This is a genomic window from Rhodoferax sp. (genome assembly GCF_034520025.1).
In the GTDB taxonomy this organism is placed as follows: domain Bacteria; phylum Pseudomonadota; class Gammaproteobacteria; order Burkholderiales; family Burkholderiaceae_C; genus Allorhodoferax.
In genome coordinates, this window is record NZ_JAXHNZ010000002.1 from 1368010 (window position 1) to 1595859 (window position 227850).

General features: G+C 61.1%; 207 protein-coding genes, 5 tRNA genes and 2 pseudogenes (2 of these 214 cut by a window edge). 103 read left to right on the top strand and 111 right to left on the bottom strand.

Annotation, left to right across the window (positions count from 1 at the left end):
- Positions 1–1157, bottom strand: the 5' portion of a protein-coding gene (locus tag U5L73_RS14805) for a lipoprotein-releasing ABC transporter permease subunit (protein ID WP_322563054.1). Its footprint begins 100 nt before the window's first position; only the first 1157 of its 1257 coding nucleotides appear in the window; its start codon is at positions 1155–1157; its stop codon lies beyond the left edge, outside the window.
- A gap of 60 nt (positions 1158–1217) precedes the next feature.
- Here U5L73_RS14805 and U5L73_RS14810 point away from each other — a divergent pair, with 60 nt between their 5' ends.
- From U5L73_RS14810 to U5L73_RS14850, 9 genes are all read left to right on the top strand, one after another.
- Positions 1218–2162, top strand: a complete 945-nt coding sequence (locus U5L73_RS14810; protein WP_322563055.1) for a phosphoglycerate mutase — start codon at positions 1218–1220, stop codon at positions 2160–2162.
- A 4-nt stretch (positions 2163–2166) separates the two neighbouring features.
- Positions 2167–3876 carry a single-stranded-DNA-specific exonuclease RecJ gene (gene recJ, locus U5L73_RS14815; RefSeq protein ID WP_322563056.1) on the top strand — a complete coding sequence of 570 codons (1710 nt, stop codon included), beginning with the start codon at positions 2167–2169 and terminating at the stop codon, positions 3874–3876.
- Positions 3877–4021: 145 nt separating this feature from the next.
- Complete coding sequence (locus tag U5L73_RS14820) at positions 4022–4222, top strand: hypothetical protein (protein ID WP_322563057.1); 201 nt, start codon at positions 4022–4024, stop codon at positions 4220–4222.
- Positions 4223–4380: 158 nt separating this feature from the next.
- Entirely contained in the window at positions 4381–5394 is a 1014-nt protein-coding gene (locus tag U5L73_RS14825; RefSeq protein ID WP_322563058.1) for a transporter, read from the top strand.
- A gap of 191 nt (positions 5395–5585) precedes the next feature.
- Positions 5586–6734, top strand: a complete 1149-nt coding sequence (locus tag U5L73_RS14830; protein ID WP_322563059.1) for a Gfo/Idh/MocA family oxidoreductase — start codon at positions 5586–5588, stop codon at positions 6732–6734.
- A 95-nt stretch (positions 6735–6829) separates the two neighbouring features.
- Positions 6830–7906, top strand: coding sequence for a sn-glycerol-3-phosphate ABC transporter ATP-binding protein UgpC (locus U5L73_RS14835; protein WP_322563060.1), 1077 nt, complete (start codon positions 6830–6832; stop codon positions 7904–7906).
- 57 nt (positions 7907–7963) lie between these two features.
- Positions 7964–9229, top strand: a complete 1266-nt coding sequence (locus tag U5L73_RS14840; protein ID WP_322563061.1) for an ABC transporter substrate-binding protein — start codon at positions 7964–7966, stop codon at positions 9227–9229.
- Between the two features lie 123 nt (positions 9230–9352).
- Positions 9353–10231, top strand: coding sequence for a sugar ABC transporter permease (locus tag U5L73_RS14845; RefSeq protein WP_322563062.1), 879 nt, complete (start codon positions 9353–9355; stop codon positions 10229–10231).
- A 44-nt stretch (positions 10232–10275) separates the two neighbouring features.
- Positions 10276–11070: a carbohydrate ABC transporter permease gene (locus U5L73_RS14850; RefSeq protein WP_322563527.1), complete on the top strand. Its 795-nt coding sequence runs from the start codon at positions 10276–10278 to the stop codon at positions 11068–11070.
- Between the two features lie 47 nt (positions 11071–11117).
- Here U5L73_RS14850 and U5L73_RS14855 read toward each other — a convergent pair whose 3' ends face one another.
- Genes U5L73_RS14855 through U5L73_RS14870 form a run of 4 tightly spaced genes read right to left on the bottom strand, consistent with a single transcriptional unit; the run spans position 11118 to position 14538 of the window.
- Complete coding sequence (locus U5L73_RS14855) at positions 11118–11897, bottom strand: sulfite exporter TauE/SafE family protein (RefSeq protein ID WP_322563063.1); 780 nt, start codon at positions 11895–11897, stop codon at positions 11118–11120.
- Entirely contained in the window at positions 11894–12424 is a 531-nt protein-coding gene (locus U5L73_RS14860) for a flavin reductase family protein (RefSeq protein ID WP_322563064.1), read from the bottom strand. Before U5L73_RS14860 ends, U5L73_RS14855 begins: the two co-directional genes overlap by 4 nt.
- 24 nt (positions 12425–12448) lie before the next feature.
- On the bottom strand, positions 12449–13360 hold the full coding sequence (locus U5L73_RS14865) for an aldo/keto reductase (RefSeq protein WP_322563065.1): 912 nt from the start codon (positions 13358–13360) through the stop codon (positions 12449–12451).
- Between the two features lie 23 nt (positions 13361–13383).
- The gene (locus U5L73_RS14870) at positions 13384–14538 is read right to left on the bottom strand and encodes an LLM class flavin-dependent oxidoreductase (protein ID WP_322563066.1); all 1155 of its coding nucleotides are present in this window, start codon (positions 14536–14538) and stop codon (positions 13384–13386) included.
- A gap of 100 nt (positions 14539–14638) precedes the next feature.
- Here U5L73_RS14870 and U5L73_RS14875 point away from each other — a divergent pair, with 100 nt between their 5' ends.
- Positions 14639–15358, top strand: coding sequence for a GntR family transcriptional regulator (locus U5L73_RS14875; protein WP_322563067.1), 720 nt, complete (start codon positions 14639–14641; stop codon positions 15356–15358).
- Positions 15359–15368: 10 nt separating this feature from the next.
- Positions 15369–16133 carry an SDR family NAD(P)-dependent oxidoreductase gene (locus tag U5L73_RS14880; RefSeq protein ID WP_322563068.1) on the top strand — a complete coding sequence of 255 codons (765 nt, stop codon included), beginning with the start codon at positions 15369–15371 and terminating at the stop codon, positions 16131–16133.
- Here the strand turns inward: U5L73_RS14880 and ppk2 are convergent.
- Complete coding sequence (ppk2, locus tag U5L73_RS14885) at positions 16130–17026, bottom strand: polyphosphate kinase 2 (RefSeq protein WP_322563528.1); 897 nt, start codon at positions 17024–17026, stop codon at positions 16130–16132. The genes U5L73_RS14880 and ppk2 overlap by 4 nt on opposite strands.
- A gap of 180 nt (positions 17027–17206) precedes the next feature.
- On the opposite strand from ppk2, the gene bktB reads away from it, so the two are divergent.
- A complete protein-coding gene (gene bktB, locus U5L73_RS14890) occupies positions 17207–18394 on the top strand; it encodes a beta-ketothiolase BktB (protein WP_322563069.1) in 1188 nt (395 codons plus the stop codon).
- A 24-nt stretch (positions 18395–18418) separates the two neighbouring features.
- On the opposite strand, the gene U5L73_RS14895 is transcribed toward bktB, so the two are convergent.
- Positions 18419–19459 (bottom strand): GGDEF domain-containing protein, encoded by a 1041-nt coding sequence (locus U5L73_RS14895; protein ID WP_322563070.1) that lies wholly within the window; start codon positions 19457–19459, stop codon positions 18419–18421.
- A gap of 136 nt (positions 19460–19595) precedes the next feature.
- On the opposite strand from U5L73_RS14895, the gene U5L73_RS14900 reads away from it, so the two are divergent.
- Positions 19596–20822 (top strand): NAD(P)H-dependent flavin oxidoreductase, encoded by a 1227-nt coding sequence (locus tag U5L73_RS14900; protein ID WP_416221319.1) that lies wholly within the window; start codon positions 19596–19598, stop codon positions 20820–20822.
- Positions 20823–20903: 81 nt separating this feature from the next.
- Here U5L73_RS14900 and U5L73_RS14905 read toward each other — a convergent pair whose 3' ends face one another.
- Positions 20904–21644, bottom strand: a complete 741-nt coding sequence (locus U5L73_RS14905) for a 2OG-Fe dioxygenase family protein (protein ID WP_322563071.1) — start codon at positions 21642–21644, stop codon at positions 20904–20906.
- A 101-nt stretch (positions 21645–21745) separates the two neighbouring features.
- On the opposite strand from U5L73_RS14905, the pseudogene U5L73_RS14910 reads away from it, so the two are divergent.
- From U5L73_RS14910 to U5L73_RS14920, 3 genes and pseudogenes are all read left to right on the top strand, one after another.
- A pseudogene (locus U5L73_RS14910) lies at positions 21746–22165 on the top strand (hemerythrin domain-containing protein); the annotation flags it as partial.
- 19 nt (positions 22166–22184) lie between these two features.
- Positions 22185–22805, top strand: a complete 621-nt coding sequence (locus U5L73_RS14915; RefSeq protein WP_322563072.1) for a YitT family protein — start codon at positions 22185–22187, stop codon at positions 22803–22805.
- A 135-nt stretch (positions 22806–22940) separates the two neighbouring features.
- Positions 22941–23987 carry an NADP-dependent oxidoreductase gene (locus U5L73_RS14920; protein WP_322563073.1) on the top strand — a complete coding sequence of 349 codons (1047 nt, stop codon included), beginning with the start codon at positions 22941–22943 and terminating at the stop codon, positions 23985–23987.
- Positions 23988–24078: 91 nt separating this feature from the next.
- On the opposite strand, the gene U5L73_RS14925 is transcribed toward U5L73_RS14920, so the two are convergent.
- From U5L73_RS14925 to U5L73_RS14975, 11 genes are all read right to left on the bottom strand, one after another.
- Positions 24079–27549, bottom strand: a complete 3471-nt coding sequence (locus U5L73_RS14925; RefSeq protein WP_322563074.1) for a DEAD/DEAH box helicase family protein — start codon at positions 27547–27549, stop codon at positions 24079–24081.
- Positions 27550–27618: 69 nt separating this feature from the next.
- Entirely contained in the window at positions 27619–27984 is a 366-nt protein-coding gene (locus U5L73_RS14930) for a DUF86 domain-containing protein (RefSeq protein WP_322563075.1), read from the bottom strand.
- Positions 27981–28271, bottom strand: coding sequence for a nucleotidyltransferase family protein (locus U5L73_RS14935; RefSeq protein ID WP_322563076.1), 291 nt, complete (start codon positions 28269–28271; stop codon positions 27981–27983). The genes U5L73_RS14930 and U5L73_RS14935 overlap by 4 nt, the downstream gene beginning before the upstream one ends.
- Before the next feature lie 98 nt (positions 28272–28369).
- On the bottom strand, positions 28370–28999 hold the full coding sequence (locus U5L73_RS14940; protein ID WP_322563077.1) for a hypothetical protein: 630 nt from the start codon (positions 28997–28999) through the stop codon (positions 28370–28372).
- Positions 29000–29026: 27 nt separating this feature from the next.
- Positions 29027–29941 (bottom strand): hypothetical protein, encoded by a 915-nt coding sequence (locus U5L73_RS14945; RefSeq protein WP_322563078.1) that lies wholly within the window; start codon positions 29939–29941, stop codon positions 29027–29029.
- 275 nt (positions 29942–30216) lie between these two features.
- The gene (locus U5L73_RS14950) at positions 30217–31011 is read right to left on the bottom strand and encodes a TIGR02391 family protein (RefSeq protein ID WP_322563079.1); all 795 of its coding nucleotides are present in this window, start codon (positions 31009–31011) and stop codon (positions 30217–30219) included.
- Positions 31011–32177 carry a restriction endonuclease subunit S gene (locus tag U5L73_RS14955; protein ID WP_322563080.1) on the bottom strand — a complete coding sequence of 389 codons (1167 nt, stop codon included), beginning with the start codon at positions 32175–32177 and terminating at the stop codon, positions 31011–31013. Before U5L73_RS14955 ends, U5L73_RS14950 begins: the two co-directional genes overlap by 1 nt.
- Positions 32174–33724, bottom strand: coding sequence for a class I SAM-dependent DNA methyltransferase (locus tag U5L73_RS14960; RefSeq protein ID WP_322563081.1), 1551 nt, complete (start codon positions 33722–33724; stop codon positions 32174–32176). The genes U5L73_RS14955 and U5L73_RS14960 overlap by 4 nt, the downstream gene beginning before the upstream one ends.
- Positions 33725–33862: 138 nt before the next feature.
- Positions 33863–35038, bottom strand: coding sequence for a serine hydrolase domain-containing protein (locus U5L73_RS14965; RefSeq protein ID WP_322563082.1), 1176 nt, complete (start codon positions 35036–35038; stop codon positions 33863–33865).
- 2 nt (positions 35039–35040) lie between these two features.
- A complete protein-coding gene (locus tag U5L73_RS14970; protein ID WP_322563083.1) occupies positions 35041–36063 on the bottom strand; it encodes a methionine synthase in 1023 nt (340 codons plus the stop codon).
- Positions 36064–36086: 23 nt separating this feature from the next.
- Positions 36087–36959, bottom strand: a complete 873-nt coding sequence (locus U5L73_RS14975; protein ID WP_322563084.1) for an ion transporter — start codon at positions 36957–36959, stop codon at positions 36087–36089.
- Between the two features lie 255 nt (positions 36960–37214).
- Here U5L73_RS14975 and U5L73_RS14980 point away from each other — a divergent pair, with 255 nt between their 5' ends.
- The 5 genes from U5L73_RS14980 (at position 37215) to U5L73_RS15000 (ending at position 41711) form a co-directional block, all read left to right on the top strand.
- The gene (locus U5L73_RS14980; protein WP_322563085.1) at positions 37215–38249 is read left to right on the top strand and encodes an amino acid ABC transporter substrate-binding protein; all 1035 of its coding nucleotides are present in this window, start codon (positions 37215–37217) and stop codon (positions 38247–38249) included.
- 116 nt (positions 38250–38365) lie between these two features.
- A complete protein-coding gene (locus tag U5L73_RS14985; protein ID WP_322563086.1) occupies positions 38366–39541 on the top strand; it encodes an ABC transporter permease subunit in 1176 nt (391 codons plus the stop codon).
- 9 nt (positions 39542–39550) lie between these two features.
- Entirely contained in the window at positions 39551–40654 is a 1104-nt protein-coding gene (locus U5L73_RS14990; protein ID WP_322563087.1) for an amino acid ABC transporter permease, read from the top strand.
- Between the two features lie 9 nt (positions 40655–40663).
- Positions 40664–41407, top strand: coding sequence for an amino acid ABC transporter ATP-binding protein (locus tag U5L73_RS14995; protein WP_322563088.1), 744 nt, complete (start codon positions 40664–40666; stop codon positions 41405–41407).
- Between the two features lie 4 nt (positions 41408–41411).
- Positions 41412–41711, top strand: coding sequence for a hypothetical protein (locus tag U5L73_RS15000; protein ID WP_322563089.1), 300 nt, complete (start codon positions 41412–41414; stop codon positions 41709–41711).
- A 9-nt stretch (positions 41712–41720) separates the two neighbouring features.
- On the opposite strand, the gene U5L73_RS15005 is transcribed toward U5L73_RS15000, so the two are convergent.
- Entirely contained in the window at positions 41721–42560 is an 840-nt protein-coding gene (locus U5L73_RS15005; RefSeq protein WP_322563090.1) for a M14 family murein peptide amidase A, read from the bottom strand.
- An 85-nt stretch (positions 42561–42645) separates the two neighbouring features.
- Between U5L73_RS15005 and U5L73_RS15010 the strand changes: the two genes are divergently transcribed.
- Positions 42646–43164 (top strand): flavin reductase family protein, encoded by a 519-nt coding sequence (locus U5L73_RS15010; RefSeq protein ID WP_322563091.1) that lies wholly within the window; start codon positions 42646–42648, stop codon positions 43162–43164.
- 5 nt (positions 43165–43169) lie between these two features.
- On the top strand, positions 43170–44507 hold the full coding sequence (locus tag U5L73_RS15015) for a TAXI family TRAP transporter solute-binding subunit (protein ID WP_322563092.1): 1338 nt from the start codon (positions 43170–43172) through the stop codon (positions 44505–44507).
- Here the strand turns inward: U5L73_RS15015 and U5L73_RS15020 are convergent.
- The 3 genes from U5L73_RS15020 to U5L73_RS15030 are packed head-to-tail and all read right to left on the bottom strand — an operon-like array spanning position 44497 to position 50873.
- Complete coding sequence (locus U5L73_RS15020; protein WP_322563093.1) at positions 44497–46884, bottom strand: DUF1631 family protein; 2388 nt, start codon at positions 46882–46884, stop codon at positions 44497–44499. The two genes, U5L73_RS15015 and U5L73_RS15020, sit on opposite strands and share 11 nt — an antisense overlap.
- 34 nt (positions 46885–46918) lie before the next feature.
- Positions 46919–48580, bottom strand: a complete 1662-nt coding sequence (gene ettA / locus U5L73_RS15025) for an energy-dependent translational throttle protein EttA (protein WP_322563094.1) — start codon at positions 48578–48580, stop codon at positions 46919–46921.
- A 58-nt stretch (positions 48581–48638) separates the two neighbouring features.
- Complete coding sequence (locus tag U5L73_RS15030) at positions 48639–50873, bottom strand: DUF1631 family protein (protein ID WP_322563095.1); 2235 nt, start codon at positions 50871–50873, stop codon at positions 48639–48641.
- A gap of 289 nt (positions 50874–51162) precedes the next feature.
- On the opposite strand from U5L73_RS15030, the gene U5L73_RS15035 reads away from it, so the two are divergent.
- Complete coding sequence (locus tag U5L73_RS15035; RefSeq protein ID WP_322563096.1) at positions 51163–52947, top strand: DEAD/DEAH box helicase; 1785 nt, start codon at positions 51163–51165, stop codon at positions 52945–52947.
- Between the two features lie 43 nt (positions 52948–52990).
- Positions 52991–53539: an epimerase gene (locus U5L73_RS15040; protein WP_322563097.1), complete on the top strand. Its 549-nt coding sequence runs from the start codon at positions 52991–52993 to the stop codon at positions 53537–53539.
- Here U5L73_RS15040 and U5L73_RS15045 read toward each other — a convergent pair.
- Positions 53536–53916 carry a hypothetical protein gene (locus tag U5L73_RS15045; RefSeq protein ID WP_322563098.1) on the bottom strand — a complete coding sequence of 127 codons (381 nt, stop codon included), beginning with the start codon at positions 53914–53916 and terminating at the stop codon, positions 53536–53538. The two genes, U5L73_RS15040 and U5L73_RS15045, sit on opposite strands and share 4 nt — an antisense overlap.
- Before the next feature lie 75 nt (positions 53917–53991).
- Between U5L73_RS15045 and gloA the strand changes: the two genes are divergently transcribed.
- Positions 53992–54405: a lactoylglutathione lyase gene (gene gloA, locus U5L73_RS15050; protein WP_322563099.1), complete on the top strand. Its 414-nt coding sequence runs from the start codon at positions 53992–53994 to the stop codon at positions 54403–54405.
- Between the two features lie 131 nt (positions 54406–54536).
- Here the strand turns inward: gloA and eda are convergent, their stop codons facing one another.
- On the bottom strand, positions 54537–55178 hold the full coding sequence (eda, locus tag U5L73_RS15055; protein WP_322563100.1) for a bifunctional 4-hydroxy-2-oxoglutarate aldolase/2-dehydro-3-deoxy-phosphogluconate aldolase: 642 nt from the start codon (positions 55176–55178) through the stop codon (positions 54537–54539).
- Between the two features lie 32 nt (positions 55179–55210).
- Positions 55211–57079: a phosphogluconate dehydratase gene (gene edd / locus U5L73_RS15060; RefSeq protein WP_322563101.1), complete on the bottom strand. Its 1869-nt coding sequence runs from the start codon at positions 57077–57079 to the stop codon at positions 55211–55213.
- A 143-nt stretch (positions 57080–57222) separates the two neighbouring features.
- Here edd and pdxH point away from each other — a divergent pair, with 143 nt between their 5' ends.
- Positions 57223–57861 (top strand): pyridoxamine 5'-phosphate oxidase, encoded by a 639-nt coding sequence (pdxH, locus tag U5L73_RS15065; RefSeq protein WP_322563102.1) that lies wholly within the window; start codon positions 57223–57225, stop codon positions 57859–57861.
- A gap of 27 nt (positions 57862–57888) precedes the next feature.
- On the opposite strand, the gene U5L73_RS15070 is transcribed toward pdxH, so the two are convergent.
- The 8 genes from U5L73_RS15070 to U5L73_RS15105 form a co-directional block, all read right to left on the bottom strand.
- Positions 57889–58587, bottom strand: coding sequence for a DUF502 domain-containing protein (locus U5L73_RS15070; protein ID WP_322563103.1), 699 nt, complete (start codon positions 58585–58587; stop codon positions 57889–57891).
- A complete protein-coding gene (locus U5L73_RS15075; protein ID WP_322563104.1) occupies positions 58584–58964 on the bottom strand; it encodes a VanZ family protein in 381 nt (126 codons plus the stop codon). Before U5L73_RS15075 ends, U5L73_RS15070 begins: the two co-directional genes overlap by 4 nt.
- A 19-nt stretch (positions 58965–58983) precedes the next feature.
- On the bottom strand, positions 58984–59940 hold the full coding sequence (locus U5L73_RS15080; protein ID WP_322563105.1) for an AEC family transporter: 957 nt from the start codon (positions 59938–59940) through the stop codon (positions 58984–58986).
- A 10-nt stretch (positions 59941–59950) separates the two neighbouring features.
- Positions 59951–60490, bottom strand: a complete 540-nt coding sequence (locus U5L73_RS15085; protein ID WP_322563106.1) for a DUF3299 domain-containing protein — start codon at positions 60488–60490, stop codon at positions 59951–59953.
- A gap of 80 nt (positions 60491–60570) precedes the next feature.
- Complete coding sequence (locus U5L73_RS15090) at positions 60571–60813, bottom strand: hypothetical protein (RefSeq protein ID WP_416221320.1); 243 nt, start codon at positions 60811–60813, stop codon at positions 60571–60573.
- Between the two features lie 40 nt (positions 60814–60853).
- Positions 60854–62056, bottom strand: a complete 1203-nt coding sequence (locus U5L73_RS15095; RefSeq protein ID WP_322563107.1) for an ABC transporter permease — start codon at positions 62054–62056, stop codon at positions 60854–60856.
- 4 nt (positions 62057–62060) lie between these two features.
- Positions 62061–62738: an ABC transporter ATP-binding protein gene (locus U5L73_RS15100; RefSeq protein WP_322563108.1), complete on the bottom strand. Its 678-nt coding sequence runs from the start codon at positions 62736–62738 to the stop codon at positions 62061–62063.
- Positions 62735–63265 (bottom strand): Fur family transcriptional regulator, encoded by a 531-nt coding sequence (locus U5L73_RS15105; protein WP_322563109.1) that lies wholly within the window; start codon positions 63263–63265, stop codon positions 62735–62737. Before U5L73_RS15105 ends, U5L73_RS15100 begins: the two co-directional genes overlap by 4 nt.
- A 99-nt stretch (positions 63266–63364) precedes the next feature.
- On the opposite strand from U5L73_RS15105, the gene U5L73_RS15110 reads away from it, so the two are divergent.
- The 9 genes and pseudogenes from U5L73_RS15110 (at position 63365) to U5L73_RS15150 (ending at position 71416) form a co-directional block, all read left to right on the top strand.
- The gene (locus U5L73_RS15110; protein WP_322563110.1) at positions 63365–63505 is read left to right on the top strand and encodes a hypothetical protein; all 141 of its coding nucleotides are present in this window, start codon (positions 63365–63367) and stop codon (positions 63503–63505) included.
- Positions 63502–64311 (top strand): zinc ABC transporter ATP-binding protein AztA, encoded by an 810-nt coding sequence (gene aztA, locus U5L73_RS15115; RefSeq protein ID WP_322563111.1) that lies wholly within the window; start codon positions 63502–63504, stop codon positions 64309–64311. The genes U5L73_RS15110 and aztA overlap by 4 nt, the downstream gene beginning before the upstream one ends.
- 8 nt (positions 64312–64319) lie before the next feature.
- On the top strand, positions 64320–65210 hold the full coding sequence (locus tag U5L73_RS15120; RefSeq protein WP_322563112.1) for a metal ABC transporter permease: 891 nt from the start codon (positions 64320–64322) through the stop codon (positions 65208–65210).
- Positions 65211–65258: 48 nt separating this feature from the next.
- Positions 65259–66200, top strand: a complete 942-nt coding sequence (locus U5L73_RS15125; RefSeq protein WP_322563113.1) for a metal ABC transporter substrate-binding protein — start codon at positions 65259–65261, stop codon at positions 66198–66200.
- Between the two features lie 82 nt (positions 66201–66282).
- A complete protein-coding gene (locus tag U5L73_RS15130; RefSeq protein WP_322563114.1) occupies positions 66283–67836 on the top strand; it encodes an ABC transporter substrate-binding protein in 1554 nt (517 codons plus the stop codon).
- 2 nt (positions 67837–67838) lie between these two features.
- Positions 67839–68807, top strand: a complete 969-nt coding sequence (locus U5L73_RS15135) for an ABC transporter permease (RefSeq protein WP_322563115.1) — start codon at positions 67839–67841, stop codon at positions 68805–68807.
- The gene (locus U5L73_RS15140; protein ID WP_322563116.1) at positions 68804–69631 is read left to right on the top strand and encodes an ABC transporter permease; all 828 of its coding nucleotides are present in this window, start codon (positions 68804–68806) and stop codon (positions 69629–69631) included. Before U5L73_RS15135 ends, U5L73_RS15140 begins: the two co-directional genes overlap by 4 nt.
- Positions 69628–71091: pseudogene (locus U5L73_RS15145) on the top strand (ABC transporter ATP-binding protein). The gene U5L73_RS15140 and the pseudogene U5L73_RS15145 overlap by 4 nt, the downstream one beginning before the upstream one ends.
- Positions 71092–71218: 127 nt before the next feature.
- Entirely contained in the window at positions 71219–71416 is a 198-nt protein-coding gene (locus tag U5L73_RS15150) for a hypothetical protein (protein ID WP_322563117.1), read from the top strand.
- Between the two features lie 36 nt (positions 71417–71452).
- Here the strand turns inward: U5L73_RS15150 and msrA are convergent, their stop codons facing one another.
- Complete coding sequence (msrA, locus tag U5L73_RS15155) at positions 71453–71995, bottom strand: peptide-methionine (S)-S-oxide reductase MsrA (protein WP_322563118.1); 543 nt, start codon at positions 71993–71995, stop codon at positions 71453–71455.
- A gap of 219 nt (positions 71996–72214) precedes the next feature.
- On the opposite strand from msrA, the gene U5L73_RS15160 reads away from it, so the two are divergent.
- The 6 genes from U5L73_RS15160 to U5L73_RS15185 are packed head-to-tail and all read left to right on the top strand — an operon-like array spanning position 72215 to position 79671.
- Positions 72215–72892 (top strand): TetR/AcrR family transcriptional regulator, encoded by a 678-nt coding sequence (locus U5L73_RS15160; RefSeq protein WP_322563119.1) that lies wholly within the window; start codon positions 72215–72217, stop codon positions 72890–72892.
- Positions 72893–72907: 15 nt separating this feature from the next.
- On the top strand, positions 72908–74041 hold the full coding sequence (locus U5L73_RS15165) for an efflux RND transporter periplasmic adaptor subunit (protein ID WP_322563120.1): 1134 nt from the start codon (positions 72908–72910) through the stop codon (positions 74039–74041).
- On the top strand, positions 74041–77229 hold the full coding sequence (locus U5L73_RS15170) for an efflux RND transporter permease subunit (protein ID WP_322563121.1): 3189 nt from the start codon (positions 74041–74043) through the stop codon (positions 77227–77229). The genes U5L73_RS15165 and U5L73_RS15170 overlap by 1 nt, the downstream gene beginning before the upstream one ends.
- A gap of 42 nt (positions 77230–77271) precedes the next feature.
- Positions 77272–77925: a protein-L-isoaspartate O-methyltransferase gene (locus U5L73_RS15175; RefSeq protein ID WP_322563122.1), complete on the top strand. Its 654-nt coding sequence runs from the start codon at positions 77272–77274 to the stop codon at positions 77923–77925.
- A gap of 17 nt (positions 77926–77942) precedes the next feature.
- The gene (locus U5L73_RS15180; RefSeq protein WP_322563123.1) at positions 77943–78284 is read left to right on the top strand and encodes a rhodanese-like domain-containing protein; all 342 of its coding nucleotides are present in this window, start codon (positions 77943–77945) and stop codon (positions 78282–78284) included.
- Between the two features lie 52 nt (positions 78285–78336).
- Positions 78337–79671, top strand: coding sequence for a TolC family outer membrane protein (locus tag U5L73_RS15185; RefSeq protein WP_322563124.1), 1335 nt, complete (start codon positions 78337–78339; stop codon positions 79669–79671).
- Here U5L73_RS15185 and U5L73_RS15190 read toward each other — a convergent pair.
- Genes U5L73_RS15190 through U5L73_RS15200 form a run of 3 tightly spaced genes read right to left on the bottom strand, consistent with a single transcriptional unit; the run spans position 79649 to position 83501 of the window.
- Positions 79649–81028, bottom strand: coding sequence for a 3-deoxy-D-manno-octulosonic acid transferase (locus U5L73_RS15190; RefSeq protein WP_322563531.1), 1380 nt, complete (start codon positions 81026–81028; stop codon positions 79649–79651). The two genes, U5L73_RS15185 and U5L73_RS15190, sit on opposite strands and share 23 nt — an antisense overlap.
- A gap of 20 nt (positions 81029–81048) precedes the next feature.
- Positions 81049–82104, bottom strand: coding sequence for a lipopolysaccharide heptosyltransferase I (gene waaC, locus U5L73_RS15195; protein WP_322563125.1), 1056 nt, complete (start codon positions 82102–82104; stop codon positions 81049–81051).
- Positions 82101–83501, bottom strand: a complete 1401-nt coding sequence (locus tag U5L73_RS15200) for a phosphomannomutase/phosphoglucomutase (RefSeq protein WP_322563126.1) — start codon at positions 83499–83501, stop codon at positions 82101–82103. Before U5L73_RS15200 ends, waaC begins: the two co-directional genes overlap by 4 nt.
- Positions 83502–83621: 120 nt before the next feature.
- Between U5L73_RS15200 and U5L73_RS15205 the strand changes: the two genes are divergently transcribed.
- The 3 genes from U5L73_RS15205 to U5L73_RS15215 are packed head-to-tail and all read left to right on the top strand — an operon-like array spanning position 83622 to position 86666.
- Positions 83622–85199: a DNA-3-methyladenine glycosylase 2 family protein gene (locus tag U5L73_RS15205; protein ID WP_322563127.1), complete on the top strand. Its 1578-nt coding sequence runs from the start codon at positions 83622–83624 to the stop codon at positions 85197–85199.
- A gap of 39 nt (positions 85200–85238) precedes the next feature.
- On the top strand, positions 85239–85733 hold the full coding sequence (locus tag U5L73_RS15210) for a methylated-DNA--[protein]-cysteine S-methyltransferase (RefSeq protein WP_322563128.1): 495 nt from the start codon (positions 85239–85241) through the stop codon (positions 85731–85733).
- Complete coding sequence (locus U5L73_RS15215) at positions 85734–86666, top strand: DMT family transporter (RefSeq protein ID WP_322563129.1); 933 nt, start codon at positions 85734–85736, stop codon at positions 86664–86666. It begins immediately after the preceding gene.
- On the opposite strand, the gene U5L73_RS15220 is transcribed toward U5L73_RS15215, so the two are convergent.
- From U5L73_RS15220 to folC, 12 genes are all read right to left on the bottom strand, one after another.
- Positions 86663–87052, bottom strand: coding sequence for a DUF1345 domain-containing protein (locus U5L73_RS15220; protein ID WP_322563130.1), 390 nt, complete (start codon positions 87050–87052; stop codon positions 86663–86665). The genes U5L73_RS15215 and U5L73_RS15220 overlap by 4 nt on opposite strands.
- A 197-nt stretch (positions 87053–87249) precedes the next feature.
- Positions 87250–87326, bottom strand: a tRNA-Asp gene (locus tag U5L73_RS15225).
- 102 nt (positions 87327–87428) lie between these two features.
- A tRNA-Glu gene (locus U5L73_RS15230) sits at positions 87429–87504 on the bottom strand.
- Between the two features lie 59 nt (positions 87505–87563).
- Positions 87564–87640 (bottom strand) — tRNA-Asp (locus U5L73_RS15235).
- Between the two features lie 102 nt (positions 87641–87742).
- Positions 87743–87818 (bottom strand) — tRNA-Glu (locus U5L73_RS15240).
- 32 nt (positions 87819–87850) lie between these two features.
- A tRNA-Ala gene (locus U5L73_RS15245) sits at positions 87851–87926 on the bottom strand.
- A 75-nt stretch (positions 87927–88001) separates the two neighbouring features.
- Positions 88002–89402: a glutamate--tRNA ligase gene (gene gltX, locus U5L73_RS15250; protein WP_322563131.1), complete on the bottom strand. Its 1401-nt coding sequence runs from the start codon at positions 89400–89402 to the stop codon at positions 88002–88004.
- A gap of 2 nt (positions 89403–89404) precedes the next feature.
- On the bottom strand, positions 89405–90616 hold the full coding sequence (locus U5L73_RS15255; RefSeq protein WP_322563132.1) for an O-succinylhomoserine sulfhydrylase: 1212 nt from the start codon (positions 90614–90616) through the stop codon (positions 89405–89407).
- A 4-nt stretch (positions 90617–90620) separates the two neighbouring features.
- The gene (gene purF / locus U5L73_RS15260) at positions 90621–92123 is read right to left on the bottom strand and encodes an amidophosphoribosyltransferase (RefSeq protein ID WP_313873786.1); all 1503 of its coding nucleotides are present in this window, start codon (positions 92121–92123) and stop codon (positions 90621–90623) included.
- Between the two features lie 10 nt (positions 92124–92133).
- The gene (locus tag U5L73_RS15265; RefSeq protein ID WP_313873787.1) at positions 92134–92622 is read right to left on the bottom strand and encodes a CvpA family protein; all 489 of its coding nucleotides are present in this window, start codon (positions 92620–92622) and stop codon (positions 92134–92136) included.
- Positions 92623–92634: 12 nt separating this feature from the next.
- Complete coding sequence (locus tag U5L73_RS15270) at positions 92635–93444, bottom strand: SPOR domain-containing protein (RefSeq protein ID WP_322563133.1); 810 nt, start codon at positions 93442–93444, stop codon at positions 92635–92637.
- A 13-nt stretch (positions 93445–93457) separates the two neighbouring features.
- Positions 93458–94804, bottom strand: a complete 1347-nt coding sequence (gene folC, locus U5L73_RS15275; protein WP_322563134.1) for a bifunctional tetrahydrofolate synthase/dihydrofolate synthase — start codon at positions 94802–94804, stop codon at positions 93458–93460.
- Between the two features lie 48 nt (positions 94805–94852).
- Between folC and U5L73_RS15280 the strand changes: the two genes are divergently transcribed.
- From U5L73_RS15280 to U5L73_RS15300, 5 genes are all read left to right on the top strand, one after another.
- Positions 94853–95203: an ArsC family reductase gene (locus U5L73_RS15280; protein WP_322563135.1), complete on the top strand. Its 351-nt coding sequence runs from the start codon at positions 94853–94855 to the stop codon at positions 95201–95203.
- Positions 95204–95241: 38 nt separating this feature from the next.
- Complete coding sequence (locus U5L73_RS15285) at positions 95242–95568, top strand: pyrimidine/purine nucleoside phosphorylase (RefSeq protein WP_138514678.1); 327 nt, start codon at positions 95242–95244, stop codon at positions 95566–95568.
- Between the two features lie 103 nt (positions 95569–95671).
- Entirely contained in the window at positions 95672–97003 is a 1332-nt protein-coding gene (gene argG / locus U5L73_RS15290; protein ID WP_322563136.1) for an argininosuccinate synthase, read from the top strand.
- Between the two features lie 339 nt (positions 97004–97342).
- Positions 97343–97849: a molybdopterin-dependent oxidoreductase gene (locus U5L73_RS15295; RefSeq protein WP_322563137.1), complete on the top strand. Its 507-nt coding sequence runs from the start codon at positions 97343–97345 to the stop codon at positions 97847–97849.
- A 9-nt stretch (positions 97850–97858) separates the two neighbouring features.
- On the top strand, positions 97859–99772 hold the full coding sequence (locus tag U5L73_RS15300; protein ID WP_322563138.1) for an ATP-binding protein: 1914 nt from the start codon (positions 97859–97861) through the stop codon (positions 99770–99772).
- On the opposite strand, the gene U5L73_RS15305 is transcribed toward U5L73_RS15300, so the two are convergent.
- Together U5L73_RS15305 and murB are read right to left on the bottom strand one after the other, a co-directional pair.
- Positions 99749–100714 carry a complex I NDUFA9 subunit family protein gene (locus tag U5L73_RS15305; protein ID WP_322563139.1) on the bottom strand — a complete coding sequence of 322 codons (966 nt, stop codon included), beginning with the start codon at positions 100712–100714 and terminating at the stop codon, positions 99749–99751. The two genes, U5L73_RS15300 and U5L73_RS15305, sit on opposite strands and share 24 nt — an antisense overlap.
- 45 nt (positions 100715–100759) lie before the next feature.
- Positions 100760–101830 (bottom strand): UDP-N-acetylmuramate dehydrogenase, encoded by a 1071-nt coding sequence (murB, locus tag U5L73_RS15310; protein ID WP_322563140.1) that lies wholly within the window; start codon positions 101828–101830, stop codon positions 100760–100762.
- 38 nt (positions 101831–101868) lie between these two features.
- Here murB and U5L73_RS15315 point away from each other — a divergent pair, with 38 nt between their 5' ends.
- The 3 genes from U5L73_RS15315 to U5L73_RS15325 are packed head-to-tail and all read left to right on the top strand — an operon-like array spanning position 101869 to position 103966.
- Entirely contained in the window at positions 101869–102354 is a 486-nt protein-coding gene (locus U5L73_RS15315; protein ID WP_322563141.1) for a YajQ family cyclic di-GMP-binding protein, read from the top strand.
- A complete protein-coding gene (locus U5L73_RS15320; RefSeq protein WP_322563142.1) occupies positions 102354–102998 on the top strand; it encodes a retropepsin-like aspartic protease in 645 nt (214 codons plus the stop codon). Before U5L73_RS15315 ends, U5L73_RS15320 begins: the two co-directional genes overlap by 1 nt.
- Positions 102999–103003: 5 nt before the next feature.
- Positions 103004–103966: an HD-GYP domain-containing protein gene (locus U5L73_RS15325; RefSeq protein WP_322563143.1), complete on the top strand. Its 963-nt coding sequence runs from the start codon at positions 103004–103006 to the stop codon at positions 103964–103966.
- Positions 103967–103998: 32 nt separating this feature from the next.
- Here U5L73_RS15325 and plsY read toward each other — a convergent pair whose 3' ends face one another.
- The 4 genes from plsY to U5L73_RS15345 are packed head-to-tail and all read right to left on the bottom strand — an operon-like array spanning position 103999 to position 108127.
- Positions 103999–104640: a glycerol-3-phosphate 1-O-acyltransferase PlsY gene (gene plsY / locus U5L73_RS15330; RefSeq protein ID WP_322563144.1), complete on the bottom strand. Its 642-nt coding sequence runs from the start codon at positions 104638–104640 to the stop codon at positions 103999–104001.
- Between the two features lie 14 nt (positions 104641–104654).
- Positions 104655–105146, bottom strand: coding sequence for an aminoacyl-tRNA deacylase (locus U5L73_RS15335; RefSeq protein ID WP_322563145.1), 492 nt, complete (start codon positions 105144–105146; stop codon positions 104655–104657).
- A gap of 38 nt (positions 105147–105184) precedes the next feature.
- On the bottom strand, positions 105185–106252 hold the full coding sequence (locus U5L73_RS15340) for an aldo/keto reductase (protein WP_322563146.1): 1068 nt from the start codon (positions 106250–106252) through the stop codon (positions 105185–105187).
- Between the two features lie 54 nt (positions 106253–106306).
- The gene (locus U5L73_RS15345) at positions 106307–108127 is read right to left on the bottom strand and encodes an acyl-CoA synthetase (protein ID WP_322563147.1); all 1821 of its coding nucleotides are present in this window, start codon (positions 108125–108127) and stop codon (positions 106307–106309) included.
- A gap of 35 nt (positions 108128–108162) precedes the next feature.
- On the opposite strand from U5L73_RS15345, the gene U5L73_RS15350 reads away from it, so the two are divergent.
- Both U5L73_RS15350 and U5L73_RS15355 read left to right on the top strand, forming a co-directional pair.
- Positions 108163–109065 (top strand): alpha/beta hydrolase, encoded by a 903-nt coding sequence (locus U5L73_RS15350; RefSeq protein WP_322563148.1) that lies wholly within the window; start codon positions 108163–108165, stop codon positions 109063–109065.
- A gap of 74 nt (positions 109066–109139) precedes the next feature.
- Positions 109140–110192, top strand: a complete 1053-nt coding sequence (locus tag U5L73_RS15355) for an extracellular solute-binding protein (RefSeq protein WP_416221321.1) — start codon at positions 109140–109142, stop codon at positions 110190–110192.
- A 42-nt stretch (positions 110193–110234) separates the two neighbouring features.
- On the opposite strand, the gene U5L73_RS15360 is transcribed toward U5L73_RS15355, so the two are convergent.
- Complete coding sequence (locus U5L73_RS15360; RefSeq protein WP_322563533.1) at positions 110235–111860, bottom strand: iron ABC transporter permease; 1626 nt, start codon at positions 111858–111860, stop codon at positions 110235–110237.
- Positions 111861–111966: 106 nt separating this feature from the next.
- On the opposite strand from U5L73_RS15360, the gene U5L73_RS15365 reads away from it, so the two are divergent.
- The 5 genes from U5L73_RS15365 (at position 111967) to U5L73_RS15385 (ending at position 118629) form a co-directional block, all read left to right on the top strand.
- On the top strand, positions 111967–113052 hold the full coding sequence (locus tag U5L73_RS15365) for an ABC transporter ATP-binding protein (protein ID WP_322563149.1): 1086 nt from the start codon (positions 111967–111969) through the stop codon (positions 113050–113052).
- Positions 113053–113104: 52 nt separating this feature from the next.
- Positions 113105–114209, top strand: a protein-coding gene (gene prfB / locus U5L73_RS15370) for a peptide chain release factor 2 (RefSeq protein WP_322563150.1) whose coding sequence is annotated in 2 segments (ribosomal slippage) — positions 113105–113185 and positions 113187–114209 — 1104 coding nt in all. Because the reading frame shifts where the segments join, the coding sequence is not laid out codon by codon here.
- 3 nt (positions 114210–114212) lie between these two features.
- A complete protein-coding gene (locus U5L73_RS15375; RefSeq protein ID WP_322563151.1) occupies positions 114213–114887 on the top strand; it encodes an HAD family phosphatase in 675 nt (224 codons plus the stop codon).
- Positions 114871–117573, top strand: a complete 2703-nt coding sequence (pepN, locus tag U5L73_RS15380; RefSeq protein ID WP_322563152.1) for an aminopeptidase N — start codon at positions 114871–114873, stop codon at positions 117571–117573. Before U5L73_RS15375 ends, pepN begins: the two co-directional genes overlap by 17 nt.
- 24 nt (positions 117574–117597) lie before the next feature.
- On the top strand, positions 117598–118629 hold the full coding sequence (locus U5L73_RS15385; protein ID WP_322563153.1) for a class 1 fructose-bisphosphatase: 1032 nt from the start codon (positions 117598–117600) through the stop codon (positions 118627–118629).
- 20 nt (positions 118630–118649) lie between these two features.
- Here the strand turns inward: U5L73_RS15385 and U5L73_RS15390 are convergent, their stop codons facing one another.
- Together U5L73_RS15390 and U5L73_RS15395 are read right to left on the bottom strand one after the other, a co-directional pair.
- The gene (locus tag U5L73_RS15390) at positions 118650–119840 is read right to left on the bottom strand and encodes a response regulator (RefSeq protein ID WP_322563154.1); all 1191 of its coding nucleotides are present in this window, start codon (positions 119838–119840) and stop codon (positions 118650–118652) included.
- 13 nt (positions 119841–119853) lie between these two features.
- On the bottom strand, positions 119854–122148 hold the full coding sequence (locus U5L73_RS15395) for a response regulator (RefSeq protein WP_322563155.1): 2295 nt from the start codon (positions 122146–122148) through the stop codon (positions 119854–119856).
- A 367-nt stretch (positions 122149–122515) separates the two neighbouring features.
- On the opposite strand from U5L73_RS15395, the gene U5L73_RS15400 reads away from it, so the two are divergent.
- The 3 genes from U5L73_RS15400 to U5L73_RS15410 are packed head-to-tail and all read left to right on the top strand — an operon-like array spanning position 122516 to position 126570.
- On the top strand, positions 122516–123628 hold the full coding sequence (locus U5L73_RS15400) for a HAMP domain-containing sensor histidine kinase (protein ID WP_322563156.1): 1113 nt from the start codon (positions 122516–122518) through the stop codon (positions 123626–123628).
- Entirely contained in the window at positions 123625–123996 is a 372-nt protein-coding gene (locus U5L73_RS15405; protein ID WP_313873817.1) for a response regulator transcription factor, read from the top strand. The genes U5L73_RS15400 and U5L73_RS15405 overlap by 4 nt, the downstream gene beginning before the upstream one ends.
- Before the next feature lie 18 nt (positions 123997–124014).
- The gene (locus U5L73_RS15410; RefSeq protein ID WP_322563157.1) at positions 124015–126570 is read left to right on the top strand and encodes a PAS domain S-box protein; all 2556 of its coding nucleotides are present in this window, start codon (positions 124015–124017) and stop codon (positions 126568–126570) included.
- Positions 126571–126574: 4 nt separating this feature from the next.
- Here the strand turns inward: U5L73_RS15410 and U5L73_RS15415 are convergent, their stop codons facing one another.
- The 15 genes from U5L73_RS15415 to U5L73_RS15485 all read right to left on the bottom strand — a co-directional run bounded on the left by U5L73_RS15415 (position 126575) and on the right by U5L73_RS15485 (position 141545).
- Positions 126575–127183, bottom strand: a complete 609-nt coding sequence (locus U5L73_RS15415) for a response regulator (RefSeq protein WP_322563158.1) — start codon at positions 127181–127183, stop codon at positions 126575–126577.
- Positions 127184–127188: 5 nt separating this feature from the next.
- Positions 127189–128316: a HAMP domain-containing sensor histidine kinase gene (locus U5L73_RS15420; RefSeq protein WP_322563159.1), complete on the bottom strand. Its 1128-nt coding sequence runs from the start codon at positions 128314–128316 to the stop codon at positions 127189–127191.
- A gap of 57 nt (positions 128317–128373) precedes the next feature.
- Entirely contained in the window at positions 128374–128979 is a 606-nt protein-coding gene (locus U5L73_RS15425) for an excisionase family DNA-binding protein (RefSeq protein WP_322563160.1), read from the bottom strand.
- Positions 128980–129130: 151 nt separating this feature from the next.
- Positions 129131–129901, bottom strand: a complete 771-nt coding sequence (locus tag U5L73_RS15430; protein ID WP_322563161.1) for a ParA family protein — start codon at positions 129899–129901, stop codon at positions 129131–129133.
- Positions 129902–131152 (bottom strand): methyl-accepting chemotaxis protein, encoded by a 1251-nt coding sequence (locus tag U5L73_RS15435; RefSeq protein WP_322563162.1) that lies wholly within the window; start codon positions 131150–131152, stop codon positions 129902–129904.
- 26 nt (positions 131153–131178) lie between these two features.
- Positions 131179–131553, bottom strand: a complete 375-nt coding sequence (locus U5L73_RS15440) for a response regulator (protein WP_322563163.1) — start codon at positions 131551–131553, stop codon at positions 131179–131181.
- 10 nt (positions 131554–131563) lie between these two features.
- Positions 131564–131806: a hypothetical protein gene (locus U5L73_RS15445; protein WP_322563164.1), complete on the bottom strand. Its 243-nt coding sequence runs from the start codon at positions 131804–131806 to the stop codon at positions 131564–131566.
- A complete protein-coding gene (locus tag U5L73_RS15450) occupies positions 131806–134553 on the bottom strand; it encodes a chemotaxis protein CheA (RefSeq protein WP_322563165.1) in 2748 nt (915 codons plus the stop codon). Before U5L73_RS15450 ends, U5L73_RS15445 begins: the two co-directional genes overlap by 1 nt.
- On the bottom strand, positions 134550–134918 hold the full coding sequence (locus tag U5L73_RS15455) for a response regulator (protein WP_313873827.1): 369 nt from the start codon (positions 134916–134918) through the stop codon (positions 134550–134552). The genes U5L73_RS15450 and U5L73_RS15455 overlap by 4 nt, the downstream gene beginning before the upstream one ends.
- Before the next feature lie 5 nt (positions 134919–134923).
- Positions 134924–135760, bottom strand: a complete 837-nt coding sequence (locus tag U5L73_RS15460) for a protein-glutamate O-methyltransferase CheR (RefSeq protein ID WP_322563166.1) — start codon at positions 135758–135760, stop codon at positions 134924–134926.
- Between the two features lie 7 nt (positions 135761–135767).
- A complete protein-coding gene (locus U5L73_RS15465; RefSeq protein WP_322563167.1) occupies positions 135768–136391 on the bottom strand; it encodes a HEAT repeat domain-containing protein in 624 nt (207 codons plus the stop codon).
- 10 nt (positions 136392–136401) lie between these two features.
- Complete coding sequence (locus U5L73_RS15470; RefSeq protein ID WP_322563168.1) at positions 136402–137487, bottom strand: chemotaxis response regulator protein-glutamate methylesterase; 1086 nt, start codon at positions 137485–137487, stop codon at positions 136402–136404.
- A gap of 20 nt (positions 137488–137507) precedes the next feature.
- Positions 137508–139064 (bottom strand): chemotaxis protein CheW, encoded by a 1557-nt coding sequence (locus U5L73_RS15475; RefSeq protein ID WP_322563169.1) that lies wholly within the window; start codon positions 139062–139064, stop codon positions 137508–137510.
- Positions 139065–139080: 16 nt separating this feature from the next.
- Positions 139081–141006, bottom strand: coding sequence for a methyl-accepting chemotaxis protein (locus U5L73_RS15480; protein ID WP_322563170.1), 1926 nt, complete (start codon positions 141004–141006; stop codon positions 139081–139083).
- A 128-nt stretch (positions 141007–141134) separates the two neighbouring features.
- Entirely contained in the window at positions 141135–141545 is a 411-nt protein-coding gene (locus U5L73_RS15485; protein WP_322563171.1) for a response regulator, read from the bottom strand.
- A gap of 118 nt (positions 141546–141663) precedes the next feature.
- Between U5L73_RS15485 and U5L73_RS15490 the strand changes: the two genes are divergently transcribed.
- Positions 141664–142434 (top strand): YdcF family protein, encoded by a 771-nt coding sequence (locus U5L73_RS15490; RefSeq protein WP_322563172.1) that lies wholly within the window; start codon positions 141664–141666, stop codon positions 142432–142434.
- A 21-nt stretch (positions 142435–142455) separates the two neighbouring features.
- On the opposite strand, the gene U5L73_RS15495 is transcribed toward U5L73_RS15490, so the two are convergent.
- Positions 142456–143757, bottom strand: coding sequence for a hemolysin family protein (locus U5L73_RS15495; RefSeq protein WP_322563173.1), 1302 nt, complete (start codon positions 143755–143757; stop codon positions 142456–142458).
- Positions 143758–143780: 23 nt separating this feature from the next.
- Here U5L73_RS15495 and U5L73_RS15500 point away from each other — a divergent pair, with 23 nt between their 5' ends.
- The gene (locus U5L73_RS15500) at positions 143781–144635 is read left to right on the top strand and encodes a symmetrical bis(5'-nucleosyl)-tetraphosphatase (protein ID WP_322563174.1); all 855 of its coding nucleotides are present in this window, start codon (positions 143781–143783) and stop codon (positions 144633–144635) included.
- Positions 144636–144650: 15 nt separating this feature from the next.
- Here the strand turns inward: U5L73_RS15500 and U5L73_RS15505 are convergent, their stop codons facing one another.
- The 14 genes from U5L73_RS15505 to U5L73_RS15570 form a co-directional block, all read right to left on the bottom strand.
- Positions 144651–146153 (bottom strand): DEAD/DEAH box helicase, encoded by a 1503-nt coding sequence (locus U5L73_RS15505; RefSeq protein ID WP_322563534.1) that lies wholly within the window; start codon positions 146151–146153, stop codon positions 144651–144653.
- A gap of 199 nt (positions 146154–146352) precedes the next feature.
- A complete protein-coding gene (locus U5L73_RS15510; RefSeq protein WP_322563175.1) occupies positions 146353–147258 on the bottom strand; it encodes a neutral zinc metallopeptidase in 906 nt (301 codons plus the stop codon).
- Positions 147255–147788: a dCMP deaminase family protein gene (locus U5L73_RS15515; RefSeq protein ID WP_322563176.1), complete on the bottom strand. Its 534-nt coding sequence runs from the start codon at positions 147786–147788 to the stop codon at positions 147255–147257. Before U5L73_RS15515 ends, U5L73_RS15510 begins: the two co-directional genes overlap by 4 nt.
- Positions 147789–147855: 67 nt before the next feature.
- Entirely contained in the window at positions 147856–149061 is a 1206-nt protein-coding gene (locus U5L73_RS15520) for an MFS transporter (protein ID WP_322563177.1), read from the bottom strand.
- Positions 149062–149157: 96 nt separating this feature from the next.
- Positions 149158–150480 (bottom strand): guanine deaminase, encoded by a 1323-nt coding sequence (guaD, locus tag U5L73_RS15525; RefSeq protein ID WP_322563178.1) that lies wholly within the window; start codon positions 150478–150480, stop codon positions 149158–149160.
- A 3-nt stretch (positions 150481–150483) separates the two neighbouring features.
- A complete protein-coding gene (locus U5L73_RS15530) occupies positions 150484–150891 on the bottom strand; it encodes a 6-carboxytetrahydropterin synthase (protein WP_313873842.1) in 408 nt (135 codons plus the stop codon).
- Positions 150888–151523 (bottom strand): 7-carboxy-7-deazaguanine synthase, encoded by a 636-nt coding sequence (gene queE / locus U5L73_RS15535; RefSeq protein WP_322563535.1) that lies wholly within the window; start codon positions 151521–151523, stop codon positions 150888–150890. Before queE ends, U5L73_RS15530 begins: the two co-directional genes overlap by 4 nt.
- 288 nt (positions 151524–151811) lie before the next feature.
- Positions 151812–152861: an adenosine deaminase gene (locus U5L73_RS15540; protein WP_322563179.1), complete on the bottom strand. Its 1050-nt coding sequence runs from the start codon at positions 152859–152861 to the stop codon at positions 151812–151814.
- Positions 152861–153850: an aromatic ring-hydroxylating dioxygenase subunit alpha gene (locus tag U5L73_RS15545; protein WP_322563180.1), complete on the bottom strand. Its 990-nt coding sequence runs from the start codon at positions 153848–153850 to the stop codon at positions 152861–152863. Before U5L73_RS15545 ends, U5L73_RS15540 begins: the two co-directional genes overlap by 1 nt.
- An 80-nt stretch (positions 153851–153930) precedes the next feature.
- Positions 153931–155088 carry a BMP family ABC transporter substrate-binding protein gene (locus U5L73_RS15550; RefSeq protein WP_322563181.1) on the bottom strand — a complete coding sequence of 386 codons (1158 nt, stop codon included), beginning with the start codon at positions 155086–155088 and terminating at the stop codon, positions 153931–153933.
- Between the two features lie 48 nt (positions 155089–155136).
- Complete coding sequence (locus tag U5L73_RS15555) at positions 155137–156057, bottom strand: ABC transporter permease (RefSeq protein WP_322563182.1); 921 nt, start codon at positions 156055–156057, stop codon at positions 155137–155139.
- The gene (locus U5L73_RS15560; RefSeq protein WP_322563183.1) at positions 156057–157142 is read right to left on the bottom strand and encodes an ABC transporter permease; all 1086 of its coding nucleotides are present in this window, start codon (positions 157140–157142) and stop codon (positions 156057–156059) included. The genes U5L73_RS15555 and U5L73_RS15560 overlap by 1 nt, the downstream gene beginning before the upstream one ends.
- Positions 157135–158685, bottom strand: coding sequence for an ABC transporter ATP-binding protein (locus U5L73_RS15565; RefSeq protein ID WP_322563184.1), 1551 nt, complete (start codon positions 158683–158685; stop codon positions 157135–157137). The genes U5L73_RS15560 and U5L73_RS15565 overlap by 8 nt, the downstream gene beginning before the upstream one ends.
- 36 nt (positions 158686–158721) lie before the next feature.
- Positions 158722–159654 carry a LysR family transcriptional regulator gene (locus U5L73_RS15570; RefSeq protein ID WP_322563185.1) on the bottom strand — a complete coding sequence of 311 codons (933 nt, stop codon included), beginning with the start codon at positions 159652–159654 and terminating at the stop codon, positions 158722–158724.
- 84 nt (positions 159655–159738) lie between these two features.
- Here U5L73_RS15570 and xdhA point away from each other — a divergent pair, with 84 nt between their 5' ends.
- Positions 159739–161229, top strand: a complete 1491-nt coding sequence (xdhA, locus tag U5L73_RS15575; protein ID WP_322563186.1) for a xanthine dehydrogenase small subunit — start codon at positions 159739–159741, stop codon at positions 161227–161229.
- A 26-nt stretch (positions 161230–161255) separates the two neighbouring features.
- Positions 161256–163598: a xanthine dehydrogenase molybdopterin binding subunit gene (gene xdhB, locus U5L73_RS15580; RefSeq protein ID WP_416221336.1), complete on the top strand. Its 2343-nt coding sequence runs from the start codon at positions 161256–161258 to the stop codon at positions 163596–163598.
- Between the two features lie 17 nt (positions 163599–163615).
- Here the strand turns inward: xdhB and U5L73_RS15585 are convergent, their stop codons facing one another.
- Positions 163616–164269: a Crp/Fnr family transcriptional regulator gene (locus tag U5L73_RS15585; protein ID WP_322563188.1), complete on the bottom strand. Its 654-nt coding sequence runs from the start codon at positions 164267–164269 to the stop codon at positions 163616–163618.
- A 256-nt stretch (positions 164270–164525) separates the two neighbouring features.
- Here U5L73_RS15585 and U5L73_RS15590 point away from each other — a divergent pair, with 256 nt between their 5' ends.
- The 8 genes from U5L73_RS15590 to pelG are packed head-to-tail and all read left to right on the top strand — an operon-like array spanning position 164526 to position 177285.
- Positions 164526–167279, top strand: coding sequence for a bifunctional glycoside hydrolase 114/ polysaccharide deacetylase family protein (locus tag U5L73_RS15590; protein ID WP_322563189.1), 2754 nt, complete (start codon positions 164526–164528; stop codon positions 167277–167279).
- Positions 167242–168126 carry a hypothetical protein gene (locus tag U5L73_RS15595; protein WP_322563190.1) on the top strand — a complete coding sequence of 295 codons (885 nt, stop codon included), beginning with the start codon at positions 167242–167244 and terminating at the stop codon, positions 168124–168126. Before U5L73_RS15590 ends, U5L73_RS15595 begins: the two co-directional genes overlap by 38 nt.
- Positions 168123–171425, top strand: coding sequence for a tetratricopeptide repeat protein (locus U5L73_RS15600; protein ID WP_322563191.1), 3303 nt, complete (start codon positions 168123–168125; stop codon positions 171423–171425). Before U5L73_RS15595 ends, U5L73_RS15600 begins: the two co-directional genes overlap by 4 nt.
- A 14-nt stretch (positions 171426–171439) precedes the next feature.
- Positions 171440–171982, top strand: coding sequence for a penicillin-binding protein activator LpoB (locus tag U5L73_RS15605; RefSeq protein ID WP_322563192.1), 543 nt, complete (start codon positions 171440–171442; stop codon positions 171980–171982).
- A 7-nt stretch (positions 171983–171989) separates the two neighbouring features.
- Entirely contained in the window at positions 171990–173345 is a 1356-nt protein-coding gene (locus tag U5L73_RS15610; protein ID WP_322563193.1) for a PelD GGDEF domain-containing protein, read from the top strand.
- A gap of 10 nt (positions 173346–173355) precedes the next feature.
- Positions 173356–174396, top strand: a complete 1041-nt coding sequence (locus U5L73_RS15615; protein WP_322563194.1) for a hypothetical protein — start codon at positions 173356–173358, stop codon at positions 174394–174396.
- Positions 174368–175918: a GT4 family glycosyltransferase PelF gene (gene pelF, locus U5L73_RS15620; RefSeq protein ID WP_322563195.1), complete on the top strand. Its 1551-nt coding sequence runs from the start codon at positions 174368–174370 to the stop codon at positions 175916–175918. The genes U5L73_RS15615 and pelF overlap by 29 nt, the downstream gene beginning before the upstream one ends.
- A complete protein-coding gene (gene pelG, locus U5L73_RS15625) occupies positions 175906–177285 on the top strand; it encodes an exopolysaccharide Pel transporter PelG (protein WP_322563196.1) in 1380 nt (459 codons plus the stop codon). Before pelF ends, pelG begins: the two co-directional genes overlap by 13 nt.
- 24 nt (positions 177286–177309) lie before the next feature.
- On the opposite strand, the gene galE is transcribed toward pelG, so the two are convergent.
- Together galE and U5L73_RS15635 are read right to left on the bottom strand one after the other, a co-directional pair.
- Positions 177310–178344, bottom strand: a complete 1035-nt coding sequence (gene galE / locus U5L73_RS15630) for a UDP-glucose 4-epimerase GalE (protein WP_322563197.1) — start codon at positions 178342–178344, stop codon at positions 177310–177312.
- Between the two features lie 87 nt (positions 178345–178431).
- Complete coding sequence (locus U5L73_RS15635; RefSeq protein ID WP_416221322.1) at positions 178432–179838, bottom strand: glycerate kinase type-2 family protein; 1407 nt, start codon at positions 179836–179838, stop codon at positions 178432–178434.
- Between the two features lie 184 nt (positions 179839–180022).
- Here U5L73_RS15635 and U5L73_RS15640 point away from each other — a divergent pair, with 184 nt between their 5' ends.
- Positions 180023–181498: an 8-oxoguanine deaminase gene (locus U5L73_RS15640; protein WP_322563199.1), complete on the top strand. Its 1476-nt coding sequence runs from the start codon at positions 180023–180025 to the stop codon at positions 181496–181498.
- Between the two features lie 98 nt (positions 181499–181596).
- Here the strand turns inward: U5L73_RS15640 and gudD are convergent, their stop codons facing one another.
- Positions 181597–182949, bottom strand: coding sequence for a glucarate dehydratase (gene gudD / locus U5L73_RS15645; protein ID WP_322563200.1), 1353 nt, complete (start codon positions 182947–182949; stop codon positions 181597–181599).
- A 71-nt stretch (positions 182950–183020) separates the two neighbouring features.
- Entirely contained in the window at positions 183021–183800 is a 780-nt protein-coding gene (locus tag U5L73_RS15650; protein WP_322563201.1) for a FadR/GntR family transcriptional regulator, read from the bottom strand.
- Positions 183801–183885: 85 nt separating this feature from the next.
- Between U5L73_RS15650 and U5L73_RS15655 the strand changes: the two genes are divergently transcribed.
- From U5L73_RS15655 to U5L73_RS15705, 11 genes are all read left to right on the top strand, one after another.
- Positions 183886–184722 carry an NAD(P)-dependent oxidoreductase gene (locus U5L73_RS15655; RefSeq protein ID WP_322563202.1) on the top strand — a complete coding sequence of 279 codons (837 nt, stop codon included), beginning with the start codon at positions 183886–183888 and terminating at the stop codon, positions 184720–184722.
- Positions 184723–184729: 7 nt separating this feature from the next.
- Positions 184730–185644 (top strand): SMP-30/gluconolactonase/LRE family protein, encoded by a 915-nt coding sequence (locus tag U5L73_RS15660; RefSeq protein WP_322563203.1) that lies wholly within the window; start codon positions 184730–184732, stop codon positions 185642–185644.
- A gap of 29 nt (positions 185645–185673) precedes the next feature.
- A complete protein-coding gene (locus U5L73_RS15665) occupies positions 185674–186657 on the top strand; it encodes a TRAP transporter substrate-binding protein (RefSeq protein ID WP_322563204.1) in 984 nt (327 codons plus the stop codon).
- A 64-nt stretch (positions 186658–186721) separates the two neighbouring features.
- Complete coding sequence (locus tag U5L73_RS15670) at positions 186722–187249, top strand: TRAP transporter small permease (RefSeq protein ID WP_322563205.1); 528 nt, start codon at positions 186722–186724, stop codon at positions 187247–187249.
- The gene (locus U5L73_RS15675) at positions 187249–188532 is read left to right on the top strand and encodes a TRAP transporter large permease (RefSeq protein ID WP_322563206.1); all 1284 of its coding nucleotides are present in this window, start codon (positions 187249–187251) and stop codon (positions 188530–188532) included. The genes U5L73_RS15670 and U5L73_RS15675 overlap by 1 nt, the downstream gene beginning before the upstream one ends.
- 6 nt (positions 188533–188538) lie before the next feature.
- The gene (locus U5L73_RS15680; RefSeq protein WP_322563207.1) at positions 188539–189804 is read left to right on the top strand and encodes a glucarate dehydratase family protein; all 1266 of its coding nucleotides are present in this window, start codon (positions 188539–188541) and stop codon (positions 189802–189804) included.
- A gap of 5 nt (positions 189805–189809) precedes the next feature.
- On the top strand, positions 189810–191420 hold the full coding sequence (gene garD, locus U5L73_RS15685) for a galactarate dehydratase (protein ID WP_322563208.1): 1611 nt from the start codon (positions 189810–189812) through the stop codon (positions 191418–191420).
- Between the two features lie 43 nt (positions 191421–191463).
- Positions 191464–192462, top strand: coding sequence for a tripartite tricarboxylate transporter substrate binding protein (locus tag U5L73_RS15690; protein ID WP_322563209.1), 999 nt, complete (start codon positions 191464–191466; stop codon positions 192460–192462).
- A 51-nt stretch (positions 192463–192513) separates the two neighbouring features.
- Complete coding sequence (gene garL, locus U5L73_RS15695) at positions 192514–193296, top strand: 2-dehydro-3-deoxyglucarate aldolase (RefSeq protein ID WP_322563210.1); 783 nt, start codon at positions 192514–192516, stop codon at positions 193294–193296.
- A gap of 160 nt (positions 193297–193456) precedes the next feature.
- Positions 193457–194344 carry a 2-hydroxy-3-oxopropionate reductase gene (locus U5L73_RS15700; protein WP_322563211.1) on the top strand — a complete coding sequence of 296 codons (888 nt, stop codon included), beginning with the start codon at positions 193457–193459 and terminating at the stop codon, positions 194342–194344.
- Positions 194345–194376: 32 nt separating this feature from the next.
- Positions 194377–195000, top strand: coding sequence for a LysE family translocator (locus tag U5L73_RS15705; protein ID WP_322563212.1), 624 nt, complete (start codon positions 194377–194379; stop codon positions 194998–195000).
- Between the two features lie 25 nt (positions 195001–195025).
- On the opposite strand, the gene U5L73_RS15710 is transcribed toward U5L73_RS15705, so the two are convergent.
- Together U5L73_RS15710 and xdhC are read right to left on the bottom strand one after the other, a co-directional pair.
- On the bottom strand, positions 195026–196264 hold the full coding sequence (locus U5L73_RS15710; protein WP_322563213.1) for a urate hydroxylase PuuD: 1239 nt from the start codon (positions 196262–196264) through the stop codon (positions 195026–195028).
- Between the two features lie 12 nt (positions 196265–196276).
- Positions 196277–197140: a xanthine dehydrogenase accessory protein XdhC gene (xdhC, locus tag U5L73_RS15715; protein WP_322563214.1), complete on the bottom strand. Its 864-nt coding sequence runs from the start codon at positions 197138–197140 to the stop codon at positions 196277–196279.
- A gap of 88 nt (positions 197141–197228) precedes the next feature.
- On the opposite strand from xdhC, the gene U5L73_RS15720 reads away from it, so the two are divergent.
- Positions 197229–197765, top strand: coding sequence for a hypothetical protein (locus U5L73_RS15720; protein WP_322563215.1), 537 nt, complete (start codon positions 197229–197231; stop codon positions 197763–197765).
- Here the strand turns inward: U5L73_RS15720 and uraH are convergent, their stop codons facing one another.
- Positions 197766–198131 (bottom strand): hydroxyisourate hydrolase, encoded by a 366-nt coding sequence (gene uraH, locus U5L73_RS15725; protein ID WP_322563216.1) that lies wholly within the window; start codon positions 198129–198131, stop codon positions 197766–197768.
- A gap of 67 nt (positions 198132–198198) precedes the next feature.
- Here uraH and U5L73_RS15730 point away from each other — a divergent pair, with 67 nt between their 5' ends.
- From U5L73_RS15730 to U5L73_RS15770, 9 genes are all read left to right on the top strand, one after another.
- Positions 198199–198840: a GntR family transcriptional regulator gene (locus U5L73_RS15730; RefSeq protein ID WP_322563217.1), complete on the top strand. Its 642-nt coding sequence runs from the start codon at positions 198199–198201 to the stop codon at positions 198838–198840.
- Positions 198837–199790 (top strand): allantoinase PuuE, encoded by a 954-nt coding sequence (puuE, locus tag U5L73_RS15735; protein WP_322563218.1) that lies wholly within the window; start codon positions 198837–198839, stop codon positions 199788–199790. The genes U5L73_RS15730 and puuE overlap by 4 nt, the downstream gene beginning before the upstream one ends.
- Positions 199791–199793: 3 nt before the next feature.
- Positions 199794–201611, top strand: a complete 1818-nt coding sequence (uraD, locus tag U5L73_RS15740) for a 2-oxo-4-hydroxy-4-carboxy-5-ureidoimidazoline decarboxylase (protein ID WP_322563219.1) — start codon at positions 199794–199796, stop codon at positions 201609–201611.
- Entirely contained in the window at positions 201608–202840 is a 1233-nt protein-coding gene (locus tag U5L73_RS15745) for an ArgE/DapE family deacylase (RefSeq protein ID WP_322563220.1), read from the top strand. Before uraD ends, U5L73_RS15745 begins: the two co-directional genes overlap by 4 nt.
- Before the next feature lie 220 nt (positions 202841–203060).
- Entirely contained in the window at positions 203061–204089 is a 1029-nt protein-coding gene (locus tag U5L73_RS15750) for an ABC transporter substrate-binding protein (RefSeq protein ID WP_322563221.1), read from the top strand.
- A gap of 2 nt (positions 204090–204091) precedes the next feature.
- Positions 204092–204931, top strand: a complete 840-nt coding sequence (locus U5L73_RS15755) for an ABC transporter ATP-binding protein (RefSeq protein ID WP_313873883.1) — start codon at positions 204092–204094, stop codon at positions 204929–204931.
- Between the two features lie 8 nt (positions 204932–204939).
- Positions 204940–205707: an ABC transporter permease gene (locus tag U5L73_RS15760; protein ID WP_313873884.1), complete on the top strand. Its 768-nt coding sequence runs from the start codon at positions 204940–204942 to the stop codon at positions 205705–205707.
- A gap of 3 nt (positions 205708–205710) precedes the next feature.
- Positions 205711–206541, top strand: coding sequence for an urease accessory protein UreD (locus U5L73_RS15765; protein WP_322563222.1), 831 nt, complete (start codon positions 205711–205713; stop codon positions 206539–206541).
- 41 nt (positions 206542–206582) lie between these two features.
- Positions 206583–208304, top strand: coding sequence for a response regulator (locus U5L73_RS15770; protein WP_322563223.1), 1722 nt, complete (start codon positions 206583–206585; stop codon positions 208302–208304).
- Here the strand turns inward: U5L73_RS15770 and urtE are convergent.
- The 5 genes from urtE to urtA form a co-directional block, all read right to left on the bottom strand.
- Positions 208301–208993 carry an urea ABC transporter ATP-binding subunit UrtE gene (gene urtE / locus U5L73_RS15775; RefSeq protein WP_322563224.1) on the bottom strand — a complete coding sequence of 231 codons (693 nt, stop codon included), beginning with the start codon at positions 208991–208993 and terminating at the stop codon, positions 208301–208303. The two genes, U5L73_RS15770 and urtE, sit on opposite strands and share 4 nt — an antisense overlap.
- Positions 208994–209005: 12 nt before the next feature.
- Positions 209006–209887 (bottom strand): urea ABC transporter ATP-binding protein UrtD, encoded by an 882-nt coding sequence (gene urtD, locus U5L73_RS15780; RefSeq protein WP_322563225.1) that lies wholly within the window; start codon positions 209885–209887, stop codon positions 209006–209008.
- Positions 209884–210987: an urea ABC transporter permease subunit UrtC gene (gene urtC, locus U5L73_RS15785; protein ID WP_322563226.1), complete on the bottom strand. Its 1104-nt coding sequence runs from the start codon at positions 210985–210987 to the stop codon at positions 209884–209886. The genes urtD and urtC overlap by 4 nt, the downstream gene beginning before the upstream one ends.
- The gene (gene urtB, locus U5L73_RS15790; protein ID WP_322563227.1) at positions 210984–212564 is read right to left on the bottom strand and encodes an urea ABC transporter permease subunit UrtB; all 1581 of its coding nucleotides are present in this window, start codon (positions 212562–212564) and stop codon (positions 210984–210986) included. The genes urtC and urtB overlap by 4 nt, the downstream gene beginning before the upstream one ends.
- 95 nt (positions 212565–212659) lie before the next feature.
- A complete protein-coding gene (urtA, locus tag U5L73_RS15795; RefSeq protein ID WP_322563228.1) occupies positions 212660–213922 on the bottom strand; it encodes an urea ABC transporter substrate-binding protein in 1263 nt (420 codons plus the stop codon).
- Between the two features lie 258 nt (positions 213923–214180).
- On the opposite strand from urtA, the gene U5L73_RS15800 reads away from it, so the two are divergent.
- Both U5L73_RS15800 and U5L73_RS15805 read left to right on the top strand, forming a co-directional pair.
- Positions 214181–214837 (top strand): FecR domain-containing protein, encoded by a 657-nt coding sequence (locus U5L73_RS15800; protein ID WP_322563229.1) that lies wholly within the window; start codon positions 214181–214183, stop codon positions 214835–214837.
- Positions 214838–215029: 192 nt separating this feature from the next.
- Positions 215030–215437: a hypothetical protein gene (locus U5L73_RS15805; protein ID WP_322563230.1), complete on the top strand. Its 408-nt coding sequence runs from the start codon at positions 215030–215032 to the stop codon at positions 215435–215437.
- Positions 215438–215460: 23 nt separating this feature from the next.
- Here the strand turns inward: U5L73_RS15805 and U5L73_RS15810 are convergent, their stop codons facing one another.
- The 9 genes from U5L73_RS15810 to U5L73_RS15850 form a co-directional block, all read right to left on the bottom strand.
- Positions 215461–216273, bottom strand: a complete 813-nt coding sequence (locus U5L73_RS15810) for a class III extradiol ring-cleavage dioxygenase (protein ID WP_322563231.1) — start codon at positions 216271–216273, stop codon at positions 215461–215463.
- Between the two features lie 37 nt (positions 216274–216310).
- The gene (locus U5L73_RS15815; RefSeq protein WP_322563232.1) at positions 216311–216955 is read right to left on the bottom strand and encodes an ABC transporter ATP-binding protein; all 645 of its coding nucleotides are present in this window, start codon (positions 216953–216955) and stop codon (positions 216311–216313) included.
- A gap of 147 nt (positions 216956–217102) precedes the next feature.
- Positions 217103–217675: a YceI family protein gene (locus tag U5L73_RS15820; protein ID WP_322563233.1), complete on the bottom strand. Its 573-nt coding sequence runs from the start codon at positions 217673–217675 to the stop codon at positions 217103–217105.
- Between the two features lie 45 nt (positions 217676–217720).
- On the bottom strand, positions 217721–218293 hold the full coding sequence (locus U5L73_RS15825; protein WP_322563234.1) for a YceI family protein: 573 nt from the start codon (positions 218291–218293) through the stop codon (positions 217721–217723).
- A gap of 37 nt (positions 218294–218330) precedes the next feature.
- Entirely contained in the window at positions 218331–218909 is a 579-nt protein-coding gene (locus U5L73_RS15830) for a cytochrome b (RefSeq protein ID WP_322563235.1), read from the bottom strand.
- A 129-nt stretch (positions 218910–219038) separates the two neighbouring features.
- Positions 219039–219302: a VF530 family protein gene (locus tag U5L73_RS15835; RefSeq protein ID WP_322563236.1), complete on the bottom strand. Its 264-nt coding sequence runs from the start codon at positions 219300–219302 to the stop codon at positions 219039–219041.
- Positions 219303–219320: 18 nt separating this feature from the next.
- Positions 219321–220655, bottom strand: coding sequence for a ferric reductase-like transmembrane domain-containing protein (locus tag U5L73_RS15840; RefSeq protein ID WP_322563237.1), 1335 nt, complete (start codon positions 220653–220655; stop codon positions 219321–219323).
- 118 nt (positions 220656–220773) lie between these two features.
- On the bottom strand, positions 220774–221769 hold the full coding sequence (locus U5L73_RS15845) for a response regulator transcription factor (protein WP_322563536.1): 996 nt from the start codon (positions 221767–221769) through the stop codon (positions 220774–220776).
- Positions 221756–225376 carry an ATP-binding protein gene (locus tag U5L73_RS15850; RefSeq protein ID WP_322563238.1) on the bottom strand — a complete coding sequence of 1207 codons (3621 nt, stop codon included), beginning with the start codon at positions 225374–225376 and terminating at the stop codon, positions 221756–221758. Before U5L73_RS15850 ends, U5L73_RS15845 begins: the two co-directional genes overlap by 14 nt.
- A 104-nt stretch (positions 225377–225480) precedes the next feature.
- Between U5L73_RS15850 and ureA the strand changes: the two genes are divergently transcribed.
- The 4 genes in view from ureA to ureC are tightly spaced (at most 23 nt apart) and all read left to right on the top strand, a layout consistent with a single transcriptional unit that may run on beyond the window.
- Entirely contained in the window at positions 225481–225783 is a 303-nt protein-coding gene (ureA, locus tag U5L73_RS15855; protein WP_322563239.1) for an urease subunit gamma, read from the top strand.
- A 23-nt stretch (positions 225784–225806) separates the two neighbouring features.
- Positions 225807–226400, top strand: coding sequence for a HupE/UreJ family protein (locus U5L73_RS15860; RefSeq protein WP_322563240.1), 594 nt, complete (start codon positions 225807–225809; stop codon positions 226398–226400).
- Between the two features lie 10 nt (positions 226401–226410).
- Positions 226411–226716 (top strand): urease subunit beta, encoded by a 306-nt coding sequence (locus U5L73_RS15865; protein WP_322563241.1) that lies wholly within the window; start codon positions 226411–226413, stop codon positions 226714–226716.
- Between the two features lie 2 nt (positions 226717–226718).
- Positions 226719–227850, top strand: partial view of an urease subunit alpha gene (ureC, locus tag U5L73_RS15870; protein ID WP_322563242.1) — the 5' portion only. The gene runs 617 nt beyond the window's last position; only the first 1132 of its 1749 coding nucleotides appear in the window; its start codon is at positions 226719–226721; its stop codon lies beyond the right edge, outside the window.

The window sequence follows — 227850 nt, forward strand, 5'->3', positions numbered from 1 at the left end:
GGGAGAATGTCGCTTTGTTGCGGCTCGCTCGGCATGCGGCTGATCAGGTAAATGTCTTTGGGCAAAAAGCTCGCACCCAGCGCTTGTTCCAACGCAGGCACGATCACATCAATATTGAAGGCCACGCCCAGCCCTAGCAGCAAGCCGGCCAGGGTGCCAATGACCCCCACCATCGCGCCCTGCACCACAAAAATCCCCATGATGCTGCCCGGGCTTGCGCCCAAGGTGCGCAAGATGGCAATGTCAGCCCGCTTGTCGGTCACCGTCATCACTAAGGTAGACACCAGGTTAAAGGCCGCCACCGCCACGATGAGGGTCAGGATGATGAACATCATCCGCTTCTCGACCTGCACCGCCGCAAACCAGCTGCGGTTCTGGCGGGTCCAGTCGCGCAGCACCAGATCGCCGCTCAGGCTGCGGGCGAGCTGGTCCGCCACCTCGCGGGCCTGGTGCAAGTCTTTGAGCTTGAGGCGCACGCCGCTGGGCCCCTCCAAGCGGAAGATGCGAGCCGCGTCTTCCCAATGCACCAGCACCAGGGCGGAGTCGTATTCGTAGTGGCCGGAATCAAAGGTACCCACCACGCTCATCTGCTTGAGGCGCGGCACCACGCCGGCCGGTGTGACCTGCCCACTCGGTGCCACCAGCGTGACTTTGTCACCCACCCGAACGCCCAAGCTGCGGGCCAACTCGCCGCCCAACACTACGCCGAACTCACCTGGTACCAGCTGGTTCAAAGCCTGCTGCTGCGCGCCAGCGGCAAAGTCGCTCACCTCAGGCTCCAAGGCGGGGTCGATCCCGCGCACGATGGCGCCCTTCATGTCTTCACCCCGCGCAATCAGGGCCTGCGCCGCAATGAAGGGGGCGGCGCCAATGACCTGCGGGTTCTCTTTGGCTTGGGCCAGAGTGGTCGCCACGTTGGGCAAGGCCTGGCCGTCCGCGGCATAGACCTCGATATGCGACACCACACCGAGCATGCGGTCGCGCACTTCTTTCTGGAAGCCGTTCATCACGCTCAGCACAATGATGAGCGCGGCCACACCCAAAGCAATGCCCAGCATGGACACGCCCGAGATGAAGGAGATAAAGCCGTTGCGCCGGGTGGCGCGGCCGGCACGGGTGTAGCGCCAGCCGATTGACAGCTCAAAGGGGAGTTGCATGGAAGGTTACAAAGTGCTTCAACCGGCGGATTGTGGCATCCATGCGGGACAATCCTGCCCATGCACACCCTTATCCCTTTTGCAACACCGGCAGGACCCCAATGCCAGGACGCAATCCCCCGGCTCGAACTTCCCTATCTGGCAGAACTGCTGGGGCTTTTGACCCCCACGCCTCCGGTGTTGGGCAACGAAGACTCGCTGTCTCCGCTGCATGAACGGGTGCACGCCAAAAGCCTGAATTTGCCGGGGGTCGACGGCTTGCTGCCCTGGGCTGCGCTGGATGCGCGCCAACTCGGCCTGACCCGCATCCACGGCGACACAGGCTGGGCCTGGATCACCCCGTGCCACTGGCAAATCAATGCGGACCATGTGGCCATGGATCACCCCGACACACTGGCCCTGGATGCCCACGAAATAGATGCGCTGCGGGAAGCCATGCAACCCTACTTTGCCGAAGACGGCATCACCCTGCACTCCCTGAACCACAGCACTTGGCTGGTCCATGGCGAGATCTTGTGCGACCTGCCCACCGCCTCGCTGGCGCGGGCCTGTGGCGCCAAAGTAGACCGCTGGATGCCGCGCGTAGCCCAGGCCCGCAGCCTGCGTCGCCTCCAAAACGAGATGCAGATGCTGCTCTACCGCCACCCGGTGAATGACGCGCGGGCGGCGCAGCGCCGGCTTACCGTCAACTCCTTCTGGATCAGCGGGACCGGAACCCTGCCCTCGGGTGCGGTCGACAAGTCAGACAATATGTCGGTGCAACACAGCCTAGAGGCTGCGGCGCTGCGCGACGACGCCCATGCCTGGGTGCAAGCGTGGCAACAGCTCGACAGCGGCCTGATCGCCCTGCTGCTGCGCCAAGCCAAAGCGGGCCAGCCGCTGGAGCTGACACTGTGCGGCGAGCGCATGGCCGCAGGCTTTGAGTTGCAAAATACGGCCTGGTGGAACCGCATCCAACGCCGCTTCACCACCCCTTCACCTGCTGAATTGCTGCGGACCCTGTAAGCCCATGAAAATCGTTCCCCGAGACATCCCCCCCCGCGCGGCGTGGGCGCTGGAGCAGGCCGGACTGCACCCGCTGCTGGCGCGCCTTTATGCCGCCCGCGGTGTCACCGGCAAAGACGAGCTCGATGACACCTTGGGTAAGCTGTTGCCCCCCTCGGGCATGTTGGGCGTTGACCGGGCCGCCACCTTGCTGGCCGATGCATTTGCCAACAACCTGAAACTCTGTGTGGTTGCCGACTACGACTGCGATGGCGCTACTGCCTGTGCGGTCGCCGTGCGCGGCCTGCGGCTATTGGGCGGCCGCCATGTCGATTATTTGGTACCCGACCGTGTAGTCGACGGCTATGGCCTGACCGCGCCGATCAGCGAGCGGGTCAAGCAATCCGGCGCCAATGTGCTGATCACCGTGGACAACGGCATCGCCAGCGTAGACGGTGTCGCACGCGCCAAGGCGCTCGGCCTGCAAGTGCTGGTCACCGACCACCATTTGCCCGGGAGCCAGTTGCCGGAGGCGGATGTGATCGTCAACCCCAACCAGCCGGGCTGCACCTTTGAGAGCAAGTCCATGGCCGGTGTGGGCGTGATGTTTTACACCCTGCTGGCCCTGCGCTCAGAGCTGCGCAAGCGCGGCGTGTTTGATGCCGCTACCCAACCCAAGCTCGACACCCTGCTGCCCTTGGTAGCGCTGGGCACCGTGGCCGATGTGGTCAAGCTCGATGCCAACAACCGCCGCCTTGTCGCCCAAGGCTTAAAACGGGTGCGCGCCCACGCCATGCCTGCGGGACTAGCTAGCCTTTTTATAGCAGCAGGCCGCAAAGCAGAGGTGGCGACCACCTTCGACTTCGGCTTTGCCCTGGGGCCACGCATCAATGCCGCCGGCCGTTTGAGCGATATGACGCTTGGTATCGAATGCCTGCTGACCGACGACCCCGCCCGTGGCGACGAGCTGGCCAAGATGCTGGATGGCATCAACCGCGAGCGCCGCGAGATCGAGGGCGACATGCGCGAACAGGCCTTCGCGATTGCCGAGAGCCTGTTTGACGAAGGCGATGAGCCGCCCCCGGCGATTTGCGTCTTCGACCCCGACTTCCACGAGGGCGTGGTCGGTATCGTGGCCAGCCGGATCAAAGACAAGTTGCACCGCCCCACTTTTGTGTTTGCGGCCAGCGCTGCCGAGGGCAAAGAGCACGAGCTCAAGGGCTCGGGCCGCAGCATTCCGGGCTTCCATTTGCGCGACGCGCTGGACCTGGTCGCCAAGCGCTACCCCGGAGTAATCTTGAAGTTTGGCGGCCACGCCATGGCGGCCGGCTGCACCGTGGCCGAAGAGTTTTTTGACGACTTCGATAACGGCATGAACGAGGTCGCACAGGAATGGCTGGACGCCGCCACACTGACCCGCCGCATGGAAACCGACGGGCCCTTGGCTGCCGAATACCGCCGCGTGGACCTGGTAGACGCGCTGCACAAAGAAGTGTGGGGCCAAGGCTTTGCCGCACCGACCTTTAGCGAAGAGGTCGAAGTCGTATCCCAACGCTTGGTGGGTGAAAAACACCTGTCGCTCAAGCTCAAACACCAGGGCCAACCGGTGGACGGCATTTGGTTCGGCCGCACCGAGCCCCTGCCGCCCAAGGTGACGCTGGCCTTCCGCCTGGATGCCGACGAATGGAATGGGGTGCGGCGGGTGCGCTTTCTGGTGGAAGGCTCCCAAGTGTGAGCCTGGCCGGCGCGTGCGCGATGGGATGCTGCTTTTGCAGCCGCCCTGACGCCAGTGCAAAGCCGCATCCTGACAGAGATGGCCCGCCACGCCAGGGCTGCGCCACCACCTGACGTGCAAAATTTTTGGCTCAGTGAACCCGGCTGTGCAAACGCTTAGCTACTCGGCCGCATGGAGCCTGAACGCGCAGCTCTCTTGGCTCGCCTGCTGCCGGACTGCACTGGCCCGCGCTGGCTTTCGCTTTCTGGGCATTCGCAGCCATGCGGTGCACATCCATGGCTTCACCCCGGACGGGTGCCTGTGGTGCGGGCGGCGCTCGCTGACCGAGGCCTGTTCGACGACATAACCGCAGGCGGTTTGCCTGCCGGCGAGTCGCCCCTAGGCTGAGCCCTGCGCGAGCTGCACGAAGAAGCCGGGCTGGTGCGCACGGCCTGGGTCTCTTGTGACACATACAGGCGCTACCATGTGTGCTCGCCACGAGTAGCCTCTACGCCCCGCCCACCGATGACCCTACCCGCCCAGAATTACGGTGCAGACCCCAGCGGCCTGATCTACGGATTTGCATTCGATGCGGATGGCTCCGGCCGCCCTATCGGCACCAGCGAAGCCTTGCAGTGGTTGAGCCAGACGCCCCCGCAGGCCGGTGGCTTTGTGTGGCTGCACTTCAACCTCTCGCACACCGCCTGCGCCAAGTGGATCAAAGAGCAACTGCAGCTCTCGGACCTGTTTCACGAGTCCCTGACCGACGGTTCGCGCTCCACCCGCGTGGAACTCGATGACGACACCCTGGTCGCCGTGGTGAACGATGTGCACTACGACTTTGCGTTTGAGCCCAGCGACATTGCCACTTTGTGGCTTTCGGTCGGCCCGCAGTTGGTGGTCACGGCCCGCTTGCAGCCCTTGCGCTCGATCGACCGCTTGCGCGATGCCGTGCGCCGGGGCGAGAAGCTGATGTCGTCGGTGGCGCTGCTGGTGCACCTGATGCATGACCAAGGCGATGTGCTGATCCAAATTGTGCGCGACACCACCGGGCGGGTGGACGATATCGAAGACAAGTTGCTCGCCGGGCGGCTGGAGACCAAGCGCGCCAACCTGGGTGCCCTGCGGCGCTTGCTAGTGCGCCTGCAGCGCTTGCTCGCCCCCGAGCCGGCTGCCCTGTTCCGCCTGTTGCGCAAGCCGCCGGGTTGGATCAGCGAAGACGATCTGGGAGACTTGCGCCAGAGTACCGAAGAGTTCAACGTTGCACTGAGCGACATGGCGGCACTGCAAGAACGCATCAAGCTGTTGCAAGAAGAGATTGCTGGCCGCGTGGCTGAAGCCAACAACCGCAGCCTGTTTGTGCTGACCATCGTGACGGTGCTGGCCTTGCCCATCAACATCATCACCGGCCTGCTGGGCATGAATGTGGGAGGCATCCCTTTGGCCGACCATGCCCATGGGTTTTGGTGGGTGGTTGCATTGGTCGTCAGCATCACCCTCGTGGCAGGCTATCTCGCGCTTCGCAAACAGCGGGACTGAGCTGACGAAGGCCTATTTGCGGCTTGCTCATCCGCATTTACCCCGAGTGTCATTCGGGGCAATTCATCTATTATTCATTCACTTATTTTCTAGGTGGAGACAGCGTACCCCGTCCATTCCCACGTCCATTGCGAAATGGCTAACTCGTGGAATTGCTGTTGACACCCTGTTTTTCCTGAGAGAGCTTCCCTGTGAACAACAATCCACTCCTCGTCCGTTACGGCATCATCGGCTGCGGCATGATGGGCCAAGAGCACTTGCGCAATATTGCGCTCCTGCCTGGGGCGCTTGTCACCAAAATTTTCGAGCCAGACGACTTCATGGCCCAAGGCAGCTCGGCGCTCGCGCCGGGCGCTCAGCGCGCCGTAAGCCTAGAGGAGGTGGTCACGTCACCTGAAGTCGATTGCTTGCTGATTGCCAGCCCCAACTTTTGCCACGCTGACCAATTGCGTGCTATCGCAGCCTTACGCCCCTTGCCGGTCCTCTTGGAAAAGCCGGCATGCACCCAACTGTCGGATGTCCGCGAATTGGCCGCTCTGGGTGCCAGTTACCCCGCACCCATTTGGGTCGCTATGGAATACCGTTATATGCCTCCTGTCACACGCCTGACAGAGGAAGTGCACAGTGCAGAGACCTTGGGGCCGCTCACGATGTTGAGCATCCGAGAGCATCGCTTCCCGTTTCTCGTAAAGGTAGGCGACTGGAACCGTTTCAACCGCTACACAGGCGGCACATTGGTCGAGAAATGCTGCCACTTCTTTGACCTAATGCGGCATGTCGTGCGCAGCGAGCCTGTGCGGGTGTATGCATCGGCCGGAGTCGATCACAACCACCTCGACGAGCGCTACCCGGACGGCACCCCTGATATTTTGGATAACGCTTACGTCATCGTCGACTTTGCAGGGGGCCAGCGTGCAGTGCTTGAGCTTTGCATGTTCGCGGAGGGATCCCGCTACCAGGAGGAGATCTCAGTGGTAGGCCCGCGCGGCAAAGTGGAGTGCTTTGTGCCTGGCCCAGGTCGGTTCTGGCCGGAGCATCTGGGCCCAGCCCCCGTACCCAAAGTGATCATCAGCCCCCGCAGCCCCAAGGGTCCACGGGAACTGGATGTGCCGGTTGATCCTGTGGCGTTGGCGGCGGGGGACCACAACGGCTCCACGCTGTATCAGCACCAGCGGTTCAACGCGGTCGTCCGAGGCCAAGGAAAGGTCGAGGTTGGACTCGATGACGGCCTGGCCGCAGTGCTTATGGGTCTTGCGGCACAGGAATCTGCGCGTACAGGACAAGCGATCAGCCTTGTGGAGGGTGAATTTTCACTGAAGGGCCTCCCCTCTAAGCATTAACCCCGAGACGGTCGAGTGCACAAGTCCTCTATTATTCCTACACATTTTTTGTTACACGCTGTTTGATCCAGATCAGCGACGCTACCAGTCTTCCCATGGCCTCAGTCCAGCTACACAACGCTCAAAAAAACTACGACGGCAAAACGACAGTCATTCACGGAATGGACCTTGAAATCCGTCATGGTGAATTTGTGGTGTTTGTGGGTCCATCGGGATGTGGCAAGTCCACTTTGCTACGCATGATCGCGGGCCTGGAAGACATCAGCGGGGGTGACATCCTGATCGATGGTGTGCGCGTGAATGATGCTCCGCCCCGCCATCGTGATATCGCGATGGTCTTTCAAGACTATGCGCTGTACCCCCATAAGACGCTGTATGACAACATGGCTTTCGGTTTGCGCTTGCGCAAAACTCCGGAAGATGAAATCAAACGTCGCGTGATGGATGCAGCGCGATTGCTGCGCATTGACCACATGCTGGATCGCAGGCCTGCAGCCCTATCGGGAGGTCAGCGCCAACGGGTCGCGATCGGACGCGCTATCGTCCGGCAACCCAAGGTGTTTTTGTTTGACGAGCCTCTGTCAAATCTGGATGCACAACTGCGTAACGAAATGCGCAGTGAAATCAAAAAGCTGCACCAACGCTTGGGGGCGACCATCATTTACGTCACACATGACCAAGTGGAAGCTATGACCTTGGCAGACCGTATCGTGGTCATGAGTGGTGGCCACAAAATGCAGTACGCCACACCCGATGAGATCTACAACCAACCAGCCGCCCGGTTCGTAGCCGGATTCACCGGTAGCCCGCCGATGAACCTGGTGCCATGTAGCGTGTCCGCAAATGCAGTCGACTTAGGTGGCGCCCAAGTGCAGCTCCCACAAAGCCTCGCAGCGCGCGCAGCAAGCGCTACACACCATGTGTTTGGAATCCGGCCTGAGAACATCTCTCCGGTGCAACGGCATATTTCAGGCGAACTCAGCGTGCCTGCTACCGTCGTTATCAGTGAACCTCTAGGTGCAGAGACCCTGGTTACTTTTCAGGTGGGACAGGTGGAACTCGTGGCTCGCTGCGCGGCGAGCTACAAAATGCCATCGGGTGCACCGCAAACCTTGTACCTGGATCCGCAAGCGATGCATTTGTTTGATGGTGACTCAGGAGCAGCGCTCTGAGCCTTTTGCGACAGCTCAACGTGTTTGAGTGATTTTCAACCTTGCTAGGAGACGACGATGAACAAAAGATGGGCCCTGAAATTAGCTACTGCCGCTTTGACTGCTCCGCTGCTTGCTGGGGTTAGTTGGGCGCAACAGACCACCCTGCGGGTGTTTGTCGGTCCGAATCAGCGGCCCGATCTGCAAGCCAAGCTGTTTGAGCAATACACCAAAGCCAATCCGGGCGTGAAGGTGGAAATTGAAACCGGCGGAGCCACATCTGAGCTGCAGCGCCAGTATTTGAGCACCGTCCTCAATGCCAAAGACTCTGCCATTGATCTGTTCATGATCGACATCGTGAATCCCGCGCAGTACGCCAGCAAGGGATGGATTGAGCCCTTGGACAAATATGTGGGCGGTGCCGCCAGCCTGCGCAACGACTATCTGCCGGTGTACCAGCAGGCAAATATTGTGGATGGCAAAGTGATGGCATTGCCCAGCCAGGGCGACTCCATGTTCATGTACTACCGCAAGGATCTGCTCACCAAGCACGGCATTGCCGAACCCGAGACTTGGGATGAGCTGAGCGCAGCGGCCAAAAAGATCACTGCAGCCGAAAACAACCCCAACCTGCAGGGCCTGTCCTTGCAGGGCGCGCCGATTGAAGGTGCTGTCTGCACCTTCCTGTTGCCTTACTGGGGGCAAGGTAAGCAATTCAACGATGCGGCTGGCAAGCTCACCCTGGACAAGTCCGCCGCGGTTAATGGCCTGAAAATGTGGCTGAAGATGATGGATGACGGCGTGGTCAAAAAGAACATTGCCGAAGTCACCACACCGGTGACGGTGAATGAGTTCAAAGCGGGGAACGTGGTGTTTGCCATCAACTGGGGCTTTGCCTTCGACCGCTTCAAAGACGATGCAGATTCCAAAGTGAAAAACAACGTCGGTGTGATTCCCCTGCCCGCCATGAGCGGCGGTAAGTCGGCAACCTGCATGGGTGGCTGGCAATGGGCGATGAATGCTTATGGCAAGAACAAAGACGCTGCGGGCAACCTGATTAAGTTCTTGTCGTCCAAGGAGGCAAGCGCATTCGTCGCGCGTGAAGGCTCCATCTTGCCGGTGTACCAAAGTGTCTACAGCGATCCGACGGTGATCAAGGCAGTTCCGTGGTTTAAGGATGCACTTCCCGTCGTGTTGGCTGCGCAAAGCCGCCCCATGGTGGAAGACTATGGACAGGTGTCTGACATCATTCGCACCACGACCAGTGCGGTGTTGGCCCGCACCAAAACACCGGAAGCTGGTGTGGATGAAATTGCCGTCCGCGTCGGTCGGTTGATGCGCTAAGCCACCTAGCACCGCACGGCGTCCGGATGAGGGCGCCACACCTGCCCCGAGTCATTTCACCTCTATGACTCGGGGCTTTTTTGAGAAACAGACTCTTCCGTAGTCTCACCCTAAGCGCACGCAATGCTCTCCAAACTGAAGGACCCCAGCGAGAAAACACTTGCGGTTCTACTCTTGATGCCCGCGTTTTTGTTGCTAGCAATGATCGTGGTCTACCCGATCGGCAAACTCGTCTACAACAGCGTATTTGATATCGACAAAACGGGGGCTTACATTGGCTTTTTGAACTATGCCGATGTGTGGCAAGACCCCCTGTTCTGGAATGCCACCAAGAACACCCTGCTCATTACACTGATCACCGTACCAGGTGCGCTGGTCGTTGGCCTGGGGCTGGCTTTGCTGGCCAATTTGCCATTCAAACGCAAGTGGCCTGTGCGCCTGTCGCTGCTGCTGCCCTGGGCGCTCCCCTTGTCATTTGCTGGTTTGATATTCGCCTGGTTCTTCAATACCGACTACGGCGTAGTGAATGATGTGTTCTTTCGGTTGGGTCTGATCGATGAGTCGGTGAGCTGGTTGTTGAAACCGAACTGGGCTTTTGCCGCCATTTGCCTGACGATCATCTGGAAGACCTCGTCTTTCATGGCGCTGATCCTACTGGCTGGCTTACAGATGATTCCCCGGTCTCTGTACGAAGCTGCTGAAGTCGATGGTGCCAGCCGCTGGCAACAGTTCTGGCAAATCACGATACCCATGCTGATGCCTAGCATCATCGTTGCACTCATCTTCCGCACCATCACAGCGTTGCAGACGTTTGACATTCCCTACACCATGACACGTGGTGGACCGGGAGAAGCTACAGAAACCCTGGCGATGCTGATTCACAAGTACACCATCGACTACTCTGACATCGGCTACGGATCCACCTTGGCAGTGTTCATGTTTTTGATATCGCTGGCGGTGACTGGCTTCTATTTGCACCATATTGGAAAGAACGCGTCATGAGTAAAACGACACCCATTGTTTGGAGCTCCGCCGCGTTGCGCTGGGTGGCGGCAGGGATTGTGGTCCTCAACGGATTTTTCCCAGCGGTATGGATTCTGTTCACTTCGCTCAAAACAGAGACAGAGCTCGTGCAAAAGCCGATCACCTGGTGGCCTGAAGCAGCCACCTTGGAAAACTATGTCAAGGCCTTCCATGATCAGCCCTTGCTGCACTACTTGAAAAACAGTGTGATTGTGGCCACTGGTGCGACCGCTCTGTCGCTCCTGGTCTCCGCCTTTGCAGCTTACGCGATCGCGCGTTTGAATCTAAAACATCGGCAACTTATCCTCACCTGCATCGTGGCATCTAGCATGTTTCCGCTTGTTACCTTGCTAGTGCCGATCTTCGAGACCATGCGAGCACTGGGTTGGCTAAACACCTATGCCGCGTTAATTCTTCCGTATGTCGTGCTGAACTTACCGGTATGCACCTTGGTGTTGGTGAGCTTCTTCCAAAGCATCCCAAGGGATTTGGAAAACGCCGCCATGATCGACGGGTGCACCCGCATGGGTGCGCTCTGGCGCGTCGTTGTACCTTTGGCTGCTCCTGGCGTGTTTACAGCCGGGATCCTCGCATTTGTGAATGCATGGGACGAGTTTTTGCTGGCACTTTCACTCAACTCGAGCCCCGCGGTGCGGACCTTGCCGGTGGGTATCTCCCTTTACCAAGGCGAATTTACTTTCCCTTGGCCCATCATCTCGGCTGCGCTCATCGTGGCGATTGTGCCGATCGCCCTGTTAATCGCGGCGTTCCAGGAAAGAGTCGTGGGTGGGCTGACGCAAGGCGGACTGAAGGGTTGATGTGGCTAGCCCGCGCATCCGTCGCGGGCTGGTAAAAACCTAGCGGTTTAAAAGAACAACATGTGGGCGGCCACCAGCGCGAGGAACACGGCAAACGCCTGCTGCAAGCGACGTTTGTCCATCCGCTGAGAGACTCGGGCTCCCCAGTTGGCAAAGAACATGCTGACCAAGCTGATACCCACAAAAGCCGGGCCATGCACAAAGCCCCATGAGACCGGCGTATTGACGCCAGTGACGCCCATGCCAAGAGCCCCGATCGTCGCGATCGGTATGGCCAGTGCCGAACTGATCACCACCGCCTTGCGAACATCGGTCCCACGGAGCACAAAGTAAGGAACCGTTAAAGCACCGCCACTCACACCCAGCAGGGTCGAGACATTGCCGATAAAGGCGGCCACCCCTACAAGCTCCAAGGACGAGGGCCGCTGCCCTTCGGCCCGCTGCACCGACTGGCTCCACATGATGCCGCCGGTCACCAATGCGAAGATGCCAAATGCCATCTTGAGCCAAGCGGTAGGCATCCATTGCGCGAGTAACACTGCCGATGTGGCCCCTGCGCTTACTGCGGCCAAGAGCCAAGGTGCCCGGTCAAAGTGCATACGCCCTGCACGCCAATGGGTCCAGCTGCTGGTCACCGATGTCACCACAATGCAGGCCAAGGACGTCGCCACAGCAAAATGCATCACATGAGACCCCAGCATCGGATCCCCACGCCAGAGCCAATACAGAGTGGGCACGATTACGAGACCGCCTCCCACGCCAAAAAGGCCCGCGGAAAAGCCTCCTGCTGCGCCCACCAGCAGGAAAAGCAACCACAGAGGGATCATACGGCTTGGGTCTGGAACTGGCCGAACTGACTACGCCAGAAGCCCAGAGCAGCCGTGTCGCGCCAGCCAAAGTCTTGGACTTGGCCGATGAGGATTTGATGATCACCCGCATCCACCAGCTGATGAAGCGAGCAATCAAACCACGCCATGGCCTCCGTCAGGCACAGTCGTTCACTTCCTTGGCGCTCTACCGGAACGCCCGCGAAGCGAGAGTCCATGTCGCCGGTCGCGAACTGTCGAGCGGTGCGTTCTTGTTCATGAGAAAGTACGTTTACCGTAAAGCCACCCGAACGGGTAAAGGCCTCGATGCTGCTGGCGGCCTTGCGAATGCTCCACAACACCAGCCGAGGCTCTAGGGAGACCGAAGCAAATGAGTTGCACGTCATCCCCCAATCGCTGCTTTGCCAGCGCGAGGTGACAACGGTTACACCGGTCGCAAAGCACGACAGTGCCTTGCGGAAATCTCCCGGATCAGCCGGTGCGGGCGCTTTGGCATAGGCGGGTAAAGTGTCGGGTAAGTGGCGCATGACATGGTTCCTTGGGTGATTCGCTCAGGGCACCTCGTGCCCGTTGGCTAGCTCGTACAGTTCGTACCAAGTCTGGCGATCCATCGGAACCGCAAACGCTTGCTCAAAGGTCTGAATGCGAGGTAGCTGGTTACTCCCCATCACTGGCAAAACGCCGACAGGATGGTGCATCAACCACGCCATCGCGACCGCTGTGGCGTCGGTTCCACTGGCTAGCGCCAGCCGCGACAATGCGGGCGACAAACGGGATGCGGCAGTGCCTGCCTCCTGCGCCTGTGAGTGCAGGCGACCGCCACCGAGAGGCGACCACGCCATCACCGGCATACGATGCTGTTGCGCATGGGCAATTTGTCCGTTGACGAAAGGGCTTGTGCAAAGCAGGCTGAGTTCGATTTGGTTGGTTTGCAAGCGGTGCTTCATGCGCGACTGCAACAGATCCACATCCCACGGCATGTAGTTGGACACACCGATACCCCGCACCTTGCCTGAATCGACAAGCCCATCGAGGCACGCACCCAAGGCATCTGCATCGCACAAAGGATCAGGACGATGGATGAGCAGAAGATCAATGACATCGACCCCGATGCGTTGCAAAGAACGGTCTACGCTCGCCAGCACATGGGCGGGAGTAGTGTCGTAGTGCTTGACTCGGGTCCCGGGCCACTGGGTCGACAACAGCATGATGTCCGTTTTAGTAATGACCTCAATTGCGTCGCGCAAGCTGGGGCGCGCTTTGATGACCTCACCGAAGAGCGCTTCGCACCGGTAGTCTCCATAGATATCGGCGTGGTCGAAGCTGGTAATACCCTGCGCGAGGCATGCGTCAATCCGTGCCAAGTTGGCGGACACGCTGGTGTCCTGCGCCTCTGACAGACGCCACACTCCATAGGCCATCTGGCTCAACGTTCGGGAATTGGGCAGGGTAATACGATTCATAGACATTCTGAAAAAAGAAAAAATTACCGGCGCACGCCCACACCCAACGGAGTGGAAGGCACCTGCGAGGGAACACGACCGTACTCTTGTGCCAAAGACACAGTGCGAAGGTGGGGCAGGACCTTGGTACCAAAAATCTCGCACTCTTGGAGATGCGGATAGCCCGAGAAGATAAAGGCTCGGATGCCCATCCTCATGTAGTCATGGATTTCGCTCAGCACTTGATCCACGCTACCCACCAACGCAGCACCGCAGCCACTGCGGGCGCGTCCAATGCCGGTCCACAAATGGGGTTCGATATAGCCCTCTTCGTCCGCAATCTCGCGGTTGGCGCTCTGCAAAGAAACGCCAAGGCTCTTCGCATCCAACGCACGCTGCCGGATTTCGCGCCCCTTCTCGTCATCCAGCTGCGAAACCAGCTCGCGGGCGTATTCGCGCGCTTCAGCTTCGGTATCACGCACGATCATGTGCACGCGCAAGCCGTAGTCGAGCACACGGCCATGCTGGGCCGCTTGAGCATGGACATCTCGCATGCGCTGGGCCAACACTTCTTTGGGCTCAGGCCACATCAGATAGGTATCGCAATGGGCGCCACAAAGGGCCAAGGCGTCAGGGCTGTAGCCACCGAAATACAACAGGGGACCGCCGGTTTGATAGGGGCGCACCGGGTCGGTGGAGAGCCCCTTGATGTTGTAAATCTGCCCCTCGTAATTGATCGTGTCTTGTGTCCACGCCTGCTTGAGAATTTCGACCACTTCCCAACTGCGGCGGTAGCGATAGGCACTATCGGCAACCTCACCGGGGAAGTCCGACGAGATCACGTTCAATGTTAGCCGGCCTTCCAGCATGTGGTCCAGCGTCGCGACGGTGCGCGCCAACATGGCGGGCTGCATTTCACCGCACCGGATTGCCCCCAACATATTCATTTGCTTGATTTGCGGAGCCATAGCCGCAACAAAGCTCAAGGTGTCTTGCCCCACTTGGTAAGAGGACGGACACAGAATATTGCGAAAGCCCAGCTGGTCTGCCCGCAAGGCGATATCGCGGGTATTGCTCCAACTACTGCGTAACTGGCCATCAGGAACGCCTAGCACCCGAAAGTCATCCGAACACAACGGCGCAAACCAAGCTACTTCAGCGCCTTGGATGTCAGCGCCTCTCACGGGAACAACGCTCATGAATCACCTCGTTAAAAACATGAAGGAATAGTATATGAATTGTGGAAAATGCAGATGAGGGTTTCCCCCGACGCAAGCCGCATTTGTCATACTGGTGGGCATGCCTGAATCCATACCCGCCAAGCCACTTCCCCTTTACCTGCAAATTGCGGAGCTTTTGGCCCGTCAGATCAAAGCGGGCTATTGGCGAGAGGGCGAACGCTTGCCGACCGAGGCTGAACTCTCTGAAACCCTGAATGTGGCCGTAGGCACCCTGCGCAAATCGCTGGCACTGCTATCAGACCAAGGGGTACTCGAGCGCAAGCAGGGGTCTGGCACATATGCCAAACAAGTAGCGGGCACTCAGCAGATTTATGAGCTCTTCCGGCTGGAGTTGCACACTGGCCCCGGACTGCCGACCGCACACATCTTGGATGTCAGCCGAGTCAGTCGCCCGGTCCATGTTCCTGTCATTGGAGGCAATGCGGCAGGCGAGGTGTGGCGGGTGCGCCGATTGCGTTTTTTGAGTCAGGTCCCCGCAGCGCTCGAGGAGATCTGGTTTGATGCCAACGACTGCCCCACACTCACCGCAGCCGAATTGGGTGACTCGATGTATATGTTTTACCAGGAGCGTTTTGGAAGATGGATTTCGCGGGTAGAGGATCAGGTTAGCGCAGCTCCATCGCCTGAATGGTCCTCCCGCCCTTTCGGTCGCTCGGCCGGTGCATACACTGGTTTTATCGAACGCACGTCATGGACAGCGACCAATGCGGTCGCCGAGTTCTCACAAACATGGTTTGACCCTACTGTGTGCCGCTATTCTTCCCGCTTAAGTCAGTAGACGTATCCCCATGACAACCCCTACAACCTACCTGTTCATCGTCACCGGTGCCTCCCGCGGCATGGGCTTGGCTATGGCGCAGCAACTGCTGCGCCCCGCAAACCATGTACTTTGCCTTTCGCGCACCAGAATCACAGCGCTGCACACGGCCGCAGAAAAAGCGGGAGCCACACTTACCCAATGGCAAACCGATCTTGCCGATGGTGAAGCAGCTGCGTTTCGCCTGCAAGAGTGGCTGAACACCCAGCCACCGACACACTACGCCAGCGCCACCCTGATTAACAACGCAGGCGTCATCCCCGCGCTGGTGCCGCTTCGGGACAGCAGCCCTGCAGACTTGGCCCATGCGTTGCGGGTGGGTCTAGAAGCGCCGATGCAGCTGTGCGCGGCATTCTTGGCAGGCACACGCGATTGGGCCGCAACGCGCAAGATTTTGAATATTTCTTCTGGCTTGGGCCGCCGGGCCATGGCCTCGCAATCCGGCTACTGCGCAGCCAAAGCGGGCATGGACCACTTCACCCGCTGCCTGGCCATGGACGAGGCACTGAGCCCCAACGGCGCAAAGGTCTGCTCGCTGGCGCCGGGGGTGATAGACACCGACATGCAAGTCCAGCTGCGCGGCGCGGATGCGGCGAACTTTCCCGACAGGGGCAGCTTTGAAGGCCTGAAAACCAATGGCCAGCTCACCAGCCCCGAAGAGGCCGCACGCCGCGTGCTGGCCTATCTGGCCCGCCCGGATTTCGGCGAACAACCCGTGGCAGATGTGCGGGGCTAGTAAATCGCCGGCACGTACATTTCGATCGGCACCGGGTGGCGCTCGTAATCTTGGTGACGGACCCGCTCTGGCAGCTCCACCGGGGCGTGAGGGATTTCTTCGTAGGGCATCTGGCTCAGCAGATGGTGAATGCAGTTCAAGCGGGCCTTCTTTTTATCGACGGCCTGCACCACCCACCAAGGCGCTTCCGGAATATGGGTGCGCTCCAACATGGCCTCTTTGGCGTGGGTGTAAGCCTCCCAGCGCACGCGGGACTGCAGATCCATGGGACTGAGTTTCCACTGCTTGAGCGGGTCGTGAATGCGGCCCAAAAAGCGGGTGTGCTGCTCTTCATCCGAGATGGAGAACCAGTACTTGATGACCTGGATGCCTGAGCGCACCAGCATCTTCTCGAATTCGGGCACGGTGCGGAAGAACTCTTCGAGCTGCTCGTCATTGCAAAAGCCCATGACGCGCTCGACACCCGCGCGGTTGTACCAGCTGCGGTCAAACAACACAATCTCGCCGGCAGCCGGCAAGTGACTCACATAGCGCTGGAAGTACCACTGGGTGCGTTCGCGGTCGTTGGGGGCGGGTAATGCAGACACCCGGCACACCCGGGGGTTGAGACGCTGGGTGATGCGCTTGATGGCTCCGCCCTTGCCAGCCGCATCGCGGCCTTCAAAAATCACTACGACCTTGTGGCCAGTAGCTACCACCCAGTCCTGCAGCTTGACCAGCTCGCCCTGCATGCGGAACAGCTCGCGGAAATAGGTGCGGCGGTCGTTCTTTTGCTCCGCGCTCAGCTCGGGGCTCAAGCCATCGGCCAGCTCGTCCTGGTTGTGGTCGTCGAGCTCCATTTCCAGCTCTTCGTCATAGCTGTCCAACATGTCGCTGCGGATGCGACGGATCATTTCTTCTTCACTGGAACTCACGGGCAACTCCTGAACGGGCAGATTTTTGACACTCTGAGGGTAGGTACCTCTAATGTCAATTTCATGACAAAACCATGACCTTGCGAACCGTAAGATGCCTGTATTGCAAGCGGCGCACACTGCGTGCTGCACCCACTTTTATTGATAGAGGAGCCTTGTATGTCCCGTGAAGTCGTCGTCGTCAGCGCAGTGCGCACCGCCATTGGTACCTTTGGCGGCAGCCTCAAAGACATTCCCCCCACCGATCTGGCCGCCCAGGTGGTGCGCGAGTCGCTGGCCCGTGCCAATGTCGAAGGCAAAGATGTGGGCCATGTGGTGTTCGGCCATGTGGTGAACACTGAGCCCAAGGACATGTACCTCAGCCGCGTCGCTGCCATCAACGGCGGCTGCGCCCAAGAGACACCGGCTTACAACGTGAACCGCCTGTGTGGTTCGGGCCTGCAGGCCATCGTGAACGCAAGCCAAAGCATTCTGCTGGGTGATGCCGATGTGGCCATTGGCGGTGGCGCTGAAAACATGAGCCGCGCGCCCTTTGCCAGCCTCAACATGCGCTGGGGGGCCCGCATGGGTGACACCAAGATGGTGGACATGATGATCGGCGCATTGCACGACCCCTTCCACACCATCCACATGGGTGTGACCGCGGAAAACATCGCCGCCAAGTGGGGCATCAGCCGCGAAACGCAGGACGCTCTGGCGGTAGAAAGCCACCAGCGCGCCCAGAAGGCCACCGCGGCCGGCTACTTCACCAGCCAGATCACCCCCGTCATGCTCAAGAGCAAAAAAGGCGAAGTGGCCTACGCGACCGACGAGCACTTCCGCCCCGACTGCAAGCTCGAGGACATGACCAAACTCAAGCCCGTCTTCATCAAGGAAAACGGCACGGTGACCGCAGGTAACGCCTCGGGCATAAATGACGCTGCCGCGGCCGTGGTGCTCATGGAAATGAGCGTGGCCCGGGCCCGCGGCCTCAAGCCCTTGGCCCGCCTCGTGGCCTACGCCCATGCCGGCGTGGACCCCCAATACATGGGCATCGGCCCGGTGCCTGCCACCAAGCTGGCATTGCAAAAAGCCGGCTTGACGGTGAATGACCTCGATGTGATCGAAGCCAACGAAGCCTTTGCGGCCCAGGCCTGCGCCGTCACCAAAGATTTAGGCCTGGACCCTGCCAAGGTGAACCCCAATGGCTCCGGCATTTCGCTGGGTCACCCTATCGGCGCGACCGGCGCTTTGATTACCGTGAAAGCGTTGTATGAGCTGGAGCGCATCAACGGCCGCTATGCGCTGGTGACCATGTGCATTGGTGGCGGCCAGGGTATTGCTGCCATATTTGAGCGCGACCGCTAAGCGGGCGCTCGGGGTGTGGACCGCTTAGAACAGGTCCACATCCATCTCGTCGGCAGCTTGCTCGGTGAGTTGGCCCTCGGCCACCAGAAGCTGGTAGTTGCACAAGCGGTTACGGCCATGCTCTTTGGCGTAGTACACCGCCTTGTCGGCTCGGCCAAACGCGCTGCTGGGCGTGTCATTGGGCAGCAACTGCGAGACCCCGATGCTCACCGTGATCGAGCCCACCTGCGGGAACGCGAAATCGCTCACCCGCAGGCGCAGACGCTCCAAGGCGATTTCAGCGTGGCTGGCATCGTCGCAGCGCATCAGCACCACAAACTCCTCGCCACCGAATCGGTAGAGCTGGTCGTAAAACCGGAAGTTGTTGCGCATCAGGCGGGCCAGCAGCAACAGCACTTCGTCCCCGATCAAGTGGCCATAAGTATCGTTGACCCGCTTGAAGTGATCAATATCAAGCACCGCCAGCCAGACGCCACCGGCAATCCTGCCCGACTCGCGCCGCTCATCCACGCCCTCGGGCGGGCTGCTGCTGTTATCGGCCGTGGCTTTGAAAAAAGCGCCATCAAAGGTTTTGCGGTTCAACAACTCAGTGAGTGAATCACGCTCGCCGTAGTCCAGCAAACCCAACAAATTTTGATAGGCCAGCAATACGCTTTGCAGCAAGTCCACGCGCCTCGGGGACAAGGGTTTGGGGGTTGTGACCTCGAGCAAAATGCGCAGGCCATCGTGGGTCCCCAGCGGCAACACTGCCACGGGTGCGGGCTGGTCTTCTTGCACTGCGCGGCCTTTTTCGAAGGCGCGCACACGCAACGGGAAGTCCATCAAGTGGGGCAATTGGGTCCAGTCCGACCACAGCACATCATGGGTCGGTTGATCCTGGTCATGTCGCATGGTGGCCAGCGCCAGGCAACGTTGCTCGTCGCCATCGCCCAACACGCGAATCAAGTCTGCGCGCGTCACACCCAAACCGGCATGCCGCACGACCAAGCGCACCAGCTCAGTGTCTAACGTATCGCGATCCCGCAAACCGCCCAACGCAGCGAGACCTTGCACCAAAGCATTCATGAGGTTTCAACCCAATTCTTGTAGTTGTTTGGTTCCAGCACCCGATCGCACTGCAGTTTGACCCAGCGCAAACCTGCATCAACGCCCAGAACCTAAGCTGCGCGCTTGCAGAACCACCACCATCTTAGACCAGCCCATGAGCAACACCAAGCAGCAAAGCCCTGATATGCCCCCGGAAGCCCTCCACCTGCTGTACCAAAGCGGCCTGAAGGCTTTGCAGATTGCAGGGCGGACGCTGTTACCCGTAGTGCAGGGCGGCATGGGCATCGGTATCTCCGGCAACCGTTTGGCTGGCAGCGTGGCGGCCGCAGGCGGGGTGGGTACGCTCTCCAGCGTGGATTTGCGCCGCCACCACCCGGACCTGATGGACCGCACCCGCGAGCTGGCGCCCGGCGAAGAAGCCAAGGCCGGCATCAACGCCGCCAACCTAGAGGCCATTGACCGCGAAATAAAGGCCGCCCGCGAGCGCACCGGAGGCAAGGGCCTGCTGGCCATCAACGTGATGCGGGCGGTGAGCGAATACGCAGCCAACGTGACCCGCGCCCTGGAAGCCGGTATTGACGCCGTGGTGGTGGGTGCCGGCTTGCCGCTGGATTTGCCCGAGCTGGCCAAAGACCATCCCAAGGCAGCGCTTATTCCCATCCTCTCAGACGCGCGGGGTGTGCAACTGCTCGTCAAAAAATGGGAGCGCAAAAAGCGCCTGCCGGATGCCATCGTGATCGAGCACCCGCGCCTCGCCGGTGGCCACTTGGGCGCCGCCAAGATCGCCGACTTGCAGGACACCCGGCTTGACTTTGAGAACGTGATTCCTCAAGTGCGCCAGTTTTTCAAGGATGCGGGCTACGAGCAGCACATTCCGCTGATTGCAGCCGGCGGCATCCGCAGCCATGAAGACATTGCACGCCTGCAGGCGCTGGGGGCGGACGCCGTACAACTGGGTACCGCATTTGCCGTAACTGAAGAAAGCGACGCCCATTCGGAGTTCAAGCGGGTGCTGGCCGAGGCGCGCGAAGAGGACATGGTCGAGTTCACCAGCGTGGCCGGCCTGCCCGCCCGCGCCGTGGGCACGCCCTGGTTGCGCGCCTATATGAAGATCGAGCCCAAGCTGCAGGCCGTGGCCCACGCCAAAGGCCGCTGCACCAAAAGTTTTGACTGCCTGGGCCAATGCGGCCTGCGCGATGGCCTACCGGGCTGGGGCCAGTTTTGCATCGACAACCAGTTGGCCGCTGCGCTGCGCGGTGATGTGAAAAAAGGCCTGTTCTTCCGGGGTGCCGGCCGCCTGCCTTTTGGCGACCAGATCAAAACGGTGCGCGAGCTCATGCAGCGCTTGCTGACGCCCGGCATGGCAGGCGCGGCAGCATAAGCAGCGACATAAGCAACAAAAACGCTATCAATTCAGGAGCTACTCGCGCATATTCAGCGAGCGCTCCAGGGCAAAAAACCTTTAAACCTCGCCCTGGAACCCACCAGCGCGCAGGGTCACCACCAGGGTGTCGCGGTAGCCGCCCTCGGCCAAAGGCTGGATCGGTGTGGACTCGTGAATGACCCGCTCATCATCCAAGAGCAGCAGTGACCATGGCTCACTCAGCGTAAAGCGCTGGCCGTTGGGGCCATCGGCCTCAAACACCCGGGTCTCGCCCCCCTTCACACGATCACGGGCCACCATGAACACCGCCACCAGGTCCACTCCATCGCGGTGCGCGCCCTCGGGCGTCGGGCGGCCAATGCCGTCGGTGGTGTCGATGCGGAACTGGTGCGCCTCGGCAAACCAGGTGTGCGGGCCTTTCAAATCGTCTGCTACCCGACCGAGCCAGCCCAATAGCTGCTGCCAAGGCGTCTGCGCTGTGACGCTGCTGTCCATCGGCTCAAAGTGGCGCTGCATGCCGCCGTGCAGCGCGTTGTAAGACAGGGGCTGCCAGTGCGGGCGGTGCGGTGCCTGCGTCACGCCATGGCTGTCGAGCACAAAGCACGAGTGACGGCGGCGGCGGTAGCGGCCACCGTCTTTGAGGTAGTTGTCGGGCGGCAGGTCATTCCAGCCGTCGCACCAGCCCAGCATGGCGTCCAGCGGCACGCCGGACAAGCCTGCAACTTGCGACGCTCCTACGACCGCGTAGCCCTGGCGGAACAGAGTGGCGCCCAGGTCGGCGGGGCGAGCAATCAGAGGAGGCTGAAAGGAAATAGTCATAGCGCAAGATTATCAACGGCCCTGTGATGCCGCCGCCTGATGTGGGTCAATACGCCCAAGGCCTGCGCCGCCTATGCTGGGACCGATCAAGGAGAAGCCCGATGACCGAAACCCTTACCGCCCCTGCCACCCTCGCCTGGACCGATGCCCTGGTACTCGACATGCCCGTGATGGACCAAGTGCACCAAGAGTTTGTAGATCTGCTGGAGCGCGTGGTGCTGGCTGACGATGACATGCTCTTGCCCTTGTGGTCGGCGCTGATAGCCCACACCCAGGCGCACTTCAACCGCGAAGACGAGTGGATGCGCGCCACCGGCTTTGCCGCCGGCAACTGCCACGCCACCCAACATAAAGTGGTGCTACAAGTGATGCGCGAAGGCGAAGCCCGAGGACACGGCGGCGACCTGGCGGTAGTGAGGCAAATGGCCGACGAGCTGGGCATCTGGTTCCCGCAACATGCGCAAAGCATGGACGCATCCTTGGCATTGCATTTGCGTTCGGCAGGCTACGACCCTGCCACCGCCTGACTACACTCGCCCGATGCCCCAAACCCCCGACCGCACTACCGACCTGCGCCACCGCCCCACTGAAGACCTGCAAGCGCTTTTAACCGGCACTATTTTTGTGGCGCTGGGGGTATTGATGTTCAAACAGGTCGGCCTGCTGACCGGTGGCACCGCAGGGGTGGCCTTCTGGCTGCACTACGCCACGGGCTGGAATTTCGGGCTGATCTTTTTCGCGATCAACCTGCCGTTTTACGCACTGGCCTACCAGCGCATGGGGCGGGTGTTTACCGTCAAGACCTTCATGGCAGTGGCCTTGCTGGCGGGCCTGACCAACCTGATGCCGCAGTGGGTGGGCTTTGAGCACCTGCACCCGGCGGCCACTGCCGTCATTGGTGGCCTGCTCATGGGCACAGGCATGCTGATTTTGTTCAGGCACAAAGCCAGCCTGGGTGGGTTCAATGTGCTGGTGCTCTACCTGCAAGAGAAATATGGCTGGCGCGCCGGGCGCCTGCAAATGGCGCTGGATTGCACCATCGTGCTGCTGGCCTTCGGCGTGACCGATTGGCAGCATGTGCTGTGGAGCGTGCTGGGCGCCATCACCCTGAACCAGACCCTAGCCACCAACCACCGCGCCGGCCGCTACATGGCCCACTGAGTGCGGACCTGCCCCAAGCCACAGCCTGGAGCCAGAGCGGACCCTGACGAAGCCTTGTCACCTAGGCTACCAAGCTACACCCGGTACAGCGCTACCATCCGCGACCATTGTTTACACCCTTCCCCCGGAGCCCCTATGACCCAAGCCCTTGCCACCCTGACCAACCACCAGATCCGCCTGGCCGCGCGCCCTGTGGGCATGCCCAAAGCCAGCGACTGGAGCCACACTTCCGAGCCTGTGGCAGAGCCAGCCGAGGGCGGCGTCACCCTAAAAACCTTGGCGCTGAGCCTGGACCCCGCGATGCGCGGCTGGATGAATGAAGGGAAGAGCTACATCCCGCCGGTGGGAATTGGTGAAGTCATGCGCGCTGGTGGCGTAGGCGTGGTGGTGGCCAGCAAGAATGACAAGTTTGCGGTGGGCGACTATGTGAGCGCAGGCTTTGGTGTGCAGGAGTACATCACCATTGCCAAAGACGACCTCAAGCGCAGCGGCATCGTCAAAATCGACCTGCGTGCCGGCACCCTGACCCAGTGGCTCAATGTGCTGGGCATGCCCGGCATGACCGGCTATTTTGGCCTGATGGACGTAGGCCAGCCCAAGGCGGGCGAGACGATCGTGATCTCTGGCGCCGCCGGTGCCGTGGGCCAGACGGTGGGCCAAGTTGCCAAGATTTTGGGCCTGCGCGTGGTCGGCATTGCCGGTGGCCCTGCCAAGTGCGAGTGGGTGGTGAAAGAGCTGGGTTTTGACGCCTGCATCGACTACAAGGCAGGCCCCAACGCGGTGCGCGCGGGCCTGAAGGAATACTGCCCCGGCGGCGTGGACATTTACTTCGACAACGTGGGCGGTGACATCCTGGACGACGTGCTGGCCCGCATCAACCGCAAGGCGCGCATCATCATCTGCGGCGCCATCAGCCAGTACAACAACACGACCGCCGTGCAAGGCCCCAAGAACTACCTGAGCCTGCTGGTGAACCGCGCGCGCATGGAAGGCATCGTCGTCTTCGACTACGCCGACCGCTACCACCTGGCCGTGGCCGAGATGGCCGGCTACCTGAAAGACGGCCGCATGAAGAGCAAGGAAGACGTGGTGGTGGGCCTGCAGACCTTCCCCGAGACACTGCTCAAGCTCTTCAATGGCGAGAACTTCGGCAAGCTGGTGCTGGAAGTGGCCAAGGCCTGAACCTGCAGCTCGCGCGAGCTGCTACGTTTTTAGGAGCTGCTCGCGCATGTTCCACGAGGGGCAGAGGTCACTTTCATACCAAATCGGGGCTTTAGGCCGCTAGTGCAGTGGCCTTGATGTGATCTAGCACACCAAACAACTCATCCACCTGGGCAGACGTGAACAGCACGTCTGGCCCCTGCGGCTCGTAGCTGGTGAATGGAGGCTCATAGAGTAGCCCCGGCTCCATCACCCCGCGCTCGGTCAGGTGGGTGACGATCAGGTTGACGAATTCCAGCTGGTTGGCCGTCAAGGTCTTACCCGCCACAAATCTATTGAGCGCTTGGGTGGCCGCCTCGCGATCCAGACCCACCAGCCCTCGTACAAACAGGCCTAGCCCATGGGCTTCTTGCCCGGCACGGGCCACGTCTTCCGCAGTGGCGGTTCCGCTGTCGATCAGCAAGCGCTCCAGCTCGGCCAAGTCAGTCGCGGTGAGCGGCTGGTTGCGGCGCAATTTGTACAGGGTGATGTGATTTTCGTGCGTGCGTAAAAAGGCCCGCACCTTGAGCCGGAAACGCTCAAAGTCACCCGCACTGCCGCCCAGGGGCAAGGCAATCTCAGTCCCCTCGCCCACCACGTCGGGGAAATCGGTGTAAATCGGTTTGCGTCTTATCTTCTCCAGCAGCTTGATGAGTCCGCGCAGGTGCCTGCGCGCTTGCTCCAGCATGGGCAGGGTCACGTCTTGCCACCACTCTTCGCCCGCCACGGCCTCAATCAACACCATATGCTTTTTCACATCGGGAATGCTGCCCAGCTCGCTCAAGCCATCGGCCAGCGCACGCACCTGCTCGCGTAGCCGGGCAAAGCCCAGATCGCCCCGCGCGCTACCCAGCTGAATACGCAGCATCAGTAAGTCAAAGCGCTTGGCCTCTTCATCGTCATCGCGCACGGCGCTGGGTAGGCCGGACACGTGTTGGGCCAAGTCGGCCAGCTGGTCGCCGGTGACGGTGTGCCAAGCCTCTGCCTGGCTCCACGGTTCCACCCAGCGGCGCTGGGGGCGCACCACAAAGTTGTCCAGCCGCATTCCGGCCACCACCGTGTGCAAGTGGCTGGCCGTGTCCGCACGCATGGCGGCCGTGGTCAAGGCGTAGCCCGCTGCGGGCTCAGCCACCTTGGCAGCGCCCGGCTCCTGCGCCAGCTGCTCGTCCAGCACGCTCAACAACTCCAGTCGCGCCTTGAAGGTGCGCTGGCTCAAGGGTTCGGCGACATTACCTTTGCTGCCCTCTAAGTTCTGGCTAAAGAACTCCAGGTTCTGGCAGAAGTCGAAGATCACAAACTCTTGCTTGTGCTGATCCGGCCCAAACAGGTTTTTGCACAAGCGTGTACCGCGCCCCACCATTTGCCAGAACTTGGCTTTGGAGCGCACGATCTTGAAGAACACCAGATTCACCACCTCGGGCACGTCAATGCCGGTATCCAGCATGTCCACCACGATGGCGATGTGCGGCGCTTTGTCTTTGACGCTGAAGTCGTCAATCAGGCTCTGTGCGTATTCGGTCTGGTAGGTGATGACACGGGCAAACTGCCCCGCGAAGTGTGGGTAGTTGGCGTTGAACCTGTCGGCAATGAAGTTGGCGTGCGCATTGTTTTTGGCAAACACAATCGTCTTGCCCAGCCGGTCACCGCCTGCCACCTTGTGGCCCTGCGTCATCAACAGCTCCAGCACCTTGTCCACGGTGTCGGTGTTGAACAGCCATTTGTTCACCGCCTCTGCGCCCACCTCATCGGGGGCGTGGCCTTCATCATCCCAGTCCAGTTCGTCCCACTGGGCACGTTCGTCTTCGTTCAGCTCGGCGTATTTGATGCCCTCGCGCTGAAACTTCAGCGGCACCGAAACGGCGCGCGGCGGCACCAGGTAGCCTTCCGCAATCGCGTCTTCCAAGCCATAGGCATCGGTAGGCACGCCGTTTTCCAGCTCAAACAGGCTGTAGGTGTTGCGGTCGATCTCGTCTTTGGGCGTGGCGGTCAGGCCCACCAGCAGCGCATCGAAGTAGGCAAAGATGGCGCGGTACTTTTGGTAGATGGAGCGGTGCGCCTCGTCCACGATGATCAGGTCAAAGTGCCCCACACCAAAGCGGCGCAGCCCGCCGTCGGTCTCGTTGATCAGCCCCATCATCGTGGGGTAGGTGCTCACAAACACGCGGCCTTCGGTATCTTTGTCAGTCACCAAATTCACCGCCGCGGCATCGGGCAAATGCGCCTTGAAGGCATTGGCCGCCTGGTTCACCAGCGCCACTCGGTCCGCCAGAAACAGGATGCGCTTGGCCCAGTTGGCGCGCTGTAGCAAGTCCACCAGCGCAATTACGGTGCGCGTCTTGCCTGCGCCGGTGGCCATCACCACCAGGGCCTTGCGCTGGCGGTCGCGCTCAAAGGTTTCGCCAATACGGCGTATAGCGCGCAACTGGTAATGCCGCTCCACGATGTCCGCATTGATGCTCACCCCCGTCAGGGGCTTGGCGCTGGTGCGGCGCTGCACCAGCAGTTGCAACTCGTCCTTTTTGTGGAAACCCTGCACCGGGCGCGGCGGGTAGGTGCTGTCGTCCCAAAACCAGTGCTCGTAGCCGTTGGTGGTGTAGATCAGCGGGCGCTGGCCAAACTGGGTGTGCAGGCAGTCTGCATACAGCTTGGCCTGCTGCTGGCCCACGCGCGCGTCGCGCCGCGTGCGCTTGGCTTCCACCACCGCCAGGGGTTTGCCGTCGTCACCCCACAGCACGTAGTCCACAAAGCCTTTGCCCTCGGTGTTGGGCATGCCCTGCACTTCGTATTCTCGGTCCCGCTTTTGATCCAGCTTCCAGCCCGCTTCTTTGAGCAGCAGGTCGATATACAGGTCCCGCGTCTCGGCCTCGTTGTAGTCGTGTGTGTCGGGCGTGGCCGTGTTGGCGGCTTTGGCGGCGGCCACTTCGGCGCGCAGCTGGTCCAGCTCGGCGTCCAGCGCGGCGGTCTTTAGCTGCGCCGCAGCCAGCGCTGCATCGCGCGCGGCCAGCTCGTCGGCCAAGGTGGCCAGTTTCTGCAACGCAGCTTGCGTGGCTTGTGCGCTGGCCTGGGCGGCGGCCTGCTCAGCAGCGGCATTGCTGGGGCGGGGCAATAGCTCGGCGCGGAACTGCTGCGCAGGGTCGGGCCGCGCCGCCACGTTGCGCCCGTAGTTGCGCGCCAGCCAAAAGGCCACCTGAAACAGCTCGCGCAGCACCGCAGTGGCGTCTGCTGCGGTAATGGGCCGCGCGCTGTGCACGGCGTTGTTGCCCTGCTTGCGCACCACGTCCATCTTGGCGTGCAGCGCAGGGCCCACCAATACCTTGAAACTGGGCTCAAACAAAAACGCCGACAGGTCGGGCTTGTAAGGCATCTGCAGCCGGCCAGAGCGCCCGCCTTCGGCTTGGAAGAGCCACACCACCGCCAGCTCCAGCGTGCGCCGGGCGTAGAAGCAGGCGGTGCGCGGGTCGGACAGCGCGGCGTGCTCGGCCTTGGTGGCCTCGGCATAGAGCGCGGGCCATTCGGCCTGCAGGAATGAGAAATTGGAGGTCATTATTTTTGACCCCATGAGGACAAAAGCGGGCTGATTGCTTGAAAGAGCGGCTGATTTGACCTCATGGGGTCAATTCTTTTGAGCATCAATGAGGGCGGCTACCTGAGCCCGTAGCTCAGGCAAATCGGCATGAATGGTCTTCCACACCAGCTCATAGTCCACCTTGAAGTAACCATGCGCTACCCGGTTGCGCATGGTGTACATCAGCGCCCAAGGCACATCCCCATGGGCCTGGGCAAAGGTGGGGTGATACTTTTCAATGTTGTTGGCAGCCTCACCCAAAATTTCGAAATTGCGCACCACAGCGTCTTGCGTCTTTTCGTCAGAGAGAAAGCTCAACTCCACCATGTCGTCCACATACCGGTCAATGCGGTCTATGGCTTCCACGATGTGGGCCAGATAGTCTTGCACCCGGAGTGCGTCGGTCTTGCTCACAGCGCCTGCGCCTCGGCAATCACTTGGTCGCGAAATTTGGCGGGCAAACCCTTGGGTGTAAGTACATCCACCGCAACAGGTAAAAGCCGCGCCAGCTCTAGCTGAATCTTGGCAATGTCCATCATGGTGGTCTCTTGCGTGGGTTCCACCAGAATGTCCAAGTCACTACCCTCTGCATCGTCGCCATGCACCACAGAGCCGAACACGCGCACATTCGTCACTCGGTGGCTGAGGGCAATCGCGCGAATGGCATCCCGGTGGGTCTGCAGAGCTATGGATGGGCGCATGGTCTGGGTCAGTGGGTGTGAAGCAAAGTTTGTATCACAACTCCCCCGCAAACGCCCGCTGCTGCAGCGAGGCGACATGATTGGCGCAGAGCACTGCCTCAAACGCCGGGCAAAAACAGCGCATCGCTGCGGACATCGGCCAAGTAATGCGCTAGTGTTTCCCGAGAATTGACCTCCGACTTCTTTGCTCCAAAACTAGCCTGCAATGCAGTGTCAGGCCTCATACCGAGCGCTAAACCCAAAGCCATGCCACGCGAAACTTTGGTATTGACTGCTTCAAATCCGAATTCGTTGATCAACTCCAACATGATGGACTCTAGGCAGTCCACACGCGCCTGATTCAATCGCTGATTCAACGCAGGATCGCTGGCACACATGCCGCCAATTAAGCGCAGAGCGCGTTTGTCACCCGTGACCATGTGTTCTACCTCTGGCGTGTTCACCAGAATGGCCAACATTTGCGCTTCACCTGGGTCCAGCTCCAAAGGAAAGAGTGCCAGCATGTTGATGTCCGCTGCAGGCAGGTCAGACACTTGCAGGAGAAATTGCTCCAAATCTGCCAAAGCTGCAGCATCTACCTTCAGCTTCTTGCGCAACATAAAGCGCATTGAAGGCAATACCCAAACCTCAGCCGGAGGAACCTCGAGCCACTGCAAAAGCTCTTGTAGCAGGCCACAACATGCCAGCTTCTGAATAATGTCGTTGTCCGCCAAGACAACTTTGCGCATAGGTGCCTGCGTCATTTGGAAACGCAGTTATGCCGTGTAGCCAGTAGTCGTTTTCAATAGTTCAAACTGGTCGTCCGACAGCTTGCCAGTATCCAGCGATTGGAAAAATGCGCTGTTCACCATCTTGATCCCATCAGACTCACCCGGAATCGACTTAAGTGCCGCATTGGCTAGCAGGAAATTTTGCTGCGACTTACCGTAATTGAGAATGATGTGGCCCACATCAATATGCTCCTGTTGGGCCTTCGCCAAGGCTGCCCTATACAGCGCTATACCACTGCGAATATTCGAACTCGCCCCGGGGCCATAACTGACCTCCTGGCCATTCAAAAGGCGAATGGCATACGCGTCAGCTTCTTTCTCATCCGCATCGCCTGCATCGGCGCCGCTAATTTTTTCATCCACGACAAAGCCGTTACCTTGCAAATGCCCATTGGCAATGTGACCCAGTTCATGTGCCAAGTGAAACAACAGATGGGCTGGCGTTCCTTTTTTGCTGAGCACAACGGCAAACCGCCCGTCTTCGCGCACTACCAAGCCTGTCATCTTCTTGCCCGGCAGTTTGTGAATGTGCAGGACAGGGATATTGGCCTCGGCACACCAAGCCAACAAAGCCCACAGACTCACGCAGCTGTGCTTCTGCAAAATAGCCGCGCGTAACTCCACCGGGTCTTTGGGCACGGTGGTCTGCTGAGTGCCCACGCCGACCAGCGCTAAATTGGCAATGGCAGTCGCGAAATGTGCGCTAACAGAAACATCACGCTCCGTCACGTTGCGACTTAGTTTGAATTTGCGCTGGGTTTCTTCGAACTGCACCGGACCACTGGTCTTGGCAAGACTCACCAGATCAATATGAAAAGCCCGTGCGAAATACATCTGGGCCTGTTGAAGACCGGACTTGGTTTGGGCGATTTCGTCATCCCACCAAGTAGGTAGAGCCATGCGCGCAAAATTCGTGGGTACACCCGCCGAGCCAAGTCGGATCAAAAGACTGTGAATGGGGTTGTTAGGGGTGGCGGCCACGGGAATCTCCTTCGCCGCATCCTGCGGCTGGCTCTGTCTGAATGCAGGCTAGAATTTTAACTTAAGGTTCAAATTCGCCTATAGCCCTCATGGATAAAGCGCAAGCAGCTCCTCTTTTAGTAGCAAAACTACAACTCCCCCGCAAACGCCCGCTGCTGCAGCGAGGCGAGATATACGGGTTGAAGTCCGTGGTGCTACATCCGCGTCCACACGCAATCATCAAGCTTGCGATGCAGCAGAGATATCAAAGACAAATAGTCGGCAGCGTCATCTTCGCCCTGCCAAAGCAGCTTGGGCTGATGGGCCAGTGGGTTACGGACTGCAGAAAAGCACCCCTTCAAAAGTGCGGCGAAACCTTTGTGCTCGGATCGTTCAGTCTCCGTCTGCAACGTGTTAAACGCAAGAATGGGGCGGTCAACTGAAAAGACCTGATCGACCAACGCAGCGCCGTCGAGTTGCACACTAGACATGTCACGAATTCGCTGCGCCAGACCCTTGGCGGCTTCAAACACTGCGTGAAAGTAGTTTTCCTGCAGCAACTCCGCTCGGCAATACTTGATCACCTCTGGATGAATCCGACGACCGGCGAACTTGGCGCGAATCGTTCGCGTCCGCTGCTCTGCCTCATCCAAGGTTGTCGCGGTCTCACGTGTTCGAAATTTCCCGTCCGCTCCAAATTCCAATCCAGAAAACGCCAGTATCAAATTCAACTCCTGGCGCTGTATTTCAAACTCAGAGCTGCGGCCAACGAAACGCGCCGGTGTCAAATACGACTGGATGAAGTCGACAACCCGATTTCCACAGCCTAATTGCCTTTGACTGTCTAAGAAGACCCAATACAAACGTCGCCACTTGGTTGACTCCATCGAGCCGTCCACCAAACCCCGATCGTTGAGCACCCTAGTGATGTCAGTTCCAGAGCCACACTCGCCCAACAGCCTAGACAGCGCTTCAATTTGGCCTTCTGAAAAGCTGGAGACCGCACTCATCACAACTCCCCCGCAAACGCCCGCTGCTGCAGCGAGGCGAACAGGGCGTCTAGCTGGGCCAAGGCTGCGCGGTGGATGGCTTTGAGGGACGCGATGGCCTGGATACGGGTGGCGAAGGTTTGTTGGAGGGGGAGTGGGGGGACTACAACTAGCACCCGCTCCAGATTGGATTGATTGATGCCGGAAATTGTTGACTGTGTCACGAACGGTCGAACGCGCTTGTCGCGAATAGTCTCGTTGCCCGAGTAGTGAAACAGATACACCGCCAAGAGCTTTGTCTTATCAGGTGTGACCCGAATAAACGACGACTCGAACAACAATGGCTCGGTGGCTGGCGGGATGAGGCACGGCTTCGCTGCACCTTCGTAAGTAAGCGAACGTCGCGCCAGCAATATGTCCTCTTTGCCAAGGGAATACTTTTTCAAATCTGCGTCTGAACAATTCACTCGCTTCAGACCGCCGCGATGAACGATGCCGTTGAACGCATCGCTCATGTGAACCATCTCAACGCCACCCACTGCGGTGTAGTCCTCCTTCGGGTAGTACGCGCCATTTTGCAGGGGCGTTTCAAGCACATCAACCAGTGCGGCAACTGGGAATCTCGGCGTTCCCTGCGCATCGTCGCCAAACATATCGAGAAAGAGGGACTGGGTGAGGGTGTCGAGGTGGGCCAGGGCTTGGTGGCGTTGGGTTCGGAGGGTTTCGGCCTGGTCCAGGATGGCGGCGATGCGGCGTTGTTCTTCCACCGGCGGCAGCGGAATCTCGACCTCGCGAATCTGCTTTGCGGAAAGATGCTTGACCGTCACAAACGAAGTTGCATCTTCGATTGACTTCAATGCAGCAGGCAGAAAATGGAAAAGATACTCTTCAGCTAGACGTGGACTGATAGACCTGATTTTGCAAACTCGCTGATTCAACAATGCAGGGGCTGATTGCCACCGAGCACGGTTGAACTCACCGTCCATGCCAATCAGTATTTCGCCTTGATTGATCAAGTACTTTTCGTCGTACTCACCGCGATAGAAAGTGTTTGACCGTCCACGCAATACGTCGCGGATTCTGATCAGCGCAATCTCGCCCTCATCGGAGAAGTTGGCGGCATCGAAGGCAAAGCCAGAAAGTATTTCGACGAAATCGCCGAGACGAGCAGAAGCTGAAGCACTCACTTCAACATCCCCTCCAACGCCTTCATCCCCGCCGCAATCTCATCCTCCAGCTTGGCCAGCTCGGCCAATATCTCGCCCGGCGCGCGGTGCTGCACTTGTGCGTGCACCACTTCCTTGTAGCGGTTGATGCTCAGGTCGTAGCCGTTGGCGGCGATGTCGGCTTTGGGTACGCAGAAGCTTTGTTCGGTGCGGCTGCGCTCGCGCTCCGTGCCCTCACGCTGCGCCCAGCGGGCCAGCACGTCGGGCAGGTTGTTTTTGGCGTGCTCTTCTTTTGATAGCTGCTCGCGCACAGCGGACGGGCGCTGAAGGCCTAACTTGTCCTCAACCAAGAGCGGCTGGCGCTTGTCGTCCAGGCTGTAGCCGTCGGCCTGCATGTCGTAGAACCACACGTTATCCGTGCCGCCGCTGTTGGTCTTAGTGAAGAACAAGATGGCGGTGCTGACGCCCGCGTAGGGCTTGAACACGCCGCCGGGCAGGCTGACGATTCCATCCAGCTTTTGGTCTTCCACCAGCATCTTGCGCAGGGCCTTGTGCGCGGTGCTGCTGCCGAACAGCACGCCGTCGGGCACGATGACGGCGGCGCGGCCACCGGGTTTGAGCAGGCGCAGGAACAGGGCCAGAAACAGCAGCTCGGTCTTTTTGGTCTTGACGGTTTGCAGCAAGTCTTTGGCGACGTTCTCGTAGTCCAGGCTGCCCGCGAACGGCGGGTTGGCCAGCACCAGACTGTAGCGGCCTTCTTCGGCGCCGTGCTCTTGGCCCAGCGAGTCACGGTAGGTAATGGCCGGGTTGTCCACGCCGTGCAGCATCATGTTCATGCTGCCGATGCGCAGCATGGTGTTGTCGAAGTCGTAGCCATGGAACATGCCATGGTTGAAGTGTTGGTTCAGCTTGGTGTCGTGGAACAGCGTGGGGTGCGCCTCGCGCAGGTATTCGCCCGCTGCCACCAAAAAGCCGCAGGTGCCGCTGGCCGGGTCGCAAATGGTGTCTTGCGGGGTGGGCGCGGTCATTTCCACCATGAGCTGGATGATGTGGCGCGGGGTGCGGAACTGGCCGTTTTGCCCGGCGCTGGCGATCTTGCCCAGCATGTATTCGTACAGGTCGCCCTTGGTGTCGCGGTTGTCCATGGGCACGGCGTCCAGCAGGTCCACCACCTTGGCCAAGAGCGCTGGCGTGGGGATGGTGAAGCGGGCGTCCTTCATGTGGTGGGCGTAGGTGGAGTCGTCCGAGCCCAGGGTGCGCAGGAAGGGGAAGACGTGTTCGCCCACGATGACGAACATTTCGCTGGGGGCTTCGTTTTTGAAGCGGCTCCAGCGCAGGGTGTCGAACGCGCGGCCGCGAGCGTCCGCGCCTTCGGGGAAGATGCGGCGCTCCATGGGCTTCTTCAGGCGGGTGGCCTTGTTTTCTTCCAGGGTGTGCAGGTCGTCCAGGCGGCGCAGGAAGAGCAGATAGGTGATCTGCTCGATGACTTCGATGGGGTTGGCGATGCCGCCGGACCAGAAGGCGTTCCAGATTTGGTCGATTTTGCTTTTGAGGTCGCCGGTGAGCATGGGGGTCGGTTGTAGGGGGAGGATGGACTAATAGACGGCTAAGCATAGCCCATTAATTTGCTATATTTTTGCTAGCTGCTTGCGCATTGTTAACAAGGGCTAGAGGCTTATTTTGCTCATAAACCTCTACCCTGCGCGCTAGTCGTTGAGTGCGGTGTACACCAGGTTGCGGAACAGCGCCCGGCTCCAGTTGCGCTGGTTGGGTGCCTGGGTGAGCAGGATGGCGAAGAACTCTTTGGCAGGGTCCACAAAAAATACGGTGCCCGAGATGCCGCTCCAGTAGTACATGCCCTTGCTGCCCAATTGGGCGCCCAAGCCCTCTTGCAAGCGCACGGCAAAACCCAGCCCGAAGCCGTGGCCCGGCGGCAGCAGCTCCGCAGCACGGCCGCTGCGGTTGACCGGAATATCGCCCAAGTGGTCAGCAGTCATCAGGCGCACCGAAGCCGGACTCAGGATGCGGACACCGCCCAAGGTGCCGCCGTTCAACACGCACTGTAAAAAGCGGGCGTAGTCCGCAGCCGTAGAGCCCAAGCCCGCACCACCGGCTTGCATGGGCGTGGCTCTGCGCAGATCCATCAGGGGCATTTGCTGGCCGCCATCGGGATCGTGGGCAAAGGGCTCTGCAATACGCGAGTGCTTGTCGGCTGGCACCACAAAAGCCGTGTCCACCATGCCCAGGGGCGCGAGGATGTGGGTCTGCAAATAGTCGCCCAGCGGCTGGCCGGTGACCCGCTCCAGCAAGGCGCCCAGCAGGTCCGTCGCACGGCTGTATTGCCAGATGCTGCCCGGCTCGTAACGGTAGGGAATAGCAGCCAGCGCATGGGCAAAGCCTGTGTTGCTGAGTTTGCGCGAGCCCAAGCCGGCTTGCGCATAGCGCTGCTGGATAGCGTCGTCGCCCAATATTTCGTAGGTCAGGCCCGCCGTGTGGCGCAACAAGTCTTGCACCGTAGGCGGCTGCTGCGGCACCCGAGGCGCGGGGCTGTGGCCATCGTCCACCCGCACCTGTGCAAACTCGCTCAGGTGCTGGCCGATCGGGTCGCTGAGCAGCAGTTGCCCGCGCTCCACCAATTGCATGATAGCCACCGACACCAGCGGCTTGGTCATGGAGTAGATGCGAAAGATGCTGTCCAGCGCCATGGGCGTGCCATCCGCCGGGTTTTGCCGGCCCCATGCGCGGTGCAGCACCGTGTGGCCGCGCCGGGCAATGTAGGCGACTGCGCCGGGCAGGCGGCCTTGGTTGACCTCGGCTTGCAACACGTGGCTCAGCGCGTCCAAAGCGGGGGCGTGAAAGCCCGTATCTGCGGTGTGCCCCACCCTCACGCTCCGTAGCGCTGGCGGGCCAGCGCAGCGCCCTGAGCCAAAGCCTCTAGCTTCTTGGTGGCCACCTCGCGGCTCATGGGGGCCAAGCCACAGTTGGTGCACGGGAATATGCGGTTACGCGGCACATGCTGCAGGGCAATGCCGATGGTGTCAGCCACTTGCTCGGGGGTCTCAATGACGTCGCTGGCCACGTCGATCACGCCGACCATGACGTCTTTGTCCTTCAGCAGCGCCATCAAGTCCGGCGGCACATGGGACTGGTAGCACTCCAGGCTCACCTGTTGGATGCTGCTGGCCGCCAGCGCGGGGAACACCTGCGCGTATTGGCGCCACTCTTGGCCGAGGGTTTCTTTCCAGTCGTTATTGGCCTTGATGCCGTAGCCGTAGCAAATATGAACCGCGGTGGTGCAAGTCAGTCCACGGGCCGCAATCTCGAGCGCCTGCACGCCCCAGTCCACCGCGTCTTGCATGTAGACGTTGAAGCCGGGTTCATCAAACTGGATGATGTCCACCCCATCGGCCTGCAGGGCCAGGGCTTCTTGGTTCAGCAACTCGGCAAACGCAAAGGCCATAGCTTTTTTGTCGCCGTAAAAGCGGTCGGCCACGGTGTCCACAATGGTCAGTGGGCCGGGCAAGGTGAATTTGAGCTTTTTCTTGGTGTGAGCGCGGGCGAGTTGCGCCTCAAACGCATGCACTCGCCCCTTGAGCCGCAGGGGCGCAATCACTTGGGGAACCTGGGCGTCGTAGCGATTGTTGCGGATGCCCATGGTGACTTTGTTCTCAAAGTCGATGCCGTCCACCTGCTCCAGAAAGCCGTGCACAAAGTGCTGGCGGCTTTGCTCGCCATCGCCCACCACGTCAAGCCCGGCGTCCTCCTGGGCTTTGATCCACAAGAGCGTGGCGTCCGCCTTGGCTTGTTGCAGCTCGGGGCCGGCGAGTTTCCATTGGGGCCAGAGTTTCTCGGTCTCTGACAACCAAGAGGGTTTGGGCAGGCTGCCGGCAATCGCGGTTTCGAACATGGTGTCTCCTTGTTATGGGGGGCTCAGGGAATGTCGCGGAAATACGGTGACAAGTGTGCCCCACAGTGCGAGCAATAGCGCGCCTCGGGCAAATGCCCCTCTGTCAGGCACTCGTGGCAGGTGCGGGTCGTGGCCGGCGCAGGCGCGCCGCGCAGGGAGGCCATCTCCGACGTCACGATGCCCGTGGGCACCGCCAGAGTGCCCCAGCCCAGCAACATCATGCAAGAGGCAATGAAGCGACCCAAGTCGGTTTTTGGGGTGATATCTCCAAACCCGACGGTAGTCATGGTGGTGACGGCCCAGTAGACCGAGGTCGGGATGCTGGTAAACCCATTGACCGGGCCCTCGACCACATACATCAGCGTGCCCATGACCAACACAATCATCAACACCGCCGACAAGAACACCGAAATCTTGCGCTGGCTTGCCGCAAGCGCGCGGGCCAAGGCCTGGTACTCCTGCACATAGGCCGTGAGCTTGAACACCCGGAATACCCGCAACAACCGCAGTACCCGCACGTCAATCAGAGCCGACACCTCCGGCACCAGCAGGGCCACATAGGTGGGCAGCAAAGAGAGCAAATCGATGATGCCGTAAAAGCTCAGGGCATAACGCATCGGGTGGCGCACACAGAGCAAGCGGGCGATGTACTCGGCCGTGAAGATCAGTGTGAACATCCACTCCAGCACGTCAAACCAGATACCGACACGCTGATCGATCGCACTCACACTGCCCAATGCCACGACCCCCACACTGACCAAAATAACCGCAATCAGCCATTGATCAAACAGGCGGCCGGCACGGGTATCGGCTTCGAAAATGATGGTAAACAGCGTTAGCCGCCAACCTTGGAGGGGTTTACCTAGGTGAGATGAAGATTCTGAGGTCGTAGTCATGGAACAATGCGGGCCGTTCGACGGTGGGGGCTCTACTGTGCCACCTCCTGAGACAGTGGAGTGGCATGCTTCATGCTTTCCACACTCAGTCGTCGCGGGGAATGCAGAGAATTAGGTTATTACTTTTCCGCATACCTTTCGATGGTAAACCCCGATGAGGGCGCAAGCCCACAAAGCTACAGTTCAGCGTCAGAATCGGGGCGCAGACACCAATCTGGTGCACCCTGCTGATTCAATACTTTGGAGTAATGATTTATGAGCATTAAGAAACTAAAAACATTGGCAACTGTGGTTGCTGCTCTGGGCGCTGTCGTTGCGGTGCCCGCCCACGCTGGCAAAACACTGGATGCCGTCAAGACACGTGGCCAGGTGGTTTGCGGTGTGAACACAGGTTTGGCCGGCTTCAGTGCTGCTGATTCCAACGGCAAGTGGACCGGTCTGGACGTGGACGTGTGCCGCGCTGTGGCCGCTGCAGTGCTGGGCGACGGCGAAAAGGTGAAGTACGTTCCCCTGAACGCACAAGCCCGTTTCACTGCTCTGCAGTCTGGCGAAATCGACGTGCTCTCCCGCAACACCACATTCACGCTGACCCGCGACGCCTCTTTAGGCCTGTCCCAAACCGCCGTGACTTATTACGACGGCCAAGGCTTCATGGTTCCTGTGAAGAGCAAGCTCAAGAGTGCCAAGCAACTCAAAGGTCAGACCGTTTGCGTGCAATCCGGCACTACCACCGAAAAGAACCTGACCGACTTCTCCAAAGCCAACGCGCTGAACATCAAGCCCATCGTGTTTGAAAAACTCGAAGCGGCTGAAGGTGCTTACTTCGCCGGCCGTTGCGTGGCTTACACCACCGACGCATCCGGCCTGGCTTCGACCCGTAACAAGGTTGCCAAGAACCCTGCTGACCACATGATCTTGCCTGAGCTGATCTCCAAAGAGCCTTTGGGCCCGATGGTTCGCCGCGGTGACGACGAGTGGACTGCCATTGTGAAGTGGACTGTCTACGGCTTGTTGGAAGCTGAAGAAGCCGGCATCACCGCTGCCAACGTGGACGACTTGAAAACCAGCAGCCAAGACCCTGTCGTCGGCCGCCTGTTGGGCTCCAAGGAAGACACCGGCAAGTTGCTTGGCCTGGACAAAGAGTGGCTGGCACGCGCTGTCAAAACCACCGGCAACTACGGCGAAATGTTTGAACGCAACGTGGGCCCCAAGTCTGCCTTGCAGTTACCACGTGGTTTGAACAACCTGTGGAACAAGGGCGGCGTGCAATACGCACCCCCCGTGCGTTAATGAAAGTTAACGGAGGGCTGTAACCCGGCGTTCCGTTACCGAAAAGGGCAGCTGCATTCACCTTGCGCTGCCCTTTTCACTTGAAGCGTGTTTTTTCAGTGAACTCAAGGGCTGACATGTCCACACCCTCCTCTCCTCCCAAAAAGTCCTGGTCTTGGCGCAGCCAGGCGTTCCGCGGGCTGCTCTACCAGGCCATTGCCATCGTGGTGGTACTGGCCACGGTGCTCTACCTTGCACACAACACCACGACCAACATGAAGTTGCGCGGTATCCAGAGCGGCTTTGACTTTTTATCCAATCCTGCCGGCTTTGATATCGGTGAGAGTCTTTTCGCTTTTGACTCCGGCGAGTCGTATTGGCGCGCCTACCTCGTGGGATTTGTGAACACCTTGCGCGTGGCAGTGGTGGGCATCATCCTGACCACTATTCTGGGCACATTGATCGGGGTTGGGCGGTTTTCGCGCAACGCACTGGTTCGGGGTATTTGCGCTGCGTATGTGGAGTTTTTCCGCAACATTCCGGTGCTGCTGCAATTGCTCATGTGGTACCTGATGTTCACCGAGGTGCTACCCGCATCCAACGAGCCTTGGGTACTCGGGCCTTTCTTTCTGAGCAAGGGCGGCATCAATTTCCCGATCCCGGTATGGGCACAAGGGCATGTCTGGGGCGCGTGGGGTCTGCTCTTGGGCGTAGCCGCCGCTTGGGCTTACCGCGTGTATGCGCAAAAGTCGTTTGAGCAGACCGGCAAGGCCAAGAGCATGATGCTGGTTCCCATCGGCATCATTCTGGCCATCGGTGTGCTCGGCTGGCTGGTAGGCGGTGCGCCTACTGCACTCAATATGCCGATGCAAGGTGAATTCGCTATTGAAAACGGTGGCGCCTTGACACCTGAGTACCTGTCTGTGCTGCTGGGCCTAACGATCTACACCGCGGCATTTGTGTCCGAAGTGGTGCGGGGCGGCATCCAGTCTGTCGCGTTGGGCCAGTCGGAGGCGGCTGCCGCTTTGGGCTTGAGCCGTGGTCACACCATGCGCTTGGTGATGCTGCCGCAGGCCTTGCGCGTGATCATTCCGCCGGTGACCAACCAGTACCTGAACCTGACCAAAAACTCTTCGCTGGCTGTGGCTATCGGCTACCCGGATGTGGTGTCTATCGCGAACACTGCCATCAACCAAACCGGCCGCGCAGTGGAGTGCATCGCCATCATCATGCTGGTGTACCTGAGCACATCGCTGTTCACGTCCATCACGATGAATTGGTACAACACCCGCTCTGCGATCAAAGAACGCTGAGGCCTAGTTATGAGCGCAACTACTTTTGAACCTATTCCCGCCCGCCCCGCCCCGGTCAAGACCGAAGGTGCGGTTGCCTGGATCCGCAGCAACCTTTTTGGCAGCTGGCAGACCACCATCGGCACCCTCATCATGGGGGCGATCCTCCTCTACATTTTGCCGCCCCTGTTTGGCTGGGCATTGATTGACGCCAAGTGGGCCGCCAATGCTGATGCCTGCAGCGCAGACCGGGCAGGCGCATGCTGGGGCGTAGTGACGGAAAAATTCCGCATCATCATTTTTGGCCGCTACCCCTTTGAAGAGCAGTGGCGCCCTCTGGTAGCCACACTGCTGCTCTGCAGCTTGCTGGTTGCCAGCTGCATGCGTATGTTCTGGAAGGCCTGGCTTGGCGCGGCGTGGGTGCTGGTCTTGGGCATTTTCTTTGTGCTGATGCACGGCGATGTCATGGGCTTATCCTTGGTCGAAACCGACCGCTGGGGTGGCTTGCCGCTGACGCTGCTGCTGTCCTCGCTGTCAATGGCCATGGCTTTCCCGCTGGCCTTGATGATTGCCTTGGGTCGCCGTTCCAAACTGCCTGCGATCAAGACCTTCTGCACGATTTACGTGGAGCTGGTCCGTGGCGTGCCCTTGATCTCGGTGCTGTTCATGGCGTCCTTCATGTTTCCGCTGCTGATGCCCCAGGGCTTCAACATCGACGTGTTGGTGCGGGTGCTGGCCGGTATCACGCTGTTCGCTGCGGCCTACATGGCTGAAGTAATCCGCGGTGGCCTGCAAGCAGTGCCTAAGGGCCAAATTGAAGCGGCCGCCACCCTGGGCCTGAGCTACTGGCAAACCCAGCGCAAGATTGTGCTGCCACAAGCCCTCGCCATGGTCGTGCCCGGCATCATGAACAACTTCATCTCGACCTTCAAGGACACGTCGTTGGTCACCATCGTGAGCTTGTACGAGCTGACCGGTGCTATGAGCCTGGCCCTGAACTCGGACTCCGACTGGCGCCCCTTCAAGATTGAAGGCTACATCTTCATCGCACTCATTTACTTTGTGTTTTGCTTCTCCATGTCGCGCTATAGCCTCTGGATCGAAAAGCAAGTGAACAAAAGCAAACTCCGCTAAGGAACGAATATGTCTGAACCCATCATTACCTTCAACAAAGTCAACAAGTGGTACGGTAACAACTTCCACGTACTGCGGGACATTGACCTGACCGTCACCAAAGGTGAACGCATTGTGGTGTGCGGCCCCTCGGGCTCCGGCAAGTCCACCATGATTCGCTGCATCAACCGCCTCGAAGAGCACCAGCAGGGCAACCTGATTGTGGACGGCGTCGAACTGACCGACGACATCAAAGCCATCGACGACGTGCGCAAAAAGGTCGGCATGGTGTTCCAGCAGTTCAACCTGTTCCCGCACCTCACCGTGCTGGAAAATCTGACGCTCTCCCCCATGTGGGTCGGCAAAATGCCGAAAAAAGAAGCCGAAGAAAAGGCCATGATCCAGTTGGAGCGTGTGCGCATTGCCAACCAGGCCAACAAGTACCCGCTGCAACTCTCCGGCGGTCAGCAGCAGCGCGTAGCGATTGCCCGCGCTCTGTGCTTGAAACCCAAGATCATGTTGTTCGACGAGCCCACATCGGCCCTCGACCCGGAAATGATCAAGGAAGTGCTGGACGTAATGATTGAGATGGCCAGCCAGGGGATCACCATGATTTGCGTGACCCACGAAATGGGCTTTGCAAAGGCTGTGGCTGACCGTGTGATCTTCATGGACCAAGGCCAAATCGTGGAGCAAAACACGCCGCACGAGTTCTTTAACAACCCGCAGAACGAACGCAGCCGCGACTTCTTGTCCAAAATCCTAGGGCACTAAGCACATGCCAACCGCTGCTGACCTCCACATGGCCGAAGAACAGCTTCAAGCCCTTCAATCAGGCCTGAAACAGTTTCAGTCAGGGGGGCTAGCGGCGCACGCCCTATCAGAAATGGCGCGCGGCCAGACCGTATTGCTGACCGCGCTGCCGGAGAAATTCACCGATGTGCTGCACCAGTTGATGGATCGATTGGAATCCAGCGCCCTGTTCAGCGAAGAGAGCTGCTCATTCAGCCAACGCGACTTGATTGACAGCCTTCAGCTGTGGGTCGACAAAGCGACCCAGCGCCTCACGCAAAGCTAGAGGCCCAGCCTATTGCTTGGCAGCCGCCATAGGGGCTAAGCGGTCGTGGGTCCAACGCAGCAAATCCATCCACATCTGGCGCACTTCTGCGTCTTGGGGCAAGCGGCTCGCGCTGGGCAGCTCAATCGTGACCACCGGGATCCGCTGGTGAACACCAGCATAGTTCCCTAGCGACCCCGGAAAGATACCTACTTGGTCCAGATACAAGCGTCCGAGTTTGCTGGGAGGCACTGAAGGGCCGTCGAAATCCAGTACTCCGTAAGGTGCGTGCACACTGACGATCAAGTTAGGCCTGAAGCTGCCCATTTGCTCGAGCAAAAAGCGGGACTCTGGCTCAGACGCCGGTTTGTCACCCGGCCAGCGACGCGGGTCGCGCTTGGTGCGTTGCTCCCAATACAGCTTGGCGTCCCGAGACCAGTTGGGGGTAGGAAAATTGCGATTCAAATCTACGCCATCCGCATTCGTGCGCCGCGCAGGCTTGGCGAACAAACCATCAGGATTCAAGCTGGGAATAAATCGCCAGTGGATATTGTGCGCCGAATCAGAGAGCGGGGTTTGCGCAAGGCCCAACCAGTGATAAACCAAGGAGACGGAGGACATCTCGTCCCCGTGAATGCCCCCCACCACCAACACACGGAAATTAGGGTCCACGGCCGTCACATCGCGGCCCCAAATGACTCGGCCTTTATTAGAGCGGGCCTTCAAATCCTGCAGCGAAGCCGCTTCGCACATGGCCGGGCTCACGCTGGGTATTTTTGAAGAATAGTCGCCGCAAGCCCTCTTGATATCTGCATGAGCCGCTACAGAAAAAATAGCAAAAACAAAACTGGCAATAATTTCCTTGTGCATACAGGGAATTGTAAAGGTCGCCCGTCGCCCATGGTTTTGGATGGGCCGCCATGGCAAGGCGGTGAAAGCGCGTTAAATTCCAGAGATGACGCCCCCTGCTCGAGCACGATCTGCAATCCCCCCTGATTTTTCCAGCCAAGAATTCCGGCAAGCCTTGGGCATGTTTGCCACCGGCGTGACGGTGGTTACGGCCCAAGCCCACGATGGCACCCTGGTGGGCCTGACTGCCAACTCCTTCAACTCGGTGTCGCTCGCACCTCCGCTGGTACTCTGGAGCCTGGCCCAAAAGGCCGGATCCATGGAAGCCTTCAGCCGCGGCGCGCATTATGCGATCAACATTCTGGCCGCTGACCAGCAGGCTTTGGCTATGCAATTTGCCAGCAAAGGCATCGACCGCTTTGCAGGTGTCAGCTTCAGCCGTAGCGCCCACGGCGCACCGCTTTTGGCCGGTGCGGTGGCGCACTTTGAGTGCTTCAACCGCAGCCAGTACGAGGAAGGCGACCATGTGATTTTTGTAGGCGAAGTGGAGCGCTGTAGCCACCACGCAGGTGCGCCCCCCCTGCTCTACCATGGCGGTAAGTTCTACACCGAGCACCCGCTCTGAATCGCATGTCACTCCACCTGCCCCGGCCGGTCAAAGCAGCATTCCTCGGATTCTGGGACCTATTTACATCTGCCAGCCCGCTGTTATTCGCTGGGGCCGGCCTGATCTGGCTTGCCTATTGGTGGCTAAACCCGATGCCACCCAAACAGCTGACCCTGTTGACGGGCCCGGAGCAGAGCGCTTACGCCGAAATGGGCGATCAGTATGCCAAGCTGCTGCGCCAGCACGGAATCACGGTCCGACTGGTGCCCACAGAAGGGTCTGCGGACAACTTGCGCCGCCTGCAGGCCGGCGAGGCGGATGCCGGTTTTGTGCAAGGGGGGTCTGCCACAGCACCGACCGATGGCGACACAGAAGAACTCCTCACGCTAGGCAATTTGTTTGTGGAGCCTGTCTGGCTGTTCTATCGCGCTCAATCTGCGGCAGACATCTCAGAAACGGGCAGGCTGCAGTCCTTGAACCAGTTGAGCACCTTGCGAATCAACGCGGGTACCGCCGGTAGCGGCGTCCCGCACTTGATGGACACCCTGCTGGATATGCACCGCATGGACCCCAGAAAAGTCAAAATCTCGCACCTGGAGCAAACGCCCGCCACAGTGCAGATGTTGCAAGGCAAGCTGGATGCGGTGGTGTTCGCCTCGGCCCCGCTGGCCCCTATGGTGCAAATGCTGCTGCAAACACCCGGTATCCGGCTCATGGATTTTCCTCAGAACGAGGCCTATGCACGCCGCCTGCCGTTTATCACCCCGGTCACACTCCCGCGCGGCGTGGTCGATCTGGCGCGCAACATTCCAGCGCAAGATGTGCACCTGATCGCCACAACCACCAGCATGCTGGTGCGTGAGAGCCTGCACCCGGGCTTGCGCCAATTGCTGTCTCAGGCAACGGTACAGACACACGGGCAATCCGGCTGGTTCCAACGCACTCGCGAGTTTCCCAACGCATCCAACAGCGAGTTTCCGCTGGCGCCCGAAGCCGAGCGCACTTTGAAAAACGGCATCCCCAGCCTGCAGCGCTACATCCCGTTTACCTTGGCCAACCTTGTAGAGCGCATGTGGCTGGCACTGGGCATCATCATTGCCGTGCTACTCCCGTTGGGAAAAATAGCGCCTCCGCTGTACGCTTACCGCGTGCGGTCTCGCGTTTTCCGTTGGTATGGCGAACTCCGCGATATTGAAAGCCGACTCGAAGCCCACCCCGAAGACAAAGAAAAGTTGTTGGAAGAGCTGAACTCGATTGAATCCAAGGTGGAAAAAGTCATCCTGCCCCTGTCCTACGCGGATGAACTCTATGCGCTACGCAACAACATCGGCCTCGTGAGACAGCGCTTAACTACAGCTTAGCAATCACGCTGTTTTTCATGGCCTGCTGGGCCACCGCGTCCAGCGCAGCATCCAGCACGGTCTGTGCCGATATCACCCGCAATTGACCGGCGGCCACCAACTTGTCATGCGTGCGGCGGGTCATGGACTGGGTAGAGCCTGATGCGCTGGTAAACAAAAACAGCGTTCCATGCGGACTCGCCCAGGTGAGCTGCGTGCGAACCCAATCGTCATTGGACTGCAGCTCTACCCAAGAGCCGAGTGGCAGGCTGCCTGCGCCGATACCGGCGACAGGCAATTCGGCTTCCCGCGCCGTTGACGTCGATGACTCTGGTGCAACGCTGCCGGCAGAGGACGCGTCGTCAAGTTCCAGCAGATTCGACTCACTGGCTTCGGAGGGTGCAACCCAAGGGTCGCCGTCTTCTACCGGGCGATGAGGCACCGCCACAGCGACAGCGCGCGCGGGTGTCTCGGGCGCCTCTTTAGAGCGCGTCCAAGGATCCCGGTGCACCGCCCTGAAGGCCGCTTGGTGCAAGCCCATCAGTGCTTCAAAAAATGCGCCCACCTTGGTGGCAGGGTATTGGATAGTCTCCAGCCCATCACGCAAGGTTCCGAGCAAGAGCGGAACCAGTTTGGTGAGTTTGGGAATGTTCTTGGGTGCCAGGTCCGGATGGGTGCTCCACAACAACGCTGCAATCAGCGCTTGGTACCGGTCTGCCGCCGCAGAGCGACTGCCGCCTGCAAGCCGGGCCTGCGCAACCACTTGCGCCCACGGCCCGCACAAAAAATGCAAGACCACTTCGGGCACTTTGTTGGCATCCCGGTGCCCGTCGATCTCTCGGGCAATTTTTTCTGCCAGCAAGTTACGCTGTTCAGCCTTCTCCAAGGCCCTGACAGCCTGCGCGCGCAAAGCAGCTTGCTTGGAAGCCTCGTCGTCCCAGAGTGACTGCAGATGACTAAGAACACGCTCAAAATCCTCCGGGCTCGCATGCTCGCCCGTCAAAGGAGCAATTGCCTCACGCGCTTCGTCCAGATACGCCAAAAAGCCGGGACTACCGACTTTCGCAAACGCCAGACTGCGGTGCGTCAACTCTTGAACCAGCATCCGGGCAGCATGCTCTTTGTCAGTAAAGAAGCGCGGGTCAGCCAAAGCCAAACGCATCAGTGCAGGCTCCAGCCCGCGCACCAAAACCTGCACTGGTTCCAACAACCGCGGATCACGCGCCATGTTGTCCACCATCAGGCTCACTACTTCCAAACTCAAAGCCTGCGCAACCCCATTAGCAGTACGACGGATTTTTTCGCGTACATCGCCATCCACTGCCGCACGACTCTCAGGCGTGGCAGTACGGCGCTGCTCGAGCCGCTGGACCACACGATCGACTTGCCGCATTTCCGCCAGGGCCTCAAAGGCCGCAGGAACGGTAGCCGCAAAGTCGGTGGGCTCCGCGTCGTGCGCCCGATAACCCGCTTGGGGCGATTCAAAGTCTCGCTCGAACTGTTTTGCAAATGCAGCGACTCTGTGCGTCGTACCTGCAGAATCCAATTCACCTGCCAGCAGCAGGCGCAGCCTGTCCAGGGTGAGCAAACCAGGATCAACGACAGGCTTTGGGCGGCTCAACTCTTGGGCTATCAAGGCCTCACGCTCCGCACTGCCCGGTGCGCCATAGCGCGTGATCTCCATCTGCGCGGAGCCCGCACCTTCCGCGCGTTTAAAGCCAGCAGCACCCAAACCCGATCCTGCACTTTGCGAGACCGCATAACTTGCGGCCACCACACCTTGCGCGCGCAACCGGGCGACCAGGTCACGGTACAACACTTGAAGCTCACTGCCTAAAGCAGTTCCCATAACGGTGAGCCAATCCAGGCGCATGGACGAAGGAGCGGGCGTGCGCTCCACGGTATTGCGCAATGCCTGGATATAGGCCTCCGGACGCAAGGGGTTGCGCTCCGGGCGAACCGTAGGTAAGCCCAAAGCTGCACACATCAGGGCATTGAGTTCAGACAGGCTTACCTCCGCAGCCAGCATGACCATTTGCTGCGCTCGCGCCATGTTGACGCTCTCTTGCACCTGAAGCTCGTCCATCAGCTCCAGCTGATCAAACTGCACATCAGCGATGCTGGGCATCGATGTGCGAGGCGTATCCACCGGCTTGGTGAACTGCTCCATCAATGCTGCTTCGAAGCCCTTTTCCAGAATGGACTCGTGCGCAAGCAGTTGCCGCAGGGAATCCGCATGAACCTCTCGCTCCCTGAAGTCACGTGCCGCGCCTTCGCGCCCATGCAAGTCGCGGCGCAGTGCGGCGACGAGTTTGGCCATCAGGGCAGGACCGGCCGCCGCGGCTTCCTTCACAGTCGCTTGAAACAATGGCGGCGGGAGCAAGTGTCGATTTTGCATGCAGCAGCGCGGACCCTGTCAGTTCCAAAGAGGCTTACTTCAAGGCCTTGTAGCGCACGCGCTTGGGCTTGGCACCTTCTTCGCCCAGACGCTTCTTCTTATCGGCTTCGTACTCCTGGTAGTTGCCGTCAAAAAAGGTCCACTGGCTGTCGCCTTCGGCAGCCAGAATGTGGGTGGCAATACGGTCTAGGAACCAGCGATCGTGGGAAATCACCAGCATGGTGCCGGCGAATTCGAGCAGTGCATCTTCCAAGGCACGCAAGGTTTCTACATCCAAGTCGTTGGATGGTTCATCCAGCATCAAGACGTTACCGCCCGCGATCAGTGTCTTTGCCAAGTGCAAACGTCCCCGCTCACCACCGGACAACATACCGACTTTCTTTTGCTGGTCGCCGCCGTTGAAGTTGAAGCGACCGCAATAGGCACGGCTGGCCATCTGGAACTTGCCCACGTTCAGGATGTCGAGTCCACCGGAGACGTCTTCCCAGACGGTTTTTTCATCCGACAACGCATCGCGGTGCTGGTCCACAAACGCCATCTTGACGGTGGAACCAATGACGACTTCACCCGAATCTGGCTTCTCGCGACCGGCGATCAGTTTGAACAAGGTCGATTTACCGGCACCGTTCGGGCCGATGATGCCGACAATCGCGCCAGCAGGGATGTTGAAGCTCAGGTTGTCGATCAACACGCGGTCGCCAAAGGACTTGCTCACGCCCTTGAACTCGATCACCTGGCTACCCAAGCGGTCTGCCACCGGGATAAAGATTTCGTTGGTTTCGTTGCGCTTCTGGTATTCGAAGTCGCTCAATTCTTCAAAGCGGGCCAGACGGGCTTTGCTCTTGGCCTGGCGGGCCTTGGGGTTCTGGCGGGACCATTCCAATTCCTTCTTCAAGGCCTTGGCACGGGCTTCCTCGCCCTTTTGTTCGGCTTCCAAACGGGCGCCCTTCTGGGTCAGCCAATCAGAGTAGTTGCCCTTGTAAGGAATACCGGAGCCGCGGTCCAGTTCCAGAATCCACTCAGCGGCGTTGTCCAGGAAGTAGCGATCGTGGGTGATAGCCACGACGGTGCCGGAGTAGCGCTGCAGAAATTGCTCGAGCCAATCCACTGATTCAGCGTCCAAGTGGTTGGTCGGCTCATCAAGCAACAACATGTCGGGCTTGGAGAGCAGCAAACGGCACAAGGCTACGCGGCGCTTTTCACCACCGGACAGCACGCCGATATTGGCATCCCACGGGGGCAGGCGCAGGGCGTCGGCGGCAATTTCGAGTTGGTGCTCGGAATCCGTACCGGCGGTAGCGATGATGGCTTCCAGTTCAGCCTGCTCAGCAGCCAGTGCGTCAAAGTCGGCGTCTTCAGCGCCATAGGCGGTGTACACCTCGTCCAGCCGCGCCTTGGCCGCAAACACTTTGCCCATGCCAGCTTCCACACTTTCACGCACGGTTTGGGTGGGGTCGAGTTGGGGTTCCTGTGGCAGGTAACCGATGTTCAGGCCGGCCATGGGAATGGCTTCGCCCTCAATTTCCTTGTCCACACCGGCCATGATCTTGAGCAGGGTGGACTTGCCGGAACCGTTGGTACCCAAGACACCGATCTTGGCACCGGGGAAGAAGGACAAGGAAATGTCTTTAAGAATGTGCCGCTTGGGGGGCACGATCTTGCCGACGCGGTTCATGGAGAAAACGTATTGGGCCATTGCGATTCTGGTTATTCAGCGGTAAAGCCATATTATCGACTGCGCGGCAACCAAGCGATCATGGGTTTCGGTCTGAAGAGGTGTCAAACGCGTTTTTTACATCGTTTCGAAGAGCCTCACGGGCCACGGCATCGAGAGCGTTGTCCATGACATGGCCATCAGACACTAGCCGGATCAAGCCCAGCCCCCGCAGGCGGTCCATGGTGCTGCGCGACATGGAATGCGTCATGCCGCTGGCCGACAAAAACATGAACAAGGTCCGGTGCGGGCTCGCCCACGACAGCTGGGCACGCACCCACTCGCTACCCAAGGCCATATCGACCCAGGACCCGGTGCGCAGGCTCTCTGCACTCCAAGCATCGTGCAGCGCTTGGTCGGCCACTTCGGATGGCTCTGGCGTACCTTTGCGGGACACCTGCTGGCCATTGAAAAATCCGGAGTCTTCCGCTTCCATCTCGGCGAGCCAAGGATCGTCTTCTGGTGTCTCTGACGCGGCAGCGGCCTGTGGGCCTCCCGCAGGCGTTGCGTTTTGTGCGTCCCGGTGGGACACGTATTTGGCGTTATCAAAGGCCTGCTCATGGATGTCGATAAGGGCATCAAAAAACGGTGGGATCCGGTCTTCGGGGTAATCCACCAAAGCCAGCCCTTGCCGGACTTTTGCCAGCATCAGCGGCACTAGTTCGACCAGACGAGTCCTGTTTTTACGCACCAACCGGGGCTGCACACTCCAAATCAGGTCATCCACCAGTGCGAGATAGCCTTCTGCATCGTCCGCACCACCCGCGCTCCGCAACTGGACCTCGGCCACCACCTGCGCCCACGGCCCCCGCAAAAATGCCACCACGATGTCCGGTGCATTTTTAGAGGTCATGCGCTGCACGAACTCCTGGGCCAAGCGCTGGGCCAGCATGTTCCGCTGCTCCGCATGCATGAGGCTACGGGCCGCCTCGGCGGCAGCCTGCTTGTGCAGATGGTCTTCCTGCCCCCACGCTTCGTCCAACTTTTGCAACACTCGCTCAAAAGTGGCGGCACTTCCCTCGCTCCCCAAAAGCGCGGAGATGGCGTTTTCCATGTTTTGCCGGAAACGCGCGTAGCCCGGAGCCTCCTCGCTCTGGAACGCCAGACTCCGGTGCGTCATGCGGTCCAGAAAAACGCGCGCAGGGTGCTTGCGGTCTGCAAAAAAGCGGGAGTCTTGCAGAGACATCCGCTGCAGCAGGGGCTCCATACTCAGCACCAATTGCCGCACACCGGGCAACAAGCGGCGGTCTTGCATCAAATTTTCCAGCATCAGGCGCACGACTTCCTGGCCCAGCTCCTCGCCCAAGGCCTTGCCTCGCAGCGTCTCCCGCGCTGACGCCCTAGCGCGAGGCCGTGGCTGGCCGGCGTCCGCATCGGCCACTACTGCGCGCTCCGAGAGGCGCTTGAGCATCGGCTCGACCAGCTTCATATCCTCCAGAGCCAAGAAAGACGCGGGCACGGTGTGGGTGAAATCTGCATTCCCGGCTCCTGCCGGCCGCGGATCGAGCTCACCAGAGAGCAAACGACGCAATTTATCCAGCGTGAGCAAACTGCGTGACACAGAGGACGCCGGCGCGCTGGCGGTCAGCCCGAAAGGCTGGATCGTAGGGCCATACATCGGCACCGGCTCTACGCCCTGAGATTTCAGCCACTCGATCAACTCGCGGTACATCTGGTCCAGCGCGCTACCCAACAAACCAGCGGCAGGCGCCATCACTGACAAGCGCGCCTCATCCTCGGGCACCACTTGGACAAACGCCTCGCGCAAGGCGTGGACGAAAGCTTCAGGTTTGAGCGGGTTCAAATGGGCCTGCACGCTTGACCAGCCCATCAAATTGCTGATCAAGGCGTTCAGATTCGGCAGAACCGCCTCCACAGACCGGTTGACTTCCTGCTCATTGACCGCCAACTCAATGTTGACATCGATCTGCTCCTCTTCCAGAAACTGGAAATCGTCAAATCGAACAGGGCTGATGTTGGGCTTGCGGAAAGTGCCGCCGCCATACACCGCGCTACGCAACTCCACACGAAACACCGCCTTCAACTCCGCAGAACGGGCCAACAGTCGCTCGACGGTAACCTGCCGGACGGGATGCAGCTTGGCATGCAGGGTTTTGCCCCCGCCCACTTTGAGCATGGACTTCAGGCCTTCGAGCACATCATCCAGCAGCGGGTCGCACTGCTCCAGCACTGCATCGATACAAGCAGACAGCGTGGGCCGGGTGTTGCCGATTTCGTGGGCAACTCCGAGGCGCCGCAACAAGTATTTCTTCATGGTGACCGTATTCTCAGCGCCGCGAATGGGCTTCGCCAGTGTATTGACAGATTGTTACCCGCGCACATGCTATGGGCCTGATTCCGTGTCGACAAACCGACACTTAGCCAAGCCGTGCGACAATACGGCCCGTTGCAGCTATTCAGTTGCCTGCAATATCAGCACCTTGCTGGGGATCGCTACGTGACAGGGCATCCCACTTTTGAATCCATCTGCCTTTGACTGACTGCGCACCGAGTGTCCGCAGAACGGCTGATTCCCAAGCGTCCCGGACGGACGCATCTATCCAATGAACTTTGAAGAATTGAAGCTGGCACCTGCCATCGTGAAGGCCGTGCGCGAGCAAGGTTACGAAACGCCCACCGCCATTCAGGCGCAGGCTATTCCCCTGGTGCTCGAAGGCCACGACCTGCTGGGCGGCGCCCAGACCGGTACCGGCAAGACCGCTGCCTTCACCCTGCCCCTGCTGCACCGCCTCTCGATGAGCCGCAGCGCGGAGAACAAATTCGGCGGCACCGGCATCCGCGCCTTGGTGCTGACCCCTACCCGCGAACTCGCCGCCCAGGTGGAAGAGTCGGTGCGCCAATACGGCAAATACCTGCAACTCAGCTCCACCGTGGTGTTCGGCGGCGTCGGCATGAATCCGCAAATCTCCAAGGTCAAAAAAGGCGTGGACATCCTGGTGGCCACCCCCGGCCGCCTGCTGGATTTGGCCCAACAAGGCATGTTGGACCTCGGCCAGGTGCAAATGCTGGTGCTCGACGAAGCCGACCGCATGTTGGACATGGGCTTCATCCATGACGTGAAAAAAGTGCTGGCTTTGGTGCCCAAAGAAAAGCAAAGCCTGCTGTTCTCTGCGACCTTCAGCGACGAAATCCGCGAGCTTGCCAACGGCCTGCTCAAAAACCCACAAAGCGTGCAGGTCACCCCCCGCAACACCACGGTGCAGCGCATCACCCAGGTGATCCACCCCGTGGGCCGCGGCAAGAAAAAGGCATTGCTCGCCCACATCATCAACGAGCAAAACTGGAGCCAGGTGCTGGTGTTCACCCGCACCAAGTTCGGTGCCAATAACGTGGCTGAGTTTCTGGAAAAGAACGGCATCACGGCCATGGCGCTGCACGGCAACAAGAGCCAGGCAGCCCGTACCCAGGCCCTGTCAGGCTTCAAGAGCGGCGATGTGCGCGCCCTGGTGGCCACCGACATTGCTGCCCGCGGTATCGACATCGACGATCTGCCGCACGTGGTGAACTATGAAATCCCGAACGTGAGCGAAGACTATGTGCACCGCATCGGCCGCACGGGCCGCGCCGGTGCCGACGGTGCCGCGGTGAACCTGGTGTGCCTGGACGAAGAAGGCTTCATGCAAGACATCGAGCGCTTCACCAAGCAGAAGATTGAAGTCAAGGTCATCGAAGGCTTCGGCCCCGAGCCAGGCGAGAAGGGTGAACCCATCGCCATGGGTCGCCAGACCATCTGGGGCGGTGCAGGCAAGCCCCCTAGCCGTGACGTGATGCAGGCAGCCGCCAAGGCCGCCCGCACGGAAATGCTCCAGCGCGTGCGCGACAGCAAAGCCGCTCAGGGCGGCGGCCGCGCTGCGGGTGGCCAAGGTGGCGGAGGCAATGGCGCAAGCGGCGGTGGCCGTGGCGGCCAAGCGCCCCGTGGCAACGGTGGCGGCAATGGGGGCGGCCGTGGTCCGGACCGTGGCGGCGATTTCCAGCAACCCCGTTCGCAGGGCCCACGCCCCGCACAAAACCGCGGCCCACGCCGTGATGGCGGCAGCGCTGAGTTCCAGCCGCCCGCAGGCTTCACCCACGAAGGTCGCGCACCGCGCCCTTCTACTGCTCAACCTGACCCCATGCGCACCAGCGTCGATATGATGGCTGGCCGTGGCGCCCGCCGCGGTGGTGGCGGTGGCTTTGGCGGCGGTGGTCGCAGTGGAGGTGGAAATGGCGGCGGATACGGTGGTGGCGGCGGAGGCGGCTTCGGCGGCGGTGGACGCTCGGGTGGCGGTGGTCGCGGGGGCAACGGGCCTCGTGGGCCGCGCGGTCCTGGCGGCTCTTCTAGCCGATAAACACACCAGCGCGGTACACAGTCTGGGGCGGCGCACGCTGCCCTTGACCCACCCTAAGCTGACCCAACACATCGTCGACTTTGCGGCGCTCCCTGAGCTGCCGCAGATCGACGATGTTTTTATTTGTCTGGGTACCACCATCAAGGTGGCCGGCAGCCAAGCCGCATTCCGTGCGGTGGACTATGACGCTGTTATGGCTATAGCCCAGGCAGGACGTGCGCGGGGCGCTACGAAATTAGGAGTAGTCAGCGCCATGGGTGCGAATCCGGAATCGCGCGTGTTTTACAACCGTGTCAAAGGGGAGATGGAGGCGGCGCTCAGCAAACTGGGCTACAGCAGCATCAGTGTAGCCCGCCCCTCCCTGCTGGTCGGCAACCGTGGCCCGCTGGACCAGCCAGTGCGCCCGGGAGAGCACATCGGTTTGATGGCGAGCCGGATTTTCAAACCGCTGATTCCCGTGAACTACCTGCCGGTCCACGCAGCCGACGTGGCTGCGGGGCTCGTTCAAGCCGTCAAAACCGGGCAACCCGGCGTGCAACGCCTATTGTCGGGCGCACTCCAGGGCGCAGCGGTCCGTGCGGCGGAGGCTTAGCCCCTCACAAACAGAGTGATCAAAGGCTGGTCACCCAACTGGCGGCTCCAGTGGCCGTGGATGGCGGGGTCAAACGTGGCGCCTTCGGGCAGCAAATCTGCCGAATAAAAGTGCTGCCCGGGCCCGAACACGCGCGAACTGCCGTGCACGCCGATCTCCATCTGCCCTTGCAAAATAAAGCACCACTGGGTGTGCCCCGAGCAATGGAACTGGCTGCGAAAGCCCACCGGGCTGGTTCGCACCTGGTAGCCGCCCGACGCAAACACCTCCGACAGCATGGACTGCGGATTGCCCTCGTTTAACGGAATCGTCTCCTCACGGAACTTGGCAAAACCGTCGGTGTCGGTGTACAGAATGACTTGGGTGAAAGTGCTCATGGTGGGCCTTTAAAAGTTGGCCGGATTATTCACCATGCACAGACAGGGCAAAGACCCTCGTGCACAATTTAATGCATGCAATTCCTCCACACCATGCTGCGCGTTGGCAACCTTCAACGCTCCATCGATTTCTATACACAAGTGCTGGGCATGCAGCTGCTGCGCCAGTCCGAAAACCCCGAGTACAAGTACAGCCTCGCCTTCCTGGGCTTTGACGGCGGCAACCCCGGTCAGGCCGAAATCGAGCTGACCTACAACTGGGGTGTGGAGAGCTACGAGATCGGGACCGCCTACGGCCACATCGCCTTGGGCGTGCCGGACGCCTACGCCGCCTGCGAAAAGATCAAGGCCGCTGGCGGCAACGTGACCCGCGAGGCTGGCCCGGTCAAGGGCGGCAGCACCGTCATCGCATTTGTGACCGATCCGGACGGCTACAAGATCGAACTGATCCAGAAGGCACCGCAAGAAGCGGGCGTAGGCCTGCGGTAACACAAGGCGGTTCATTGCAGCAGGCTTGGCAATTTCGTAGCTGGCAAACATACACGCTACAAACTTCATAGCTACCCACGCAATAAAAAAGGGCGCTAGAGCGCCCTTTTGCTTATAAACCGCCTTGCGCCTTACTTGCGCAGCGCCTGCGTGTCTTTCGCCAGCTGGGTGATCTTGTCCCACTCGCCCTTGGCCATGGCATCGGCCGGCACGATCCACGAACCGCCTACGCACACCACGTTGGGCAGGGCCAAAAACTCGGGCGCGTTTTGCAGGGTCACGCCACCGGTGGGGCAGAACTTCACGTCAAAAAACGGGCCGCTCCAGGCCTTGAGCATGGCAGGGCCGCCGGCTTGCATGGCAGGGAAGAACTTGAGCTGGGTGAAGCCGTCTTCCTGCGCCATCATGATTTCGCTGCCGGTGGCTACACCTGGCAACAAAGACAGGCCCAAGTCACGGCAGGCTTGGCCCACAGCGCTGGTGTAACCGGGGCTCACGGCAAAACGGGCGCCCGCGTTGGCGGCGGCTTGCGCATCTGCCTTGCTGCGCACGGTGCCGGCGCCGACCACGGCTTCGGGCACGTCACGGGCAATGGCCTCCATGCAGGCCAGGGCCTGCGGGGTGCGGAGCGTCACTTCCAGCATGCGCACGCCACCAGCCACAAGGGCGCGGGCCATGGGCACAGCGTGGGCCACATCGTTCAACACGATCACGGGGATAACGAGGGCGTCCTGCATGACTTGCAGGGCGGTAAAGGCGGGGGCTTGAGACATATGAATTCCAGATCGACGTTGTAGGTTCAGGTTCAGAGCCAGGTGCAGGCGCCCTCTTCAGCGGCCAGTGCATTGCGGCGGAAGTTGGCGAATAGTTCGCGGCCCATGCCGATGCCATTGGCAGCGCGCAGGGCTTCGGGCATGGTGTCCAGGGGGCGTGCGGCCCATTCGGCATCGCTCACCAGCACTTGCAGGGTTTCGGCGTTGGCGTCCAGGCGAATGATGTCGCCATCGCGCACCTTGGCCAAGTGACCGCCGGCCGCCGCCTCGGGCGACACGTGGATAGCGGCAGGCACCTTGCCCGATGCGCCACTCATGCGGCCATCGGTCACCAAGGCTACGCGGTAGCCCTTGCCTTGCAGCACGGCCAGTGGCGGCGTAAGTTTGTGCAGCTCGGGCATGCCGTTAGCCTGCGGGCCTTGCCAACGCACCACGCAGATCACATCGTGGTTGAGTTCATCGGCGCTAAAGGCCTTATGCAATGCGTCTTGCGAGTCAAACACGCGGCAAGGCGCTTCAATGATGTGGCGGTCTTCGGGCACGGCAGACACTTTGATCACGCTGCGGCCCAGGTTGCCCTTGAGCAGCTTCAAGCCACCACTGGCGCTGAAGGGGCTGCTGGCCGGGCGCACCACGCTGTCGTCTTTGCTTGCGCCGGGGTCTTGCCATTGCAAGCTGCCGTCCGCTTTGGCCGAAGGAATCGCGGTGAATTCACGCAAGCCACCGCTACGCACGGTGAGCACATCGGCGTGCATAAAGCCGGCATCCAGCAGCTCGCGGATCACGTAACCGGGGCCGCCTGCCGCCTGGAACTGGTTCACGTCGGCGCTGCCGTTGGGATACACACGGGTCAGCAAGGGCACCACGTCCGACAGGGACGAGAAGTCGTTCCAATCAATCACGATGCCCGCGGCGCGAGCCACAGCCACCCAGTGGATCAAATGGTTGGTGGAGCCGCCGGTGGCCAGCAGCGCCACCATGGCATTCACGATACAGCGCTCGTCCACCACCTCGCCGATGGGCGCAAAGCGCTTAGCTTTGGTGATGCCCAGTACGGTGCGAACGGCTTCGCGGGTCAATTCCTGGCGCACACCATCGCCGGGGTTGATGAAGGCAGTGCCGGGCACATGCAGGCCCATGGCTTCGAGCAGCATCTGGTTGCTGTTGGCAGTGCCGTAAAAGGTGCACGTGCCTTCGCCGTGGTACGCAGCGCTTTCGGCGGCCAGCAGCTCGGGGCGGCCGACCAAGCCTTGGGCGGCTTTTTCGCGGACCTTGGCTTTTTCGTTGTTGGGCAGGCCCGAAGTCATGGGGCCGGCTGGCACAAACACGGTGGGCAGGTGGCCGAAGTGCAGTGCGCCGATCAACAAGCCGGGCACGATCTTGTCGCACACGCCCAGCATCAGGGCGGCATCAAACACATCGTGGCTCAGCGACACGGCAGTGGCCATGGCAATGGCGTCGCGGCTGAACAGGCTTAGCTCCATGCCGGCGGTACCTTGGGTCACGCCGTCGCACATGGCGGGCACGCCACCCGCCACTTGGGCTGTTGCGCCGTGCTTACGGGCTTCCACCTTGACCAGATCAGGGTAGTGCTGCAGGGGCGCGTGGGCGGAAAGCAGGTCGTTATAGGCGTTGACGATGCCGATGTTGGCACCCTTCTCTTCCACAATTTTGAATTTATCCAAGCCGGTGACGCGGGTCTTGTCGGCCTCGGGCATCGCGGCAAAGGCATGAGCGACGTTGGCGCAGCCCATGCGATCAGCGCCGGGTTTGCGGTTGGCCATGTGCGCGACTTGGGCCAGATAGGCGCTGCGGGTGGCGGCACTGCGCTCCACGATGCGGCGGGTCACCGCCTCCACAACAGGGTGCAAAGCGACGGGGGTAGAGGTGGTGTCTGGCATATGTTTCTGTAACTAAATTACACCTTCGATGGTAACTTGGAAACATGTGATTGTGTATAGCCCGAGTTACCAGGCGGGTACAAACTGGCGGGGCCATGACCTGCCGCAATGCGCGGACAAGGGCTGGTTTCTATACTCTGGCCATGACATCTATTGCCGACCTCCGCAAAAGTTACGAACGCGCCGAACTCGATGAACAGGCCTCCCAACCAGACCCGCTGCTGCAGTTTGACCGCTGGTTGCAAGAGGCCATTCAAGGTGAGGTGCCTGAGCCAAACGCCATGACCGTGGCCACCGTGGGCAGCGACCTGCGCCCCAGCACCCGGGTGGTGTTGATCAAAGGGTTTGATGCGCGCGGCATTGTGTGGTTCACCAATTACGAAAGCCGCAAAGGCAAGGCCCTTGCGGGCAACCCGTATGCCGCGCTGCAGTTCCATTGGGTGAAGCTGGAGCGGGTGGTGCGTATTGAGGGGGTGGTAGAAAAAGTGAGCGAAGAAGAGAGCGACACCTACTTCCATAGCCGCCCGCTGGATTCGCGTATCGGCGCATGGGCATCCCCGCAAAGCGAGGTCATTCCCGGCCGGACGGTGCTAGTCACCAACGCGGCTAAATACGCCGCTCAGTTTCTGCTGCAGCCACCGCGCCCACCGCACTGGGGTGGTTACCGGTTGAAGCCTGACCAGTGGGAATTCTGGCAAGGTCGCAAAAGCCGCTTGCATGACCGGCTGCGTTACAGCCAGGGTACCGACGGCGCGTGGTTGCGCGAGCGGCTGGCACCCTAGCACCCACAGGGCTTGGACCCCTGTTCCCTAAGGCGCTGATTTTGGTAGGTACTGGTCCGAAGTGACGCCCATGGAGACGTAAATACTGGTGACGGCCTCCATGCCGATATCGGCGGGCTCCACCCAGTCCGGTGGCACATACAGCAAGCCGCCTCCCACCGGAACTGGTGCGGTAGGCACCAGCACCCCCAGATAAGGCACCCCGCCAATCATGACCGCCTGCGGCGTTGACAGGAAACCGAGCACCGCGGTTCCTTGTTTACCAGCTCCGGCAGCGGTAGTGGCATTAGCAGCGTCCGGCTGTGGCTTGCCGCCGAAATACAGCCACACCGGGGACAGCGACTGCAGCTCCGCCCCCTCTTTGCGGCCCAGCAGACCGACCAGCTTTTGCGCCACGTCGTACACAGTGCGGACCACGGGAATGCGCTGCAAAATTGTTTCTAACAATCTGGCAGCACCCTGCTCCAGGCCCCGCTCCACCATCAAACCAAACGCATAGACCAGCACGACCACCAGCAATAGGCCCAACAGGTAGCCGATGATCTCGGACTCGGTCAGCCCCAAACCAATGCCGGTGAGCATTTGCCCGAATGCACTGCCAGGCCCAAGCCAGACCGCCAGCAGACTGAAAAGCCACGAGAGCAGGAGCAAAGTTGCCGCCAAAGGCAAGAGCGCCAGCGCCCCGGTGAGCAGCGTGCGCAAGGGGTGTTTCAGCTTGAAGTTCATGTCTCGGGATTTCCTGCAAAAAGTGACCGGCCGCGCACCCGCGCCCACACCGCCACGGCGGCGGTCCCGAGGGCGATACCCACGGCATCGGCCAGCCAGTCCATCCAGTCGCCTTGGCGCCAACCGGTCAATGTCTGTGCGTATTCAATGCCAGCACCAAACAGCAACAAACCCGCCAGCACACGCGGCACAGCCAAAGGGTAGGCCAGCAAGCCCAACACCGCGAGTGCCGCGAAACCCAGGGTGTGCTGCGCCTTGTCCCAAAACACCAGGCTCGAGGGCACCTGCTCGTTGGGCATCAGGCACATGACAGTCGTCAAGACCACCAAGACCCAGAAGGCGACTTTCCAAAATACGCGGACCCGATGCAACGTCACAAACACCTCTTCCTCCGGCTCAGCCAACCCACAGGGGCAGCAAGTACATCACCAGCGTCACCGTGAAAAGCGCCATCACGGTGGAGACCACCACGCTTGCGGTGACCAACTCTTCGGCCTTCTGGTAGCGCTGGGCAAACAGAAACACGTTGGCACCAATCGGCATGGCTGCCGCCATGACTAACACGGTGAGCGTGATGCCGCGCAAGCCTGCCGCATAGCCCACCAAAGCCATGAGCAAGGGGTGCAGCAGGTTCTTGATGCCAGCAATCAGCAGGGCCGCACGCAGGTGCTGGCCGATCGAGGTCTGGGCGAGTGTCACTCCCATGAGTACCAGCGCCACCGGGCTGAAGGCATTGGCCAGCAATTGCAGAGGGCGGTCTACCACCTCTGGCAGCACCCAGCCGGTTTGCGCAAACAACAAGCCGGCAATGATGGGCATGGGCACGGGGTGCAGTATGGCGTTGCGTACTGCAAGCCCGACCGTTCGCAGGTGTTGGGCCAAGGTGTGGGCGACATCCGCTCGCTCCCGGGCGCTGCACAGCTCCAGAACCACCGTGGTCATGGTCAACAACACCAGCGAGTGCATGGAGATCAAGGTGAAGAGCACCACCAATGCCTCTTTACCGTAGGCCAGCCCGATCAACGGAATGCCGATCATGGCGGTGTTGCTGAAAATTCCCGACAAGGCCAGCACCGCCGCCCGGCTGCTCCCTCCTTGGGTGAACAGCAATGCAAAGAATAGACCGGCAGCAGTGGCGAAATACATTGACAGCGAGCCGAAGTCGAGATGTGCCACATCCACCGTGCTCATGGTGCGAAACAGCAACGCCTGAATCAGCACCAGAAAGACCAGGTTGCTCAGGTCGCGCACCGCCTCCTGGCGGATGACATTGAACCTGCCACTCAGGTAGCCCACCAGTATCAGGAGGACGACCGGAAGCAGGGAAGAGAGTACGGGGTTGTCGAGCGGCATCCGGCTGCGGCTACTTCACAGCCACAGCATCGGTCATGCGGTAGTACAGGCCATAAGGGTCATCGTTGAGCACCGCGAACTGGCCCTCGACCACGACGGCCTCCATGGAATATTTCACCGGGGTCTTGGTCTTGACCTCGATCATGCTCTCCGGGCCGCCCGGCATACAAAACGAACACGTCAAGGGGACTGAACTGATGAGAAAGTGCTTTTGCTTCTCACCGGGCTCCAACGGCATCATGAAGCCTTGCACCCGCTGGGTTTTTTTGTGGAGCGCCTGAATGTCTGCCGGGAACACTGGCAGCAGGCGGTTTTTTTCATTTTTGGTTTTTACTGCGGTCAGCACCGACCAAGGCAGCACATCGGCCCGATCCTTGAGCGGAGCGAATGGGCTATTGGCGCCATGAACACCGGCGCCCGTGCCTGCGGGCACACCCGGCACACCGGGCATCGGTGAGCTGAGTTGCGCCACCGCGGGCAAGGCGCCCAGAAAAGCAGCACAGGCCAAAGCCAATGGGAGACGACGGGTAACAACGGAAACTGCACGCATAAAACACCTCGGGATAGGCCTACAGTTTAGTGCGCCACCACCAAAGCCCCCACATCAGCCGGCCTTGCCTGGATCACAGATCAGTGCTCGTGTTTCATGCCGCAGAACTTACCAATGGCAATGCCCTTGCAGGCGGCTTGCAGTTCTTTGTTGCACACCGCTTCGCCTTTGCCGGCCTCGCGGCACTTGGCAGCAGACTCGTGGGCTGCGGCCATGGCACGGTGCTTGGTGATGTCTTCGCGGGTTTCTTTGTCAGTTTCCGCCGCTACAGAAAACATAGCTGCTTGCGCAATTAATACGAGGGCTAGAAGGCTTTTTTTCATAAATTTCCTGAAGTGAAGTAACAAACGGTACGAAGCGAATTCAGCGACTCTGCAACATTTGCAGCACGCTCACCCGGTAGGCCGCCGCAGTGGGCAACAAGGCAGAGGCAAGTGACACGACCAGCGCCAGCGCGGGCACCACCCACAAACCTGCCGGCCACACTATGCCGCCGATGAGCAGCGAATGGTCCAGGCTCAAAAACAATGCCAGCGCCTGCGCAAAACCCTGACCCAGCAACACACCCAGCACCGCCGCAAGCAAGCCCAGCCACAAGGCCTCGCACAGCAACAACGCAGCCACTTTGGCTGGCGGCGCGCCCAACATGCGCAGCAAGGCGAGGTCGGTGCGCCGCTCGCGCACCGCACTCCACAGCGCAATGAACACGCTCAGCCCCGCGGTCAGCAGCAGCACCCCGGCAAAGGCGCGCAACACATCGGTACCCAAGCCCAACATGCTCAGCAAGCGGGTGATTTCCAAGGCCGGTGCAGCGGCCTGCATGTCGGTATTGCTATTCACAAAGCGCGGAAAGCTCACTGCCGCCATGGGCGTGCTGTAGCGGATAAGGGCGATGGTGATTTCGCGCTCCTCTTCCATGACACGACGGTCCTCCTCATCGGCGGCGGTGTAGTCCTCATGCACCTTCCAGACCGAGGCGGTGTCAGTCAGGATCAACCGGTCCAGCACGCTGCCGCCGGGCGCCAGAATGCCGACCACGGTGTACACACTGTCGCCATGCGGGTGCCCGCCCGCACCCAAGCCATGAGAGCCGACAAAGGTTTGCCCCAGCTGAATCCCCATCGCCTTGGCAGCGGTAGCCCCCAGCACCGCCTCCATGGGCGCAGTCCACAAGCGACCTTGCGTAAGCTGGGCGTCGTAATGCGCCGGATAGTCGAGCGAGGTGCCCACGATCCGGTATCCGCCGAAGTTGTCGCCCAGGCTGATGGGAATCACTTGTTCCACCAGCGGGTTGCGGGCTAACTCCTGCACCGCCTTGATAGGCACATTACCGGGTGGCACATCGAGGTGCAAGACCCCGGAGAGGATGAGTTGCATCGGGCTGCCCTTGGCGCCCACCACCACATCGATACCCGCCAAATCGCGCTCAAAGGCTTTGCTGAGTTGCGCCCCCACGAGCAGCAAAAACGTGATGGATGCCAGCCCCAGACTGAGCAGCAAGAGATTGAGCGCCGCCCCCAAAGGCCGAGACCACAGGTAGCGCCACGCAAAGAAAAGTGTTGTCATGTCGCTATGATTTTGATAGCTGCTCGCGCACCAAAGACAAACGCGAGAAGCCGATTCGACCATCAGCGCTCGGTGGAATCAGTGCGGCCACCCGCGCGTCGTGCGTGGCAATCACCAGCGTAGCGCCGTGCTGGGCGGCGGTGGCGAGCAGCAGTCCAACCGATTGCTCGGCGGCTTCATCGTCCAGGCTGGCAGTGGGTTCATCAGCCAGCACCACCCGCGGTTTGAGCAACACAGCGCGGGCCAGCGCGACCCGCTGCGCTTGCCCGCCCGACAACTGGTGGGGCAAACGGCCGGCCAACTCGGCCACGCCCAAGGCCTCCAGGGTCGCGTGGATGCGGGCTTTGTCGTCTGCCCGGCCCGCGGCCCATTGCGCCATGGCCAGGTTTTGCTGCACCGTGAGCGCAGCGCTCAAATGCAGCTTTTGCGGCAAAAAGCCGATATGGGCAGCCCGCCACGCATCGGCAGTGGCACCGCGCAAGTCGCCCATGGCTTGGTCTGCCACATGCAGCGTACCTGCCGAAGGCGCCACCAGCGCAGCCACCAGGGCCAGCCAGGTGGATTTACCACTGCCCGACGGGCCGCTGAGCAGCAGCACCGCGCCGTGGGGCACCTCCACATCCGGAAAACGCAGTTCACCGCCACCAGGGTAACGGTAGCTCAACCCCCGTGTCTGGATCATGCCGCCGGACCTGCCGCTGCCACGCCGGTAGGCACTGTGCCAGTCGCGCAATCGGCACAGACGCCGCGCACGGCAAAGTCGAGGTGCATGTCGGTGTAGCCCAGGGCGCGCAAGGATTCGATGGCGGTTTGCGCCGCCTTTTCCAAGTCCACTGCATGCAAGGCACCAGCCAGCGGGCTGTCGCGGTGGCAGGTCTGGCACTCGAAGTGGGGGGTGGCGTGCACGCTGGCGGGCATGGCTTGGTAGCGGCGCACCCGCTGGCTGTCCACCCGGCACAGCAGCAGGCCCACTTGGGTCAGGCGGTCGATCAGGCGGTAGAGGGTGACGCGGTCTAGCGGCTCGGCGTGGTCGCCTGCCAAAGACTCCTGCAACTGCGCATGGGTGTAGCTGGTTTCGGGGTGGGCCAACAACCAACCCAGGACGCGGCGCGCAGCCGCCGTGCGGCGCAGGCCGTGGGCGGAGAGCAGTGCGTCGATCGGGTTGTCACCCTCGAGCACCGGGGTCACGGGGGGTTGGACTGAGGCCATGGAACCATCCTAAAAATGCAATTCAGTTGCATTAATCAATAAATGCAACCAAGTTGCGTTAGACTATATCGCAATCGAGTTGCATTATGAGTCATTTCCGTGAACCTGCCTGAACCCCGCCGCCAACGCACCAGCGTCCTGGCCCTGCCCGCTTGGCAACGTGTGCTGTGGATCCTGCCGGCACTGGCCCTGTTGTGGCTGGGCGTATGGTGGGCAAGCCTGGAAGCAGCGCCGCTATGAACAACACAGCCCCCGCGGCCATAGAGCTGCACAACCTCACGGTGAGCTACAGGCGCCACCCGGCGCTGCACCATGTGAGTGGTCACTTTGCGCGTGGGTCCCTCACCGCCGTGATTGGCCCCAACGGGGCCGGCAAAAGCACCTTGCTCAAAAGCCTGGCGGGCCTGGTCTCTATCGAGGCAGCTGCCCGCATCACCCATGCGCCGGGCTTGCGCTTGGCCTACCTGCCCCAGCACAGCGAGCTGGACCGCAGCTTCCCGCTGGAGGTGCGCGACTGCGTGCTCATGGGCCTGTGGGCGCAGACCGGTGCCTTCGGCAGCGCAACCTCCGCCATGCTGGCGCGGGTGGATGCGGCGCTGGAAGCGGTGGGCCTGCAAGGCTTTGAGCGCCGCCCGGTGGGCACGCTCTCCAGCGGACAGTTGCAGCGCACCCTGTTTGCGCGCCTGCTGGTGCAGGACGCTGACCTGATTCTACTGGACGAACCTTTCAACGCGGTGGATAGCAAAGCCACCGCCGGTCTGCTGACATTGGTGCAGCAGTGGCACCGCCAAGGCCGCACCGTGGTGGCTGTGCTGCATGACGACGCACAGGTCCAGCAGCACTTTCCCCAAACCCTGTTGCTGGCACGCGAGTGCATCGCCTGGGGTGCCACAGCCGATGTGCTGACAGACGCCAACCTGCAGCGCGCCCGCGCTATGGCGGAGGCCTGGGACGAGACGGCTGCCATCTGCGCCATCGACGGTGAAGTCAACGGCCAAGACTTCGACACCCTGCTGGCCCGGCGATTCGCCACCACCACCCCTTAAGGATGCCCATGGACTTGTTGCTGGGCCCGGTGTGGGAGGCCTTGATTTCCCCTTTTTCAGAATTCGCCTTCATGCGCCGCGCGCTGGTGGCGACACTGGCGCTGTCACTAAGCGCCGCGCCCTTGGGCGTGTTTTTGACGCTGCGGCGCATGAGCCTTCTGGGCGACGCGCTCAGCCATGCGGTGCTGCCCGGTGTGGCTATCGGCTTCATGGTGAGCGGACTCTCGCTCACCGCCATGGCGCTGGGTGGCGTGCTGGCGGGCATGGTGGTGGCAGGGCTTGCCGGTGCAGTCAGCCGCTTCACCACCTTGAAAGAGGACGCCAGCCTCGCCGCCATCTATCTGGTGGCACTTGCCCTCGGGGTAACGCTGATTGCGGGCCATGGCACCCAGCTCGACTTGCTGCACATTTTGTTCGGCAGTGCACTGGGCGTGGACAACAGTGGCCTGCTGCTGGTGGCGGGTGTGGCCACTGTCAGCGTGCTGGCCTTGGCGCTGATGTACCGCGGGCTGGTGCTGGAAACCTTTGACCCGGTGTTTTTGGCCGCGCATCGTGGTGGTGTGCCGGCTTGGGTCTGGCAGCAAGGCTTTTTGATGCTGGTAGTGCTCAACCTGGTGGCGGGCTTTCAGACTCTGGGCACGCTCATGGCGGTGGGCTTGATGATGCTGCCCGCCGTGAGTGCACGGCTATGGCACGACAGCCTGCCCGCACAGTTGCTCAATGCCAGTGCGCAGGCGGCGGTAGCGGGCGCCGCAGGTCTGCTGCTGTCCTACCACTTCGACACGCCCTCGGGCCCCACCATCATTGGCTGCGCGGGGGCGCTTTATGCCGCCTCTCTGTTGCTCGCCCCGGGCGGCTGGCTACCGCGCTGGTGGGGCCGCGCCCATCGTGAGGCCTGAGGCACCGCCCACTCCCTGTTTCTTTCTTTGATCTTTAGGACACTCCGCATGACCTTGCTCGACACTTTTTCGCTCACCGCCCTGCCCCGTCGTTTTCTGTTGGCCAGCGCGACTGCACTGGCGCTACTCGGCAGCCATGCCCATGCCGCCGACAGGTTGCCGGTGACCGCCAGCTTTAGCATTCTGGGCGATCTGGTGCGGGTCGTGGGTGGCGACCGCGTGGCAGTGACGACCTTGGTCGGTGCCAACGAAGACGCCCATGTGTTTGAGGCCAAGCCGTCGTATGCCAAAACCCTGCTGGCCTCCAAACTGGTGGTGCTCAACGGCCTGGGCTTTGAGCCTTGGGCGGGCAAACTGCTCAAGTCCTCCGGCTACAAGGGCGAGAGCGTGACTGCCGCCAAGGGCGTGAAAGCCCTCCACATGGTAGAAGAAAAAGGCCATGCCGGCCATGCCCACGAAGAAACCAACCCTCACGCCTGGCAAAACCCCAACAACGTGGTGCTGTACGTGCGCAACATCGCAGCCGGTCTGGCGAAAGTCGACGCCGCCGGGGCTGCCACCTACCAGGCCAACGCTGAAGCCTATGTGAAAGAACTGCAAAGCCTGGACGCTTGGGCCAAAGCGCAAGTGGCCACCATTGCGGCCGACAAACGTAAGGTCATCACTTCGCACGACGCGTTCGGCTACTTTGCGGCGCAGTACGGCGTGAAATTTTTAGCCCCGCAAGGCGTGAACACGGAGACGGAGCCCAGCGCCAAACAAGTGGCCCAGCTGATCCAACAAATCCAGCGCGAAAAAATCCGGGCGGTGTTTGTGGAAAACATGAGCAACCCCAAACTCATCGCCCAGCTCAGCAAAGACGCCGGTGCCACCTTGGGTGCCAGTCTGTACGCCGATGCCCTGTCCACCGCCGACCAGCCGGGTGCGACGTACTTGCAAATGATGCGTCACAACGTGACCCAGCTGGTGGCGGGCATGAAGCGCAACTGATACCCATCGCTATCAATTGAATAGCTACCTGCGCAATCTTGATGAGCGCCAGGGCCTGATTTGACCTAAAAACCTCTGCACCATGACACTTGCACCCCCTCCATCCGCCCTGCGCCGCGCCCTGCTCTTGAGCGCGGCCGTATCCGTTTCCACAGCCATAGCCCAGACCGGCCCCTCCGCAGACACCCGGGTCCTTAAGGTTGTTGCCCCCTGGGAGATCGGCAGCCTGGACCCCTCCAAAACCGGCTATGTGTTCACCCGGCTGGAGATCACAGAGACGCTGGTTGATGTGGATACCAACGGTCAGTTGGCACCCGGTCTGGCAGCGCGCTGGACGGTCTCTGCCGACCAGAAGACCTGGCGCTTTGCATTGCGCCCCGGCGCACTCTTCCATGATCGCAGCCCGGTAACCCCTGAAGCGGTGGTGCGCAGCCTGGAGCGCGCGCTGGCCCAACCCGGTGTGCTGAAAAACACCCCCATCCAGCGGATTGCTGCCGTCAATGGCGAGGTACAGATTGAACTGAAACAAGCGTTCACCGCCATGCCTGCCTTTTTGGCCCATAACAGCACGCAGATCCTGGCGCCTGCGTCGTTTGCCGCCGATGGCAGTGTGCAGGCGGTCGTGGGATCCGGCCCCTACCAGGTAGTGCGGGTCAATGCGCCGCAGAAGCTGGAAACTGCGGCTTTTGAGGGCTGGACCGGCAAACGCCCTGCGGTGCAGCGCGTGGGGTACCTTGCCAGCGGTCGGGGCGAGACCCGGGGCATGCTGGCCGAGAGCGGTCAGGCGGACCTAGTGTTCACCCACGATGCCGTCGCCATCGAGCGGCTCAAGCGCAACCCCCGGCTGCAGTTCCACACCCTGCCGATTCCGCGCACCCTGTACCTCAAGGTCAATGCCGCGCACCCGCTGCTCAAAGACATCAAGGTGCGCCAAGCCATCAGCCTGGCGATTGACCGGCCCGGTATTGCGCAGGCTATTTTGCGAGAGCCCAAAGCCGCAGCAACCCAGCTTTTCAGCCCCGGCATGTCCGAGTGGCATGTGCCGGGTTTGCAGCCGCTGGTGCGCGACACCGGCCGGGCCCGGCAGCTGCTGCAAGAGGCCGGCTGGGTTACCGGCGCAGACGGCCTGCTGCGCAAAGACGGTCGCCCTTTCAAGCTGACCTTGCGCACTTTTTCAGACCGCCCCGAGCAGCCGCCCATGGCCACTGCCATACAAGCCCAGCTCCGCGAAGTGGGCATGGACGTCGCGGTTGCCATCATGAATGCCAGTGACATTCCCGCCGGGCACCAGGACGGCTCGCTGGAGCTGGCGCTGGTGGCGCGTAACTACGCCTTGGTACCCGACCCGATCGGCAGCCTCTTGCAGGACTTCGGGCCCAAGGGCGGCGATTGGGGTGCCATGGGCTGGCAGAGCGCCCAGGTCACCAGTGCGCTGGAGAGTTTGAGCACCACCAACGACCCGGCCCGTCGTTCGCGTCTGCGCGGGGCACTGTCGACGGTGCTGCAGGCCGAGCTACCTGTCATACCGGTGGCGTGGTACCAGCACACCGCGACCCACCACAAGCGGATCGGACAAGTCAGCGTGGACCCGTTGGAGCGCAGCTACCGCATCAGCCAATTCACTTGGACAAAATGAAGATGACAGGAACATTGCTGGCCCGTCAGGCAGCGCGGCTTGTGGGCCAAGGGGCGCTGGTGGCAGGTGCTGTCGGAGTTTTGAGTTTTGCGATGACACGCGCCCTGCCGGGCGACGCGGCCTACCGCATTGCCGCTGGCCGCTACGGCTACGACATGGTGGACACCGCGGCAGCAGACGCTGTGCGCCACGAGCTGGGCTTGGACCGGCCGGCTAGCCAGCAACTGCTGGCCTGGCTGGGCGACCTGCTGCGCCTGCGGTTGGGACAATCGATGGTGTCGGGCGATCCGGTGGTCGAAGAAATCGCCCACCAACTGGGCCACACCCTCCAGTTGTCACTGGCGGCATGGGTGTTGGCGCTAGTGCTTGGGCTGTGCCTGGGCATGTGGTCGGCCGTGCGCGCCAGCCACTGGAGTGCCCGCTGGGTAGACCCTCTGTGCACCGTGTTGCGCGCCAGCCCCGCATTTTTATTGGGCGTGGTGCTGATGCTGGGCTTGGGCGTGCACTTGGACTGGTTGCCGGTTGCGGGCCATGGCGAGCCCATCTATCTGGTGCTGCCGGCCATGGCATTGGCGCTGACGCTGCTGCCCGGGATGACGCAAGTCGTACGCACCCGGCTACAGCAGGTGCTGCAATCCGACGCGTTCGAGTTTGCACAAACCAAAGGCTTGCCCCCGGGCGCGGCCCTGTGGCGACATGCAGCGGCCCCGGTGGCGCTGGGCACACTGGCCTACGCTGGCATGCAGTTGGTGCTGCTGGTGGAAGGCGTGGTGGTGGTCGAGAGTCTGGTGGCGTGGCCCGGTATCGGCCATGCGCTGGTGCACGCGGTGATTTCGCGTGATGTCCCGATGATCCAAGGCACGGCCTTGGCGATGGAGCTGCTGTTTGTAGTGCTCAACGGCCTGATGGATGCCGCCGTGCAATGGCTGGACCCGCGGCTGCGTGAGCCAGCGGGCGGGAGCGCAGCATGAGCACTCCGCCTTTCTTGATCAAGCCAGCCTCGCCTGTGCCGGCCCGCCGCTGGCGCTGGGGCGCCGTCACCCTGATGGCCGTGGCGCTCCTCGGGTTGCTCACGCAGTGGTGGGGGCCTGATCCTTCGGTTCAAAACCTCGGGCAGACCTTGATGGCACCCGGAGTCGATCATTGGTTGGGCACCGACCATCTCGGCCGCGACTTGCTGGCACGTATGGGGGAGGCGGTGCGCGTCTCTTTCTGGTTGGCATTGGGCTCGGCCCTGCTCGCAGTCGGGCTTGGCAGTGCGCTGGGCCTCGTGGCTGCATGGTGCCGTGGCTGGGTGGACCGGTTGCTGTGCCTGTGCGCTGATGGTGTGGCTGCCATCCCCGCCTTACTGTGGGTGCTGCTGGTTGCCGCGCTGGCGCCGGGCCAGAAATGGGCGCTCTACAGCGGGCTGGTGTTGACAGCGTGGGTCGAATTTTTCCGGCTCGTGCGCAGCCAAGCCTTTGCGACGCTCGCAGGCGATGCGGTGCAGGCCGGGCGTTTGCTGGGTTTTGGTGCCCCCTATCTGCTGCGTTGGTATGTGCTGCCCCCCATGGCAGGCGATCTGCTGCGTCTGTGGAGCTACGCCATTGCCAATGCAGTTCTGGCCGTGGCAGCGCTGGGTTTTGTAGGGGTGGGCTTGCGGCCACCGACGGCCGAATTGGGTTTGATGATGACCGAAGCCCTGCCCTATTACGACGCGGCCCCCTGGCTGCTAGCCGGGCCCGTCGTACTGCTGGTGCTGGTAGTCGGTGCGCTGCAATCCGTCACACGTTACGCTTGGAAGGGCACCGTATGAGCACCCCTCTTTTGCAGGTGGATGACCTGCGCATCCACGTGGCACTCACACCACCTGGAGCCGACGGCCGCGCCTTGGTGGATGCCTGCAGCTTCAGCCTGCACGCCGGTGAGCGGCTCACTCTCGTGGGCGAGTCCGGTGCCGGCAAGTCCCTGCTAGCGCAGGCCATCATGGGAACTCTTCCCCCCGCTTTGCAGGCCAGTGGATCCATTGCGATTGACGGCATATCCACCCACGGCCAACGCGAGCGCACACGCCCCCTGTGGGGTCGCACCGTGATGATGCTTCCGCAAGAGCCAGGCACTGCACTCAACCCGCTCATGCCCGTGCACAGCCAGGTCGCAGAAGCCGCCCGCTATGCCCGGGGCTTGCAGTGGCAAGCCGCACGGACCGACGCAGCGCAGCAGCTTCACGCACTAGGGCTCGGGGCGGCGGCTCGCTTGTATTTGCACCAGATTTCTGGTGGCATGGCGCAACGCACCGGTGTCGCTTGCGCGAGTGCCGCCGGTGCGCGTCTGCTGATTGCAGATGAGCCCACCAAAGGCCTCGACCCCGGGGCTTGCGCGCAAGTGGCGGCCTTGCTGATGGCGGCCCAGACACAGGGCCAAGGTCTGCTCACCATCACCCATGACTTTGACTTGGCGGCCCACTTGGGTGGACGGATTGCCGTCTTGCGGCATGGCTGCATCGTCGAGCAAGGCCTGGCGACCCAAGTACTGCAAGACCCCCGCCACCCTTACACCCGGGAGCTCTTGGCCGCCCGACCGGCGCAGTGGCAGCCCTACCCGTTTGCGGCTGCGACGGACACCACGCCGGTGCTGGAAGCCCACGGCCTTGCCAAACGGTATGGCACGCGCACCTTGTTTGAGCACCTGGACATCACGCTCCATGCCGGCGAAGTGGTCGCCATCAGCGGCCCCAGCGGTTGTGGCAAAACGACTTTGGGCAACCTGTTGCTGGGTTTGAGCCCGGCAGACGAGGGCCATGTCGTGCGGCGCGGTTCCCCTGCACCGTGGAAATACCAAAAGCTGTACCAAGACCCACCCGCTGCGTTCTCGCCCTTCCGCACACTAGGCCAGGCCCTTGACGACGCACGCAAGCTGCACCCACCGCATCGGGAACCTTCGGCGCTCAAGGGCTAGGCACAGTGGATGCAAGCCTTGGGGCTGTCGGAGGCGCTTTTATCGCGCAAACCTCACGAGGTATCAGGCGGCGAACTCCAGCGTTTTGCGCTGTTACGGCTGATGCAGTTGCAGCCCCGCTTTATCTTTGCCGACGAGCCGACCTCACGCCTGGATCCGATCACCCAGCGGGACACCATGCGGGTGATTTGCGACAGCGCCGCCCAGCTTGGCTGTGCGGTGCTGCTGGTGAGCCACGATGCCCACCTTGCGCGCCACAGCAGCCACCGTCATGTGCAGATGGCGGATCTACAGACCGTAGCTGCCGCCACTGCCTGAGCGCTTACCCCCAAGGCCTGCGGGTACTTTTGTCGGACTACTGCATTTTTTGCTATACATTCAGGAGCCCTACCGGTAGATTCTGTGGGCGCTCACAGCCCCTGTCCTCGTTATTACAAAGACTGCTATGCCCGACAAAAAAGAACCCGAGCTCTGGCTCACGATCCTCAAGCTGGTGGTCGGTGCGGCGGTCATGGTGAGCGCCTTTTGGTTGTTTTTGACTTTTCTGGACGGCTACTCCGAAGACACAGCGCCTTCGCCCACCAGCAGGTCCAAGATGGACTGGGGTATTGCCAACGACTCACCGATCCCGAGCCGCCGCTGATAGGCGTTGCAGCCTAGAGCGGCCTGCGACCCGCGCTCAAGGCTTCTGCAGCCGGGCAAAGGTCTTGCGGAACTTTGCCACCTTGGGTGCTGCCACCGCCATGCAATAGCCCTGATTCGGGTTGCGTGCAAAAAAATCCTGGTGGTAAGCCTCAGCGGGCCAGTAGTTCTGCAGCGCCAACACCTCCGTCACGATGGGCCGGTCGTAGTGCTTGCTAGCCGTCAACTCGGCCAACAGCTCGCGCGCCACCGAATCTTGCTCGGGCGTTGAGACATAAATGCCACTACGGTACTGAGTACCGGTGTCATTGCCCTGGCGGTTCAGGGTCGTCGGATCGTGGATGACAAAGAAGATTTTCAAGATCTCGCGAGTGCTGATGACTGCCGGGTCATAGACCAGCTTCACCACCTCGTTATGGCCAGTGGTGCCGGTGCACACCGCTTCATAGCTGGGTTGGTGCACATGGCCGTTGCTGTAGCCGGACTCCACATCCACGATCCCTTGCACCTCTACAAACACCGCCTCCGTGCACCAGAAGCAGCCGCCTCCGAGGGTAATAGTTTGGAATGTGTGGTTCATTGAAAGCTCCAGAATAAAAAAGACGCCCACCGCAGCGGCCGCTGCCGGTAGTCGGCAAGCCGAGTTGGATCTTACGGAGCCGCAGCGAACTGCCGCAGCCACCGCAGCAAAGCACCTGAACTTTGCACAACTTTGCCGATGCGGCCCAACCCGGGAAGCCGCTTGGATTGACACTCTCAGCGGGCTCCGCTACATTAATAACCAATCAGTCAGTAATTTATGCCCAGCCTTCCCAGCCTCTGTGAAATCACCGCCCAGGCCCGCGCCAAGCGCGAGCGCCGCAAAGATGCGCGCCCCGGCGAACTGCTGGAGGCGGCTCTAGAGCTGTTTGTAGAAAAGGGCTTTGCAGCCACCCGTGCAGAAGAAGTAGCCAAGCTGGCTGGCGTCTCCAAAGGCACCCTGTTTTTGTACTTTTCTAGCAAAGAAGAGCTATTCAAGGCGGTGGTGCGCGAGAACATTTCTGGCCGCTTCACCGAGTGGAACGCCGAGCTGGAGTCCTTCGAGGGCAATAGCACCGAACTGCTGCGCTACTGCATGACGGCTTGGTGGGAGCGCGTAGGCTCGACCAAGGCTTCCGGCATCTCCAAACTGATGATGAGCGAAGCGGGCAACTTTCCCGAGTTGGCGGCGTTTTATCAGGAAGAAGTGGTCCGCCCGGGCAACGATCTGATCCGACGGGTCCTCCAACGCGGGGTAGACAGCGGTGAGTTCCGCCAGCTTGATGTGGAATACGGTGTGTACCTGTTGCTCGCCCCCATGATGTTTTTGGCGCTGTGGCATCACTCGATCGGCTTGTGTACGGCGCACGATGCCACACTCGACCCGGTGGCCTATCTCAACACCCATATCGATAACCTGCTTTTGGGCCTGCTCGTGCGGCCGGAAGCAAGCTCTTAATTTTCGGCACTGACCATGAAACCTTGGATCAAATGGACATCGACAGCACTCGCTGTAGCGGTACTAGCTGGGGTAGGCCTGCGCTTGGCCGCAAGCAATAAAGCCAAAAAAGCCACCCTGGAGGCCCAGCAAGCCGCCCTGCAGGTACCGGTGCGGCTGGAGCTGGCACCGGGCGACCTGATCCAGGCGCGGACGCTGGACCTCACCCGCAGCCTGCCGGTCTCCGGCCCGATCAAGGCCGTCAACTCCGCCTTCGTCAAAGCCCGTGTGGCCGGCGAATTGCAGGGCCTCACCGTGCGCGAAGGTGACCGGGTGCAAGCCGGCCAGGTTCTGGCAAGGGTGGACGCCACCGAGTACCAAGCCCGCACACGCCAAGCCCAACAGCAAGCCGAATCGGCCAAAGCGCAGGTCGACATTGCCCGCCGCAGCTTTGACAACAACCGCAAATTGGTGGATCAGGGCTTCATCTCGCAGACCGCGCTTGAATCCTCCAGCGCCAGCCTCGCCGCTGCGGAGGCCTCGTACCGCGCAGCCATGGCCGCAGCTGATATCGCCCGCAAATCGCTCGACGACACCGTCCTGCGGGCCCCGATTACCGGTCAGGTGGCGCAGCGCCTGGCGCAGCCCGGCGAGCGCGTGGCCATTGACGCCCGGGTGCTGGAAGTGGTGGACCTGAACCGCCTGGAGGTGGAAGCCAGCCTCGCTGCGGCCGACTCAATTGGGGTGCAGGTCGGCCAAGCCGTGCGCCTGACTGTTGAAGGCTCCAACCGCAGCCTGACCGGCAAAGTAGCCCACATCAACCCCAGCGCCGTCGCCGGCAGCCGCTCCGTGCTGGCCTATCTGAGCCTAGACTCGACCGACGGGCTGCGCCAGGGTCTTTTTGCCCAAGGAAGTATTGCCGTAGGAGTCAGCCGCGCCCTAGCGGTGCCGGTCTCCACCATCCGCACCGACAAACCGCTGCCCTATGTGCAATGGGTTCAAGACAACAAGGTGGCCCACCAGACCGTGACCTTGGGCGAGCGCGGCGAAGCCGATGGCGTGCCCATGGTGGCCGTGAGCGGCCTCGCCGAAGGCAGCCAAGTGCTTTCGGGCGCCGTGGGCGCACTGCGTGCGGGTACCGCTATCAAAACCGTAGCAGGTAGCAACTGATGTGGTTCACCCGCGTTAGTCTACAAAACCCGGTGTTCGCCACCATGGTCATGCTGGCCCTGGTGGTGTTGGGCATGTTCTCCCTGCAGCGGCTGCAAGTGGACCAGTTCCCCAGCATCGACTTTCCGGTAGTGGTGGTGATCACCGACTACCCCGGCGCGTCTCCCGAAATTGTGGAGAGCGAGGTCTCCAAGAAAGTGGAAGAAGGCGTCAACGCCATTGCAGGTATCAACGCGCTCACCTCTCGCAGCTACGAAGGCCAAAGCCTGGTGATCATCGAGTTCGGGCTGCATGTGGACGGCCGCAAAGCCGCTGAAGACGTGCGGGAGAAAATTGCCGCCGTCAAACCCCTGCTGCGCAGCGAAGTCAAAGAACCCCGTGTCTTGCGGTTTGATCCCTCGTCCCGGGCGGTCTGGTCGGTCGCGGTGCTGCCGGACACCCAAAGCGGCACCCCCTTGAGCGCGGTGGAGCTGACTAACTGGGCAGAACAGAATTTCAAAAAGCGGCTGGAGAACGTGCGCGGCGTGGGCTCGGTCACCTTGGTGGGGGGTACCAAGCGCGAGATTAACCTCTACCTGAACCCGCAGGCACTGGAGTCGTTTGGCATCACGCCCGACCAGGTGGTGAGTGCGGTCGCCGCCGAGAACCAAGACCTGCCCTTGGGCACTCTGCAATCAGACACCCAGGAACGGGTGATCCAGATCCAAGCGCGCATGCAGCGCCCTGAAGATTTCGGCCGCATCATCGTGGCTCGTAAGAATGGCACCCCGGTGCGGCTGGACCAAGTGGCCCGCGTGACCGATGGCGCCCAGGAGGCCGAAACCCTGGCCCTTTACAACGGCCAGCGCACCCTGTTGATGAATGTCCAGAAGTCGCAAGACGAAAACACCATCGTGGTGGTGGACGGCCTGGTCAAAGCTCTGGCAGAGATGCAAAAGCAGCTGCCCCCGGGCGTACGCCTGGAGCAGATTACCGATGGCTCGCGCCAGATCCGGGTGTCGGTGAACAACGTGCGCCAAACGCTGATTGAGGGCGCGGTGCTGACCGTGCTTATCGTGTTTTTATTCCTGAACTCCTGGCGCTCCACCGTTATCACCGGCCTCACGCTGCCGATCGCGCTGATCGGCACCTTTCTGTTCATGGATGCCTTCGGCTTCACCATCAACATGATCACCTTGATGGCCTTGTCGCTCTGCGTGGGTCTGTTGATTGACGATGCGATCGTCGTGCGCGAGAACATCGTGCGCCACGTGCAGATGGGCAAAAACGCCTTTCAAGCGTCTTTGGATGGCACCCAGGAGATTGGTCTTGCGGTGCTGGCCACCACGCTGTCTATCGTGGCGGTGTTTTTGCCCATCGGGTTCATGGGCGGCATCATCGGCAAGTTTTTTCACGAATTCGGCATCACCATAGTGGCGGCCGTGCTGATCTCGATGTTTGTGAGTTTCACCCTCGACCCGATGCTCTCAAGTGTCTGGCATGACCCGAGCATCGACCAGCATGGCAAGGCGCGGGATGGCAGCCAAGGGCCTTTGAGTTTTTATGACAAATCCATAGGCAGAGTAACCGCTTGGTTTGACCAGGGCACCGAGGCTTTGGCCGAGGGGTACCAGAGCATCTTGCGCTGGGCGCTGCTGCACAAGCTGGCCACGGTGTTGATTGCGGTAGCCATTTTTGTCAGCAGTGTCTTCATGGTGCCTTTGCTGGGGACGGAGTTTGTGCCCAAGTCTGACTTCTCGGAGACCTCGCTGACCTTCAACACCCCGGTGGGCTCCTCGCTCGAGGTCACCGAAGCCCGGGCCAAGCAGGTCGAAGCCATCATCCGCGAGTTTCCGGAGGTGCGCTACACCCTCACCACCATCAACACCGGTAACGCCCAAGGAAAGATTTACGCCAACATCTACATCCGGCTGGTAGACCGCAAAGACCGTAACCAGAGTGTGGATCAGATGTCGGTGACCCTGCGACAACGCCTGCGCAATGTGGCGGGCATTACCGTCACCCACGTGGGTCTGCTGGACTCGGTGGGGGGCCAGAAGCAGATTTTGTTCTCGATCCAAGGGCCGGACACCCGGGAACTGGAACGCTTAACCACCTTGGCTCTTGAGAAGGTGCGCGATGTGCCCGGCCTGGTCGACCTCGACTCCAGCATGAAGCCCAACAAGCCTACGCTGGAAGTGCAGGTCAAACGCGAAGCCGCCTCGGATCTCGGGCTGAACGTCACCCAGATTGGCAGCAGCCTGCGCACCCTGATTGCGGGCAAAACCGTCGGCAACTGGCGCGCACCGGATGACCAGACCTACGACGTGAATGTGCGTCTAGCCCCCGAGGCCCGCAACACCGCAACCGACCTCGAGCGCCTGCCCTTTACCGTGGGCAGCAATGCCGATGGCGGTGCACGCATCGTCCGCTTGAACCAGGTGGCGAATGTGCGTGATTCCACCGGCCCCAACCAGATCAACCGGCGCGACCTGACCCGTGAAGTCTCTATCAGCGGCAACGTGTCAGGCCGCTCGGCCGGCGAAGTGTCTGCCGACATCCGCGCTGCCATGGACAGCATCAGCCTGCCGCCCGGCTACAGCTACAAATTCAACGGCTCCACCAAAGACATGGCGGAGGCCTTCGGCTACGCCATCTCGGCGCTGGTGCTGGCCATTGTGTTCATCTACATGATTCTGGCTAGCCAGTTCAAGAGCTTTTTGCAGCCGCTGGCGCTGATGACCTCGTTGCCACTCACGCTGATCGGGGTGGTGCTGGCGCTGATGATGTTCAACTCCACGCTCTCCATGTTCTCTGTCATCGGGGTGGTGATGCTGATGGGCCTGGTCACCAAAAATGCGATTTTGCTGGTGGACTTTGCCATCCGCGCCCGCGAAGACAGCACCGACGCGCAGGGCCGCACGGTAGCGGGCCTGCCCCGCTCGGAGGCCCTGTTGCTAGCCGCCAAAGTGCGCTTGCGCCCCATTTTGATGACTACCTTGGCCATGATCTTCGGTATGGTGCCTCTGGCCTTTGCCCTGAGTGAAGGGGCTGAGATGCGCGCCCCCATGGGCCAAGCGGTGATCGGCGGGGTGATCACCTCCTCGCTCTTGACGCTGGTGGTCGTGCCGGTGGTGTATTGCTACATGGACGACCTTGCGGCCTGGGCCCTGCGCCTGTGGCGCAAAGCACCCGCCCCCGGCCGGTAAAATTTGTCACACCTGTTTAACGTGACCCAAGGAAACTTTGCCATGCATTCGAACCAAGCCCGCTTCAACATGATCGAGCAACAAATCCGCCCCTGGAATGTGCTCGACCTCCAGGTGCTGGAACTGCTGGGCACCATCCACCGCGAAGACTTTGTGCCGGAAGCCCACCGCGCGCTGGCCTTTGCCGACACTGAGATCCCGCTCCCTGCAGGCCAATGCATGCTGGCACCCCGTCTGGAAGCCCGCATGCTGCAAGACCTGATGGTGCAGCCCCACGAAACCGTGTTGGAAGTCGGCGCTGGCTCCGGCTTCATGGCCGCCTTGCTGGCCCACCGCGCGCGCCAGGTGCTGACCCTGGAAATCGTGCCCGAGCTCGCCGCCATGGCCCGCAGCAATCTGACCAAAGCCGGGCTGAGCAACGTCACCGTGCGTGAAGCCGATGGCTCCAAGCTGGGTGCGTCCGAAGGCAAGTTTGATGTGATCGTGCTCAGCGGCTCGGTCGGCCAGGTCCCACAAGACCTGTTGCAACACCTGACCATCGGCGGTCGCTTGGGCGTGATCGTGGGCGATGACCCGGTCATGCAATGCACCATCGTCACCCGCACCAGCGAAACCGGCTTCCGCACCTCCGCCACCTGGGAAACCGTGGTCCAGCGCCTGCAAGGCTTTGCAGAGCCTGCACGCTTCCAGTTCTAAACCCCGAAACGAATCGCATGATCAGTCAAATCCGTCCCACCGACCTCGAGGCCTGGTACACCAGTGTCGAAGGCAGCGGCCAGCCCCTGGTGCTGGATGTGCGCGAGCCCCACGAGCTAGCCCTGGCCAGTGTGGTGCCGGACGGATTCGGAGTCATAGGGATTCCCATGGGGGTGATACCGGTGCGCTTGACCGAGCTGCCCACCGACCGGCCGATTGCCTGCCTGTGCCACCACGGTGCACGCAGCATGCAAGTTGCCATGTTTCTGCAAAGCCGCGGCTTCGCAGAACTGGCCAACATCGCCGGCGGTATTGAGGCTTGGTCGGCCGAGCGAGACAGCACCGTTCCACGCTATTGACCGCACCGCCCCGAGATTCTGTTTTTTGACCTTCCGACTGAGAAAGCTCTTCATGCACCGCCTTTTCACCCCCCGCCTGCCTGTGTTGACCATGGCGCTGGCCGTCGCCGGTTTCGGCGCCGCTGTGCCGGCATCTGCCCAAAGCCTGCAAGACCTTTACACCGCTGCGCGCGGCTATGACGCAAGCTACCAGTCCGCCAAGAGCTTGTTTGAAGCCAACCAGGCCAAAGCCGAGCAGGCCAAAGCCTTGTTACTACCCAGCGCCAACTTCGCCCTCGGCGCAAGCCGCTCCAATCAGGAAGTGCTCCCGAACCCCGATCGCAGCTATGGGGCGCAAACTGCCACCATCAGTGCCTCGCAGCCTCTATACCGCCCCGTCAACAAAGCCAGCCACGAGCAGGGCATGAAACAAGTCGAGTTGGCGCAGGCGCAACTGCAGTCCGCCGAACAAGACCTGATCGTGCGGGTGAGCCAAGCTTATTTTGATGCACTGGCCTCCACCGACAGCCTGACCTTCGTCAAAGCTCAGAAAGCGGCGGTGGCCGAGCAATTGGCTTCTGCCAAACGCAATTTCGAAGTGGGCACCTCCACCATCACCGACACCCGCGAAGCCCAGGCCCGCTTTGACCTGGTGGTCGCCCAGGAACTCGCGGCGGAGAACGATCTGCGGGTCAAATCCATCGCCCTCAACCAGCTGGTGGGCATGAGCAATGCCAGCCCCAAACCTTTGGCAGCGCCGGTCGTTTTGGCACCGCTGGAGCCGGCTAACCCCGAAGCCTGGGTGCAGCAAGCGGATGCCCAGCATCCGGCGCTGACCCAGCTCAAGGTCGCACTCAACGTGGCAGAACTCGAGACTACCAAGGCGCAAGCCGGCCACCAACCCACCCTCGACCTGACCGGCAGCTACTCGGCCGTGAACAACAACGGTACCAACCAAGCCCTTGGCGACAGCCGGGTAAATGTGGCCACCGTCGGCCTGAGCTTCAACTTGCCCCTGTTTTCCGGCTTTGCCACCCAAAATCGCATCAAGGAAACACTGGCCTTGGAAGACAAGGCCCGCACCGACCTTGAAGCCAGTCGCCGCACCATTGCGCAGGTCACCCGCACCGCATTCTTCGGGGTGCAAAGCGGGCAAGCACAGGTCAAGGCCCTGGAAGCTGCCGAGGCCTCCAGCCAAAGCGCATTGGAAGCCAACAAACTGGGCTACCAAGTGGGTGTGCGTATCAACATCGATGTGCTCAACAGCCAGAGCCAGTTGTTTAGCACCAAGGCCAGTTTGTCCAAGGCGCGTTACGACGTGTTGGTAGGCGGCCTGAAGCTCAAGCAGGCCGCCGGCACCCTGAAGGCTGACGACCTGGCACCGATCAACAGCCAGCTGGCGCCGTAACAGCGACCCGGCGCACGACAGCGGCCACTTCGGTGGCCGTTTTCAATGCAGCGCCGCGGTGTGCGGCGCCCAGCCCCAAGGCGGCTTCCTGCATGCCGTGCAAGCGGGCTGCATCACCCGCCGTGGCCGCCGCTTCCGTTACAGCATGGGCGATGTCTTCGCATCGCTGGGCGGCGCCGGCCTCTGCCGCCAGCGTGGAGGCCTCGGTGAAATTGAAAAGGTGCGGCCCCATGAACACTGGCACACCGCAGGCGGCAGCTTCAATCAGATTTTGTCCGCCCAGCGTTGCAAAGCTGCCACCCAACAAAGCCACATGGGCCATGCCGAAGTACAGCGCCATTTCACCCAGCGAGTCGCCCACCCACACGTCCGCAGTCTCTGGCGCTTCGCCCCACTGGCTGCGGCAGGACACGGAGTAACTGGCATCGGCAAACAGTTTTGCGACCTCGGCAAAGCGCTGCGGATGGCGTGGCACCACCAGCAGCTGGAAGGGCATTCTTACGCTGGTTTGCGCACCCTTTGCTATCGATTCAGGAGCTGATCGCGCAATATCCACCTGCGCCAAAGGCCACTTTTGTTTCAAAACGTCGAGCAACATCTGCTCTTCGCCTTCCCGCGAGCTGGCAAACATCAGCACGGGGCGTCCCGCGCCTGCGCGCCAGGCGCGGCCCCGGGCCAGCAGCGCGGCGTCAGGAGTGGCGTCGAATTTGAAATTACCCAACACCCCCTGCACCGTTGCACCCAAGGCGCGCAGCCGCTGGGCATCCGCTTCGCTCTGGGCCCACACCGCATGCAGGCCACGATAGGCCGGACCGGCCAGCCAGCGCAGGCGCCGGGATTGCTGATAGGTCTTGTCGCTCATGCGGGCGTTGACCAGGCACAGGGGCACGCCGCGCTGTGCGCAGCCGGCCACCAGATTGGGCCAGACCTCGGTCTCCATCAGCAAGCCCACGTCGGGCCGAAAGTGCGCCAAAAAGCGGCCCACCGCCGAGGGCGTATCCCACGGCTGCCAGACTTGCACATCGCCCGGCTGCAGCAAAGCCTTGCCAGCCTCACGACCCGTGGCGGTGCCGTGGGTCAGCACCAGGCGCATGCCGGGCAGGCTCTCGCGCAAGCGCGCCAGCAATGCCGCAGCAGCGCGGGTTTCGCCCAGCGACACTGCGTGCAACCAGACCACCGGTGCACCACCCGCTGCAGTGGCAGGCTGAGGGAGTGAGTGAAACGCATCGTCGTAATGCCCGAAACGCTGCTCCACCCATTCCCCATACAACGGCTCCACTTTGGCGCGGCGGGCCAGTTTGCGCCGCAGCCAGGGTTGGGCGATGTAGGTCAGCAGGGAGTAGAGGGCGCGCATCATCAGGGTTGTATCGTGCAGGTTCAGCGGCTGAGCACCGGCGTCGCCAATGCTTCCCAGGCGGACCACACAGACTCCACATCCGGGCAGGGCTGTGCGTAGACGCTGCATTGCCGCGCGGGCTTGCCCCGCGCATCCAGCGCTGCGGGGCCGGTGCGCCAGGCGGTGTCGAAGTTGTAAATCTGCACATGCGGCAAGTCGAGCGCGACCGCAATATGGCTCACCCCACTGTCCACCCCGATCACGCCTGCACAGTGGGCCAAGGTGTCGGTCAGCACATCCAACCCCACGGCAGGCAATACCCATTCCGACTCCAGCCCGGCGGCAATCGCCCGGCTGGTCTCCAGCTCGCGGGCGCCGGCATGGGGCAAGGCCACGCAAAAGCCGGCGTTGTTCAACCGACGGCCCAAGGCCACCCAGTGGTCCAGCGGCCATTCCTTGTCGGCACGCGAGGTGCCGTGCACCATGGCCACCAGCGGTTTGCGGGGCACAAAGGGGTTTTCAGCATGGCCGAGGTGTTTGGGCAGCGGCGCACTCAAGGCGCAATCTTTGCCCACCAGCCCGAAGCGCAACGCATCTGCGGGGGTGTAGCCCAGTGCCTTGGCACACAACAACCTGCCACGTTGCACCGCATGCACACGGGGCTCCAGCGTGATGGCAACGTCTGCCACCCAGCGCGTGGGCGCCTCGTAGCCCGAGCCTTCGGTCTGGTTGGCCATGGCGTAGCGGCGCCCTTCCGGCGTGGTGCGGGCCTGCCAAGCCACCAGTGCGGACTTGCTCAAGCCCTGCAGGTCGATCACCGCGTCATACGCGTCTTGCTGCAGGTCGGCCTTGAAACTGCGCCAATCGGTACGGGTAGTAGCGGCAAACGGCTTTTTGCTCCAAGCGCGGATCTCGCACGGAATCACACGCGCCACGCCCTCGCAGCGCGCCACCAGCGGCGCAAAACCGCGCTCCACCACCCAGTCAATGCGGGCGTTTGGAAAGGCTGCGCGCAGGTCTTGCACTGCCGGCATTGCGTGCACCACGTCGCCCAAGGACGAGAGTTTGACGATCAAAATCTTTTGGGGCGCTTTCAATGCGAGGCCTCCATGAGGGCGGCATGAGGTTGGATGCGTCGCACCCACTCCATCAGCAAGGCCTGAATACGGGCCAGCGCCTCGGGCGTGCGGCCTTCGCAGCGCATCACCAGCACCGGGGTGGTGTTGGAGGCGCGCAGCAGGCCGAAGCCATCAGGCCAGTCCACGCGCAGGCCGTCTACGGCGTTGAGGCGGGCATCTGTATCCAGTGTGAGTGTGGCGAGTAACTGATCCACCAGCGCATGGGCTTCGCCCTCCGCGCAGGCAATGTGCAACTCAGGCGTGATGTGGCTATCAGGCAGTGAGTGCAGCACGGCGTTGGCGTCCGCAGTGCGGCTTAAGATTTCCAGCAGGCGGCAGGCGGCATAGGTGCCGTCGTCAAAGCCGAACCAGCGGTCGCCAAAAAACAAATGACCGCTGACCTCTCCGCCCAAGGGCGCATTGAGTGCGCGCATCTTGGCTTTGAGCAGCGAGTGGCCGGTGCGGTCCATCACCGGCGCGCCGCCAGCAGCTTCAATCACGGGCGCTAAGCCTTGGCTGCACTTGGCATCGAACACGATCGCCGCACCGGGGTGGCGCGTCAGCACTTCGGGGGCCAGCAACATCAGCTGCCGGTCGGTATGGATGGTTTTGCCATCGCTGGTGACCAGGGCTACGCGGTCGCCATCGCCATCGAAGGCCAATCCCACTTCAGCATCCCCTTCGCGCAAGGCGCGCACCAAGTCCACCAGGTTCTCAGGGCGGCTCGGGTCGGGGTGATGGTTCGGAAAATGGCCGTCCACCACGCTGTGCAGCTCCTGCACCTCGCAGCCGATAGCGCGTAACAAATCCGGCGCACTGGCGCCGGCTACGCCATTGCCGCTGTCTACTACGACCTTCATACGGCGGGCCAGCTGAATGTCTTGGACGATGCGCTCCCGGTAGGCTGGCAGCACATCAACATTTTGCACAGGCTTGGCAGGCACGCGCACCGCATCTACGTCCGGGCTCGCCAGTAGTGCTTCCATGCGCTGGCGCAGGTCCTGCACCGCATCGCCATACAAAGCCTGGTGGTGCAGCACCATCTTGAATCCGTTGTCGTCCTTGGGGTTGTGGCTGCCGGTGACCTGAATACCGTGCGGGCACAGGGTGTGGGTCGCAAAGTACAGCTGCGGCGTGGTGCTCAGGCCGATGTCGATCACCCGCACGCCTGCCGCTGACAGGCCAGAGATCAGCGCCTCTGCCAACGCAGGGCTGCTCAGCCGGCCATCGCGGCCCACGGATACTGTCTCGCCGCCCTGCTCGCGCACCAGCGCACCGAAGGCACGGCCCAGCAGGTGTGCCACCTCGGGCGTCAGCGTGGAGGGCACGGTACCGCGGATGTCGTAGGCTTTGAAAATTCGGGGGGACAGAAGCATGCAGCGCAAGGGTTCAGATAGGGCCAAAACCGCCTTCTGGCGGGTGGGCTGGATTGTAGGCGGCAGGCACATGTCCGGAAACGGCTACTCCGACGGGCGGCGCTGCGTATCATCAGCCGCATGCCCTCCACCCAGCCCCCAGCCAACCTTGCGCCAGAGGCGCCAGCAGACGACGCTGGCCGCTATCTGGCACTGCAGGCGCGGGATGCCCGGTTTGATGGCCGCTTTTTCACCGGGGTGACCAGCACCGGCATTTACTGTAGGCCGGTCTGCCGTGTGCGCACCCCAAAAGCAGAAAACTGCCGCTTTTTTGAGCGCGCGGCCCAAGCAGAAGCGGCCGGCTTCCGTCCCTGCCTGCGCTGCCGCCCCGAGTTGGCACCCGCGCAGAACGCGGCCCTGCACTGGAGCACACAAGACGCCAGCGCCATGCTCGCATTGCAAGCCGCAGACCTGATGGAGCAGCCCGCACAGGCCGATGAGGCTCCGGACATCGCAGCCATCGCGGCCCGGCTGGGCATCAGCGACCGGCATTTGCGCCGCATCTTCGAGGCGCATTGGGGCATCACGCCACTGCGCTACTTGCAGACCCGCCGCTTGCTGACAGCCAAGCAACTCCTCACCGACACGCGGCTGCCCGTGGCGGACGTGGCTGCGCTCAGTGGGTTTGCCAGCGTGCGCCGCTTCAACGCCGCATTTGTGCAGCATTACCGGCTACAACCTACGGCGCTACGCAAGCCGATACAGATCCCGTCAGCCCCAACGACAGCTTCAACCGCAAAGGTCAGCGATGCAGCGCGCGATCTGGCGCCTGAGGCCGCAGCTTTCCGTTTTCAAGCTGCCTACCGCCCGCCCTTCAACGTCAGGCAGCTGCTGGATTTCTTTGCCAACCGGGCCATTGCCGGCGTCGAATCGGTGGACCCAGCGAAGGGATTGATCCGCCGCACTGTCAGCTTGCCCCAGAAAGCCACCAAGCTGCGCGGGTGGGTGGAAGCGCAATGGGCCGAGGAACAACACCGGGTGCAGCTGCGCATCAGCGAGTCGCTGGCCAGCGCGCTGCCAGAGGTGCTAAACCGCATGCGCGCGTGGCTGGACCTGGATGCGGACCCGGCTGCGATGGACCCGGTGTTGTGCCCCGACTTCACGGGGAGTGAAGGCATACGGGTGCCCGGCACCTTGGACGGGCTGGAGCTAGGCGTGCGCGCTATCTTGGGCCAGCAAATCACCGTGAAAGCCGCCCGCACCCTGACCGCACGGCTGGCGGACCATTGCGGCATTCCACTCGCCCTAGCGCCTGAAGGCTTGGCGCGCTGCTTTCCGGACGCCGCCACGCTCGCGGCGCTATCGCCTGAAGCATTAGGGCGCCTGGGTATCGTCAAGCAACGGCAACAAGCCATCCTGTCGCTGGCCCGCGCGGTGCAATCCGGCGCACTGCACCTGCAACCCGGCGGTGATGTACCTGCCATCATGGCGCAACTGCAGACCTTGCCCGGCATAGGCGCGTGGACCGCGCACTACATCGCCCTGCGCGCGCTGCGCTGGCCGGATGCGTTTCCTTCGGGCGATGTCGCGTTGCAGTCTGCACTCGGCGTGCGTGAGGCCAATCACCCCGCTGCGACAGCTGAGGCTATGTCACAACGCTGGCGGCCCTGGCGGGGCTACGCCACCGTTCCCGCTTGGCATTTACTATCAAAAACATAGCTATTTGCGCGTATTCCATGAGCGCTAGAGGCCTATTTCATGAAAACTCCCACCACCGCACGCCTATCCCGCTGGACCAGCCCCTTGGGCCCCATGCTGCTCGCCGGCCATGATGCCGGCCTGCTCGGGGTCTGGTTTGAAGAGCAAAAGCACTATCCTGATGTCGCAGGGCTGGCGTTCGGCGATCACTTCACGACCACCGAGGCACAAGCGCAACTGGCCGCCTACTTTGCCGGTGAGAGCAGCCAGTTTTCGCTGCCGCTTGACCTGCGCAATGGCACCGCCTTTCAGCAATCGGTCTGGCGAGCGCTCTTGGATATTCCTTGCGGCGTTACCATCGGCTACTCTGGCTTAAGCCAGCAGATAGGCAGGCCCTCCGCAGTGCGGGCAGTTGCGGCAGCCGTCGGGCGCAACCCCTTGAGCATCGTGGTGCCTTGCCACCGCGTGCTCGGCAGCAATGGCAGCCTGACCGGGTACGCCGGTGGCGTGGACCGCAAAGCCGCATTACTGAACCTCGAACAACGAAAGCCCTGAGTGAGCGCCCCCTCTTCCTCCCCATCCTCGCCCGCAGCACCAGCGTGGGTCTTTGACTTCGTGTTGTTGGCCGCGATCTGGGGGGCTTCGTTTTTGTTCATGCGCACCAGCGGCAAGGCGTTTGGTGCACTGCCCACAGCGGGTTTACGCGTCTGCATTGCCAGCCTGTTTTTGCTGCCTTTGCTCGCTTTGCGCGGCCAGTTACCTGCCCTGCGCCAGCACTGGAAGTTGTGCTTTACCGTGGGCGTGCTGAATTCGGCGATTCCATTTGCCTGCCTGTCTTGGGCGTTGTTGTCGATTTCCACTGGCCTGTCAGCCTTGCTCAACGCCACCGTGCCGCTCTTCGGCGCGGCTATCGCATGGTGGTGGCTGGGCGACAGGTTGCAGGGTTCGCGCATCCTCGGGCTTGTGGTCGGATTTTTGGGCGTGGCCATGCTGGCACTGAACCGTGACTCTGGCGGCGCTCCGGGGGCAGGCTCCAGCACGCTGGCCGTGATCGCGTGTTTAACAGCGTGCCTGTTTTATGGCATTTCAGCCAGCTTCACCCGGCGCTTTTTGCCGGGGGTACCGTCTTTGGTGCTCGCCACCGGCAGCCAATTGGGCGCCTCTTTAGCCCTGTTGCCGCTTGCCATCTGGACGTGGCCCGCCGAACCCGCGCCTTTGCAGGCCTGGGGCGCAGTCATCGCGCTCGGTGTGGTGTGTACTGGCTTAGCCTATGTGATTTTCTTCCGCCTGATCGAGCGCACAGGCCCCTCGCGCGCCTTGTCCGTCACCTACGCTATTCCGGTGTTCGCCATTTTGTATGGCGTGGTGCTGCTCGGGGAGTCGGTCACGCTTTGGATGGGCTTGTGCGGCGCAGTCATCATGCTGGGCACCTCGCTCTCCACGGGCTTGCTATCCTGGGGCAAGGCGCCTTTGCCCCCGGGTGACTAAAGCAACCCAGCCATCACATTCACACTCAAGGCCAGCACCATCATATTGAAGGCAAAGGCCGCGAGACTGTGCAGCAGCGTCAGGTGGCGCATGGGCCGGGATGTCACCACCACATCCGACACTTGCGATGTCATGCCCACCACATGGGCGTGGTACAAGAAGCCGAAATAGTCGGGCGGCAGAACGCCCGGAAACTGCAAGCCAGCGCTCGCAGGGCGGCCTTTCAACTCGCTCTGATAGTACAGATGCGCATAGCGAAAGGCAAAAATGCATTGCATCAGCAGCCAAGAGCTCATCAGCGCCAATAGAGATACCAAAACATGACCCACCCGGGTCAGCAATGCCATATCGCGGCTATTCGACAAGAGCATGGCAATGGCCGCCACAAATCCAAGCGATGAGCCCCTGCAGTTCCATGGGCCAAGGGCTGGGTATCACCGCTGCCACGCCCCCCACACAGGCGCTGATGTCCGGTGGTGCGAGAAAGTCGATGTATCCACATTGCTTGATTGTGCAACCGTGACGGCAGGGCCAAGAGAAAACAAAAAAGCCGTTGCAAGTACATGCAACGGCTTCTTGAATTTGGCGGAGTGGACGGGACTCGAACCCGCGACCCCCGGCGTGACAGGCCGGTATTCTAACCAACTGAACTACCACTCCTGGTAGCGGTAACCATTTGCTCTGTGTCTTTCGACCCCGAGCCAAGTTGCCTCTTTGCAGAAGCTGTTACCAACTTGTTGCCGTTTACCTCGCGGTAAAACTTGGCGACCCTACGGGGATTCGAACCCCGGTACTCACCGTGAAAGGGTGATGTCCTAGGCCTCTAGACGATAGGGTCAAAACCTAGAAAACTCTTCAAGAAAAAAGCCGTTGATTTAACAACGGCTTTTCAAAATTTGGCGGAGTGGACGGGACTCGAACCCGCGACCCCCGGCGTGACAGGCCGGTATTCTAACCAACTGAACTACCACTCCTGGTAGCGGTAACCATTTGCTCTGCGTCTTTCGACTCGGAGCCAAGTCGCTTCCTTGCAGAAGCTGTTACCAACTTGTTGCCGTTTACCTCGCGGTAAAACTTGGCGACCCTACGGGGATTCGAACCCCGGTACTCACCGTGAAAGGGTGATGTCCTAGGCCTCTAGACGATAGGGTCAAAACCTTGGAACTAATCCGCTTCAGAAGAATTGGTGGAGGTAAGCGGGATCGAACCGCTGACCTCTTGCATGCCATGCAAGCGCTCTCCCAGCTGAGCTATACCCCCAATTTCCTGGTGACGTCGCTAATTTTTGGTTAGCTTTGTTATCAACTTCCGAGCCTCAAATTATATACAAGTTTTTCAGGCTTTAGCAAGTCTCTCCAAAACTTTTGTTTTACCGCTGAGTTCCAGTACGGCATCCAGCGAAGGCGTTTGCGCAGTGCCCATGACCAGCACGCGGACCGGCATCGCCAGCTGGGGCATCTTGAGACTGTGAGCCGCCAACACCTCTTTAATGACTGCTGCAATAGACGCCTTATCCCAGGCGCAATCGGTCAACTTGGCAGCCAGCGCCGCAATCGCGGGCTTAACTGCCTCCGTCACGTGCTGGGCCAGCTCGGCGGGGTCCACCTGCAAATCCGCATAAAACTTGGCAGCCCAGGTCGCGAGCGACACGGTGGTATCACAACGGTCTTTGAGCAAACCGCACACCAGGGGCAAATGGTTGCCGATGACATCGTCTGCCAACTGAACGCCCTGCTTGGCCAACTGCACAGCGACCAGTGGCGCCAAGCGTGCGTTATCCGCCTGCTTGATGTAGTGGGCGTTCACCCACAGCAACTTGGCGGGGTCCCACTGCGCGGGGCTCTTGTTCAAGTGGGTACCGTCGAACCAGCTCACCAGTTGCTCGCGGCTGAACAGCTCTTCGTCGCCATGGCTCCAGCCCAAGCGGGCCAGGTAGTTCAACATGGCCTCGGGCAGGTAACCGCCCTCTTCGTAGGCGGTCACACTCACGGCGCCACGGCGCTTAGACAGCTTCTGCCCGTCGTCGCCCAGAATAACCGGACAGTGGCCGAACTCGGGCAAAGGCGCGCCCAGGGCATTAAAGATGTTGATCTGCCAAGGTGTGTTGTTGATGTGCTCATCGCCCCGGAACACGTGGCTGATCTGCATGTCCCAATCGTCTACTACCACTGCAAAGTTGTAGGTGGGGATGCCGTCGGTGCGCACGATGATGAGGTCATCAATCTCGCGGTTGCTGATGGTGATGGGGCCTTTGACCAAGTCATTCCAGGTCACCTCGCCGTCTTGCGGGTTACAAAAGCGCACCACGGGTTTGACGCCTTCGGGAATGGGAGGACAGGTTTTGCCGGGTGCGGGGCGCCAAGTGCCGTCGTACAGCGCTTTTTCACCACGGGCCTTTTTGGCTTCGCGCACAGCATCCAGTTCTTCGGGAGTGCTGTAGCAGTAATAGGCCTTGCCTTCTGCAATCAGCTGGTCCACCACGGCCTTGTAGCGCTCCAAGCGCTGCATTTGGTAGATGGGGCCTTCGTCGTACTCCAGCCCTAGCCAGCGCATGGATTCCAGAATCTGGTCCACCGAGTCCTGGGTGGAACGGGCCACGTCGGTGTCTTCAATGCGCAGCACAAACTCACCACCAAAGTGGCGGGCATAGGCCCACGAGTACAAGGCGGTGCGGGCCGTGCCCAGGTGCAGAAAGCCGGTAGGCGAAGGCGCGATGCGCGTGCGAATTTTGCTCATGTTTACAGTGTGTTCAAACCACGCGCCAGATCGGCGGTGATGTCATTGATATGGTCCAGGCCCACGGCCACGCGAATCAGGCCCTGGCCGATACCGGCCGCCTGCCGCTGCACTTCCGACAAGCGGCCGTGCGAGGTGCTGGCAGGATGTGCCGCCAGCGTTTTGGTGTCGCCGAGATTAGTGCACAGCGAAAGCACCTGCATGCTGTCTAGCACATGGGAAGCGTTTTTGCGCGCGGTCTCCACGTCCGGTGCCTTCACCTCAAAAGACAGTACCGCGCCACCGCAGCCGGACTGTTGGCGCATGGCCAGCTCGTGCTGCGGGTGGCTAGTCAAGCCAGGGTAAAACACGCGCGCCACTTGCGGCTGGGCTTCCAGCCACTGGGCCAGGGCCAAAGTAGTCTCCGACTGCGCTTTCACACGGAGGGCCAGTGTTTCCATGCCCTTGAGCAACACCCAGGCATTGAAGGGCGCCAGCACCATGCCGCAGGTGCGGATCACGGGCAAAAACATGTCGTCGCGTTGCTTTTGGGTGCAACAAATGGCGCCCGCCATCACGCGACCCTGGCCATCCAAAAACTTGGTGCCGGAATGGATGATGAAATCCGCGCCCATGCTCGCAGGGCGCTGCAACACCGGCGTGGCAAAGCAGTTGTCCACGGCCAAAAAGGCGCCGGCATTGTGCGCAATGTCGGCCAAGGCCTGGATGTCGCACACCTCGGTGAGAGGGTTGGTCGGCGTTTCGGCAAACAGCAGCTTGGTGGTGGGGCGCACCGCGGCCTTCCAGGCCTCGATGTCGGTTTGGGACACAAAGGTCGTCTCCACGCCGAACTTCGCAAACTCGCGGCTGAACATCGGGATGACCGAGCCAAACACCGATTGCGAACAAATCACATGGTCGCCAGCTTTGAGCAGCGCCATGCCCAGCAACAGAATGGCCGACATGCCGGACGAGGTGGCAATCGCCGCTTCGGTGCCCTCGAGCGCCGCTAGCCGGATTTCCATACTGGTGACAGTGGGGTTGCTCACGCGGGAATAGGTAAAACCCTCTTCCTCCATAGCAAACCGCGCAGCGCTGGAGGCAGCATTGTTTTGCACATAGCCGCTGGTGAGGTACAGCGCTTCGGAGTTTTCGCCGTATTGGCTGCGTTCCAGGGCCGCACGCACCGCCAGGGTGTCGCCGTGCAAACCTTCGGGCAAATCAATCTGTTTCATAGGGTCAGTCTGCGTGATTGGGCAGCGCAAGGCGGGAGGTATCTTCCTGGCCTTCTTCAGCACCTACGCGGTTCTCGTTGAGGCGGGCAATGTCGTCCGACGAAATGTCGCCGGTGACATAAACGCCGTCAAAGCAAGAGGCATCAAAACCCGCTAGGTTTTTGCTCAAGGAGCCGATGGCTTTTTTCATGCCATCCACGTCCTGGTAAATCAGCGCGTCGCAACCGATGATTTCACGCACCTCTTCGACGGTGCGGTTGTAGGCCACCAACTCACTGCTGGTGGGCATGTCGATGCCATACACATTGGGGTAACGCACAGGTGGCGCAGCGCTGGCAAGGTAAACATTGCGGGCACCGGCGTCGCGCGCCATCTGCACGATCTCCTTAGAAGTGGTGCCGCGGACGATGGAGTCATCCACCAACAGCACATTGCGGCCCTTGAACTCGCTGGCAATAACGTTGAGCTTCTGACGCACTGATTTTTTGCGCACGCCCTGCCCCGGCATGATGAAGGTGCGGCCCACGTAGCGGTTTTTCACAAACCCTTCGCGGTAGGGCAAGCCCAGCAACTGGGCCAACTGCGCGGCGCTGGGGCGGCTGGATTCGGGGATCGGAATCACCACATCGATTTCGTTCGGCGGCACGGTAGAGATCACGCGCTTGGCCAAGGTCTCGCCCAGGTTCAAACGCGCTTGATACACCGAGATGCCGTCCATCACCGAATCCGGGCGGGCTAGGTACACAAACTCAAAAATACAAGGCATCAGCTGCGGATTCGCCGCGCACTGCTGGCTGTGCACCGTGCCATCTAAGGCGATAAATACGGCTTCACCCGGCTGCACATCGCGCACAAACTGGTGGCTGGTGCCTTCCAGCACCACCGACTCGCTGGCCACCATGTGGGTACCGTCCGCACCCTTGCCCAAGCACAAGGGGCGAATGCCAAACGGGTCGCGGAAGGCCAGCAAGCCATGACCGGCAATGTGGCAGATCACTGCATACGAGCCCTTGATGCGCTTGTGCACCCGTGACACGGCGGTGAACAAGTCTTGGGGCTGCAAAGGCAGACCACGGGTTGACACTTCGATTTCGTGGGCCAGCACGTTGAGCAAGACTTCGGAGTCGCTCTCGGTGTTGATGTGGCGGTGGTCCAGGTTGAACAACTCGGCCTTCAGGGCTTTGGCGTTGGTCAGGTTGCCGTTGTGCACCAGCACGATGCCAAAAGGCGCGTTCACATAAAAAGGCTGCGCCTCTTCTTCGCTAAACGCATTGCCCGCCGTGGGGTAGCGCACCTGGCCCAGGCCGGAGTTGCCTGCCAGAGAACGCATATTGCGGGTGCGGAACACGTCCTTCACCATCCCCTTGGCCTTGTGCATGAAGAACTTGCGGTCCTGCTGGGTGACGATGCCGGCTGCGTCCTGGCCGCGGTGCTGCAAGAGCAACAGCGCGTCGTAGATCAACTGGTTGACGGGTGCGTTGCTAACAACGCCAACAATTCCACACATAGGGTTTCACTCACTCAGGTAAGTACTTGCCAAAATCTTGCGGTAGCAAAGGCTTCAGGCCTTTGAGGACCATGCCGGTTAGCTGCGGGCCGGTGGCTTCTGTCCACCAGACACTGGTGTGCAGCGGCGTCATGCCCACCACCACGGTCACCGCCAACAGCAGCAGCACACCGCGCACCAGTCCAAACCCCGCGCCCAGCATGCGGTCTGCCGGACGCAGCCCCACTGCTGCTACCAATTTCTTGAGCAGAAAGGCCACCAAGCCTCCCGCAAAAATAGACGCTACAAAAACAATCACAAAGCCAGCGGCATAGCGGATCGGCTCGCCGGCTCCGGACATCGACAGATGCGCCGCCACATCGGGCGCAAACCACTGGGCCAACACAAACGCAGCGGCCCAACTCAGGACCGACAACACCTCAAACACCAGACCCCGCCAAGCGCCAACCACCAGCGAGACCAACAACACAGCCAGAAAAATCCAGTCCACAGTGGGCATGGCGGGCTCGCTTTACAGCTCCAGAATGGCAGCAGGCAGGTTCAATTTTTTGAGCTTATCGGCAGCTTTTTGCGCATCTGCCTTGCTGGCAAACGGGCCAATGCGCACACGGGTACGCTGGCTCTCTTTGGCGCCCACCACCTGGGTGTAGGTTTTAAAACCGGCTTTTTCGACCTTGGAGCGGGCTTCTTGCAACTTGGCAGACTCGTTATAGGCGCCCACTTGCACCACGAAACGGCCGGTGTCCGCAGCGGGCTTCTTGTCGCTGGGTTTGTCGGTCGCTTTCACATCGCTCGGCGCCTTGCCATCCAACAAGGCTTGGGCTTTGGCAGCCTCGGCGGCCGCTTTATCAGCGGGCTTGTCCGCTACTTTTTCAGCAGGTTTGGCAGCGGGCTTGGGTTCGGCTTTAGGTTCAGGCTTTGGCTCTGGTTTTGTCTCCGCCGTGGGCTCGGGTTTGGGCTCCGGCTTGGCGACGGCTGCCTTGGTCTCGGTTGCTTTGGGGACCGGCGTGCTGGCCACTGGCGCTGCAGGCTCCTCGCGCTCTTCAATCACCACGCCACTGGACTGAGTGGCCGCAGGTATTACTGGCGCGCCCAGGGGGCGAACTTTGCCTTTGTCTGGAATTTCAATCGGAATGTCTACGGCCATCGGGCGCGGCTGGCTGTCGAACAACAGCGGGAAGCCGACCACGCCAATCAGCACCAGCACCGCAGCGCCCACCAGCCGGTGGCGTGCGCGCTTGCGCATGGCCTCTACGCTCTCGGACGCGGTGGGTGGGGTGGGCTGTTCGTCGCCACCTTTGCGAAACTTGAAAAAGGCCATGAGCGGAAGAGACTTAAGGGTTCAGATGTTTGGCTTGCAGGCGTGGGGTGCCCTGTTGCAGAACGCCGCCCACGGTGTAGAACGACCCAAAGACCACGATTCTATCAGCGGGGTCTGCCGCAGCGATGGCAGCATTCAGCGCCGCCATGGGGTCGGCATGGACGGTGGCCGAAGCATCTTTGCGGGTGTTTTGGGCTTGCCACTGGGCCTGCAAGCTGGCGCCGCTAGCCGCGCGCGGACTGGGCAGGTCGGTGAAATACCAGCGGTCGATCATGGGGCCCACCTTGGCGAACATGGGCGCCAAATCCTTGTCGGCCATGGCACCAAAAATGGCGTGGGTGGTGGGGAAGAAACCCATGGCATCGAGGTTGGCCGCCAGCGCCGCCACCGAGTGCGGGTTGTGTGCCACGTCCAGCACCAAACTGGGCTGGCCGGGAATGATCTGGAAGCGCCCGGGCAGCTCCACAAAGGCCAGCCCGTTGCGAACGGCCTGCGCCGTGACCGGCAGGCGCTCGCGCAGGGCGGTCAGTGCAGCCAGCACGCCCGATGCGTTGACCAACTGGTTGGCACCGCGCAGCGCCGGGTAAGCCAGCCCGCTGTAGCGGCGCCCGCGCCCGGCCCAGCCCCACTGCTGCTTGTCGCCGGAGACATTGAAGTCGGTGCCCACCGTCCACAGGTCCGCGCCTATCTCCAGCGCGCGGTCCAGCACGCTTTGCGGCGGCACGGGGTCGCTCACCACCACCGGGCGGCCGGTGCGCATGATGCCGGCCTTCTCGCGGCCAATCGTCTCGCGGTCCTTGCCCAGCAGCTCCATGTGGTCGAGGTCGATGCTGGTGATGATGGCGCAGTCAGTGTCGACGATGTTGACCGCATCCAGCCGCCCGCCCAGGCCGACTTCGAGGATGACCGCGTCCAGCCCCTCTTGGGAGAGCGCCCACAAAATGGCCAGCGTGGTGAATTCAAAATAAGTTAGCGCGATTTCGGCATCTTTTTGGCACCTGGCGCTCTCCACCTCTGCGAATGCAGCTACAAATTTGATAGCAGGTGCCGCCTCGTCCAGCAGTCGCATGCGCTCTTCAAAGTGCACCAGGTGGGGCGAGGTGTAGACGCCCGTCTTGTAACCCGCCTGCCCCAGAATGCTCTCCAGCATGGCGCAGGTGGAGCCCTTGCCGTTGGTGCCCGCCACGGTGAACACCGGGCAGTCAAACCGCAGCCCCATGCGCTTGGCTACTTCTTGCACCTTGCCCAGACCCAGCTCGATGCCGTTGATGCCCTTGGGGTGCATGGACTCGATGTAGCCCAGCCAGTCGGCCAGAGAAGATTGCGCGGTCAGGGGAGAAAGAGAAGGGGTGTGTTCCATAGCGGGCGCCATTGTCGCCCACCGGCAATGCACTGCCACAATAGAGGGATGACCATTCTTTACGGCATTCCCAACTGCGACACGGTAAAAAAGGCCCGCACCTGGCTGACCGAGCACCATGTCATCCACGAGTTTCATGACTTTAAAAAGCAGGGCGTGCCCGCCGACCTGCTGCCCGGCTGGATACGCGCCGTGGGCTGGGAAACGCTGGTGAACCGCAAAGGCACCACCTGGCGCAAGCTCGACGAGGCCACCCAAGCCGCCGTGGTGGACGCCACTTCGGCCGCCCAACTCATGCTAGCGAACGCCAGCGTCATCAAGCGCCCGGTGGTGGTGTGGGCCGACGGCACCGTGACCGTGGGCTTCTCGGACGCGGCCCTCCAAACCCGGGTGACCTAAAATTCCGCCCTCTTCTCTTTACTTTTCCACGTTTGACCATGACCACGACCCACTTTGACAACGTTTCCGTCACCACCAAAGCCAATGTGTACTTCGACGGCAAGTGCGTGAGCCACGGCTTTACCCTGGCGGACGGCACCAAAAAGTCGGTCGGCGTCATCCTGCCTGCCACCCTGACCTTCAACACCGGCGCCCCCGAGATCATGGAATGCGTGGGCGGCAGCTGCGACTACAAACTCGACGGCAGCGACGTGTGGGTCACCAGCGGCGAAGGCGACAAATTCAACGTGCCCGGCAACGCCAAGTTCCAAATCCGTGTGACGGAAGGCCATGCCGCCTACCACTACATCTGCCACTTCGGCTAATTTGCGGATTACTCACCGGTTCAAGCCCTGAGCGATTTACTCCTGATTTCATAGCTACCCGCGCATATTGTGCGGGTGCTACCGCCCGATTAAGGCCTTAAACATGTCAAACACCATCCTGCAAAACATCCCCGTCGGCCAAAAGGTCGGCATCGCTTTTTCCGGCGGCCTGGACACCAGCGCTGCCCTCTTGTGGATGAAGCAAAAGGGCGCCCTGCCCTACGCCTACACCGCCAACCTGGGCCAGCCCGATGAGGCCGACTACGACGAGATCCCGCGCAAGGCCATGGAATACGGCGCCATCAAAGCCCGCCTGATCGACTGCCGCCCCCAACTGGCTGCTGAAGGCATTGCCGCGCTGCAAGCAGGCGCCTTCCACATCACCACCGCCGGCCAAACCTACTTCAACACCACGCCGCTGGGCCGCGCCGTAACCGGCACCATGCTGGTGACCGCCATGAAGCAGGACGACGTCAACATCTGGGGCGACGGCAGCACCTTCAAGGGCAACGACATCGAGCGCTTTTACCGCTACGGCCTGTTGACCAACCCCGCCCTCAAAATTTACAAGCCTTGGCTGGACCAACAGTTCATCGACGAACTGGGCGGCCGCTCCGAGATGAGCGCCTTCATCACCGCCAACGGCTTTGGCTACAAGATGTCGGCTGAGAAGGCCTACTCCACCGACAGCAACATGCTGGGCGCCACGCACGAAGCCAAGGACCTGGAGTTTTTGAATAGCGGCATCAAAATCGTCAACCCCATCATGGGCGTGCCCTTCTGGCGCGACGACTGCGTGGTCAAAGCCGAAGAAGTCAGCGTTACCTTCGAAGAAGGCCGCCCCGTCGCCCTGAACGGTCAGCGCTTTGACGACCTGGTGAGCCTGATCCTCAAGGCCAACGAAATCGGCGGCCGCCACGGCCTTGGTATGAGCGACCAGATCGAAAACCGCATCATCGAAGCCAAGAGCCGCGGCATCTACGAAGCCCCCGGCCTCGCGCTGCTGTTTATTGCCTACGAGCGTTTGGTCACCGGCATTCACAACGAAGACACCATCGAGCAGTACCGCGAAAACGGCCGCAAGCTCGGTCGCCTGCTGTACCAAGGCCGGTGGTTCGACAGCCAGGCCATCATGCTGCGCGAAACCGCCCAACGCTGGGTCGCCAAGGCCGTGACCGGCACCGTGACCATGGAACTGCGCCGCGGCAACGACTACAGCCTGCTCAACACCGAAAGCCCCAACCTCACTTACGCGCCCGAGCGCCTGAGCATGGAAAAAGTGGAGGACGCACCTTTCAGCCCGCTGGACCGCATCGGCCAACTGACCATGCGCAACCTGGACATCACTGACACCCGCGCCAAGCTGGCGGTGTATTCCAACGCCGGCCTGCTGGAGTTGGGCAAGGGGGATGATTTCTTGAAGTTGGGTAATTAAGCCGCTTCACCAAACCCCAAAGACAAAGCCCGCCGAGTGGAAGCCTGGCGGGCTTTGTTACTTGTGCACGGACGTCAAACGGGTTTGCCCGCCAAAGGCCACAAACCCCAAGGGGCATACGGCACTATGTGCGAACCAGACGGTTACACATACCAAACCGGCCGCTAGCCCCTTTAGAATATGCGCTCGCCGCTATCAAAAACATAGTAATAAAAAACACATCCCACCGCGCCAACTGCCGCACAATTTTTAATTTCACCAAAGTTGCCGTTTTAATTGATAAACACGGGGCTCGTGAATTACACTAGCTTGGCCCATTCACCCACTAGGAGTTTCAGGATGACTATTGCCAGACGCCCTCTCGTTGCAGCAGCATTGGTATGGATGGCAGCCCTGCCGGCTGCACAGGCTTTAGAGCCGGCCAAAGGCAAGGTGATCCTGACGGTTACCGGCAAAGTGGCAGACAAAAACAGTGCAGAGGGTGCCGCCTTCGACCTGGCCATGCTGGAGAAGCTGCCGCAGCAGACCTTCAGCACCAAAACGCCTTGGGACAAAAACCCCATCAAATTCAAAGGCCCTTTGTTGCGCGATGTGTTGGCAGCGGCCAAGGCCAGCGGCACCACACTCAAGGCCACCGCCCTGAACGACTACCAAACCACCATTCCGCTGGATGACGCCACCAAATTTGACGTGATCGTGGCGCACCAGATGAACGACCAGCCGATTCCTGTGCGCACCAAGGGGCCGCTGTTTATCGTCTACCCGTTTGATACCAAGGCTGAGCTGCGCTCTAACGTGTATTACGAGCGCTCGGCCTGGCAACTGAAGTCGATTGCTGTGGACTAAGGGGACCCGTTGAAAGGCTCTAGTAAAAACAGGCGCTACCTGCTGTGGCTGGCCGTTGGCACCGGTGTGCTGGCGGTGGCCATGGCTATTTTGTTGGGTCTGCAAATTACCCAAAAGCAGGCGATTGAGCGGGCGAACGACCTGCGGGCAGACTCGGTCACGGCGCTGGTGTTCCAGTTTGAGCGGGAGTTTTTGCGCTTCCGCCAGGCTCTGGAGGCCACCGTGGTCCGCCCCGATGCGCCGGATGTGGACAACCTGACCTTGCGCTACGACCTGTTTTTGAGCCGCCTGACGCTGCTGCGCGAAAACCCGACCACCGAGCTGATCACCCAGCGCCCGGAGTACCAAACCGCCATGCCCCACTTGGACGAGCTGATCGCCCAAGCCGACCAAGTAATGGCCGCCAACCCGCTGAATAAAAAAGACCTGGCCACCCTGCTGGTGGCGTTCAACGCCATCGGGGTGGATGTGCAGGCCTTGAGCTTTGCCGCCAACTCTGAAGTGGCGGCCCTGCTAGAGAGCCAGGACAAGACGATGCTGCAGCAAAACAACGAGATCATTCGCCTGACCTTGGCGCAGCTGATCTTTTTGCTGCTGGCAGCGGGCGCGCTGGCGTGGCGCCAACGCCGCCAGGAGCAAGAGCGCCAGGCTCTGGAAGACCTGACCCACGAGCTGCGCGAGGCCCATTTCCGCGCCGAAGCGGCCAACCGTGGCAAAAGCCAGTTTCTGGCGAACATGAGCCATGAGCTGCGCACCCCTTTTAACGGGATGCTGGGCATGATGAGTCTGCTGGAGAGCACACCGCTCACGCCGGTGCAGGTGGATTACATCAAGACCGCCAAGGGGTCCGCCAACCACCTGTTGACGCTGCTGAACGATATTTTGGATGTGTCTGCCCTCGAGGCCGGCAAAATGACGGTCAACCCCGAGCCGGTGCACCTTACCGCCCTGCTGAGCGAGGTCAATGCGCTCATGAACCCGCTGGCGGTCGAAAAGCAGCTGAAGTTCTCTATCGTGGTGCAAGCAGACCTGCCCCCCTGGGTGCTGGCCGACGCCACCCGCCTGAAACAGATTTTGTTCAACCTGGTCAGCAACGCGCTCAAGTTCACCGAGCATGGCAGTGTGACGCTGACCATCGTGCCCCGCCCGCGCACCGACGGCAATACCGGCCTCGCCTTTTTAGTGGAGGACACCGGCATCGGCATGGATGACCATGTGCTTTCGCGCCTGTTTCAGCGCTTTTACCAGGTGGACGGCGGGCTGGCACGCAAGTTTGCGGGTACAGGCCTGGGGCTAGAGATTTCGCAAACGCTGGCCCGCATGATGGGCGGCGCTATTGAGGTAGAAAGCACACCGGGCAAAGGCTCGGTGTTCACCTTGCACCTGCCGTTTACTACCTGCCCGGCACCGCCCCAGGCGAGCCCCACGCTGGCGATTCAGGCCCTGGTCAAACCAGCGGCGCCCCCGGGTGCCGCCAACCCCGCGCCGGACGGCGCTGCGCCGCTGGATGCACTGCGCGTGCTGGTGGCCGAAGACCACCCGGTGAACCGCAAATTTGTGGGCATTCTGCTCGACAAGATGGGATGCAAAACCACCTTTTGCGAGAACGGCCAGATCGCGGTAGAGGCCGCGCAGCGCGAGGTGTTTGACCTGGTGCTGATGGATGTGCACATGCCCGTGATGGACGGGCTGACCGCTACGCGCATCATTCGCGCCATGCCGGGCGCGATGGGCCAGGTGCCCATCATTGTGCTGACGGCCGATGTGATGAACGACGCCAAAGAACAAGCCATGGCCGCAGGCGTGAACGATTTTGTGACCAAACCAGTGCAGATCGGCCAGCTGCAAGCCGCGATGCAAAAGTGCCTGGCTGCAGCCCCGGTGGCGCAGCCAGCCAGCTCAGGCCTTGCGGCGCAGCCCTAGCAAACCGTGGCTCGGCAGGCCGCGCTGCAGGTAATCGAGGGCAATAGGCTCCAAGGCAGAGGCCTGAATACCCAAGGCTGACAAGCTGGGCACGGTGCCGCTGGCCACGTTGTCAACCTTCATCGAGTCGAGGTTGTCGCGGCTCATGAGCGGCTCGCCGGGGGCGAGCTGCATCAGAGCGGCTTGCAGGCGCCCCGCCCACTCCGGCAGCGGGATGACCGGGCGGCCACGCCCCTCGGCAATGCCGGCCCACACGCCAGCACCATGAACCAGCTGGCCCAAGGTGTAGACCTGCGGGCCACAAGCCTCCCACACGCCCACCGAACCTTGCGCCGCGCGGGCCTGCACCAAGCGCAGCACGGCGGTGGCAACGTCTTCCACCCACACCGGCTGAAAGCGCGCATGGGCACCGGCCAGCGGCATGAAGGGAAACACTTGTTGGAGCTTGGCAAACATATTCAAAAACTTATCCTCCGCACCAAAAATGACGCTGGGGCGCAGCACAGAGACGGCCAAGGCCGGGTGGCGCAGCGCCAATTCGCCCTGTGACTTGCTGCGCAGGTAGCGCGAGGGTGCAGCCTGGGGTTGCTGGGGGTTGGCACCGAGCGCGCTGGCGTGCACCACGTGCGGCACACCAACCGCCACCGCAACGCGGGCGAGGCTGGCGGGCAGGTCTACATGCACCCTCTGAAACGCGGCCTCTGTGCCGTGGAGAATGGCCACCAGGTTCACCACCGCGTCGTGCCCCGCCAGCGCCTGCTGCAGCGCCGCCGGGTCGTGCACATTGAGCTCCGCCACAGTGACGGTGGGTAGGGTTTGCAGCTCACGCGCATTCCGCGCACGGCGTGTAGCCACCGTGACGGTGTAGCCCTGTTTAACCAGCTTCTGGACCACGTGGCTCCCGACAAAGCCGGTACCACCAAGAACAAATATGTTTTTCATGCAGATAGGTTAGCCCCTTCGGGCACCTGACTGCAAGGCAGGGGTTTAGATCACCACCGGCTCGGGCTCCAGCAAGATGCCGAAACGCTCATACACACTGGTCTGAATGGCTTTGGCTAGCGTCATCACCTCGCCGCCGGTGGCGCCGTTGCCGTCCACCCCGGCACCGCGGTTTACCAGCACCAGGGCCTGCTTGTCATACACGCCGGCTTGGCCCACAGATTTGCCTTTCCAACCGCACGAGTCGATCAGCCAGCCAGCAGCTAGCTTGACCGAGCCGTTGTCGAGCCGGTAGTGCACTACTTTGGGGTCGCGGGCGATGATGTCTTCGCACTGCTCGGCGGTGACCGTGGGATTTTTGAAAAAGCTGCCGGCGTTGCCGATGACTGCGGGGTCCGGCAACTTGGCGCGGCGCACCTCGCACACCCAGTCGTAAATCTGGCGGGCGGTGGGCTCGGTCACGCCGTGCTCGGCCATTTTGCGCTCAATGTCGGTATAGCCGAGCACCGGCTTCCAGACTTTGGGCAGGGCAAAGCGCACCCGCAAAATCAGGGCACGGTCTTTGAGCCCCAAAGCCTGGTGCGAATCGGCATCGCCGCTGCTGGCGTGCTTGAAGACGGAGTCGCGGTAGCCAAAAGCGCACTGGGCGGCGTTCAGGGTGAATACTTGGCCGGTCTGCAGGTCGATAGCGTCCAGCGAGTCAAAGCGGTCTTGCAGCTCCACCCCGTAAGCACCCACGTTTTGCACTGGCGAGGCGCCAACGGTACCGGGAATCAGGGCCATGTTTTCCAGGCCCGGCAGGTGCTGATCCAGGGTCCAAGTCACGAAGTCGTGCCAGTTTTCACCAGCGCCGGCTTCCACAATCACTGTCTTGGCGGTTTCGCCCACCACCCGGCGCCCCATGACCTCGACTTTGAGTACCAAGGGTTTTACGTCGCCAGTCAACACAATGTTGCTGCCGCCACCAAGCACAAACTTGGGCACAGCGGCCCACTCAGTATCAGCCAACAGTTGGTGGACGTCTGCTTCACTGGTGATTCGGGCCAGAGCCTGGGCTTTGGCCACAATGCGGAAGGTGTTGAACGCCTGAAGGGGAATGTTTTTCTCGACTACCATTCCCAGATTGTCTCATTGCATTTTTTAGAGCGAGCCCCATGCCCTCATTCGATACCATTTGTGAAGCCGACCTGGTCAAGGTCAAGAACGGCGTAGAAAACACTGCCAAAGAAATCGGCACCCGCTTTGACTTCAAAGGCACCGCTGCCAAGATTGAAATCAAAGACAAAGAAATCACCTTGATCGGCGATGCGGAGTTCCAGCTCGACCAGATTGAAGACGTATTGCGCAACAAACTGACCAAACAGGAGGTCGATGTGCGCTTCCTGGACCGTGGCGATGTCCAGAAAATGGGCGGCGACAAGGTCAAGGTGGTGATTAAGGTGCGCAACGGCATCGAGTCCGAGTTGGCCAAGAAAATCCAGCGCCTGATGAAAGACAGCAAACTCAAGGTGCAAGCTGCCATTCAGGAAGAAAAAGTGCGCATCACCGGCGCCAAGCGCGATGACTTGCAGGCTGCCATGGCCCTGATCCGCAAGGATGTGACCGATATCCCTTTGACTTTCGACAACTTCCGCGACTGATGCGCACCGCCGCCCGCTTGCTGTTGGCCCTGTTGCTGGCCCCCGCTGCATGGGGCCAGACAGTCGCCATTAACGGGACGCTGGGCGACAAGGCGCTGCTGATTGTGGATGGCGGCTTTCCCAAAAGCGTGGCCGTAGGTGCCACGCATATGGGAGTGAAAGTGGTGTCCTTGCAGGGCGACTCGGTGGTGGTGGAGATTGCCGGCAAAAAAATGTCCCTGCGGGTTGGCGATGCGCCAGCGAATGTGGGCACCGGGGCAGGCCAGCCTGCGAGCGGCAACCGGGTTGTGTTGGCGGCGGGGCCAGGTGGTCACTTTATGTCGGATGGCCAGATCAATGGACGTATCGTGCGTTTCATGGTGGATACCGGCGCTACCGCTGTGTCTATCAGCGCGGCCGAAGCCGACCGTATCGGGCTCAAGTACCAAAACGGTGACCGTGTGCAAATGAACACTGCGAATGGCGTGGTGCCCGGTTGGCGCATGACACTGAACAACGTCCGCTTGGGCGATGTGTCAGTCAGCGGCGTAGATGCCGTCATCACGCCGGCTTCGATGCCCTATGTGTTGCTGGGCAATAGCTTTTTGGGCCGTTTCCAGATGAACCGCACCAACGACCAGATGGTTTTAGACAAACGGTTTTGAGCCCGATGACCGCCGTGCGAGACGAAAACGCTTACGAAGACTTGTTGGGCCAGTGGTCTGACCTGGAGTCTGGCCTGGGCGTTATTCTGGGCAGCCCTGCAACCACCCAGCAATTTGCCTACCGGGTGGTGCAATACGACCGGTGGATGCAGGGCCTGCTGCAACGCGATCCGGATGTGGGCCTGTACCTCTTGTTTCAACTGGCTAGCAATTCGCCGGTCGGGTACAGCGCCTCGCACGCACTGGTATGCGCGGTGCTGTGCCACATGGTGGGCACCGAGTTGAAGCTGCTGCCCGCGGAGCGCAACAGCCTGGTCCACGCGGCACTGACCATGAATGTGGCCATGACTGCTTTGCAAGACCAGTTGGCTACCCAAACCGAGCGGCCCAACCAGGCCCAGCAAGACGCCATTCGCGCTCACCCGATCAAGGGCGCCATGATGTTGGCGAACTTGGGGGTGTCGGACGACGCGTGGCTGGAAATCGTGTCCAGCCACCACGATGATTCGGTGGACCGCAATACCGGCGACGAAACCCACCGCACCCTGCTGTTAACCCGGATTTTGAAGGTCGTGGACCGCTATGCGGCCATGATCAGCCCGCGCGCGTCTCGTACCGGGCGCAGCGCCACCGAATCAGCCCGCTCGGTGATGGCGCGGGCAACTGCGGGGGTCGATGAAATCGGACAGGCGCTGATCCGCTCGGTGGGCTTGTGCCCTCCCGGGACGTATGTGCGCCTGGAAAACGATGAACTGGCGGTGGTAGTGCGCCGCAGCAGCACCGCCAATGAGCCCTTTGTGGTGGTGATCGGCAAACCCAGCGGCGAGTTTCACAACGTGCCGCGCTTGCATGCGACCGGCAACTCCCCACCGAAGATCCGCTCTGCCCTGCCCGCGGTGGCGGTGCGCACGCCACTGAACCACTTCTATTTGTTGCAGCTGGGCAGCCAAGCCCTGAGCATGGCCTGAGGCCGCCGGCCAGCGGCGGCCACGCCGGCGGTTTACTTGCCGGCTTCTTTTTTCTTGCCCAGCTTGGATTCGGTGCCCTTAACCAGGCGGGAAATGTTTTCCGAGTGGCGCCAGATCAAGAAGATGGACATCACCGCCGTTGACAGCAGCAGGTTGCGATCGGTAATCCAGGCGACACCGTCGCCAAAGGCGTAGTAGGCCGGTGCGAACAAGGCCGCCACCAAAGACGCCAACGACGAGTAGCGGAAGGCATAGGCCACGACCAGCCAGGTCAGGCCGGTGGCCAAAGCCAACCCGCCACTGGTAGCCACCAGTACACCCATTGCCGTGGCCACGCCCTTGCCCCCTACAAACTTGAAGAACACCGGATACAAGTGTCCGATGAAAGCCGCAAAGCCTGCCAAGGCCATAGTGCCCTCGCCCAAGCCATAAGGCTGGCCCCACCACTGGATGGCCGCCACCGGCAACCAGCCTTTGACGGCATCAAGCAGCAGCGTGACCACGGCCGCAGCTTTGGAACCGGAGCGCAGCACATTGGTGGCGCCAGGGTTTTTGCTGCCGTAGGTGCGCGGGTCGTTCAGGCCCATGACGCGGCTGACGATGACAGCGAACGACAAAGACCCGATGAGGTAGGCGGCGACAGTTGCCAACAGGGGGTACAACACAGAATTCAAAACAGGTTCTCCAATCACTCTTCCAGCGCGCACTGTACAGGCTTGGCGCCCAGTAACTCCACACAAACCTTGGGATCAATCCCTACGAGGTACCCACGCCGGCCGCCATTGATGCAGATGCGAGGCAACTCAAGAATGCTGGACTCGATGAACACTGGCATCGTTTTGCGGGTGCCAAAAGGCGAGGTACCACCGACCAAGTAGCCGCTGTGCTTGTTAGCAACTTCCGGGGCACAGGGCTCGACCGATTTGACGCCGATTTGCCGCGCCAGATTTTTGGTGGATACCTTGCGGTTGCCGTGCATCAGCACCACCAGGGGCTTGGCGTCCTGGTCTTGCATGATCAGGGTTTTGACCACGGTAAACGGATCAAAACCCAGCACCGCCGCGCTGTGCTGAGCGCCACCATGTTCTAGGTACTCGTAAGGGTGTTCGGTGAACGCTACCTTGCGAGCTTTGAGCAGCTGGGTGGCGGGGGTTTCAGAAACGTGGTCTTTTTTGGCCATAAGGGCGTATTTTCATACGCCTTGCGCCCCTGATGGCGTTACACCGCCGGGTCGCGGATTTCCCAGCGGATTTCGTCGATCTTTTTGAGCAGCTCTTCGGGCAGCACGGTGCCCCAGGCGTCGATGTTCGCATCGAGCTGCTCAAGGGTGCGCACGCCGATGATGGTGCTGGCCACTTGCCACTTGGTGTAACAGAAGGCCAACGCCATTTGGCTGGGCGTGAAGCCGTATTCGCGAGCCAGCGCGTTGTATTTGCGCGCGGCTTTGAGCGCGTCAGGGCGGCCCCAGCGCTGCTTGCGAGTGGACTCAAATTTTCGCAGGCGCACGTCGGGCGACACGTTGTCGCCCAGCAGGCCTTCGTCGTCGTATTTGCCGGTCAGCAGGCCAAAGGCCAAGGGCGAATACGGCAGCAGCGACACGCCCAAGCGGTGCATGGTTTCATCCAAGCCGTTCTCTGCAGTGCGGGCCAGCAGGCCGTAGTTGTTTTGCACGGTCGCAATGCGGGGCAGGCCGTGCTGCTCCGCTAGGCGCACGAACTCGTGCACGCCATACGACGTTTCGTTCGACAAGCCAATGGCGCGCACCTTGCCGGCCTTGACCAGCGTATCCATCGCGCGCAACTGCTCTTCGATGGCGCTGCCGCCCACGTTTTCATTGGCGGGGTTGTAGTACATGCCGCCGAACATGGGCACATGGCGCACCGGCCAGTGGATCTGGTAGAGGTCGATGGCATCGATGTTCATGCGCTGCAGGCTGCCCTCTGCTGCGGCAATGATGTCTTCGGCAGTCAGATTGCTGCTGCCATTGCGCACCCAATTCATGCCGCGCGAAGGGCCAGCTACTTTGGTGGCAATGACCAGTTTCTCGCGGGCACCGGGGTGGGCCTTGAGCCAGTTGCCGATGATTTTCTCGGTCAGGTTAAAGGTCTCGGCACGTGGGGGCACCGAGTACATCTCTGCCGTGTCGATGAAGTTCACGCCGCGTTCCAGCGAGCGGCTCAGGATGGCGTGGGAGGTGGGTTCGTCCACCTGCTCACCAAATGTCATGGTGCCGAGGCAGATGGGGGTAACGCGCAGGTCGCTGCGACCGAGTTGAATAGTGTTCATGGTTTTTAGTTTACGGCGGTCATGGGGCTTGTGCTGTCACAGGGTCGTGGGGTCTCAAGCGGTGCGTGCCGCGTAGCGCGCCTCTTCTTGCAAGCGCAGTACCCGGCGTTGCACTTTGCCGGTGGTGGTCATGGGCAGGGCGTCTACAAACTCGATTTCTTTGGGGTACTCGTAGGGGGCCAGCTGGCCCTTCACATGGGCTTGCAGCTCGGCTGTGAGTTGCGCATGAAATTGGGCTGTAGCGCTCGAATTACCTGCGCAAGCTGCTACAAAATCAGGAGCAACAACCACATAGGCCTTCACCAATGCACCGCGCTCGGCATCGGGCTTGGGCACCACGGCCGCGTTGATCACGGCGGGGTGCTTGACCAGGCAGTTCTCGATCTCGCCCGGGCCGATACGGTAACCCGCAGCCTTGAACACATCGTCGCTGCGGCCTTGGTACCAGAGGTAACCCTCGGCATCGCGCACCGCAAGGTCACCGGTGCGGCACCAATCATCCAGTCCGTTTTTTCCGGTGAACTTGGCGTCGGTGGCTCTCTGGTTTTTCCAGTAGCCCAAAAAGAAAATGGGGTCAGGCTGGCCATGCACATCCAAACGGTGCAGTGCGACATCGCCGGGCACACCGACCGGGCATTCGTTGCCGGCCTCGTCAATCACCGCTACCCGGTGACCGGGGTAGCCCATGCCCATGCTGCCGGGTTTGGAGGGGTAATGGAGATTGCAGTTGCCGACGATGTAGTTCATCTCGGTCTGGCCGAACATTTCATTGGGCTTGACGCCGAGCTGCGCCTCGCAATAACTGAAGACGGCATCGCCCACCGCCTCGCCTGCACTCATGATGGCGGCTAGCTTGAGCTTGAACTGCTGGCGCACGGTCTTGCCCTTTGCACCGCCCGCGCCGGGATAGGCCTTCATCATCGCCTTGAGCGCAGTCGGGAACAAAAACGTGTGGGTCACCCCGCAGTCGCGCATCAGCTCCAGCGCAGTTTGCGGGCTGAAGCGGCCCTGATAGGCCACGATGGGGCGGCCGAAATACAGCGTAGGCAGCAAGGCGTCCATCAGCCCGCCGGTCCAGGCCCAGTCGGCGGGGGACCAAAACACCGCGTCCGAGCGCTGGTTGGTTTTGCCGTCGAAGCCGAACCAGTTCTGGCTGGCTACAAATCCGCTGAGGTTACCGATGAGGGCCCGGTGCGGAATGAGCGCGCCCTTGGGGTTGCCTGTGGTGCCACTGGTGTAGATCAACACGGCGGGCTCTTCGGCCAGGGTGTTTACCGGCTCAAAAGTGTTGGGGCTCGCGCGCAAGGCGGCTTCCCAGGCGGCGTCCAGCGGGCCGCTCAACAAAGCGGCGTCAGCACCCGCCAAGCCGACACCCACCACCGCCTGCAGCTGGGGGCAGGTGTGGCGCACGCCGGCCAGCGCATGCAATGAGCCGGCATCGCAAATGGCGACCACCGCTTCACTGTCTTGCAGCCGGAACTCCAGCGCCTCGGGGCCGAACAGCATCGACAGGGGCATGGCAACAGCCCCCATTTGCATCACCGCCATGTAGGCCACGGCGGTCTCAAAGCGCTGGGGCAACACAATGCCGACCCGGTCGCCCCGCTGCACGCCCCGCGCGGCCAACACATGGGAGAGGCGGTTGGCCTGCTCTTGCAACTGCGAATAAGAGTAAAAAGTGCTCTCGGCGCTCGTGGAATATGCGCGTATAGCTATTCTTTTAGTAGCACCGGGTGCATCCGCCCAGCGGCGGCTGCACGCCTGGGCCATGTTGAAATGCTGGGGCACTTGCCAGCGGAAGCTGCTGTGCAGGGCTGCATAGCCCGCGGGAAGTGTGCTCGTGCCAGATGTGTCTCTGCCTTGACTGGTGGCCATGCCTTGTCTCCTGATCTGTCTTTATGATTTGCACAATGTACCAAGTCAGACGCCCCCACCACAGCCAATTCGTTTCTATCCGCAACCTCGATTACCACGTGCAAGTCTGGGGCGAGCCCGGCCCGGGCAAGGTGCCTTTGGTGATGGTGCACGGCTGGATGGATGTGGCAGCGAGCTACCAATTTATGGTGGATGCATTCAGCGAAGACCACTACATCATTGCCCCTGATTGGCGCGGCTACGGGCGCACCCAAGCGCCGCTGGCCGACAACTACTGGTTCCCGGACTACCTGGCAGACCTCGACTTTTTGCTGGACCACTATGCCCCCGGACAGCAGGTCAACCTGGTGGGCCACAGCATGGGCGGCAATGTGGTCATGCTGTATGGCGGGGTGCGGCCCGAGCGGATCCGCCGGCTGGTGAACCTGGAGGGGTTTGGCATGCCAGCCACGATTGCGGCCCAGGCGCCCGGACGCTACGCTACTTGGATGGATGAACTCAAAAAGCTGCACGCGGGGGAGATGGACCTCAAGTCCTACGACAGCGCCGATGGTGTCGCCCGCCGCCTCATGAAAACCAACCCCCGCCTGAGTCAGACAAAAGCCGATTGGCTCGCTCGCCATTGGGCCGCTGAAAACGCCGATGGCAGCTGGTCTATCTTGGGGGAGCCGGCGCACAAAGTGACCAATGCCCAGCTCTACCGGGTCGAAGAAGTCATGGCCATCTACCAGCGACTGACGATGCCGGTGCTGGCAGTGGAGGCCTCCGACAACAGCCTCGATATGTGGTGGAAAGGCCAGTACACCCTGGCCGAGTACCACGAGCGCCTGAAGGCAGTCACGCAAGCGGAAGTGGCCCGCATTGAAGACGCCGGCCACATGATGCACCACGACCAGCCCGAGGTGCTGGCAGCCCTGGTCGAGCGCTTTATCCGTTAACTTTACAAGGCTGAGACACGGCAGATAGAATGAGAACTCCTCTCATTTTGATTTGCAACTCCTCTATCAGCCTTATGAAAAAACTGACTCCTCGCCACGTAGCCCTGACCATCGCCTTAATGGGCGCTTGCTTGCCCGCCGCACAGGCGCAAGACAAAGTGCTGAACGTGTACTCCGCCCGCCACTACCCGGGCGACGTGCAGCTGTACTCGGCCTTCACCCAGGCGACCGGCATCCAGATCAAACGGGTGGATGCAGACGATGCCGGCATCTTGCAACGCCTCAAGGCCGAAGGCACAGCCTCCCCCGCGGATGTGATTTTGCTGGTCGATGCCTCGCGCCTCTGGCGTGCTGAAGTCGATGGCCTGTTCTCACCCGTTAAGTCCAAAGTGCTGGACGATGCGATTCCCGCCCAGTTGCGCGGCAAGACGACTGCAGAAGGCACCTCGTGGTTTGGCTTCAGCACCCGTGCACGGGTGGTGGTGTACAACAAGGCCCGCGTCTCCAAAGAAAATGTGGACACCTACGAAGAGTTGGCCGACCCGAAAAACAAGGGCCTGCTGTGCACCCGCAGCGGCTCACACCCCTACAACCTGAGCCTGTTTGGCGCAATGAACGAGCACCTCGGTAGCGCGAACACCGAAGTCTGGCTCAAAGGCCTGGTGAGCAACATGGCCCGCAACCCGGTGGGCGGCGATACCGACCAGGTCAGAGCGACCGCCTCCGGCGAATGCGGCGTGGCACTCACCAATTCCTATTACCTGGCCCGCCTGATGCGCAGCGACAAGCCTGAAGACCGCGCCGTCATGGAAAAAGTAGGCGTGGTATTCCCCAACCAAAGCAGCTGGGGCACGCACGTGAACATTGCCGGCGGCGCAGTGGCTAAAAACTCCAAGAACATGGCGTTTGCCCAGCAGTTCCTCGAGTTTCTGGCCAGCGCACAAGCGCAAAATTACTTCGCCAACGGAAACAACGAGTGGCCCGTGGCTAAAGGCATCAAGATCAGCAACGCTGCGCTTGAGAGCATGAGCGGCGGCAGCTACAAGGCAGAGACGATCCCCGTTAGCGTGGTGGGCATGAACCAGGTGAAAGTGCAACAGATGTTGGACCGCGTCGGCTACAAGTAAGCCGACGGCGTCACCCATCAAACGGCTTGGCTGCGAAAGCGGTCAGGCCGTTTTTTTATTGAGGGTGCGGCTCAACAGAATCACAGGCACCAAGCCTACCAACACCAACACCAGTGCCGGCAATGCCGCTTCGCCCAGCCGCTCGTCTTTGGCAAGCTGAAAGGCCACGACGGCCAGGGTGTCGTGGTCAAAGGGGCGCAGCACGAGGGTGGCTGGCAGCTCTTTCATCACATCCACAAACACCAGCAAGCCCGCCACCAGGCTGCTGCGCACCAGCAGCGGACGGTGCACCCGCCACCACAGGCCCCAGCCGCTCACCCCCAGCATGCGGGCGGTTTCGTCTAACGATGCGGGCACCTGGTTGTAGCCGCTTTGCACCGTGTGCAGGGCTACCGCGGTAAAGCGCACCAGATAAGCCCACACAACGCCCAGCACCGTGGTGCTGATCCAGAAGCCCACTTGCCAGTCAGGGCGCGCCGCTTGCAACCAGCCCACCGGGATCAGCAGGCCCACCACAATGACCGCACCGGGCACTGCATAGCCCATGCCGGCCAAAGTGACGACCGTACGGGTGAGCCTTGTCGGTGTGCGGCGCGCGGCGAACGCGAGCGCCAAAGCAATCGCTGCAGCCAGCACAGCGGTTGAGGCTGCCAATTTGAAACTGTTCAGACTCCAGCCAATAAAGCTGCCCCACGGCAGCGGCGTGTCTTCGGCGCCCCAAGCCTGCCACAGTGGACGCAACATAAACAGCACCGGCAGCACAAAGCCCAGCAAGACCGGTAGCGCACAGACAACTGTGGCCATAGCAGCACGCCCGCCGGTCAGCGCCACCGGCTGAGCCGCAGCGCGCCGGCCCTTGACGCTCGCATAGCGCATGCGTTGCCGGGCGTGGAGTTCCAGTCGCAGCAGCAAGGCCATCAATATCAGCAGCACTGTGGCCAGCTGGGCTGCGGCGATCCGGCTGTCCAACACCAACCAAGCCTTGTAAATGCCGGCCGTGAAAGTCTGGATGCCAAAGTAGCTAGATACCCCGTAGTCCGCCAATGTTTCCATCAGCGCCAGCGCCACACCGGCCATGATGGAGGGCCGCGCCAAGGGCACCGCAATCGTGGCCACCCGACGGCCCAGCGAAGCGCCCATCAGCCGGGCTGCATCCATCAAATGCGCGGCGCGCTCCAGCAAAGCCACCCGCACCAGCAGATACACATAGGGGTACAAGGTGCACACAAACACCAGCGCGGCGCCGCCGAGGCTGCGCACCTCCGGCAAGACCCGCCCCTCCAGACCGAAGGCAGCGCGCAGCCAAGTTTGCGCAGGCCCGCTGAATTGCAGGTAGTCGGTATAGGCGTAGGCCACCACATATGCGGGCATGGCAAGCGGCAGGAGCAATGCCCACTCCCACTGCCTGCGCCCCCGGAAGTCAAACAGCGTCACGGCGCAAGCGCAGGCGGTGCCCACCACGGCAACCCCCAGAGACACCACCACGCTCAACACGACGGTCGTGACCGCATACCCGCCAAGCACCGAGCCTGCCATCTCGCGCAGCAGCGCCGCACTCTGAGCATCCCACTGCAGCACGGCAACTATCAGAGCCAGAATGGGGAGGGATACCAGCCCGCCTATCAACCACAGCGCCCCATGGGCAGGCAATGCGCGGATACCGGTCATCAGGGAGGGCAAAAGGCGGGAAATCACAGGCGGTAGGGTCGGTTGGATGCGCTCCGGGGGACCCCGTGGCGCGAAATGAGAATTGTAAGTATCTACAATTTTGCGTATGTACCTTGAACTCCAAGACCTCAGCGTCCGCTATCTAACCTCCCGCCCTCTGGCAGTGGACAGTGTGAGCTTCGGCTTGCGCGCCGGTGAAATCGGTGTGTTGATCGGCCCTTCGGGCTGCGGCAAGACCACCCTGTTGCGGGCCATTGCGGGACTGGAGGCCACCCATGCGGGCAAGATTTCGCTGGGGGGCGTGACCGTCAGCGGCGAGGGCCATGCCCTCCCCCCTGAACACCGGCAAATGGGCATGGTGTTTCAGGACTACGCGCTCTTTCCCCATATGGATGTGGGCAAAAACATCGCCTTTGGCATTCACCACCTGCCTGCCGGCGAGCGGCAGGCCCGGGTGCAAGACGTGTTGCGCCTGGTCGGGCTGGCTGAGCACGCCCACCGTTACCCACACGAGCTGTCAGGTGGGCAGCAGCAGCGGGTGGCGCTGGCAAGGGCGTTGGCACCCCAGCCAAAGTTGCTCCTGCTGGACGAACCGTTTTCCAACCTTGACGTTGATTTGCGGGAACGATTGGCCCAAGAGCTGCGCACCATCCTGAAAGCCGCCGGTGCCACCGCCCTGTTTGTGACCCATGACCAGCTCGAGGCCTTTGCCATCGGCGACCTGATCGGGGTGATGCACCAAGGTCGCCTGCACCAGTGGGCCGACGCCTACACCCTCTACCACCGGCCCGCCACCCGCTTTGTGGCCGACTTCATCGGCCATGGTGTGTTTACCCCGGCCCGTGTGGAGCTGCACGACGAAGACGGTGTAACCCACAAGCATGTGGTGACCCCTCTGGGCGAACTGCACGGTATCCATCAGCACGAGCAAGACCGCTTGAGCCTCGGCCCTTGCGACATCCTGCTGCGGGCGGACGACATCGTGCACGACGATGCCGCCGAAGTGCAGGCCCGGATTGTGAACAAGGCGTTCCGCGGTAACGAGTTCCTCTACACCCTCGAATTGCGCACTGGCGAGACGGTCATGGCCCATGTGCCGAGCCACCATGACCACCGGATCGGCGAGTGGATCGGCATCCGCCCTGAGGTGGACCACGTGGTCACCTTTGCCAGCGAAACTCCCAAGGGGTGATGGCAACTAAAATAGCGGGTTAAGTACACATAACGTAAGCAGGACCCGCATCATGGAAGCAGAACGCATCAACCTCATCGGCACCACCCTGGCAGACCTGACCAGCAGGACCCAGGAACTCAGGGGGTATCTTTGACTACGATGCCAAAGCTGAACGCCTGCGCACGGTCAACGCCTCGCTAGAAGACCCTGCGGTCTGGAACGACCCCAAAAAAGCCCAGGAGCTGGGCAAAGAGAAGAAGTTGCTCGACGGCGTGGTGGTCACGCTGGATGATTTGAGCGGTAACCTCTCCGACAACACCGAACTTTTCGAGATGAGCAAAGAGGACGGCGATGAGGCCGGCCTGCTCACCATCGAAGCCGAGACCACCAAGCTGGCAGAAATCATCGAAGGCTTGGAGTTCCGCCGCATGTTCAACAACCCGGCAGACCCCCTGCCCTGCTTCCTGGACATCCAGGCGGGTGCGGGCGGCACCGAGGCCTGCGACTGGGCGAGCATGTTGCTGCGTCAGTACCTGAAGTACGCCGAACGCAAAGGCTTCACCGCCACCGTAGAAGACATCACCGACGGCGATACCGCCGGCATCAAGGGCGCCACCATCAAGATCGAAGGTGAATACGCTTTTGGCCACCTGCGTACCGAAACTGGTGTGCACCGCTTGGTGCGCAAATCGCCGTTCGACAGCTCGGGCGGCCGCCACACCTCGTTTGCTTCGGTGTTTGTGTACCCGGAAATTGATGACTCGATCGAAATCGAAATCAACCCGAGCGACGTGCGCACCGACACCTTCCGCGCATCCGGCGCCGGTGGTCAGCACATCAACAAGACTGACTCTGCGGTGCGTTTGACCCACATCCCCACCGGTATCGTGGTGCAGTGCCAGGACGGTCGCAGCCAGCACAGCAACCGTGATGTGGCGTGGAAGCGTCTGCGCAGCCGCTTGTATGACTTTGAGTTGCGCAAGCAGCAAGAAGCCCAGCAAAAGCTGGAAGACACCAAGACCGATGTGGGCTGGGGCCACCAAATCCGCTCTTACGTGCTGGACAACAGCCGTATCAAGGACTTGCGCACCAACGTCGAAGTGTCTGCCACTCAGAAGGTGCTCGATGGTGATCTGGATGTGTTCATCCAGGCTTCGTTGAAACAAGGGATCTGATCCATGGTGCACGCGCTTATTTTTGACATGGACGGCACCATGATCGACTCCATGCCCTCGCACAAACGCAGTTGGGCGGAGTTCGCACAGCGCCAGGGCCTGGAGGTCGACATCAGCGACGTCATGCGTCGGACCACCGGCCGTACCGGCATTGAATGCATGCGCATTCTGTTTGGTCGGCCCGACATGGGCGAAGACGAGGCCATGGCGCATGTCCATGTCAAAGAAGCGGTGTACCGCGAGATGTTTTCCCCGATTTTTGCGGAGGTCGCAGGCTTCAAGGCCTTTTTCGACCACGCCCACGCCCGAGGTCTGAAACTGGGTGTGGGAACCGCGGGTGACCGCCAGAACCAAGCGTTTGCCTACCAGCATCTGCGAATGGCAGTGTCGCCGCTGACCACCGTGGGTGGCGATGAAGGACTGCCCGGCAAACCGGATCCCGCTATCTTTTTAGAAGCAGCGCGCCGCATGAATGTGGAGCCTGCGCGCTGCATCGTGTTTGAAGACGCGCCACTGGGCATCGAAGCCGCCCGCCGCGCTGGCATGCGCGCCGTGGGCATTGCCAGCAGCCACCACCCTGATGAACTGACGGGCCCGCACGTGCTGGCCGTCGTTCCCGATTACCACGCTTTGATCGCATCCCGTTTTTTGGAGACACACCATGTCGTATCTTCGTGAGGCCTCGGGCCCTGCCGCCGTGATCCACCGCGGCGACTACACCGCCCCTGCATTCTGGATCGATACCGTCGACCTCAGCTTTGACCTGGACCCTTCCAAAACGCGGGTGCTCAACAAGATGACCCTGCGCCGCAACCCCGACGTGCAGGCCCAGCCGCTGCGTCTGGATGGCGAGGAACTGAACCTCGCCCGTGTGCTGGTCAACGGCCAGGGCACCAGCTTCAAGATGGACGGCAACCAGCTGGTGCTGGAAAATCTGCCCGAAGGCACCGAGCCTTTTGCGCTGGAGATTTTCACCACCTGCGTGCCGGTGAAAAACACCAAGCTCATGGGCTTGTATGTGAGTAACGACTCCTTCTTCACCCAGTGTGAAGCGGAGGGCTTTCGCCGCATCACCTACTTCCTGGACCGCCCGGATGTGATGGCCATGTACACCGTGACCTTGCGTGCCGACAAGGCCAAGTTCCCGGTGCTGCTCTCCAATGGCAACCTGGTCGACAGCGGTGACATAGAAGACGGCCGCCACTTCGCCAAGTGGTTCGACCCGCACAAAAAGCCTTCGTATCTGTTTGCCCTAGTGGCCGGCCAGCTGGTGGCACGCGAACAGCGCATCACCAGCCGCGCAGGCAAAGACCACCTGCTGCAAGTGTTTGTGCGCCCTGGCGACCTCGACAAGACCGAGCACGCGATGAACAGCCTGATGGCCAGCGTGGCTTGGGACGAAGCCCGCTTCGGCCTGCCACTGGATCTGGAGCGCTTCATGATCGTGGCGACTTCCGACTTCAACATGGGTGCCATGGAGAACAAGGGCCTGAACATCTTCAACACCAAATACGTGTTGGCGAATCAGGCTACCGCCACCGATGTGGACTACGCCAACATCGAGAGTGTGGTCGGGCACGAGTACTTCCACAACTGGACCGGCAACCGCATCACCTGCCGCGACTGGTTCCAACTGAGCCTCAAAGAAGGCCTGACCGTGTTCCGCGACCAGGAATTCAGCCAGGACCTGTGTGCTGAGCCATCGGCCCGCGCCGTGAAGCGCATTGAAGACGTGCGCGTGCTGCGCACCGCCCAGTTTCCCGAGGATGCGGGCCCCATGGCCCACCCGGTGCGGCCTGACAGCTACCTGGAAATCAACAATTTCTACACCGTCACCATTTACGAAAAAGGTGCCGAGCTGGTGCGCATGATGCAAACGCTCACCAGCCGGGCCGGTTTCGCCAAGGGCATGACGCTGTACTTTGAGCGCTTTGACGGCCAGGCGGTCACCTGTGACGACTTCGCCCAAGCGATTGCCGACGCCAACCCCGGCTCAGCCCTGGCTGCCCTGCTGCCCCAGTTCAAGCGCTGGTACAGCCAGGCAGGCACCCCACGCGTGGCGGCCCGCGGCGAGTACGACGCAGCAGCCCAGACTTACACCCTGCATTTCAGCCAGAGCTGCGCCGCCACGCCCGGCCAGCCGGTGAAAGAGCCGTTTGTGATTCCGGTGAGCCTCGGCCTGATCGGCGGCGCGAGCGGAGCCGCCTTGCCGCTCTCCGTGGACGGCCAAGCCGTGGGTGGCAGCCACTTGCTGGTGCTGACCGAAGCCCACCAGAGCATCACCTTCCAGAACGTGGCGGAAGCGCCCGTGCCCTCGGTCCTGCGCGGCTTCTCCGCACCGGTGGTGCTGGACTTTGACTACAGCGATGCGCAATTGCTCGCCCTGCTGGCGAACGACACCGATGCCTTCAACCGCTGGGAAGCCGGTCAACGCCTGGCCCTGCGCAGCGCTATCAATTCCATAGCTACTCCCGCAGATTCCACGGGCGCCAACCCCCTGAATGATGCCTATATTGCCGCCATGCGCGCGGTGCTGCGCCACCCCACGCTGGATGCTGCGTTTAAGGAACTGGTGCTGACACTGCCGTCCGAGACCTATATCGCCGAGCAGCTGGATGTGGTGGATCCGCAGCGCATCCATGCGGTGCGCGAAGCCATGCGCCTGCAATTGGCCACCGCCCTGCACGCCGATTGGGAATGGGCCTTTGCGGTGCACGAAAACAACGGCGGCTACCGCCCCGACCCCGTCTCCAGCGGCCGCCGCGCTCTGGCCGGCATGGCTCTCAATTTCTTGTGCCTCGCGGCGACCCAGAACGGCGACAGTGTCTGGCCCGGCAAGACGCTGCAGCGTTTCAAAGACGCTGGCAATATGACCGACCGCTTCAACGCCCTGCAAGCCCTGGTCAATAGCGGGCACGCGCTGGCGGGCCAAGCCCTGGCCCGCTTCCACGCCCTGTTCAAGGACGAAGCACTGGTGCTCGACAAATGGTTTGCCCTGCAGGCCGGCACGAGCGACCGCGGTGGTCAGGTGCTGCCGGCTGTGCGCCAGCTGATGGCCCACCCCGACTTCAACCTCAAAAACCCCAACCGCGCGCGCAGCGTGATTTTCAGCTTTTGCAGTGCCAACCCCGGCGGCTTCCACCGTGCGGATGCGGCCGGCTACGTGTTCTGGGCCGACCGTGTGATCGAGCTAGACGCCATCAACCCGCAAGTCGCCGCCCGCTTGGCGCGCGCGCTGGACCGCTGGAAAAAGCTGGCCGAACCCTACCGCAGCGCAGCGCGCGAAGCGCTGGCTCGCGTGGCCGCCAAGACCGACTTGAGCAACGATGTGCGTGAAGTCGTAGACCGCGCGCTAGCTGACTGATTTTCAAAAACTTAGGGACTCCACATGACACAACGCATTTCGCTCACGCGCTACCTCATCGAAAAACAGCGAGGCAGCCAGGACGCCGGCGGAGGCGGCACGATTCCGCCCCAACTGCGCTTGCTGCTGAAGGTGGTGGCACGCGCTTGCAAGAGCATCAGCCTGGCGGTGACCAAGGGCGCCTTGGGTGGCGTACTGGGCGCTGCCGAGAGTGAAAATGTGCAGGGCGAAATCCAGAAGAAGCTCGACATCATTGCCAACGAAGTGCTGATCGAAGCCAACGAATGGGGCGGACACCTGGCGGCCATGGCCAGCGAGGAAATGGAAGGCATCTACACCGTGCCCAACCGCTACCCGCAAGGCGAATATCTGCTGATGTTCGACCCACTGGATGGCTCGAGCAACATCGATGTGAACGTGAGCATCGGCACCATCTTCAGTGTGCTGGTCAAAGACCCGGAAGGCCCTACTGTGAGCGAGCAGGACTTCTTGCAAGCCGGCCACCGCCAAGTGGCTGCGGGCTATTGCATTTACGGCCCCCAGACCACGCTGGTGCTGACGGTAGGCGATGGCGTGGCCATGTTCACCCTGGACCGCGAGCAAGGCTCGTTTGTGCTGACCCAGGAAAACGTGCGCGTGCCAGAAGACACCCAAGAATTCGCCGTCAATATGAGCAACATGCGCCACTGGGCGGCGCCGGTGAAGCGCTACATCGACGAATGCCTGGAAGGCAAGGACGGCCCGCGCGGCAAAGACTTCAACATGCGCTGGATTGCCAGCATGGTGGCCGATGTGCACCGCATTTTGACGCGTGGCGGCATCTTCATGTACCCCTGGGACAAGCGCGAACCCGGCAAGCCGGGCAAGCTGCGCCTGATGTACGAAGCCAACCCCATGGGCTGGCTGATTGAGCAGGCTGGCGGCGCGGCGTCCACGGGTACCGAGCGTATTCTGGACATCCAGCCCACCCAGTTGCACCAGCGCGTGAGCGTGGTGCTGGGCTCGAAGAACGAAGTAGAACGCGTGATGCGTTACCACGCAGAGCACCAGGGCTGACCCCCGAGCCGACAGCCCTGCTACAGCAGGGCGCTTTGCTCGGGCTCGGCGCTGTGTTGCATAAACGTCAGGCGTACCACCGTGGGCAAACCGTCGAAGCGGGTGACATGCAGTGTTGCGCCATTGCGCCGCGCTGCGAGCTGGCCAATAGCCAGGCCCAACCCCATGCCTTGCTGCTCATGCACCTCACGATCCGCCTGAGACAGGGCACCAATTTGTGAAATGAACTTTTCCGGCATGGCCACGCCGAGATTGGCGATTTCGAGTTGGTACCTGCCGTGCGGCAAGGCCTTGCCGGTCACGCCCACCGGCCGGCCCGGCTTCGAGAAGCGCAGGGCATTGACCAGCAATTCGGTCATGATTTTGTGGAAATCGGGGCTCCAGCACTGCAAATGGCACGGCTCCACACGGACCTGCACCGGATGGCCGGCAAACACGCCTGACACCGTCTCTTGCGGCACTTTCAGAACCGCCTGCACCTCTTTCGCAAAAGCGGTGCTGCCCAAAACCTCAGGCATAGCCTGTGCCACATCCAGACGGTAGGCCATGGAGCGGGTTTCGCGGTGGGCCTGCGCGGCACTAAGCTCGGCCCAGTCCATCATGCGACTGATGGTTCGCCCCAATGCCAAGGCACTGCGGTGCACATCCTCCAGCATGCCCTGCACCCGTTCGGGCGTGTAGCGCTCACGCCGCGTGAGCAACAGCTCGGTCGCGCCCAGGATGCTGACCATGGGAGTGCGTAGCTCATGGGGAATGGTGGCTAACACCGCAGAGCGCAGCTGCTCTTGGGCCCGCTCTGCATCGGCTCTGTGCCGACTGGCTTTTTCGAGCAGCAAGACGACGGCAGAAATCAGTTCGTTTTGTGTCCAAGGCTTGGTCAGATAGTCGTCCGCACCAGCAGCCATGGCTCGGCGCACACTGACCCGGTCGTTGTCCGAGGTGAGCATCAAAATCGGGGTCGTACCCAGTGCCTCACTGGAGCGCGCCTCGCGCACCACGTCCCAGCCATCCAGAATCGGCATATGGATGTCGCACAAGATCACATCAGGTTGCTCGCGCAAGGCGGTATCTAAACCTTCGCGACCGTCTCCGGCCTCGAGCACGTCATAGCCCTGGCGACGCAGCACACTGACGGTGAGCTGGCGCACAGCCAAGCTGTCATCTACCACCAGAATCGTAGGGGCGCGCGCGCCTGAAGGAACTGTACTCACCGGGACCGCACTTTCAGGACGAAACAATCAGCCCCATGCGGGCACAAATCGCATAGGTGGTGTTCCAGCATTCACGCAGGCTCTCGGCCTGCCGGTAACACTCATCGGCAGAAAAGCTGTGGCCTTGTTTTTCAATCGTGAGCGCCATGCGCGACAAGGCCGCCAGACCCAAGCTCGCCGCCACCCCTTTGAATGAGTGGCCCAGCTCCAGGAGTTTGTCGGTCTCCCCTGCCTCTAGGGCGGCCAATACCTCGGCGTAGCAGTGCGCGTCTGTGCGCATCGCGCCATCCAGCAAAGACTGGTAGCCCTGCAACGTCACACCAACACACAAGTCCCCGATCATGGCCATGTTCAAGTGCTCGGCGACATCGCCGGGGCGGAAGCGGCGCCGCGGCTGCCGGGCCGGGGGTGCTTCTGGGGTCGGGGCAGCCACCTTGGCGGGCGCTAGCGCTACGGGTGCCGCTTGCGACGCTCCACGCAAACCAAACTTGCGCACCAGCATTTTTTCGAGCTCATGCACATTGACGGGTTTGGACAAAAAGCCATCCATACCGGCGGCGTGCACCCGGTCTTTGGACTCTTCAAACACATCCGCCGTCAGCGCAATGATGGGCAGACTGCCAACCGGTGCCGGGAGGCGGCGAATCGCCTCGGTGGCCTGTAAACCATCGACCTCGGGCATGTGGAGATCCATCAACACCAAGTCCGGCAACTCTTTTTGCACCTCTTCAATCGCCAGGCCGCCATGCTCTGCAAACCGGACGGTGTGGCCCATATTGCGCAACAAGGCCTCCATGTATTTGCGGTTGATGGCGTTGTCTTCCGCGACCACCAGACTCAAGCCGGGGCTGCCCGCTTCGCGCCGTGCGACCATGGAATCTGAGGTTTGCTCAGTGGGCGGAGTGCTCAGGGGCAGGCACAGGGTTGCGGTAAAAACACTGCCTTTGCCTTCGACGCTGCTGGCCTCAATGTCGCCGTCCATGCGACGCGCGAGGTTACGCGAAATCTCGAGCCCCAGTCCGCTACCGCCGTGGCGCCGCACACTGCTGGCGTCGCCTTGCTCAAAGCGCTGAAACAACTTTGCCAGCACGGCGGCCGACATGCCCATGCCCTCGTCCGTCACACGGATTCCGATCCGTGCCGCGGTATCCGGCGCATCCGGCTCAGGCTGTAGGGGCCACACTTCGAGCAGCACGGTGCCTTGCTCACTGAACTTGAGCGCGTTCGACACCAGGTTAAGCATGATTTGCTTGACCCGGGTGCCGTCAGCCATCACCCAGCGCGGCAGCGCCGGGTCCTGGCGGACATTGAGTACCAATCGCTTTTCGAGCGCGACCGGGCGCATAAGTGCATGGACATCTGTCACCAGCGCTGGAAGAAAGGTGCTCTCGGGTTTGAGCGTCATCTTGCCGGCCTCGAGGGCCGAGGCGTCCAGAATGTCGTTGAGCAGGCTCAGCAAATGCTTGGCTGAGCGATTCGCTGTTTGAATGTAGTCGTCCTGCTGTGCGTTCACCGGTGTGGCTTCGAGCAGGCTCAACATTCCCAGCATGCCGTTCAGAGGCGTGCGCAATTCGTGGCTCATATTGGCTAGGAACTGGGTTTTACCGGCGTTGGCCGCATCAGCCTTGGCGTGGGCCTCCAGCATGCGTTCGTGCTCAAGCTCTTGTCGCATGCGCTCCCGCTCGACTTGCGTTTGGCGTGCACCGATCGCGAAGGATGAGGCCAAGAGCAAAACCATCAAAGCGCCCATCCAGCCCAGTTTGGCCAACGCGTCCTCGACCTGGTGATTCAGCAAGCCCTGCTGCTCTTCGGTCATCAGGGTCGATGCCCGTAAGGTCATGGCACTCATGGCCGGGGCCATGTTTTGCAACTCCAACCACGAGGCCGCCTGATCGATAGGCGAATCGGCCGTTTGCGCAAATGTGGCCTCAAGTCGCGGGAGCAGCGACGCCAACAAGGTATCCACGCGCTTGAACTCATCGGTTTGCCGCAGATTCGCAGCTACTGTGGCGGTCCTCACCCCTTGGTGCTGAGCGCGCAAGCTGTTCAACACGCCTCTCAACTGCGCAAGATCCAAGGCCTTGCCGCTGTGAATGCTGGCGTCGAGTTGTTGCAAGAGTTGGAGGTATTCCCGCTCCAGCTGATAGGCGGAATAAGAGGACGCTTGAATGAATGCAGCTTGCTTGCGCTGCGCTTCACGCAACTCGGCATAGGCCTGCTGCATGAGTACCCCCACGATCGACACGCACACCACGGTCGCCAGCCAGAGCAGCAACCGTCGTAAGAATGTGGGGGTCAGGTGCAACATACGGTTTTTCTAAAAGAGCTCGCGGCCCTGCAAACCGCCAGGCGACGCACCGCCCGTTGCTGTGAGCTTGCGCGTTGGTGCAGCACCCGCCAAGATGGAAGAAATGATTTGACCTGCAGCCGACTCCGCTGAAAACTCCACAACACAGGGCATCACGCAACGCATGAAATCACTCCTTGAAATCACATCACCCCAATAATACGCCAAATATCTTTTATTTGTTGTAAGTATTCAATTCAATCAAAATCAACACCTTAGACTCGGCACATCGAATCATCAAAAAAATTAACAACGAATGTTTTTCTTGATTTTTTTGATAAATTTGATACATTGACAAAAAACAAGACGCTTTTTTGGAAACCACACCATGGCAACCAACTTCCATAAACCTTCGGTTCATGCGCTCTTCGACGCAATGCCCACTGCGTTGATCACCTTCGGTGTCAACGGAGTTGCGACCTACGCCAACCGCGCTGCACGCCTCCACCCGGATAAGCCGGTCGAGGCCATGAGCGGCCGGATCGTGATCAAGAACCTGGCGCAAGCCATAGCTCTAGGCAAGGTCAAACTTCCCTACCCTGCCGAGGTGGGGGTCGCAGACGGTAAAAAACTCAAAGGCATGTTCATGGCCGGCCCTTCTGGCTTGGACATCGCGTTTGTCGCCTTGCCTGAAGAAAAAGAGTCGACGACGGCCGGCCCGGGCATCCAGAGCCGTATGGGCCTTGAACAGATCATTGAACTGCTGCAAGACGAAGTCGGCCCCCCCATGCGCAAGCTGACCAGCATGTTGGGATCCCTGCCCGAGAGCGAAGCTGGCAACCGCATCGAAATGGCAGCAGACGAGCTCAAAGAGCGGCTGCGCCGGCTGGCGGACTTGCTGGCAGTCTTTGGCGAAGAGGCGATGCAAATGGACGATCGCATGGACTTAGGCGCCCTGGTCACCCAAACCCTGGAGGACCTCCGCCCGAAAGCCGTGCAATCAAAAGTGCGGTTCGAAGTCCGTCCGCCCAACAACACGCTTCCCCCCATTTACGGCAATGCCCGTCTGATTAAGCGCGCTTTGACCGAGTGTTTTGACAACGCACTCACGCACTCACGCCGCGAAGTCAAAGGCGGCGTGGACTGTGCGGTGCAAATCAGTTACACGCTGACCGGCGAACATATCTTGGTGAGTGTGCGGAACCAAGGGGCCGTGGCCCCGGAAGACAAAGGTATTGAAACGCGCGATTTGTTCGCTGCTCGCAGCCCCAACCAAGCAAACGGTCGGCTGGGTTTGCCTTTGGTAAACCGCATCATCGGTTTGCATGGCGGCAACATGCGGATGTCCATCGTGGACGGTGAAGACACCCGCGTGATGATTGAATTTCCCACCGGCGCGCCACAGCGCGGCCAAGCCAATTTGGATATGGAACAGGCCCAACGTTACGCCGCGGATCTGGCCCAGTTAATGCAACGTCGCAAGAAGGAAGACGCATCATGAAACGCAAAGCACTCATCGTTGACGACCAGCCGGACATCCGCAAGCTGATCATGATGACCATGGAATGTGAAGATTTTGACCTCCACGAGGCCGACAACGGGGAAGACGCCTGGCTCGTTGCGCAAAAGTTGCGGCCCCAGCTCATCTTGCTCGACGTGATGATGCCGGGCTCGCTAGACGGCTACCAAGTCTGCGAGAAGGTCAAGGCAGACCCGATGCTGGGCTCCATGACCAAGGTGATCTTGCTGACCGCCAGAGGCCAAAAGGCCGATGTGGAGCGTGGTCATGAGGCCGGCTGCGACGCCTATCTGGTCAAGCCCTTCAGCCCGATCGAGCTACTGGATACCGTCGACCGCTTGGTCCCCTGAACCTCACCCGCTGCTGCTATGCAATCCCTGCAAGGCCTCTCGTTCATCAGCCGCCGGTGGGCCCCGCCCTACCGGATCGGCAGCCTGATCATGGGTGGCACATTCGCCGTCATGCTGATTCTGTCAGCACTGTATGGCGTGTATGCCTACCAACGCATCAGCGCTGAAACACTGCGACTTGCCCACACCCATGCCACGTCGGTGGCCCGTATGGTGGCCAGCAGCAGCTCGGCAGCGCTGGTGACGGACCGGCAGCAAAACTTGCAGGCCAACGCGATTGATGCAATCCAACTACCCGGCATTGAGCGCATCAGCGTGTACCGCCCTGACGGTGTCAACCTGCTGGAAACCACGCGCTCGCCGGAAGGCGTACAGGTCAAAACCGGTAATCCATTAACCGGCGCGCAGCTCACCCAATCACTGCCCCCTAGCGGCCCGGCAGGCGACTACTACACCGCTTGGCAGCAGGTCGACAAAGACAACGCCTTCAACAACGTGTGGGTGCGGGTGGACTACAGCTTGCACGAGCGCACCCAGGAACTGCAACGCCTGTGGCTGCAATCGGTGTGGGTGGCTTTGGGCTTGATGGGCTTGGTGATGCTTTGCCTACGAGTGATCATCGCGCGGGCACTGGCACCGGTGCGCGAGCTCACCGAGTTTGCAGCCCAGATTCCTCTGCGCATGGGGGAAGAAATCGCACTCGAGCGTTCCAGCGTCGAGGTCAGCCAGTTGCAATCCGCCGTCAACCAGGCCAGCCGCGGTATGGCAGCACAGGTCAATCGGGTACAGGCAATTGTGAACACTGCGGCAGAGGCCATCATCGGGCTGGACGAATATGGGAGAGTCACCACCACCAACCCGGCAGCGACCAGTATTTTCGGCCGCTCGGAGGAAGAGATTCTGGGTAGTTCTATCGAGTGTTGTGTGCCCGGCCTGAATGAGGATGCGCTGCATGAGATGTTCGGCCAAGGCATGGAGCATGTGCTGAGCATCAGCCGCGTGACCCGCCATGACTTCACGGGAACCCGGGCGGACGGCACGCCCTTCCCGGTAGAAATTTGCCTCGGCGAAGTCAAAAACGACAAGACCCTGCGCTATGCCTGCATCGTGCGGGACTTGACCGATGAGCGCGCAGCGCAAGAGACCTCCGAGCTGTATGAGCGCGCATTGGCTAGTAGCCACAACGCTGTCTTCATTACCAACGGCAAGATGGAACACCAGCCGATTGTGTACATCAACAATGCATTCCAGAAATTCGTGGACTTGCCACGCTGGGATATTCTGGGCGAGAGCCTGGCACTGTTGCGTGGCAAGAATGCAGATGATCCGGGCGTGCGGGAACTCACCGCGGCAGTGCGCGAACACCGCAATGCGAACGTCACCATCCACCGCGAGCTCGAAAACGGCGAGATCCAGATTGCCGAAGTGTCCCTGTCCCCAGTGATGTCGGACAAAGGCACCTTGACGCATTTTGTCGGCATCGTGTCTGACATCACAGCCCGTGTGCGGGCCGAAGAAGCGATGGCCGAACGTCGCGCCCAGCTGGATGCGATCTTCAGCCTGAGCCCGGATGGTTTTGTGATGTTTGATGCGCAAGATCAGTTGGTGTTTGCCAACCCGGCGTTCGAGCGCATGACCGGCTTGGGCAAGCATGGCTCTGCACCTGTCAGCCTTTCGCAGTTCGAGCATCAACTGCTGGCCTTGTGTGACGAGAACAAGCCATTGCCCGCCATGCGGGGCGACCAACCCGATGCGTCGTGGGAAGAAAAACTCCAACTCGCACGCCCTCAGCGGCGCGTCGTGCAAGCCCGCTCCCGCCGTAACGAGGCCGGGCGCCGTGAAACGATTCTCTACTTCCGCGATGTCACCCATGAAGATGAGGTGGACCGCATGAAGAGCGAGTTTTTAACCGCTGCCGCACACGAGTTGCGGACACCGATGGTCAGCATTTTTGGCTTCTCCGAGTTGCTGACCCGGCGCAAGTTCAATGAAGAGCGCCAGAGCGACATGCTGCGCACCATCCACAAGCAATCGGGCCTGCTGGTCAAAATGCTCAACGAGCTGCTGGACCTAGCCCGTATCGAATCGCGCGGCGGCTTGGACATGCAAATCACGCCCCATCCGCTGGCCGAAATGGTGCAAGGCTGTATTCAGGGGCTGATGCTCAAGGACACGGATCGCCCCGTCCTGCTGGCGCCCCTGCCGGCGCTGCAAGTGTTGATGGACCCGGAAAAGATGCAGCAGGCCCTGACCAATTTGTTAGCCAATGCATTCAAATACTCACCCCAAGGCGGCGATGTCACCCTCGACGTGCGCACCGAAGTGGCACAGGGCGTGGAGTACGCAGTCATCAACGTGCGCGACCAGGGCATCGGCATGAGCCCGGACCAGCTGGAGCGGGCTTTTGAGCGCTTCTACCGGGCCGATGCCTCAGGCAACATCCCGGGCACCGGGCTGGGACTCAGCTTGGTCAAAGAAATCGCCGAGCTGCACAAAGGCCGCGCCGTGTTGCAAAGCGCGTTGGGACACGGAACAACGGCGAGCCTGTGGATCCCTTTGGCGGTGGACCTGTAAGCGCTTAGAGGGCAAGCTGCCGGTTGCGGGCGAGCAGTTCGATCGCCGCAAAATCGACCGGCTTTTGAAACAGCGCCGTGCCCTCGGGCAGGCCACCGCGGTCCGCCACGTCACCCGGGCTTAAGGCCGTAACCGCTATCACCTGGAGGCCCGCGAAATTGACGCCACCGGCGCGCAGGGAGCGCACCATTTCAAAACCATTCATACCCGGCATGTTGAGGTCAGTGACCACCATGTCTGGCATCCATTGCCCGATGCGAACCAGGCCCTGAAATCCGTCACTCGCGGTGCTGAGCTCTACCGGGAAGGACCAGCCCTCCACCACCATGGAGAAGAGCTGTCGCAGGTCGGCATCGTCTTCCACCACCAACAGCCGCAATGGGCGGTCGCCAGCAGCAGCTTTACCATGCACTACAGGAACCAGCATGTCTGAGCGCTCACGGGTCAAGCGCTCGACCGCACTGCGGGCAATACGGCGGTGCCCGCCGGCTGTGCGCCATGCAGGCAATACGCCCGACTCCACCCACAGCTGCACCGTGCGCACCGCCACGCCCAGCACCTCGCCTACCTCGCGGGTGGTCATGAGTTCGCTGTTGCTGTCGATCTTGCGCATGGCGTTCAGTGCATTCCGGAGGTTTCTTGCAAGGGCAGCCACAAAGTGACTTCGGTGCCCACGCCCTCTACGCTGTCCAACTCGGCATCACCGCCTTGGAGTTGCATGATTTCTTTGACGAGGCTCAAACCCAAGCCGGTACCCGGAATGTCCCCCAGCGGGTGGGCGCGGTAAAACCGCTCAAAGGCCCGTGCGGATTGCGCGGCCGTCATACCGATGCCCTGGTCGGTGACGCGCACGCCCACTTGCTGCTGCTCGCCCACGCGGCGCAGGCAGGAATCCAAGAGCACGCGACCACCTTGGGGGGAATATTTCACGGCATTGGATAGCACATTCAGTAGCGCCTGGCGGGTCTTTTCAAGGTCGGCCTGCACCACGCAGCCGCCGTGCGGAAGCTCGCACACCAGGGCATGCAGATCCGCCTTGTAGTGCCAGCCGGCAAGGGTTCCGTCGACCAGTGCAGCCACACTGCAGGAGGCGATCCGCAGGTCTTTACCCCGCCGGGCCTCGATGCGCGACAGGTCGAGCAACTCATTAATCAGGTCGATCAACGAACGGGACTGCCGGTGAATCGTGCCCAGTAGCTCGTGTTGTTTGTCGGGGTGAAGCTGTCGGACCAGCATCAATTCGGTGAAACCGAAAATGCTGGCCAAGGGTGTGCGCAACTCATGGGCGGCTGCCGAGAGAAACTCGGACTTCATCCGGTCAATATCGTGGGCCTCGGTCACGTCGCGCAGATAGAGCCGGTGCCCGCTTGCTGTGCCACTGTCCTGCGCTACGCAACGTGCCTGTAGCACCTTGCGGCCGCCGGCAATCCACTCCATGCAGCTTTCGGCTACGCTACCCGGCGTATGCGGCAGGTCCATGACCCATGCCGTCAGGCCGGCGCGCTCTGCCATGTCTGCCTGCTCCCACCACCGGGTGGCACGTGCGTTCAGTGGTTTGGGCTCTGCATTCGGGTGCCAGATGAAAACCGCATCGTCCGAGCCCTCCAGAACGCTTTGCATCTCCTGCAGTTGGCGGCGCAGGCTGTCGGCCTCTGCGTGCACCTCCGGCTGTGCGCACAACAAAGCGTCCGGGTCGATCCACATCGCCCCCGACTCGGCGCCACACTGCAGATGGTAGTTTTTCATCATAAATGACTGCCGGCTCGGTATTTATTGCGCGCTATGCTCTTATTTTTATAGCAACTAACGACTATCCACCGCTGTACGTCCGAGCAAATGCACCGTGAGGGCATCCAGATAGCCGCACAACCGATCCGCGCTCAAGGGTTTTTGGTAGCGCACCACCTGCTGGGGGAGCCGGGTGTCCCCCTCCATCTCCTGCGGCGACATGGCAGACAGCGCGATGATGTTGAGCCCCTTCAGGTCCGACTCCTGGGCCAAGGTTTGGATCAGGGTAAAGCCGTCCATCGGCTCCATCACCAGATCGGTGACCTCCAGGTCAGGAATCATGGCGCGCACATGGGTCAGCGCCTGGTTGGCCTCGTTGACTATCGTCAGCTGGACCATATGCCCAATGCGCGCCAGCAGCGCTTTAAAGAACGCGATTTGCACCGCGTCATCCTCGACGAGCAGGATCCGCAAGGGCCGCGCACTGGTTACTCCGGCTAGGCCGACATTGCGCGCGTTGAGCAGTTGCTCCACGCTGCTGCGGAATATCCGGCGATGCCCTCCGGGTGTGATCCAGGCATCCAACTCCCCGTTGATCACCATTTTTTGCACAGAGGTGGTGGAGAGCCCCAACAACTTGGCTGCTTGTTGGGTGGTTAAAACGTCGCGTTCAGCGTTCATATCAACTTTCTCCGGTTGCATTTTTCATGACCTACACGCAATTTGCACAAACATCAGAATAAATGGGAAATAAATTCAATTAAATCATTATTACGCAGAAAAGCATTTAAAAAAAAATTAAATTTAACCCATAAATGAAAAACAAACAAAATTAAACGGAAATCCACAAACGCTCAATCGCATCGGCCACAACGGCATAGTCTTGAGCTGCCCGGCTGTGCGCGGCATGCTGCCGCACCGGCTTGCCACGGCCGAACGCCTCGGCCACCCGGATATCCACCCGGATGCCGGGCAGCAGCCGGTTTCGCCCGAATTGCTGGCCCAAGTCCTCGCAGACCTCGCGGTGCAAGCCAATGCGCGCATCGAGCATCACCGGCACAAAACCCAGCACTTTCAAGTTGTCGTTCATGCCGCGACTGGCGACCCGGAAAATCACACGCGCCAACTGCCGGACCCCTTCCCCCGACAAAAAATGGGGCACGAAGGGGACCAACACCCGGTCGGCAGCGCACAAAGCGTTGAGCAACAAGCCATCCAGCGAAGGCGGTGTGTCCAGCACAATCAAGTCGTAGTCCGCAAGCAACCCCTCGGCTGCCAGCGCCAAACCCAGCGCGTTCGAGGTATCCCCCGAGCCCCCGTGGTTAAACAAGGGGTCTGCCGGGACCAGGTCCAAGCCCGGCACCGCACAAGGCCGCAGCGCCTCTCGCATGGTGTTGTGCCCCGCCAGGAACCCCTGGGCGGAAGCGGCCCCCCGGACTTGTGGAACCCCGAGGCCTATCGCGCAGTGGCTCTGGCTATCGAGGTCGATGAGCAAGACCCGGCGGCCGCGAGCGGCATATTCACTGGCCAGGTTGACCGCCATCGAGGTCTTGCCGGTACCGCCTTTGCGGTTGGTGATCACGAGTACGCGGGCTTTGTGCATTTAGAAGAGCTCGATCTTGGGCAAACCGTCGTTGCTGACCTGCGCTTCGCCACCGGTGGCGGTTTTGTGCGCCAGGTGCTGGCTGGCCATCACATAGCGGGAAACCTGTTGCTCCAGCTGCTGGGTGAGGGACACCATGCCCTCGCGGTCCCAAGGCTTGTCGTGCATCTGATCGGCCACGCTCTGCAAATGGCTGTTGAGTTCATGCATGGCGCCCTGCACTTGTTCGATACGCTGACGGATCACGTCATGGAACTGGATTTGGCCCAGCGCCTCCGAGAGCTTGTGCACGATTTCCATATGGCCGCTGCGCACACCCTCGACGATTTCCAGCAAACTCGCTGAGCCCTCGGCAAAGCGCGCTTGCATCGCGTTGATGTCGTCCAGCACCTTGCGCATGTTGCCGGCTGAGGAGTGCCGGTCTGTGTGGCTCTCCACACTTTCCAACTCCTGATCAATCCCGTCCGTGGCTGAGCTGATACGGCGTGCAATATCCACGGCAACCTCGGCGGTCCGGTTGGATAGAACCCGTATTTCGGCTGCCACCACCGCAAAACCACGGCCGCTTTCGCCGGCACGGGCAGCCTCGATGGCAGCGTTGATAGCCAGGAAGTTGGTTTGCCGTGCGACATTGGAGATCACATCCACCAAGGGCGTCAGGGCCTTCACCTCTTGCAGACGCTTGAGCCGTCCGAGGTTGGTTTCAATGTCGCGCTGCTGGTCCTGGACGAACATTTCCAGAATCGCACCCAGTTGCTGGTCGACCTGGATCTTTTCCCGCACCACCTCTGACAACTCGGCCCCATTGGCTTCAGACGCCTGGATGCGCTCCAGCTGTTGGCCCGAGACCTGGTACACCGAGTCCACAATTTTGATGACGTTCATCACGCCTTCTTCGGTGTCGCTGACTGAGCCATCGAGCTGCTGGGCCAGAACCTCCAGGTAGGGCGCTACATGGCGCAGCTCGGCAGCAGCCATATCGGGCGGCATACGGTTATGGGCTCCCACGCCTCGGGTGGTACTGCGGGCGTACTGCCATGCCCTGTGCACCGCCAAGTTCAAGCCCCCGGCCAAGGCCACAGCCAACAACGATACGGCCCCATACTCCCAATGTTTAGCGCCACCCAAAACCGTTGCAGTGTGGGCAAACCCCCAGGGGGCCAGCCAGTACGTGGCCGCACTGACACTGCCCCACACGAGGCCAGTCATCCACAGGCGGTGAAGCCAAGGTATCTCAAAAGCTTGCAACATGGTGTCTCCTGCAAGAGCAATCGGGCTCAGGCCCCGGGCACGACCTGTTTGACCACGCGGACCAGATCAGGGCCAGATACCGGCTTGACCAACCAGCCGGTGGCCCCCAGTTTTTTGCCCTCATCGCGCTTGCTAGCGTCACTCTCGGTGGTGAGCGTCAGGATGGGGATGAAACGGTAGCCCGGCAGGGTTTTGACCTGACGGATCAACTCCAAGCCCCCCATGTTCGGCATATTGATGTCGGTGATGATCAGGTCCGGCTTCAGCCCGCCCTTCAGTTTGGTCAGCGCCTGCACACCGTCGGCGGCGGTCTGCACCACAAAACTATTCATCTCCAGACTGCTTTTGACACTCATGGTCATCGTGAGCGAGTCGTCCACGATCAAAATTGTTTTTGCCATCACTCTCTCCTTACGAACCAGCTGAAAACACGCTGCGCAAAGCACTCTCCAGTGGCGCAGCAACAGGCCAAACTGCCACCTGCACGCCGGCGGCCATCAGCACTTGAATATTGGCAGGGTGCATATGTGTGCACGCAGAAAAATCGGCATGCACCGGGCGGCGCTCTTGCAACCAGGCCAACAGCACTTCGGCGTCTTCCACACCGACAATCTCAGCAAACACCACCTCGGTGTCACGGTATTCGATAGTCATCAGAGCATCTCCTTGGTGTTGAGCACCATCAGGACGGAGCCGTCTCCCATCAAGGCGGAGCCTGAGTACGCCCGCAATCCGCTCAGTACCCCGGAAAGCGGCTTGAGGATGATGTCGGCCGTTTCGTGGAAGTCATCCACCACCAGCCCCAGCGACTCGTCACCTACGCGGACGACCAGCACGGCAAATTCGTCGCTGTCGTTGGTCACCGGCGGTGCTGCAAGGCCCAATACGGCGTTCAGGTCACGCAAAGGGACCACCCGCCCCCGCAGCAGCGTTGCCTTGCGTTGCTTGATGGTGCGCACCGAAGCGCGCGGTACCCGCACGGTCTCGACCACAGCATCCATCGGAATACCGAACATCTGCTGGTTCGACTCCACGGTCATCACATTCGTCACAGCCATCGACAGCGGCAGCGACAGACGGATGCGGGTGCCCTGCCCTTTGGTGCTCTCCAACACGATATTGCCGTGCACCTGCTCGATGGCAGTGCGCACCACGTCCATACCGACGCCACGGCCGGACAAATCCGAGATCACCTCGCTGGTCGAGAAACCGGGAATGAACACCAGGTTGACCGCCTCCTGGTCGCTGATGCGATCCATCGTGGCCTCGTCGATCAGCCCTTTTTGGTAAGCCTTGAGCTTGATGGCCTGGGCGTCGATGCCTTTGCCGTCATCGGTGATTTCAATCACCACCCGGTCAGCCTCCTGGCGGGCTGCAATACGCAAGGTGCCGGCCGCCGGCTTACCTGCTGCGGTGCGCACCTCGGGCATTTCAAAGCCGTGGTCCAGGCTATTGCGCACGATATGGACCAAGGGATCACCCAAAGACTCGATGATATTTTTGTCAGCCGCTGTTTCTTGGCCCTCGAGCTCCAAGTTCACTTGCTTGCCCAAGCGGCGGGAGATGTCCCGCACCAGGCGCGGAAAGCGCTGGAACACAAAAGACACCGGCATCATGCGGATCTGCATGATGGCGTCTTGCATTTCTTCCGAAATGCGGTTGATCGTGGCGTACTGCCCCTTGATTTCCCGGGCCAGCTCGCGCACGCCAAACACGGTTTCCGCGCGATTGGCCAAGTAGGGCATAGCATTTTTAGCCACCACCATCTCGCCGATCAGGTTCATCAGGCGATCAATCTTGACCTGGTCCACCTTGAGGCTCTTCGGGCTGGCCTCATCAGGGCGTCGCCCCACCCGCACATCCGCCTCTTGCAATTCGGGCTCTGCGGACTCTGGCTCCATCGCAGGCGCGACCACGGCAGCTACGACTGGCGCCGGCGCCACCGGATCTGGCGCGCCGACCTTTACAGCGGGAGCAACCGCAGCGGGTGTTGCCGCTACAGGGGCCATAGGAGCTACAGGGACGTCGGCCACTGCTGCCTCGTCCGGAAAAGCCTGATCCAGCCACGCGGCCAAGGGGGCGGCGGTGAGTGTTGCCAGTGCAGTGGCCGCCAAGGCCTCCAGTGCCGGCACTTCGCTCTGCCGGCCAAAGGCTTTCAAGCAACCGCTAAGGGATGCCACGGCAGCCTTGATGCGTCCGGGTAGCCACGCGGCATCGTCGGGTAGCGCCAGCACCTCGCGCTGCACATCGATCACATTTTTCAGCGCCATCGCATGCACATTGTTGTGAATCGGCGATTGCGCAGGCGCCACGGGTTTGGCGGGTGCCACCGGTGCGGCCGCCGGCTCGGACCAGTCCGGGTTCTCGAAGGTGTTGACGGCTGAGACCAGACGGCGCAACGCCGCGGTATCAGGCTGTGCGGCGGTCAACAAGAGCTGCATCCACCGCAACGCAGACGACAACCACAAGCTACTGCTTGACAGCTGGATCATGGTGTCCACCGCGCGCTTAAAGCCTGTCAGGTCCTGGTGATCGATCAGCGCGAGCGCGTCTTCCACAAAATCTTCATACACCGGCCCGCCGTTGGAGTCGCCTTGCGGTATCAGCAAACACAGCGCAGGCACCTCCACGATGTGCACTTGGTCCGGCACATAGCGATAGTGCGCATCGACTTCGCCACGATCAGCGGCCACCAGCACATCAAAATCGAGCATGCACCGGTAGGCATCTAACTCGGCCAGTGCGGGCCAGGTAGCCCGGGCCGACATGCCGGTCCACAGCCAGCCCGGGGTTTGGTTAGCCTGGTGGAGCGGGTCATCGCCCTGGTAAAAGCACTCTTCGGACGGCACATAGCGCACCCACAACAGGGGAGCGCCATCCCGTGCTTGGGCCCATGCCTGCATACGGACAGACTCAGGCACCCGGGCCAACTGCTCGGCCAGCGGGAAGGCGGACGCCACGCTAGCACCTTGCACCGCACCTGCCTCGCTCACCGCCGGCGCGGCTGATTCCGCCTCCGGGCTGATGAGTGCGCGCAGGGCTTTGGCCTGGCGCACGGCTTCAGCGGCCATGTCGGCAGAGACCGGCTTGTCGGCTTCAATACCATCACACAGCAAGCCCACAAAATCCATGGCGTCCAGCAGGCGGTCTGCCAACGTTTGCGAGTAGCGCACCTCGCCGTGGCGCACCGCATCCATCAGGTCTTCGCCGGCATGGAGCACCCGGCTCATCTCCGGAAAATCAAACAAGCCGCTGTTGCCCTTGAGGGTGTGCACCACCCGGAAGAGCTGGGTCATCAACTCTTCATCGTCCGGTGCCCGCTCCAGCTCCATGAGCTTGCCGCCGATGCCTTCCAACGCATCGCGCGCCTCGGACAAAAACTGTGCAAGCAACTCATTCATAGCGCATCCCCTTGCAGCAAGGCCACGTGTGCCACCAACTGATCAGGCCGCGTGGGCTTGACCAGATACAAATTGGCTCCCGCTGCGTAGGCGCGGCGGCGGTCGGCAGAGGCGGACTCGGTCGACACCATGATGGCGGGCACCTGGGGCATGTCCTGGCGGCGGAGTTCGCGCAAAAAGCCGTAGCCGTCCAGCTTGGGCATATTGACGTCGACCAGGTACAGGTCAAACGCGGTTTGCATGGCTTTCTCAAGGGCTTCAATTCCGTTGATAGCCTCTTGCACTTCGTAGCCGGCACTCTCCAGAATATTGCGGTGGTACATGCGCACCGTAGCGGCATCATCAATTACCAGTATTTTTTTCATGGGGTTTACTCCGTTGGCTTCTGGTAAACAATTGCTTCGGGGAACTTGCGCACCTTGTAGAGCGAAGAAATCCGGCTCATGGATTCGGAATGTCCGAGGCAGATAAATCCACCCGGTTTGAGAGCGTCGTAAAAGGTTTCTGCAGCCGCCTTGCGGGACACATCGTCAAAGTAGATCAGCAGGTTGCGGCAAAACACCACATCGAAATTGCGATAAGCACGCGTGTCCGCCCGGTCAGACAAGTTGACCCGGGTGTACTCCACGGCACCACGCAAGTCGTCGCAAATCTGAAAATCTTCCCCCATCTGCCGGAAATACTTTTGCCGGTAGGCCGTGGGCAGCTGCCCCACCGACCTCGGCGAATACAAACCACGACGGGCCTGCTCGAGGATCCGGGTGTCGATATCCGAGGCCACGATTTCCACATCAAATTTGTGGATGCCGGCCCAGGGCTCCAGCAGGTAGATCGCGATCGAATATGGTTCCTCTCCGCTGGACGAAGGCAGTACCCAGCTCCGCAGCGGACCATCGTCTTTCTTGCGCGACACCAAGTCTGGCAACAAGGAGTTCACCAGGCACTTGAACTGGTACTCCTCGCGGAAAAAGTAGGTCTCGTTCACCGTCATGGAGTTGGTGAGCGTCTGCAGCTCGGCCCCACTGGCCTGAAAGCGCAGCATGGTGAAGTAGCTGCGAAAGGTGGCGTTGCCGGTGTCCGCCATACGCTCCAGAAGCCGCTTGTCCACAAAGTAGCGCTTGGACATGTCGAACTGGATGCCGGTTTTGCGATAGAAGAACTCCCGGAATTTCTGGAAGTCGTCTTCGGATATAGAGGCGTCTGCCATACGGTGCTCAGTTCTCTTGAATGCGTTTGATCGCGAGATCAGCGGCATATTGGATATAAGGCTCATCAGCGAACCGGACTTTGAGGCGCAACAGGGATTCGAGTGAGGCTGCGCCACCGACCTCACCCAGCAAATCCACCGCGGTGCCGCAGACGTTCACGTGGTCGTCTATATCGATCACTTGCAGCAGCCAGTTCTCCACCAAAGGGTGGCGTAGGGACTCCAAGATGTTCACGGCGAAGATACGCACATCGCTGTCCTCATCCATCAACAGGCCCAGCATGATGGGTGCCACCGCATCAGGCAGTTGCTTCATGGCTTCGATGGCTTCATTGCGCAGGCCTGCATCCTCAGAGCGCAGGCAAGCTACCAAGCCGTTGACAGCGGTGCCGTCGCCAATGCGGGTGATGCTGGTCAGCATGACCTCGCGCACCGAGGCATCCGGCTCGACCTGCAAGGCCTCCACGAGGGCTTCCGAGCAGTCGGGGCAATCCACTAAGTCCCGCGCGGCCCAGCGGCGCGCTTCGGGGTCAGCGGCGAGCAGTTGCTTGCACAAGCTAGGGCAGTCACGCGCGGAAGTCCGGGTGTCTGCGCGGACGCCCTCCGCAGGAGTTTGTTTGATCAGTCCCATCGTGTGTACCTCAGTTACGTGCAATCCAGGTTTTGACCTGTGCTGCAATCTTGTTTAAAGGGAGAACCAGGCTTGCGCCTTTGCGCTGAACCAGCTCTTTGGGCATGCCGTACACCACGGCGGTTTCTTCTGACTCGGCAATCGTGCTACCACCGCGTCGTTTAATTTCTGCGAACCCTTCAGCACCGTCGTAGCCCATGCCAGTGAGCAGCACTGCGATGATCTTCGAAGGAGCCACATGCTCAAGCGCACTGCGCGCCAGCAACTCCACCGACGGATGCCACATGTGTTCCGGCGACTCCGGCTTCGGCGTCACGGTCAGAGTGTTGCCACGTTTGCTGAGCACCATGTCTGCACCGCCTTTGCCGATATAAATCTTGCCGGCCACCACTGGCATGGGGCGATCGGCCTCCAGTACCTCCAGGGGGCACATGGCGTTCAGGCGGCTCGCGAAGGGTGCGGTAAAGCTGGCCGGCATGTGCTGCGCCACCAGCACCGGCAGGGGAAAGTCTTCCGGGAAGAACGGCAACACCTCTTCCAGTGAGCGGGGGCCACCGGTAGAGACACCCACTAGCACCACCCCGTCTTGCTTGCTGGCTGCCAACTGGCTTGCACGTTCGGCCACCACCTGCCGGTCGATTGCCATCCGCTCGCGCAATGAGCCGGGCTCTGCGCTCGCAGTCGCGGTCACTTTGCTTCTCAGTTTCGAGCGGGCGGCCGCCCGCACCTTGGCCAGCATGTCCTTGCGGATCTCGTCCAGCGTCAGCGAAATCGTGCCGCCGGGCTTGGCCACATAGTCCACCGCCCCGAGGTTGAGTGCCTCAAAGGTGGCCAGTGCGCCTTTCTCGGTGAGAGACGAGACCATGATCACCGGCACCGGTCGCTGGGCCATCATCAAGGAGAGGGCGGTAATACCGTCCATCTCGGGCATGTTGATGTCCAGGGTGACGACGTCAGGCTCAAAGCTCAGGTTTTGTTCCACCGCATCCTGGCCGTTACGGGCCTGGCGGATGTCGAAGTCACCTTCGCTTTGAAACAACTGCGTCAATTGGCGCCGCATCAGTGCGGAGTCGTCAACGATGAGCAGTTTGATCATGGCTGTATCTCTCTCTTTCTTCAGGCGCTGATCGCCGCGACCTGGTGCAGATCAGCGTCGGCGAGCAAGTGGGAGGGCTCCAGCAGCTGGAGCATGCGTTTCTGCTTCTCGAGGTTGGCCATGCGGGCCAACAGGCTGCTTTGCGCATCAGACATGCAGGGTGCCGGCTCGATCGCGTGCAGCGGCACCTTCAGGACCTCGGCCACAGAATCCACAATGAAGCCGGTGCGCACGTTGTGGATCATGAAGACCACAATGCGTTGACCATCATTGCGGACCACCCCGTTCAGCCCCAGGCGACGGCGCAGATCCATCACCGGCAGGACCTGTCCGCGCAAGTTGATGACTCCCTCCACAGCCGCAGGTGCCTTGGGCACATGTGTGAGCTCGGCGGGCACGCGCACGATTTCCTGCACGCTGTCGATGGGCACACCGAACTCCTCGGTTCCGAGGCGGAACACCACCACCTGCTCGTCGTCCGGACCCGTGTTCTGGTGGCGGTCTGTCAGGCGCTGGCCCTCGGCATCGAGGTTGGCCAAAGCATCCTTGATGGCGGAGTGGCGAAACAGGTTGTCGGTGGAGATGATAGACACCAAGCGCTTGTCGCCGTCGATGCTGCAGATTTCGGTGATATCGGCCATATCGCCTTCGCGGGCCAACAAGGGCGGCATCGGCTCCACCAGCTTTTGCGGGACCCGCAACACCTCGTTCACGTTGTCCACCACCACACCGACCGAGGCGCCCTGCACCGACACCACTACGATGCGGCTGGACTCATCCGACGCGCGGCGGTCCAGTGCAAACATGCTGCGCAAGGAGACGAGCGGCAACAGGCGGTTGCGCAACGTCATGACCCCCAGCACATGGCTCTGAAAGCGCGGCACTTTGATAATGGTCAGGGGAATTTGCACAATCTCCTGCACATCCGAAATCGCAATCGCGTATTCCTGCGCTGCCACATCAAAGCTCACCAGGTGCAACTCGTCTTCGCTGGCCAGATGCTGCGCGATGGCGGTGGTGCCAGAGCCCATGCTGCTGATGCCTGCGGCTTGCTGGTCGCGCTGCATGCGGGCGATGTGGGCGAACTCCTGGTCGATCAGTTTCTGGAAGTTCAGAACCATCACCATGGCGTGGCCACCCACGTCTTTGATGATGCCTGACAGCAGGTCGGCATCGACGGTGCATCCGACGCCGTCCAGGCCCTCCATCTTGCTGGGATCTACTCCCACCACGCTGGATACCCGGTCCACCACAAATCCCAAGGGCTCGCCGTAGTTAATCACCACAGCCCGCGAGGAGTCGTCAGACACCCGCTCCGCAAACCCCAGCGCGCGGCGTAAGGACACGATCGGCAACACATGGCCCCGCAGATTGGCCAGACCCTCCAGGGTGTGGGGCGCCATGGGCACCCGCACGACCTCAGGCACACGGATGATCTCTTGCACCGGCGCCATTTCCACCGCGAAGACCTCGTCCCCCGCCATGAAAGTGACGTACTGCCGGATCCCGGAGGCGTTGTCGCCTTCGTCCGGCACAGCCACACCGGGCGGCTGCATGGAACTGTTGGGAGTGCTCATAACGCATTACTCCGGTTCAAGCGCTTTGGAGTTCGTCAGCGAGTGAAGAGATCTCTTCGATAGCAGCCGCCAGCTCTTCGGCGCCTTGGGCTTGTTGCTTGGCTGCTGAGGCCGCCTCTTCCGAGGCCTTGGCGGCTTCTTGCGCAGCACCGGCGATTTGCTCCACACCCCGCTTCACCTGAGCGACTGCCGCTCCGATTTCCGTAGCAGCGGCCAGGATCTCACCGACATTGCTACCCACCTCGGCAATATCGCTCTCGATGGTTAGCAAATTGACGGTGGTGGCTTTGGCCTTTTCAACCTCATTGACTGCAGTCGACACAATTTCTTCGAGGTCACGGCCTACAACGCCGATTTGGTCCTGCACCGCCTTGACCAGATCTTTGATGCGGTCAGCGTTCTCGGCAGAGTCTTGGGCGAGGTTGCGAATATCCGTGGCGACCACCACAAAACCTTTGCCAAACTCGCCGGCGCGGGCGGCTTCGATCGAGCCATTCACGGCCAACATATTGGTTTGGATCGACACCGTGGTGATCGCATCCACGATCTTGTCAATACGGCGGGACACGAGCTCCAGCTCTTTCACCTGGCGAATGCTTTGGCGGCTGGAGTCTGCACTGGCCAACACATTGGCAATCAGGGAGTCCACCGACGTTTTGTTGCTGGCCAAGAGTTCGCGGATTGCTTTCACTTTGGCAGTGCCAGCGGTGCCGCGCTCTACTGCCAACTGGGCGCTCTTTTCGATTTGGGTCACAGCAGCAGAGGCCTGTTCGGTTCCGGCGGATTGAACCTCGGCACCTTTGCGAATCTGGTCGATGGCGGCCATGATCTGGGAGCCCGAGCGGCTGATTTCCTGCACCGCCGATGACAATTCCTCTGCAGCAGAAGCCACTTCCTCGGCGCTCTTGGCGACATCGGTCGAGTTCTTCAGGTCTTCGGCCAATTCCGAAAGGCCTTGCGCGGTTTGCTCGCATTGCGACAAAGCCTGCGCTTGTTCGGCCACCGTTTTAGCGGCCTCCTCTGCGGCTGCTGACTGCTCTTCAGCGGCAGCGGCAATATCTTCAGAGCCCTTGAGCGCCTGCACAGTGGCAGTCGCAGACTGCTGGGCACCGGTGGCAATCTCGCTGATAGCACCCACGATTTCCACTGTGTCTTTGCGGATCTGCTCCCGCTGGCTGGTGATCACTTTGCCGTTTTGCACTTCCTCTCCTACGGCTTTAGCCGATTGGCCAATGCCTTCGGCGATCACTTTGACTTCGCCCTGAATCTGGCCCACGAGATCCTGAATTTGTTTGGCGCTCTTCTCTGAGGTTTCTGCCAAGGTGCGCACCTCGTCCGCCACCACGGCAAAGCCTTTGCCATGCTGCCCGGCGCGGGCGGCTTCAATCGCGGCATTGAGGGCCAACAGGTTGGTCTGGTCCGCAATCCGGGCCACTGCTTTGACGATATCCCCGATATTGGCGGCCTGCTTTTCCAGCTCTGCCACCATGCCGACCGATGCCGCTTGCCGCTGTGCCGACACCCCCACGTTGACCACCAGGCTGGTCACTTCGGCACCTGTGCGGGCAATCAGTACCTGAGACGACTCCACGCGCGCCCCGCTGGCCTTGGCGTTTTGCAGCTGGCGTGTCACGGCGCCTTCTACCTGCTTGAATGCGGCCAGCGACTCCTGGGCTGCGCCTGTTGCTTCTTCGGCACCGGTGGCGATCTGGTCAGAGGCGCGCTTGAGCTCTTCAGCCGCCGAGGCCGCCTCGGTGATGCCAGATGACATCTCAGTGGTGGCCGCCGCAATACGCTCTGCCGCTTGCTGTTGCTTGGCCAGGGTGCGGGCACGCTTGCGCTGGGCTTCAGCCTCACGGGTAACAGCGGCGGAAGCGCGGGCGGAGTTGGTGTCTGCAGCGACGCCGTGAGGTGCGCTAACGGCTTTTCTAACGAGTGCCATGGGAGTGAGTCCTTTCGAGAGGGAGTTGCAAGCAGCTGGGCGCAGGGTTGACGAGGACGAAAGGGCAGCGCCGGGGCCCGGCCATATTCCATTGCGCTGCTGGGGAAAACATGAAAGAGCCTTGTGAGTTACCGGTAGGCTGCGCCGGCGGCTGCAGACTCTGGCTGGGCCGCCTCTTCAATCAGGCGGGTGACCAACTCAATCAGCTCCACAGGCTGAAAGGGCTTCACCAGATAAGCCTTGGCGCCGCTTGCCAGGCCGGCCGAAATATCGTCTTGCGAGTCAGCGGCTGACAACATGACCACCGGCACATGGCGAAGCTGGGGGTCTGCGCGCATGACTTCGCAGGCCGTCAACCCGGAAACGCCGGGCATCCGGACATCCATCAGCACGAGGTCAGGCTTGTGTTCACGCGCCATTTCAAGGCCCTGCTCACCGCCATTGGCCTCCAGCACCAGAAAGCCCATATATTCGAGCGTCATGCGAATCAGCCGGCGGATACCGTCGCCGTCTTCAACTGTCAAAATTGTTTTTTTCATGTTTTTCTTCACCTGAAAATTTATTTGTCAAATTTACCGAAAATTCCACTTTTTGTGTTGATTTTGATTTAAATTTTTTCACATACTTTTCTATCACTTCCAGCTTGCGATAGTTTTTATGTTTATTTTTTCGAAGATCGTGGCGTGGATTACCCAGCCCTTGTTCTGGGTTCTCCTGGTGTTGATCAGTGCGTGGTTGCTTGCGCGGCGGCGCCCTGCGCTGGCGCGACCGGCCCTGGGCTGGAGCGCGGTGCTGGTGGCATTGATTGGCTGGATGCCATTGCCGGAACTCCTGATCCGGACGCTGGAAGCGCCTTATGCCGAGATCACCCCGGAGACAGACATTTCCGGGTACGCCGGCATCGTGGTCTTGGGCGGTGGCACGGCCCGGGGGCACCTGCAGGCCGACTACCGCCACCCGCTGACCAATGACGCAGGCGAACGCCTGTCTGTCTCTGCAGCGCTGGCACTCAAAAACCCGGGGATGACGGTGATATACACCGGAGGCGAAGGCGACCCTAATGGGGGTGGGCCCAGCGAGGCGGAGCGGGCACTCAGGTTTTATGACAGCCTGGGGGTTCCTGTCGGCCAAGTCCGCTATGAGTCGGTCTCACGGAACACCTATGAAAATGCGGTGCTGACGGCCGAGCTACCGGGCATCAACCCGCAAAACCGCTGGCTGCTGCTGACCTCTGCATGGCATATGCAGCGCGCCAAAGCGACCTTTGAGAAAGCCGGCTGGAATGTGACGGCCTACCCGGTCGATTTCCGCGCTGAGAGCAGTCCGCGATGGACACGCTACTCGATGCAAGCCGGCGTCTCCGACTGGCAAATGGTGCTCAATGAATACGTGGGCTGGGTGGCCTACCGGCTCACCGGGCGGCTCTGAGCACCCGGGCTACCAGCCGCATCAGGCCAGGGGCTCTTTGAACGCGCGCACCTGGTCGATACGCCGGCCTTCGAGGGTCTGCACTTCAAACACCCACTCGCCCACGGTAATGCGGGCACCGGGCTGGGGGAGTTGACCCGTCACCGCCATTAGCAACCCTGCCAGCGTGTTGTAGCGACCACGCTCCTCATCGGGGAGCTCGTCCTCAATGTCCAGGCGGACTTTGAGCTCGCCTACCGGCATGAGCCCATCCAGCAACCACTGGCCATTCTCTTGCAGCGTAGCCCACGCCTCTTCCTTGGCGTCTGGTTGGAGTTCACCAGTGATGGCTTCCAGCAGATCATGGGGGGTCATTAGGCCCTGCACCACGCCATATTCATCCACCACAAACACCATTCGGGCTGAGCGCACCCGGAATTGCTCGATCAGCTCCATGCCAGTGAGTGTCTCGGGCACAAACACCGCCTGCTCGGCCAATGAGTCCACGGTGCCGGTGTAGGTGTCACCCATGGCCAGCAAGCGGGATACGCTGACCAGGCCCACCACATTGTCCAAAGAGCCGCGGCACACCGGATACCAGGAGTGGCCGTTACCGTCGCGGGTATCACCTGCCAACGCGAGCGCCTGGGGAACGCTCAAACCGGCCTCCATCCACGCAATATCGACCCGCGGCAGCATCATGCTGGTCAGCGGCCGATCGTCAAGGTGGAACACATTGCGCACCATCTGGTGCTCGTGCTCCTCGATGATGCCGGCATCCACCCCTTCTTCAAGGCTGGCAGATATTTCCTCTTCCGTCACCGCGCGGTTGTCGGTGGCATTGAGGCGGAGCAGACGCAGGGTGGCGTGGGTCGCGTAAGACAGCAGCTTCACAAAAGGTTTAGCCCCTGTAGCGACCCAAGTCATGGGAATCGCCAGAGCCCGTGCCACCGTTTCGGGATAGAGCTGCCCGATGCGCTTGGGCACCAACTCGCCGAACAGAATCGTGATGAACGTAATGCCGGTCACCACCAGCGCAGTCGCCGAAATCTCGGCCACTCGGGTGGAGAGCGAAAACTGGGATTCCAACCAATGCGCGACGCCGTCGCTAAAGGCTGCCTCACCCACAATGCCATTGAGCATGCCGATGGACGTAATGCCCACCTGCACCACAGACAAAAACTGGGTCGGGTTGTCCAGCAGGGCCAAGGCCGCCTTGGCCCCCTTGTCTCCAGCCTCCACCATGGTTTGCAAACGGACTTTGCGGCTGGCGGTAAGTGCCAGTTCCGACATGGCGAATACGCCGTTGAGCAAGGTGAGAACCAGAATGAGTAAGAAATCCATGGAGGCAAGCGAGAATCGAGACCATGGCAATGTACCTTATCGGGGATGTTCAGGGCTGCGACACCGCTCTGGATCGGCTCACCCAAGCCATCGACTTTTCTCCCAGCCGCGACACGCTCTATCTTTTAGGCGACCTGGTGAACCGTGGCCCCGAGTCTGCGGCGGTATTGCGCCGCTTGATGGGCTACGGCAGCGCAGCCCGCTGTCTGCTGGGCAACCACGACTTGCATTTGCTCGCGGTGAGTTATGGGGTCCGCAAACCCGGCAAGCGCGACACACTCGCCCCCCTGTTGGAAGGCGACGATGCGCCCGCACTGCTGCACTGGTTGCGGCATCAGAAACTGGCCTTGTACGAAAAAGTGGGGAATTCAGGCCTTTTAATGGTCCACGCCGGCGTATTACCTGCGTGGACAGCTATCAAAGCAGTAGCATTGGCCCAAGAGGTAGAGGCCGCCCTGCAAGCGCCGGATGCGCACCTTTTCTTCCAGCAGATGTATGGCAATGGCCCGGATGCTTGGAGCGATACCCTCGTCGGCGCAGACCGGTTGCGGGTGATCGTGAACGCGCTGACCCGGCTTCGTTACTGCACTCCAGAAGGCGTCATGGAATTCAAACACTCCGGCGGCCTGGAGGCGGCACCTGCAGGCTTGGTGCCGTGGTTTGATGCTCCAGCGCGCCAGACCCGCGGCGAGGTCATGGCGTTTGGCCATTGGTCCACCCTGGGCTGGCTCCACCGGACGGATGTATGGGCCTTGGACAGTGGTTGCGTGTGGGGTGGGTGCTTGAGCGCGTTGCGGGTTGCGGCAACACCCGCAGGCGGTCTTGCGACCGAGCTGGCTCAGGTGAAATGCCCCCAGTCCCAGGAACCCGGGGACTGAGAGCCACCCGAACGGTCAGGCCGACTTGAACAGTGCCGCGACCTTGCGCTTGGGCTTGATATTGGCAGAAATGCCACGGCTGGCCGGTTTGGCCGCCGACTCCCAGGATGGAGACGGTGCTTCAGCCGCAGGGGCGCTGGGCTCGTAAGGCTTGTCAAAAAACGGATCACGAGGCGCCGGCGCGGGACGACCGTAGTCGCGGGGGGCGCGGGTGCGGTAGGCGTCATCACGCTCATTGCTATGGCTGCGGCCACGGCCTGCGTCACCGCGACTGTCGCCACGACCTTCGCTGCGGGGGCCACGGGCGTGCTCGCCGTTTTCGGCATACATGCGGCGGCCATCATTGATACGGCCCTGGCTGCGGATGTCCGGACGGTCCTCGTCGAACTCTACGGCTTCCAGCTCAATCTTGGTCTTGATCAGCTTTTCGATGTCTGCCACCAAGCGTGCATCGTTACCGCCACCGACAAAGCTCACCGCCAAGCCGGAGGCGCCGGCGCGACCGGTACGGCCGATGCGGTGCACATAGTCTTCCGCATTGAACGGAATATCCATGTTGAACACGGCGGGCACATCCTTGATGTCCAGGCCACGGGCGGCCACATCGGTACAGACCAGCAAATCGACCTCGCCTTTCTTGAAGGCGTCCAGCGCTTTGAGGCGCTCGTCCTGGGTCTTGTCGCCATGCAGGGCAGCGGCGCGCAGACCGTCGCGCTCCAGGGAGCGGGTCAGGCGGGCGCAACCGAGCTTGCTATTCACGAACACAAAGGCTTGCTTGATTTGCTTGCTGCGCACGATCTGCAACAGGGCGTGGCGCTTGTCGTCGTCGTTGACCCGGTAGAAATGCTGCTCCACGGTGGAAGCCGTCGCGTTGGAGCGCGCCACTTCGATCGTGACCGGGTTTTGCAGGTAGCTATTGGCTAGGCGCTTGATTTCGGGCGAGAAAGTCGCCGAGAACAGCAAAGTGGTGCGGGCCTTGGGCAGGTAGCTCAAGATGCGCTGCAGGTCCGGCAGGAAGCCGATGTCCAGCATGCGGTCGGCTTCGTCCAGCACCACGTACTCGACCTGGTTCAACACCGCGTTTTTGGCTTCGATGTGGTCCAGCAAACGGCCGGGGGTCGCCACCAGCACTTCCACACCAGCTTTGAGCTCCAGGGTCTGCGGCTTCATGTCCATGCCACCGAACACCACTGCGCTGCGCAGATTGGTGTGTTTGGCATACAACTTGACCTGTTGGGCCACCTGGTCTGCCAACTCACGGGTGGGCAGCAACACCAGCGCACGTACCGGATGGCGTGCGGGCGAAGTGGAAGCGTTTTCGTGCTTCATCATGCGCTGCAGCAAGGGCAACGCGAAAGCAGCGGTTTTACCGGTACCCGTTTGGGCGGCGCCCATCACGTCTTTCCCCGTCAGGACCACGGGGATCGCCTGCGCCTGAATCGGCGTCATGGTGGTATAGCCCATCTCTGCCACGGCGCGGGCGAGGGGGTCAGCCAGCTGCAGCTGGGCGAAAGCCATGGTGGGGGTGTCCGCGGTGAGCTCGTTGGAGGTCACGGGAGTGGGAGTCAATTCAGTAATCAAATCGGTAAGGCATAGCCATAAAGAGTGCTATCCATCCGATAGCGGGTCGCCCAAAGGAAGTCAGGGCAAACCCCGATTATCCTCTAAGTGCAATTCGCAAGGCTAAATCATCCCTGGAGTGCCCCATGCCATTCGGTCAGAGCGAACGGCTGGAAAACGTGTCACAGCCTTTGACGCTGCCGGTCTTCAGGCCCTTGTCGAACCAACGCTGGCGCTGTGCACTGCTACCGTGGGTGAAGCTATCCGGCACCACGGCTCGCCCGGAGCCGCGCTGCAAGGCGTCGTCACCGATTTTGGCGGCGGCATTCATGGCCTCGGCCACATCGCCATCCTCTAGCAACTGGCGGGCGTTGTTGGCGTGGTGGGCCCAAACACCGGCAAAGCAGTCGGCCTGCAGCTCCAGGCGCACGCTCAGGGCATTGCCTTCGGCCTCGCTGACGCGACCCCGTGCCTCCTGCACCTTGGCGCTGATACCCAACAAGTTTTGCACGTGGTGACCCACCTCATGGGCGATCACATACGCCTGCGCAAAGTCACCCGGCGCGCCCAGTTGTTTTTGCAGGGTCTCGTAAAAACCGAGGTCGATATAGACCTTTTGGTCTGCCGGGCAATAGAAGGGCCCCATGGCGCTCTGGCCTTGGCCGCAAGCGGTCGGCGTAGCGCCGCGAAACAACACCAGCTTAGGGTTGCGATAGGTGCCGCCCCCTTTGGCGAAGACCTCTCCCCAGACGTCTTCGGTATCCGCCAACACGGTGGACACAAATTGGGCCATCTTGTCATCTGCCGGCGGGCGCTGGGCAGGTGCCTGCTGCACCTGCGCCGTGGGCGCCCCACCGCCGCTCAAGGCACTCAGAATCGTCAAGGGGTTGATTCCCAGCACCCATCCGCCCAGCAAGGCAATCACGATGGTTCCTACCCCCAAACGCCCGCTCAGCAGCGCGCCCAAGGGCCCGAGCCCTCCACCGCCACTGAAGCCGCCGCCTCCACCACCGCTGCGGCGGTCTTCGACGTTGTCGGACTGGCGGTTACCTTCCCATTTCATGTGGCATCCGATCGTGTTGTGTCTTCTATGAATTTGGCCAGTTCAGCCGACCACTCTGCAGACTCCGGCTGCAAAGCATGCAAGGACTCAATCTGGACACCCGCATCGGCCAGCATTTTTTCGGAGGCGCCATTCACCCGGTCTTGGTGCGCTTTCTTGTCGAGGTACACCACCCGTTTGATACCGACCTGGATGATGGACTGCACACACCGTGGGCAGGGGTACTGTGTGGCGTAGATGGTCGAGCCGTGCAAAGGCAGCGTGGTGCAGTTCAGGATGGCGTTTTGCTCCGCATGCACGATGTAGCTGTGGCGCGAGTTCAGCGGGTCGGTGTCGTCATCCTGCCAGTAGTGGGGGTCGGTGTCGTCGCAGCCGCGGGGCAGGCCGTTGTAACCGACGCCGGAGATTTTGTTATCGGGCCCGACGATGCAGGCGCCGTTGCGCTTGCGGGCGTCTTTGGAGCGGGCAGCGGCCAAGAGCGCTACGCCCATGAACATGGAATGCCAGTGAATCAGAGAGTCGTTTTTCATAGCATGCGGTGGTTTCGGGCAGTCTAGCACCGCATGAGCCCGGGTCGCCCCCACCCGGTAAGCCCGCTTATGCGGGCTCCAGCGCCGGACGTCCGCGGCGCTCCAGCATGACCGACGCGGCAAACACCAGCAAGCCGAAAGCAGACAACAAGGCCCCCACATAGCCGGTGGCTGCATAGCCGTAGCCGAAGGCAATGACCAAACCGCCCAGCCACGCGCCCAAGGCGTTGGCGATGTTGAAGGCGGAGTGCATGGACGCGGCAGCCAGCGTCTGGCCGTCTGACGCCACGTCCATCAACCGCGTCTGAATGGCCGGGCCTGCAGCAAACGTGCAGCCAATCAAAAAGGTGCAGATGCACAGCATCCAGGGTGAACCTGCGGTCAAGCTGAACAAGCTCATCACCACAATGTTGAACACCAGCATGCCGCCTATGGTGCCCATCAGCGCCACATCGGCCAGCTTGGAGCCAACCACATTGCCCACATTCATGCCCACACCGAACAAAGCCATGATCACCGGAATCATGCCCGCGGGCATGTGCGCGACCTCGGTAGCAGTGCCGGCGATGTAAGAAAAGATCGAGAACATGCCGCCAAAACCAGTCGCCGCCAAGGTGAGCGTCAGCAAGACTTGCGGGTGGGTGAACGCGATCAACTCACGCATCACACTGGCGCCCTCGGTGAGTTTGTCACGCGGCAGGTAGAGCCAAATGAGCGTGACCGTGAGTGCCCCGATCGCCCCCACTGACAGAAACAAGACGCGCCAGCTCAGCGACTGGCCGAAATACGCCATCACCGGTGTGCCCAACAGCGTGGCGACGGTAAGGCCCATCATCACGTAGCCCACCGCCTGTGCGCGCATCTGCACCGGCACCAGTGAGGCCGCCACCAGCGCCGAGACGCCAAAGTAGGCGCCGTGTGGCAGCCCCGTCAGAAACCGCAGCACTGCGAAGCTCCAAAACGTGGGCGCCAGCGCGCTGGCCAGGTTGCCCACGGCAAATACCGACATCAGAATCAGCAATAGCGAACGACGCGAGGCCTTGGCCCCGGCAATCGCAATTAGCGGCGCCCCCACCACCACGCCCAAGGCGTAGGCGCTGATGACATAGCCCGCCTGCGGCGTGGTGACCTGAAACGTGGCGGCCACATCGGGCAGCAAGCCCATGATGGCGAATTCCCCTGTGCCGATACCGAAGCCCCCGCACGCCAGTGCGAGGATGACCAGGACCACCTGAAATCGTGTCAACGGGGTGGCGTCTTCTTTTAAATGCATGAATTCTTTTAAAACAGTGCGAGGCACAGCCGCACCTTCGCTACAAAAATAGGAGCTGCTCGCGCAACATCTACGGGCGCCAGAGGCCTAAATGGCTTAAGAAATCACCGTTTTTTCTACCAGGCGGTCATCCCCCAACACAATCAGGCTGAACAGCAGCTCATCGAGGTTAGAGGCCAACGCCGTCTTGCGGGCCAGGAGCGGCGTGGCTTGCGGGTTGAGGACCACAAAGTCAGCCTCGCAACCGGGCAGCAGGTTGCCTACCGCGGGTCCCCCGTTTGCGCCATCCAGCCCCAAGGCGCCTGCGGCACCGGCAGTGTGCTGCCACCACAGATGTTGGGGCGAGAGTGAAAGGCCGGGCTTGGTCTGGCCTTCACGGCCCACGTAGTAGGCGGCCAGCATGGTGTGGAAGGGGCTGAACGAGGTGCCTCCGCCCACGTCGCTGGCCAGGCCGTATTGGTAGCCCACGCGGTCTGCACCTTCGTAATCGAAGAAACCGCTACCCAGAAACAAGTTGCTGGTCGGGCTGATGGCCGCTGCCGCGCCGGTGTCGCGCATCAGGGCGCGGTCATCGTCATCGAAGTGGATGCAGTGGGCGTAGATGGCGCGTTCGCGCATCAGCCCGAAATCGTCATAGGTGGCGAGGTAGGAGCGGGACGCCGGGAACAGCTCACGCGCCCAGGTGATTTCGTCTTTGTTCTCAGCCACATGGCTTTGGATCCAGACATCACCGTATTGCTTGGCCAATTCGCCCGCGCCGCGCAGCTGGGCATCGGTGCTGGTAGGCGCAAAGCGCGGGGTAATGGCGTAGCCGAGGCGGTCCACGCCGTGCCAGCGCTGAATCAGCGACTCGGTATCGCGCAGGCTCTGCTCGGTGCCGCTCACGCTGCCCAGTCCCTGGTTCACCAGGTAGTCCGGGGCATGGCGGTCCATCAGCACCAAGCCAGTGATCAGGCGCATGTGCCGAGCTTGCGCCTCGGTGAACAAGGCGTTGACCGACTCGGGGTGCGAGGTGGCAAAGGTGAGCGCCGTGGTCACCCCGTTGCGCAGCAGCTCTGCTACAAAAAAAGTAGCTGCTTGCGCACTGTGATCGGGCGCAGAGAAGCGATTTTCTTCCGGAAAGGTGTAGTTCTCCAGCCAAGGCAACAAGCCACTGGCGGGCGAACCGATCACATCGATCTGTGGGTAGTGGATGTGCAGGTCAATAAACCCCGGCGAGATGATGCGCCCCGGGAAATGCTGTACCGGCACTTGCGGATACTGCTTGGATACCGTGCCGTAGGCACCGATGGCCTGCACCACCTGCCGCCCCTGGGCGTCCGGGCCGACGACCAGCAGGCCGTCCTGCTCATACAGGGCACGGGCCACGCCCTCGCTGCGGGGGGCAAACCAGAGAAGAGAGGCGCGGTAGGCGTTCATGGCTCAGTGGGCACGCAGCGTGCAGCTGTCGCCGATGCCGTCGCGCCAGACGCGCACTTGCGACAAGCCCGGAAATTCAGCGGCCATGGCGCGCCAGATGAATGCGGCCAAATTCTCCAGCGTAGCTGGGCCGAGGCCTTCGACTTCGTCCAACAAATGGTGGTCCAGCTGGGGGCGCAGCACCTGAATCGCGTTACGCAAGTGGCCCAGGTCCACCACCATGCCGGTGTCGGCATCGGCGCTGCCAGTCACCGTCACTTCGGAGTGGTAGGTGTGACCGTGGATGCGGCGGCTCCCGGCTATCTCTTCGGCGTCATCTACCGTGCGTTTCAAAGTGTGGGCAGCATCAAAGAAAAACTTTTGGCTGACCTCGCAGCTGCGGGGGAGCGGAATGGCGGGCGCTTGGGTCATCGGATGCCTGTGATCTTGTGGGTTTGCAAAGACAAGCGCCACTGCGGGCGCTCCATGCACTGGGCAATGCAGGCGCGGGTGTTGTCTGTGCGCAAGATGTTGTCCATGGGCTGAAGGTAGCGGTGTTTGAAGTCTGCCGCTTCGCACTCATCCAGCGTGATGCCGGGCTGCGGCCAGACCAGTTTGAGCTCGTGGCCCTGGCGCTGGATCCATTGCGAGCCGGCTTTGGGGCTCACGCAAATCCAGTCGATACCTTCAGGCGCCAGCACCGTGCCGTTGGTTTCCACAGCGATTTGGAAGCCTAAAGCGTGCAGTGCGTCGATCAGCGCGGTGTCCACCTGAAGCAGTGGCTCGCCGCCGGTCATCACCACAAAGCGGTGCGCTGTGTCGCTGGCCGGCCACTGTGCTGCAATGCGCTCGGCCAGCGCCTGTGCGGTGCTGAACTTTCCACCCAGCGTGCCGTCGGTGCCCACAAAATCGGTGTCACAAAACTTGCAGACGGCGGTCGCGCGGTCCTGCTCCCGGCCAGACCACAGGTTGCAGCCCGCAAAGCGGCAGAACACGGCCGGGCGCCCTGCGTGTGAGCCTTCGCCCTGCAGGGTGTAGAAAATTTCTTTAACTTGGTAGGCCATGGCGATTACGCAGCCAAAGCCGAAGAGCGGGAGAAACAACAAGCGGCCACAGGTGTGGCAGCGAGGTTTTTGTACATGGTAGTCCTCTACATGGCTCCGGAACACAAAAGACAAGGCCCGCCGGAGCAGCGGGCCTTGCGCTAGATTTTACCGTGCGGGCCTGCGAGCGGTATACAGCCCCGCAAATACTATCTATTTGATAGCTGCCCGCGCAGATAGAGCGGGCGCTAGAGGCCAATTTGGCACCCAAACGCCGCCCGGGGGCAGGTGATAGCGTTTGACGGATGCTTAGCGAAAGGTTTCAAACACTTCACCCAAGCGCTGCACATAGGTCTGGCGCTGCGATGCGTCGATAAAGCTGGCGTCAAAGCTGTTTCGGGCCAGCGTGTAGGCGTGCTGGGCGCTCAGGCCCAGGGCTGCAAAGGTCTGGGTGAAGTTCTCGTTCATGTAGCCACCGAAGTACGACGGGTCGTCGGAATTGATGGTGGCCATGATGCCGGCGTCCAGCATGGTGCCGATGTTGTGTGCGCTAAGTGTGGGGAACACGCGCAGCTTGAGGTTGGACAGCGGGCACACGGTGAGCGGCATTTTGTCGGCCGCCAAGCGCTGCATGAGTGCGGCGTCGTGGATGGCTTGCACACCGTGGTCGATGCGCTCGACTTTAAGGACATCCAGCGCGCTCCAGATATAGGCGGGCGGCGCCTCCTCACCCGCGTGCGCCACCAGCCGGAAGCCCAACTCGCGGGCGCGGGCATAGACCTTGGCAAACTTCTCGGGCGGGTGCCCTACTTCGCTGGATGCCAAGCCGATGCCCACAATTTTGTCGCGCAGGGGCAGCGCCTGCTCAAGGCACTCAAAGGCTTCCTCTTCGCTCAAATGGCGCAAGAAGCACAAGATTAGCGAGGCGGTCATGCCGAACTTGGCAGGTGCATCGGCGCAGGCGCGGTACAGGCCGTTGATGACCACATCAGCGCTTAAGCCGTGGCCGGTGTGCGTTTGGGTGTCGAAGAAGATCTCGGTGTGCAACACGTTGTCGGCCTGCGCTTTGGCCAGATACGCGCAGGTCATGTCGTAGAAGTCCTGCTCGGTCTTCAGCACCATGGTGCCCTCGTGGTAGATGTCCAGAAACTCTTGCAGGTTGTTGAACACATAGGCGTCGCGCAGCGCTTGTTCGCTCGGGAAGCGCAGCGGCACGTTGTTGCGCTTGGCCAGTGCAAACATGAGCTCGGGCTCCAGCGAGCCTTCGATGTGCATGTGTAACTCCGCCTTGGGCATGGCGCGCAACAGCGCGGGCATGCGGTCAGCAGATACGCTCTTGACGGCAGGAAAATTGGTCATCAGCAGACTCCAAAAGTAATACGTTCTTGTTTGAGAAATCGGCGATACGCCGATGAGGCTTTGTCTGCCGCGGTGTGTGCTTCTGCGCGCACATCCAGGGGCAGGCATTGGGGAGTTTGTGACTCCAGCACTGGCTTGTCTTGCATGAAGATGGTGTGCTGAAAGTCTTGTAGCTTGGTGTCCGGCGATTCAAAGTCAACCATGGCTAACCGGAACCAGACCCGACTGCTCGTAGGAGTGAGCGGGCTGATGAACAGCGCAATCGACTCTCGGTAGCCCTGCACTGCCACGCCGGCCGCATCCGGTATTTTGGTAAGGCAGGCTGTGTAGGGTGCCACTACCTCGTAGGTGTACTCCACCTGCGCGGGTGCGGTGGAATGCACATTGCTCTGCGGCTGCCAGGCTTTGCACTGCGTGGCGCGCAGGCCGCTGGGCGTGCTTTCCACCGTGTAGTCGTCAATGGCGGTGGCTTCACGCATGCCGAGCCAACCTTCGTGCACAAAACCGAAGTGCGCCATATCCAGAAAATTTTCCACAATCCGCGGCGCGCTGGTGGCCACGTCGTAGGGGCCGCACAGCACTTTGCGCAAGCCGCCATCGGACTCCGCCGCAAAGGGCGGCACAGCACGGGTGGGATCAGCCTCCAGCTGAACCCACAAGAGTCCGTAGTGCTCTTCGATGCCGAACACACGCGCCGCATGACCGGCAGGTGGCACAAAGCCGGGAAGCGCCGGCACCTTGACGCAAGCGCCATCCACCGCAAACTGCCAGCCGTGATAAGGGCACTCCAAGCGTCCGGCGCATACCCGGCCTAAAGACAGCTTGGCGCCCCGGTGCGGACATTGATCCGCCCAAGCGTGCGGTGTGCCTGCGTCGTCGCGCCAGAGGACGACGGATTGCCCGAGCAACTGCACGCCAAGCGGGCTCTCTTGCAAAGAGCTGCTTTGCACAACCGGGTGCCACATTCGGGCTTCGATTAAGGGTTCCATGTTTTCTTGGATGCTAGCGCGTCAACGCAATGAACAAAAAAGGGCCGCACAAGGCGGCCCTTTGGCTCACGCCGTCGCCATTATTTGGCGCCGGGAACCTTGCCTTCCACGCCCTTGACGTAGAAGTTCACGCCGGACAGGAACTTGTCGTCAGCGGTTTCGCCGTCTTTCAAGATTTCCTTGCCAGCGTTGTCCTTGAGAGGACCTTTCCAGATAGAGAAGCTACCGTCAACCAAGCCCTTTTTGATCTCTTCGACCTTGGTTTTGGTTTCAGCGGGCACGTCTTCCGCGACGGAAACGATATCGATCGCGCCTTCTTTCACACCCCACCAGACGCCGGTGTTACCAGTCCAGGTGCCTTCCAAGGCGTCTTTGGTGGCCTTGATGTAGTAAGGACCCCAGTTGATCACTGCAGATGCCAAGTGGGCCTTAGGACCGTAGGCAGTCATATCTGAGTCCCAGCCGAAAGCGCGCTTGCCCTTGGCTTCCGCGGTCTTCAAGACAGCGGCAGAGTCGGTATTCTGGAACAACACGTCGGCGCCGCCGTTGATCAAGGAAGTCGCAGCTTCGGTTTCTTTTGGTGGATCGAACCAGCCGTTCACCCACACCACTTTGGTCTTGATCTTGGGGTTGCTGCTTTGAGCGCCCAATGTGAAGCTGTTGATGTTGCGGATCACTTCAGGAATTGGGATCGAGGCCACCACACCCAAGGTGTTGGTCTTGGTCATTTGGCCGGCGATCACACCCGCCATGTACGCGCCTTCGTAGGTGCGGCTGTCGTAAGTGCGCATGTTGTCGGCTTGCTTGTAGCCGGTAGCGTGCTCAAACTTCACGTCCTTGAATTCGGGCGCGACTTTGAGCATGGGCTCCATGTAACCGAAGGTAGTGCCGAAAATCAGCTTGTTGCCGCTGCTGGCCATTTCGCGGATCACGCGTTCAGCGTCCGCAGACTCAGGCACGTTTTCCACGAAAGAAGTGACGATCTTGTCGCCGAACTCGGCTTCGAGCGCCTTGCGGGCATTGTCGTGTGCGAATGTCCAACCGCCGTCACCCACAGGACCGACGTAGGCGAACGCAATTTTCAAAGGTTCTGGCTTGGGCGCAGGGGCGGAAGCCACTGGAGCCGGTGCCGGCGCAGGAGCCGGCTCTTCCTTCTTGCCGCAGCCAACCAAGGCAGCGCCAGCAACGGCTGTAAGGGCCGCTACCTTGAGCAAGGAGCGTTTTTGCAAATCTGTCATGTCACTTCCTTATAAAAAAACGAGAGATCCAACCAAAACTTTCGCGCGTCAGGAACCCGGATAAAACGGCTTGCCAATAGAGGCGGGCATGTTAATCCGGATCCAACGCGGATTGCGCGAAATAAGAGCCAAGACCACGATGGTCGCAAGACACGGCAACATGGTCAAGAACTGGCTAGGCACTTCGACGCCGATACCCTGCAAATGGAACTGCAACATGGTCACGCCGCCGAACAAATAGGCTCCAAGCAACACCCGTGCCGGGCGCCAGGTGGCAAAAGTCGTCAAGGCCAACGCGATCCAGCCTTTGCCGGCCACCATACCTTCGACCCACAAGGGGGTGTAGATCACCGATATATACGCTCCAGCCAAACCGCACAGCGCACCGCCGCACACCACCGCGCTTAAGCGGATGGCACGCACCGGGTACCCGAGTGCATGCGCAGACTCAGGACTCTCCCCCACGCTGCGCAGAATCAGACCAGCGCGGGTGCGGTACAAAAACCAGATCAGGCCCAAGGCAAACAGTACGGTCAGGTACACCATGGGATGGTGTTTGAACAATGCGGGGCCGATGAAGGGGATGTCCGAGAGGCCGGGAATCGCGAAGCTGGGCCGATCGGGCATTTTTTCCTGGACATACGAGATCCCAGCAAACGCAGAGAACCCCGCGCCGAAAAGGCTCAGGGCCAAGCCGGTGGCGTATTGGTTGGTGTTCAGCCAAATCACCAGCACACCGAAGATGGCCGCCATGACCGCACCTGCGGCAATGCCAGCCATGAAACCCGCCACATCGCTGCCGGTGTGCACCACGGCCGCAAAGCCGGCAATGGCGGCGCACAACATCATGCCCTCGGCACCGAGGTTGACGATGCCGGCTTTTTCGTTGATCAACAGGCCGAGCGAGGCAATGGCCAGCACCGTGCCGGCATTCAGAGTTGCTGCTATCAGCAGTGAGTACGCATCCATTATTTTTTACCTCCTGCAGCGGAGACCCATTTGAGGCGGTAATTCACCAACGTATCGCAAGCCAAGAGGCTGAACAACAACAAGCCTTGGAACACGCCTGTCAGAGACTTGGGCAGCCCCAGGCGGGACTGGGCGAGCTCGCCCCCGATATAAAACATGCTCATCAGCAGCGCCGAGAACACCATGCCCACAGGATGTAGGCGCCCCACATAGGCCACGATGATGGCTGCAAATCCATAACCGGCGGGCACATAGGGGGTGAGCTGACCAATGGGGCCTGCCACTTCCAGCGCGCCCGCCAAACCCGCCATGCCGCCGGACACCAGCAACGCCGTCCACAGTGCATTGCGGGATGAAAAACCTGCGTAGCGGGACGCCGCCGGCGCCAGACCGCCGACCTGCTGGGCAAACCCGGCACGTGTGCGGAACAGAAAAATCCAAATAGCAGCCACGGCCACCACCGCAAACACCACGCCGATCGTCATGCGGGAGCCCTGAAACAGCCGTGGAATGCGGGTGGCCGCCTCAAAGGTTTGGGTTTGCGGGAAGTTGTAGCCCAAAGGATCTTTCCAAGGCCCATAGACCAGATAGCCCAGCACTTGTACCGCCACATAAACCAGCATTAAGCTGACCAAAATTTCGTTAGCGTTGAATTTGTCGCGCAAGAAGGCGGTGAGCCCGGCCCAGGCCATGCCCCCGGCAATGCCCGCTATCACCACGGGCACCACAATCCAGCCCCCGGTAGTTTTTTCGGCCAGCAAGGCCACGCCACTGGCCGCCACCGCGCCAATGATGTACTGACCCTCGGCTCCGATATTCCACACATTCGAGCGAAAGCACACCGCCAGCCCGAGGGCGATGAGCAGCAACGGGGTGGCCTTGACCACGAGTTCACCCAAGGCGTAACCACTCTTGATCGGCTCCCAGAAAAACACCAGCAGGCCCCGCACCGGGTCTTTGCCCAGTGCCATGAACAGCACAATACCAATGAGCACCGTCAGCAGCAGCGCAAGTACCGGGGATCCGTAACCCCAGGCCTTGGACGGCTGGGGGCGGGCTTCGAGTTTCAATCCGGCTTTAGCCATGGGCCACCTCCACAGCTGCGGCTGCGCCGGAACTTTCCCACAATCCACTCATCCATTCCCCAATCTTTTCCACCGTGGCCTCCGCCACCGGCACCGATGGCGACAGCCGGCCATGTGCAATCACGTGCAGGCGGTCGCTCACCTCAAACAATTCGTCGAGCTCTTCGCTCACCACCAACACAGCGCAGCCGGCATCCCGCAGGGCCAGAATCTCGCCGCGGATCTGGGCCGCAGCACCCACATCCACCCCCCAGGTGGGCTGGGACACGATGAAGAGCTTGGGCGCCGCATCGATCTCGCGGCCCACAATGAATTTCTGCAAATTACCGCCGGAGAGCGAGCGCGCAGCCGCTGTCGGGCCATTGGCCTTGACGTTGAAGGCCTTGATGATGCGCGCAGCATGGTCTTCCAACTGGCGCACCCGGATCCACCCACCCGCGAATTGGGGCGCCGAAATGGACTCGGTGCGGGTCAACAACATGTTTTGCGCCAAGCTCAAGGTTGGCACCGCACCACGGCCCAAACGTTCCTCAGGCACAAAGTGCAGGCCCAGCTTGCGCCGGCCGCCGGGGTGCAAAGACGACACATCGGCCTTGCCCATAGTCACACTGCCCTTGGGGGCGCGCACATCTTCGCCGGACAGGGCATAGAGCAGCTCCCTTTGGCCGTTGCCGGACACACCCGCAATGCCGACCACCTCGCCCGCATGGACCGTGAGCGATATGCCGTTTAGGTCGACGCCGAACTGGTCCTCGCGGGCCAGGCTCAAGTTTTTCACGGTGAGTACCGGGGAGCCGGCTTGCTGCGGGCGATGCTCCAGCTGCGGTGGCTCCGCGCCAATCATCAAGCGGGACAGGGATGCGTTGGACTCTTCGGCGGGGTTGCATACGCCGGTCACCTTACCGCCGCGCAGCACGGTGCAGGCGTTGCACAACTCACGGATCTCGTGCAATTTGTGCGAGATATACAAAATGCTGCAGCCCTGTGAGGCCAACTTTTTGAGCACCACAAACAGCTTCTCCACCGCTTGCGGAGTCAGCACCGAGGTGGGCTCATCCAGAATCAACAGCTGCGGGTTGGTCAGCAGGGCGCGGATGATCTCCACTCGCTGCATCTCGCCCACGCTCAGGGTGTGCACTGGGCGGCTAGGGTCGATGTCCAAGCCGTATTCGGCCGCCTTGGCGGTGATGCTGGCAGTGACCTGCTCCAGGCTTTGCGCCTTGTCCAGGCCCAACCACACGTTCTCCGCCACGGTGATGGTGTCAAACAGGTTGAAATGCTGGAACACCATGCTAATGCCCCGCGCCCGCGCTTCTTTGGGGTTGCGAATGTTGGCGTGCTTCCCGTTGAACAGCACTTGGCCGGCGTCGGGCTTGATGGAGCCATAAATGATCTTCATCAAGGTGGACTTGCCGGCGCCGTTTTCACCCAGCACGGCATGGGTCTGACCGGGCAGCACGGTGAGCGACACGTCGCTGTTGGCGATCACGCCCGGGTAGGCTTTGGTGATGCCTGTCAATTGCAGTCGAGGAACGACAGGCATAGGAGGGATAGATTCCATACGAACGGGTTGTAGTAATTATTCTTTGCGGAGTTCAGCCGCCACCGACTTGATGCGCTCGCGCAGCCACTTATTGGACGCACTCGTGTGCGTGCGGGCGTGCCAAAGCTGGTAATACATCATGCGAGGGAACTGCACAGGGCAAGGCAGTATTGTCACCGGTAGGGTGTCCACAAAACGTTCACAGTACTGGCGGCCGGTGGTTAACACCAGCAAGGTTGATGCCACCATGCCCGGAATCAGGCTGAAATGCGGGCACCGTGCCACGATGTGCCGCTGCAAACCGAGGCCGCTGAGGTGCTCGTCAATCACGCCCTTGGCACCGGGATGGGTGGCGCCGGGCGCAATGTGCTCGGCCTCCAGCCACTGGGTCTGGTCCCAGCCACGGCGCACCGCGGGGTGCTTGTTGGACACCAGGCACACCACTTCGTCCCCGAAAAGGCGGCCTAGGTGGAGGTCGTCCGGGGGTTGGGGCCAGTTGCCGATGACCACATCAATATCACCCTGCGCCAGCTGGGTGCGGTAGTCGGAGGCACCGCTCAGCGGATGGATTTCTATCTCCGCAAAGGGGGCCTGCTCTTTGATCTGTGCGACCAGGCGCGGGAGAAACAGAGGGTCCAAATAATCGCTGGCGGCCAGCCGGAAGGTATTGCGGGCGGCATCGGGCTCAAAACCCCGCGCATCGGAGAACAACATCTCCGCGGCACGCAAAATGCTAGCACTGGGCTCGAGCATGCGCAGCGCCGTCTCGGTGGGCACCATGCCGGAGCCGGAGCGCACCAACAAGGGGTCACCGGCAAAGTCCCGCAAGCGTTTGAGCGATGCGCTGACCGCCGGCTGGTGCATGCCCAGACGGATGGCGGCTTTCGAAACGCTGCGCTCGGTTAACACGGTATGAAGGACCCTGATCAAATGAAGGTCTATCTTGTCGAAAAGGGATTGGTCTCTCATACACAGCGTTCAATTGGACCCATATGCTAATGCGTATGGAAACGGATCAACACCCGGATTAACCTCCCGCACGAGGAAACACGCATGACCACCACCCCATTGAAGTTTGTACGCCGCGGCGAAATCGTCACGCTGCACGGTATTCCCCCCACCCGCACCTTGCTGGAGGTGCTGCGCGAAGACCTGCACTGCACCGGCACCAAAGAGGGCTGCAACGAAGGCGACTGTGGTGCCTGCACCGTGGTCGTGGGCGAGTCGGTCAACGGCGAACTGCAGACCAAAGCGGTCAACAGCTGCATAAAGATAGCCCACAGCCTGAACGGCAAGGCTTTGTGGACGGTAGAAGACATTGCCACTGACGATGGGCGCTTGCACCCCGCCCAGGAAGCCATGGTGCAGTGCCACGGCTCGCAGTGCGGCTTTTGCACGCCCGGCTTTGTGATGAGCCTGTTTGACCTGTACCGACACCACGCCCATGCCGGCGCCCCCATTACCCGGGACGACGCCCTGCATGCCCTGAGTGGCAATTTGTGCCGCTGCACCGGCTACCGCCCCATCCTGGATGCCGCCCAAACGATGTTGGGCCAACCGGCCGTGGACCTGCGCGAAGCCGAAACGCTATCAAAATTGGAGCATCTCGCGCAGGATTCACGGGCGCTAGACGCTGATTCTGCTTATATTTCGCCCGCCACTCTGCCCGCCTTGCTGGCAGCGCGGGCACAACACCCGGAAGCGCAAATTGTGGCTGGCTGCACCGACGTAGGCCTGTGGGTCACCAAGATGCACAAAGATTTCCCCCGCGTGCTGGATGTGACCCAAGTAGCCGAACTGCGGCGCGTAGAGCAGTACCCGCACCACATCGCCATCGGCGCCGCCGTCACCCTGACGGATGCGTTCGCAGCTTTGGTGACGGACCGGCCACAGCTAGCCACGTTTGCCAGCCGCTTTGCCGGCCTGCCGGTGCGCAACGCGGGCACGCTGGGGGGTAATGTGGCCAATGGATCGCCGATTGGCGACTCCATGCCGCTGCTGATTGCGCTGGGCGCCAGCGTGGTGCTAATGGCTTGGCGTGGTAAAGGCAGCAAAGCGAAAGCCGTGCACCGCGAGCTGCGCCTCGAAGACCTGTACACCGGTTACCGCCAAAACGTCATGGCGCCGGACGAGGTGTTGGCCTGGATCAAAGTGCCCAAGGCCGTACCCCAAGAGCGATCCAAGGTCTACAAGATTTCCAAGCGCTTTGAAGACGACATTTCCGCCGTCTGCCTCGCGCTGAACCTGCACATTGAAAACGGCACAGTCACCCACGCCAGTATCGGAGTGGGTGGTGTCGCGGCCACGCCGGTGCGTGCGCTCAAAACGCAGGCAGCCTTGCTGGGACAACCGTGGAACGCTGCCACGGTGAAAGCCGCGCAGGCCACCTTGAGAGGCGAGTTCAGCCCGATTTCCGACATGCGCGCCAGCAGTGCCTACCGCGTGGAGGTGCTGGGCAATCTGCTGCAGCGCTACTGGCTGGAGAGCCAGGGCCTGACCGCCATCAATCTGGAGAGTTTCGAGCTGACAGGAGAAGCCGCATGACTGCCTCCCCTATGACTTCGACACTCATGCCCACCCTATCGCCCGAGGTCGCCGCCGCCGTGCCCGCCCCCCGCGGCCCGGCCGCCGGCGTCAACCAGTTCCATGAAAGCGCCGTGGCCCAAGTGGCCGGTGCAGTGCACTACATCGACGACCTGCCCGAGGTGCGCGGCACCCTGTATGCCGCGCCCATTCTTTCCACCCATGCGCACGGCAAGCTGCTGGGCGTGGACAGCACGGCAGCGCGCGCCATGCCCGGCGTGGTGGACGTGGTGCTGGCCGAGGACATTCCCGGCGACCCCATGTTGGCCGCCTTTGCCGGCGACGAGCCGGTGTTTGCCCTGGACACGGTGCAGTTCGTCGGCCAGGTGGTCGGCGTGGTGCTTGCCAAAACGGTGATGCAAGCCCGCCATGCCGCCCGCAAGGTGCAACTTCAGATCGAGCCCTTGCAGGCCATCCTGTCGGTGCAAGAGTCCATCCGCGCCCAAAGCTTTGTGCTGCCGCCGGTGAACGTGCGGCGCGGTGATGCGGATGTGGCCCTGAATAGCGCGCCCCATACCTTGCACGGCACGCTGGAAGTTGGTGGGCAGGAACACTTTTACCTCGAAGGCCAGATTGCCTATGTGCTGCCGCAAGAGCAGAACCAGTGGGTGGTCTACAGCAGCACCCAGCACCCTGGCGAAGTGCAGCACTGGGTGAGCCACGCTTTGGGCATAGACAACCACGCCGTCAAAGTGGAATGCCGGCGCATGGGCGGCGGCTTCGGCGGCAAGGAAACGCAAGCCGGTCATCTGGCCGTGTGGGCGGCCATTGCGGCGGCCAAAAACCGCTGCGCCGTGAAGCTGCGGCTGGATCGGGACGACGACTTCATGGTCACCGGCAAGCGCCACCCCTTTGCGTACGAATACAGCGTGGGCTTTGACGATACCGGCCGCCTCACCGCCCTGAAACTGCAAATGGCGGTGAACTGCGGCTTCAGCGCCGACCTGTCCGGCCCGGTGGCGGATCGCGCCATCTTCCACACCGACAACGCCTACTACCTGCAGGATGTCGACATCACCTCCTACCGCTGCAAAACCAACACCCAGAGCCACACCGCCTTCCGCGGTTTCGGCGGCCCCCAGGGCGTGGTGCTGATTGAGGCGGTGATGGGCGACATCGCCCGAGCGCTCAAGCTGGACCCCCTGGACGTGCGCATGCGTAACCTCTACAGCGATGAGGCTATCCCCGGCACATCGGACAAGCGCGACACCACCCACTACAAGATGAAAGTGGAGGACAACATCCTCCAGCCGCTGCTATCAAAATTGGAGCTGTCCGCGCAGTATCGGCGTAGGGTTGAGGCCATTTCGACATGGAACCAGACCAGCCCGGTGCTCAAGCGCGGCATTGCCATCACCCCGGTCAAGTTCGGTATCAGCTTCACCGCCACGCTGTTCAACCAGGCCGGCGCGCTGGTGCATGTGTACACCGACGGCAGCGTGCAGGTGAACCATGGCGGTGCCGAGATGGGTCAGGGCCTGAACACCAAGGTCGCCCAGATCGTGGCCGACGAATTGGGCATTCCCTTTACCCGGGTGCTCAGCACTGCCAGCGACACCAGCAAGGTGCCCAACGCCTCGGCCACCGCCGCCAGTGCGGGTACCGACCTGAACGGCCGCGCGGCCCAGTTTGCCGCCCGCAACGTGCGCGACAACCTAGCCGCCTTTGTGGCCGGGCTCGATGGCTGTGGCGCAGGGGCCGTGCGCTTCAAGCATGGCGAGGTGTTCTCGCCGACCACCACCCGCAGCTTCGACGAAGTGGTGAAAATGGCTTATGCCAATCGCATCCAGCTCTGGAGCGACGGCTTTTACCGTACGCCCAAGATCCACTACGACAAGACGACGCTAACCGGCCGCCCCTTCTACTATTTCGCTTATGGTGCAGCGTGCACCGAAGTGGTGATCGACACCCTGACCGGTGAGAGCAAGGTGCTCAAAGTGGACATCCTCCACGACGTGGGCCGCAGCATCAACCCCGCCATCGACGTGGGGCAGATCGAAGGCGCCTTTGTGCAAGGCATGGGCTGGCTCACCACCGAGCAACTGGTCTGGAACGACAAGGGCTACCTGGCCACCCACGCGCCCAGCACCTACAAGATTCCCACCGCGGCGGATGTGCCCGAGCACTTCAAGGTGGACCTCTGGCATGAGGCCAACCGGGAAGACAATGTGTTCGGCAGCAAAGCCGTGGGCGAACCGCCTTTCATGCTGGGAATCAGTGTGTTTGAAGCCTTGCGTGATGCAGTGGCCCAAGCCAAAGGCCCGGGTGCGACTGTGCAGCTCACGGCGCCGGCCACGGCGGAGAATGTGCTGAGGGCGCTCAAGGACTGAGCGCCTACAGGATGGAACTACACCCCGGCAAGCGTTCGCAAACCGCCGGGGTCCACCAGATTCACCGTGCGGCCTGAGCCGCTGATGAGGCTGCGTTCCCGCAGGTGGCGCAGCACGCGGGACAGCGTCTCGGGGGCGATGCCCAGTTGGGCCGCGATCAGGCGTTTGCGCTGTTGCAACTGCACGGCGCAGCCGCCTTTGTCATTCGATCCCGCGTGTTGCAACAGCCATTCGGCGCAACGCGCCTCGGCGCCCTTGGCCAGGCGACTCACCGCCAGTTCAGTTTGTTCGCGGTGCGCCTGGGCCAAGCCGGTCAGCATGGTGGTGCTGAGTTGGCGGTTGGCGGCCAGGGCGGCCTGGAATTCGGCCATAGGCAGTTTGCGCAGCAAGACCTCGGTCTGGGCAACCACGTCCACTATCGCGGGCAGCGATAGCACTGCTGCCGTTGGATTGAGCCAACAAGGGCCCTGCATCTGACCCAGCTGATGCTCCAACAGCTCGTCGCGGCTGCCGAGTTCGCCACTGATTCCCGTAAGCACCATTCCACTCTCCAAGTACCAGGCCGCGATCGTGGGGTCACCGCGACTTAACAAGACGGTGCCCGGCGCGCAGCGTTCGAGGCGTGCTCCGGCCAAAAACGAAGGTGGAAGGGTAGATGAGGATGACAGCATGGCCTCACTATGCCCATCAGCGCCGACCTGCGCTTTGAGACAGATCAATGGTTTGGCGCACGCTGCCTCGCAAAAAAAACCGCAACTTTGTGAAAAACCGCACTCTGCGACACCAAAAAACCTAAAAACAATCTGTAACGACACGTAAGATTGCGCGCGTCACACATCTAGGGGTTTACGACTAAAGATTCGCTCAAGCGGTCTGTGCGTTGCCCCAGCCCGATGGCCTACGTTTTCGATAAGGCCACACTAAAAAATGAAAAAGCTCTTCTTCCGCTTGCTGGCTGCTTTCGCCTGTGCGGCTCAAGCCAGCGCTGCCAGTCCTTCCGTGGCTCTTTATTACGGTGCCTCGCCACCGTGGGAACTCCTGCGCGCGTTTGATCGGGTGGTGGTAGATCCCGGCCATGTGCCGGAGCCTCGCTCGATTAAGAATGGTCCGCCCGAATTGGCAGCTTATGTGGCGGTGGGCGAAGTACAGCCGAGCCGCCCCTATGCAGCCGCCATCCCTGCGGCCTGGATCAAAGGCGAAAACAAGGACTGGGGCAGCCGGCTGATTGACCAAGCGCAGCCCGGGTGGCCTGTTTTTTTTGCCGAACGCGTGATACAGCCCTTGTGGACCGCCGGCTACCGGAGCTTCTTTTTCGATACGCTAGACTCTTACCACCTGTTCTCCAAAACGCCCGAAAGCCGTTCGGCACAAGAAGCGGGCATGGTTGAACTGGTGCGCGAGGTCAAACGACGGTATCCCCAAGCCAAGCTGATTTTCAACCGGGGCTTTGAAATCCTCGGCAAGACCCACTCACTCGTGGACATGGTGGCGGCAGAGTCGCTGTTCCAAGGGTTTGATGCCGGAAAAAACCGCTTCCGACCGGTACCCGATGCAGACCGTGAATGGTTGATGGGGCAACTCTCAACCGTCAAAAACACCTACGGTTTGCCGGTTCTCGCGATCGACTACGTGCCCGCAAACGACAGGGCATTGGCCCGCACCACCGCTGAGCAGATACGCGAGCTCGGTTTTACCCCGTGGGTGACTACCCCCGACCTCACCAGCATGGGGATTGGTAGCGTGGAGGCCATGCCGCGCAAGGTGCTGGTCGTGCACAGCACACCGGTGAATGAGGCTTCGCTTCGCTACCTCGACCCCGTGCGCATGTTGTCGCTGCCCCTGAACTACTTGGGCTATGTGCCGGAGTTTGTAGACGCCAGCCAGCTACCCCTCCACCCGCTGAAGGGGCGTTATGCGGGCATTGTGATTTGGCAAACGGTTCCGGCTACCACCGCTGAGCAGCAGCGCCTGTCGGGCTGGCTGCATAAGCAAGTGCAAGACACGGTACCCGTGGCATGGCTGAATATGCCGGGCACCTTGCTCGACAGCAGTTTACGTAATGCCTTGGGCATCACCCTCACGCCCACCTCCGGTGCTATTGCCCCGATCACCGTGGTGCAACAAAGCGCGATGATGGGGTTTGAGCGGGCGCCAACGCCTGCGCTTGACAGCTTTGCAGGGATGACCGTCGAGGGCGCACAGCCTATGCTGGTGTTAGCGCAGGCCGATCGCACCCAGCAAGCAGCGGCCATCACCCCATGGGGTGGCTTTGTGAGTTGGCCGTTTGTGACCTCGGTTCTGCCCGGCGAGCTGGGCAGCCGCTGGGTGGTGAACCCATTTGACTTTTTGAGCCAGGCGCTGCGCCTGCCAGAGATGCCCATTCCAGACACCACCACGGAATCCGGCAAACGCATGCTCATGATCCACATGGACGGCGATGGCTTTATCAGCCGCTCCGAGACGCCTGGTAACCCCATCGCCGGTGAAATGGTCCGCGACCGGGTGGTGCGCAAATACGCGTTACCGATGACTATCTCGGTCATTGAAGCTGAAATTGCACCCGACGGCCTGTACCCCGGCCTCTCTCCGCTTGCCGAAAAAGTGGCCAAAGAGATCTTTGCAGCGCCCCATGTGGCCATCGCATCCCACAGCTACTCCCACCCCTTCTTCTGGCACCGGGCCAGCGCGGGCGAAGGCTCGGACAGCTACAACCTGCGCATCCCCGGTTACCGCTTCGATGTAGAACGCGAGGTCGATGGGTCCATTGCTTACATTGAGCGCCGCTTGGCCCCGCGCGGAAAAAAGGTGGAAGTGTTCCTCTGGACCGGCGACTGCATCCCAACCAGCGAGGCACTGCGCGCGGTGGCGGCCGCGGGCATTGTCAACATGAATGGCGGCGACACTGTTGCCACACGCTCAAACCCCAGCCTCACATACGTAGAGGGCTTGGGCCTGCAGCGGGCCGGTGGCTTTCAGGTTTTTGCCCCCAACCAGAACGAAAACGTCTACACCAACAACTGGCAAGGGCCGTACTTCGGTTTTGATCAGGTGATTGAAACCTTCGAGCTCACCGAGTCCCCGCGAAGACTCAAGCCCATCAACATTTATTTTCACACCTACCTAGCGACCAAGCGTGCCGGCGTGCAAACCCTGGACAAAATTTTTCAGTATGCGCTGAGCCAGCCCGTCACGCCGGTGCACATTGCCGACTATGCGCGCAAGGTGACGGATTTTCAGGACTTATCGATCGCCAGAACCCCTCAAGGGTGGCAAATTCGGGGTGCCAGTGCACTGCGCAGCCTCAGGCTCCCTGCCGCGGTGCCACTGCCGGACCTCGAGTCCAGCCGAGGAATTGCCGGCTACACCGCGGATAGTGGTGACCGGTATGTCCACCTGCATACAGACTCGGTGTCTTGGGTAGCGTCGCGCGGCACCCCAAGCAACCGACCGCTGTTGGTTTCTGCCAATGCACGGGTAACCGACGTAGTCACCACCCCCGCAGGCACCCGCTGGAGCTTGAGCGGCCATGTGCCACTGCAATTCACCCTGAAGAATGTCCGGGACTGCGATGTGCGTCTGGGCAACCGCAAATTAACGCCCCTCCGCCAGGAGGGCTCTTTCTCTCACTTTGAACTCACTGAACATGTTGCCCCATCGCTCGAAGCGCTATGCAGGAATTGATGGAGAGATTCCACGCCTGAAGCTGGCGACGGGTTGGCAACTGCTGCTCATAGGCTTCATGGTGGTGACTCTTCTGGCTGTCGTGTTTCCGCGCAAGGAACTGGTAGCCAAGCTTTACGAGCAAGAAACGCTCGATGAGCTCACGCTTTCCTACATCCAAAACCTGTACAGAGCCAGTGCCGGCAACCTCGATGTTGCCTTGCTGCTTGCCCGGGTGCAGCAACACAAACTGGACCTGCCGACCCTGAGACTGATGCTGCTCTCGGCCGCAGCAGAAGGCGACCTGCGTCAACGCACCGCTGCCCGCACGATTTTGCTGAGTGCTTATGACCGCCATCTGCAAAAAAGCACCGCCGCCGAGCAACTGGCTGAACTCCGCCAAGGACTGCCCGCGTTTCTGGATCCGGCGCTCGCAGACCCAATGACTGAAAGCATGGCCCAGCAGTTCGCAGATCTGGCCTTCACGCTCGACAACCCTGCGGCGGGTTTGCAGTTCATCACAAAGGCCCAAAAGTCCAGCGGCCCTGATGCTTTGGAGCGTTATGCCGTGCGCGGTTTGGCAACTGGCAACTATGAGCAAGCGGCAAGGTATTACTTCATGGCACAGCAGCAAACAGAACCGTACACCGACAAGCGGCGGCTGTTCATGGCCGGGGTAGACACCCTGATGGCAGGCGGCTTGTACGCCCGCGCCATGAGCGCTGCGAGCACGCACCTCGGCGCACTGGCGCAAGACAGGGTCACACTGCGCTACCTGGCACGTGTGGCACTGGCGGCGGGGTATCCGAACGAGGCCAACGCCTATGCCAAAGCCCTGATTTTTCAGCCACAAGGAGCGCAACCTTGAGCCTGCGCCATGCCTGGATCCTTGCGCTATACCCTGCTTGGGGCGCTGCGTGGGCCCAAGAAAACCCGACACCGGGCCAGGATTACCAATCCCTGCAAATCGCCAGTAGCACTGAGCTCAAAGGTTTGCAAAACCTCTACGAGCAGCACCGGAATTTGCCCTTTCTCCGCGTAGAGAAGCGCGGAAATCAATTCACCCTGCGGGCTGGCTTTTGGCGTAGCACCGAAGAGGCGCGGCGCGCCCTCTCAGGCCGCGCCATCCCGGGTGCCCAGCTTCGTATCGCGGTGCTGCGCCCCGAGTTGCTGCTGCGGACCAACTGGACCTCGAATACCCCGCTCGCGCAAGATACGCCTCTCCGGGACGCAGAGCCCCTGTTGCCTCCACCCGCGACACCCGCGCCCCCTTCTTCCCCATCTCCCGCGCCTGCCCAGCCGGCTCCTGTCAGGGCGCCGGAAGTCACCACACCCAAGTCCAGTGGACGTGACGATGGCAAAGCGACGAGCCTGACCCTGCGCAACCTGAACCTCGTAGACATGGCCCTGTCTTATGGTGTGCTGCTCAGCACCGGGGACTTGCAACCGGCCCTGCAGATTGCCAGTGCAGCGGTGCAGATGGCTCCCGCGAACCGGGAATGGCGCCTCCGCTTGGCGAGAGTTGCGGAGTGGACCCAACAGCCGCTGATTGCCGCGCAGCAGTGGGCATACATCTTTGAACAAGGCGCCCGGGACGCAGAGACTCTGGCCAATGTGACCCGACTCGCCTGGCAGATGGACGACCTCCAAGTTCCCTTGAATGCCTGGCAGACACTGGCCAAACGCCGCCCGCTCAGCGCGGCGGAAATGGTGGAAGTGCTGAAGCTCTTTGAAGAGTCCGCACAGCCTGCAGAGGGCTCCCTGTTCTTTGAAGCCCAGTACCTGCAGCGGGGTGATCTGCAACTGCTGGAATACGCCGCGCGCCTTGCAAGCGACTACGGAAATGACGCACGCACGCTGCAGCTGCAAATTTTGCGCAGCCGGGCAAACCCCTTCTCGCTGAGCGCGGTGCTCGATGTGGTGATGGTCTATGTCCGCAGCAACCGGCTGCCGGAGGCCCTTGCATTTATGCAGAGCCACGAAGCACGCGTACCCGCCGAGGCCTCGGAATTCTGGCGCCTGCTGGGTGAAGTGGCTTGGGACCTGCAGCGGTTGGACATTGCCCGTGGGGCCTATGCCAATTACGTCAAAAGTGAATCGGCCACCAGTGACGACTGGGGCCGCCTCGTGGCATTGGCCGGCATCCAACAAACAGACCAGGCCGCGAACCTCGCGCTGGAAGGGTACCGCCGCTTTGGGACCTTCGCCCTGCTGGCACAGGCGCTGGAGATGTTTGCCAACCAAGCCCAATGGACCCGCATGGGCGAGGCGCTGGCGCTTTTGCAAGGGGCCGCACTCACGGATGCTGAGTCGTCGAGCCAGTTTTTGCTGCTACGCGCCCGGTATGCGCAAGGCCTGAAACAAGCAGATAACGCGTGGGCCGATCTGCGCCGGGCCATGGTGATAGACTCGATGTCCAAAACCGTGGGGCTCAGCAGCTTGTGGTTTTTGATAGACCAGCAACGCACCGCGGAGCTGACCGTGGCCCTCAAGCACTACCAGAGTAATGGCGGGGATGCGGACTATTGGCCTGCCTTTGCAGCAGGCCACCAGGTGCTTAACCAACAACGGCAGGCACTCAGCTGGTACCAACGCATCGTGGCCAAAACGCCGCAGGATGCCTTCACCCTCCTGAACTATGCCGATGCGCTGGAACGCAACCAACAAGCAGGCATGGCCGCACGGGTACGTCGCCATGCCTGGCTGGTCTTGCGGGCGCAGTTTCCAGCCGACACAGCGCGCACAGAGGCCGATATGTTCAGCGCCGAATGGCGCACGCTCTTGAGGCTTTCGCTCTTGAACCGGCCCGGCGATCCTGCACTGCAACAAGCCCGCGACTGGGTCCGCAGCCTCAAGGCACTACCAGCCGACGCTTCCGCCCCGGAGACGACCGAATTGATCTTGGCCTGGGCCATCAGCACCGAACAATTTGTCAATGCGCGGACTTGGATGGCCCGTCGCTTCCGTGAGCAGGCCCAAGCGCCCGTGTGGGGTCGGGCCCAAGTCGCCCTGCAAACCGGAGACACCCGGGACATGGACGACTTGCTGCAGACCCAACGCGAGGCACTGCCGATCTACAACCGCTACGACATCGAACGCGCCATGGGTCTGCACGCAGAGGCATTGACCACAGCATTCCATGGGCTCACGCGCAGCCCGGATGACGAGGCCTTGTACGACCGTTGGCGCCAGCACGCGCCCGCCCAAGCGGCTTATCTGGAGAGCACGCTGAAGAGCGAAAACGCAGGCAGCTTCAGCAACTTTTCGGTCGAGCAGCATGCCCAGTGGCCGGTGAAGCAAGGGCTGGTTGCAACTTTGGGCTGGACCAGAGCCCGGCAAACCTCAGGCGATGCGGGACTGCAAACGCTGCTCACCGACACCGAGCAACTCAACCACCTGGGCCTCCAATGGGCCAGCCCCGGGCAAAACGGGGCGCTCACGCTGTTCCAGCGCCGGGAGCTGGGCACCATGACTGGAGCCCAACTCAGCCAGTCACTCCGTTTGCCGTACGGGCTTCAATGGAGCACCCGCCTGGACATCGGCAATGCCAGCCAGGCCAGCCCCGCCATGCAAATGGCAGGCGCAGAAGACAGCCTGAGCACCACCCTCGGTGTGCAGCTGGACAAACGCCTCAACCTGCAAGCCACCCCGGCCGTAAAGCGCTATTACAGCCAACTCGGCGACGGTCTCGGCCGTGGTCAGTCTCTCGACCTCGAGGCCGGATACCGCCTGCGAGTGGACTATCCGGACTGGCGACTCCGCGTCAACTTGCGCAGACAAGTCTTCGACCGCGAGGACGGGCTCAATGCCGGACCGCTGCAGCGCTTCCCAGAAGCGTTTCAGCAAGCCGTGAGTGCAGCCACGCTCAGCACCACCAACTATTTCTTGCCGGAAGGCAGCACCAGCTGGGGCCTGTGCCTCGGCATGGGCGAGAACTTGGGCGGGCAGAGCTTGCAAAACGGATTCAGCCGCGGCTGGCGCCCCTTTGTCGATGCCTGTTTGCGCCATGACTCCCAAGCCGGCGAGGGCTACTCCTCGCAAGTCGGTCTAGCGGGCTCGGTGTTCGGGCGGGACTTGATGCGTATCGAACTCCAACACAGCGATGGCCTTGCCAGCAGCAACGGCCCGGGCAGAACCTTGACCTTGCGTTACCGCAATTACTTTTAACCACGAGCACCCTGATGAAACTCCACACTCTCTTGTGCACCGCTGCACTAGCCCTGACCGGTTGCGCCACCTCCATCGAATCCAATACCGGCAGCGGCACGCTGGAAGCAGGCGCCTCCTGGGCGTTGCTCCCCTTGTCCAACAATACCGACACGCCGCAGGCTGCGTTGAGTGCAGAGTCCATGCTGGAACACCTGCTGCGTCGCCGTGGTGTACCAGAACTCAAGATCTACCCCGCAGCCCTTTCGCGGGACAGCTTGTTTGAGCCCTCGGAGCGGAAAGTCAGCGAAGAAGCCCAGAAGTGGGCCCGCGAACAAGGCGTTCGCTACGCCGTGAGTGGCAGCGTGGAAGAGTGGCGCTACAAAGTCGGCCTCGACGGCGAACCCGCTGTCGGCATCACGGTCAAAGTGACAGACCTGAGCTCAGGGCAAATCGTCTGGAGCACTACAGCAGCCAGCAGCGGGTGGAGCCGGCAAGCCCTGTCCGGCGTTGCGCAGGCCGTCATGCGAGACGCCTTGACCAGCTTGCCACTGCCCGCAGTGGCACCTGCAAAGTAAGTCGCTTATGGGAGCACCCTCCTCGACCAGTTGGCTCAAAAAGCTGATCAGCCCGCATCGGCTGGCACCCGATCCGGTGCTGGCCCGTGACCAGTGGCTCGAAATATTTTTGATTCCCCTGATCGGCATTGCTGTGGGCTGGTGGATCAGCGCCGACGACCCGATGCTCGCGCAAAGTCATTTTCCCTGGCTCTGGTTTGCACCGGTCTTAATTGCGTTGCGCTACGGCGTTTCGCCGGGCTTGCTGAGTAGCATTCCGCTGATCATCAATTGGTTGATCGCCAATGCCATGGGCCGGGTTGAAGATGCCTTCGCCTTCCGCTTTTTCTTCGGTGCGGGTGTGCTGGTCATGGTCTGCGGCGAGTTCAGCGATGTATGGCGTGATCGCAATGCCCGTATGGAGGAGACTTACCTGTATGTGACCGAGCGTCTTTCGCGGCTCACCAAGAGACACCTGTTGCTCAATCTGTCCCACGATCGACTTGAACAAGAAATGCTGATCCGCCCGGGCTCTCTGCGCGATGCCCTCGCCCGGCTGCGCGGTATGGCCATGCAACCCACTCCGCAGGATGACCTCATGCCAGCGGCCAACAGTTTGCTGCAATTGCTATCGCAATATGTCAACCTGGAATCCGCCACGCTGTATGCCATCAGGAACCCGGACACCGACCCACAATTGGGCCCGGCTCTGGCGGTGATCGGGGACCCGCTACCGCTCCTGCCGGGAAATGTGTTGTTCCAGAAAGCACTGGAAACACGGGCACTGGTGCACATCGCGGGCGAAGACATCAGCAGCTCTGATCCCGACAGCCCCTTGGTGGTCGCCCCGCTGGTGGCTGGCAACGACACCATATTGGGCGTGCTGGTCGTGACCCGTATCCCGTTTTTCTCACTGACGGTCGAGAACCTGCAAATGATGTCAGTGATCCTGGCCTATTACGCAGACAACATCCGGATCGGCCCCGACACCCACAAAGTCCAGCAGGCGCTTCCGGGCATCCCGGCGTTGTTCGCAGAAGAGCTGGTGCGTATGAGCCGACTGAATCACTCGGTAGGTCTGTCCAGCCATTTAGTGATCATGACGTTTGAGGGTGCCCTGGGGGCCGAAATCACGGCCGAGTTTGTGCGCGTAAAGCGCGGACTGGACTTGTACTGGCAAACGCATATCCGCGGACAGCCTGCCGTCGTAGTGCTGATGCCGTTTGCATCAGACTCCGCCAAGGAGGGTTTTATCCAGCGGATTGATGACTGGCTGCAACTGCGCTTTCATGGCGACATCCAAAGCCTGCAAGTCCGGCTGCACACCATCGACTTCGCCCTGGAAGACCCGGTGCAAGCCCTGACCACCCAGTTAGCTCCGTGAGAAAGCCCGCATGTTCACATTGAAGTGGGCCTGGGCGGCCATCGCCATTGAAGTGGGGGTCTTCTTAAGCCCGCTGTTGCACCAGTCTACGCTGGGGGCGTTGCTGGCCATGCTGGCGTTGCACGCCTTGGCGAGCGCGATCGTGGCATCGGGCAGTTATGTGTTGCTGCCCCACAAGTACATGCGACCCCGTGTGACCGTGTGGTCGCTGTTGTTTCTTTTTGCATTTGTCGCCCCCCTGATCGGTGCGGTCGGAATGCTGGCCATCATCTGGATGACCTTCCGGAAAGAGTCGCTGGAAGGAGACCGTCCCGAGCCGGTAACGGTGCCCCTGCCCGAATTTGACATGCAAGCCAAGGACGTCAGCCGCAGCGGGCAAGGCTCCATTCGCTCACGCCTGAACTCGCATGTGCCCAGCGCTATCCGGCTTCAATCCCTGATGACCTTGCAGGCGATCCCTACCCGGGTTGCCAACCCGATCTTGGACGAACTACTGAGTGACAACTCTGACGACGTGCGCCTAGTGGCGTTTGGCATGCTCGATGCCGAGGAAAAGAAAATCAATGCAGACATCCAACGCGAACGTCGCCAACTCGACCAAGCGGAGAGCGACGCGCAGCGCCACACCTGCTTGCGGCATCTGGCAGAGCTGCACTGGGAACTGATCTACGCCTCGCTGGCCCAAGGCGAGCTCAAAAAACACATCCTCAGCCAGACACTGCGATATGTTGAAGCCACGCTGGCCCTGGAGCCCGAGCCGGACGCCGCTATGCTGTTCCTCAAAGGGCGGATTCTGCTAGCCATCGGCGAATACGCGCCGGCCCAAGCCGCGATTGAACACGCAATTACGCTCGGCCACCCCTTGGTGTCCGCTGTGCCCTATGTGGCTGAGCTGGCCTACCAGCGGCGCGACTTCGCGCAAGTCAAACAATCCATGCTCCGCCTGGAGAAACTCAACGTCGCTTCCCGTACCCGGGCCGTTGTAGACATCTGGACCGGACGAGACAACTTCCCACACCGCAGTGACCGCAACTACCTCCCCCACATCTGAACCTGTACTGCCCAAAGCAGAGCAGGTCGACGTCATGCTTCTCCTGGAAGGCACCTTCCCGTTTGTATCAGGGGGGGTGTCTAGCTGGGTCCAGCAAATCATTTTGGGTTTCCCGGATATCCGCTTCGGTGCCATTTTTCTGGGTAGCCGCAAACAGGACTACGGGCAGATGCGCTACACCTTGCCGCCCAATCTGATCCATCTGGAAACGGCCTATCTGTATGAAGACGAGGCGCCCCCACCGATCGCACGTGTTAAGGCACCGGCCAAAAGCATGGAGCTGGTCGAGCGGATGCACGACATGTTTGAGAACGATCTGCGCCACCCCGAATGCCCGCACCTCTTTGCCAGCATGATGGACGAGGCGGGCCCCGGCGGCATGCTTAGCCAAGATATGTTCCTCTACAGCGGAGGATCCTGGGACTACATCAAAAAAACCTACCGCAGCCGCAGCACCGACCCCTCGTTTGTCGATTACTTCTGGACTGTGCGCACCATCCACCGGCCGTTCTGGGGACTGCGGGAAGTTGCCGTCCGCGCGCCCAAAGCGCGCATCTACCATGCGGTGTCTACCGGATATGCCGGCATTCTGGGCGTCCTGCTCAAGCACCGGAACCAACGCCCCTTCATGCTCAGTGAACATGGCATCTACGTCAAAGAGCGCAAGATCGACCTCTACCAGGCCCAGTGGATCAAGGACAACCGCAGCGTGTTTGAACACGACCCCTCGCGTGTCAGCTACTTCCGGCAGTTGTGGATCCGTTTTTTTGAACATCTCGGCTACGTGACGTACCACGCTGCAAACGACATCGTGGCGCTGTACGAAGCCAATCGGCAACGCCAGTTGCTCGACGGCGCGCCCGAGGAGCGCACCTCCAACATCGCCAACGGAATCGACGTGGTGAAGTTCGGTGCCTTGCGCCAAGACTGGCCGGATGGCCCGCCGCAGGTGTTGTGCCTGATTGGCCGGGTAGTGCCGATCAAAGACATCAAGACCTACATCCGCGCTGCGCGCATCATCGCCATCCGCATGCCGGGGGTGGAGGCCTGGATTGCCGGCCCAGAAGATGAGTCACCCGAGTACGCGCAAGAATGTCGTGATCTGGTGGCCCAACTCGGACTCGAAAACACCGTCAAATTTCTGGGATTCCAAAAGCTCACTGAGCTGCTGCCCCAAGTCGGGCTGGTGGTTCTCACTTCCATCAGCGAAGCCCTTCCCCTGGTCATTCTGGAAGGCTATGCCGCGGGCGTGCCCACTGTCAGTACCGATGTGGGCTCTTGCCGCCAACTCGTGTATGGCTTGCCGGGCGAGGATGAGGCCTTGGGCGCATCCGGGCGGGTGGTGCGGATTGCAGACCCCCAAGCTATGGCAGAAGCCACGCTCGAGCTACTGGGCGATCCGGCCGAATGGCAGCGGGCCCGCGAGTCAGGCATTCGGCGCGTCGAAAAATACTACGCGCAGCACATCATGTTTGACCGCTACCGGTCGCTTTACGACAAGAACTTCGCATGGCAGGCATAGGCTTCGAACTCCGCAAACTCCTGCGAAAGCAGACCTATGCAGGTTTGCTGCAGGCCTACGCTTTCGCCGGCATCATCAGCTCCGGGCCCTGGGTGCTTTCCATCGTAGGCATCATGCTGATTGGCCTGCTGAGCGCGGGGGCGGGGGTGGCGTCGCCCCGGGTCAGTGTGCAGCAGTTTCAAGTGACGGTGACCTATCTGTTTCTGATCTCACTGATCAGCACCGGCCTGGTCCAACTGTCCTTCACGCGCTTTGTGGCGGACCGCACGTTTGCCAAAGACGAGGCCTCCATCCTGCCCAACTTCAACGGGCTGATTCTGGTGGTGATGGGCGTCAGCATGCTCGTGGCCCTGCCCTGCGTGGCGATCTTTTTCCCCGAGCAATCGGTGCTCTACCGCTTGCTGTTTGTGATGGGTTTGGGGGTCATGTCCGCGATCTGGATTGCGACTGTGTTCCTTACCGGCATGAAGCACTACCGCGCGATCGTGCTTATGTTTTTTCTGGGCTACAGCGCCACCCTAGGCCTGGCCTTGTTGCTGCGGGGGCCGCTAGGTCTGGAGGGCTTGTTGCTCGGCTTTGTCCTGGGGCATTACCTGCTGCTGATGGGCATGGTCTATTTGGTGTACCGACACTACCAGTCGGACCGCTTTGTCGCATTTGACATCTGGAAGCGCGGCGCCATGTACACCAGCCTGATGGCCACCGGCTTCCTATTCAACCTCGGCGCTTGGATCGACAAGCTGATGTTCTGGTATTTTCCAAGTACCGGGCAGCAAGTCATCGGGCCCCTGCATGCTTCGGTGATTTACGACTTCCCGATCTTTTTGTCGTACCTGTCTGTCATCCCCGGAATGGCCATTTTTCTGGTGCGGATCGAAACCGACTTTGTGGAGTACTACGTCAAGTTCTACAACGCTGTCCGCGAGGGCGCCACGCTGGACTACATCGAGCGCATGCGCAACCACATGGTCTACCACGTGCGCCGTGGCTTGTTTGACATTGCCAAAATCCAGGGGATCGCCGTGCTCTCTACCTTTGCGGCTGGCGGCGTGGTGCTACAAGCGCTGGGCATCTCCACCTTGTACCTGCCGCTGCTATATGTCGATGTGGTCGGTGCCGCGCTGCAGGTGGTGCTGCTGGGGATATTGAATATTCTGTTTTACCTTGACCAGCGCCGCGCGGTGGTTTTGCTGACCGCCATGCTGCCCCTGTGCAATGCGGTGTTTACCGGCATCACCTTGCACCTGGGCGCGGCTTGGTTTGGCTACGGCTTTGCGCTCGCGATGCTGGTCACGGTACTTGCCGGAATCTGGATCCTGAGTCGCAAGCTTGAGACACTGGAGTACGAAACTTTCATGCTCCAGTAAAGGCCGTCGCCTGCCTTTGGGCTTTTAGTCTGCGGCTTTGCGATAGCCATCAGGGTTGCGGCTCTGCCAGCGCCACGAATCCTCACACATGGATTGCAGGTTTTGCACTGCCTCCCATCCCAAGACGGTCTTGGCTACCGTGGCATCGGCGTAGCACTGGGCCACATCACCAGGGCGACGTGCCACCAAGTCATAAGGAACCGGTTTGCCGCTGGCTTCTTCAAAGGCGCGCACCACATCGAGGACGCTGTAGCCCTGTCCGGTGCCCACGTTCACCGTGAAACTGTCGGCACCCGACAAGAGCTTGCGCACCGCCGCCACATGAGCCTGGGCCAGGTCTTGCACGTGGATGTAATCGCGCACGCCAGTACCGTCGGGTGTGGCGTAATCGCTGCCAAAGACCTGCAAGCGCGCCCGCTTACCCACCGCAACTTGGGTAACAAACGGCATCAAGTTATTCGGGATGCCGGAAGGATCTTCTCCAATGAGTCCGCTGGGGTGAGCGCCCACCGGATTGAAGTAACGCAGCACGCCGGCGCGCAAGCCAGGCTCGGCATGGCACTGCGCGGCAATCATGTCCTCACACACCAGCTTGGTGTGGCCATAGGGATTGGTGTGGCTGCGCGGAAACGACTCAGTGATCGGCACCGATGCGGGGTCGCCGTAGACCGTGGCGCTGCTGGAAAACACCAGTTTGTGGCAGCCGGCCGCAGCCATCGCCTGCAGCAACGCAATAGTGCTGCCGAGGTTGTTCTCAAAATATTTGAGGGGCTGCGCCACACTCTCCCCCACCGCTTTAAAGCCCGCGAAGTGAATGACTGCCTGCACTTGATAGCGTGTCAGCATCGAGCGCAGGGTGGCGCCATCGCGGGCGTTGCCGCGTTCGAACAGCACTTCGCGCCCGGTAATCTGCTGCAAGCGCTGCAGTACCTCGGGGTCGCTGTTCGAGAAATCGTCGAGGATGACCGGCTGATAGCCGGCCTCCATGAGGGCCACGTACGTATGGCTTCCGATATAGCCGGCACCGCCGGTCAACAAAATAGGGGTAGGTGATGTCATTGTTATGGGCTCCCGCGTTTAACGCTCTGTAGTGAACGCCCGAACTTTACTGCGCTTTTGTGACCTCCCCCGGTCACCTTGCCGCGGTTACAACACCAAAATTGCCCGGAAGTCGTTCACATTGGTGTGCGTGGGGCCGGTGGTAAACAGGTCGCCTAGCGGCTGGAAGAAGCCCACCGCGTCGTTGCGGTCCAGGCATTCGTTCAAAGATACGCCAGCCGCCGCTGCACGAGCCAGGGTGTCCGGGGCGACCAGCGCACCGGCGTTGTCCTCCACCCCGTCAATGCCATCGGTGTCAGCGGCAAGCGCCCACACATTGGCCTGCGCTTGCAGGCCGTGGGCCAGCCCCATGCAGAACTCGCCGGCGCGTCCGCCGCGGCCTTTGGCTGCGCCCTCGCGACGGGGGCGCACGGTCACGGTGGTTTCACCGCCACTCAGAATCACACAAGGCTTGGCAAACGGTTGCACGGCGGAAGCCGGTTTGAGCGCCGCGGTACGCGCCAAGGCGGCGTGTACCTTGCCCACTTCGCGGGACTCGCCTTCGAGCTCATCGCTGAGGATGTAGGCATTCAGGCCCATGCTGCGGGCCAAATCGGCGGCAGCTTCGAGCGACTGCTGGGGCGCGGCGATCAGGTGGACCGTGTTGTTGGCAAACACGGCATCACCGGGCTTGGGAGTTTCCAATACGCCGGACTCCAGCGCCTTGAGAACGAAATCAGCCTCCAGCGCCGATGCATCCTGCGCGAGGCGATTCAAAATCGATAGCGCGTCTGCGCAGGTCGTGGGGTCCGGCACGGTGGGGCCGCTGGCGATGACGCTCGGGTCGTCGCCCGGCACATCGCTGATCAGCAGCGTCACCACCTTGGCAGGGTAGCAGGCTGCGGCCAGGCGCCCGCCCTTGATGGCGGACAGGTGCTTGCGCACGCAGTTCATCTCCTGAATGCTGGCGCCGCTCTCCAGCAAGAGCTTGTTGATGCGCTGTTTGAGCTCCAGGCTGATGCCGCCCTGCACGCCGTCCACCTCCCACTGCGCGGGCAGCGTCAGCAAGGATGAACCACCACCGGAGATCAGGCAGATCACCAAATCGTCCGCGGTGAGCCCTTCGGTCAAGGCTAGGATGCGTTGGGCTGCGGCCAAGCCTGCGGCATCCGGCACCGGGTGGGCAGCTTCCACCACTTCAATGCGGGCAGGGGCAGCGTCCGCAGGCAAAGGTGGCGTATGGCCATAGCGCGTTACCACCAGGCCCGACATAGGCAGGTCTCGGGGCCACAGCGCGTCCAGCGCATGGGCCATGGCGCCACCGGCCTTGCCAGCACCCAGCACCAGGGTGCGCCCCTTGGGCGGCTCAGGCAAATACCCACCCAGCGTGTGGGCCGGCAGCGCCTGGCGCACCGCAGCCCAGTACAGCTGGCTCAGCAACTCGCGAGGGGCCCTGTCAGAGAAATGGGCGGGCGAATGCGCAGTCGCTTGGGGAAGGGTTTCAGGTCTTGGCATGTTCATCGCTTGATGCAAAAGTAAATGGGGCAAAATTCAGGTGCGCATAGCGCGTAAGCACAGCCCGGGATGCTCGGCAACGTGGTGCTCGCCTCTGGTGGTCAAAACGGCCGGCCAGTGGGATTCGGCCTCGACAGGAACCACCTTGACCGGTGGAGCACTTGTTTGACGGAGACACACATTCATGGGCACTTTGCTGATCCACAACGCGCACGCGGTTGCCACCTTTGACAACGCCGACCCGGCGCAATCCACCGAGCTGCGCAAGGCTTCGATTTACATCGAGGGTAACCGTATCGCTTTCATTGGCACTGCGGCCGACCTGCCGCCACACGCGCTGCAAGCCGCCGAGGTGATTGACGCGCAGCGCCATCTGGTCACCCCCGGGCTGGTGAACACCCACCACCACATGTACCAAAGTCTCACGCGAGCCATACCCGGTGTGCAGAACGCGGAGCTGTTCGGCTGGCTGCGCGGGCTTTACCCCATCTGGGCGGGGCTGACCCCCGAGATGGTGCAAGTGAGCACCCAGATCGCCATGGCCGAACTGCTGATGAGCGGCTGCACCACCAGCAGCGACCACCTGTACATCTACCCCAACGGCCCCCACGGCAAAGTGAAGCTGGACGACAGCATTCACGCGGCCGCAGAGATCGGCATGCGCTTTGTGGCCACCCGCGGCAGCATGAGCGTGGGCCAGAGCCAAGGCGGCCTGCCGCCGGACCGGGTGGTGGAACAAGAAGACTTCATCCTCAAAGAAAGCCAACGGCTGATCGAGCAGCACCACGACGCACGCTGGGGCTCCATGCTGAATGTAGCGCTGGCGCCCTGCTCGCCGTTCAGCGTGAGCCGCGATCTGATGCGCGAATCCGCCTTGCTGGCACGCAGCTTCAAGGGCCAAGGTGTGCGCCTGCACACCCACCTGGCCGAAAACGACCACGACCTCGCCTACAGCCGCGAAAAGTTCGGCTGCACCCCCACCCAATACGCCCAGGACCTGGGCTGGCTGGGTGAGGACGTGTGGCACGCCCACTGCGTGAAGCTGGATGAGGAGGGCATCAGCCTGTTTGCCGCCAGCCGCACCGGTGTAGCGCACTGCCCCTGTAGCAATATGCGCTTGGCCAGCGGCATTGCCCCCATTCGCAAAATGCTGAACGCCGGCGTGCCGGTAGGCTTGGGCGTGGACGGCAGTGCCAGCAATGACGCTGCCCACATGGTGAACGAAGCCCGGCAGGCCCTGCTGCTGGCCCGCGTGGGCCGTGCCATGCAGCCTCCCGAAGAACGTGTGCTGCCCAGCGGCGAGCGCCGTACCTTCTTCGGTTGCGATTTGGGCCCGGCCGAAATGACCGCCCGGGATACCCTGAGCGTAGCCACTCGGGGTGGCGCGCAAGTACTGGGCCGAAAAGACATAGGCCACTTGGCGGTAGGCATGTGTGCAGACCTGGTGCTGTTTGATCTGGATACGCTGGGCTTTGCCGGTGGCGCGGTGCACGACCCTGTCGGCAGCCTGCTGCTGTGTGCCAGCCCGCAAGCGGACTACACCATCGTGAATGGCAAAGTGCTGGTGCGTGAAGGTCACCTGAAAACGGTAGACCTCGGCCCGCTGATGGAGCGCCACAACCGGCTGGCGCTGCAGCTGGCTGCGTCTGCAGTCCACTGACCTCACCTGCGCAGTAGCTAAAGCCAATAGCGCGGATTTGCTCCTGAAATAGGAGCTACTTGCGCAATATCTACGGGCGCTAGAGGCCAATTCAAGCCTCAACGCACGAGGCAGGGGCGCTTGGGGTCGAACCTCCAGCCGGGGATCAGGTACTGCATGGCCATCGCGTCGTTACGTGCGCCCAAACCGTGCTGCAAGTAGAGCTGGTGGGCTTTTTCCACCTCGACCATGTCCAGCTCCACACCCAAGCCGGGGGTGGTGGGCACGGCGATCTGCCCGCCCACAATTTGCAGGGGGGCTGTGGTCAGGCGCTGGCCGTCTTGCCAGATCCAGTGCGTATCAATCGCCGTGACCTTGCCGGGTGCGGCGGCCGCTACATGAGTGAACATGGCCAGCGAGACATCAAAGTGGTTGTTGGAATGCGAGCCCCAGGTCAGGCCCCAGGTCTGGCACACCTGCGCCACCCGCACCGAACCCTGCATGGTCCAGAAGTGCGGGTCGGCCAAGGGAATATCCACGGACTGCAAGGCCAGCGAATGCGCCAGCTCGCGCCAGTCGGTGGCAATCATATTGGTGGCAGTGGGCAGGCCGGTGGCGCGACGGAACTCGGCCACGACTTCACGGCCGGAAAACACACCTTCCGCACCACAGGGGTCTTCGGCGTAAGCCATCACGCCATGCAGATCGCGGCACAGGCGGACCGCGTCATTCAACAGCCAACCGCCGTTCGGGTCCAGTGTGATGCGGGCTTGCGGGAAGCGGGCATGCAAGGCGCGAATGGCCTCCACCTCTTCTTCGCCGCGCAGCACACCTCCCTTGAGCTTGAAATCCTGAAAGCCGTAGCGCGCATACGCAGCCTCGGCCAGGCGTACCACGCCGTCTGCGTCCATCGCTTTTTCGTGGCGCAGGCGCCTCCAGTCGTCGGTCTCATCGGGCTCATTGATGTAGGGCAAGTCAGTCTTCTGGCGGTCGCCCACATAAAACAGGTAACCCAGCACCGCGACGCTGCTGCGTTGTTGGCCATCGCCCAGCAAGGCCGCCACCGGAACGCCGAGGAATTTGCCCAGCAAATCGAGCAATGCGCTTTCCACTGCAGTGACCGCATGGATCGCCACGCGCAAGTCAAAGGTCTGCAGGCCACGGCCTTCGCTGTCGCGGGCGGCAAAGGCTTCGCGCATGCGGTTGAGGACGGCGTTGTAGTTGCCAATGGATTGCCCCGCCACCAAGGAGGCGGCATCTTCCAGCGTCTGGCGGATCTTCTCGCCGCCGGGCACTTCGCCCACACCGGTGTTGCCGCTGCTATCGGTCAGGATGACGATGTTGCGGGTAAAGAAAGGCGCGTGGGCACCGCTCAGGTTCATCAACATGCCGTCATGGCCGGCAACCGGGATGACGCGCAGCGCAGTCACCACAGGGGTGCCGCGCGCAGAGGCTTTGTCAGACGGGGTCATGGTCAATCTCCTTGGCGGGGCGCTCGAAATGGAAGGAAGGGTGGCGCCCCCACATGTAAGACATCATACAACTAAACCGCGTCGGGCTGCGACTTTCTCAATCGGTCCTTGCTGTTAGCCAGGTGAGTGCGCATGGCGGCGCGAGCCGCATCCGCATCCTGATTACGGATCGCGTTGAAGATGTATTCATGCTCACCATGCACCCGCCGCAAGTACGCCAAGCGCCCTTCCGGCGCACTGCTCGCGGTGTTGATACGGGTGCGTGGAATGATCATGGTGCCCAGGTAAGTCATCAGGTCCGCAAAGTGACGGTTACCCGTGGACTTGGCAACTTCCATGTGAAAGCTGAAGTCAGAAGGCACCGCATCCGAGTCTTCTTCAATTGACTTTTGGAACGCATCCAGCATGGCCTGCATGGCCTGCAAATTGGCTTCAGTCCGGCGTTGTGCGGCCAGGCCCGCAGCTTCGGTTTCCAACGAAATCCGCAGCTCCAGCAAGGCAATCACATCGGCGACGGTGGCAAAGTCCACGTCGGCAATCTGGAAGTTGCCGCTGCTTTGCGGCGCCAGTGCAAAGGTACCCACACCGTGGCGGGTCTCTACCAAGCGGTTGGCTTGCAGGCGCGAAATGGCTTCGCGCACCACGGTGCGGCTGACATCAAACCGGCCCATGATTTCCGACTCGGTGGGCAGTTTGTCGCCGGGTTGGATCGCGCCTTCGCGGATGCTGGCAGCCAGACTTTCGACCACTTCGTTTACCAAGCCTTTGGCGCGGCGCGGGCGCAAAACGTCGGTCGCCTCCGGTGTTGCACCAGACGCTGCAATTGTTCTAGGGGTTTGCACTAGGTCCATGGAAAAGTCCTTGACGCGGTCTGAGACGATGACCACAATTTAACACATCAGACAACATACAACTGACAATTCAGCTCTCTATTTCATGACAATCAAAGTACACCACACTTTGCTGATGACCGGCGCTGCAGGCGGCCTAGGCACTGCCATGCGCGACCGTTTGAAGGCTAACTGCGAGGTCTTGCGCCTCTCAGATCGCAGCGATTTCGGCACTGCCCGTGCCGGCGAAGAGGTGGTGCTAGCTGACTTGGCCGATGCCGCAGCGGTAGATGCGATGGTCAAAGGCGTGAACGCCATCGTGCATTTCGGCGGCATATCCGTGGAAGGCCCGTTCGAGCCCATCCTGCAAGCCAACATTTTGGGCGTTTACAACTTGTACGAAGCTGCTCGCAAGCATGGCGTGAAGCGTGTGGTGTTCGCCAGTTCCAACCACGTGACCGGTTACTACAAGCAAAGCGAAACCATCACCCTGAACCACCCTGCCCGGCCTGACAGCCTGTATGGCGTGAGCAAGGCCTTTGGTGAAGACCTGTCCCGGATGTACTTTGACCGCTACGGCATCGAGACGGCGTGCGTGCGCATCGGTTCCAGCTTTGCTGAACCCAATGACCGCCGCATGCTGGCCAGCTGGCTGAGTTTTGACGACCTGCACCGCCTGGTGACTGCCTGCCTGACCACCCCGGTACTGGGCCACACCGCAATTTTCGGCATGTCGGATAACGCAGTTACCTGGTACGACAACAGCGCGGCTCGCCACGTAGGCTACGTGCCGCAGGACAGCTCCGACCCGTTCCGCGAGGCCGTCTACGTACGCACACCGGAACCCGATGTGACGGATCCGGCCGTGATCTACCAAGGCGGCGGCTTCTTGTTTCAGGGCGAGCCCATGACAGCGCACCTGCCCCACAAGAAAACCGCTTGAGGTGTCTGTGTCTGTTCACACCCCTGCCGTAGAGGCCATCAGCATCAGCCGCGACCAAGTGGGCGAGAGCCCGGTCTGGTCCGTGGCCAACCAGTGTCTTTACTGGGTCGACATTGAAGGCCCGTTCATTCACCGACTGAACTGGGTCAATCGCCACCAAAGTACTTGGACATTGCCCGAACGCGTGGGCTGCATCGCCATGACCGAGCGCGGAACCCTGATTGCCGCGATGGAGACGGGTATTTTTGAAGTCACCTTGGGTGAACCGCCGGTGGCCCACGTCAGCCTGTTGGCCAGCGTGGCCCACCCGCACCCGAGCATGCGCTTCAATGACGGTTGCTGCGACCACCAAGGCCGCTTCTGGGCGGGCACAATGGTCCGCGACATGGGGCTTGCCAGCCCTGCCGGGGGCATCTACGGCTTGGACGAGAGCGGCCTGCGCGGTCCCGTACTTAAGGGCTACATCACCCCCAACGGGATGGCTTTCAGCCCGGATGGAGCCACCGCCTATTTGTCGGATTCGCACCCCAGCCGCCAACAGATCTGGAAACACTCCTTCGAAACCGCCACCGGCACCTGGGGTCCGCAGGCCGCTTGGGTCGACATGCGAGCCCTGCCCGGCCGCCCCGATGGCGCAGCGGTAGATGCAGAAGGCTGTTACTGGATATGCGGCAACGACGCAGGCCAGATCCACCGCTTCAGCCCCGAGGGCACGCGGCTGCAGTCGGTCGCCGTGCCAGTGAGCAAGCCGGCCATGTGCGCCTTTGGCGGGCCTGAGCTGCGCCACTTGTTTGTCACATCCATCCGCCCTGCCAGCCCCGCACCCGGCTTCGATGCCACGCTGGACGGCGCACTGCTGGTCTTGGAGCCCGGCGTGCAGGGCTTGCCCGAACCCTTGTTTTCCCGTTTTCCCGTCCGTTAACCCCAAACCAAACCCAAAGAGGAGACAACATGACCTTCCGTAGAACCTTTGTGGCATCTGCCGTTGCTGCGATCGCCCTGTGCACTGGCCTGAGCGCTCAAGCCCAAAACATGGTCTTGAAGGCCACAGATACGCACCCCGCGGGTTACCCCACGGTGGTGGCTGTGGAAAGCATGGGCAAGAAGCTCGAAGCTGCCACCAATGGCCGCATCAAGATGCAAATGTTCCCCGGCGCCGTGCTGGGCCAGGAAAAAGAAGCCGTGGAGCAAGCCCAGATCGGCGCGATCCAGATCGTGCGCATCTCGCTGGGTGTAGTCGGTCCGGTGGTGCCCGATGTGGATGTATTCAACATGCCCTTTGTGTTCCGTGACATCCCGCACATGCGCGCCGTGATTGACGGCCCGATCGGTGCCGAATTACTAGACAAAGTGACTGCCAGCCCCGCGCGCTTGGTAGGCCTGGGCTGGATGGACGGTGGCGCTCGCAGCCTTTACACCAAAAAGTTGGTCAAGTCGCCAGCTGACCTCAAGGGTGTGAAAGTCCGCATGATGGGCAACCCCCTGTTTGTCGACACCATGAACGCGATGGGCGGCAACGGCATCTCCATGGCCTACGGTGAAGTGTTCAGCGCGCTGCAAACCGGCGTGATTGACGGTGCGGAAAACAACCCGCCCAGCATGTTTACCAGCAACCACTACACCACCGGCACCAAGTACTACGCACAGACCAACCACTTGATCATCCCCGAGCTGCTGGTGATGTCCAAAGTGGCGTGGGACAAGCTGTCTGCCGATGACAAAACTCTGGTCAAGAAGCTGGCCCGCGAAGCCCAAATGGAGCAACGCGTGCTGTGGGACAAGAGCGTGGAAGACTACTCCGCCAAGCTCAAGGCTGCTGGCGTGGAGTTTGTACCCGTGGACCAAAAACTGTTCTTTGACGCCACCGCCCCGGTGCGCGCCAAGTACGGCACCAAGTTCACCGACCTGATGCAACGCATCGCTGCAACCAAGTAATCCAACCAGTGTGGATGGGGTGCCCGACCTTCCGGGCACCCTCTGTTTTGTTCTCTGGAACTCCATGAAAAACAATCTATTGCGTGGGAGCGATGCGCTCTACTCCGCCTGTATCTGGCTGTCTGGCGGATCGATCTTTGTGATGTCACTGATCATTCCGTGGGGCATCTTTGCCCGCTACGTGCTGGGCACCGGGTCTCGCTGGCCAGAGCCTATTTCTATTTTGTTGATGGTGGTCTTCACCTTCTTCGGTGCAGCCGCGGCCTACCGCGCAGGCGCGCACATTGCTGTGGCCATGGTGACCGATCGTTTGCCGCGGGTGTTGCGTCAGCTTCTGGTGTACGTCGTGCATGCACTGATGGCCCTGGTCGCCGTTTTCAGCACGATTTATGGCTTCAAGCTCTGCATTCAAACCTGGGGCCAGAACATTGGCGAGATACCCTGGATGCCGGTGGGCGCCACCTACCTTCCGGTGCCACTGGGCGGTCTGATTACTCTGATTTTTATCGTCGAACACGTCGTGTTCGGCTCTCAACACCAGCGGGCCATCGTGACGTATGACCACGCCACCCCCGAACCGGAGACCATCTGATGGACGCGCTCGTACTCTTGGGCTCTTTTGCAGTGCTGATGATCATCGGCATGCCTGTAGCCTATGCGCTAGGCCTCTCGGCGCTCATAGGCGCGTGGTGGATCGATTTACCCTACGACGCCGTGATGATTGCCATTGCCAGTGGCGTCAATAAATTCTCACTATTGGCTATTCCCTTCTTCGTGCTGGCCGGCGCCATCATGGCCGAAGGAGGGATGTCCCGGCGCTTGATCGCATTCGCTGAAGTGCTGGTGGGCTTTGTGCGCGGCGGCTTGTCGCTGGTCAATATCTTGGCGTCCACTTTCTTTGGTGCCATCTCCGGCTCTGCCATGGCAGATACCGCGTCCATTGGATCCGTGATGGTCCCGGAAATGGAGAAGAAGGGGTACCCGCGCGACTTCGCCACTGCGGTGACTGTCAGTGGTTCGGTCCAAGCCATTTTGATTCCCCCCAGCCACAACGCCGTGATCTACTCACTGGCTGCGGGTGGTTCCGTGTCGATTGCCGCACTATTTCTGGCGGGCGTTTTACCCGGCTTGTTGTTGGGACTGACATTGGCCGCGATGTGTCTGGTGATTGCAAGAAAACGCAATTTTCCGGCCGGCCGCCGTATCCCCATGAAAGAGGCGCTGCGCATCTGCGCAGATGCACTCTGGGGTCTGATGACCATGGTGATCATTCTGGGCGGTATCTTGTCCGGCGTGTTTACAGCCACCGAGTCGGCCGCAGTGGCTGTGGTCTGGGCATTCTTTGTGACGATGTTCATTTACCGCGACTACAAATGGACCGAGCTGCCCAAGCTGGCCCACCGCACGGTAAAGACGCTAGCGATTGTGATGATCCTGATCGGCTTTGCCGCGAGCTTCGGATACATCATGACCCTGATGCAGATTCCAACGCTGATCACGAACCTGTTCACCAGCGTATCAGACAACAAGTACACCGTCCTGCTGATGATCAACATTCTGTTGCTCGTGCTGGGCACGTTAATGGACATGGCGCCACTGATCCTGATCATGACGCCCATCTTGCTACCTATCGTAACCAGCTTGGGAGTGGATCCCGTGCACTTCGGGATGATCATGATGGTCAACCTGGGGATGGGCCTGATCACGCCTCCGGTAGGTGGCGTGCTCTTCGTGGGAGCTGCGGTGGCAAAGCTCCCGATCGAACAGGTGGTGAAGGCCCTGCTGCCATTCTTCGCGGCACTGATGACGGTGTTGATTGCGGTGACCTATATCCCTGCGCTCTCCATGTGGCTGCCCAATCTGTTGCTGAAGTAAACCGCCATGAAGATCACTGCAGTTCGGGTCACCCCGATCGCCATCAAAGACCCCGCTTTGCTCAATGCGGCGGGGGTTCACGAACCCTTCGGCCTGCGCTCCATCATCGAGGTGGTGGGCGCCAATGGCATGGTGGGCTTGGGCGAAACCTATGGCGACGCGCCGGTGCTGGGCCTGCTGACACGTGCAGCACCCCACCTGGTCGGCATGTCGGCCTTTGACCTCAATGGCATGCTGGCCCGGCTCAAAGCACTGGCGCCCCAAGTCAACACCGGCCACGTAGAAATGGAGCTGGCACCCGGCTCGCTCGCCAGCAACCTGGTGACCAGCGCGTTCTCGGCATTTGAAGTGGCCTTCATGGACCTGCAGGCGCGCACCCTGGGCATCCCCTTGGTCGAGCTGCTGGGCGGCGCGGTGCGTGACAAGGTGTCGTACTCGGCCTATTTGTTCTACAAATGGGATGCGTCGGTGGACCCCGAGTACGCCCCCGACCCCTATGGCGAAGCCGTGAACGCGGAACAAATTGTTCAGCAGGCGCGCAAGATGATCGACCAATACGGGTTCGAGAGCATCAAGCTCAAGGCCGGTGTGTTCGACCCCATGGAGGAAGCCGATGCCATTCTGGCGCTCAAGGCCGCCTTCCCCAACCAACCCCTGCGCATCGACCCCAACAGCAACTGGAGCATGGCGACCAGCCTGAAAGTGGCCGACAAGCTGCGCGGCAGCCTGGAATATTACGAAGACCCGACGCCCACGCTGGAAGGCATGGCCGCGCTGCACCAAGCCACCGGCATGCCCCTGGCCAGCAACATGGTCATCACCAACTGGGCGGAGCTCAAGCGCAGCATTGAACTCAATGCCGTGCAAATTTTGCTGAGCGACCACCACTTTTGGGGCGGTCTGCGTGCCACCCAGGCCTTGGCACAAACCTGCCAAACCTTTGGCCTGGGTCTGTCCATGCACTCCAACTCGCATCTGGGCATCAGCCTCATGGCGATGACGCACTTGGCCGCCTCGGTGCAACACCTGAGCTACGCCTGTGACACCCACTACCCATGGCAAAGCGACGAGGTGTTGGTGGGCGGCAAGGTGCCGATTGTGGGCGGCTGCGTACATCTGACCGACAAGCCCGGCCTGGGCGTGGAACTGGACCAGGCCAAGCTGGCCGAACTGCACCAGGCGTTCAAGGTCTGCCGTATACGCACCCGCAACGACGTGGCCCAGATGCAGCGCTACCGCCCCGAGTGGACCCAAATCAAACCACGGTTTTGAACGCTATGTCTGCCCCCAACCCACGCCCACCACTCACGATCCGCATGCATGCGGCCGACAACGTGGCCATTGTGGCCAACGATGGCGGCCTGCCTGCGGGAACTGTGTTGCCCGGCGGCCTGACCCTGGTGGACCGTGTGCCGCAAGGCCACAAGGTGGCCTTGGTGCCGATTGCCAAAGACGCCGCTGTGCTGCGCTACAACGTGCCGATTGGTTATGCGCTGCAAAACATTCCTGCGGGCGCCTGGGTGCATGAGCGCATGCTGCACATGCCTGCAGCCCGCTCCTTGGCGGACCTGCCCCGTTCGACAGCAGGCGCCTGGAATGCCGAGCCGCTGGAGGGTTACACCTTCGAGGGTTACCGCAACGCTGATGGCTCGGTGGGCACGCGCAACATCCTGGCCATCACCACCACGGTTCAATGTGTGGCCGGCGTGGTGGACTTTGCGGTGCAGCGCATCAAGGAGCAGCTGCTGCCGCGCTACCCGAACGTGGACGACGTGATTGGCCTGGAGCACAGCTACGGCTGCGGTGTGGCCATTGACGCACCCGACGCCATCATTCCCATCCGTACCCTGCGCAACATCTCCAAGAACCCCAACTTTGGCGGCGAGGTGATGGTGGTGAGCCTGGGCTGCGAGAAGCTGCAGCCCGAGCGGCTGTTTCCCCCCCTTCCGAACGCTATAGAAATAGTAGCTGTTCGCGCATATATTACGGGCGCTACAGGCACATTTGGCACTCAAACTGCGTCTGAACTCGATGTGGTGTGCCTGCAGGCCGACAAGCATGTGGGCTTCATGAGCATGATCGATTCGGTACTGGCCTCCGCCGTGCCCCACCTGGAGCGACTCAACGCCCGCAAGCGCGAGACTATTCCGGCCAGCGAGCTGGTGGTGGGCGTGCAGTGTGGCGGCAGCGATGCGTTCTCTGGTGTTACCGCCAACCCGGCTGTGGGCTTCTGCACCGACCTGCTGGTGCGAGCCGGTGCCACGGTCATGTTCTCGGAGACCACCGAGGTACGCGATGCGGTGGACCAGATGACCGCCCGCGCCACCACCCCTGAGATTGCCGATGCCATGGCCCGCGAGATGGCCTGGTACGACGCCTACCTGGGCCGCGGCCAAGCCGACCGCAGCGCCAACACCACCCCGGGCAACAAAGCCGGCGGCCTGTCCAATATCGTGGAGAAGGCCATGGGCTCCATCATCAAGTCCGGCACCGCGCCCATCAGCGGCGTGTTGTCACCGGGCGAGAAGCTGCAACACAAGGGCCTGCACTACGCCGCCACCCCCGCCAGCGACTTCATCTGCGGCACGCTACAGCTGGCCGCCGGCATGAACCTGCATGTGTTCACCACCGGCCGCGGCACACCCTACGGCCTGGCCGAGTGCCCGGTCATCAAGGTGGCCACTCGCACCGACCTGGCCCGCCGCTGGCACGACCTGATGGACGTGAACGCCGGCCGCATTGCGGATGGCGACGCCACGATTGAGGACATGGGCTGGGAACTCTTTCACCTCATGTTGGAGGTGGCCAGCGGCCGCAAAAAAACCTGGGCTGAACACTGGAAATTGCACAACGCGCTGGTGCTGTTCAACCCGGCCCCCATTACCTGAGTTCCGTTATTCCTCAACGACAGACAAAACAAGGAGACACAACATGGATCGCAGAACACTCGTCAAACGCACTCTCATCACGGTCGCTGGTAGCCTGACCGCCGGATTGGCGGGCGTGTCAACCCACGCGCAGGGCCTGTGGCCTGCCGGCAAAGCAATCACCTATGTGGTGCCTTTCCCGCCGGGCGGCAATACAGACACCATCGCCCGGCTCATTGCACAGCCACTGTCCAACGCATTGGGCACTCCGCTGGTGATTGACAACAAGGGCGGCGCCGGCGGCAGTGTCGGGTCGGCAATCGCCTTGCGCGCGCCGGCTGACGGATATACCCTGCTGGGGGGCACCATCAGCTCCCACTCCATCAACGGCAGCCTGTACACCAGCCCCATCGGGTACGACATGGTCAAGTCGTTTGCACCTGTCGCCATGTTGGGCGTGAGTCCACTGCTGTTGGTCGTGCCTGCGAGCAGCCCGATACGCACCTTGGATGATCTGTTGAAGGCAAGTCGCGCAAAGAGCGGCGGCCTGAGCTCAGGCTCTCCCGGCATCGGTACCTCTCCGCATATGGCGCTGGAGCTGCTGTCCCATCAATCCGGTGTCAAGTTCACCCATGCCCCCTACAAAGGCTCTGCACCCGCTGTTCAGGATTTGGTGAGTGGTCAACTGGACATGATGTTTGATACCAGCCTTGTAGTAGGTCCTCACATCCAGAGCGGCCGTCTGCGCGCCATCGCCATCACGGGAAGCCAACGTGTACCCGGCTATTCAAATGTCCCAACCATCGCTGAGAGTGGTCAAAAAGGCTTTGACATGGTGTCTTGGCAAGCCATGTTTGTGCCCGCCAACACGCCCCAAGCTGTGATCGACCGTTTGCATGCGGAGGTCATGAAAGTTTTGAGCCAGCCTGACGTGCAAGCCAAGCTCAAGGGCTTTGGAATGGAACCCTCCAGCATGACGCCTGCTCAGCTTTTGGAGTACCAAAAAGCGGAAGTTGACAAGTGGAATAGGGTCATCAAGGCCGCCAACATCAAGGCGGAATAAATCGGCTTTGAACCCCGCTCCCGCAGAACCGACAGTTCATCAGCAGACACCATGACCTACCCTACCCCATACCGACCCTTTCCCAACCAGTTCAAGCAAGACCTGCTCGCCGGCAAGCGCCTGATCGGCTGCTGGGCCTCGTTGGCCAGCCCCATCAGCACTGAGGTGCTGGGTGTGGCTGGCTTTGACTGGATTTTGCTGGACGGCGAGCACTCGCCCAACGACGTGATCACTTTTGTGCCCCAGCTCATGGCGCTCAAGGACAGCATGAGTGCGCCTTTTGTGCGCCCCAGCTGCAACGACCCTATCGAGATCAAGCGCCTGCTGGATGCCGGCTTTTATAACTTTTTGGTGCCCTTTGTAGAAACCGCTGACGAAGCCCGCCAGGCCGTCGCCGCCACCCGCTACCCGCCTGAAGGCATGCGGGGGGTGTCTGTGGCGCAGCGCAGCAACCGCTACAACTCGATTGCCAACTACTTTCAGGAAGCCAACCAGCACATGTGCGTGGCGGTGCAGATTGAAAGCCGCCAAGCGGTGACAGCGACTGCCGAGATTGCCGCGGTGCCCGGGGTGGACTGCATATTTGTTGGCCCGTCTGACCTCGCCGCTGGGTACGGGCACTTGGGCAACGCCAACCATCCCGAGGTGCAAGAGGCTATTGCCAGTGTGTTTGCTCAGGCCAAAGCCCAAGGCAAGCCCACCGGCATCCTCGCGCCGGTGGAGGCCGACGCGCGCCGTTACATGGACATGGGTGCGACCTTTGTGGCGGTGGGCAGCGACTTGGGGCTGTTCCGCAACGCGACGCAGGCTTTGCGAGACCGGTACCTCGGCTAACTGATTCTGAAGTCACTTCTGCGGCTAAAGAGGCTGGGAGGCAGCGCGTTCTGCTCCGTGTCCCCCGCCCTTCGGGCTCCTCCTTGACCTCCGCAGAACACGCCGCCTCCCAGCCCCCCTCTGCTTAACGATTTCTTTCTCACTCCATCGCTTTAAGACTATGACTACTCTCGGATTTATCGGCCTCGGCATCATGGGCAACCCTATGGCAGGCCACCTGCTGGCTGCCGGCCACACCGTGTACCTGAACACCAAGGGCACTGTGCCCGAAGCCCTGGTGCAAGCTGGCGGCAAGCCCTGCGCCAGCGCCAAAGAAGTGGCACAACAAGCGGACATCATCTTTTTGATGCTGCCCGACACCCCCGATGTGGAGCTGGTGCTGTTCGGCGCGAATGGCGTAGCAGAAGGTTTGAGTGCAGGCAAGACGGTGGTCGACATGAGCTCCATCTCGCCCATGGACACCAAAGTGTTCGCCCAGAAGATCAACGCACTGGGTTGCCAGTATCTGGATGCGCCGGTCTCCGGCGGTGAAGTCGGCGCCAAGGCAGCCAGCCTGACCATCATGGTCGGTGGTGAACAAGCCACATTTGACACCGTGCTGCCCCTGCTGCAACTCATGGGCAAAAACATCACGCTGGTAGGCGGCAACGGTGACGGCCAGACCACCAAGGTAGCCAACCAGATCATCGTGGCGCTCAACATTGCGGCTGTGGGCGAGGCCCTGCTGTTTGCCAGCAAGGCAGGAGCAGACCCTGTCAAGGTGCGTCAAGCACTGATGGGAGGCTTTGCCGCCTCCCGCATTCTGGAAGTGCACGGCGAGCGCATGGTCAAGCGCACCTTCAACCCCGGCTTCCGCATCAGCCTGCACCAGAAGGACCTGAACCTCGCATTGAATGGCGCCAAAGCCATGGGCTTGGCATTGCCCCAAACCGCCGGCGCTGCCCAGTTGATGCAAGTGTGTGCCGCGAACGACATGGCCGGCCTGGACCACTCTGCCTTGGTGCGCGCCTTGGAAATCATGGGTGCCCACGAAGTGGCCAAGGCCTGAAGACGGCGGCGCCGTGGCGCTACCATGGCGGCATGACACTACAAGCCCTGATCACTTTTTTCGCAGCCTCGGTGCTGCTGGCACTGTCCCCCGGACCGGACAACGTATTCGTGCTGCTGCATTCCGCAGTGCATGGCCGCAAAGCGGGGCTGCTGGTGGTGCTGGGCTTGTGCAGTGGCTTGCTGTTCCACACCGCTGCAGTGGCCTTGGGCCTGGCCGCTGTATTTGCCGCCTCAGCGACCGCCTTCACCGCACTCAAACTAGTGGGCGCCGGGTACCTGCTGTGGCTGGCGTGGGGCGCCTGGAATGCGCCCGTCGGTATTCAAGACAACGCACTCAACGGTGCCATGACGCCCTCGCAAACCTACCTGCGGGGGGTCGTGATGAATGTCACCAACCCCAAAGTAGCGATCTTCTTTTTGGCCTTCCTCCCCCAGTTTGCGGATCCCGCGCATGGCAACATGGCTGGGCAGATCGTGGTGTTGGGTGGCGTCTTTATGCTGGCAGCGCTGCTGACCTTCAGTGCGGTCGCATGGTTCGCTGCCGGCTTTGGTGAGGTGTTCAAGCGATCGCTGCGCGCTCAGCGTGCACTCAATCGCATGGCCAGCGTGGTGTTTGTGGGTCTGGCACTCCGGCTGGCGACCGCGCAGCGCTAACAGCAGGCCCACCCACAAGGGTCGGCTACTCGGTCTTCGCCCCGCCCTCAAACCAGCGCTTCACGATGTCACGCTCGGCATCGGTGATCTGGGTCGAGTTGTTCATCGGCATGATTTTGCTCACCACCACCTGCTGGTACACCGCCTGGGCATGGCTGCTCAGGGCTTGGGGGCTATCGACCCGCACATTTTTCATTTGCACCGCGGCGCCGTGGCACATGTAGCAACGCTGCTCCAGAATGGGTTGCAACTCTTTATAGCCAATAGTGTCCTCAGACCCCGTTGAGCCTGCGCCGGCAGCTACTGAATTTATAGCAACCGGAGCCGTTGCAGGTGGAGCGGGTTTCAGCCACACCAGCATTCCCACAATCGCCACCACACCGGCCGCCGCATAGGGCCAGGGGTGCGGATTGCGGGCCAACTTGTACCCATGGCGCAGCACAAAAAACTGGCGGATAGCAGCGCCGGCACCCATCATCACGATCAGCACCAGCCAGTTTTGTGGGTGGCCGTAGGTGAAGCTGTAGTGGTTGCTCAGCATGGCAAACAACACGGGCAGCGTGAAATAGGTGTTGTGCACGCTGCGCTGCTTGCCGCGCTTGCCGTGGATCGGGTCTACCGCGCGACCGGCTGCCATGTCTTTCACCATGGTGCGCTGGCCGGGAATGATCCAGAAGAACACGTTGGCACTCATGGCGGTGGCCATCATCGCGCCCACCAGCAAGAACGCAGCGCGCCCGGCAAACCAGTGGCAGGCCAAGTACGAGGCCACACACACCAGCACCGCGACCAGCGCGCCCACGATGGCATCGCCATGTTTGCGCTTGCCGAAAACCCGGCAAATACCGTCATAGGCCAACCAGAACACCACTAGAAATGACAATGCCACCGCAATCGCAGCATGCGGGTGCCAGGCCATGACCGATTTGTCGATCAAATAAGTGCCTGCACTCCACAGGTAAGACACCGTGAACAAGGCAAAGCCCGTGAGCCAGGTGCTGTAACTTTCCCAATAAAACCAATGCAGGTTGCCCGGCAACTTGGGCGGCGCCCCCGCAAATTTGACCGGGTGATAGAAACCACCACCGTGCACAGCCCATAGCTCGCCGCTCACCCCTTGTTTCTTGAGATCGTCGTCCTCCGGCGGTGTCAGACTGCTGTCGAGAAACACAAAATAAAAGGAGGAACCGATCCAGGCAATCGCGGTGATAACGTGTACCCACCGCAACAGCAGGTTGGCCCAGTCGAGTAAGTAGCTTTCCATCCAGTGTTCTCCTCAGGTTTCCAATCGTCCGGCAGCGCCCGCAGCCGCATCTGGCGCCGCCGGGTCTGCCACTTGCAAGAGTTGGGCCGCTACAGCGACCGCAATAATTTCAGGCCGCTTGTCTTTGACCACCGGCACGCCAATGGGGCAAGTGACATGCGCCAGTTCCGCCTCACCAAAGCCGCGCTCAGCCAGGCGATGACTGAACACCGCCCATTTGGTGCGGCTGCCAATCAAGCCGATGTAAGGCAAATCGCCCCGGGTCCGTTGGCGCAGCAAGCAGGCGGCCACGATATCCAAGTCTTCTGCGTGGCTGAAACTCATAATCAGCACACGGCTGCCTGGCGGCAAGTCTGCGACTGCCGCGTGCACAGGGTCTGAATGCTCACAGTGCACATGAGGCGGCACCTGCTCAGGAAAAACACCATCACGGCTGTCTACCCACGTCACCTCAAAGGGCAATAGGGCCAATACCTGCACCAACGCCTGCCCTACATGGCCACCGCCAAAGAGCCCCACCGGCCACAAGGCAGGGGCCAGTCGATGGCGCAAGGCAGGCACATCCACCGCTTGCACCAACTCATAGCGTAGCTGCACCTCGCCGCCACAGCACTGTCCCAAACTGGGGCCCAACCCTATGCGCTTTTCCACCGGCTCTACGGAGCAGCCGGCGCGGTGAGCATCGAGCAAGGTGCGTGCAGTGGCCTCCGCATCAAACTCCAGCCGGCCACCACCAATGGTGCCGACCAATCCATCGGCTGACACCGCCATCCAAGTGCCCGCATCACGCGGCACAGAACCTCGGGTTGCCACGACCGACACTAGCACTGCCGGGTGTTGCTTCAACACAGTCAACAAATCGGGCAAATTACTCACAAACAGATACCTTTTGAGGGCTTCCGATATTCCGCAACTCCATAATTTGCTGCACAGTACGACGGCGCAAAAAACAAGGAGATCCGCCATGCCCGCTTTGACTCATTTCGTGCCTGCACCCCGTGGGAGCAGCACCCGCCTCGCGCTTAGCGTGACTGTATTGGCCATCCTGAGCGCCTGCAGCGTGCCCCCACCTGCCCCGCAACCCGAGAAGCCCCCGGTTGCAGTGGTCACCCCCCAACCTGCTCCACCGGTGGTGATTCCGGAAGCCCCACCCGCCCTGCAATCCCAAGCGGCCACGCCGCGCGATTACCGCCGCGACGCTGCCGGCCACCTGTATTCCAAGAACTCCAAACGCATCTACAGCGGAAAAATGCCGCCGCTGCTCTACGCAGTGGGCGTATTGCAGGTCGACATCGACCGCAAAGGCCACGTCACTGACATTCGCTGGATGCGCGCGCCCAGCCATGCACCGGAGGTCATGGCCGATATCGAGCGCTCGGTGCGTGCAGCGGCCCCTTACCCCGCGCCGGTGCGCATGGGGCGTGTCACCTACACAGACACTTGGCTCTGGCACAAGAGCGGACGTTTTCAATTGGACACCCTCACCGAAGGTCAGCTCTGATCAGGAGCCCCGGTACGTGGAGTAGCTCCACGGGCTGACCAGCAAGGGCACGTGGTAATGCTGGTCGGTATGGGCTACGCCGAAATCCAGCGCCACACGGTTCAAAAAGTTCGGCTCCGGCAAGGTCACGCCGCGGGCCTTGAAGTAGCCGGCCACATCAAACACGAGGCGGTAGGTGCCTTTTTGCAGGCTCGCGTTGTCATACAGCGGGCCGTCCGGGTTGCGGCCGTCCGCATTCAGCACAAAGCTTTTCACCAGCGTTGCCGCCTCGCCCTGCGTGGTGGTCTGTGTGGTGTAGAGCGCCACTGACATGCCCGCTGCGGGGGTGCCGTGCATGGTGTCCAGTACGTGCGTGCTCAAGCCCATGGCGCGTGCCTTTCTGTTGAAAACGCAAAGTGTATACACTTTTAGCCATTCTTAGTATCATGACCCGATGGAGACCACCACTACCGGTTTCATTGTGGAGGCCATCACCGCCGCCATCGTGGACCACCAGCTCACACCCGGCGCCAAGCTTGCCGAGCAAAAGCTTGCGGACCAGTTCGGCGTGTCGCGCACGCTGATCCGGCAGGCCTTGTTCCAGCTTTCGCGCAACCGCCTGATCCACATGGAGCCGGCTCGCGGCGCTTTTGTGGCAGCGCCCTCGGTAGCCGAGGCACGCCAGGTGTTTGCGGTGCGCCGCATGCTAGAAGCCGGCGTGGTCCGTGCATTCATCGCGGCCAATGACCCCCAGCACATCGAAGCCCTACGCCAACACATTGCCGAAGAACAAAACGCCGTGCAAGGCGGCACCATCAGCAACCGCACCGAGTTACTGGGTGACTTCCATGTGCGCATGGCCCAATTGTTGGGCAACGAAGTGCTGGCCCTGATGTTGATGGACCTGCTATCCCGTTGCTCGCTGATCACGCTGATGTACCAGTCCAGCGCCTCGGCCGCCTATTCACATGAGGAACATGCTGCACTGGTAGACGCTTTGGAAGCCCGCGACGAACCCCTGGCCCTGCGCTTGATGGACGAGCACCTTCAGCACGTAGAAGCCGGCCTGACTTTGCCCCCCGACAAATCGATATGAATCACACCTACGACACCACCCAAGCCTACCCCCGCGATCTGGTGGGATACGGCGAACACGTGCCCCACGCCCAGTGGCCCGGCCAAGCCCGCGTGGCGGTGCAGTTTGTCCTCAACTACGAAGAAGGCGGCGAAAACAGCGTGCTGCATGGCGACGCAGGCTCCGAGCAATTCCTCTCAGAAATGTTCAACCCCGCCAGCTACCCCGACCGCCACATCAGCATGGAGGGCATTTATGAGTACGGCTCACGGGCGGGTGTGTGGCGCATCCTGCGCGAGTTCGAAAAACGTGGCTTACCGTTGACGGTATTCGGTGTCGGTATGGCACTGGAGCGCTACCCAGAGCTGACTCGCCGCCTGGTGGAGCTGGACCACGAAATTGCCTGCCACGGCCACCGCTGGATCCACTACCAGAACATGGACGAAGCGCAGGAGCGCGAGCATATGCAACTGGGCATGGCCGCCATCGAAAAGCTAACAGGCGAGCGAGCCTTGGGCTGGTACACCGGCCGCGACAGCCCGCGCACACGCCGACTGGTGGCCGACTACGGCGGCTTTGAGTACGACAGCGACTACTACGGCGACGACCTGCCCTTCTGGATGAAGGTCCAAAAAACAGACGGCAGCGTGGTGCCCCAGCTCATCGTGCCCTACACGCTGGATTGCAACGACATGCGCTTTGCTTTGCCCCAGGGTTACTCACACGCAGACCCGTTCTTCCAGTACATGAAAGACACCTTCGACGCGCTGTACGCCGAAGGCGACCCCGAGGGGCTGAACGCGCCCAAGATGATGAGCATCGGCATGCACTGCCGCCTGCTGGGCCGCCCTGGCCGCATTACGGCGCTGCAGCGCTTTTTGGACCACATCGGTCAGCACGACAAGGTGTGGGTGGCGCGGCGTATTGACATTGCGCGGCACTGGAAAGCCACGCACCCCTACCAAGGCTGAGCCATGCGCACACTGACTCTGGAACACATCAACACCCTGCCGTTGGCTGAGGCTGCACAGCGGCTGGAAGGCTTGTACGAGCATTCGCCCTGGATCGTGGAAACGGCGCTGCAACAGCGCCCCTTTGTCTCGCTGGCAGCCTTCAAACACGCCATGGTGCAAGTGGTGGCTGCCGCAGGGCGAGAACCCCAGCTGGCACTTTTGCGCGCCCACCCCGAGCTGGCCGGCAAGGCCATGGTAGACAACAGTCTGACTGCCGAGAGCACCAACGAGCAAAGCAAGGCCGGCCTCACGCATTGCACGCCCGCCGAATTCGACAAAATCCAGCGCCTGAACGCCGAGTACAACGCGCGCTTCGGTTTTCCCTTCATCCTTGCAGTGCGCGGCCCGCGCGGCACCGGCCTGCCCAAGGCCGAGATCATCGCCACGCTGGAACGCCGGGTACTGGGCCACCCGGACTTTGAGCTGGCCGAGTGCCTGCGCAATGTGCACCGCATTGCCGAGATTCGCCTCAACGACAAGTGTGGCTACACGCCCACGCAGGGCCACCAGGTGTGGGACTGGCAGGAGGCCCTGGCCCAGCATACCGATGCGGCCTATGTAGGCACCGGCCAACTCACGGTCACTTACTTGACGGACGCGCACCTCGCCTGCGCCCGCCAGATTCAAGCGGACATGCTGGCCGCCGGATGCGACAGCGCCACCATTGACGCGGTGGGCAATGTGGCGGGTCGCTATGAAAGTGATAGCAGGTCGCGCAATCAGCACGGAGGCCAGAGCCCTAAAACATCTAAAACTCTACTCACCGGCAGCCATTACGACACCGTGCGCAACGGTGGCAAGTACGACGGTCGCCTCGGCATTTATGTGCCGCTGGCCTGTGTACAAGCGCTCAAGGCCCAAGGCCAGCGCCTGCCCTACGCGCTGGAAGTGGTGGCCTTTGCCGAAGAAGAAGGCCAGCGCTACAAAGCCACCTTCCTGGGCTCGGGCGCACTCACCGGCGACTTTGACCCCGCTTGGCTGGACCAGACGGACGCAGATGGTGTTTCCATGCGCAACGCCATGGCGATAGCCGGGTTGGACGTGAACGCCATCCCCGCCATCCGCCGCAACCCCGCCGACTACCAAGGCTTTGTGGAAGTCCACATCGAACAAGGCCCGGTGCTCAACGCGCTGGACATTCCGTTGGGCGTGGTCACCTCCATCAATGCCAGCGTGCGTTATGTAGGCGAGATCACCGGCATGGCCAGCCACGCAGGCACCACGCCCATGGGCCAGCGCCGCGACGCCGCTGCTGCGGTGGCCGAGCTGATCTTGCTGGTCGAACACTGCGCCACCCAAGACGGCGACTCGGTGGGCACCGTGGGGCAGCTGCAAGTGCCCAATGGCTCCATCAATGTGGTGCCGGGGCGCTGCACCTTCTCGCTGGATTTGCGCGCACCGTCGGACGCGCAGCGCGACGCGCTGGAGGCCAAAGTGCTCACCGGTCTGCGCATGATCTGCGAGCGCCGTGGCCTGCACCACAGCCTCACCCGCACCATGCAAGCCAGCGCGGCGCCCAGCGCGCCCGAGTGGCAGCAGCATTGGGAAGCTGCTGTCACCGCCTTGGGTGTGCCCCTGCACCGCATGCCCAGCGGTGCCGGGCACGACGCCATGAAGCTGCACGACATCCTGCCCCAGGCCATGCTGTTTGTGCGCGGCCTGAACGCGGGCATCAGCCACAACCCGCTGGAATCCACCACCAGCGACGACATGCAACTCGCCGTCGATGCCTTCAGCCACCTGCTGCATCAACTGGCCCAAGAACCTACACACCCATGACCACCCCCTACGAACAAATCGACACCTGGATTGACGCGCACTTTGACGAGCAAGTGCTCTTTCTGCAAGAACTGGTGCGCGTGCCCACCGACACCCCGCCCGGCAACAACGCGCCCCACGCCGAGCGCACCGCCGAGCTGCTGGCCGCCATGGGCCTGCAGGCCGAAAAACACCCCGTGCCCGCCAGCGAGGTGCAGGCCGCCGGCATGCAAAGCATCACCAACCTGGTGGTGCGCCGCCCCTATGCTGCGGGCGGGCTCACGATCGGCCTCAACGCCCACGGTGACGTGGTGCCCCCCGGCGAAGGTTGGACGCATGACCCCTACGGCGGCGAGATTGCCGACGGCAACATGTACGGCCGCGCCACCGCAGTGAGCAAGAGCGATTTCTCCAGCTACATCTTTGCGGTGCGCGCCCTCGAATCGCTGGGCCTGCCGCTGAAGGGCGGCGTGGAACTGCTGTTCACCTACGACGAAGAATTTGGCGGCGAACTCGGCCCCGGCTGGTTGCTGGAAAAAGGCCTCACCAAGCCGGACTTGCTGCTGGCCGCCGGCTTCTCATACCAAGTCATCACCGCGCACAACGGCTGCCTGCAAATGGAGGTGACGGTGCACGGCAAGATGGCTCACGCGGCCATTCCCGAGAGTGGCGTGGACGCACTGCAAGGTGCGGTGCACATCCTGAACGCGCTGTACGCCCAGAACACGCTCTACAAACAAGTGACTTCGGATGTGGACGGCATCAACCACCCCTACCTGAACGTGGGCCGCATCGAGGGCGGCACCAACACCAATGTAGTCCCCGGCAAAGTGGTCTTCAAGCTGGATCGCCGCATGATCCCCGAGGAAAACCCCGCCGAGGTAGAAGCCTCCATCCGCAAGGTCATTGCCGACGCGGCGGCCCAAGTGCCCGGTATCTCGGTGGACATCAAGCGCCTGCTGCTGGCCAAGTCCATGCGACCGCTGGCGGGCAACAAGCCTTTGGTGGATGCGCTGCAAAAACACGGCGAAGCGGTGTTTGGCGAAGCCATCCCCGCCATGGGCACGCCGCTCTACACCGATGTGCGCCTGTTTGCCGAGCGCGGCATCCCCGGCGTCATCTACGGTGCAGGCCCGCGCACGGTGCTGGAGTCGCATGCCAAGCGCGCCGATGAGCGCGTGAGCCTAGATGACTTGCGCAAGGCCACCAAGGTGGTGGCGCGCACGTTGCTGGATTTATTGAAGGGCTGAGGGGCTAAGGGGCTGACTGTCTCAACTCGCAGCACCACCACCAATACCCATTGGGAGGTTCGCAGGTGTCGAAGTGTTCCGGGGCAAGTCGCACCCAGATAAACCCCGACATGAGAACCCACCCCCGGCGCGCAGAATGGGCCAAGGAATGAGCAATGCCCCAAAGTTGGGCACTCTTCTTGCTTGACCGTTGGCATCCGAAAACCATGAAGGAATTTCCATGAAAAAGCGCCAGTTTCTCCACGCCATCGCCATTGCTGCCGCCACCTTGGCCGCTGGCTCTGCCATGGCCCAAAGCACGCCGATCAAGTTCCAGTTGGACTGGCGTTTTGAGGGCCCTTCCGCCTTGTTTTTGACACCTGCGGCCAAGGGCTACTTCAAAGATGCCAAGCTGGACGTAACCATTGACGCCGGCAACGGCTCGGGCGGTGCGGTGACCCGCGTGGCGTCTGGCGCTTATGACATGGGCTTTGCCGATCTGGCCGCGCTGATGGAGTTTCATGCCAACAACCCGGATGCGCCCAACAAGCCCATCGCGGTCATGATGGTCTACAACGACACACCCGCCTCGGTGATGGCGCTCAAAAAGTCCGGCATCAAGACGCCGGCCGATTTGAACGGCAAGAAACTGGGCGCCCCGGTGTTTGACGCAGGCCGCCGCGCCTTCCCCATTTTTGCCAAAGCCAACAATGTGACCGGCGTGCAGTGGACCGCGATGGACCCACCCCTGCGCGAAACCATGCTCGCCCGTGGGGATGTGGATGCGATCACCGGCTTTACCTTCACCTCGCTACTCAACCTGGAGGCGCGTGGCGTCAAGTCTGAAGACGTGGTGATCTTGCCCTACCCCCAGTTCGGCGTGAAGCTGTATGGCAACGCAATCATTGCCTCACCCAAACTCCTCAAAGAGAATCCAGCCGCGGTAAAGGCCTTTTTGGCCGCGTTTGCCAAGGGTGCCAAAGACGTGATCGCCAACCCCGCAGCGGCGATTGCCGATGTGAAAGCGCGCGACGGCATCATTAACGCGGACTTGGAGGCACGCCGCCTCAAGCTGGCCATCGACACCGTCATCAACAGCGCTAACGCGCGGGCGGAAGGCTTTGGTCAGGTCAACGGCCCTCGCCTGTCACTGATGGCGTCGCAGGTATCAGATGCGTTCAACACCAAAACCCGCATCAACCCCGATGTGGTGTGGAATGCCAGCTACCTGCCCTCCAAGGCTGAGCTCAACATCCTGCCTAAGAAATAAGCATGACAACACCAGCATCCCCCTGGTTTGTGGATTTTCAGGATGTCTGGCTTGCCTATAACGATGAGCTGCTGAAGCAGAACCACTTTGCGGTCGAAGCGATCGACCTCAAGGTGCGAAAAGGCGAGTTCATCGCCATCGTCGGCCCATCGGGCTGCGGTAAGTCCACCTTCATGAAGCTGACCACCGGCTTGAAAATGCCCTCCAAGGGCAAGATCCTGATCGACAACGAGCCCGTCACCGGGCCCCTGAAGATTTCCGGCATGGCCTTTCAGGCGCCGTCTTTGCTGCCGTGGCGCACCACGGTCGATAACGTGCTGCTGCCACTGGAAATCGTGGAGCCCTACCGCAGCAACTTCAAAGCCAAGCGCAAGGAATACGAAGAGCGCGCGCGCAAGCTGCTACAAAAAGTGGGCTTGGGCGGCTACGAAGACAAGTTCCCTTGGCAGCTCTCGGGCGGCATGCAGCAGCGGGCGAGTATTTGCCGCGCACTGATCCATGAACCCAAGATGCTCTTGCTCGACGAGCCCTTCGGCGCGCTGGATGCCTTCACCCGCGAGGAGCTGTGGTGCATCTTGCGTGACCTGTGGACCGAGCAGCAATTCAACGTGATTCTGGTGACCCACGATTTGCGCGAAAGCGTATTTCTGGCGGACACGGTCTACGTGATGAGCAAGAGCCCCGGCCGCTTTGTGGTGAAACGCGAGATCGACCTGCCGCGCCCGCGCGACCTGGAGATCACCTACACCAAAGAATTCACCGACATCGTGCACGAGCTGCGCGGGCACATCGGCGCCATGCGCTCGACTGCGCCTGCGGCATCCGGTGCGATTACCCAATAAGGCGGCCCATGACAAACAAAAGAGTTGAAGCGTGGGCACCCTGGGTGCTGCTGGTGTTTTTCATTGCCCTGTGGCAAGTGCTATGCAGCGCACTGGATGTGTCGGAGTTTGTGTTCCCCAGCCCCTGGCGGATCTGGACGCAGTTCTGGGAGTTCAAGGGCATCATTGCCGGCCACGCATGGCGCACCTTTTGGGTGACCATGGCGGGCTTCGGCATTGCCATTGTGGTGGGCGTGTTGCTGGGCTTTGTGATCGGCAGTTCGCGCCTGGCCTATGCGGCGGTGTACCCGCTGATGACGGCATTTAACGCGCTGCCCAAGGCGGCGTTTGTGCCGATTTTGGTGGTGTGGTTCGGCATTGGCGTGGGCCCTGCCATCCTGACGGCCTTTCTGATCAGCTTCTTCCCCATCATGGTGAACATTGCCACCGGCCTGGCCACCTTGGAGCCTGAGCTGGAAGACGTGTTGCGCGTGCTGGGCGCCAAGCGCTGGGACGTGCTCATTAAAGTGGGTCTGCCCCGCTCCATGCCGTATTTTTACGGTTCGCTCAAAGTCGCCATTACCCTGGCATTTGTGGGCACTACGGTGTCCGAGATGACGGCTGCCAATGAAGGCATTGGCTACCTGCTCATCAGCGCGGGATCTGCCATGCAGATGGGTTTGGCATTTGCTGGCTTGGTGGTGGTGGGTGCGATGGCCATGGTGATGTACGAGCTGTTCAGCGCGATCGAGAAGCGCACCACCGGCTGGGCGCACCGTGGCTCGCAGAACCATTGATCTATGGTTTGGCATGCCCGTTTAAACCTTAACTACCAGGTCGAGAACCAGCGCTGTGTGGCCCGCTATGACCATAGCGGGCCCCTGCGCATCTTGCAAAGCCTCTACCCCGAGGGCGACAGCATCTGCCACAACGTGCTGGTGCACCCGCCGGGTGGACTGGTGGGCGGTGACACCCTGGAGTTGCATGTAAAAATGGGCCCGGGCGTACACGGCTTGGTGACTACACCGGGGGCGACACGCTTTTACCGCTCGGACGGGCCCCAGGCAGTACAAACCACCCGATTGCAACTGGACGAAGGAGCCCGCCTGGAGTGGTTGCCCTTGGAGGCGTTGTGCTACGACGCGTGTAACGCAGTCAACCGCCTGCAACTTGACCTGGCCCCCGGGGCACAATGCCTCGGCTGGGATGTGACGGCCCTCGGCTTGCCACTGGCGAATCTGCCTTTTGTGAGCGGCTGCTTGGAACAGCAGCTAGAGATTCCTGGTGTCTGGCTGGAACGCGGACGCGTGAGCGCGAACGATGCACGCCTGATGGATGGCCCAACCGGGCTTGCCGGCCACCGGTGTGTCGCCACCTTGTTTTTTGCCAGCGGCACCCCGTGGAGTCGCGCCGACAAAGAGGCCCTGCTCGACACCGCCCGCGAAACGCTGAGCGCTCATTCTCTTGCGTCCACTGCCGGGGTGACCAGCCCGAACTCGCGCACGCTGGTGCTGCGGGTACTGGCACCCACCGTAGAGCCGGCGATGCAGCTTTTGCGCGCGGTGCGCAAAGGCTGGCGCGCTCACGCATGGCAACTACACGGCCACGACCCGCGTATCTGGGCCATGTAGCGTGACTGGTCAAGCCATGCGGGCACCCACATAATCGACGCATGGCCGTACTTGACTATGACCTTTCCAAATGCAGCGCTCTGGTTGTTGACGGAAACCCCACCTCGCGCTCGATATTGGTATCGCAGCTGCGGGACTTTGGCGTTGCCTCGGTAGCGCAGGCAGGGCGCGCGGTGGATGCGCGGCGCCAGTTGGAGTACCGCACATTTGACTTCGTACTGTGCGAGCAACATTTTCCAAACGACGCCATGTCCGGCCAAGACCTGCTGGACGATTTGCGGCGCAACCAGCTGCTTCCCTTCTCTACCGTGTTCATCATGATCACGGCTGAGGCCACCTACAGCAAGGTGGCAGAGGCTGCCGAGTCCGCACTCGATGGCTACATGCTCAAGCCCCACAAAGCCACCCACCTGAGCGAACGGCTGGCTTCCGCACGCACCCGCAAGGGTGCACTGCAAGACATATTTACCGCCATTGAAGACGAACGCTTCGAGGACGCGGCCCACCTTTGCCTTGAACGCTTCGAGAGCCGTGGTCCATTCTGGCTGTATGCAGCCCGCGTCGGCGCCGAACTGTTGCTGCGTTTGGAACGTCCCGCAGAGGCGCAAGTGCTTTACAAAGCGGTGGTAGCGGCCAAAACATTGCCTTGGGCTAAATTGGGAGTCGCCCGGGCGCAGCTCGATGCAGGGCAGCTCAATCAGGCCACTACGACCCTTGAGAAGCTACTCGGTGAAGATGCTGGATACGCCGACGCCTACGACGTGATGGGGCGGGCCCAATTCGAGCTGGGTCGCTTCGACAAAGCGCTGGAAACCTACAAGATGGCGGCCACGCTCACGCCGTCTTCCATCAGCCGGGTGCAAAACCTGGCCATGATGATCTACTACGCAGGCGATCTGGAAAGCGCCGAAAAGCTTCTGGATCAGACCACCCGGCTCGGCCTTGAGTCCAAAATGTTTGATGCACAAACGCTGGTTATGCTGGCGTTTACCCGGCTTGCTTCGTCCGACCGGCGAGGCCTACAGCGTTGCCTTGACGACTTGCTGCGACTCCACGAACGCGATGAGAACAGCCACCGGCTGCAGCGGCTGGTGGCGGTGGTTGAGGCACTGAACCTGATCCAGCAGCACCAGTTTGCCAAGTCGGTTGACACGGTACGTGCCATGACCGGCGCAGTGCGCGAACCTCATTTCGATTTCGAATCCGCCGGCAATCTGATTGCCTTGATGGCCCAGCTGTCGGCCAAGGCAATTCAGCTCAATGAACTGGAGCAGACTATCGATGTCATCGGGCGGCGTTTTTGCAGCAACCGCTCGCTGACCGAGTTGTTGGCTGCCAGCGCTGCGGCCCACCCGCCCTATGCCGAGCGCCTGCGCGCCACACAGGCCCAAGTGTTGGAGTATGCAGAGACCGCCATGTCTCTAAGCCTCAAGGGTGACCCGACCCATGCGGTCAAAAACCTGATCCTGCATGGCCGCGACACCTTGAACCCACGGCTGATTGACAACGCGTTCCAGCTGCTGCAAAAGCACAATGCCAAGATTCCATCGGCCACTGAACTCATGGCGGAGGTCAAAGAACTCAAGAGCCGCTGCGGCTCCATCGTCAACCGTGGCTCACCGGGCGAACAAAAACGCCAAGCCGGCGGTTTGGTACTGCGCACCGGCAAACGGGTCACACCTGCGTACATGAAACAAGAACACCCCCCCTCCCCGGCGGACACCGCAGATACGGACACGGCCCCTGTGATACCCGGTATTTAAATCGCCACGAGGCCGCGCACGCCATCGACTTCCATGTTCTGGCCCATGCCCCGCGCCAGCACTGCGCCACGCTCCATCACGATGTAGTTGTCGGCCAACTCCTGTGCAAAGTCGTAGTACTGCTCCACCAGCAGAATGGCCATGTCGCCCCGGTCTGCCAGCATGCGGATCACACGGCCTATGTCCTTGATGATGCTGGGCTGGATGCCCTCGGTAGGCTCATCAAGTATCAACACCTTGGGGCCAGCGGCCAGTGCACGGGCGATGGCCAACTGCTGTTGCTGCCCGCCCGACAAATCGCCGCCCCGGCGGTGCAACATTTGCTGCAACACCGGAAACAACTCGAACAGCTCAGCCGGAATCGGGGTGCCCGCAGGTTTGTAGGCCAAGCCCATGCGCAGGTTTTCTTCCACCGTCAGGCGCGCAAAAATCTCTCGGCCCTGAGGCACAAAGCCGATACCCAAACGCGCGCGCTCGTAAGGCGTGAGTTTGTGGATCTCCTTGCCGCCCATGGAAATGGTGCCGGACTTGATGGGCACCAGCCCCATCAACGATTTGAGCAGGGTCGTTTTGCCTACACCGTTGCGGCCCAGGATGACCTTGACCTTGCCGACCTCGGCCTCCAGACTCACATCCCGCAGGATGTGGGAGCCCCCGTAGTACTGGTTGATGTTTTTTACTTCAAGCATGGTGAATCAACCTCAACGGCCTAAATAAACTTCAATCACACGCTCATCGGCTTGCACCTGATCCAGCGTGCCTTGTGCCAGCACCGAGCCGTCGCACAACACGGTCACGATGTCGCTAATGGTGCGGATAAAGCTCATGTCGTGCTCCACCACCATCAGGGAGTGTTTGCCCTTGAGGCTCAAAAACAGCTCAGCGGTGCGCTCGGTTTCCTCATCCGTCATACCGGCCACCGGCTCGTCCAGCAGCAGGAGCTTGGGGTCTTGCATCAGCAGCATGCCGATCTCCAGCCACTGCTTCTGGCCGTGGCTCAGGTTGCCGGCGAGACGTCCCACGCTGTCTGCCAGGTGAATGGTGTGTAGGATGTCTGCCAGACGGTCCCGCTGTTCAGAGTCCAGCTTGAAGAACATGGAAGCTTTGACGCCCTTGTCTGTCTTCAAGGCCAGTTCCAAATTTTCGAACACCGAGAGTTGCTCAAACACCGTAGGCTTCTGGAACTTGCGCCCAATGCCCAACTGCGCAATCTCGGACTCTTTGTAGCGCAGCAGGTCGATGGTGCTGCCGAAGTACACCGTGCCGCTATCCGGCCGCGTCTTGCCTGTGATGATGTCCATCATCGTGGTCTTGCCGGCACCGTTGGGCCCGATGATGCAGCGCAGCTCGCCGGGCGCGATGCCCAGCGACAGCCCGTTGATGGCCTTGAAACCGTCAAAACTCACGTGCACATCTTCCAAATAAAGAATGCGCCCGTGGGTCACATCCACCTCGCCCTGGCTGGCCAGGCGGCCGAAACCAGCGGTCCGGCCGCCGGACTCGGTCTGTGCGGTTTGCCCAGCGAGTGCGGCCAGGCGCGCTTCGACACGGCGTGCACCTTGTTCCAACAGATCGGGAGTCATGCTTTCCCTCCCTTCAGTTTCTTGATCAGGCCCACCACACCATCGGGCAGGAACAGGGTGACACCAATGAACAACGCCCCCAAGAAATACAACCAGAATTCGGGGTAAGTCACCGTGAGCCAGCTCTTGGCGCCGTTGACGATAAAGGCACCCACGATCGGCCCGATTAGCGTCGCCCGGCCGCCCACTGCCGCCCAAATGGCAATCTCGATCGAGTTGGCGGGGCTCATTTCACTGGGGTTGATGATGCCCACCTGCGGCACATACAGCGCCCCTGCCACACCACACATCATGGCGGAGATGGTCCAGATGGAGAGCTTGTAGCCCAGGGTGGAATAGCCACTGAACATGACACGGCTCTCCGCATCCCGCACGGCCTGCAACACACGGCCGAACTTGCTGCCCACCAGCCAGCGGGCCATCAAGAAAAACAACAGCAAGGTCACCGAGGTCATGACGAACAGCGTCATCCGCATGCTGGTGGTGGCAATCGGAATGTCCAAGATCCGCTTGAAGTCCGTGAAGCCGTTGTTGCCCCCGAAGCCGGTTTCATTGCGGAAGAACAGCAGCATGGCCGCAAACGTCATCGCCTGGGTGATGATGGAAAAGTACACGCCCTTGATGCGCGAACGGAAGGCAAAGTAGCCAAACACAAAGGCCACCAGCCCCGGCACGGCCACCACTAAAAACAGCGTGGCCCCGAAGCTGCCCGACAGTGCCCAGTGCCAGGGCAGCTCTTTCCAGTCCAGGAACACCATGAAGTCCGGCAGGTTGCTTTTGTAGTTGCCGTCTAAGCCAATCTGGCGCATCAGGTACATGCCCATGGCGTAGCCACCCAGCGCAAAGAACAGGCCGTGGCCCAGGCTCAGGATGCCGGTGTAGCCCCAGATCAGGCCCATGGCCAGCGCGCAAATGGCGTAACACATGATCTTGGCGGTGAGAGCGACTGCAAAGTCGCTCAGGTGCAGCACGCTGCCCTCCGGCACCATCAGGTTCAAAACCGGCACCAAGGCGCACAGCACGATCAGAGCGGTCAGCCATGCTGCCCAGCCGGTGCGGGACAACAGAGGTTGGGGAGTAGGTAAGGTGATGTTGCTCATGCTTCTGCGCTCCGGCCCTTCATGGCGAAAATGCCTTGCGGACGCTTCTGGATAAAGATGATGATGAAAACCAGCACGGCGATCTTGGCCAGCACCGCGCCGGTCCAGCCCTCGAGGAATTTGTTCAAAACACCGAGGCCCATAGCCGCATACACGGTGCCGGCCAGCTGGCCCACGCCGCCCAGCACCACCACCATGAACGAATCCACGATGTAGCCCTGGCCCAGATCCGGGCCGACGTTGCCGACCTGGCTCAAGGCGCAGCCGGCCAGCCCGGCAATGCCGGAGCCCAGTGCAAACGCATAGGTATCAATGCGCGCCGTATTCACCCCCATACAACTGGCGATCGGGCGGTTTTGCGTCACCCCGCGGACAAACAAGCCCAGACGGGTCCTCTCAATCAGAAACCACACCCCCACCAGCACCGCCACCGCAAAGCCGACGATCACCAGCCGGTTGTAGGGCAAGGACAAATTGCCCAGCAATTGCACGCCACCGCTCATCCAGCTCGGGTTCTCGACGCCCACGTTTTGCGCGCCAAAGAGCGTGCGCACCAGCTGCATCAGCATCAGGCTGATACCCCAAGTAGCGAGCAAGGTTTCGAGCGGACGGCCATAGAGAAAACGGATCACGCTGCGCTCCAAGGCCGCGCCCACCAGCGCCGATGCCATGAACGCGACCGGCACCGCAGCCAGCAGGTACCAGTCAAACGCGCCGGGCAAGTATTTTTGAAATAGCACCTGCACCACATAGGTGGCGTAGGCGCCGATCATCATCAGCTCGCCGTGGGCCATGTTGATCACACCCATCAAGCCGTAGGTGATGGCCAAACCCAAAGCGACCAACAGCAGGATAGAACCGAGGCTGATGCCACTGAAGGTGGCACCCAGGCGGTCTCCCCACGCGAGGCGGGCTTCAACGGCACCCAGGCTCTTTTGCAAGGCAACTTTCACAGAACCATCCGTCTCGACCTGCAGTCGCTCCACCAGCAGCGTTTTAGTGGCTGCTAGGCCACTGCTGCCCAACCGGCTGGCGGCGTCAAGCCGCAGGGCCGGGTTCTCGCTGCCCAGCATGGCGGCAGCTCGCAGTTGCTCCAGCTGAGCTTTCAAGTCAGGCAAGGTCTCTGAAGCCAAGGCCTTTTCCAAGAGTGGCAGTTTGTCAACATCGACCTGCCCGCTCAGGGTTTTGATCGCGGCCCGGCGAACTGCGACGTCCGTGGACAGCAGCTTGACTGCTGCCAATGCCGTGTCGAGCTCACCGCGCATGCGGTTGTTGTTCATCACGTCTTCCGCCGTGTTTGGCACGGCGACTTCGGCCAGCGTGACCGGGTCGAGGCCTTTGCCATCGATCACCATCACCGGAACCTCGCCCACAAGCTTGACGGCATCATCGGAGAGCGCTTGGATAAAGCGCACGGTGCGCGCATCGGCGCTCTCCACCGCCTTCTGCAATGCCGCCACGCGCGCATCGCTCTCGCCAATTGCAATGGCTTTTGCTTCGTCAGCGCTCAGCGCGCTTGCGCGAGTAGCTATTAAAAGCATAGCAATGGTGAGTAACTGAAGTATTTTCTTTGGCATACGCCAATCTCTCCGGGGTAAAAATAACAAGCCGCCACGCCCTTTTCAAGGCTGTGGCGGCTCTGGCTAAACGCTAGCCTCTTCCTGCCTAGGCCTTATTTCTTGGCGGGCTCATCAGGCTTCTTGTCATTGCCTTCGATGTATGGAGACCATGGCTTGGCTTTCACAGGGCCCGGTGTCTTCCAGACCACGTTGAACTGGCCGTCGGCCTTGATCTCGCCGATGAACACGCTCTTGTGCAAGTGGTGGTTCTTTTCGTCCATCTTGGACACGATGCCGCTCGGTGCCTTGAAAGTCTGGCCCGCCATGGCGGCGATCACTTTGTCGGTGTCGGTGGACTTGGCCTTTTCGACGGCTTGTTTCCACATGTTGATACCGATGTAGGTCGCTTCCATCGGGTCGTTGGTCAAAGGCTTGTCCTTGTGACCGGCAATGCCCTTGGCCTTGGCGTAGTCAGACCACTTCTTGATGAATTCGGTGTTGGCAGGGTTCTTGATGGACTGGAAGTAATTCCATGCCGCCAAGTGGCCGACCAAAGGCTTGGTGTCCACACCGCGCAGCTCTTCTTCACCCACCGAGAAGGCCACCACGGGCACGTCTTTGGCCTTCAAGCCCGCGTTGCCCAGCTCTTTGTAGAAAGGCACGTTGGAGTCACCGTTGATGGTGGACACCACGGCTGTCTTGCCACCGGCGCTGAACTTCTTGATGTCCGCCACGATGGTTTGGTAGTCAGAGTGGCCGAACGGTGTGTATTTTTCGTCGATGTCAGACTCTTTCACGCCCTTGGATTTCAAGTAAGCGCGCAGAATCTTGTTGGTGGTGCGGGGGTAAACATAGTCGGTGCCCAGCAGCACCCAACGCTTGGCGCCGCCGCCTTCTTTGCTCATCAGGTAGTCGACTGCAGGAATCGCTTGCTGGTTAGGCGCAGCACCGGTGTAGAACACGTTTTTAGAGAGCTCTTCACCTTCGTATTGCACAGGATAGAACAACAGGCCGTTCAACTCTTCCACCACAGGCAGCACCGACTTGCGGGACACCGAAGTCCAGCAACCGAAGATGACAGAAACCTTGTCTTGCGTCAGCAGCTGCTTGGTCTTTTCAGCAAACAGGGGCCAGTTGGATGCGGGGTCCACGATGACAGGCTCCAGCTTTTTACCGAGCAGGCCACCCTTGGCGTTGATTTCGTCGATAGCCATCAGCACGGTGTCTTTCAACACGGTTTCAGAAATGGCCATGGTGCCGGACAGGCTGTGCAGGATACCGACCTTGATGGTGTCAGCAGCCATGGCGGGCACTGCCGACAAGGTGGTGAGGGCGACGGCAGCGGTGAGTGCCTTCAAAGTAAAACGACGTTGCATATGGGCTTCTCCGGGGGTTAAACAAATCCATCTCGCGTCTCGCACATCCATCTCAGAAGAGGTTGTGTGATGCGATGGAGTGACTGTAGGTTTGCCTGCCCGAACCGGAAATACGCCTAGTGGCGTACAGCCCGCGCACTGCAGTCAGCCCGAGATAGCACTAGACGCCCCTGCCGAATGGCGCTATCTTTTGTCGTACTTGGGCCATCCACCTTGGATCTTCGGGGCCCCCTTCTTCCACTTTTCAACATTCAGCTTATGAGCAATCGGCGTCAATTCATCGCAAACAGTGTGGCGATCAGTAGCTTGGGCGGGCTAGTGGATGCACTGGCGATGGGCCAGCGCCCGTTGCAAAGCGGCATACGCCGTATCAAGGGCGAAGTGTTTCTCAACGGCGGCGTGGCCCGTATCGAGCAAGCGATCTTGCCCGGTGACACCATCAGCACCGGCGCTCTGAGCGAAACGGTGTTTGTGATGGGAGACAACGCTTACCTGCTCCGTGAAAAAAGCAGCCTGCAATTCGCCCAAGACGAGGTGGTGAGCGTGCTGCGGCTGATCAGTGGCAAAGCGCTTGCGGTGTTTGGCCCCGGTCCGAAACGCATCGAGACCCGGGCCGCCACCGTAGGTATCCGGGGTACCGCCTGCTACATGGAAGCGCAGGAGATTCAACTCTATTTCTGCCTGTGCTACGGGACTGCGGATATCAAGCCGCTCGCAAACCCCGGCCTCGCGCGGAGCGTGACCACGAGGTACCACGACATGCCGATGTACATCAGTTACGACAGCAGCCAACCGGTGTTGCGGCCAGCACCCGTCATCAATCACCGCGATTCGGAGTTGGTCTTGCTGGAAGAAACCGTGGGCCGACAGCCCCCGTTCGTGCAAAAGCCGGCCGGGGAACCCAGCCGCTACTGATAAGCGCGATGCCGCAGGCCGCAGGCCGCAGGCCGCAGCGGACTGGCGGTAAATGCCCGTAAAAGTTCACATATCTGCGGTTTTTTGCGTCAGATTGTCCAGAGGACAACAATTGACGGCCCCTGACGACCGGGAAAAACCTTATCGTTGGCTCCATACCAGTCAGGGAGCCCCGCCAGAGGGCAAAAAACCATGTCCGCTCCGCTAAAACCCGCCGTATCACCCCACCAAATCGCCTTTCGCCGCGCCGCGAGAACGTTGATTGCCGCCACTTTGGCTGAATGGGTGCTCGAGGAGGAAGACTGGCTGGGCGCTTGCCGCAAGCGGATCAAAGACCGCATGTCGGATGCCAAACACATGGTGTTCAACAACCAGCGAAAAATCGGCCTGATGCTGCTGGGAAGGACCGACGAGATTCCGGCACTGGAAGACAAAAACCGCCAACTCGAGCACGCGGCTCTGGTCTGCGAATATGCCCTCGATATTCTGGACGAGATGGTCTCAGACCAGACACCGGCTGCACCCGTGTCCCCGCAGCACCGGGAGCTGCCCGCACGCACAGCGCAACCTGCGTACCGAGAAACGGCTGTCAGCCCCTGAGCAGCGCCAAGGACGCAGGACCGCTAAGTCTGGCTGGCTGTACCGAAGCGGAAGCTGGACGCCGTCACGCCGCCAAACACCGCTTCGTCGTGGTACACGCACTCTGCAGCATCGTCGTAGGCGGCGCCCACAGCCACCATCAGCGGCAACAAATGTTCTTCACGCGGGTGGCAGATGCGGGCGGCTGGCGCTGACTCCCAGTTCACCAGCGCTTCTGCCCGCACCGCAGGCGTAGCGGCCATGGCATCTTGCAACCAGACATCAAAGGCCTTGGACGGAGCTCGCCCACCCGCACCGAAATTGCGCAGGTTGTGATAGCTCAGGCCACTGCCCACAATCAACACCTCTTCATCCCGCAAGGGCGCCAGCGCTCGACCCAAGGCGATGTGCTCGGCCGGGTCCAGCCCCGCGCGCAGGGACATTTGCAAGACCGGCACTTGTGCATCCGGGTACATCACGGCCAAGGGTACAAAAGTGCCGTGGTCGTAGCCACGCTCAGAGTCCAGCGCCACGGGTAGACCCGCCTCTTGCAGCAAACCCTGCACCCGCGTGGCCAGTTCAGGGGCCCCCGGTGCGGGGTACACCACCGAGTAGGTGTGTGCCGGGAAACCGCCGTAGTCGTAGACCATGCCGGGCGCCGGACTGGAGCCCAGGGTAAAAGCATGCGCTTCCCAGTGTGCAGTGATGATCAGAACCGCCTTGGGCGTGCGGCCGATCTGGCGCGGCATATCGGCCAGAGCCGTGTCCAAGCTGGCCAGCATTTCGCGCATGTCGGGCATCCAGGGCCAAGGGCCACCACCGTGGGACACAAAATAGGTAGGCAGTCGGGTAGTCATAGGGTTCTCCTGGTCAGAAGGACGAAACTCAGTGGGCTCAAGCGCCCAAATCAATGGTGGCGGCGAGTGGCACACCGGCAGGCGCTTCGTAGTCTGCCAATACCCAGGCGCGCGGGCTGTGCGCCGCCGCATCCTGCAGCAGCTCGGTGATGGTGCGGATGGACGCACGGTCCAAGGCGGCGAAGGGCTCGTCCAAACAGGTGAGCTCCGCACCACTGGCGCAGGCCGCCGTAATCCAAACCTTGCGCTTGGAGCCGGTAGACAGCATGTACATAGGTTTCGCGAGATGCTCGTCCAGCCCCAAGGCAGACGCGAGCTCGCGGCAGATTTCCGCACTCCACAAAGGCCAGAGGCGCTTGCCCTGCTCCCAAAACTGCAAGGGAGAAGACTGGTCCCAGGCACTGGTGCGTGGGTCCATCCAAAAGGCTTTTTTGCGGTACTGGGCAGGGTCGGTCTGCAGGCCGGTGCCGGCCAGCTGCAGGTTGCTGCCCGGCACCACGAGGTCGCCGGCCAGCATGCGCAGCAAACTCGATTTGCCGCGCCCTTCCCCGCCGGTCACCCAGGTCACGCCGGCTGCCAGCTGCACATCCAACGGCCCCCACAAACGGTGCGGACCTGCGCTGCAGCGCAATGCACGGGCGATCAAGACAACAGAAGAAACGGGCGATTCAGAGGCGGACATAGAGGTTCAGGCGGATGACTATTTGCTATGAAAAATATAGCTTACTGCGCAGATGATTCGTGCGCTAGAGCCCGATTTTGCATAAAAAAAGGCCAGCCTTGCGGCGGGCCTTCCAATCAGTCCGCGAAAGCGCGGTCTGGTGGCAGATTACTGCTTGATGGCTTCGATAGCGATGGTGATAGTCACGTCGTCGCCCACTGCAGGCGCGAACTTGCCAGCGCCGAATTCGCTGCGCTTGATGGTCGTGATGGCATTGGCGCCGATAACGTCTTTTTTGTTCATCGGGTGAGCGGTGGACACGAAGTTGGTCAACTTCAGGGTCACAGGCTTGGTAATGCCCTTGATGGTCAGGTTGCCTTCGACTGCAGCTGGCTTGTCGCCTTCAAACATCACTTTGGTGGACTTGAAAGTCGCGGTAGGGAACTTGGTGGTGTCGAGGAAGTCTTCGCCTTGGATGTGGCCGTTGAAGGCGGACGAACCGGTTTCCACAGTCTTCATGTCGATCACAACATCCACTGCGCCGGTCTTGCCGGCCTTGTCAAACATCACAGTGCCGGTGGTGGTATTGAAACGGCTTTGCTGGTTGGACAAGCCAAAGTGGTTGTACGAAAAGCTGGAAAAAGTGTGGGAAGAGTCAATCGCGTAAGTCGCGGATTGGGCGCTGGCAGCACCGGCGAAAGCGGACAGTGCCAAAGCGGCAGCGATGAGGGAAGTACGCATAAAAACTCCTGATTTACGGGTTGGTTAAAAAGAAACTGGAAAAACTTACATCTTGCCCACGCCGGTCAGCGCGAGCTTGAACTTGACTTGCACGTCGTCAGCGACCATCGAGGTATCCGCCCACTCGTTCTCGCCGATTTTGAAAGCCAGGCGCTTGAGCGGGAAGGTACCAGTCACGGTGGTGGTGGCGCCGCTTTGGGTCAAAGCCACTGGCACCACGACGTCGCGGCTGTTGCCTTTGATGGCGAGCTTGCCACTCACCTCAAACCTGCCACCACCCAAGCCTTTGACAGCGGTGGACTGGAAGGTCGCTTGCGGGAACTTTGCGGTGTTGAACCAGTTGGGGCGGGGCAACTCTGCATCGGTCTCGGGCACACCCAGGGAGGCACTGGCGATGTCCACGGTGAACGCGATCTTGCTTGCGTCGGGCTTAGCAGGGTCAAATGCGATTTGCGCATCAAACTTCTTAAAGCGGCCTTCCACCGGCACACCCATCTGCTTGCTCACGAATACGATCTCGCTTTGGGCGGGCACCAGCTTTTGCTGCGCGAAGGCGGAGGCGCCGATGAGTGCAGACGCTGCAATCGCGGTGGACAGAAATACGCGGGAAACCAACATGTCAAATCCAATCAAAGAATTAAGCCAATAGGGGGGTTCAGTCGCGGCCGGGCAACATGCGGTTGATCAGGCCGTCGCGATCGATCCACTGGTGCTTGAGTGCAGCGGCAATGTGCAGACCGGCCAGTCCGATCAAGGCAAACGCAGTAAGTTCATGGAAAGGCTTGATCATTTCTGCCAAGGCCTTGTCGACCGGCACAAAATCAGGCAAAGGCAACACGCCGAACACCACGATCGGGAAACCGGATGCCGAGCTATACGCCCAGCCGATCAGCGGGACCAAGAAAAACAAGGCGTACAGCGCGTGGTGGGTGCCGTGGTGAGCCCAATGTTGCCATGCGGGCATCGCAGCAGAAATCTTGCCGGGCAACGCGGGCGGGCGGTGTGTCAGGCGCCATAACAAACGCAAGGCAGACAGCACCAGAATCGTCACACCCGCCCATTTGTGCCAGTTGTAGAGCTTCAAGCGGGTGGGCGAGAACGGCAAATCGGTCATGTACAAACCGACCGCAAAAATGCCCAGAAGTGCAGCGCCCAGCACCCAATGCAACACGATGGCCGTGAGGCTATAGCGCTTGGTACCAGCGTCGAAAGAGGAAGTGTGGTTGGATGCCATGACCCGAAGTCTAGGGGGGCATGAATTGCTGATTTTTGAATCTAATTGATGACTTGATTCAAAAAATATGAACAGTCAAGTTCCCTGCACTCGCTAAAAAAGTACGGCGGGCGCGACAAACGGCAAGGCTTAGCGCCCTGAACGGCGTATTTCGCGCAGCATGAACAGGTACAGCCCTTCGACCTTGTCCCGTGCCCAAGGAGTTTTGCGCAAAAACTTGAGGCTGGAGCCCACGCTGGGCTCAAACGTAAAGCAGCGCACCGGGATGCGCTCGCCCAAGCCATTCCAGCCATAGTAATCCGACAGCTCGGTCACGATGGATTCCAGGGTCTTGCCATGCATGGGATTGTTGGCTTGCTTGGGCGGGGCGGGTGGAGATGCATCGGTGCTCATGCGGTGATTGTCGCAGCCTCACCGCATCTCGAACAGTTCCTGGTGAAAGTCCGCAGCCGGCAATCCCTGTGCCACCAGCGCTGCTTTCAGGGCCCGGCCAAAGGCGGGCGGGCCACAGAACCAGACATCGGCCTCGCGCCAGTCGGGCACGGCTGCGCACAGGCGTGCAGCGTCAAGCCGGCCATCGCGCGCGTCGTGCAGTACATGTAAGCGCACGCCGGCCGAGGCTGCGTCATCTTCCATCTTGTCGATGGCGCGCGGGTCCAGCACGGTAGTGGAGTGAAACAGGTCAATCTGCTTGCCGTCCGGGGCACCGGCCAGGATTTTCATGCGGGCCACAAACGGGGTAATGCCAATGCCCGCCCCCACCCAAATCTGGCGCCGCTTGGGACCCTGGAAGGTGAACTGACCGTAGGGGCCTTCGATTTCTACGGCATGCCCCACCGCCAGATAGTCCGGCAAAGTGCGGGTGTAGTCGCCCAGCTCTTTGATCAGGAAGGTGATGTGCCCATCGCCCTGCCACGCGGAGCTGATGGTGAAGGGGTGTGCGCCCTCTTTGGCATCGAAATTCACAAACGCAAACTGCCCCGCTTGGTGACCGGGCCAGCGCCCGTCGAGGCGCAACGCCACGTAGAGGACTTGCAACGCATCAAAGCGCTCCACCGCCTCGATCACCCCCGCCACCTTGCGGTGCTCACCCACTTTGCGGAACAGCACCACCACCGCCGACACCGCACCCGCCAGCATGAGGACCGCCATGAACGGCGCCAGGCCCTGCGCCCAGTAGCTGAAGTTCATCAGCACCACCGCGTGGAACACCAGCACCAGATAGGTGACAGCCAACACCCGGTGGGTTTGGAAAAACCACTTGTAGGGAAAGCGCTTGATAAGAGCCAAGGCAATCATCAGCACCGTGGCATAAAACGCCCACTCGCCCACGCCTTCCGCCAGCCCGCGCCAGCTCTGAAAGAGTTTGAAAATCTCCACGGTTGGCTCCACCCGTGGCGGGCGCCCGCCCGCCGGCGGCGCCATGAGCCCGGACCCGATCAACCACTTCGGTGCGTTAGAGCACAACCAGTGCAAAATGGACATCACCAAGCCGCCGATACCCAGCCATTTGTGCAGGCGGTACATCTTGTCCAACCCGCCCAAGTAGGGCTCAAACCACACCGGTCGCACCGCCAGCACCATGCCCACACTCATCATGGCCATGCCCAGCAAGCCGGTGTAATTGACCAGCGAGTTGCGCACCGCAAAAAAGCCTAGCGGGGTGCTAAGCAACGGGTCTGCCCACAGCCACCACGCGGTCAGCCCTAGCAGCAAACTCCACAACACGTACTTGATTTTTTGCATCCCTTGATCCTTGCTTATCTGAACCAGACCACTTTACAAACCCCACGTAAAGCGGAGGTAAGCGGCAGATGGCCGCAAGGCAAACAGGATGGCGCTGAGTCAAACAATCGTCAGTGCGTTAGCCCTCGAACTGGGGATGCAGCTGCCGGATGCGGCTAATGGCCATGCCGGCAGCGGCGGTGCGGGTTTCCACACCGAGCTTCACGAACACGCGCTCGAGGTGTTTTTTGACGGTCATCGGGCTGCTGCCCAGAATGTCGCCAATGTCTTTGTTGGTTTTGCCTTTGACCACCCAGTACAAGACCTCCGCCTCCTTGGCGGTGAGCTTGAAAGATAGGCTCATCGCCTCGATCACCGCGGTGTCAGACACCTCACGCATCACGATGAGCCAATCTCCGCCGGCATCGCTGTCGCCAATCTGCTGATGCAGGCGAAAGGTCAGCCGCTTGGGGCCGCGCTCCAGGCTCAGCTTGGCCGGCTCGTCACCCCGGGCCACGGTTTGCAGGCAAGCCTGCAACCAACCCAACACGTCGGGCGGTGTGGTGGGAGCTTGGGTGCCGCAGTAGCGCTCCAGCAGCTCGCGCGCCAACGGGGTTTGCCACATCAGGCATCCGTCAGCAGCGCGCACCGTGATGGTGGCGTAGCCAAAGGCATCGAGCGCATTACGGGTCTGGCGGCGCTCGCGCGCGCCGGCCAGGTGCACCCCCATGCGGGCCAGCACCTCTTTGGGCTTGATCGGCTTGGTCACATAGTCCACCCCGCCGCTCTCCAGCGCGGCTACCAGGTATTCGGTCTCGGTGAGGCCGGTCATAAAGATGATGGGGATATGCGTGGTTTGCGGCGCCGCCTTGAGCCGGCGTGCCACCTCAAAACCATCCATGCCGGGCATCATGGCGTCCAGCAAAATCACGTCGGGTAGTGCCTGTATGGCGCGCATCAGGGCAGCCTCGCCGGAGGTGGCAATCAATACCGTGTAGCCCGACTCGTCAAGGGCATCGTGCAAAACGGCCAAGTTGTCAGGCACGTCGTCCACGATGAGGACCACATCGCTGTTGGCACGGTCCAGCGTGCCGTCGAGGCGGGCTGTGTCCGGGAGGGTGTCAGCGGGGTTCATCAGCGGAGCAGGCATCGAGCACCTTTTGCAATTGGTCAGACATCGTTTCAAACTGGTACTGGCGGGCCAAGGCCTCCTGCTGTTGCAGGAAGGTTGTGCTCGCCGGATAGCGGGTCTGCAGTGACTGCAGCAAATTCATCACGCCACGGTAGTAGCCCAGCTGGGCCACCTCCAACAAGGCCCGGGCAGCTTCAGCCGGCAGCACGGGCGTGGGCACCACAGCGGCAACTGCTAGCGGCACATCCATCACCGCTGGGGCGGCTGCAAGCGCGGGCTTATCGATCCACACCAACTCCAGCCGCCGCTCCAGCCAATCCAACAGCTCGCTGTGGCGCACCGGTTTCACAATGAAATCCTCGGGCGGCAAGCCCAAGTCGTTGTCGAGCCCGCGGTCGAACGCATTGGCCGACACGATGGCCACTTGCGGCTGGTTGCCCCCCAGCGCCGGGTTCGAGCGGATGCGGCGCAATGTCTCCCACCCGTCAATACCGGGCATGGCCAGATCGAGCAACACCACATCGGGCCGCAGCCCGGCCGCCATCAGGTCTAGTCCGTCATGCCCGCTGGCAGCGGTACGCACATCAAAACCCAAAGGCTGCAACAGGCTCACCAAGAGCTCGCGGTCGGCCTCCTCGTTGTCGACCACCAGCACTTTGCGCCGTGCACCGGCATAGGCCAACCGGGCTTTGCCGGCGCGCGTTGCCGGACGGGTTGCGCTGGCGGGCATGTGCAACTCCGGCAAAAAAAGGCGCACTTTGAAAACACTGCCCTCGCCAAGCACGCTGCTGGCAGTGAGCTCGCCGCCCATCAGGTCGGTCAGCATCTTGGCAATCGTGAGCCCTAGGCCTGAGCCGCCGGACGCCACCGCCGCCCCGGATGCCGCAGTAGAGCCCCGGGTGAAAGGCTCAAAAATCCGCTCCAGCTCTTCGGCACGCATCCCGGGGCCGGTGTCATGGATCTCGATGTGCGCCATCTCGCGGGCATAGCGCAGCACCAGGCGCACGCTGCCAGTAGCGGTGAACTTGATGGCATTGCCCAGCAGGTTGATACAGATCTGGCGCAGGCGCTTCTCGTCGGCCCGCACCCACTCGGGCACATTGCCCACCACCTCGAAGTGAAACTGCAGCCCCTTGCCGGCAGCCTGCAACTCAAACATGCCGGCGAGCTCTGCCATGCCGTTGGCAAACTGCATTGGCTTCACATTCAGGGTGAGCTTGCCGCTTTCGATATGGGCCATATCCAGCGTGCCTTCGATCAGCGAGAGCAGGTGCTCGCCGCCGCGCTTGATCACGCTCACCGCTTGCTTGCGGTGGGGCGGAATGGCCGCATCCTCCCCCATCAACTGGGCATAGCCCAGGATGCTGTTGAGCGGCGTGCGCAACTCGTGGCTGATGGCACTGATGTAGCGGCTCTTGGCGTGGTTGGCCGCCTCGGCGGCAAGGCGGGCCTGCTCGGCCACCCGCTTGGCTTCTTGCAGGGCAATATCCGTCTGGCGGTGCGACTCGATCTCTTGCAGCAGCAAATGGCTTTGCCGGTTGGACTCTTCTTGCGCCACCTGGCGACTCTTGTGCGCCAGCACCAGCCACCACGCCACGATGCATGACATCAACAAAAGCGCTGCAAAGGTTTTGCTGAAGCCCGCGCGCAGCGAGACTGCCACGCTGTCGCGGTGCTCGACCCAGACCGCGAGGTTGCCCATCTCTTGCTGGTAGAACATGGCAAACACGGTGGCAAGAATCGGCAAAATCACCAGCATTAACAACAAAAAGTGCCCGAGCCCTGTATCCAGAAAAGGCCACACACGGCGCGGCAACAGCCAGCGCAAAGTCGCTGACCACTGGGTGGCCAAGTTAGCGTGCGGTTTGCACATGTCGCCGCAGCGGGCATCCAGCGTGCAGCAGAGCGAGCAAATAGCGCCCTGGTAGGCCGGGCAATGGGCCATGTCTGGCCCCTCGTATTCGCGCTCGCAGATGACGCAACGCTGCACTCGGGGTGCCCCTCCGTGAGCTGGAGTTTGGGTGGCAATGCGTTTTGCGGAGGTCAAGGAGGAGCCTGCGAAGCAGGCGGGGGACACGGAGCAAAGCGCGTTGCCACCCAAACTCCCCTCACTTGCGCGCGCGAGGTAGTACTTGCCTTGGGTCCACCACGCAATCAAGGGCGAAGTCACCATGGCCGTGACCAAAGCCACCACCGCAGAGAAAGCCTTGGCCAGTTCGCCGAAGAGCCCCAAGTAAGCCAAGATGGACAGCAAGGACGCCATGGCCATGGCCCCCACGCCCACAGGGTTGATGTCATAGAGATGCGCCCGCTTGAACTCAATGCCTTTGGGCGATAGGCCAAGGGGCTTGTTGATCACCAGGTCCGCCACCACCGCCATGATCCAGGCGATGGCGATGTTGGAATACAAACCCAGCACCTCGCCCAGCGCCTGAAACACATTCATCTCCATCAGCATGAAGGCGATCACGCTGTTGAACAGCACCCACACCACCCGCCCGGGGTGGCTGTGGGTCAGGCGGGAGAAAAAGTTGCTCCACGCCAGCGAGCCGGCGTAAGCGTTGGTGACATTGATTTTGAGCTGCGAGATCACCACGAACAACGCCGTCGCAGCGACCGCCCAGCCCAGGGTCGGGAAGACGTATTCATAGGCGGCGAGGTACATCTGGTTCGGGTCTACCGCACGATCGGTAGGGACGCTGGCCTGAATGGCCAAATAGGCAAGAAATGCCCCGCCCAGCATTTTGACTACGCCCAGCACCACCCAGCCCGGCCCGCCTACCAACACACCAGCCCACCAAGAGACCCGGTTGGCTGCGGTACGCTGGGGCATGAAACGCAGGTAATCGGCCTGCTCGCCCATCTGGGTCATGAGGGCAATGCCCACTGTGAGCGCGGCACCAAACAGGTGCAAATCAAAGCCACCCGCCGGGCCTTTTTCACCAGCGTAGTGCGTGATGCCCGCAAAAGCCTGCGGGTCGCGCACCAAAACAAAGCCAAACGGCACGATCAGCATGATCAGCCACAGTGGCTGCGTCCAGATTTGCAGCCGGCTGATGGCTGACACCCCGTGGGTCACCAGCGGAATCACCACCACCGCACACAACAGGTAGCCCCAGGTGGGCGGTATGTCCAAGGCCAGCTCCAACGCATAGGCCATGACGGCGGCCTCCAGCGCGAAAAAGATGAAGGTAAACGAGGCGTAGATCAGCGAGGTGAGGGTGGAGCCGATGTAGCCGAAGCCCGCCCCCCGGGTGAGCAAATCCATATCCACCCCGTAGCGTGCGGCGTACACGCTGATAGGCAAGCCCGCCAGAAAGATCACCAGCCCCGTCATCAGAATCGCCCAAAAGGCGTTCACAAAGCCGTATTGCACCAGCAGGGTGGCGCCCACGGCTTCGAGAATCAAAAACGAGGCCGCACCGAAAGCCGTGTTGGCTACCCGCCATTCCGACCACTTGCGAAAGCGTTGCGGCGTGAAGCGCAGGGCGTAGTCCTCCATGGTCTCGCTGGCCACCCAGTTGTTGTAGTCGCGGCGGATTTTGACCACCCGCTGGGCGGGCGCTTCGGGCGGCGGTGGGGGTGGGAGGTCGATGGGCACAGCTGGCAAGGTGCAGTTTCCATGCCACCGGCCTGCGACCTTTGGCGTATGGCACTACCACAGGGCACGGGGCTTGCTTAGGATGCACCATCTGCAGACATACCGGACCGACCATGGAACTGACCCCTCGTGAAAAAGACAAGCTCATGCTGTTTACCGCCGGATTGCTGGCGGAACGCCGCAAAGCCCGTGGCCTCAAACTCAATTACCCCGAGGCAGTGGCCCTGATCAGCTGTGCCGTGATGGAAGGCGCGCGCGACGGCAAAACCGTAGCCCAACTGATGAGCGAGGGCCGCACGGTGCTGACCCGCGCCGATGTGATGGACGGCATTGCCGAGATGATTCCGGACATCCAGATCGAAGCCACCTTCCCTGATGGCACCAAGCTCGTCACCGTGCACCAACCGATCGTCTGAACACACCACCTCCAGAGAACGCCATGTCCAAAATTTCAAAATCCGCTCTTTTTTTGATAGCTACTTGCGCAATATCTACGGGCGCCAGCGCCCATACAGGCCACGGGAGCCACAGCCTGATGGAAGGTTTGCTCCATCCCTTTGGGGCTGATCACTTGCTGGCCATGATGGCCGTGGGCATCTGGTCCGTAACTGCCTTGCCCGCCCACAAAGCTTGGCAAGGGCCTGCCACCTTCATGCTGGCACTCGTGCTGAGTGCCATGCTGGGTGCTAGTGGCGTGACCATTCCCTATCTGGAACACGCTATTGCGCTGTCGGTGTCCTTGTTCGGGCTCATGCTCGTTCTGTCCTCGCAAGCCGTGCCCAAAGCATTCGGCCTGGGCTTGATTGCGGTGGCGGCCTCTCTGCACGGCTTAGCCCATGGTGCTGAGACACCTGAAACAGGCTTCGCGGGGTATGCCGCAGGCTTTCTGTTGACCACTGCGATCCTGCACTTGGGGGGAGTCGGCATCGGTTTGAGCATTCGCCGCTGGCTGGCCGCGCGCAGCGCACCGACACTGACCACGCTCGGTAGCGGACTGGGCTTGGCCGGCATGTACTTGTTCAGCCAACTGTGAGGAGAACCCCATGATCCCCGGCGAACTCCTTCTTGATGACGGCGAACATCTGCTCAACACAGGCCGCCGCACCGTAACGGTGGTGGTGCAAAACCAGTCGGACCGGCCTATCCAGGTCGGTTCCCACTACCACTTTGCCGAAACAAATGGCGCGCTCGGCTTCGACCGTGCGGTGGCGCAAGGCATGCGCCTGAACATCGCCTCCGGTTCCGCCGTGCGCTTCGAGCCCGGGCAACAACGCACGGTGGAGCTGGTAGAGATTGCCGGCGACCGGGTGATTTACGGCTTTCGCGGCCTGGTGCAAGGGAGTCTTTGAACATGGCAACCATCGGACGCCGCGCGTACGCGGAAATCTTCGGCCCTACCACCGGCGACCGCGTGCGCCTGGCAGATACCGGCCTGATCATTGAGGTCGAAAAAGACTACACCCTGGCTGCCGGCAGCTACGGCGAGGAGGTCAAGTTCGGCGGCGGCAAAACCATCCGCGATGGTATGGCGCAAAGCCAGCGCACCAGGGCGGAAGGTGCTGTGGACTGCGTGCTGACCAACGCCCTCATCCTGGACCACTGGGGCATCGTCAAAGCCGACATCGGCTTGAAGGGCGGGCGCATTGTGGCCATCGGCAAAGCCGGCAACCCTGATACCCAGCCGGGTGTGGACATCATCATCGGGCCGGGCACCGAAATCATCAGCTGCGAGGGCAACATCGTCACCGCGGGGGGCATTGACTGCCATATTCATTTCATCTGCCCACAGCAGATTGAAGAGGCGCTCTCCAGCGGCGTGACCACCATGATGGGCGGCGGCACCGGCCCGGCCACCGGCACCTTTGCCACCACTTGCACGCCCGGCCCTTGGAACATCGAGCGCATGCTGCAAGCGGCCGACGCCTTCCCCATGAACCTCGGCTTTTTTGGCAAGGGCAACGCCAGCCTGCCGGCGGCCCTGCACGAACAGATCAACGCCGGGGTGATTGGCCTCAAGCTGCACGAAGACTGGGGCAGCACGCCCGCCGCCATCAGCAACTGCCTCGATGTAGCCGACGAAACGGACATTCAGGTGGCACTGCACTCCGACACGCTCAACGAATCCGGCTTCGTGGAAAACACGATTGAAGCCACCAAGGGCCGCGGCCTGTGCGCTTTCCACACCGAAGGCGCAGGCGGCGGCCACGCCCCTGACATTTTGAAGGTCGTGGGCCAGGCGAACTTCTTGCCCAGCTCCACCAATCCCACCATGCCCTACACCCAGAACACGCTGGACGAGCATGTGGACATGCTGATGGTCTGCCACCACCTGGACGCGGGCATTGCCGAAGACCTGGCCTTTGCAGAGAGCCGCATCCGCAAAGAGACGATTGCGGCCGAAGACATCCTGCACGACATGGGCGCGATTTCCATGATGAGCAGCGACAGCCAGGCCATGGGCCGCGTGGGGGAAGTCATCATCC

Excerpts from the sequence above, each read along its gene's own strand:
- U5L73_RS14810 (WP_322563055.1), top strand. The coding sequence starts at position 1,218 with ATGCACACCCTTATCCCTTTTGCAACACCGGCAGGACCCCAATGCCAG.
- recJ (WP_322563056.1), top strand. The coding sequence starts at position 2,167 with ATGAAAATCGTTCCCCGAGACATCCCCCCCCGCGCGGCGTGGGCGCTG.
- U5L73_RS14825 (WP_322563058.1), top strand. The coding sequence starts at position 4,381 with ATGACCCTACCCGCCCAGAATTACGGTGCAGACCCCAGCGGCCTGATC.
- U5L73_RS14835 (WP_322563060.1), top strand. The coding sequence starts at position 6,830 with ATGGCCTCAGTCCAGCTACACAACGCTCAAAAAAACTACGACGGCAAA.
- U5L73_RS14840 (WP_322563061.1), top strand. The coding sequence starts at position 7,964 with ATGAACAAAAGATGGGCCCTGAAATTAGCTACTGCCGCTTTGACTGCT.
- U5L73_RS14845 (WP_322563062.1), top strand. The coding sequence starts at position 9,353 with ATGCTCTCCAAACTGAAGGACCCCAGCGAGAAAACACTTGCGGTTCTA.
- U5L73_RS14855 (WP_322563063.1), bottom strand. The coding sequence starts at position 11,897 with ATGATCCCTCTGTGGTTGCTTTTCCTGCTGGTGGGCGCAGCAGGAGGC.
- U5L73_RS14860 (WP_322563064.1), bottom strand. The coding sequence starts at position 12,424 with ATGCGCCACTTACCCGACACTTTACCCGCCTATGCCAAAGCGCCCGCA.
- U5L73_RS14865 (WP_322563065.1), bottom strand. The coding sequence starts at position 13,360 with ATGAATCGTATTACCCTGCCCAATTCCCGAACGTTGAGCCAGATGGCC.
- U5L73_RS14870 (WP_322563066.1), bottom strand. The coding sequence starts at position 14,538 with ATGAGCGTTGTTCCCGTGAGAGGCGCTGACATCCAAGGCGCTGAAGTA.
- U5L73_RS14875 (WP_322563067.1), top strand. The coding sequence starts at position 14,639 with ATGCCTGAATCCATACCCGCCAAGCCACTTCCCCTTTACCTGCAAATT.
- U5L73_RS14880 (WP_322563068.1), top strand. The coding sequence starts at position 15,369 with ATGACAACCCCTACAACCTACCTGTTCATCGTCACCGGTGCCTCCCGC.
- ppk2 (WP_322563528.1), bottom strand. The coding sequence starts at position 17,026 with ATGATCCGTCGCATCCGCAGCGACATGTTGGACAGCTATGACGAAGAG.
- bktB (WP_322563069.1), top strand. The coding sequence starts at position 17,207 with ATGTCCCGTGAAGTCGTCGTCGTCAGCGCAGTGCGCACCGCCATTGGT.
- U5L73_RS14895 (WP_322563070.1), bottom strand. The coding sequence starts at position 19,459 with ATGAATGCTTTGGTGCAAGGTCTCGCTGCGTTGGGCGGTTTGCGGGAT.
- U5L73_RS14900 (WP_416221319.1), top strand. The coding sequence starts at position 19,596 with ATGAGCAACACCAAGCAGCAAAGCCCTGATATGCCCCCGGAAGCCCTC.
- U5L73_RS14905 (WP_322563071.1), bottom strand. The coding sequence starts at position 21,644 with ATGACTATTTCCTTTCAGCCTCCTCTGATTGCTCGCCCCGCCGACCTG.
- U5L73_RS14915 (WP_322563072.1), top strand. The coding sequence starts at position 22,185 with ATGCCCCAAACCCCCGACCGCACTACCGACCTGCGCCACCGCCCCACT.
- U5L73_RS14920 (WP_322563073.1), top strand. The coding sequence starts at position 22,941 with ATGACCCAAGCCCTTGCCACCCTGACCAACCACCAGATCCGCCTGGCC.
- U5L73_RS14925 (WP_322563074.1), bottom strand. The coding sequence starts at position 27,549 with ATGACCTCCAATTTCTCATTCCTGCAGGCCGAATGGCCCGCGCTCTAT.
- U5L73_RS14935 (WP_322563076.1), bottom strand. The coding sequence starts at position 28,271 with ATGCGCCCATCCATAGCTCTGCAGACCCACCGGGATGCCATTCGCGCG.
- U5L73_RS14940 (WP_322563077.1), bottom strand. The coding sequence starts at position 28,999 with ATGCGCAAAGTTGTCTTGGCGGACAACGACATTATTCAGAAGCTGGCA.
- U5L73_RS14945 (WP_322563078.1), bottom strand. The coding sequence starts at position 29,941 with ATGGCTCTACCTACTTGGTGGGATGACGAAATCGCCCAAACCAAGTCC.
- U5L73_RS14950 (WP_322563079.1), bottom strand. The coding sequence starts at position 31,011 with ATGAGTGCGGTCTCCAGCTTTTCAGAAGGCCAAATTGAAGCGCTGTCT.
- U5L73_RS14960 (WP_322563081.1), bottom strand. The coding sequence starts at position 33,724 with ATGCTCACCGGCGACCTCAAAAGCAAAATCGACCAAATCTGGAACGCC.
- U5L73_RS14970 (WP_322563083.1), bottom strand. The coding sequence starts at position 36,063 with ATGTTCGAAACCGCGATTGCCGGCAGCCTGCCCAAACCCTCTTGGTTG.
- U5L73_RS14975 (WP_322563084.1), bottom strand. The coding sequence starts at position 36,959 with ATGACTACGACCTCAGAATCTTCATCTCACCTAGGTAAACCCCTCCAA.
- U5L73_RS14980 (WP_322563085.1), top strand. The coding sequence starts at position 37,215 with ATGAGCATTAAGAAACTAAAAACATTGGCAACTGTGGTTGCTGCTCTG.
- U5L73_RS14985 (WP_322563086.1), top strand. The coding sequence starts at position 38,366 with ATGTCCACACCCTCCTCTCCTCCCAAAAAGTCCTGGTCTTGGCGCAGC.
- U5L73_RS14990 (WP_322563087.1), top strand. The coding sequence starts at position 39,551 with ATGAGCGCAACTACTTTTGAACCTATTCCCGCCCGCCCCGCCCCGGTC.
- U5L73_RS14995 (WP_322563088.1), top strand. The coding sequence starts at position 40,664 with ATGTCTGAACCCATCATTACCTTCAACAAAGTCAACAAGTGGTACGGT.
- U5L73_RS15000 (WP_322563089.1), top strand. The coding sequence starts at position 41,412 with ATGCCAACCGCTGCTGACCTCCACATGGCCGAAGAACAGCTTCAAGCC.
- U5L73_RS15005 (WP_322563090.1), bottom strand. The coding sequence starts at position 42,560 with ATGCACAAGGAAATTATTGCCAGTTTTGTTTTTGCTATTTTTTCTGTA.
- U5L73_RS15010 (WP_322563091.1), top strand. The coding sequence starts at position 42,646 with ATGACGCCCCCTGCTCGAGCACGATCTGCAATCCCCCCTGATTTTTCC.
- U5L73_RS15015 (WP_322563092.1), top strand. The coding sequence starts at position 43,170 with ATGTCACTCCACCTGCCCCGGCCGGTCAAAGCAGCATTCCTCGGATTC.
- U5L73_RS15020 (WP_322563093.1), bottom strand. The coding sequence starts at position 46,884 with ATGCAAAATCGACACTTGCTCCCGCCGCCATTGTTTCAAGCGACTGTG.
- ettA (WP_322563094.1), bottom strand. The coding sequence starts at position 48,580 with ATGGCCCAATACGTTTTCTCCATGAACCGCGTCGGCAAGATCGTGCCC.
- U5L73_RS15030 (WP_322563095.1), bottom strand. The coding sequence starts at position 50,873 with ATGAAGAAATACTTGTTGCGGCGCCTCGGAGTTGCCCACGAAATCGGC.
- U5L73_RS15035 (WP_322563096.1), top strand. The coding sequence starts at position 51,163 with ATGAACTTTGAAGAATTGAAGCTGGCACCTGCCATCGTGAAGGCCGTG.
- U5L73_RS15045 (WP_322563098.1), bottom strand. The coding sequence starts at position 53,916 with ATGAGCACTTTCACCCAAGTCATTCTGTACACCGACACCGACGGTTTT.
- gloA (WP_322563099.1), top strand. The coding sequence starts at position 53,992 with ATGCAATTCCTCCACACCATGCTGCGCGTTGGCAACCTTCAACGCTCC.
- eda (WP_322563100.1), bottom strand. The coding sequence starts at position 55,178 with ATGTCTCAAGCCCCCGCCTTTACCGCCCTGCAAGTCATGCAGGACGCC.
- edd (WP_322563101.1), bottom strand. The coding sequence starts at position 57,079 with ATGCCAGACACCACCTCTACCCCCGTCGCTTTGCACCCTGTTGTGGAG.
- pdxH (WP_322563102.1), top strand. The coding sequence starts at position 57,223 with ATGACATCTATTGCCGACCTCCGCAAAAGTTACGAACGCGCCGAACTC.
- U5L73_RS15070 (WP_322563103.1), bottom strand. The coding sequence starts at position 58,587 with ATGAACTTCAAGCTGAAACACCCCTTGCGCACGCTGCTCACCGGGGCG.
- U5L73_RS15080 (WP_322563105.1), bottom strand. The coding sequence starts at position 59,940 with ATGCCGCTCGACAACCCCGTACTCTCTTCCCTGCTTCCGGTCGTCCTC.
- U5L73_RS15085 (WP_322563106.1), bottom strand. The coding sequence starts at position 60,490 with ATGCGTGCAGTTTCCGTTGTTACCCGTCGTCTCCCATTGGCTTTGGCC.
- U5L73_RS15090 (WP_416221320.1), bottom strand. The coding sequence starts at position 60,813 with ATGAAAAAAAGCCTTCTAGCCCTCGTATTAATTGCGCAAGCAGCTATG.
- U5L73_RS15095 (WP_322563107.1), bottom strand. The coding sequence starts at position 62,056 with ATGACAACACTTTTCTTTGCGTGGCGCTACCTGTGGTCTCGGCCTTTG.
- U5L73_RS15100 (WP_322563108.1), bottom strand. The coding sequence starts at position 62,738 with ATGATCCAGACACGGGGGTTGAGCTACCGTTACCCTGGTGGCGGTGAA.
- U5L73_RS15105 (WP_322563109.1), bottom strand. The coding sequence starts at position 63,265 with ATGGCCTCAGTCCAACCCCCCGTGACCCCGGTGCTCGAGGGTGACAAC.
- aztA (WP_322563111.1), top strand. The coding sequence starts at position 63,502 with ATGAACAACACAGCCCCCGCGGCCATAGAGCTGCACAACCTCACGGTG.
- U5L73_RS15120 (WP_322563112.1), top strand. The coding sequence starts at position 64,320 with ATGGACTTGTTGCTGGGCCCGGTGTGGGAGGCCTTGATTTCCCCTTTT.
- U5L73_RS15125 (WP_322563113.1), top strand. The coding sequence starts at position 65,259 with ATGACCTTGCTCGACACTTTTTCGCTCACCGCCCTGCCCCGTCGTTTT.
- U5L73_RS15130 (WP_322563114.1), top strand. The coding sequence starts at position 66,283 with ATGACACTTGCACCCCCTCCATCCGCCCTGCGCCGCGCCCTGCTCTTG.
- U5L73_RS15135 (WP_322563115.1), top strand. The coding sequence starts at position 67,839 with ATGACAGGAACATTGCTGGCCCGTCAGGCAGCGCGGCTTGTGGGCCAA.
- U5L73_RS15140 (WP_322563116.1), top strand. The coding sequence starts at position 68,804 with ATGAGCACTCCGCCTTTCTTGATCAAGCCAGCCTCGCCTGTGCCGGCC.
- U5L73_RS15150 (WP_322563117.1), top strand. The coding sequence starts at position 71,219 with ATGCCCGACAAAAAAGAACCCGAGCTCTGGCTCACGATCCTCAAGCTG.
- msrA (WP_322563118.1), bottom strand. The coding sequence starts at position 71,995 with ATGAACCACACATTCCAAACTATTACCCTCGGAGGCGGCTGCTTCTGG.
- U5L73_RS15160 (WP_322563119.1), top strand. The coding sequence starts at position 72,215 with ATGCCCAGCCTTCCCAGCCTCTGTGAAATCACCGCCCAGGCCCGCGCC.
- U5L73_RS15165 (WP_322563120.1), top strand. The coding sequence starts at position 72,908 with ATGAAACCTTGGATCAAATGGACATCGACAGCACTCGCTGTAGCGGTA.
- U5L73_RS15170 (WP_322563121.1), top strand. The coding sequence starts at position 74,041 with ATGTGGTTCACCCGCGTTAGTCTACAAAACCCGGTGTTCGCCACCATG.
- U5L73_RS15175 (WP_322563122.1), top strand. The coding sequence starts at position 77,272 with ATGCATTCGAACCAAGCCCGCTTCAACATGATCGAGCAACAAATCCGC.
- U5L73_RS15180 (WP_322563123.1), top strand. The coding sequence starts at position 77,943 with ATGATCAGTCAAATCCGTCCCACCGACCTCGAGGCCTGGTACACCAGT.
- U5L73_RS15185 (WP_322563124.1), top strand. The coding sequence starts at position 78,337 with ATGCACCGCCTTTTCACCCCCCGCCTGCCTGTGTTGACCATGGCGCTG.
- U5L73_RS15190 (WP_322563531.1), bottom strand. The coding sequence starts at position 81,028 with ATGATGCGCGCCCTCTACTCCCTGCTGACCTACATCGCCCAACCCTGG.
- U5L73_RS15200 (WP_322563126.1), bottom strand. The coding sequence starts at position 83,501 with ATGCTTCTGTCCCCCCGAATTTTCAAAGCCTACGACATCCGCGGTACC.
- U5L73_RS15205 (WP_322563127.1), top strand. The coding sequence starts at position 83,622 with ATGCCCTCCACCCAGCCCCCAGCCAACCTTGCGCCAGAGGCGCCAGCA.
- U5L73_RS15210 (WP_322563128.1), top strand. The coding sequence starts at position 85,239 with ATGAAAACTCCCACCACCGCACGCCTATCCCGCTGGACCAGCCCCTTG.
- gltX (WP_322563131.1), bottom strand. The coding sequence starts at position 89,402 with ATGAGCAAAATTCGCACGCGCATCGCGCCTTCGCCTACCGGCTTTCTG.
- U5L73_RS15255 (WP_322563132.1), bottom strand. The coding sequence starts at position 90,616 with ATGAAACAGATTGATTTGCCCGAAGGTTTGCACGGCGACACCCTGGCG.
- purF (WP_313873786.1), bottom strand. The coding sequence starts at position 92,123 with ATGTGTGGAATTGTTGGCGTTGTTAGCAACGCACCCGTCAACCAGTTG.
- U5L73_RS15265 (WP_313873787.1), bottom strand. The coding sequence starts at position 92,622 with ATGCCCACTGTGGACTGGATTTTTCTGGCTGTGTTGTTGGTCTCGCTG.
- U5L73_RS15270 (WP_322563133.1), bottom strand. The coding sequence starts at position 93,444 with ATGGCCTTTTTCAAGTTTCGCAAAGGTGGCGACGAACAGCCCACCCCA.
- folC (WP_322563134.1), bottom strand. The coding sequence starts at position 94,804 with ATGGAACACACCCCTTCTCTTTCTCCCCTGACCGCGCAATCTTCTCTG.
- U5L73_RS15280 (WP_322563135.1), top strand. The coding sequence starts at position 94,853 with ATGACCATTCTTTACGGCATTCCCAACTGCGACACGGTAAAAAAGGCC.
- U5L73_RS15285 (WP_138514678.1), top strand. The coding sequence starts at position 95,242 with ATGACCACGACCCACTTTGACAACGTTTCCGTCACCACCAAAGCCAAT.
- argG (WP_322563136.1), top strand. The coding sequence starts at position 95,672 with ATGTCAAACACCATCCTGCAAAACATCCCCGTCGGCCAAAAGGTCGGC.
- U5L73_RS15295 (WP_322563137.1), top strand. The coding sequence starts at position 97,343 with ATGACTATTGCCAGACGCCCTCTCGTTGCAGCAGCATTGGTATGGATG.
- U5L73_RS15305 (WP_322563139.1), bottom strand. The coding sequence starts at position 100,714 with ATGAAAAACATATTTGTTCTTGGTGGTACCGGCTTTGTCGGGAGCCAC.
- murB (WP_322563140.1), bottom strand. The coding sequence starts at position 101,830 with ATGGTAGTCGAGAAAAACATTCCCCTTCAGGCGTTCAACACCTTCCGC.
- U5L73_RS15315 (WP_322563141.1), top strand. The coding sequence starts at position 101,869 with ATGCCCTCATTCGATACCATTTGTGAAGCCGACCTGGTCAAGGTCAAG.
- U5L73_RS15320 (WP_322563142.1), top strand. The coding sequence starts at position 102,354 with ATGCGCACCGCCGCCCGCTTGCTGTTGGCCCTGTTGCTGGCCCCCGCT.
- U5L73_RS15325 (WP_322563143.1), top strand. The coding sequence starts at position 103,004 with ATGACCGCCGTGCGAGACGAAAACGCTTACGAAGACTTGTTGGGCCAG.
- U5L73_RS15335 (WP_322563145.1), bottom strand. The coding sequence starts at position 105,146 with ATGGCCAAAAAAGACCACGTTTCTGAAACCCCCGCCACCCAGCTGCTC.
- U5L73_RS15340 (WP_322563146.1), bottom strand. The coding sequence starts at position 106,252 with ATGAACACTATTCAACTCGGTCGCAGCGACCTGCGCGTTACCCCCATC.
- U5L73_RS15345 (WP_322563147.1), bottom strand. The coding sequence starts at position 108,127 with ATGGCCACCAGTCAAGGCAGAGACACATCTGGCACGAGCACACTTCCC.
- U5L73_RS15350 (WP_322563148.1), top strand. The coding sequence starts at position 108,163 with ATGTACCAAGTCAGACGCCCCCACCACAGCCAATTCGTTTCTATCCGC.
- U5L73_RS15355 (WP_416221321.1), top strand. The coding sequence starts at position 109,140 with ATGAAAAAACTGACTCCTCGCCACGTAGCCCTGACCATCGCCTTAATG.
- U5L73_RS15360 (WP_322563533.1), bottom strand. The coding sequence starts at position 111,860 with ATGACCGGTATCCGCGCATTGCCTGCCCATGGGGCGCTGTGGTTGATA.
- U5L73_RS15365 (WP_322563149.1), top strand. The coding sequence starts at position 111,967 with ATGTACCTTGAACTCCAAGACCTCAGCGTCCGCTATCTAACCTCCCGC.
- U5L73_RS15375 (WP_322563151.1), top strand. The coding sequence starts at position 114,213 with ATGGTGCACGCGCTTATTTTTGACATGGACGGCACCATGATCGACTCC.
- pepN (WP_322563152.1), top strand. The coding sequence starts at position 114,871 with ATGTCGTATCTTCGTGAGGCCTCGGGCCCTGCCGCCGTGATCCACCGC.
- U5L73_RS15385 (WP_322563153.1), top strand. The coding sequence starts at position 117,598 with ATGACACAACGCATTTCGCTCACGCGCTACCTCATCGAAAAACAGCGA.
- U5L73_RS15395 (WP_322563155.1), bottom strand. The coding sequence starts at position 122,148 with ATGTTGCACCTGACCCCCACATTCTTACGACGGTTGCTGCTCTGGCTG.
- U5L73_RS15400 (WP_322563156.1), top strand. The coding sequence starts at position 122,516 with ATGGCAACCAACTTCCATAAACCTTCGGTTCATGCGCTCTTCGACGCA.
- U5L73_RS15405 (WP_313873817.1), top strand. The coding sequence starts at position 123,625 with ATGAAACGCAAAGCACTCATCGTTGACGACCAGCCGGACATCCGCAAG.
- U5L73_RS15410 (WP_322563157.1), top strand. The coding sequence starts at position 124,015 with ATGCAATCCCTGCAAGGCCTCTCGTTCATCAGCCGCCGGTGGGCCCCG.
- U5L73_RS15415 (WP_322563158.1), bottom strand. The coding sequence starts at position 127,183 with ATGCGCAAGATCGACAGCAACAGCGAACTCATGACCACCCGCGAGGTA.
- U5L73_RS15420 (WP_322563159.1), bottom strand. The coding sequence starts at position 128,316 with ATGAAAAACTACCATCTGCAGTGTGGCGCCGAGTCGGGGGCGATGTGG.
- U5L73_RS15425 (WP_322563160.1), bottom strand. The coding sequence starts at position 128,979 with ATGAACGCTGAACGCGACGTTTTAACCACCCAACAAGCAGCCAAGTTG.
- U5L73_RS15430 (WP_322563161.1), bottom strand. The coding sequence starts at position 129,901 with ATGCACAAAGCCCGCGTACTCGTGATCACCAACCGCAAAGGCGGTACC.
- U5L73_RS15435 (WP_322563162.1), bottom strand. The coding sequence starts at position 131,152 with ATGTTGCAAGCTTTTGAGATACCTTGGCTTCACCGCCTGTGGATGACT.
- U5L73_RS15440 (WP_322563163.1), bottom strand. The coding sequence starts at position 131,553 with ATGGCAAAAACAATTTTGATCGTGGACGACTCGCTCACGATGACCATG.
- U5L73_RS15445 (WP_322563164.1), bottom strand. The coding sequence starts at position 131,806 with ATGACTATCGAATACCGTGACACCGAGGTGGTGTTTGCTGAGATTGTC.
- U5L73_RS15450 (WP_322563165.1), bottom strand. The coding sequence starts at position 134,553 with ATGAATGAGTTGCTTGCACAGTTTTTGTCCGAGGCGCGCGATGCGTTG.
- U5L73_RS15455 (WP_313873827.1), bottom strand. The coding sequence starts at position 134,918 with ATGAAAAAAATACTGGTAATTGATGATGCCGCTACGGTGCGCATGTAC.
- U5L73_RS15460 (WP_322563166.1), bottom strand. The coding sequence starts at position 135,760 with ATGGCAGACGCCTCTATATCCGAAGACGACTTCCAGAAATTCCGGGAG.
- U5L73_RS15465 (WP_322563167.1), bottom strand. The coding sequence starts at position 136,391 with ATGGGACTGATCAAACAAACTCCTGCGGAGGGCGTCCGCGCAGACACC.
- U5L73_RS15470 (WP_322563168.1), bottom strand. The coding sequence starts at position 137,487 with ATGATCAAACTGCTCATCGTTGACGACTCCGCACTGATGCGGCGCCAA.
- U5L73_RS15475 (WP_322563169.1), bottom strand. The coding sequence starts at position 139,064 with ATGAGCACTCCCAACAGTTCCATGCAGCCGCCCGGTGTGGCTGTGCCG.
- U5L73_RS15480 (WP_322563170.1), bottom strand. The coding sequence starts at position 141,006 with ATGGCACTCGTTAGAAAAGCCGTTAGCGCACCTCACGGCGTCGCTGCA.
- U5L73_RS15485 (WP_322563171.1), bottom strand. The coding sequence starts at position 141,545 with ATGAAAAAAACAATTTTGACAGTTGAAGACGGCGACGGTATCCGCCGG.
- U5L73_RS15490 (WP_322563172.1), top strand. The coding sequence starts at position 141,664 with ATGTTTATTTTTTCGAAGATCGTGGCGTGGATTACCCAGCCCTTGTTC.
- U5L73_RS15495 (WP_322563173.1), bottom strand. The coding sequence starts at position 143,757 with ATGGATTTCTTACTCATTCTGGTTCTCACCTTGCTCAACGGCGTATTC.
- U5L73_RS15500 (WP_322563174.1), top strand. The coding sequence starts at position 143,781 with ATGGCAATGTACCTTATCGGGGATGTTCAGGGCTGCGACACCGCTCTG.
- U5L73_RS15505 (WP_322563534.1), bottom strand. The coding sequence starts at position 146,153 with ATGGCTTTCGCCCAGCTGCAGCTGGCTGACCCCCTCGCCCGCGCCGTG.
- U5L73_RS15510 (WP_322563175.1), bottom strand. The coding sequence starts at position 147,258 with ATGAAATGGGAAGGTAACCGCCAGTCCGACAACGTCGAAGACCGCCGC.
- U5L73_RS15515 (WP_322563176.1), bottom strand. The coding sequence starts at position 147,788 with ATGAAAAACGACTCTCTGATTCACTGGCATTCCATGTTCATGGGCGTA.
- U5L73_RS15520 (WP_322563177.1), bottom strand. The coding sequence starts at position 149,061 with ATGCATTTAAAAGAAGACGCCACCCCGTTGACACGATTTCAGGTGGTC.
- guaD (WP_322563178.1), bottom strand. The coding sequence starts at position 150,480 with ATGAACGCCTACCGCGCCTCTCTTCTCTGGTTTGCCCCCCGCAGCGAG.
- U5L73_RS15530 (WP_313873842.1), bottom strand. The coding sequence starts at position 150,891 with ATGACCCAAGCGCCCGCCATTCCGCTCCCCCGCAGCTGCGAGGTCAGC.
- queE (WP_322563535.1), bottom strand. The coding sequence starts at position 151,523 with ATGGCCTACCAAGTTAAAGAAATTTTCTACACCCTGCAGGGCGAAGGC.
- U5L73_RS15540 (WP_322563179.1), bottom strand. The coding sequence starts at position 152,861 with ATGACCAATTTTCCTGCCGTCAAGAGCGTATCTGCTGACCGCATGCCC.
- U5L73_RS15545 (WP_322563180.1), bottom strand. The coding sequence starts at position 153,850 with ATGGAACCCTTAATCGAAGCCCGAATGTGGCACCCGGTTGTGCAAAGC.
- U5L73_RS15550 (WP_322563181.1), bottom strand. The coding sequence starts at position 155,088 with ATGACAGATTTGCAAAAACGCTCCTTGCTCAAGGTAGCGGCCCTTACA.
- U5L73_RS15555 (WP_322563182.1), bottom strand. The coding sequence starts at position 156,057 with ATGGATGCGTACTCACTGCTGATAGCAGCAACTCTGAATGCCGGCACG.
- U5L73_RS15560 (WP_322563183.1), bottom strand. The coding sequence starts at position 157,142 with ATGGCTAAAGCCGGATTGAAACTCGAAGCCCGCCCCCAGCCGTCCAAG.
- U5L73_RS15565 (WP_322563184.1), bottom strand. The coding sequence starts at position 158,685 with ATGCCTGTCGTTCCTCGACTGCAATTGACAGGCATCACCAAAGCCTAC.
- U5L73_RS15570 (WP_322563185.1), bottom strand. The coding sequence starts at position 159,654 with ATGAGAGACCAATCCCTTTTCGACAAGATAGACCTTCATTTGATCAGG.
- xdhA (WP_322563186.1), top strand. The coding sequence starts at position 159,739 with ATGACCACCACCCCATTGAAGTTTGTACGCCGCGGCGAAATCGTCACG.
- xdhB (WP_416221336.1), top strand. The coding sequence starts at position 161,256 with ATGCCCACCCTATCGCCCGAGGTCGCCGCCGCCGTGCCCGCCCCCCGC.
- U5L73_RS15585 (WP_322563188.1), bottom strand. The coding sequence starts at position 164,269 with ATGCTGTCATCCTCATCTACCCTTCCACCTTCGTTTTTGGCCGGAGCA.
- U5L73_RS15590 (WP_322563189.1), top strand. The coding sequence starts at position 164,526 with ATGAAAAAGCTCTTCTTCCGCTTGCTGGCTGCTTTCGCCTGTGCGGCT.
- U5L73_RS15595 (WP_322563190.1), top strand. The coding sequence starts at position 167,242 with ATGTTGCCCCATCGCTCGAAGCGCTATGCAGGAATTGATGGAGAGATT.
- U5L73_RS15605 (WP_322563192.1), top strand. The coding sequence starts at position 171,440 with ATGAAACTCCACACTCTCTTGTGCACCGCTGCACTAGCCCTGACCGGT.
- U5L73_RS15610 (WP_322563193.1), top strand. The coding sequence starts at position 171,990 with ATGGGAGCACCCTCCTCGACCAGTTGGCTCAAAAAGCTGATCAGCCCG.
- U5L73_RS15615 (WP_322563194.1), top strand. The coding sequence starts at position 173,356 with ATGTTCACATTGAAGTGGGCCTGGGCGGCCATCGCCATTGAAGTGGGG.
- pelG (WP_322563196.1), top strand. The coding sequence starts at position 175,906 with ATGGCAGGCATAGGCTTCGAACTCCGCAAACTCCTGCGAAAGCAGACC.
- galE (WP_322563197.1), bottom strand. The coding sequence starts at position 178,344 with ATGACATCACCTACCCCTATTTTGTTGACCGGCGGTGCCGGCTATATC.
- U5L73_RS15635 (WP_416221322.1), bottom strand. The coding sequence starts at position 179,838 with ATGCCAAGACCTGAAACCCTTCCCCAAGCGACTGCGCATTCGCCCGCC.
- U5L73_RS15640 (WP_322563199.1), top strand. The coding sequence starts at position 180,023 with ATGGGCACTTTGCTGATCCACAACGCGCACGCGGTTGCCACCTTTGAC.
- gudD (WP_322563200.1), bottom strand. The coding sequence starts at position 182,949 with ATGACCCCGTCTGACAAAGCCTCTGCGCGCGGCACCCCTGTGGTGACT.
- U5L73_RS15650 (WP_322563201.1), bottom strand. The coding sequence starts at position 183,800 with ATGGACCTAGTGCAAACCCCTAGAACAATTGCAGCGTCTGGTGCAACA.
- U5L73_RS15655 (WP_322563202.1), top strand. The coding sequence starts at position 183,886 with ATGACAATCAAAGTACACCACACTTTGCTGATGACCGGCGCTGCAGGC.
- U5L73_RS15665 (WP_322563204.1), top strand. The coding sequence starts at position 185,674 with ATGACCTTCCGTAGAACCTTTGTGGCATCTGCCGTTGCTGCGATCGCC.
- U5L73_RS15670 (WP_322563205.1), top strand. The coding sequence starts at position 186,722 with ATGAAAAACAATCTATTGCGTGGGAGCGATGCGCTCTACTCCGCCTGT.
- U5L73_RS15675 (WP_322563206.1), top strand. The coding sequence starts at position 187,249 with ATGGACGCGCTCGTACTCTTGGGCTCTTTTGCAGTGCTGATGATCATC.
- U5L73_RS15680 (WP_322563207.1), top strand. The coding sequence starts at position 188,539 with ATGAAGATCACTGCAGTTCGGGTCACCCCGATCGCCATCAAAGACCCC.
- garD (WP_322563208.1), top strand. The coding sequence starts at position 189,810 with ATGTCTGCCCCCAACCCACGCCCACCACTCACGATCCGCATGCATGCG.
- U5L73_RS15690 (WP_322563209.1), top strand. The coding sequence starts at position 191,464 with ATGGATCGCAGAACACTCGTCAAACGCACTCTCATCACGGTCGCTGGT.
- garL (WP_322563210.1), top strand. The coding sequence starts at position 192,514 with ATGACCTACCCTACCCCATACCGACCCTTTCCCAACCAGTTCAAGCAA.
- U5L73_RS15700 (WP_322563211.1), top strand. The coding sequence starts at position 193,457 with ATGACTACTCTCGGATTTATCGGCCTCGGCATCATGGGCAACCCTATG.
- U5L73_RS15705 (WP_322563212.1), top strand. The coding sequence starts at position 194,377 with ATGACACTACAAGCCCTGATCACTTTTTTCGCAGCCTCGGTGCTGCTG.
- U5L73_RS15710 (WP_322563213.1), bottom strand. The coding sequence starts at position 196,264 with ATGGAAAGCTACTTACTCGACTGGGCCAACCTGCTGTTGCGGTGGGTA.
- U5L73_RS15720 (WP_322563215.1), top strand. The coding sequence starts at position 197,229 with ATGCCCGCTTTGACTCATTTCGTGCCTGCACCCCGTGGGAGCAGCACC.
- uraH (WP_322563216.1), bottom strand. The coding sequence starts at position 198,131 with ATGGGCTTGAGCACGCACGTACTGGACACCATGCACGGCACCCCCGCA.
- U5L73_RS15730 (WP_322563217.1), top strand. The coding sequence starts at position 198,199 with ATGGAGACCACCACTACCGGTTTCATTGTGGAGGCCATCACCGCCGCC.
- puuE (WP_322563218.1), top strand. The coding sequence starts at position 198,837 with ATGAATCACACCTACGACACCACCCAAGCCTACCCCCGCGATCTGGTG.
- uraD (WP_322563219.1), top strand. The coding sequence starts at position 199,794 with ATGCGCACACTGACTCTGGAACACATCAACACCCTGCCGTTGGCTGAG.
- U5L73_RS15745 (WP_322563220.1), top strand. The coding sequence starts at position 201,608 with ATGACCACCCCCTACGAACAAATCGACACCTGGATTGACGCGCACTTT.
- U5L73_RS15750 (WP_322563221.1), top strand. The coding sequence starts at position 203,061 with ATGAAAAAGCGCCAGTTTCTCCACGCCATCGCCATTGCTGCCGCCACC.
- U5L73_RS15755 (WP_313873883.1), top strand. The coding sequence starts at position 204,092 with ATGACAACACCAGCATCCCCCTGGTTTGTGGATTTTCAGGATGTCTGG.
- U5L73_RS15760 (WP_313873884.1), top strand. The coding sequence starts at position 204,940 with ATGACAAACAAAAGAGTTGAAGCGTGGGCACCCTGGGTGCTGCTGGTG.
- U5L73_RS15765 (WP_322563222.1), top strand. The coding sequence starts at position 205,711 with ATGGTTTGGCATGCCCGTTTAAACCTTAACTACCAGGTCGAGAACCAG.
- U5L73_RS15770 (WP_322563223.1), top strand. The coding sequence starts at position 206,583 with ATGGCCGTACTTGACTATGACCTTTCCAAATGCAGCGCTCTGGTTGTT.
- urtE (WP_322563224.1), bottom strand. The coding sequence starts at position 208,993 with ATGCTTGAAGTAAAAAACATCAACCAGTACTACGGGGGCTCCCACATC.
- urtD (WP_322563225.1), bottom strand. The coding sequence starts at position 209,887 with ATGACTCCCGATCTGTTGGAACAAGGTGCACGCCGTGTCGAAGCGCGC.
- urtC (WP_322563226.1), bottom strand. The coding sequence starts at position 210,987 with ATGAGCAACATCACCTTACCTACTCCCCAACCTCTGTTGTCCCGCACC.
- urtB (WP_322563227.1), bottom strand. The coding sequence starts at position 212,564 with ATGCCAAAGAAAATACTTCAGTTACTCACCATTGCTATGCTTTTAATA.
- urtA (WP_322563228.1), bottom strand. The coding sequence starts at position 213,922 with ATGCAACGTCGTTTTACTTTGAAGGCACTCACCGCTGCCGTCGCCCTC.
- U5L73_RS15800 (WP_322563229.1), top strand. The coding sequence starts at position 214,181 with ATGAGCAATCGGCGTCAATTCATCGCAAACAGTGTGGCGATCAGTAGC.
- U5L73_RS15805 (WP_322563230.1), top strand. The coding sequence starts at position 215,030 with ATGTCCGCTCCGCTAAAACCCGCCGTATCACCCCACCAAATCGCCTTT.
- U5L73_RS15810 (WP_322563231.1), bottom strand. The coding sequence starts at position 216,273 with ATGACTACCCGACTGCCTACCTATTTTGTGTCCCACGGTGGTGGCCCT.
- U5L73_RS15815 (WP_322563232.1), bottom strand. The coding sequence starts at position 216,955 with ATGTCCGCCTCTGAATCGCCCGTTTCTTCTGTTGTCTTGATCGCCCGT.
- U5L73_RS15820 (WP_322563233.1), bottom strand. The coding sequence starts at position 217,675 with ATGCGTACTTCCCTCATCGCTGCCGCTTTGGCACTGTCCGCTTTCGCC.
- U5L73_RS15825 (WP_322563234.1), bottom strand. The coding sequence starts at position 218,293 with ATGTTGGTTTCCCGCGTATTTCTGTCCACCGCGATTGCAGCGTCTGCA.
- U5L73_RS15830 (WP_322563235.1), bottom strand. The coding sequence starts at position 218,909 with ATGGCATCCAACCACACTTCCTCTTTCGACGCTGGTACCAAGCGCTAT.
- U5L73_RS15835 (WP_322563236.1), bottom strand. The coding sequence starts at position 219,302 with ATGAGCACCGATGCATCTCCACCCGCCCCGCCCAAGCAAGCCAACAAT.
- U5L73_RS15840 (WP_322563237.1), bottom strand. The coding sequence starts at position 220,655 with ATGCAAAAAATCAAGTACGTGTTGTGGAGTTTGCTGCTAGGGCTGACC.
- U5L73_RS15845 (WP_322563536.1), bottom strand. The coding sequence starts at position 221,769 with ATGAACCCCGCTGACACCCTCCCGGACACAGCCCGCCTCGACGGCACG.
- ureA (WP_322563239.1), top strand. The coding sequence starts at position 225,481 with ATGGAACTGACCCCTCGTGAAAAAGACAAGCTCATGCTGTTTACCGCC.
- U5L73_RS15860 (WP_322563240.1), top strand. The coding sequence starts at position 225,807 with ATGTCCAAAATTTCAAAATCCGCTCTTTTTTTGATAGCTACTTGCGCA.
- U5L73_RS15865 (WP_322563241.1), top strand. The coding sequence starts at position 226,411 with ATGATCCCCGGCGAACTCCTTCTTGATGACGGCGAACATCTGCTCAAC.